The sequence below is a fragment of the Clostridium nitrophenolicum genome (assembly GCF_055391695.1).
On record NZ_AP042469.1, the window covers coordinates 3,806,157 to 4,036,842 of the forward strand.

Consider the following 230,686-nt stretch of genomic DNA (forward strand, 5'->3'; position numbering starts at 1 on the left):
GCAGGCAACTGTTGCTGCTGGATTAGTAGATGGTGTAATTGATCCAATAACACCAAAAGCCCCTTGTTCTATTAGGGTAAGGCCCTTATCCCCTGCATAAGCAGCAGTTCCTAATACTTCAGTACCTGGTGTTTTCTCTGCAGTTAGTTTCAACTTTAAATATTTATGATCAATTCTTCCCATTCCTGATTCATTAACACAAAGAGTTGCTATAGCCATAGCGTTATCTATTATAGCTTTTCTCATTGCAGCTATTAGCTTTTCACGCTGCTCTATTGTGTACTCTGAATATTTCTTCTGAGCTTTATAAGCTGCTTCTATGGCTTCATCTATAGTTTCAAATATTCCGTCGCTAACTTCTTCTTTTATGTCTCTTGCACTCATTTCCTTCAAAACTTTTTCTATTATTAATGACATCTCACTGCTAGTTAATTCCATTGAATAATACCTCCTCAAAAACTTTTACTCCATATTCCGCTACCTGCATATCCTGTTCAACTGTGCCACCACTAACTCCTATTGCACCAACTATCTGATTATCTACCTTTATCGGAAATCCACCGCCGAAGGTGATTATTTTTTCTAGATTGTTAAGTCCATAAAGTTCTCCACTTGGTAAAGACAATTGATGCAGCTCATGTGTTGCAGTTTTAAGTGCTGCAGCAGTATATGCTTTTTTCATGGCTACTTCTATACCTACTAAAAGAGAATCATCCATACGTTCAAGTAATATGATATTTCCACTTATGTCCACCACACAGATAACCATAGGTACTCCTATTTCGTATGACTTTTCTATACATTTTTGTGTTATATACTCAGCGGTTTTCCTTTTAATCATATTCTTATTGGCTATCTGTACTAAAGACTGCTCTGTTTTTTTACTACTTTGTTTAAGAATATTTATCTTCTCTTCTGCCTTTTTTATTATATCTTTGTAATCAAAGTACCTAGCTATAACATAAATAGCATCGGATAGTCTATTGATATATTTCAGCAGGTTATCACTAATTTCATAAGAAGTTCTAAGCTCTGCTGCATATCTTTCTGCTCTTCTGATATCTGTTCTTGCAACGTCAAGATGAGCTGATTCTATTGTTCCTCCAGGCACTATAAATCCATTATGTGAAGGCTTTAACTTATCTAGTTCATCTATTATTTTTTCAAGAAATGTGATATCCTCGTCCTTTATTCTCGATTTATAATAACTTGTTCCAATAGAAGCAAGCTCAGCACCAACTTCAAAAAGAGTCTTTTGAATTCTTAAAAGTTTTTCCGATAGCTTGCTTTCTTTGATATATACCCTACCCACACCAATGGATGAGTTTGCTTCGTCTATACTTCCATAAGCCCATACTCTTAAATCATATTTATCTGTTCTGTCTCCACCAACGAGACTAGTACTTCCTCTGTCGCCAGTTTTGGTGTATATTTTCATGTTCTCACCACCTACTAACCTTGATTCCATTCAATAGAATCAACAATACCTATAATTGCAGCATCTGCTGGTACAACCTTATCAGAAACATCTGTATACCTTGCGCTGCTTCCTGTAACTACAATTACGGTTTCATCAATCCCTGCACCTACTGTATCAATAGCTACCTGCGGCTCCCCTGATACATTTTCCTTTTCATCTATTTTTTTAACTATTAGAAGTTTACTTCCAATAAATTTTGGATCTTTTTGTGTGGAAACAACTTTTCCAACAACTCTTGCCAAAAACATAACTATGCTCCTTCTTATTTATTAACAATATTTAACATTAATTTTATTGTTATATATATAATCTTTTGCCATAGGCGTAATTAAAGAGCCTTCTTTGATGTGAATTTCTTTAGAGCTATTAGAGGCTATTATAATATCCTCTGTTGTCAGAATTCCTGATAACGCTTTTTTATTTACTAGAGTTTGATTAACTTCAGTTTTAACACTATTTACTCCTGTATTTGAAGAACTAACAACGATCTCTTCCTTTATGGAAGCTTTATCTGTTGGTGTGTTTTCAACAGCATTACTAATCATAGTAAACTTACTGTTTATGGTATCCTTTAAGCTGTTTGCATCAGTAAATTTCATGCCGAAACCAGTTAAATTTTCTTGATATCTCAAAATAAACTTGTTATACGCCTCGTTCTTACTAAACCCTAAAGATATATTTTTAGAATTTTCAGGGTCAAAACTGTCTTTCACAGCAATTACCTCTTTGCCCATCATTAGAGCTTCAGCTATACCAGTGGTGACTAAGTTATCCTGAATGCCTGTGGCACACTTAGCTAAAGTGTTCCTTGTCATTATTGGTACTAATATGAAGTCATCCTCTTTTACGGCCTTAGTTAACTCAATTTTACAATCTATTACTCTGTGATTTAAGTTATCTAAATAATGCTGTGGTATAATTTGTTTTGCATGTTCAGTCATTACTATGTCATATTGCAGAAGTTTCATAGAAGCCAATGTTTCAAATATGTCCTTTAAGTTTACTGCACCACCAGATATGAACAGAAGCACTCTCTTATTCATCATCCCTATCAGCTGAGCAACTATAACTTTTAGTAAATTCTCAATGTCCATTTACTCACCTCACTTACTTGGCACTACTCATAGCGATACCTATAGGTGTTACTAACAAAGGATTGTATGGTTTTATAGTTTTGATATTTGTGTATTTTTCAACCACTTTTTCTATATCTTTAAGGCAGCAGGTTCCACCTACAAGATAAATAGTTTCTACATCATAGCCTTTTATGTGCTGTAGAATTATATTAGCCATCTTTTCTATTACTGGTCTAACTAATCCAGCTACTGGTACATTGTTTTTATCCAATACTGTTATAACAATATTACAGGTACCTAAATCCACTCCAACTTTAATCTCTTCTTTTTCGCCAATTATATTTGGGTTTTCAATGGTATCTTCCATTTGCTTAACAAACATATTGGCTTTATTTAAAATATCCTCTGTATTAATATTTTCCGGCACATTTATCACCTGCTCTTACTCATTATCCTAACAAACTCATTATTCTTTAACTCTGCTGAATTAGCTTCATCTGTATCTAAGTGAAACTCGAGAGCTGACTCACTACTAACCCTTATAAGAACATTTTTAAATATTGCGCCCTTATCTCCAGCAGTTTCTACATTTACTAGATCTCCATCTTTTACTCCATAAACCTTTGCCTGGTCTGCCGTCATATGGACATGTCTTTTAGCGCAAATAACCTTATTGTTAAAAACTAACATACCCTTTGGCCCAATAACTGAAAGACTTGCTGACCCTTCAAGATCTCCAGAGTTTCTAACCGGTGGTTTTATACCTAATGCAAAGGCATCTGTTCTAGATATTTCAATTTGGCTATATTTTCTTACAGGACCTAAAATTCTTACCTTTTGGAAAGAACCTTTAGGTCCTGCAATAGTTACGGTCTCGTTGGCAGCAAACTGTCCTGGCTGCTTCACATTATTTTTTACTGTAAGTTCATATCCTTTACCAAATAAACGCTCTAAGTCTTCCTGGCTGACATGGATATGTCTATTAGATATACCTAGCGGTATTGAGAATTGCCTATTTTTTATCTCAGCCTTACTAACAATGTCTGAAACTATATCTCTTATTAGAGTTTCGTCTATATTTATCATCTAATATCACCTTCAAGTCCTTTTGTAATGAATGCATAAATTTCTCGGTTGTCCCTTCTTTCTCTGACACCTGGGATCGTGACATATATTACATATATCATCGCTTTCTTCATTTAAAAAGTTGCCGCCATTTAGAAACTCATTAGAATTCTTATGATCATTAACTTTATTTTCATCTTCTTGTTCATTTTCATAATAATTATCAGTATCCACCAACTTAGTATATTCCTTAATATCTTCCTCAATATCCTCTTTTACATTTTCGATAGTATCTTCATTGATACTATCTTTGATATCTTTTTTGATATCTTCTTTGCCATCTTCTTTAATTTCTACTTTGATGTCCTCTTCGACATCTTCTCTGATATCTTCTCTAATCTCTTCTTCAATGTCCTCTTTGACATTCTCTTTTATTTCCGAAACGGAATTAGGTTCGATAATTCTTTCTAACCCAGCAGATGGTCTTGGTATAATAAGTGTTGCATATACTTTATTAATTCTAGATGCGCTAGCTTTTGCTGCTTCAATGGCAGCTTTTACTGCTCCTACATTTCCTCTTATCTTAATGGCCACTAATCCTGATCCTTTAGTTAGTTCATATCCAATTAGTTCTACATTAGCTGACTTAACACAACTATCTGCCGCTTCTATTGCTGCAGCCATTCCAACGGCTTCAATAACACCGAGGGCTTCTCCATTCATTAAAACCCCTCCCTAAAATTTGTAAAATATTTTAAATTCAAGTTCTTATAGTTTAAAAACTTATTCAGGAAACTTTAACATTTAACTTATCTATAACCGAAATAACCGATGTTCTTATTTTTTCTATCAACTCTACGTCAGCGACTTTTATATCCTTAAGAGGCATTATCTTATAAAGTCTCGCTGCATTGCATCCAACCATTCTTGCCTTTTCTTTTTCATATAAATTTAATCTTATATCTATAAGTGGTTTATCTTCTCTAAGTTTACCGTAATGAAGGATTATTCTGTCGTTTATAGCCCCAATAGCTATACCTATTTTTGATTGTTGAGCTGCTCCATGAACTTCTCTAACCATGGTAGCATCATTAAGCTCCATATTTATCAACCTAGAGGGAATTCCCTCTTCTTCTATTCCAGCAAGGATTTCCCTTAGTAGAACTTCTTTAAATCCACTTACACATACAAAAACACATGGTATCTCTATACTGTTACCTATCATACTCATTACCTCGCAAGCGCATTGTAATAGGAAATTACAAGTCCTGTAGCCACAGCGTTTCTAGGCCCTTGGGCTCCCCTTATATTACCACTTCCGCAAACAACCCCATAATGTGATAGCTCGTCAGATATCATTTCAGGAATTTCAAAATCTAGTGCTGAACCACCTACTAATACCACGAAGTCAATACACCTCAAATCATTGTTTGGTGCAATATCCTTCAGTGCTCTAATGACATTAGTTACAAACACCTTTCTTTTTGCTTCCCTTCTAACCATTTTTATTTTTTCTATGGAATGTCTAGTCGGGATTGGTAACATTTCATCGCTTTTCACTATTATATTCCTTGCAAATAACGATGCATCTAAAGGTTGTTGAAAGAAGCATACACTTCCATCTTCATATCTTATATTAAAAAGACTTTCCACTTTAGCTAAAGGATGTTTCTTTATATCTTCTGCTAAGTTGTGATCTTCAAGTCCAAGTTCTGATTTAATGAGCATTGTAACCATTTCTCCTGCACCAGCATGGTGAATTGACTTAACAACTCCATTTTTATCAATATAGGCTGAGTCCGTTGATCCACCTCCAATGTCTAAAATCACTAGAGGTTTATCTGTTCCTGGAGTAGTTAGTGCACCAAGAACTGCCATATTTGCTTCAACGCCACCTATTAAAACCTGAACATTAGTTTCTGACTGCAGCTTTTTAGCTATAGTCTCCATAGGCAGTTTGCTTGTCTTTACCATAGCAGCAAGTGCTACAGCATTTTCTAATGCAAACTCTCCTGCCAAACCACCTTGAACCTTTTGTGGTATAAAGGTATCTACAGCCAAAATATCCTGTATTTTTATCTCATCAATATTCTGATCTGTAAGCTCACCCATTACTTGTCTTACTCTCTCTATCATTCCACCTACATTAGTACCTGGTTCCCCGCTTACATCTTTTAAGGGCCATATTTCACTTAAACTATTCATTATTGAACTAGACCCTTCTTCTACTGGTACCTTTTTTTCTTTAGTTCCCATAAGTATTAACTTTCCAGCAGGAATAACTCTTTCTTTTACATCCCCTTCTGGGGTTCTTATGACAACCGCTGATCTGTTGCCAATAAGAGCCCTAGAGATTGGGATTATATGTTTAGTTTCGCCCGGTGAAAGTTTAAAGACAGTGGCAAGTCCATAAGGATTAGATAGCACCTTTATTGTTTTTCCGGGTAACGCTACTTCTACCGCTGCAAGCATTCCCATAGGAACTTTGTCAATATAGGCTACCTCATCAACAATAGGGATTTTTTTATCTAGTCTATTCGATATTATAACTCCATCATCACCCTGCACCACTGCACCAGTAATATTAATATTATTTTTCAATGCTTCGTTTAGCTTTCTAGCAGCGGTTTCAAAATCTACTGATTTATTGATTATGCAGATTACCTCTTCATTACTATGCAAATGCCGTAATTCATCTAAAAACACTGTTCTACCAATACCTACCCCTATACCTCCAGGTGTATCAGGATTATGTCCTATCATTGTAGATTCAGTAATTATAGTTTCAGTAATTGTTTCCATAGCCACATCACCGATAACTGGAGTTGCTTCGTTTATGCATATAGCATGTAGCTTGTTTACTGGCATATTTATGTTTTCACAAGCTTCTTTCAAAGCTAGAAGTACTCCTGCTACGTTGTCAGTGGTCCCTTTAATTCCTGTAGTTTTAATCATACTGCTTATAAGAAAATTTAAACCTGCATCAAAATCTGCAATGGCAACTTCCGTAGTAGAGTTTCCTATGTCTACTCCTGCCACAAGTTTCACTTGTATCACCTACCTAAACTTTTAATCTGCCTCTTTTTTCATATACTTCACAAGCTTCTCTAACTAGTGAAGCACAAATTTTTGCGTTATACTTATTTTCAAGTTCATCTGCAATAGATACTAACTCTTGCTTTGTTGATCTATAAGGTCTTAATGCATTATAGATTTCAAGAACTCTATCATCAGGAACTGCTGTAAGTTCAGCTGCTCTTCTTAAGTTCTTTGCAAATGCATGTCTTCCTACAGATTCTGCTATCTGAGCTTGATATATAAGAACCTCTGGAGTAATCTTTATATCATCTGAATTTATGCTTCCATTTAAAACATTCTCGATATTTATATCATTAAATCCTTTATTGCTTTTAGTTTTTATTAAATCACTTCTCTTTTTAGCTAAAGGATAGTCGTTTTTGCTAAGTACTTCAAAGCTTTTCTTTTCTTCACATGTTGCTGCTGGTTGACTTTGAGCAGTAGTCATGCTTTTTAAAACTTCGTTAACTATCTGTTCTATTAAAAGATTGTTATCCATAACTTCACCCCTATTCAAAAACTACTTTTAATTCTATAGGTTTTGCATTTTTTACTACATGCTCAGTTTCTTTTATATGAAGAACTGCTGCCTTAGCTTGATATCTTGGTCTAGCCATTTGATCATTCTTAACTGGTACTGGGTCTGGTGATTCACCTTTTGCATATCTTGCAGCATTCTTACCTATAGCTCTAAAAGTTTCTCTATCTATTAATGGAGCCTGAGAAAATAACTCAAGATTATTTAGTGGTTGTAAGTCTTTTTGATGTATAACTGTAGTTCCTTTTGATTGGATTCCTATGCCTATACCTGATCCGCTTATTTTAGCAGCATCGTTAGCCATGAAGGATACGTCTGATGTACGTAAAGCTCTTACTACTCTTGGAGTAATTCCTTCTTCCTCTATACCTGCTAAAATTTCTCTTAATACTTCGTCATGAGGTATTCCAACTATTGTCTCAGTTTGAGTTTTCCCAAAAGCTGCTCCTAAAGCTATAACAACCTCATCACTTCTTTTTCCAAGTTCAGCAGTACCAACCTCTTCAAGTCTCATCTTGCCAACTCTTGCAGTAGTAGTATTAACTTTAGCAGCGCTTGAATTTGTATTAGCTGTTAACTGGCTTAAAACCTGTTTGGTTATTAATTCTATTAATTCTTCGTTAGATACTGAATTTACCATATATTAATCACTCCCCTACATTTTGTCAGGATCTAGAGCGTGAGTAATGTTCTTAATTTTTTCCCATTTCTCACCTTCAAGTCTGTATCCTGTTCCAGGTCCCATGTAATCATTGCGATCGTTTACAGCACTGATAACATTATATTTATCATCAAATATAGCTGATGTGTGTAGGTAGTCTCCTGCTACTCTTTGCTTCAATAAGTTAAGAACTCTCTCAGCAATTTCAGCAAATCCACCTTTATGAAGTGCCTTAACGATATCAAGTCCTGTAATGCCACGTGTTAACAGTTCTTGAGCAGCTTTTAAATCTTCTACAACATTTCTAGCCGGCATGTCTTTACTACCATGAGCATAAGTTGCTGCTTCAACTTCTTCATCAGTAATAGCTGGTAATCCCAATTCTCTAAATACTGCTTGAATTGCCTTAGCTGCCTTATTTCTAATTGCTATAACATCCTCTTCCTTAACTGGAACAAGACCTGCGTCAACTTTTAAGTCTCTTTGCATTATTAGCCAATCATCATAATCTTCAGCATCCCAGTTTGAACCTGCAAACATGTTATCATAGTTTGGCGTAGCACTATATCCTGAACATATAAAGTCTGTTCCTGGTAAGAACTGCATCATAGTTCTTGCCGTTTTTCTTATATCTGAGTGAGTAAATGTCTGGTCGTTACTTGAAGCAACTTCTAAGTCTAACATTGTTGTTATTAAGTTTTCTCCTAATACTGCTCTTATACCGCCTGGTACTGCAGCTGGAACACCTATACAACTAACTGAACCATTTTGTAAACCTTGAGATCCAGCACCTTTAGTTATCATTATGCATCTTGCTTCTAAGTAAAGCATGGACTTTCCTTCTGCATATCCCATCTGGACTTCTGAACCGGTACCAGATGTAAATCTCATCTTAAGGCCACGTGATGCATAAGCTGATGCTAAGAAAGCTTTTGAATAAGGAGTATCATCACCATCAACAAATACGTCCTCAGTTCCGTAAACAGATATAGTTTCTGCATAAGATGTATATCCAAGCATACCTAACTTAAGTTCTGTAGCTTCTTCTAAAGCACACTGAGTTAAAACTCCACCTCTACCAACTTGTGCTCCTACCATAAGTCCTAAAGCATTGAAAGGAGCATATCTTACTATACCTACAGTTGTCTCCATTTCATCAAAACCTCTTATTGCTGACTCGGCAGCATCTGCTGCAATCTGCACTGGATTATCACGTAAATTAGTAACGTGACATTGATTTGATGGAGTTCTTCTAGCTCTCATCTTCTGAAGAGCCATCATCATTTCAACTACATTTAACTTGTCTACTACTTCAACAAGTTTAGCAGGTGTTAACGCTGTAGTTATCTTAACGATTTCATCTCTTGAAACATTAATATCTGTTAACATTCTAGCTATTGTCAATGAGTCTATGGCCATAGCCTTTTCAGTATTTTCTATATTGATAGCATGATCTGCCAAGAATGAATCGATAAAATCGAAATCTTCTCTTTTCTTTCCGTCCATCTCAACAATTTTTCCGTTTTCCACTTTAACACTTGGAGTTGGATCCTTAGGACTTCCTATAGCTATAAGACCTACTTCTGTCCACTCTTTAACGAATCCATCATTATGAACTGCTCTATTTTCTAAAACTTCAAATCTTTTAGACCTTTTCACTGTAACACCGCCTTCTGTTAAATATATGGTTGAGTACTAGATTGAGTTTCTTGTCCCATTGATTTTAATATAGATAAGCCAACCTCTCTAGCTGCAATTACAGACTGTCTAACAGCACCTGAATCACCTGTAATAGTGATTATAACTTCGTTTGAGTGTGCTGTACCTACACCTGGACTTGCATAAGTTACCATTTCAACATTTGCAGTTTTCATAGCTGTATCTGCCATTACAACACCTATACCAGCTGGAGCACCAACAATTATTCCAAAAGCTTTTCCAAGTGGAGCACCAAAAGCTTTTTCTAATGCCAAGCTTGCTCTTGCAGTGTATTGAAGTTCCAAGTGACCTGCATCACATCCATAAACATCTCCAAAAGTTCTATCTAATTCTTTTAAAGCTACTTCTACAGCTCTTCTTGCGTCTGATACATCTTCAGCTGCTAGTATGATTAATGAACCATGGCCAGCTCCGCCCTTTGTATCTCTTGCCATTTCAATAGTTACTACTTCAGTATTAGTAGCTTTTACAGCCTCATCTGCTGCCATAATATGAGGACCTGCACCTGTTCTTGAACTGATTATTCCTATTGAACGATATTTTTTATCTAAACCCATTTTTTCATGTAAATAATAGTCTACATTAGCTATAACTAATCCAACTGTATCTCCAATTGCTGTTCCTACAAATTCTGTTATTGCTGATGGCGCACTCATGGTTACTACCTCCCTTTTCTCTTCTACAATATTATTTTTTTCACTTACTACAGCAGTTTCACTTTGAAGTATTTTTTCTGCTGCTGATTGGACAATTTTACTCATTAGGTCTTTATCCACATTTTGTAGATTTATTTTACTACTTATTTCAGATAAAACCTTTTCAATTAATGCGTTATCCATCGATACTACTCCTTAACTTTATTATTCAGCTAATTTAGGTAGCATTTTTTCAACATCTGTATGTGGTCTTGGAATAACATGTATGGATACAATTTCTCCAATTCTTTTAGCTGAAGCAGCACCTGCGTCTGTAGCAGCCTTAACTGCTCCTACATCGCCTCTAACCATAACAGTAACTAGTCCTGATCCTATCTTTTCATATCCTACTAGTGCAACGTTTGCAGCCTTAACCATAGAGTCAGCTGCTTCAATTGCAGCAACCAATCCTTTTGTTTCTATCATTCCCAACGCTTCTTGTCCCATAAAGACACCTCCAAAATATAAAATAATTAAAATAATTTTGATGCTTACATTTTACATTAATATCACATAGTATTTTTTGAATATTTTGACATATTTAACGCTTATATTAACTTCTTATAGCTGTAATTTTTATACTAATTTCTGTATTTTTTTTACATTGGATAGTGCAACTCATGTATTTATGCCGTTTCTTGAATATTCACTTATAGTTGATTTCTTACAGTATAAACTAGTATAATTATTGTAGTAAATTTTCTTCATATTGCATAAGTTCATAGTTTATTTAATCGTTTACTTACGAGGTGTTTTTATGAGTAATCCGAAAGAGTATGCATTAGATGAGATTATTGATATTTCTTCTCTTCAAGATATTCAGGACAAGTTTTCCAAGATGACAAGCTTATCTGCAGTTACAGTAGATAGACTTGGCACACCAATAACAGCTCCAAGTAGCTTTACGAAATTTTGTAGCTTAATTAGAACCTCTAAAACCGGATACAGCAGATGTAGTAATTGCGATGCGGAGGGCGGTTTAAGATCAATGCTATCAAAGAAAACAATAATTTATACCTGTCACGCTGGACTGACAGACCTAACAGCCCCAATCATCGTAAATGGTGTTTACCTTGGTGCTATGCTTTGCGGTCAAGTAGTTGTAGAAGAATTTAGGAACAGAGATTTTATGGACTTAAAAAAACTTTCTACTGAATTAGAATTGCCTCTTGAAGAACTTCAATCCACTCTGGATGAAGTAAAAGTTCTCAAACGAGATAAGATAATAGATTCTGCAGAGTTTCTTTCGTTATTTGCTAACCACATTGTTGAAATGGGAGTATTTAATATAATTCAAAAAGAATTATTGGAAGAAACTAAAGAAAAAATGAAGTTTCAACAACTGGTTAAGGACACTCAAATTAAATCTATTCAGTCTCAGATTAATCCTCATTTTCTATTCAATACCCTAAATACGATTGCCGGCATGGCACTTATGGAAAACTCTGATAACACTGCTGAACTTATATATTCTCTCTCAGATATACTAAGATATAGCATTAAGAATTCAGCTGACATGGTTGATGTTGGTGTTGAATTAGATAATATAAAAAAATATCTGTTTATTCAAACAACAAGATATAGTGATAAACTTAACTATGAAATAGATCTACCAGATGACGTTCTAAAATATAAGATTCCAGTTATGACCCTACAACCTCTTATTGAAAATGCTATCATTCATGGTTTGGAACCAAAAAATGACCCTGGAAATGTTACTATAACTGGAGAGATACTACCTGATAACTCTGCGATAATTAAAATAATCGACAATGGGGTTGGTATGAGTAGTGAAAAGTTATCTAATCTGCTTAATGATATAAATTCTTCTAGAGTTTATGGTGGTATTGGAATGAAGATCGTTCAAGACAGACTAGTATACTATTTTGGACCAGAGTTTGGTATTAGTATTTACAGTATTCCTCATGTAGGAACAACAGTACGTATTAAAATTCCGTTTGCTTATTAGAACTTATTGAGAGGAGAATTAATTATGTACAAGCTGCTAATTGCTGATGATGAAGCCTTTGAACGTAAGGCTATGAGATTTATACTGAAAAAGAGCTTTACTGATATAGAAATAGTTGAGGATGCGACAACCGGAGAAGAGGCGGTAGAGCTATCCAAAAAACATAAGCCGGATATAATTATTATGGATATCAAAATGCCGGAAAAAAGTGGCTTGGAGGCTCAACAATCCATTTCCAAGTTTCTTCCAGATGTAAAAACTATTATATTGACGGCATACGATAACTTTAGCTTTGCACAGAATGCTATCAGACTTGGTGTGGTTGATTATATTTTAAAGCCAGCAAAACCTAAAGAATTAAGTGAGTCTATCAGTAAAATTATTTCGCTTTTAAAAAGCGAAAATGTGAACTCTAGTAATTCAGTGGATTTGGTTTCTGATAAGGATACTATTCACAAAGCTATAGAGTATATAAATAAAAATTTTAGCGAAAATATCAGTCTAGAATCAGTAGCAGAACACATACATTTAAATCCTCAGTATTTCAGCAGATACTTTAAAAATAATACAGGTTTAAATTTCATAGAATATCTTTCTAAATTACGCATTAAGGAAGCAAAAAAACTATTAGTAACCACAGATAAGACTATACGTAGAATATCTTTAGATATTGGTTATGTGGATCCTACGTACTTCACTAAAGTCTTTATAAAATATGAAGGAATCTCTCCACATAAATATAGATTAATGCAAAAAAAATACTTTCTAGAGTTAGAACTTAATTGATGAATTTTAGCATACTTATAAAATCATCTTCTTCATAAATAAAACTAGAGCATCTTATGAGTTAGACGCTCTAGTTTTATTTATGCATATCCGCTTATTTAACTGCAATAACTAATTGTTGCTCTTATAATCTTCGCTTCCTTATCTCCTCTGTTGTAAATACTCAGCTCATACTTATTTTCGCTACTTGCTCTTGTAACAGAAAGTAATTCTCCTTCGTTAACCTCAAACACTTTATCCTGTTCAGCTATTTGAAGATTGCCTTGCACAACATAAAAAGTATCTGTAATCTGACTTGACTCTTCACTACTTTCATTTAATAGAATCTTAACCATATCTTCACTTTTAACTGATAAGGCTTGTAATTTACCAGTACACTCTTCATTCATCATCAAATTAAAGTCTGTTACCTTGCCAAAGCTCTTAGTTTCCCAATCTCCCATGAAACTATCCTGCTCAAAGCTCTCAAGTACTGCCTTGTGGTGACCTTTATGTTCAAGTGTTAATTTTCCATCAATAATCATAATAATTCTCGAAATACCTGGTAAATGTGTAAAGTCTGATTCACTTACTTCAACCTTTGCGGAACTAAGTCTCCATTTAAAATTTCTCTCACTATACTTTGCTTTCTCAGGATATATTAAAAGTTCTGTTGTGGTTCCCCCAGACCATCTGCTTGTTTGAAATTCATTTTTTCTAATTAAGTTAATTTTAGTTTCCATACAACATCCCCCTTATAATAACAAGTCTTTCATTGGTTATTTTTCTCTTTACAATCTTAAGTAACCTCTTGCACTTTGTCTACTTCAAACCAGAAAGTTACTCCTCCCTCGCTATTTTCTACACCATAGGAATTATTGTGAAGATCTTGAATAGCTTTTACTATAGAAAGTCCAAGTCCGTATCCTCCATAGGCTCTTGTTCTAGCTTTATCTACTTTATAGAAACTATTCCACAATTTTTCCAAGGATTCTTCTGGAATGTGCTTTCCAGTATTGAATACATATACTCTTATCTTATCATTTTTAATCATTTTGCCTACTTTTATAATCTTATCGCCATCTATATGATTAATTGCATTATTAATATAATTCGTAAGTATTTGCTCAATTCTTACCATGTCTCCATAGGCAATATCATTTTCACCAATATCAAATTCTATTTCGATGTTTTTTTCATCAAATACAGCTTTGTATTTATTAAGCACATATTCTATTAAAGATGTTAGATTAAATTCTGTTTTTTCGATTTGAAAATATCCTGATTCAATTTGAGAAAGATTTAATAAATCCTTTACTAGCTTATTCATTTTATCCGTTTCATTCATTATAACATCGCAGTAAAACCTTCTATCCTCTTCACTTTCAGCAACATTGCTAGTTAGTCCTTCCGCATATCCTTGTATTACTGCCAGAGGAGTTCTTAACTCATGTGAAACACTGGATATAAACTCTTTTCGCATCTCATCTATTTTTCTTTCTTTCTCAATGTCTTCCTCAAGTTTTTTATTTTTTATATTTAACTCTGTAATTACTCTATCTAGTTCACCAGATAAATAGTTAATACTTTGGCCAAGCTGACCAATCTCGTCTTTATCTTTTATACTGCATTTTTTAGTAAAATCAAATTTAGCCATGTCCTGGGCAATATTGTTTAACTCTAATATTGGTTTTGTAAATTTTCTTGAAAATAAATATACCCACATACTTCCAAAAATCATAATTATAATACCTGTAATAATTATAAATCTATTTGCAATATCCACATTTTCTCTTATTGAAACTATAGGTACTCTTATAGAAAGTATGCCTCCATTACTTAACTTTGTTGTAACAGCAAAGAAATCTATTTTCATTTTAGTATCGCTTCGAGTTTCGTAGGTGTACTTCCCCTCTGTATACTCCGTAACTTTATCATTTTCAGGTGGATGATCTAATGGAGGTTTCAACATCTGTTTATCTTGCTTATTATTTATTATATTTTTTCCCTCAAAGGGTCTGCGAGAAGAATTGTATATTGGATTTCCATCCTTATCACGTATCTCAATAGTACTTCCAATTATATTAGCTGTTCTATCTAATTCATCCTGTATATCCTTTACGTCCTCCCTGTAAATACTCGCAATATGCTTTGCAGTATCTGTAAGTATTTTTTTCTTTTTGTTTATATAGTACTGCTCAAGATATAAAGTATTCAGCATCCATAAAAGGAAAATAAAAAATATTAGCAAGAATGTTATAGAGATAAAAAGTTTTGATCTTATAGATTTCTTCATTTTTCAACCTCAAACCTATATCCATATCCACGTATAGTATGTACATAGTTACTTTTTGAGTCTAATTTTATTCTTAATCTATTTATATGAGTGTCAACTGTTCTTAAATCTCCATAATAATCATATCCCCATACTTTATCCAGTATCTGTTCTCTACTTAGCGCCTTTCCGTAATTCTCAGTAAGATATATTAATAAGTCGTACTCCTTTGGGCTTAAATCCACTGTATATCCCTCAATAGTTACTTGATGTGCATTATGATCTATTGTTAATCCATTAAATTCCTTAGAATCATTATTTTCTATAGATTCAGCTCTTCTCAATATAGCATTTACTCTTGCTATTAATATATTAGGGCTAAAGGGTTTTGCAATATATTCATCTGCTCCAATATCTAAACCAAATATTTCATCAAATTCTTCTCCTCTTGCAGTTAACATCATGATTGGAATTCTAGACTTTTTTCTTATCTCTCTACATACAGTCCAACCATCATATTCTGGAAGCATCACATCAAGAATTACTAAATCTATATCTTCCTCATTAGAAAACACCTCTAATGCCTTACGCCCATCTTCTGCTTCAATAGTACTGTATCCTTCTTTCTTAAGAAAATCTGTTACAAGCTTTCTTATTAGCGGTTCATCATCAACTACTAGTATCTTTTTGCCCTTCATAATATACCTCCGAAAAATGTTACTATCTATATTATAAAGTATTTTTGTTACAACTTTGTCACAATTATATCACTTAACCAACACCCCTGCAAAACTATATAAGTTTAAATCTCTATCAATTAGTAACAGAATTTAAACTTATATAGTTTTAAGATCATTAATTTTTTACTGAATTTTTCAAATCATATAATTGTCCTGAATTACCTCCACCAGGTCCACCAAAATTCTGTCTTCCTAAATTAGAATTTTGGCTAGCTCCCTTATCTGAACCTTTAGTTTGTGAATTTGAGGTAACATTATTACTAGAATCCTTCCATTCACTTTCTGGAACGATAGTACCATTTTTTTGAACCCAACTCATAATGTCCTCATCAGAGCCTCTTCCGCCCATGCCTCCTGTGAGTACATACCTTACTTCACCTTTCTTAACTAGCTCTTTAAATTGATCTAAAGTAAGTATTTTGTCAGATCCTGAAAAACCACCAAGGGCCATTACAGACTCACCAGTATTAACTATTATATCTTGTGCACTGCCAGCAGATGAAACTACAAGTAGATATTTTTCATTTGTTTTGTGGCTTTTTAGGAATTCTGCTAATTTTGTATTGCTGCTATTGAAGCCATTGCCTCCACCAAAGTTATTTCTCTGTTCGCTGGAAAGAAGCTCTAGTCCAGCTGAAGGCGTAACTGCACTTAACTTATGTGATATAGGGGTACTTGCACCAATAAGTGGAGTTACTAAAGCTCCTATTAGAGCAATACTTACCAATGCCTTACTTAACTTCATATTCTTATTTTTATTTAGATCAGCGTTGTTATCTTCAGTAATGTATTTTTTCACTTTTACTACATTTATTATATTCCTTATAGCAAGTGCAGCTGAAGCTGCAAAGCACAGAATTAATGATGCTATGATTATACTCCTTATAGTAGTAGATATACTATTATAGAAATAGGATAGCATTAATAATTGTGTCAATCCTTCTAATATAAAGGATGCTGGTAAAATCCAAGACTTCCAACCACCTTCTTTGTGCAATTCACACATTGCTGTAATTCCTATTCCTGTTAAGGCAGCAATTGGTGGTGCCATCATAGTTAAATAGTATGGGTGGAACAATCCTTTTGTGAAACTAAAGTATATAAATTCAGGTACTAGCCAAACGCTCCATAATACTAACGCCAACTTTCTTTTATTATCAAAAGGAAATTTTAATTTTTCTTTTATTATTGCTGCTGTAAAGCCCAATATAGCAAGTGGCAAGAACCAAACTATTTGATCCGATAAAACATTTCTAGAAAATAATCTTGTTATTCCTGCTGGTGTTTCTCCTCCAAAAGATCCTGCCAGTCCACCTTGACCTCCTCTTGACCCGTTGCCAGGACCTCCTCCGCCAGGTGGCTGCATATTTCCATTGCCTTGTCCTGGTCCCATTCCGCTTTGACCTTGCCCATCTCTATTTGAAAAGTTTCCTGGCGCACCTTGTCCTTGATTACCATCTTGAGAACCTGATGGCATTCCTTGACCTGGATTTTCTTGTGTCGCACTGGAAGTTGCATCAACACCCTCTTTAGATTGATTTTGTCCTTCTCTCATTTGTCCATCCATTTGTCCTCTGCCACCGGCAGTTCTATTTCCGCCAATAATTCTTTCTAGTCCGTTGTGTCCTAGTATAAGTTCCTTAACTGTATTATTAGTACTACTTCCTACAAAAGGTCTATTTGCTGCAGGCACTGAATCCACAATTAAGGCCCAGGAGAAGGATATCGCTAATAGAACAACTGTTGCGGAAGCAAGATGTATTATTCTTTTTTTGATAGATGCTGCTGAAGAAAGAAGATATGTTATATATAAGGCTGGTGCTACCATATAAGCCTGCAGCATTTTTATATTAAAGCCAACTCCCACGAGAGCTAAACTTATTATAAGATACTTGACTTTTCCTTTTTCTGCTGCTATAGAAAGAGCCCCGCAAGCAAATAGTAGAGTTACCACAAGTAAGTTGTCTATCGTATTACTTCTGCTTGCTGCTACGAACGCTGGGGTCACAGCAAGGCATAATGCCGAAATCAAACCTGCTGCGGTTCCAAAGGATCTCTTGACAAGATAATATATAAGCCAAACTGAAATCACTCCAGCAAGAGCCTGTGGTAAAAGTATACTCCACCCACTAAAGCCAAATATTTTAGCTGATATAGTTTGTATCCAAAATCCTACTGGCGGTTTGTCAATAGTTACAAATCCAGCTGGGTCAAAGGACACAAAAAAGAAATTTTTAAAACTCATGAGCATGCTCTTTACACCAGCAGCATAATACCCATTTGCATATCCCTCTATACTTATATTTGCAAAATTTAATATTGCAGATAATATTAAAATCAGTGACAATCCTAAAGTTTCTTTTGTGAATTTTACTTTTTTCATTTTTATCGCCTCCCTTATAAAGTTTCCTTTATTTATCCAATTTTAAATAACCTCTATAAAATTCAATACCTACCTATTTGAATACCCATAACTTATATCCAAGAAAATTTGTTATTTGAGCTATAAATGTTACAATTATTTTTGCTGCATACACATTAATGCCAGAGTTTTTTATTAAAAGTTTCATAAATATTATTGTAACTGCCAGTGAAATTAAATTAATTACAATAAATTGAAATAATTCACGAGCTGTCTTCTTATTTGCATTTCTATCTCCAAATGTCCAATTCTTGTTAAATACAAAGCTATTTATAACTCCAAAGCTATATCCTACTATCTGGCATATTGCATAATTTACTTCGAACAAACTATGAAATATTGTAAATACAGCAAAATCCATAAGAGTATTTAATACTCCAATAATAGAAAAACGACTTAAGTTTTTGAATTTTCCATTTAAAACATAATTGGTTACTCTAATTACTAACTTCATATTTCTTATCAACTCTCTTATAATTTATAGTGCTGTCAATTATATAAATGGGCCTTCCTTTACTTTCATCAAAAATTCTTCCAATATATTGCCCCATTATACCTATACTTCCAAGAGTCATGCCAAACATCATTACATTCATCGCTAAAATTAATCCAAAGTTGATTACCTCTGCCCTATTAATCATGTCTTTTATAATAACAACAATAGTTGCAATTACTCCTATTAAGAAAGTTAATCCTCCAAAATACCCAGCAATCACTAGTGGTTTGTAAGAAAATGACGTTATACCATCAAAAGCCAGCTTCATCATTTTTTTAAAAGGGTATTTAGTTTCACCTGCAAATCTTTCTTGTCTAACAAATTCCACAGAGGTTTGCTTATACCCAACCCAACTTACAAGTCCTCTCACGTATCTATTTTTTTCAGGAAGTGCTATTAGAGCATCACATACCTTTCGATCTATGAGCCTAAAATCTCCTGTGTCCACTGGAATGTTAACTGTAGTCATACTTTTTAGTACTCTATAAAATAATTTAGCAGTAATTTTTTTAAAAAGTGTCTCTCCTTCCCTTTTTATTCTTTTACCATAAACAACCTCATAGCCTTTCTTCCACTCTTCAATCATTTTAAGAATGACTTCTGGCGGATCTTGAAGATCAGCATCTATTACAATAACTGCATCTCCTAAAGCTAAATCCATTCCTGCTGTTATGGCGGCTTGATGTCCAAAGTTTCGAGAAAAATTAATAAGTTTTATTTTTTCATCGTTTTTGCATATTTCTTCTACTTTATCTCTTGTCTTATCCTTACTTCCATCATTTACAAATATAATTTCATAATTATCTTCAGCACAATCCATAACCTTTTTTAATCTTTTATAGCTTTCACCGATAACAAGTTCCTCATTATACAAAGGCACTATTACGGAATAAACTGTGCTATTACTCATTTACCTCACCTCAATTACTTATATTTACACTCAATACTGCCTTTCAGTATCAAACTTATATTTGTATTTTAGTCTTGAATTGTTACAGTTTCTTTACAGCAAAATCACAACTTAACTACATTTTCATATTCTTACTGTTAATTTTTTGCACATAAAAACTGCCGGTAAATAGTATTTACTAGCAGTTTAAAGCAATAATTTATCCGATGACTTACCCGCTCTAATACTCCCATCTTCTTCAAGTGGGAGTAAAGAGCGGCTATGTCCCTGGATAACGACTTCTAAGCTTCAGATGGAGTTAAAACTCCACCTGAAGCTTAGAATTCTGTTTATAATTCTTAAAGTCTTTGATTTTAATGATGGAATAGCCTTAGTCCAGAATAAACCATAGCAATATCATATTCATTACATGCATCTATTACTATATCGTCTCTTACTGATCCACCAGGTTGAACAATGTATTTTACTCCACTTTGAGCTGCTCTGTCAATGTTATCTCTAAATGGAAAAAATGCATCTGACCCCAATGAAACTCCAGTTAAATTGGATAACCATTCTGCCTTTTCTTCCTTCGTCAATCTATTAGGTATTTCTTTAAATACATTTCCCCATTCTTTCATTTCCATTGGAGTAATATCATCTCTAAGGTATTGATCTATAGCATTGTCTCTCTCTGGCGTTGAAATACCTTCTTTAAATGGTAGGTTAAGCACAGCAGGATGCTGTCTCAAGTACCAAATATCTGCCTTTGATCCAGCTAATCTTGTACAATGTATACGGGACTGCTGTCCTGCACCGACACCAATTACTTGTCCATCTAATACAAAACAAACAGAATTAGACTGAGTATACTTTAACGTAATCATTGATATAAGCAAATCTCGTCTCGCTTCCTCTGTAATATTTTTATTATTAGTTACTATGTTATTAAGCATATCTTTATTTGCTAAAATGTCATTTCTCTTCTGTTCAAAGGTTATTCCATAAATTTTTCTTGTTTCTATCTCTTCTGGTTCGTAATCCCAATCCATTTGGATTATACAATAGTCACCTTTTTTCTTCTTCTTCAAAAGCTCTAGAGCTTCATCTGTATATCCTGCTGCAATTATTCCATCTGAAACAGATCTACTCAAAATTGTAGCAGTAGGTAAATCAACAACATCGCTTATTGCCGCCCAATCACCAAAGGAAGACATTCTATCTGCCCCCCTTGCCCTTGCATAAGCAGCAGCGACAGAAGTTAACTCTATGTCCTCAACAAAATATGACTTTTTCAATACATTGCTTAAAGGCACTCCTACTGCAGCACCTGCTGGACTTACATGCTTAAAAGATGCTGCAGCTGGAAGCTTCGTTGCTTGTTTTAATTCCTTTACTAACTGCCATGAGTTAAAAGCATCCATAAAATTGATATAACCTGGATTTCCGTTTAAAATTTTAAAAGGTAATTTTTCGCCTTTTGTATAAACTCTAGCTGGCTTTTGATGAGGATTACATCCATACTTAAGTACAATTTCAAAATCTTTCATAAAAACAACCTCCAAAAATAAATTAAAACAAAAAAACCGCCTGGATAAATTCATATTTACCCAGGCGGTCGATATTCTTCTTCAATCATGCTCCCTATGGTGAACTCCATTTCCGCCAGTTACATGATCCTTTTTATTCTTTTTTATTTAAGTATATCTTATAGATATAGTGTAGTCAATAATAAAAGAGTCTCTGTCTCCTTATCCTTTGGACAATTTAAGTAAAACATAATTACACTATATAATTTAATATTGATTGTAAAATAATCCAGCCCCTTCTATGATTTCCTGTTCTGCAAATAAACTTAACACAGCTGCATTATAATCACTTAACTTTTGTGACTTCTTTATTTTTTTAACATATTTTTTATTATCTGAGAAAATGTAAATCATATAACCCCATAGTTCTTTCATTCTAAACATTGCATTTTTCTCTTCATTATATACTTCTATGTATGTATTTAAAATTTCATCATGAAAATCTTTTAAAACTTTTTTATCTAAATTAGTATTATTTTTTATGGAATCCATTAACCCCGGATTGGCTAGTATACCTCTCCCAAACATAACTGTTTTTAGCTCTGGAAAAGCTTTAATTAATTTATCATGATCTTCAACAGTAAAAATATCACCATTATAACATACTGGATTAGTACTTAAAGATAATGCATCTTTAAACACCTCTAAATTAGGTTTATTTCCATAAAAATCTTTTTGTGTTCTAGGATGAATAATTAATTCTTCTATAGGATATTTATTATAAATTTTTATTAACTCATAAAATTCTTCTGGACTATCTTTTCCTATTCTAGTTTTTATAGAAATTTTCATATCATCTATTTTAAATATTTCATCTAAAAACATATCCAGTTCTTCTCTTTTGGCCAGAAATCCTGATCCTCTATTTTTTGAAACAACCGTTCCAGAAGGACAGCCTAAATTTAAATTAACTTCGTTATAACCTAATTGTTGTAATTTTGTAGAAGTAGTAATAAAACCTTCTGAATCGTTAGTAAGTATTTGAGGCACTATATTCATTCCTTTATTATTTTCAGGCAAAATATCTCTTAATTCTTTAGTTTTAAGGCTTGTACTTTTATTTGGAATAATAAAAGGTGTAAAGTATTTATCAATATTACTAAAAAATTTTTCATAAGAATTTCTATATATGTATCCCGTAATTCCTTCCATTGGTGCTAAATAGTATTTCATTTAATAACTCCTTTATAAATATTCTAAAAACATTATATCAGCCTTCTTTTTTCTTATCTACTTAATATTTATGATTATGTTCAAGTTGCTGGTACAAAGACGTAAGGTTTCATGCCGCGCTTTGGTTATTCAGAAATAACCTTTATGTAGTCTAAGAATCTATTGAAAAACAAATTTCTCGGCTGGTAGTAACCTAATTAAATTTACAGAATAATATAAATTGATTAATTTTAAGAGGAGATATATATAATGTTCATAAGATATCTTTACCTTAATTATTCAAACTTAGAAACATATCCTTTCCCGGAGTTAAATGATTTTGAAAGGACAATAGATTCATATAGGGTTTCGCCTATAGATACAAAGTATGGTGAATTGGGAGGTAATCAGAGTCCATTAGGACCTCCTATTGAGCCTGAGCAGCCAACTCCTGATGGTATAGGCCGTTATAGGCGTTTTAAATGTGGAAATATTTATTGGTCACCTGCTTACGGAGCTCATGAGGTACATGGAGCTATCCTTCGAGAATATGAAAAGCAGGGAGAGACAAAAAGTATGCTTGGATTTCCTATTACAGATCAGGCTGCTTTAGTTGGGGTATCAGGTGGTGTAATAAGCAATTTTCAAGGTGGAAACATCATCTATGATCCAAGTAAAGGAATTTCAGTAAGTTACAATATAAGAAGATTAAATCCCCGGAAGTAACCTAATGAAATTTGCTGAATAATATATATTGATTGATTAATTTTATAAAGGAGCTATAAACTAATGTTCATACGCTATTGCCCTTTTGTTGATGGAGTGCCAAGAGACGAAACATGTCCTTTCATTCAGTCATGTCCTTTACAAATGAGAGCAGATCTATATAGGGTTTCGCCAATAGATCAAAAATATGCCCTAATGGGAGGCGCTGCAAGTCCATTAGGATCTCCTATTGAAGGCGAGAAGCCAACTCCAGATAGAAAAGGAAAAAGTCGCAGATATAAAAAAGGTATCATTGTATGGTCGCCAGATACTACAGCTCATGCAATTTGGGGTCCAATTTATGATAAATGGTCAATGATGGGAGGATTAAGCTTCTTTGGATACCCACTTACTGATATAATACCAAGTACTGTTGGTTCCACTGCTATGTTCCAAAATGCTAACATTTATTATACTGCAACAATAGGAGCTCGTGAAGTTCATGGAGCTATTCTAGAGAGATATAAGCAGTTAGGGGAAGAAAAAGGAATATTAGGCTTTCCTGAAACAGATGAAACTCCAACATTAGATAAAGAAGGTAGATATAATAAGTTCCAACAGGGGTATATTTACTGGTCACCTAGAACCGGTACCGGTGCATGGGAATTATATGGTCCTATCCTTAAAAAATATCTTGATCTAGGAGCAGAAGGAAGTTTTCTTGGATACCCAATTTTTGGGATAAGTAAAACTTCGGACGGAAAAGGTTTGTTTTCCAATTTTCAAGGTGGAACTATTTATTTCAAGCCTCCTTATTTGGGGCCTTATGCAATACATTCACATATCATCCCGGAATATTTAAAACAGGGTGGAACGGGTGGTAAGCTTGGATTTCCTATTGCAGATGAGGCTTCCATACTTGGAGAAGCAGGTGCTGGATTAGCAACTTTTGAAGGCGGATACATCACGTATAATTCATTAACAGGAGCTACAACAGTATTTAATCAATAGTTCAGTAAAATTACTACAGAGCTTACTATAAGTAAGCTCTGTAGCAGCAATAATAAATCTTATTATATTTATTTTTCTAAAAACAAATCCCTCGGAGGTTACCACTAAAAAAATATCTATTACTTTAGTTCTAGTGGCAACACAAGGGTAAGGAATTTTTTGTCCCAATACCTCTTGGTAGCAAGTATCAGAGTATGGTTCTATATAACTAATTCTTTTAATCAAGGTTTCAAATCTTGCCATCATTATCTCATATCTTATATCTATTTATTATGCTATTAACATGTTCATCTTTCAATACTTTAGCCTTAATTTCATAGTATTGGAATTTGGATATAGAGGTCTTTCAGTAATTCTGGGAAAAATGTTGGATCACATCAAAAGGATGATATCCTATCCTCAGAATATCCTTTGTAGACGAAGTGTAGAGGCAAGTCTAAATAGCGATAACCGCCTATGGATTGAGACCCTCCACTTTTGAAATTAGTAATCAATATATAGTATGATACAGTAAAAAAAGTTGCTACATTTGTTTTTGAGTATACTTAGGTAGGTAATCATTTAAGAAGAACCCAGCAGGTTACACCTAACATCCTTCATTAACATATAATATCGTAACAGCTTTATTTGGTACTTTATGCCTAAAATAATGTAAATAGAGGTGATATCTTTGGCAAGAGTCCCTGGCCATTGTCCACGAGGCTTTACCCATTACACTGTTGGCAGAGGCGATACCATTTTTTTAATTGCTCAGCGCTTAAGAGTTGATACAGGCCTTATCATTGCTAACAATCCACACATTCCCAATCCATTACTAATCTTTCCTGGAGACATACTATGTGTACCTATAGTTGTTACACTACCATGCTGTACTATGTTAAGAACTCTGTCCCCTGCAGTTAGTGCCACAGCACTTGGCGTAGTATTATCTAGGCAATTACCAGCTGGCGAACAAGGAATCAGTATTTTAGCAACAGGCTTGCCTGATCCTTCTCAATTTGGTAACTTCGATGCCTATGAAGGATTTATTACCTTCTCAGGAATTGGTAGTTTCGGCTTCATACTGTATCCTACTCCGGAAACGTCTCCTACTTGGTCACGCTCAATTACTTTAGCTAAACCTATATTATACCGTGGGGTACCTGTACAGGTAAGAACGTCAAATTCAATTACTCAAGTAACCCCACAAGTAGTATTGCAAGGAAGTCTTTGCACCTAGAAATAGTCTTGTTTACCTTAACCTTTCGAAGATTAGATAAGGATGCACCCTTTTTAATGGATAAACATACTATAATATTATGGAGTTTAATTCTAGATAAGGAGATAAATTTATGTACCATGAAACATATGGACCTGCCCCTTATTACGGACACTCTTCATTTTATTGTCCCTATTACAGACAATCTTCATCTTATTGTCCCTACTGTTATCCTGAACTCTATGTTTGTCCCTACTTAAATCAAACTCGTTTTCCCGACCCATTAATTAAATATTTTAATCCTGAGAAACCACTTTCAGAACAACCCATTGGTAAACCTTATAAACCACCCGAAGTTTTAGATATTGATAAAGCGGTAAGAAAAACAATTCAAGCAAAATACACTTCCTTGAAAGCTGCACCGCAAAAGTTAGGTAAAGCTGTCTCTGGGGTAGAAGACATTGGTAATGCATATCGAATCCGCTATGAGAAAGGTGCAATTTATACACAAAAGATAAACGGACCGGCTTATGTGCTTTATGGCGATACCAGTAATAAGTATTTTCAAATGGGTCATTTTGGAAGCAGACTGGGATCTCCTATCAAGGATGATGAAGAATTAAAATACGGTGAAGGAAGAGTAGCCCACTTTGAGAAGGGCGAAATCTATTGGTGGCAAGATACTGGTCCTATAGAGTTCGATCAAATTGTTTTAACCTATAAGGGCATTCACTGCTTCGGTGAGACGGACGGACCAGGTTCAGACGATGATTATGCTATAATAGGTGTAACGGCAGCTACAGGAAATCCAGATGAACCCACAGTGGCTTCAACAGTACAAACTAGACTTTACGAAGATGTTGTGAATCGTGAAACTGTGCCTGATCACATTGAACTCTACAGAGGAAAACCCTATGGCTTAACTATAAGCTTTCTTCTACTGGAACACGATCAAGGAGATCCGAAAAAGTATTATGCTGCAGTTAAGAAAAGCGTTGAAAAAGGAGCTGAAGTACTTGCTTCATATTTAACTGGTCCTGTTGCATTAGTTGCCGGGCCAGTATTAGAGGCGGTAGTACCAGCAGTGACAGATGGAATAAACAGCCTGCTTGGTACGGGAGACGATGTAATCGGGAATGTAACTATGCCTCTTAAGACTAAGGAACTGGTTCTTATGGCCACTCGTACTAAAGAATCTACTATTGGTGGTATCCGTTACAAAAAAGAAACACCACTATTAAGTGGTCATGGTGGTTCCTATAAGGGATATTTCACTTTTGATCGTGCCTAATAATAAAACAACTAAAATATATTCCAATCTTTATCAGCCTAAATGAAACATAAATTACAAAGGCGACACATTTTAGGCATCAGTTCCTAAAATGTATCGCCCTTATTAATTTCTATTGTTCGCTAACTAGAGTAAAAAATGCTCTAGCTTTATTTTTTAGCATGTACCTAAAACGGTTATTATATATTCGTGAGTTTCATTGGTGGAGGCGAGCCTCATTGCCCTTCTATCTGAGATTATATATTTACAGATTTTACAATAGTCTTTCTAAAGAATTCCCTGTTAATGTCATAGAAAACACGACAGTTAGGTTTTTTATCTGGATTATGTGTTTCATCCACATAGCTCATTCCCTGTGTAATTCCAGCCCTTGTGTCAATTTGAACATATTGATCCTTGTATTCGAACATCTCCGGATCTGAAATTGCCAATATAGCACAGGGGTCGTGAATTGCCGCATCATTATCTATATATGATGAAAGAATTTTCACTCCAATATCAGATATCGTGTTATGGAATCCCCTCATTTCATTTAACTCAATATTAGTTAGGGTCGCCTTTAATGTAACATTCAAGCCACACATCATCAGTTTAACACCGCTATTAAAAACAATATATGCAGCTTCTGGATCTACAAAATAGTTAAACTCACTGCATGGTGTTACATTTCCAAGGTTTATTCCACCGCCCATTATACTGATTGCAGCAATTTTAGATTTTACTTCTGGATAAGCTGACAGGAGTAATGCAATATTGGTTAGCGGGCCAGTAGCAGCTATATATACAGGTTCATCGCTCTCCATTAATATTTTCCTTTCAACCTCTATTGCACTCAAATCACTTAATTTTGACAATTTATCATAACTAAATATACCGGCATAACCACCTAATCCATCTGATCCATGCACATCAGTTGCAGCCAGGACATCCTTTATGAGCGGTTTTTCCGCTCCTTTTGCCACTATGCAGTTCAAACCTAATAGTCCTGCTATAAGCTGAGCATTATGAGTAGTCAGATCAATCCCTACATTCCCTGATACTGAGCAAATAGCTTTAATATCAAATTCTGGTTTTGAATGAGCTACCAGAATAGCAAAAACGTCGTCAACTCCAGGATCACAATCTATAATCAATGGATATCTTCTCATATTTACGCCTCCAATATTTTATACTAAACATATAGCTACGACACTTCCGAATTGCCTTCTTCTCTTTTCCTTATTCTTTTCTCAAAATATCTAACGTATGTGCGCTTGCTCCAAGCAAATCTGGTCTTTCACAGGTAGAAAAATGATAATTAAGAAAAAGCTGAAATGTATCTTCATCCATAGCATTCAAAACAGGTCGGATATAATTAGCATGTCCATCTGCTGCAATTAATTTTATCCTTTGCAGTCCTACTTCCTCATTTAACTTATTAATATCTTCAATTCTTACATAATCATATAAATCTTCTGGTTCCGCTATAACATGAAAATCATCAGTAAGCTTCCCATTATCAATACATGAACGAATATTATTTTCCTTAAAACCATATGTTAATACACTATATTCATTCATACAATATGCTACTAAGATAACACCGCCAACTTTCGTTACTCTTTTTGCCTCTTGCAGCGCTTTTACTTTATCCTCAAATTTATATAAATGATACATTGGTCCAAACACCAATGTCATGTCAAAAGTATTTTCTGAAAATCTTGATAAATCTAATGCTGTTCCCTGCATTGCTTTTACTGAACTTCCTTTTGACTTTAAAATACCTAAATTGTGCTTCACAAGTTCAATTGCAGTAACATCATATCCTTCATTTGCCAATTGTACAGAGTATCTGCCTGTCCCTGCACCAACATCTAAGATTTTTGCCTTCTCGTTATTTTCTAGATACTTATGAATATATTTCATAGAAGTTATATATTCAACTTGTCCATATTTTCTCGTTAATCTTTTGTCCTCACAAAATTTATTGTAGTATTTTTCTAATTCCATTGTCATATCTTTATATTCCTCTTCTGTTATTATAAATTATTAAATACAAAAATTATTCTTTGTACACTTCAAATTAATTTTTTGGCAGCTTAATGTTCTCCCCACTACGCTCCCTTTACATTCTAGCAAATATTATACTATATTTCATTTAAAATATTAATTTTCTTTATAGATACTGAAATAGGCTCGGACAATACGCACTAAAAAAGAAGCCTGTGTTAAAGTCAACACAGACTTCTAAAATTTTAATTTTTTATTCTGACATAGCCTTATATTGGATGTATTTTTGTTTTGCTGCTTCTTCAGCCTCTTCGAATAATTGATCAGCAATTTCAGGGAAAGCTCTTAATAAAGATGAATATCTTACTTCTCCCATAGTAAAGTCTTTATATGATTTAGAAGGTTCCTTAGAATCTAAAATGAATGGGTTTTTACCTTCCTTTTTAAGTAGTGGGTTATATCTATATAAGTGCCAATATCCTGACTCTACAGCTTCTTTTGCTTCTAGCTGTGCATATGCCATTCCCTTTTTAATTCCGTGATTAATACATGGTGCATAAGCAATTACTAGAGATGGTCCTGGATAGCTTTCTGCTTCTTCTAGAGCTTTTATCAATTGTGTTTGATTTGCTCCCATAGCTACCTGTGCCACATAAATGTATCCATAAGTCATAGCAAGCATGCCTAAATCTTTTTTAACTGTTTTCTTACCAGAAGCTGCAAATTGAGCTACTGCACCTAAAGGTGTTGCTTTAGATGATTGTCCACCAGTATTAGAATAAACTTCTGTATCAACTACTAGAACATTTACATTTTCACCAGATGCCAATACATGGTCTAATCCGCCATATCCAATGTCATATGCCCAGCCGTCACCACCATACATCCACATGGATTTTTTAACTAAATGTTCTTTATTGCCTAATATAAACTCTAAAAGTTCCTGGCTCTCTCCTTCTAATTTAGTGTTTTCCAATGCTTTTATTAATTTTGTGCTTACATATCTAGTTTTGTCACTGTCGTCTTTATTTGCAAGCCAACCTTCTAAAGCTTCCTTAGTATCTTTGCTAATTGTATTTTCTGCTAATTTTAATAACTCTTCTACCTTAGAAGTAACTCTTTCTCTTTGTTGCTTTACAGCTAAACACATACCTAGTGAAAACTCTGCATTATTTTCAAATAATGAGTTTGACCAAGCTGGTCCATGACCTTCATGATTAGTTGTATATGGTACAGATGGACATGCTGCTCCCCAAGCTTGTGTACAACCTGTTGCATTAGCAAAGTACATTCTATCTCCAAACAACTGAGTCATTAATTTTGCATATGGAGTTTCTCCACATCCTGCACATGCTCCTGAGAATTCAAGTAATGGCTGTTCAAATTGGCTTCCTTTTACAGTAAACTTATTCATTGGATTTTCTTTTTTGCTTAATGTCATAGCATATTCCCAATTTTCCATCTCTTTTACTTGACTTTCCAATGGACTCATTGCTAATGCTTTTTCTTTAGCAGGACATGCCTGAACACAGCTTCCGCATCCTAAGCAATCTAATGGATCCACCTGTATACTAAATTGATACTTCTCAAGATCTTTACCTTTTGCTTGTACCATTTTATAGTTTTCAGGTGCATTGTTTTTCTCTTCTTCATTTAATAAGAATGGACGTATTGCAGCATGAGGACATACATAGGAACATTGATTACATTGAATACATTTTGTCATATCCCAAGTAGGTACATCAATAGCAACTCCTCTTTTTTCATACTTACTTGAACCTAGAGCTACAGTACCATCTGCAGCAGCTGCAAAGGTGCTAACTGGAAGTTCGTCTCCCTTTTGTGCATTAATAGGATTCATTACATTACGAACATACTCTGGTAATTTTTCATCCACATATGCTTGCTCATCTTTTAAGTTTGCCCACTCTGCACTAACTGTAATTTGTTTAATGCTTTCATTTCCACGATCAACTGCAGCATAATTCATATTTACAATCTTATCACCTTTATGTCCATAGGATTTTAAGATTGCATTTTTCATGTATTCGGATGCTTCCTCTGCTGGAATAATGTTTGCCAATCTGAAGAATGCAGCCTGTAAAATAGTATTAGTACGGCTTCCAAGTCCTAATTCTTTTCCAATACCAGTTGCATCAATTACATAGAACTTAATATTGTTTTGTGCCAAGTAACGTTTTACATGATTTGGTAGGTTATTTTCTACTTCCTGTTCATTCCAGCCGCAGTTAAGTAAGAAAACACCATTTGGTTTAAGTTCATTTACTATATCATATTGATTTATATAAGAAGTTTTATGACACGCAATAAAATCAGCTCTTTTTACAAGGTAACTTCCACGGATTGAATTTTTTCCAAAACGTAAATGTGATTTTGTAATTCCTCCTGATTTTTTAGTATCATATTCAAAGTATGCTTGTACATACATATCTGTATGGTCGCCTATAATTTTAATAGAGTTTTTATTTGCACCAACAGTTCCATCAGAACCAAGTCCCCAGAACTTACAGCTTATTGTTCCTTCATCACATAAATCAATGCTCTCTCCAAGCTTTAATGAATGGAAAGTTACATCATCTTCAATACCAACAGTAAAATGATTTTTAGTATCAGATGATTTCATATTTTCATAAACAGCAATTATTTGTTCTGGAGTAACATCCTTTGATGACAATCCATAACGACCTGTATATATAAGAGGCTTATTCTTTTCATTTATAAATGCTGCACATACATCTAAGTATAAAGGTTCTCCTGCTGAACCAGGTTCTTTTGTTCTGTCAAGAACTGTTATTTTCTTTACTGTATTTGGCAATTGTTTTAAGAAGTGCTCAATAGAAAATGGTCTATATAAATGAACATGTAAATAACCAGTTTTTTGTCCATTAGCATTTAAATGATCAACTACTTCTTTTGCAACTCCGCTTACAGATCCCATTGCAACGATTACATATTCTGCATCTTCTGCTCCGTAGTAATTAAATAAATGATAGTCTCTTCCTGTAATTTTATTAATCTCACCCATATACTTTTCAACAATTTCCGGTAATCTATCATAATATGGATTACATGCTTCTCTTGCTTGGAAAAATACATCTGGATTTTGTACAGTACTTCTTTGTACTGGTCTTTCTGGATTCAATGAGTTCTTTCTGAATTTATTTAATTCCTCATGATTTAGTAATTTTCCTAAATCTTCATAATCCATTACATCAATTTTTTGAATTTCATGTGAAGTTCTAAATCCATCAAAGAAATGTAAAAATGGAACATGTCCCTCAATAGCAGCCAAGTGTGCTACACCCGCTAAATCCATAACTTCTTGAACATCTGCAGTATTTAGCATAGCAAATCCTGTTTGTCTGCATGCCATAACATCTGAGTGATCTCCAAAAATAGAAAATGCATGTGTTCCAACAGTTCTAGCACTTACATGTAAAACACCTGGTTGTAATTGTCCTGACATTCTATACATAGTTGGTATCATTAGCATTAATCCTTGAGATGCTGTATAACTAGTAGCAAGTGCACCAGCTTCTAGCGTACCGTGCATTGCTCCTGCAGCACCAGCTTCTGCCTGCATTTCTACTAAACTAACCTTTTGTCCAAATAGATTCTTTTTACCATTAGCAGCCCATTCATCTACATGTTCTGCCATAGGTGAGGAAGGTGTAATCGGATAAATTGTTGCTACCTCAGTAAATGCGTAGGAGACATAAGCTGCTGCTTCATTTCCGTCCATTGTTTTTTTAATTTTAGCCATTTTATATTCTTCCCTTCTCTAATATAATTATGAAAACTATTGCTACTTTTCATTTTTAGATGCTGCTTCTTCGCCAAATATTTATCTATATTTAGTCGCTACCTTTGTAGCCTCTATTTATAGAATAGGTTTTCATATTGTTTTTGTCAAGAATTTAATGATATACTTATTTTTAAATGACAGCTTTTTTGGGGAGGATATTTTATTATGAAACTTGATATATTAAAGACTCTACAAGAGTTAAACTTTACAGAATATGAGGCAAAAGCATACCTGGCTTTACTTGAGGAATCACCTCTTTCAGGATATGCAATTGCCTTAAACTCCGGTGTTCCAAGGTCTAAAATTTATCAAGTTTTAGCAGAACTAACTGAACGTGGAGAAATTTTTGTAAGTCTTGAAACACCTGCTCTCTACACACCCCTGCCACCTAAAGAATTAATTGCTAAAAGAAAACGTAAAGCTGAAACAGCTTTTGACAACGCAGAAAAAGCTCTAGACCGGTACACTTTTACTGCGCAGTATAGGGAAAATATTTGGAATATTACAGGACATGAAGCAATCATAAATCGCGTTAAAGAGGTTATAAAAAAAGCAACCAGCCGCGTTCTGATTGAAATATGGGCAAAGGATGCAAATGAATTAAAGGATGATTTGGAAGCAGCATCAATGAGGGGAATTGAAATAATTATCGTATCTTATGGAGATCTGTCTTTTGATTTTGCCAAGGTTTATTCACATGATTCTAGTGATCAGATAACCTTTGAGTACGGAGGACGCTGGATTATCATGAGCATTGATAATAAAGAAGTAGTTGCAGGAATTGTATCCCTAGGTAATGACAGCCGTGCAGCATGGACAGCTCATCCGGCATTAGTTATGCCAATCACGGAAGTTATCATACATGACCTGTATATCATGGAAATGCTTAATAAACATCGTAGTATTCTTGAAGCTAGCTTTGGTCCAGATTTGATTGAACTTCGCAAACTCTTTAATTCGGACTCACCATGGTTTAGTGTTGCTGAAAAGTTGGGATTAAATGAATAATTATATATCAATTTCATTAATGCAGAACTAAGCAAATTCAAAAGAATCTCTTAATTCTGCTTTGATGAAGGCGAACTATTTTAAGCTACTATCAAATAAAGTTCTTGCACTAATATATCCATTCTTTTCCAACTAAACAGACTTATCATTAACCCATTCAGCATATGAAAAACCTTCCCACTTATCTCCTTTAACCGATTGGTATATCTCTTCTATTATATCTCCTTATTAAAACTTAATCAAAATTCATATTCCTTATTTCTCCATAATTATTATACTTTGCTAAATCCATCTTTAACGAGTCTTTATAGAAAATTATACAAAACATTATTTAGTACCTTGCAATATTCAGTACCGTTCAGTATAATATAATTACCAAATCAAAACATAACAGAGAGGATTTTTCATATGAATGTTCAATTTAAAAAAGGTGTTTTAGAGCTATGTGTTTTAGCAGAGCTTTTCCAGAAGGATTGTTATGGTTATGAACTAGTTGATGAGATATCAAAACATATAGATATTTCTGAGGGTACAATATACCCTTTGCTAAGGAGATTAAAAGCTGATGGATATGTGGATACATATCTTCAAGAATCTTCAGATGGCCCCCCTCGAAAATATTATAGTCTTACAGAACTTGGCACAAAAAAAGGTTCGGAACTTATTAGTGAATGGATGCATTTTGTAAGTGGAGTAAATAAAATTGTAACCAAAAGCAATATAAAAAATTTATCTATAGAATTAAAGGATTAATTATAAGGAGGCTTTACAGTGACTAAAAATGAATTCATACAAACATTGAAGGAATCCCTTGGAAATATACCTGAAGATGAAAAGAACGATATTCTATATGATTATGAGGAACATTTTCAAATAGGTTTTCAAAATGGAAAAACTGAAGAAGAAATATCATCACAACTTGGAGATCCTAGGATTATAGTAAAATCTTATACTGCTTCCGCTACCGTTGAAAGGGCAGTGGAAAACTCTACTAGTAAAAATGTATGGAAAGCAGTTTTTGCGGCAATAACCTTAAGCTTTTTCAATTTAATAGTAGTACTTGGTCCATTTATAGCTTTAATTGGAGTTTTAGTTTCCTTGTATGCTGCATCTTTTGCTATGGTAGTAGCTGGCTTCTTCAGCATCTTTGGAATTATGCTTATGCCCTTTATAAATACTAATATGGTTGTTGGTATACCCCCTGTGGCTGGCATATTTTTAGGAATAGGTGTAACCTGTCTTGGTTTATTATTTTTTATTGGCAATTGCTATTTAACAAGGCAATTTTATAAGCTAACTGCTAGGTATTTAAAATGGAATATTCAAGTGGTAAGAAAATAGGAGGATTAAAATGTTTAATTATAATATAAAAAAAATAATTGTTATACTTGTAATTACTATGATTGCAAGTTTCTCTGCTGCGACTATAATCACTATTGCTGCTGGTGGCATTCATATGGCTTCTATGGGTATGAACCCCAAAAATTCGCAATCTTATTCTGTAAATGAAGAAAAGGCCAACAAAGTAAATAATATAAAAGAAATATATGTTGAAAACAGTTTTCCAGATATAAATGTAAAAGTAGAGAATACAGATGAAATTAAAGCGCACCTTTATGGCAATATAACATCTACCTTTAAGCCTAATCTTGAAGCTAAAGTAGAAGGTAATAAATTAATTATAAAATCTCTTTCAGAAAGTCATTTTGGCTTTGTGAATATTTCTGGAAATTTAAATTTAGATATAACTATACCTTCTTCGTATAACTCCAATATTGAAATAAATTCATCTTCTGGTAAAGTTACTGCACTGTCAGCTTTAAAGCTAAGTAATTTTAAGCTTCATATTACTTCCGGTGATGCAAATTTAAAGGATTTAACTGCTGAAGATTTAACTGTAAACTCAAGCTCAGGTGTTATAAATGGTGAAAAAATCACTTCAAAAAAAGCTTTAATAAAGTCTACCTCTGGTGATATAGCTTTTAAAAATTTAACCAGTGACAGCCTAGACATATCATCAAGCTCAGGCAGAATAAATGGAGATACTATAAACTCAAAGGATACTTCATTAAGTTCTACCTCTGGTGATATGAAGATTAATGCTTTTAAAGGCAATATTAATCAAAAAACTTCCTCTGGTAAAGTATTGATTACTTATTCTGAGTTTAATAATAATGTGAAACTCTCCAGTACCTCTGGTGATATAACTTTAAACTTACCTAAAGATGCTCAGTTTAAACTAAACTCAAAAACTACCTCTGGAGACATAAATTGTAGTTTTCCTATTACTATACAGGAAAAATCTAAAAGAGATAATTTACTCATAGGAACTGTAGGAAGTGATAAAAATTCAATAGAAATTGAAGCATCTTCTGGAGATGTGAATGTTACCTCGAAATAAGAGAGAAAAATAAAGCGTCTATTTCGAAGTGCCTCCAAATGCTAGACACATATAACATTTGGAGGTGTACTTCATTTTTAGGCTCTTTTATTTTGTTATTAAACAGTGTTGAAATAGACATAGTAATCATTACTAAATGGTGACGGTCGCTTTAGTAAGATTATAAGCCATTAGCAAAACAAATTGTTAACAATTTGTTTTGCTAATGGTTCTAATGAGCGCAGCGAATTTGCTAACAACTATTGTTACATCCGCTTTTGCAGCAATCCAGTGTTCCTCCGTTGCCAAAATGCAAATAGGTTCATCTTTAATAAACGCAGTAATTGTTGAGTTTGTATTAATAGGTGCTTCTAATATAAAAGATTAGTAGATCGTAATCAATTAGACGTTATATGTATTGGGTAATTTTAAGCAAAGAAAGCCATAATGACATTAAAAGTCATTATGGCTACTGCTTTATATAGAAAATCTGACTACTCTCAAAAATATATAAAATAGACTTTCACTGAATATTGTCTCTCCTAGTAAGAAACAAGCAATCTTCTAGGAATTTTATTCTATTTTAAAAAGCTTTAAATCTATATGCACTACCATTTTTATTTGGTATTTATAACCTGCTGTGCCATTTTAACTAATTCATCTTTTGATATATTAGAATCACCTCCTAAGAAAGAATAGTTAATTCCATCTTGCATCCAATTTAAACATTGAACTTGAGATATTTTTTCCTTGTCAGAATCAGATCCATAACTAAATACATATTTACCAGATAACTTATCCTTTTTATCTTGTTCTGTCATTTTATAATTTGCTGGCTCAGTCTTGTTAGCATATGAACAATAATATAAATCTATACCATTATAATTAGCAATAACAGTCTCTCTCTTTGATCTTTCACCTAACCTTCCATTTTCTATATAAAGACTTAATTTATCATTTCCTTTTGTATAAGTAAAATCAAGTGATTTTGTTTTTCCTGCAAAATTACCTTTATCATCAGTTCCTTTGTTATCTACAACACATCCATTTACAAAAGTGTAGCCATTATCAAATTTATTAACTAGCTTAGGATTAAATTTATAATCCTTCTTTACTTCTTCTGCTGTAGGTATAGTAGTATATGTTGGTATGCTACTTGAACTTGAAGTTATAGAAGTTATTTTTCCTGCAGCAAATGCAGTTGTTCCTATTACCATAGTAGCTACTAATGCAATAATAAATTTTTTCTTCGTAGATCCTTTTTTATATATTTTTACATTTTCCATTTTATCCTTCTCCTTTTTATCTGGTAAGCTGCTTAATGTTGAATTTACCCTATTTTTAAAACTTTCAGGTGTATCTGGAAAGGCATTATTCCAATCATATTTATTCATAAACTACCTCCATATCCTCTAACTTTATTTTTAATAATTTTCGTCCTTTTGCTAATCTACTTTTTACAGTTCCCGAAGGTATTCCCAAAATCTGTTTAATTTCTTCTACTGAATATCCCTCTACATAATAAAGAACAATTGTAATACGAATACGCTCTGGCAATTTTTGAATAGCCAAGTATAATTCGCTATAATCCTTTTGATCATCAGCTTTGACAAACTCAAAGTATTCTTCATAAGATACCTGTGGATATTCTTTACGTTTTAAACTATAGCATTCATTTATGAGTATCCTGACTAACCATGTTTTAAAATATTGTACTTTCTTTAGTGTATCTAATTTGTTATAAGCTTTTAAAATTGCAGCCTGAACTGCATCCTCACAATCTTCATCATGCATCAAAATTGATTTAGATATATGATATAAAGTAGATTCAACCTCAAGAACTTTATCTACAAATTCATCTTTATTCAATTGACTTCCTACCTTTCTTTGCAAACTGTAGCGCTACTTTTTTGCTTTACACTAATTAGATGGATATATCTACTAAATGGTTCATTAATTTTAGCTTAAAATTAAATTTTTTATAATATCTATAACTAACCTTATTTTCATAATAATTTAATACAATGCTGTAAGCTGCCTCTGTAAATCAACTACAAAACAAAGATATCATAAAATCCATTTCTGAATAATACGATATCTTAAGAAATTATTTAAATTAATGTATTTTCTTTTTTAATTTTTAAAACTAAATTTAGCAATATTATAGAAAGTATTTCCATTGAAATAAGAGTCTTAATTAATCACTTATACTAATTTTCCATTTGCTTAATAGCTCTTCCAGTAAAACTTTCCCTTGAGTTAATAACTTCTTCTAAAGTTCCTTCTACAATAACTTTGCCGCCATCTTTTCCACCTTCTGGACCCATATCTACTATCCATCCTGCTGTTTTTATGACATCCAAATTGTGTTCTATAACTATAAGAGTATGTCCTGCTTTAAGAAGTTTATCAAAAATAGCAAGCAGCTGTTTTACATCATGAAAATGCAGCCCATTTGTAGGCTCGTCAAAGATATATACAGTTTTCCCTTTAGTTTTTCTGCTAAGTTCTTTTGCGAGTTTTACTCTTTGAGCTTCTCCTCCGCTTAAGGTTGTAGCACTTTGTCCAAGCTTAATATATCCAAGGCCTACTTCTTTTAAAACTTCAAGCATTAAATGTATATCTTTATAATCTTTAAAGAATTCTGATGCCTCATTAGCATCCATATCCAGCACCTCTGCAATGTTCTTTCCATTGATTTCATTTTTAAGCACTTCTTCTTTAAATCTCTTACCTCTACATTCATCACACTCTATCCATACATCTGGCAAAAAGTGCATTTCTATTTTTATCTGACCTTGACCTTCACAACAAGGGCATCTTCCTTTTGCTGAGTTAAAGCTGAAATAATCAAAGCTCATATCATGTTCTTTAGCATACTCAGTATCTGCAAATGTTTTTCGTATTTTATCAAATACTCCTATATACGTAGCTGGATTAGATCTTGGAGTTCTTCCTATAGGCTCCTGTGAAACATTTATCACCTTATCTAGATCTTCATATCCTAAAATTTCACTATAATGTTCTACTTTATTATCCGCTTTATTTAATAAATTTTCTAAGAGTGGTTCTAAAGTTCTGCTTATTAAACTACTCTTTCCACTACCGCTAACTCCAGTCACAACATTTAATGTATTTAATCGAAAGTTTGCTGTAACGCTTCTTAAATTATTTAAGCATACACCTTTTATTGTAAGAAATTTATTACTTTCTAAATTATTATACATAATATCATTTACTCTTAAAGTTTTGCTCAAATATTTTCCTGTTAGTGAATTATTATTATTTTGAATAGTATCTAGATTCCCCTGTGCTATTATTTCCCCACCTAAAATTCCTGCATAAGGGCCTATATCCACAATATAATCTGCATGCTTCATTATTTCTTCATCATGCTCTACAACAATTACTGTATTTCCCTTATCTCTTAACTTTAGCAATGTACTTACTAATTTTTTTAAGTCACGTGGGTGCAGTCCTGTTGATGGCTCATCTAAAACATAAGTTATACCTGTAATTTCACTACAAAGCTGAGTAGCCAGCCTTACCCTCTGGCCTTCACCTCCAGATAAAGTCGGGGCACTTCTATTTAATGATAAATAATGAAGACCAACATCATTTAAAAAAGATAATCTTTTATATATTTCTAAAATTATTTCTTCTGACATCTTGAATACAAAATCCTCAGCATGTTCATATACATTTTTAATAAAGTTTAAAGCTTCTCTTACAGACATATTAGAAACCTCTGATATTGTTCTTTTTCCTATCCTAACATTACTTGCTTCTTTTGATAGTTTTGTACCCTTGCAGACACTACAAGTATTGAAACTCATAAATTGTGCATACTTTTTTCTTGTTATCTCAGAATCTGTTTCATAATAAAGTCTGGTTAATTCCGTAACAATTCCTTTAACCGGTTTAAGTGTAGTTTTACCTCCCATTATAGATGGATACTCTAACTTTTCTTCTCCTGAACCATACAATATTACATCTTGAAAACTCTTAGGTAAATCTCTCCATGGTGTTTCAATATCTAAATTATAATAACTAAATACAACATCTAAAGGTCCTGTTGGCCATGTAGTTTTATTATTTTCTCTAAGATTTCCAAACCAATTAATAGCACCATCTAAAATACTTAAACTTTCATCACCAATTAAAAGCTTTAAATCTACTTCCTGCGTAACTCCTAATCCCTTACAATGTGGACACATTCCATGTGGAGTATTGAAACTAAAATGCGCTGACATGAGAGGTTTAATAAAGGTGTGACAGTTTGGACATTCACTTTTACTATTTTTATAGAGCAATGTTTTTATTTCTGTTTTACAATTTTCACAGGTTCTAATCCCAATTCTAGAATAAAGCAGACGCAGGTAATCAGAAATTTCTGTTAAGGTGCCAACTGTAGAACGAGGGTTGTTGCTTACACTTTTTTGTTCTATTGCAAGTGATGGATTTAATCCTGAAATATATTCAACCTTTGGCTTTTCAATTTTTTCCATGCTTTTTTTTGCAAAGGTTGATAAACCTTTAATAAATCTGCGTTGTGCTTCAGCATGTATTATATCGAATACTAAAGTAGATTTACCGCTTCCACTAACCCCAGTAAATACAATGAGTTTATTCTTTGGCAGTTTCAAAGAAATATTTTTAAGATTATGATGCTTCGCACCTTTTATAATAATCATATTATCTTCAAATTCTTGATTAATACTTTCATTTATTATAAGTTCTCTAAGCTTAGTACTCATTTTACACCTCCAGCTTTGAATATTTCCTAAGTTCTGATGTAATAAGAATAACAGTCACTATAACTGATAATATTTCTGCACATGGTCCTGCATACAGAACTCCTAAAACTCCCAGAAACTTAGGTAAAATTATCATAAGCGGAACTATAAAAAAGGTCTGCTTACATAATGTAAGTATCATTGCTTTTGCAGGCTTACCTATAGCCTGAAAGAAAACACATGTTGTAAGTTCAAAACCTATGAACATACAAAGTCCCAAAAATATCTTAAAGGATTTTAATGCAAATTCATTATACAGTACATCATTTTGACCAAATAGATTTATTATGTTCTGTGTAAAAAACTGAAATATAATAAATCCTATTATTGATACAACGGTCGATATTTTTATAAGCATAAAATAGGTATCTTTCACACGTGTGAAGTTTTTAGCACCGTAATTGTATCCAAGTATTGGCTGGCCACCTATAGCTATACCTATTACAACTCCTAATAAAAGTTCATTCACTTTCATCACAATACCAATTGCTGATATGGGAATATCACTGCCATAAATTGATTGTGCTCCATAATCCTTAAGCATATTATTGCTTACTATTATTATTACTGTTACCGCTAATTGCGTAATTAAACTAGATACTCCAAAAAGCATTATTGTCTTACTTATCTTTACATCAAGCTTCAAATATTCTCTTTTAAACTTTATATTTTTAAACTTCTTAATATACATTAGAGAAATTGTACAGGATAAAATTTGTCCTATTATTGTTGCTATAGCAGAACCTTTAACACCCATAGCAAAATGAAATATGAATATAGGATTCAAAACAATATTTATAATTGCTCCAAGTATCATAGCTAACATTGAATATTCTGGACTACCATCTGCACGTATTATTGAATTTAAACCTGCTGCTAAAATCATAAAAGGAAATCCTATTAAAATTATTCTCATATAATCCAGTGCTATAGAAATGTTAGTGCTTGTAGCTCCAAAGCTCCATAGTAATTTCTCCATAAAAATATATCCAACTATTAAAAATATCAAACCTAAAAGCACCATCAAAATAATTGCATTACCTATTGCTTTAGCACCCTCTTCTTTATTTTTCTCTCCTAATTTTATACTATAGAAAGCAGCCGCTCCATCTCCTAAAAGTAGTGAAAAACCTAATGCTAAAACTACAAGAGGAAAAGTTATATTCGTAGCTGCATTACCGATATAGCCTACCCCTTGACCAATAAAAATCTGGTCAACAATACTGTAAAGAGCATTGACCACCATTGCAAGCACGCAAGGAATTGAAAACTTCATAATAAGCTTGCTTAATTTTTCATTTTCAATATAGTTTTCACTAATTTTTATACTCTTTTCGCTCACTGATATACACCTCTTTCAAACTTCATAATTGAAAGAATAATGCATCCAGTAACTGGAGAGTCAATACTTATTTTACTGGAATTATCAATTCAGTAACATAATTTTCTTCATCTGCTGTATTTATTATGTCTACAAGATAATTATCTATAGGCTCACCACAAATTTCATATCCATTTTCATAAATGTATTTATACATCTTTCTATAAGTATCTATCATATTATCATAACTTCCATAATGGATAGCAGTAACAGCTTTAAATCCTCCAAATTTTCTAACTAAACCATCTATTTCTCTTTCTTCAGATACAGCTATACAAACTTCAATATCATAGTCTTCCTTTTCTTTTTCTTCAAAATCGATACAGTCATCATAATATATTGCCATAGCATTCTTTGTAATATGAAAATTATTTTTTTCAACTAATGAGATCAGCTTACAGTACCTAACTGTAAATTCTTCAGTAGTGAAAGGTCCTTTGCTTCTGAGGTAAGCAACATAAGACACAGGTATTTCTTTTATCTCAATTTTAAAGTCCTTACGTTTTTTCTTTTCCTTCTTACTTTCTTTAATGCAAAACTGCAATTTTTCTTTTAGCATTTTTAAATCGTGGATTTTATTATCAATCTCTATACATTTTTCATTAATTTTTCTTGTGTTATATTCTAAGTCTTCTCTTCCTAAAAGCACTTTTATTTGCTTTAATGAAAAACCTGCTTCTTTAAAATGCTTGATTACAAGCACCAAAGTCAATTGATCATTTGAATAATATCTATAATTACTGTCTGGATCAATTCTTCTTGGGATTAATAATTCTATTTCATCATAGTATCGCAGTGTTTTTATTGGAATATTGCATATTTTAGATACTTCTCCTATTTGATAAAATTCTTTACTTTCGCCCATTCTATTAATCAACTCCTCATATATATTTCTATATGAACGCAATTAACTACATTTTACCATAATTATAATCTTTACGAAGTTTTCTTTAGACAATACCTCTATTTAAATTCCTAGCTTCATGTTTATCTGATCGCTACCATTGCTAACACCCCCATTCTTTGTATGAAACTCCTTCTCCTATTGTCGAAGGAGTAAGCGATTCGCACTAAATCATAGATTTATGCTCTCTGCTTAACTGTGGGATAAGCACTGCTATGCGCCTGGATAAGTTCTTCTAAGGTTCAGATGGAGAAAGTCATCCTTATAAGCAAACTCCATCTGAACCTAAGAATCACTTGATAAAATAACAACCACCAAAAGTAGTAAAATATTTCAAACAAAACAAGAAAAATATGTAAGATTTATTTCACGCTTACGATGATTTTATTATAATATTATTATAGTTATTAATTTTTAAATTAGAGGAGTTTGAATTGTGAAAAAGAATTTAGTTTTGATATTATGTTTAAGTTTGATTTTCACCTTAGTTGGTTGTAATAGTGATAAAAAAGCAAATAACTCTATACAACCTACTAATGAAACCCAAACTTTAGAAGATGGTTCAAAAAATATTAATAATCCAAAACAAGCTACTAATGAGAAAAATAGTGTTGATGAAAAAAAAGAAACAGATTTAAATAATACAAATTCTACACAGTCTACTAAAATAAATCCAAATAAACAAGCAGTAAAAGATAAAAATAATGTCTCTCAAAAAATAACCAAAGTAAATAGTAAAGTTAAATTGTATAACGGCACTTATTTTGATGATAGGCGTTTCGGAGATAATATCTTAAAAAATTATTGTGAGGTTGTAATTTCTAATATAACTAATACTTCTTTTGATTTTACTGTTTATGAAGTAAATATGGTAGATGGGAAAAAAGACAAAAAGGTTATTTCCCTTAGAAATACAGCAGTTTTTACAGGAGATGGAACAAAAGCTACTTTTTATGGACATGATTATACTCTTAACTTTACCTTTCCCAATTATCATAATGCATATCCTGTTGTAACAGACATGAAGATATCTGGCTTCAAACCATTAGAAGGCAAGACTTATGTTAATAATGAGATACCAGGACATGAATTCGGATAAAATAAATACCGGGTATATTTATATTATAAAAGCCACCGACTATTAAAAATTCGGTGGCTTGCCTGTGTTAATTATTCAGCTAATTTATGCTGCAATTCGTCCCATTCTTCTAAATAGCCCATATTGATCTCTTCCTGTGCCATAAGTTCCTTTTGAAGCTCCGTTAGTCTTACATAATCGGAAATAACCGCTTCCGATTGAAGCTCTTCTTGAAGTTTTGCAATTTTTTCATCACATTCCTCAATTAATACTTCAAGTTTTTTAACCCTTGCCTCCATTTTAGCCTTTTCCTTACCAGGTGTTGTAAATTTTTTCTTTTGACTTTTCTCTTTAACCACAACTATTTCTTCATCAGCAAATTTCTTTGCTACCTGTTCCAAATAGTGCTCATATCCAAAAGAGTAGTAGTCAACATTACCATTATCGAATACCAAAACTGATGAAGCAATCTGTTTCACAAAATATCTGTCATGGGAAACGAAAAGCAGCGTACCGGTATAATCCTTAAGCATTTTCTCCAATGTTTCTTTACTTATTATATCCATATGATTTGTAGGTTCATCAAGGATCAGAAAGTTTGGTCTGCGCTTTAATATTTTGCATAGTTCTAAACGTACCTTTTCTCCACCAGAAAGAGCATTAACTGGTTTAAATACATCCTCCTGTGTAAAAAGAAAAGCTCCAAGAGCACTGCGAACCTCTGTCTGAGTTAAATTAGGAAACTCATCCCAATATTCATCCAGTACAGTTTTATCACTTTTATACTGTGCCATATGCTGGTCAAAATATCCGATTTTAACCTTATCCCCAAAGGAATATGTACCGCCAAGCTTAGGTATGGTATCAACAATGGTTTTTAAAAACGTAGATTTACCTAATCCGTTGCCTCCGATAATCCCAATTTTTTCACCACGCATTATATTGAGTGAAACTGTTGAAAGTGTTTTGCTATAGCCTATTTTCAAATCCTTTGCTGACAATACCAATTGAACACTTTGGTACTCAGGTTCAAAATCCGCATAAAAGCTCTTTGTATCTGCCAACTCAGGGGCTTCCACTATATCCATACGCTCAAGCTGCTTTATTTTAGATTGCGCCATAGCCGCTTTGGTAGCTTTATAACGAAAACGGTCTACAAGTCCGCTTAAATGAGCAATTTCCTTTTGCTGTTCTATATGTTTTTTTTGCTGCATTTCCCAATCAAGACGCTTCTTTTCAGCAAATGCAGAGTAATTTCCAGCATATTTTGTGATTTTTCCTCGTTCAATTTCATAAACTGAGCTCACAATTTTATCTAAAAATTCTCTATCATGGGCAACTATAAGAACTGCATTTTTATATGCCTTTAAATATTCTTCAAGCCATTCAATAGCATTAATATCAAGATGGTTGGTAGGTTCGTCTAATACCAATAAATCCGGCTTACTGAGCAAAAGCTTGATAAAGGCAATTTTAGTGCGCTGTCCTCCAGAAAACTCTGAAAGAGCCTTTCCCTTATCTTCATCAGCAAATCCAAACTGCTTGATAGCAGTCTCATATTCCTTCTTATAAGTGTATCCTCCAATCAGATTGTATCTTTCCTGTAATTCTGAATATTTCTTAACTGCAGAATTATTTGAACCACTTTCCATCTCACTAAGAAGTTTTTCCATTCTAATTTCTATATCAAATATTTCATTATAGGCTTTTTTAACTTCATCCTCAAGAGTAATATTTTCATCCTCAAAGGTAATCTGCCTAAGATAACCGATAGTTATATTCCTCGCTGTAATAATAGAGGAGGTTTCGCCATTATCAAGCTTTGCAAGGTCATATTCACCGGAAATCAGCTTAAGCAGAGTTGTCTTTCCGCATCCGTTTCGTCCAACTAAAGCAACCTTTTCCCCTTCGTTTATTTGAAAATCAATGTTAGATAATATTGTATTTGCGCCAAAAGCAACGCAACCATTTGTAATTTTAACTAGCATATATGCACTCCTTCTAAATTCCCTTATTTCCCTTTTCAATTATATATCATTTATAAAAAAACATAAAATATTAATATTATATTCTATAGCAAAAGTCAAATGGGAGGTTCAAGAGCCAATGGGGCGTTTTTCTCTTCATTAGTAATTGTTATGATGCCCCACTCTTTTCACCTTTTATCTTACAATAGCATATACTTATTTACAAACTATAACTTAAATACAATATAAATTCCTTATTTGATATGAGAAAATATAAGAATGCTTGAAACAATGGGATTGAATAATGCAAAAAATCCTTACTCAGCATATTATGATTAAAAATAATGCAATTCACTAGGAGGAATCATATGATAGAAATGAATACACGCCAGTATATACCTAGATCTATAAGTGTTGATGATTTTTTTAAACTGTTAAATGGAGAACAGATTAAATATATTATATTAAGATGGTTTGATAAATTTCCCAAATTTAGAAAAAAAGAAGCTATTGATTTACTTGTCCATGATGATGATTTAGTTAAGATTAATAAGCATCTTTCTCCCCATTATAAAAATAATTCTATTGCATGTAATATTTATAGTATTAGTGGCATCTCTGAAAGCAATTACAATGGACTTCCCTATTATCCCAGGCACTGTGCACAAGAAATTCTTGATGAAAGAATTCTTTTGAATAATAAATATTTTGTACCTAATCCTAGACATTATCTGCTAAGTATGGCCTATCATCTTGTTTATCATAAAGCGGAGGATTCAGGTTTACCTAAAGGTATCAGAGAAGAAGATAGTGAATTAGTCCACAATAATAAATACACAAGAGCACTTCGCACTCTGATTAATCAGTGCGGCGTAAATGTAAAATTGAGTTGGGTTGATTTACAAAGGTTTTTGGATAAGAACGACTGGACTCCAGAATTATCAGTACTAAAAAGACTCTCTGAAAAAAGCGAGTGGTTGAAAAATCTATATTATTTAAAGCTCCATGATCAGCAAAATTCAGGTGAAATTATGGCATTTATCATTAGAGAATGGGCTCATGAAAACAACTTAACTGATTGGATAATCAAGTGGTTAGGAAACCACGGGCTACACATACTAAATATTTATGAACTTGATAAAGATCGTAAGAAAAAGGCAACACGTAATTTACGAGGTGGCGATTGGGGATATGCTAAATGGAAAGAATATGGAGGAAGCGGAAAACCAGTTGTTTTAGTTATTGCTTATGATTTCTATCCAATTCCTTTAGATAAGATGTATCAAGGGGAGTATCCTTATGTATCAAATGGAAATTTCCTTTTGAAAATAAAGCTGCGAAATGAACTGAATAAGAATCGGCCTCTAAACCGTCGACGAAGTATCATCCACTCAAGTGACAATACTTTAGATGCTTTAGAATTTATTAGTACCTTATATCCAACAGAGGTTATTAAAATTTTGGACAAAATTGCTTTAGAGAAAGAAAAGAGGGAAAAATCAAATTCTCCTATGTTTTCACCAGATTTTTGCCCTTAATATATCATACCCCCCTTGATTTCTCAAGGGGGGTATGGCTTTTAGTAGTTCAATTTTTTCTTATGTCTTAAGTATACTTCTACAAATAGAATCATTATTCACCAAAAATAATAATCCATAATTTTATTTCTTTTTCACTATTACAATTAAACCACATTGATTTCATCAAGAGTTTGACCTTTAGTTTCAACACCCGCTAAAGCAACTACTATTGCTACCAATGCAAACACTACAGTTAGCATAAGAAAGACATAAGTGAAACCACCCTGTTTACCTTTAGTCTGATATACCAGGCCAACAATGTAAGGGGCGGCAATTGCACCAATACGGCCAACAGCAGCTGCCCAACCAGCTCCACTGCCCCTAACCCTTGTAGGATAAACTTCTGGCGTATAAGCATATACTGCACCCCAAGCTCCAAGGCTGAAAAAATAAAGTAGGCAGCCAAAAATAAGAACAGTAGTTACGGATGCCGCTTGACCATATAGATATGCTGATAGGGCGGTGCCCGCTAAATAAACTACTAAAACGAATTTACGACCAATTTTTTCTATTAGATAGGCTGCACTGTAATATCCAGGTAATTGAGCAATGCTCATAATTAATGTAAATTCAAAACCCTTTACTAAACTGAACCCTTTGCCTACAAGAAGAGTCGGAGTCCATAAAACAAACCCGTAATAGCCAAAATTAATACCTAACCATAGAATCCATAACACAAAGGTACGCCTAGCATAAGCTGGAGACCATAGATCAAAAATGGTAATACTACTGCTCTTCTTCTCTTCAGGCTCATTGACTGCAGTTGCTTTTTTATTGTTTACTCCGGCCTGTTGTTCCATCTTAGCTACAATCTCATTTGCTTCTTGAAAGCGCCCTTTTTGTTCCAAGTATCGAGGAGACTCTGGAATATTTCTTCTCAGATAAGCTGCGTATAGTGCCGGTATTCCTCCTAAGAAAAATCCAATACGCCAACCATAAACCGGAATTAAAAGGTAAGCGATTAAAGCAGCAACTATCCATCCCCAGGCCCAGAAGCTCTCTAATAGAACAACCATTCTGCCACGGGCTTTAGCAGGTGAGAATTCACTAACCAAAGTAGATGCTGCTGGCAGCTCTCCACCCAAACCTAATCCCGTTAAAAATCGAAAAAACAATAATATAGTAAAGTTAGTGGCAAGCCCAGATAGGGCACTAGCTACCCCGTATAGCACAAGAGTAAACGTAACAACTGTTCTTCTACCCCATTTGTCAGCCACCATCCCAGCAACAGCAGCACCAATAGCCATTCCCACCGCTGAAGCACTGCCGAGCAGGCCTAAATCAGCGGGAGTAAGCTTCCACGATTTGCCGATTGCAGCCATAACACCAGATACCATTCCTTGGTCCATGGCGTCAAATAGCCAGCCAATACCTGTTAAAAGTAACACTTTCCAAAGCATTGGCGTAACTGGCAATCTTTCAATCCTATGCGAAATACTACTCATTAATATTCACCTCTAATAATATAAATTTTATAGCTTGTATAATTATATCATAGTGTATATCCACCTGCAAATACATAAGTATATTTTTTAAAGAACAATTTTATTATTTCTTACCATTGTTACTCAAATTATTACAATTACGATGCTTTATTATTGTTATCTATGCTAAAACAAAATATACTGTTGATTTTACTTAGTTTTAGCTGCTATAACTATATCTTTACCGGATTCTGTTATCTTTTTTATTCTAAAATTGGTACCACGACAAATAGGGCTTTCGCCCCTACCGTTTTAAACATAAGTTATGCTGCTTTTTATTCTAATTTGAAAATAAATATCGAGTAGTAGGAAAGTAAGTATTTCCATACTACTCGATTAATTTTAATTGTTAGATTTCTCTAGTATATTCTTTTAACCATGCTTTTTCTTCTTCATTTAAGTATGGTGAAATTTTATCATATACTGTCTTGTGATATTCATTTAACCATGTTTTTTCTTGTATACTCATCATTTCAGGGTTTATTGCATCTAAATCCATAGGTACATAAGTAATTGTTTCAAAATACATAAATTGACCATATTCATTTTTCTCGCCTTTGCATGCAAGAAGTTCATTTTCAATTCTAACTCCGTGAGAACCTGAAATATATATTCCTGGTTCATCAGTAAGCACCATGCCTTCTTCAATTGGATGAACTTCATGTGCACGGTACTGCCATCTAAATCCTGTTGGTGCTTCGTGAATATTCATTAAATATCCAACGCCGTGACCTGTTCCATGGTTGAAGTTTAAGTTATTATCCCAGAATGGAGCACGTGCAAGTATATCTAAATTCATACCATTACATCCATAAAGGAATCTTGCATGAGCAAGACGAAGATTACTTTGTACAGTCAAAGTAAAGTGATCCTTCATTATTTGTGGTATTTCTCCAAATGCAATAGTTCTTGTTATGTCAGTAGAACCTTCATAGAATCCAGCTCCTGTATCTGTTAAGAATAAAGATCCCTCTTTAAGTTCTACATCAGTTTCAGGAGAAGAAGTATAGTGTACGATAGCACCATGCTCACCAAATGCGCATATCGGTTCAAAGCTTTGACGGATAAATCCTCCCTGATCTGTACGTAATTCTTCTAATTTATTAGCTGCGCTGATTTCTGTGATTTTTTCTTTGCCTACATTTTGCTTTAGCCAGTATATAAATTTTACATGTGCTACTCCGTCTTTAATTTGAGCTTTTTTAATATTTTCAATTTCAGTTAGGTTTTTCATAGCTTTAAATAAAACACATGGATTTTCTTTTTCTACTTTTTTAACATCTTTAGGAATGTTGTTATATAATGCATAATTCATTCTAACAGGGTCAACTAGTAATGCATCTTTTGCAGTGAACTTTTTAACTTCTTCATATACATCATTATATGGATGGAAAGCTGTTACACCATTTTTCATAAGATCTGCTTTTATTTCAGCGCTTAGCTTCTTTTCATTTATGAAAAGATGTGCTTCATCCATCGTAACGATTACATAACTTAAAATTAGAGGGAAGAATTCAATATCATCTCCACGGATGTTAAGAAGCCATGCTATATCATCTAAAGATGTAATTATATGCGCCTTTGCACCTGCAGCTTCCATTGCTTCTCTAACACGTTTTAATTTTGAAGCTGTAGTTTCGCCAGTATATTTTATATCAAGGGCAAATGCTGGTTTTTCAGAAAGTGATGGGCGATCTTCCCATATATCATCAATTAAATCACAATCATATTTTATAGATCCATTTTTCTTTTGAACAATTTCTTCATAAACTTGTCCACTTCCCATAGCAACAACACGGCCATCAAATCCAAGTGTTCCTTTTTCAGGAAGAATGCTTTCTATGTATTCTTCTATAGTTGGAACCTTTGGCTCACCCATTTTAAATAATTCAACAGTTGTTCCTTCTAGTTGCTTCCCAGCTTGAAGAAAATATCTTCCATCTGTCCAAAGCCCTGCACTATCCATTGTAATAACAGCAGTTCCTGCAGAACCTGTAAAACCTGTTATGTACTTTCTAGCTTTAAAATGTTCACCTACATATTCACTCTGATGAAAATCAGCAGTAGGTACAATATACATATTAATATTTTTTTCTGCCATCAAGGCTCTTAATTTTTTAAGTCTTTCAGTTACTTTCACTATAGTAATCTCCTTTCAATGCTTATATGTTCTAGTGAAAAGTATATCACAAAAACAGTATGAAAAGGATATCAATTTAGATAATATATTTAAAAACAAATAAGTTTTACATTAAGTTTCAAATAACTGAAAATTTGAGCTATATTTTACTTAAACCTGTTAAGGATTTATGTGTATTGCAGTAATTAATCCGTTGTGCTAGTAAATGCACTAGCACAACGGATTAATTTATTACTTACTGGTATTATAAATTATCTTAGCGCCGGCCCAGTCGGCATGGTCATAATCTATATTGTCTCCACCATTAGTTATAACAAGCTTGAGAATTTTTGCTCCGGTTATATCAACATCCACATGCTTTACAGGTGAACTGCCATATAGCACTTCGCTGTCATAGATCTTCTTATCATCCGCCCAAACTTGAAATGCTGCAGAACCATTGTTTCCAACTTCATCATCAATTCCTACATCGGCAATAAATTTGGAAAACTTTCCTCCAATATAGTAGGTTATTGCTGATTCTGCATGAGTCCCAAGTCCTTTTTCATAAGTTGTACCATTTATGGTTATAATCTTTCCATCTCCTGAAGCCGATCCTCCATTACTCATATCTTTTTCCACAGGTCCCCATCCGTTCGTTGATTCAAGCCAATGAATATCGCTAAGATAGGTGTCCGTTGATGGGGGAACTGGCAGTACTTTAATCTGGCTTTTTAATTGTTTTTGTCCCTGGAGCTGCTGATCCCCGTAAAGAAAGGTGCCCTTTGCTACTATGTCATATAAGCTAAGATTTGCATCACCAGGTACTGTAATATCCCACGTTGTGGTAATTGATCTTCCTGGAGGAAGATTATTAAATGTGGTTGCTGAAGCAGCATTAACAGTCCATCCCTCAGTGCACTGTAAATTTATTGCCACTTTCTCTATAGCTGTCCTGCCATTATTAGTAAACGTAACAGTGACCTTGCTTTTTTGACCTGCTACAACATCGTTGTCATAAGTTACTTTAAAATCTGTTGCCGGCTGAGCCATATCTGGAGTGCCAGGGCGAACTCTAAACATTGCTACTCCATGTGACGGCACAACTGCACTAATTTGGTTTTTTGCAGCACTTTCACTGTGAGCCCACAGGTCACGTACGATATATGCAGGAGCCTTCTTTAAACCAAGGTCTTTTATATCCAAACTCATTGTTTTTGATGCCTGGCTTCGATTAAAGAACAATAGAGCCTTGTCTCCGTTAACCAGCGGCTTAACCCATACTTCGTAGTCACCGTCATCGCGTATTTTACTTCCCTGTATTCCTGCCGGGTCTTGATCAATTGCAATGACTTCTTTGTTCAGAAGGATTTCCTTTGTAGAATCCGACATGTTGGTTATATCGTTGCCTGCAATGAGGGGAGCAGCCATCATGCTCCATAAACTAAAATGTGCACGGTACTCTGTATCAGTCATACCGCCATTTCCAACTTCAAGCATATCGGGATCATTCCAATGTCCCGGTCCTGCATATTGTGCAAGTACAGAATTTTGATCCATTATACTTGTCATACTGTCCCAGCTGTCGACTATATCGCCGGTTGTACGCCAAAGGTGTCCTACTGAAGGGCCCCATAACCAAGGCTTATTGGCTCCCCATTCACAAATACTGAAAACTATAGGACGCCCTGTGGCCTTTAATGCATCTCCCATGACTCCGTACTGCTGTGCTGAAATGTTGGCACCATCTTCCGGGTTGTAAAACTTTATAATATTTTCACCTTGCTTTAAAGTAACTTTAATAGCATAATCAGCTGCAGTACCCCAGCCGCTTGAGGAAGGTATGCTGTATTTTTCGCCTGTACCTCCGTTCACACTTACAAACAGATTCCTGCTAGCATCACCGTTATAATAATAAAGGGTTAAAGTATAATCACCTGCTGCAGGTACGGTAATTTTATTAAATATTAGCTCCCCAGAGTTATTGCCTATATATCCAACCTTCGAGCCAACTAAAATTGCATTTCCGGTAAGCGTATTGTTGGGGGATTCAGCTTCATATGTTGTCCTGTTGATTCCATCTGATAAAACAATCTTATCGATATCAGGTGCATATGTGCTTGATCTTGCATTAAAGCAGAAGTCATACTTTAAATAATCTACCCCCCATTCTGCAAATTTTTTGGCATCCCTTTCCTCATAGCCCTGGCTTCCAGGAAGCCCCATACAGGTTCTTGCACCGTTAGAGGAGTAAATCCCAAGCTTTAAACCTTTGCTGTGTACATAATCTGCAACAGCCTTGATTCCGTCAGGAAATCTTGTGGGGTCGGGAACAAAATCGCCATTTTGATCCCTTGTTTTAGCCATCCAGTTATCGTCTATGTTTATATACTCGTAGCCTGCATCTTTCATGCCGTTCTCCACCATAGCGTCCGCCATATGCATAATCTTCCACTGGTCTATATCGCCTCCAAACTTATTCCAGCTGTTCCATCCCATAGGTGGAGTAGGAGCTAGTCCATCATTTAATACACTTGCAGCTATAGCCGGATTGCTCATTACACCTGTCGAGATAAATTGGGCAAATGTAAATACAATTACCAAAAGAAAAACTTTGAACCTACGCATAAGATTACCTCCAAATTATTTATTCCTTAAGGCCCTAACTCTAAGTACATGGTAAATTACTCCACTGACTCACTTCTATATCTTTCATGGGAAAAATAATCTATCTCATACACGCTAACCAGGCATATATCATCATATATAATAATTCTCTGCTGAGTTAGCATCTCTTTTCTTAAGCTTTTAGAAAACGTTTTCTAATTGTTTATATTACCTATATTACCATATATTTCAATTATCCTCAATAGCATATTTATTCATACTTTTATACTGAAAATTTATTAGGAATATCTTATATAAATCCCATATTACATATAATAATTTTTAATACACTCAGCAAAATATTCAATAAATAATACTGCATAAATAAAAACAAAGTGCACCACCTTATAAAAAACAAGTTGCTGGATACAAAATATAACCATACTAAAAATGCACACTCCTCTATCAAAAAACTCTAGGAGTGTGCATGTCCAACATAAGAATCTATAAATTTAATCTTTAAAACTGAAAAATTCAAATTCACTTTTCTTCAAAAAACGCGAAAAGCCCCTGAAATCAAGGGCTTTCCATTGTATCAAATTCTAAGTTCCTATTTAGTGGAGGCGAGTCTCATTGAACCCCCGTATGAAAAACATATTCTTTATTTCAACTACCCCTTATTAGCCTAATGATTTTATGAGACTAAAATAAACATATTATTTTGGGTTAGTTTTTCTTGTATGAAATGATGAAGGAACAGTTTTTTATGCCAGCTATGTAGAGTCTCAACAGCGAAGTCCATAAAAGTATATTAATTCACCAAAATTTTTTCAAGTTAAGCACATACAAATGCTTAACTTGAACACAATCATATATCTTATTACAGAAATCTCATTAATTTTCTCACAGAGATGCCTTTGATTATGTCTTGTCCTGTTTCCTTTTCTTTATCTTTAATATATTCAAAATAATGAAATAGAAAGTTCTCCCAGTGTTTTAATATTACTTTTTTTGTTTCTGGTTCTTTATCAATTATTTCAAAGCTTAAATCAACACACTCTTTTCCTTGAGCAATTAAAGCTCTCATCTTATTTTCCAGGTCCTTTAGTTCTGCCACCTGTCCTCCTCCTTCTCTTTTTATCTACAGAATAATTCATTAATCTCGAAGAATTGACAACAACACCAAAGGTGCTAAGGTTATGCAAGATTGCAGCTGACAACGGAGATATTATTTTTCCTGCACCGAGAATCAACCCAATGGCATTAATTCCAACAGCAAAAATAAAATTCTGTTTTACAACTTCCATTGTATGATTGCTTAATTTAACTAAGGTAACAATCTTTTCAGGATTATCATCAGCTAAAACAATATCTGCAGACTCAATAGCTACATCGGTACCACCGGTTCCCATGGCGATACCAATATCAGCCTTAGCTAAAGCAGGTGAGTCATTAATCCCCTCGCCTACCATAGTCACAAGCTTACCTTCACTCTGATATTTTTCTACGATATTTACTTTTTCCTCAGGTAAAGTATTAGCCCACATCTGATCAAGACCTAATTCATCCTTTATCATTTCAGCGGTTTCAGCACAGTCCCCTGTTACTAGTCCAATATTGCATACTCCTTCTTCCTTTAATCCCTTAATGGCTCTATTGCTTTCATACCTTACTTTATCTTTTATGCCAACTATTCCTATTAACTCATTCTCATGTGCTGTAAAAAGTACCGTTTGGCCCAGCAACTTCATTCGATCAGCTTTTACCCTATCTTTATTTATATTTATTCCATTGTTCTTCATGAAAAGTTCATTTCCAACCATGACAACAGTTCCATTTACAATACCTTTAACACCCTGCCCAATGATAACTACCTGAGCATCTGTAGGCAATAAAATGGTATTGGTCTCATTTGCTTTTTCTAATACAGCCTTAGCTAGAGGGTGGTTTGTATAGTTTTCTACTGAAGCTGCTAATTGCAATACTAGATCAGGAGGATAGTCTTTATGTACAGCCTCAATTGTTACTACAGATGGGTTACCCTCAGTCAATGTTCCAGTTTTATCAAATAAAACTACATCTGTTTTTCCTACCTTCTCTAAATAGTTTCCTCCCCTAATAAGAATACCCTTTTTAGCTGCATTTCCCATGGATGCACTAATTGCTGTAGGAGTAGCCAGACCTGCAGCACATGGGCATGCCACAATGAGCATAGTCATGCTTCTTTTAAAATCTCTGGTTATCAAGTAGCTTAGCAATGAAAGTCCTAAGGATAAAGGAACTATTTTCTCAGAATAACGATCTGCCATATTTTCAATAGGTGCTTTTATCTTACTGGCTTCATCAACTAATTGAACAATTCTAGCTATAGATGTCTCTTTTCCTACTTTTTCTGCTAAAACCTTTATTGTTCCTTGTTCAACGATAGATCCAGCAAAAACCTTATCACCTTGCTTTTTTGTGACTGGAATTGCTTCACCGGTTATAACTGCCTGACTAACAGCCGCTTCACCACTAGTTACTTCACCATCAATTGGTATTTTTTCACCAATATGGACAACAATAATGTTATCCTTTTCTATAGATTCTATAGGAACAGATATTTCTGTTCCATCTACCACCAACCACGCCATTTCGTCCTTACCCTGCAGCATTTCCTTTATTGCCTTACGTGATTTATCCAAGGTCATAGTTTGAAACAAAGTACTCAAATTAACAAGCCATACCACAACCAATCCTGTAATACTTTCCTTTAAGAGAAGCGATACCACAGTAGCTGCACTGATTAAAAAATCATTGTTTAACTTTCGTCTTTTTATAAGGTTCTCTAATCCGCTTCTGAAAATTGGATATCCTGTAACTATTGTTGTTAAAGCAGCTAAATTATTTATTGGAGCAGAGCGTGCCATAGAGGATTTTCCAAAGAAAATTCTCTTTACCGTTAGGGCTAATAATAGTCCACCGCTTAAGGTTACCTTTGATATTTGTGATTGAATAGACAAATCCTCAGGCTCAAAAACTTTTATTTCATTTGGTTTTCTATACAGACTTTTTGCATACAATTTACTAGTTCTTGAAGAAACTGCTCTTGAGATCATAATATCTAGCGAGTTTATTATCTCCTGGTAAAGCTTATTAACGGAAATCTGCCTCGAATCAAAGAGAATTAAGGCCTTTCCTGTTTGTGGATTGGCCTTGACAGTAAAAACTTTTCCATTTCTTTTCAATGTGCTTTCTATAGCTTCAGCGAAGTACCGATTGCCCTTAAGTCCTTTAATCCTCACCCGCAGTCTTCCCGGCAAAGACTTGACAACCTCTATCCTGCAAAAATTCATTCTTATAATTCTCCTTCGTCTTGGATCTTGCTTGAAATGAATGCTTTATAACATCTATTCTTTATTGTGTTCATTATGTACTTCAATTATTTATAAAAACCATTAATTATCTTTTAGAATTATTTATTGTGATTCTCGTTTTCACCATAGTTATATCTTTCGTTGTTGCCTTCTTCCCATTTAGCTTCTGCAAAGATATCCTCAATATCCTCCTTAGCATCAGCAAATATACTCCTAAACTCCTCAGATGTATTCATCACTCCTTGAACAGTTTTAGCTACAATAGGTCTCAAGGTCCTAGCAACTGATGGAGCTAATATCAGTCCCACTGTAGCTATTCCAACGCCTCTAAAAAAATTGTTAACTCTTGGTCTATTAATAAAGTCTGTTATCATGCGCTGATTCCACCAAGAGTTTGGCATCATTCCATAATTGTAATAAGGGTCGCAATCTCTCATATTTGGGTACCATGCCCCTGCTCTTGGTCTTCCATAAGGTCTAGCACCTCCATAATAAGCTCTTCCTGACTCATGACAATCACAGTCATAATCATCATAATAGTTAGGATGTGGACATCTATACCCATAATCATCTTCCATCCTATAATTATTTGGATAATTGGTTGGATAATTCATTCTGCCATCACCTCTATAATAATTTCTTGGGTTTTGATTATAATTAGCCTGATAGATTGAATTATTAAAACTAGGTCTATTATTTGGATTATATGCGTTATTTTCCCTTGGCCTATAATTTCTTGGATTATTCCCCGGTATTCTGTTATCTGGCTGAGGATTTCTTATTTGCCTTTCATCATAATACATATCCGGATCTGAACCTGCAGCCGTATTATTAGGGGTAATTTGACTTTCCTGGTAATTTACATCTTCATAATTTGCTTTATTATCTTTTACTTCTCCATTTGAATAGTTGTTCTCAGACATTTTACTACCTCCTTTTTCAAAAGTAGTATTATCCCTTTATAGGTAAAATATTCATATTTTTTATAATAATTCTTTAAATATATATAAATGGAAGATGAGGTATATACACTAGGTATACTCAATATATTAATTATTTAAATACAAAAAATAGTGTGCTGTTTTTATAAGCTACTTCTTTGATAAATACATCATCAAATTGTAGCTAAAAAACAGCACACTATAAACTTCAATATCATATTACAAATGTACTAAGCAGTTTTTATTATATCGCTCTCCAAAAATATGGAAGGGTTTGTATTTTTCGAATTAAGTATTTGTGTAATAACTTCATTCTTTAGAAATTTAATTATTTCATGTTTCTTATTCATTAAGATTCCCTGTGCACTTTTTGATATTTTTTCATTTATGCTGCACTTTATTTCTTGAGGAGTTAATCCTATTGTTGATAAAAAATAATCTCCTGCCTTAAATTCATTACTCAGCTTTCTTAATCCTTTAGGAATAAAACCACCAATGTTTTTTTTCCATAACTTATCAATAGTTTTTGAAGTTGCACAGCTAAGCCCATGAGTTCTAGCCGCTTCATATGCAAATAAGAAACTATCTTCAATATTTAACAAATCCGTTATCTTGTTATTATACAACTTGAAATCGGACTTAATTGATACTCTCATTAGCTCTTTCTGAATCTTTTTTTCAATTCTTGAAAAAAAGAGTTCAAGTTCCTTTTTAGAATATAGCACTTTAAAAAATCTTTCTTGCAAACACTTTGGGTTTAATTTTGAAAAATCTATTCCTTCAGTAAAAATGCCTATCAAATGTTCTTTACTTTCAAAAAAATATTCTGTTTCTTCCAAAATGATTTCGAAGCATTCTTTAATTGCAAAGTTACGTATTGATTCTAATTCTATTTCAGTAATATACTCTAAGGAATAATTTTCTGTTACCATAATCCCCAATCCCCTTCACAAGATTTTAGAACTCATCTTAAAACAATTTAATAATTCACTCATAACGATAATCATTCTCATTTATATGATAAGCTATTGTTAGCTTTTTGTCAACAGAAACATAAGAGTCTGTTCCTTAATTACTTTTTTAGTTATACCAGGCTTTATTAGTCTTATTGCTTATACGCATGTTACATTATAATTCAAAAAAATTTCTAACTTACTATTTTTAATATCCTCTATAATTGATGTTATATGTAATCCTTGGCAATTCCAAAAATAATGCTATTACTGAAATTATTACTATAAATATGTGAAATAATTTCTTATACTTCTTTATATATTTCACACTAGCACTTCCTTCGTATTTAGTTACAAATCCGTACTAACTTAACAAATCTATTATACATTTATTGGAACATAAATATCAATAAAAAGAAAGCCTGCCTTAGAAGTCAACATAGACTATTAGTATATTAATTATAGAGATATTTATGCTTATATTTGCTATATCAACTGCCCATTATTATCCTAATTGATATATGGATAATGAGAAGCTCTATACTTCTTGATTCCCTTAAGCCAGAAAGTATGAACCTGTAATCACCTCTGCAATCTATTGCTCTTGAAAAAAGTCATATCGTAAATTTTATACTTGATGCTTTAAGATAGCTGCTGCTTTAGTTGCATTCAGCCATTGAGCATCGCTTACTGATACATTTTTTCTATATCCAAAACAAAATTTAGTCTATATACACATATGCTTCTACATTGCACCTATTAATAGACCTATCAGGCTTTTCCTTACTCTTATTAAGCTTCTCCATTGTAGTTATTCCCTGCTCCATCCAGTTTTTAATAACAGTTTCAATGTATCCAATATGCCTTGCATTATACTTAACAGCTTCGCTTATAGCAGCAATTATAACTCCTTCTTCAAGACTACTACTCCAAAGCCGTATTTTTTCCTTATCTCTTTTAGTTGCCTGGTGAATATTTTTATTAAACTTCAATAAAATTCTGCTTATCCTCTTTTCTTTATTTTTTCCTTTGCTTCTACTTGCTGGTTTTTCTTTTTTAGAAGAAGATTTTTTTGTTTCTTTTTCCCCTAGATCCTTATAAGCCCCTTCATAAGGGTTTAAAATTTCCCTACTCTTTTCATCAAATGTTACCTTATACAAAGATAGAATTATGTCTTATTATTTTTTCTAAAATTAGCTCCTATATTAATCAAAATTAATCATAAACAGGATTCTTGGCTTCAGGTGGAGGTTAAATGTCTAAATGGCATTAACGGGCAAACTTGCCCAGTGGTTGTAGACAAACTCCATCTGAAGCTTATTAACAGGCTTCTTAGTGTCTTTAGCACTTAGAAGGCGTTATCCAGGGTCGTAGCGCCAGCTATCCCCAACTTTAAGAAAAGCAGAGAGCCTAAATCTCTGATTTGGTGCGAATCGCTTTCACAGAGTGCGTTGTGGTATTAGTGGCAGTAGATATCGGATAAATTAAAACAAAAACCACCTGGATAAATTCATATTTACCCAGGTGGTCGATATTCTTCTTCAATCATGCTCCCTATGGTAAACTCCATTTCCGCCAGTTACATGATTGTTTTTATTCTTTTTTATTTAACTATATATCATATACAATACTAAGTCAACTTAATAAAATAGATCACCCCTTATATCAATACTACACATCATTATTATAGGGAGTGCTAGCGTTAACTCATCCCCTATAACTATTACATTAGTATAAAACTTTTACTAAAATTCCAAATTTCCTATAACATCTTCAACTGTATTCAAAACATGTCCTTCATGTATTTGTTCGTGTATATACTTAATAAATGGATATAGATATTGATCTTCTTCTAGTTTAGGCACTTCTTCTCTAATCAAATTATATACTGCCTTTGTAGCTGGTGATGGATTTAACGGTTTTAAGAAATCTAATGCTTGTGCAGCATTTAAAAGCTCGATGGCTAGTATATTCTCTAAAAGTTTTGAACACTGGTAAGCTTTCTTTGAGGAATTGTAACTCATACTTACATAATCTTCCTGGTTGCAGCAGGTTGGAGTATTATCTATTGTTGATGAAGTTGATAATATTCTCATTTCTCCGAGTAGCCCTGCAGCAGTATATTGAGGAATCATAAGTCCGTTATTTAGTCCTGATTTTTCTATCAAAAATGCTGGGAGCTCGCTAACATGGTGATTAACAAGCCTATCTATTCTTCTTTCTGACATTTTTGCAAGGCTTGTCATTGCAATGCAACTGGAATCTGCTTCTATTCCTACATAAGAACCATCTGCATTACATCCCATTAATGCTATTCCATCTTTGTCAAGCGGATATATAATAGGGTTATCACAGCAAGAGTTCATTTCAATAAATATAGTTTTTGCGGCGTCCTTTAATGTTTTCTTAGCAGCTCCATGAAGCTGCGGCATACACCTCAAGGACAGTGCATCCTGAAGCCTATAATCTTTATATTTTAAAGCAATTTCACTTTTATCCAGTATTCTTAATATATTTTTAGCTGTCATTACTTGCTCTTCATGTGGCCTTACGGACTGCAATCGCGGATCAAAGGCTCTAACAGTACCTTTTAAGGCTTCTAAACTCATAGAGCCAACGATATCCGCTGTTTTTGCTGCCTTTATTGCATCATATAGCGCCAATGCCGCAAAGGCTGTGACTGAAGTTGTACCGGAAACTAATGCTAGTCCCTCTTTACATCCTAGCTCAACTGGTATCATCCCAACTGCTGTTAATGCCTCTCTACCCTTTAGAAGCTCTCCTTTATACCAAGCTTTTCCTTCACCTATTAACACCATACTAATGTGAGCCTCTACCGCTAAGTAACCAACTGAGCCTTGTCCTGGAGCAAATGGTGTTATGTCGTTATTTAGCAAAGCAGCAATCATTTCTAAAGTACTAAGCTGTACACCAGAATATCCTTGTCCTAGATTTAGAAGCATCATCAATAATATTCCTCTAACACTTTCTTTTTCTAGAGGCTCTCCTACAGAACAAGCATGGGATCTTATAATATTTTTCTGAAGCGTAATTGTATCTTCTGTAGAAATTATTTTATTGCAATTGTCTCCAAATCCTGTAGTCAAACCATAAATAACTCTATTCTCATCTAAGAATTTTTCGACTAATCCTCTTGACCTACTTACTTTTTCTGAGTAAGAGGGCGAAAAAGAGACTTTTGCACCGTATCTTGAAACTGCAACAAATTCTTCTAAAGTGGTTTTTTTATCTCCTAATGTTACTTTCTTAATTTTTTCCCTTAATAGTTCCAATTATGTCACCTCTTTATCTAAATTAAATACTCCTATGTGATCCACATCCATCTGCTGCAATAGGCATATAACGTACTTTATTCCCTTCAACCATATCGCCATAAAATGCAACCCAATAAGGTCTGAATACACTTTCTATTTTTAATACCTTAAGTTCCGGAATACCGCCAACGTGTCTATGAATAACTTTTATCGCTATCTTCCTTCCTCGCCTTGTAAGATATTCATCATCTTTATCTGATAACTGAACAGTGTTTTCATCAACATCTTTTAATGTAACTATATCAGGCATACTTTCTACCCAGGAAACAGAACCTGTTGATCCATTTGCTAGCATAGTAATTGTTTGCCTTCTAGTCTCTGATTTGCGGAATACAAACCTTTCAATCAGATTAGGTCTATGGATTGCCTCAAAAGTAATCAGCTTAAACTCAACAAAATGCTGCTTAAGTTCGGATAGATCCTTGCCCGCAAATACTGTCCTCCATAAAACCCCACCCTTTGCTTTAGCTTTATTCTTTGCTTCATCCTTGTCAATTTTAATAGGAAATGATCTGATATTCATTATCTTTTCTCCCTATATATTTTTATCTTCATTAACATTAGTTTTACTATCTTTTGGTTTAGAGAATTTGAAGATTATTAATAAGTAATTTATAAATATTAAAGTTACTGCAATCATTATTCCATAAGGGATAAGCTTTCCTACGATAAAGTCATTTCTGGTACTAATTGCATAATAAATAATACCAACCACTATAAAATAAAGAATAACTAAAAATCCATCTATACCAAACCAAGATATTTCAAGATTGTTCTTCTTATTTGACATTACATCTCCCCCTTTATGTCTTCATTAACAGTTTTACCTACTTGATTCCCTATAAGCCATGCAATAAAGGATAGAGGAAGAGCTATTACAAGCGGCTCTATTTCAAAAACTTTAATTGGAAAAGCCTTGAAATATGTAAAAGCTACCGCCCCAACAATTAATCCTAGGTATCCACCCATCGCAGTTTTTTTCCCTTTCCAAATAAGTGCTCCTACAATAGGAACAAACCCTGCAGCCATCCATACACTGCTTATAAATATAAAGGCATCTTGAGCTGTTGGAAATCTGAAAGCTATTGAAAGTCCAACTAATGCCTGTATTATAATGCCTATTCTTGTAAGTAAAACCAATTGCTTTTGCGTAACATTTCCTTTGATTCTGCCATAAATATCATTTGCAAAAGTTGCTCCACCGGAAAGGTAATATCCATCAAGAGCAGAAATAATGGAACCTGCAAGTCCAATAATAAACAACGCCCTAACACCAGCAGGTAATGTTCCTAAAACTAGTTTTATATACCCTTCACCTGGTGCAATATCAGGGTATTTAGCTTTTACAATAAGTCCAGTTAAAGTTAATACTATATCAAAGCAAATCCAAAGAACAAAGCATGATAACATTGCTCTTCTCCCTGATTTCGGTGAATCGGCAGCAGAAAATCTCTGATAGAATGTAGGATCCGCATAAACACCAAAAGCAAGTATACAAAGCATAAATGCTTTCATTGGTGTCAATCCGCCTAATGGATCCAATAACTCTGGAGTTTTTTCTAATGCATGCTGAAGACCAGCCCATCCTCCAATATTTGTCCATTGACCAGGTAATACCATGGTAAGTCCGAAACACATACAAAAGAACATAAGCATATCTGTTACTGCAACACCCATAAGTCCACCTAATACCGCAATTACTATAACGAATACAATACAAATAACTCCAGCTGTGACATTGCTAACTCCCCATGCAGCTTTTCCAATAAATCCCACCGCAGTGATTTGTCCTATCTGAGTACAATATACAAGCATTAAAATAGCACCAATTACAGCTACTCCTTTGCCATATACACCTTCTAACAAATCTGGTACTGTAATATCCGTTCTTATATGAATTTTAGGTCCCACCCATAATGCAAGTGGCATACGACCTGCATGAGCTGTCACACACCATATAACCCAAATAGATAGTCCATACATAGCAGCATATTCAACAGTCCCAACGGTCCCCACTCCACCATACCATGTTGCTACTAACGCACCTACAGTAAGAGACCAAGGTAAGCTTCTGTTACCAAGATAAAAGCTTTCCATATCTTTAACTGCCTTTGAAAAATATACTCCGACTAAGATAATAAAAATTGAACAGATAACGACAATAACGTTATCAAAGGTTGATAACAACATTAATTAACACCTGCTTTCAAAAATATTTTTATTAAGCAAAATAACAACTTGATTCTGATACACTAATTTCCTCCAAATATATACTTATCTCATATTTTTTTCGAAGATCTTCACTTTAATTATTTAGCAATAACTATGCCAATAATAGGCACTTCTGTCTAATTTTTTCGCTATTGAAAACCTTTAGCGCAGTGGTTGATTTACATAGATATTTTGCTTCATCATTACATAAGTTAATTAAAAACATTTTATTATTTCTAATTACAAATTATAAAAGCAAAGTCATTTTGCATTTCCGCAAAATGACTTTGCTTTTATAATTCGTATTTCTTTATTCTGTACTGTAGGCTCTGCCTTTTTATCCCTAACTGATTTGCTGCCTTTGTGATATTATTTTTGTGGCGTTTTAGTGTATTTTTAATTACTTCTTTCTCATATTGTCCCATTATTTCTTCTAAAGTTCTAAGGTGCAAAGTGTCTTTGCTATTTGTCTTCTTTTGTTTCTGTATATATTTGGGTAAGTCCCGTACATTTATGATATCGTCAATCATGGTATTAAAGGCATATTCAATACTATGTAGAAGTTCTCTTACATTACCTGGCCAGTCATATTCTTTAAATTTAAGAATGACCTCAGGAGATGCTCCTTTTACTTGTTTTGAATAATGTCTAGATAACTTTTCAATAAAATATTGAACCAGTATATCAATATCATTTTTTCTATTTCTTAAAGGAGGTATGTTAACTGTTACTGTACTGATTCTATAATATAAATCTTTTCTCATTTTATTATTCTCTATTAAAGAGAGTGGCTCTTCATTAGTGGAGGATATAATTCTAACGTCACATTCTATATCGTTTAATCCTCCTACTCTTCTAAGTTTTTTCTCCTGTAAAACACGTAAAAGTTTTGACTGCATATGAAGATTCATTGAATTAATCTCATCTAAGAATAAGGTTCCACCCTCTGCTTGTTCAAATAAACCTATCCTATCAGAGCTTCCTGTAAAGGAACCTTTTTCAGTCCCAAATAATATGCCCTCAATTAAATTTTCAGGAATAGCAGCACAATTTATAGCAACAAACTCTTTATTTTTTCTTTTGCTTTCTGAATGTATGCTTTGAGCAAACAACTCTTTACCAGTACCTGTTTCTCCGTAAATCAGCACTGAACAATCTCTATCGGCAATATTGCGGGATAATTGAATAGCCTCTATAAAATTCTCATCTTCACCAATTAAATCATCAAAACTATAGTATTTTAATGCATAGAAGTTTTTTCTTTTTCTATTAAGTTTATCCTTTTCTCCTTGGGATAAGAATTTATCAAATGAATCCATTTTGGAATGATACTGCTCAAAGACTGATGTATCTTGTACTATAACAGCAGCGCCAATAAGATTATTCTCAATAAATAATGGATATCCCGAATTCATTGTAGTAATTAACTCACTATTTTTATTCTTAAAGTTATCACATCTATTAATTACAGACATTTTACTTTTAATTGTGTTTAAAGCTGTGCTATACTCTTCTTTTAAGTCATATATATCAAGTAAATGTTTACCAATAATATTTTCCCTATTCATTTTTTCGATTTTTTCATTGAACTTATTACAAAATAAAAGGTGTCCAGTTCTATCATAGACCTGAATCCCCTCTGAAACACAGTCTAACGCTGCCTCATATATCTTACTTTTATCTGTTGCCTCAGTTATATAGAGAATATAACCTGTACCCATTACATTCTCAGTCTTAGTATATCGAAGCACCATCCCTCTCCAGTTTACATATCCTTTATTTTTATCTAAATCTATATCAAAAAAACTTCCAATCTCTTTTCCTATACATTCATTTAAAACAAATACTTTGTCATTATTACTGCTTGTACCCAAGTATTCAATATGTTTTACAATCTTGTTATGATCTAAAAAACATATAATATCATAAGAAACCATGTTTAAGCCTCCTTATGCTTTTATTGTATTACTTTAAACTTAAATAATACTTTTTATCTTTCTTTTTTATAAGCATATCTCTGACAGTACATTTAATAATTTTCTTAGCAGCAAGACCTGGAGATAACTAAAATTTGTTAACAGTACAGAAGAGGTACTTCTTATAAATATCGTTAATAAGCCAAGTATTTAGGTTGAATTTATATATGTATATAATTCTTCTCTAATACAACAAGATTATGTAAAAATTACCAATATAGATTTTTATATATATTTAATATGTCTTCTCTTGAAAGCGGAACATAACTATTTACCAATAGTCTTTGCTGACTAGCTATTACACTGTCAGTAAAGGTTTCAATTTCTTCCACCTTCATTCCATATTCTTTTAATGGCTTTCTAGATAATAATTTATCTAAAACAACTGTTAACTCCTCGTATACTACATCAGCATTACATCCAAGAATATTAGCTAACACTTTATTAATATCCTTAATTTTTCCCTCATGATGTTTTCTATTATATGTTTTAAACACCTCTACAAACATTTGATAGTTTGCTTCTCCATGGGTAACGTGATAAATACCACCTAATGGATAAGAAAGTGCGTGTACTGGACCTGTTCCGGTATTACTGAAAGCGATTCCAGCATAGTTGCTAGCCACAAGAAAATCCTCAATTATTTCTGTTCTATATTCTTTTCCCTTCTCCAATATTTTTACATATCCATTTAAAATTAATTCTATTGCTTTTAAACTAAACAATTCGGTATATGTATTAGATTTTGGTGATACAAATGATTCTATGGCATGAATTAATGCATCTATAGAACTTGTTACGAAAAACTTATAGGGAAGTCCTTTTACTAACTCTGGAATAAGCACCGCATAATCCGGAAACAATTCATCTACTGCAAGTCCCATCTTTGTATTCTTTTCCTTTATTTCAGCTATTGATATATTCGAAACTTCAGAACCAGCTCCACAGGTTGTAGGTACTATAATCAATTCTTTATCCTTAACAAATGGTATTCTTTTTTCAAACAAATCAAGGGTATTCTTCGCATCCTTGATTACAAGTAACTTAGCTATATCTATAATTGTTCCTCCACCAATGGCAATGATTCTCTTATACTTCTTGCCTTCCATATCTTTTATAATTAAATTAATCATTTCATCTGATGGTTCACCTTGTCCGTATTTGCCTTTAAACATCACATCTGCTTTTAAATTTAAAGAACTCATGAAAGATTTATATGTAGATTCACTAGTTAATATAAAATCTCCTTCACCAATATTAAAGAATTCTACAAATTCCTTGCAGTCATTAAATTTACAAACTTGAGTTCTTACCTGAAATAATTTCATAATTTAACACTCTCCATGCAGTCTATTTTAAAATCTTACTTTGTCAGTTTCTATTTTCTCATATTCTTTATAGCTTCATTTCAAAAACTTTCTCATCAATGGATTTTACTTTTTCTGCAATAATATTTAAAGCAGAAATTACCTTATCAGACAATTCTTTAGCTTCTTTAAATATATCATAGATATCTTCACTTCTATTCTCTTCTATTGCATCTATTATTTTATGTGCTTTACTGTGTAAAAGTAAATGATCTTCATTTATTCCATTCCATTCATCTTTTATCTTTGGATGCTCAACATTTATAGAATTGTAGAAATGTCCAAACTTACATTTCATGCCATTATGCTGAATGGGTATTGTTTCATTACTTTCAACCATTTGCTGGAGCTTATTCATCCACATTTTGTGAGCTTTTATAGCATCCTCTAGTATATTCAAAAATTCTTCATTTGAAATTGGGTTAGTACCATTATTTAAAATTCCTACTAATTCTTTTATAACTTCAGAAATGCTATCATCTATTCTGCCAAGATTGTTAGCATAATAATGGGCTTTTTCAGAGTCATCCGACACTACTCTTGTCATATGGCTAATTTTTTCTGACTCCCCTGCAACAATATTCATAGCAGAAGATATTTCTTCAGAGGATGCTGTTATCTCCTCCATACTACCTGCTAGACTAGTAATTCCACTTACAGTGGTTTCGAGGCTATGGGCGCTTTCTTCAAAAGATATATTAACTTTTTCAATTTTTTTACTCATATCTATCATTGATGTTATAGTATTATTAACGCTATTCATACTTTCACTGGTTGCGTTTCTAATATCCTTAGTAAAAGCTTGCATATTATTAAGTTTAAGCTTTGTATCTTCAGCCAACTTACGAATTTCATCAGCAACTACAGAAAATCCACGTCCATGTTCTCCAGCACGAGCTGCTTCAATACTGGCATTTAATGCAAGAAGATTTGTCTGATCTGCAATCATACTTACGCCAGCAACAATCTCATCAACTTGCAAAGATAATTCTTCCAATGCCTTTATTTTGTCAGACATTATTTCCGCATCATTGACTACTGTTTCTTTTATCTCATTAATTTGTTGAAGCTGATTCTTGCTATCATCATTGGTTTTAATTAAGTAATTGGATTTCTCCACCAAATCGTTTAACACTTCTGTATTATGGATAATTGCCTCACTTACTTGGCTTACATTTGCAGTAGTCTGTTCAACTACTGCCATGTTTGATTCACTAGATTCAGACAATTGCTGAGCAACTTTTTTTAATTCTTTTGAAATAAAGGACATATTTATATCAAAATCGCTAAGTGATGCTGATTCATTAACTAAGTTTAAAAGAAGAGAATTATTTAATGATCCTGTTTCCAGAATTTTATTAAACAATTCAAATATATATTTATGAATATTCTTTTCTAAAACTGGTTTTTCTGGTTTTCCCCCTTTTAAATAATCTTGCACATAATCTGTAATATATACAACTTCATGACATTGTGATTTTTTACTAAACACGTAGTTTCCCCCTATTCATGCCTTGTTTATCCTTTTTATTTATCGTATAATTTTATAATTCCATTATGTTAAATTGTTTGTTTTATATAAAATATATTTAATTAATATTTTATAAATTCAAACTTCGTAACATCAAACAATCCTTGATCTGTTATCCTAATTTCCGGTATTACTGGAAGAGCCAAAAATGATAGCGTTATAAAGGGATCTATCTCATTATTAATTCCAAGTTTAAATGCTTCTTTAAGCATGCTATTGAGGGTGTTCTCAACATATTCGGCAGTACTATTGCTCATTATACCAGCAACAGGCAGTTCAAGAGTACCAACTACCTTTCCTCTGCTTACAACGGTGTATCCTCCATTTACTCTTTTTAATTCTTCTATAGCAATAAGCATATCTTCATCGTTATCACCTACAACAATGAGGTTATGTGAATCGTGAGCAACGGTACTTGCTATCGCTCCATTTTTAATATTAAAATTACTTACTATACCAAGCCCAATATTTTTTGTTGACTTATGCCTTTCAATAACGGCAACCTTCGAAAACTGTTCATCCTGTACAAAGGCACCATTTATAACTTTAACTTCTGCTGTTTCTTTCTTTGTAATAAGTTCCTTAGAGGTTAGACCTATAACCGTAGCTGTATTCTTTTCTAGGCTTATTCTCAAATCCTCTATACTTATGTTCGGAATTCTAACGGTATTAAAAACATTTCTATCCTCTATTTTTAAAGATATTTCTGTGCATAATTGATTATTGTCATATACAATATCTCCACGATACAGAACTTTATTGATATTAAACTCATCAAGACTATCTAGTATTATTAAGTCTGCAGAATATCCCGGTGCAATAGCTCCAAGTCTTTTTAGCCTGTAACATTGAGCAGTATTAATAGTAGCCATACATATTGCTTCAATTGGATCAACTCCACAAGCTATAGCTTTCTTTATGTTGTGACTTATATGTCCTTCTTTTTTTATGTCCTCAAGATGTTTATCATCAGTACAAAATATACATCTATTGAATCCAATATTTTTTCTTAACATGCCATTTATGATGTTCTCTAAATTCCTAGCAGCTGAACCTTCTCTTATTTGTAGATACATCCCCAGCCTCAAATGTTCTATTACCTCATCTATAGTTGTACATTCATGATCTGTCATAATTCCGGCAACACGATAAGCATTAAGCGCCTCTCCAGTTAAATTTGGTGAATGTCCATCTATAATTTTATCATCAAATAAATCAATCTTTTTTAACATTTCTTCCCTTCCGCTAACTACAGAGGGATAATCCATTACTTCTCCAAGGCCCAAAATTCTTTCATTTGATAAGAGCGGTTCAATTAATTCAGCACTTAAAACTGCTCCATTGTTTTCAAAAGGAGTACTTGGAACACATGAAGGCATCATGAAATAAACATTTAAGGGTAGTGATTTAGATTGGTTTAACATAAAGTGAATTCCATTAATTCCACACACATTTGCAATTTCATGTGGATCAGCTATTATTGTTGTAGTCCCATGTGGCAGAACAGCTTTAGCAAATTCTGCGGGGGTAACCATAGTTGATTCTATATGTACATGACTATCAATTAATCCTGGACATACATATTTACCTTTAGCATCAATTTCATTAATACCGTTATAATTACCTATCCCTACTATTTGATCCATGCAAATAGCAATGTCACCCTGAACTATTTCCTTTGTAAATACATTTATTATGTTTGCATTCTTTATTACTAAATCAGCCTTTTCTTTCTTCATGGCTACATTTACTCTTTTTTGTTTTAATTCTACACTCATTTGATGCATCTCCTTTTTAAGTTACTATAAACAGGATTTATTCTAACTATATTTACACTTTTTACAAGGTATTACATGTTTTTAAATACTATGATACCAAATTTACCTATAGTATAGCAATATATTAATTACTTATTAAATATTCAATAAATAAAACTGTAACAACCTCATATGATTTTAAAATATAATGACTTTGCTATATATTAACTAAAATTTTGTAATACATAAATGATGAAGAGAATACATTAAATATAGGTATATATACAAAAGTTTAGGAGGGGTTACATTGAAATTGAAAAGCCTATCAATTATACTTTCAACAATAGTTATTACTTTTACTGCATCAAGTTCAGTGTCTGCAAAAAATAATTACAATATAAACAGATTATATGGTGAAAATCGATATGAAACATCCGTTGATATCTCAAATAAATTTAGTCAAGATAAGATAAATAATATAATTATTGCAAGCGGAAATGATTTTCCCGATGCACTGGCTGGAAGTGTACTTTCTAAAAAGCTTAATGCACCAATTTTACTAGTAGATAAAACACCTAATGAAAATCTTAATTCAATAAACTATATAAAAAATCATTTAACAAGTAACGGTACAATTTATGTGCTTGGTGGAAAAGGGTCAGTAAATGAGAGCTATATAAATTATTTTAAAACAACAGGATATAATGTAAAAAGATTAGGTGGAGCTACTAGGTTTGAAACTAATAAAGCTATAGTTAACTTTTTGAACGTAAAAAAAGGTACTCCATTAGTTTTAGTTAATGGATATGGATTTGCTGATGCACTGAGTGTTTCAAGCATTGCAGCATCAAAAGGATATCCTATATTGATGAGTGATGCTAATAACTTACCTACTGAAATTGTAGACGTTATAAATAATATTCAGCCGTCCAAAGTATTTATAGTAGGCGGCGAATGCTCATTAGCCAGCAGCATTATAGATCAAATAAAAAATGTAGTTCCTTCATTAGGTATTAATATAGTAAGAATCGGAGGAATTAGTAGATACGAAACCTCCTTGAATATATGTAAGTATTTTAATTTTGATACGGACGCAGCACTAATTGCAAATGGTGAAAATTTTCCGGATGCCTTATCTGGTAGTGCACTTGCTGCTAAATTAAATGCACCAATTATACTTACAGATGGCAGCAATATAATAACTCAGAAAAGATATTTAGATAGTATGAACTATTCAAACTTAATATTATTAGGTGGAAAGAGTGCTGTAAGTGAGGCTGCAGAAAATATATTAAAAGGAAATGAAAAAGCACTATTTATTATAAAGAGTGCATATCAAGAGCATAACAAAAAGTATATAAATGGTTATTTTGTAAAATGGGTTACAGATCTAGATGAAGCAAGAGATTATGAAAAAAGGACAGGAAATATTGTAATTTGGAATGATCATGATGGATTGGGAGATTATATTCCAGATGACGGTTTTGATATGCCTATAAGCAACGCTGTTACTTTAGAAGTTGGTGACAGTGTAAAGATTAATGAAATAGATTTTGATACTTCTGGAAATATTCTTCATGTTGATAAAAATTTTAATGACATAATAAGTGGTTATTATAAAGATAAGCCAGTTTTTAATATAACTCTAAAAAATGGTACAGTGACAGAAATGTACCAAGAATACAGACCTTAGAATGAGGTACTATACTCTATATGCAGTATGGTACCTTAAATTTTTTAATTTATATAATTATGGAAATAATGGATTAATTGAACTATAATATACTATATGTAAAATTACGCTACAACATCGAAGTTTTATTTTGACTTTAATTATAGTAATTAATGGGAGAATATCAAATGAGTATATTTATTAATAAGAAGGCTATATCACGTGAACTTCTGATTGAAGTAAATAATTATGGAATTATAACAAAAATCACCTCTAATTGTTTTGACATATTAGGTTATACCAACAACGAAATGCTAAATACTAATATCTTCAAATATTTAAACTATACTTTTGACGACTTAGTTCTTAATGAAAATTTTAATGCGGAAATATCAAAAAAAGATGGAGTAAAACTATTTTTTGATATTTGTGCCACGCCATTGGTAACTAGTAATAAGATTGAAGGCATATGCTTTTCCTTTATTGATATTAGCAAATACAAAGATTTTGAAAATCGAGAGAAGATGACATTAAAAATGTTTGAACATACTAAAGATATTGTTTGCAGATTTGAAATTATACCTGAACTAAAATTTACATATTTAAGTAACTCCATAGAAGATATTCTTGGTTATACTGTGGAAGAACATATGAAAAATCCTATGCTGCCTTTTGAAATAGCACACCCTGATGACCGAAAAATACAACTTTCAAAAATCAAAGATAATACAGATTTTTCAAAATTGATTCGGGTAAGAATGAAGCATAGGGATGGTTATTATGTATGGTTAGAAGATTATATGATACCTTCTTATAACGAGAATGGACAACTTATTGCAGTTGAAACAATCTCCAGAAATATTCAAGAAAGAAAAGAATTAGAGCAAAGACTCAAAAAATTAGGCTACCATGACAATTTAACTGGATTATTTAATAAAAATTATTTTTTAAAAGAAATAGATTTATTAAATAATAGCATAAATATATCAGTTGGCATATTTGTATGCGACTTAGATAACCTAAAATATATTAATGATTGTTTAGGCCATTCAATGGGTGACAACCTTATTAAAAATACAGGAAAAGTTCTACAATCAGTGTTTAATAGTGCACATATAATTTCAAGAACTGGTGGAGATGAATTTGTTGTTATTGTAAAAAACAAATCTTACATTGAAGTCGAAAGACTTTACAATGAACTTCAAACAGCAATAAATCAGTTCAATGAAAATAATAGTCATATGCCGATAGAAATATCTATAGGAGTGGCTTATACACAAACATCACTAAACACAATAGAATCTACTTTAGATATTGCTGATAGTAATATGTATAGAAACAAAAAACAAAGAAAGCAGATTTTATGAGGAGCTCTATAAAGCAATTGATGAATATATTAGCTTTTATAATACAAATAAATTAAAAAAAACTTAAACGGCCTAAGCCCATTGGAATTTAGGGCTTTAGCCGTTTAAATCAATTTATAGTGAGTGTATAGTATCAAGAGCAACTTCCATCATACTTGTGAAAGTTTTTTGCCTTTCTTCTGCTGTAGTAAGCTCACCAGTTACAAGGTGATCACTTACAGTAAGTATAGTAAGTGCATCAACGCCATACTTAGCTGCCAATGTATAGAGTCCAGCAGCTTCCATTTCAACTGCTAAACATCCAAAATTAGCCCAATGCTTCCAAGCATCTGGATCATCATGATAGAAAGTATCTGAACTAAAAATATTACCTACCTTTGGCTCAATTCCTTTTTCAACTGCTATATCATAAGCTTTCTTTAGCAGTTTAAAGCTCGCTGTCGGAGCGAAATCTCTTCCATTAAATCTTATCTTATTTATATTAGAATCTGTTGAAGCTGCCATACCTATAACCATATCTCTGACCTTAACTGACTCTTGGAAAGAGCCACAAGTACCAACTCTTATAAGGTTTTTAACTCCGTAACTTTGAATTAATTCATTAACATATATTGATATTGATGGCACACCCATTCCTGTTCCTTGAACTGAAACCTTCTTTCCCTTATATGTTCCAGTAAACCCATACATTCCCCTAACCTCGTTATAGCATATAACATCTTGAAGAAAATTTTCTGCTATAAATTTAGCTCTTAATGGGTCTCCAGGTAACAATATACTTTCAGCTATTTGACCTTCTTTTGCATTTATATGAACGCTCACTTTAATACCCCCTTAAAATATGTTTAAATAAATATATAAATAATTATTTATTTAAATCTTCTTTAGTAAAAGCTCCTGGCAATACTTCGGATAAATCTTTTACGATATAGTCATTCTCGTTTTTTGCAAGTATTACTTTAATATCCATATTTCCGAATTCAGCAATTACTTGACGACATATCCCACAAGGATAGGTATATGTGTTTAAATCTCCTACTACTGCCACTGCTTTTATTTCTTTTTCACCTTCCGATATGCCTTTAAATATAGCAGTTCTTTCTGCACAATTTGTTGCTCCAAAGGATGCATTTTCTATATTACATCCTCCATAGATATTACCACTATCGAATAAAACTGCCGCACCTACTTTAAAGTTAGAATAAGGAATATAAGCTCTTTCTCTATATTCTAATGCTATCTTTATAAGCTCTTTATAGTCCATTATACATGTCTCCTTATTAAATTTACTTATCTAATAATGTTCTAGATAAGTTTCACTCTATCTAACAACATCATAAACTAGTGGAATATTTTCATCATATTTAGATGTAATTTTGTAGTTAGCCAATATATCTTTAGCTGATTTTTCTATCTTTGATTCATCATTAGCATGAATGTAGGCTATTATATCTCCTTTTTCAACCTTATCTCCTCTTTTTTTGTTAAGTACAATACCTACAGCTAAATCCACTACGTCTTCCTTAGTAGCTCTTCCTGCACCAAGTTCCATAGCAATTAATCCTATGTTTTCAGAATTAATCTTTGACACATATCCTTCTACATCGCTCTTAACTTCATAAACATACTTAGCTTTTGGAAGTAACTCAGGATTATCTATTTGTTCTACATTTCCACCTTGTGCTCCAATAAATTCTTTTAGCTTTGTTAATGCTGAACCATCTTTTATTGTTCCTAAAAGCATTTCTCTAGCTTCTTCAACAGTGTCAGCCTTTTTAGCTAAAACTACCATATTGCTTCCTAAAGCTAAACATAACTCTAATAAATCCTTTGGTCCATTTCCACTTAAAGTATCTAATGCTTCTCTTACTTCAAGAGCATTTCCCACTGCCAATCCTAAAGGTTGATCCATATCTGAAATTACTGCAACTGTGTTTCTTCCCACATTTTTTCCTATGCTAACCATTGCTTCTGCAAGTTTTTTAGCATCTTCGAAGGATTTCATAAAGGCTCCATCTCCAACTTTAACGTCTAGAACTATACAATCTGCTCCTGCAGCTATTTTCTTGCTCATTATACTTGCAGATATTAATGATATGTTATCAACTGTTCCTGTAACATCTCTAAGAGCATATAATTTCTTATCTGCTGGTGCTAAATCAGCAGTTTGACCCATTATAGCTATTTTCTTAGTATTGACATTGTTTATAAATTGTTCTTCTGTTATTTCAACTGAGAAGCCTTTAAAAGATTCAAGCTTATCTATTGTTCCTCCGGTGTGACCTAATCCTCTACCTGACATCTTGGCTACAGGTATTCCTAATGCTGCTACCATTGGTGTAAGCACTAAAGTAGTTGTATCTCCAACTCCGCCTGTGCTGTGCTTATCAACCTTTATGCCTTCAATTTTTGATAAATCCAAAATATCTCCAGAATTAACCATTGCCATAGTTAAATCTGCGGTTTCTCTCATATTCATCTTTTGAAAATATATTGCCATCAAAAGAGCTGAAACCTGATAATCTGGTATATTACCTTTAGTATAGTTATCTATAAAATAGTTAATTTCTTCTTTAGTTAACTCATTGCCGTTTCTCTTTTTAATTATTAAATCATACATTCTCATGGTTAAATACCTCCTCGTACTAATAACCTCCGCCTACAAGAGATACACCAATACTAGCACCAATTCTGTTAGCGCCTGCTTCTATCATCTCCATAGCAGTTTCATAGTTTCTTATTCCACCTGAAGCCTTAACTCCCATTTCTTCTCCAACAGTTTTTCTCATAAGAGCTACATCTTCTTTTTTAGCTCCACCTGTTGAGAATCCTGTTGATGTCTTTACAAAGTCTGCTTTTGCTGCTTTTGAAATTTCACATGCTTTTACTTTTTCTTCATCTGTTAAAAGACAAGTTTCTATTATAACTTTAACTAAAGCCTTTCCCTTTGCTTCTTTAACTACAGCTTCAATATCTTCTTGAACTGCTTGATAGTTTTTTTCTTTAAGTGCTCCTACATTTATTACCATATCTACTTCTTGAGCGCCATTTTCTATAGCTTGTTTTGTTTCAAATGCTTTAACTTCTTTAGTATTTGCTCCTAGTGGAAAACCTATAACAACACATGTTTTAACATCTGTTCCTTCTAACTCTTTACTTACTAGTGAAGCAAAACAAGGATTTACACATACTGAAGCAAAACCATACTCTCTTGCCTCTGCACAAAGCTTCTTAACCATATCACTTGTAGCATCTGCCTTTAATATTGTATGGTCTATGTATTTTTCAAGTTTCATATTTACATCATCCTCTCATATATTTTTATAATTATAGTATTCTAAATTAAAGAATTTATTTATTCAATTACACAATTAATATCAAGTTATTTAAAATCCGCAACATTGTGTAACCGCTTACCTATATGTTAAAAAAAATTATTTTTTTATTTTTTCTGATCCGTTTAAAATAATAGTTGGAGAAATTCTAATTCTCTTAACTTCATTTATTGCCTTACCGCTAATTCTTTCATCGAGCATACTCATAGCAGCTTTCCCTAGCTCTATCGGAGAATCCTCCACATATGTAAGATTTATTCCAACCATATCAAGAAATTCAAGCTTGTTAAAGCCTACTATAGATAGATCCTCTGGGATCTTTTTATGCTCTTCTAACATTGCCTTAACACAACCTAATGTCATCATATTACTACATACAACAACTGCAGTTGGTTTGTCTTCCATTGATAATATCTTCTTTGTTATTTCATAACCAGTATCTAGTTTATAATCACCTTTAAAGATAAATTCATCTCTTGTACGTATATTGTTTAAAGTTAAAGCTTTTTTGTAACCTATTAATTCATGTATTGCTCTTTCAGAGCTTAAAAGTCCTGTGATTATTGCTATTTTCTCGTGTCCTTCTTTAATTAAAAGATTGGTAGCTTCAAAACCGCCTTTTATATTATCTACAAAAACTCCATTAAAGGTTGAGTACTTTATATCTGCAGCAACTAATACAATAGGCATACTTAAACTTTCTATAGTATTAAAATATTGACTGTTAAATTCATCTCCACCAAAAATAGGAGTCATTATAACGCCTCTTAGTCTTTGTTCCTTAATTACATTAAGAGCTCTTAATTCTTTTTCAAGTTTATCATCTGTATTAAATAATACTATATTTAATCCCTGTTCTTCTGCTACTTCACTTATTCCTTTGATAATTTCACCAAAATAAGAGTTCGTTATATCCGGAACTATCACTCCTATTGTATTTACCTCGTTTTTAGATAAGCCTCTTGCTATAGCACTAGGAGTATAATCCAAATCTTTTATTGCATCCAAAATTTTGGCGCGGGTTTCTTCTTTTACATATCCTGAATTATTCAGTACCCTGGAAACAGTTGCCAAGGATACTCCTGCCTTTTTAGCAATATCATTTATTGTAGCGCCCATTATTACGTGCCCTCCCTTATATAAAACACTTTCCATCCTGCAGGTTATTATACCACAAAGTGGCAATTTTATATATAATTAAGGAGAATTCTGTTAAATTTATATCTAACATTTTGATTTTAAATCTAACGTTAAAAATACATTTATTTAATAATAATCAGATGGAGTATAGTAAACCCCATCTGATTATTTCAGTAATACTTATATTTGTGAAACTTCAAATTTCATTACGCCATCTCTTGTTGAAGGAACTTCAAATTTTCCAGCTTTTATAGCTTCTGTATATTTGTTAACTAGATCTAAAACATCTTTTGGAGTATTCTTATCTGATGTTGGAGCTATACCTACACCATCCTCTTTTAATCCATATTCTACATGTTTTCCACCTTGGAACTTTCCGTTAACTACATCTTTTGCTGCACTATATGTAGCAACGTCAACCTTTTTAATCATACTTGAAAGGATTACGCTTTCATATTCAGGAACTGTAACTGCCTGGTCCATATCAACACCTATAGCCCAAACTTGCTTTCCTGCATCTTTAAGTTCTTTAGTAGCTTTGAACATTCCTATACCAACACCACCTGCTGCGTGATAGATAACATCACAGCCAGCACCATATAATGATTTAGCTAATTCATAACCTTTGTTTGTATCACCAAAGCTATCAGCATATTTAACCATTGTTCCTGGGTTCTTACCATCTGCACTAATTAATCCTTTAGCTGCTTCTGGATTTACTGCCTTAACCCCTGCTGCGAAACCTACTTCAAACTTATTTATTGCTGCAAAATCCTTACCGCCTATAAAACCAACTTTGTTAGTTTTAGTCATTTTACCAGCTATAACTCCCATTAAGAATGAACCTTCTTGCTCTTTGAAAGTTATTGATTCAACGTTTGGTGCATCAACAACTGTATCTATTATAGCAAAATTCTTATCTTTGTATTTTCCTGCTACATTTTTCATAGCCTGCTCCATTTGGAATCCAATTCCAAAGGTTAAGTTTGATCCAGCATTAACTAATGCGTCTAAATTTGATTCATAGTCTTCTTTTTTAGCTGATTCTACTGGCTTATAATCAACTCCGAACTCTTTTACAGCTTTCTTTATTCCAGTATCTGCTGCTTGGTTAAATGACTTGTCATTTAATCCACCTTCATCTGTTGAAAGACCTATTTTTACACTCTTTCCAGCTTGTCCACTTTGTTCAGTTGTGTTTTGCTTGCTTCCACAACCTGCAAATAAACTAGTAGCAATAGCCATTGTAGCTAAAATAGTAATAATCTTCTTTTTCTTCAATTAGTACACCTCCGAATATGTTATCGCTTACATATTAATAATAATGGGAATGTTTCTATAAGTCAATTCTTTTTTTTATAAGGATTTTAAAAAATATTTTGATTTTTTACATAATATTTTCACATTATTTTCATAGTTTTTCATATGTATAAAATTATGGAATTTAAAACATAAAAAATACTATCAGACCTCATTAGCCTGATAGTATTTTTTACCTAATCTAGATTTATTTTTGTATAGTTCCAAGGGATATATATACCGCTTTAATTAACTCTGACATTGTTACATTATCTTTTGGTCTAATTTTACCTTCATTATTTGGTTCAATAACTTTAAGTCCTCCTGCTAGTGAAACATAACCTGTTTTATCAGCGCTTATTGTATTACTATCGGAATATGGTAGATTTAATAAACCTTTAGCTTCAGCAATTCTATCGTATCCTAATAACTTTATCAAACTTTTCGATAGTTCTTCTCTTGTAACAAGTTCATTACCTTTAAACTCATCTTTTTTATCTTCTATAATCCCATACTTTACTCCAAGCTGTACATATCTATAATCCGTTGAGTCTTTTGCTCCTACTCCACTGGTAAAACTAACATCATCTATTCCTCTTAAATAAGAATTAAAACCTTTAGCATTAACAAGTACTTTAACTAGCTGTAATCTTGTAATTCCACTATCTAATTTAAAATCTTTAGTGTCAATTATACCTTGTGAAGCTAAAATTAAAGCTTCTTTTTCCACGGAACTTCCTTTAATTTTAGCTTTAAATACATCAGCATTATCATCTACATTTTCCCCGAAAAAATTTAAAGCTTTACCGGTAAAAGCATCTATAGTATTTAGTGGTTTATTGTGTCCAACATAGTATACCAACTGTATCTTTGAATTAGATTTGTCCATATTATTTCCATTATTAAAGAGTAGGTATGTAAGTTGTGGTTTATTTGTATTTAAAAATACTTTTTTAGCCTCATCATTACTTATTGTATTTGCAGCTGGTGGTAAGTCTAATTTATCTCTCCACATGCACCCAAAAGAGTTTATTTCTCCTGTTTTACAATCAAGGGTAACATTTATACCGTCATTGTTATAAGATATAGCGTTAGTATTAAAGGTCACACCATTTACCACTCTTCCAAAATTAAATGAAATAAATCTTTTAGCAGAAGGCCCCATGTACATATAGTTTTGATTAGTAGGATTTTTAAATATATCTTCCTTTTGATTATCTGATATATTTCTGGTCTTTACACTTTCTATAATTTCTCCATTCCAACTTAATGACTTTCCGCTTACTGCATCAATTATAATTGGTGAAGAAGAATCTACTCCATAAACAAGCTTTGTTTTACTTTCTTGATTTCCATTATATTTATCTATGTAAGAATTATAATTTAAGTCCATTTTTGTATTATTATTAAATATATCTTCCGCTTGTTCTTGCTTTATGGATTTATCTTTTTTAGAAAAGCCTCTCCTATTTCTTTAGCCTGTTCTTGTGTAATCTTTGCGATGCTTGGTGTTGACTGTTTATTGTCAAATTCATATCTATTTACACGAATCACTTTTCCTGTATTTGCATCTATTGATACATTAATACCGATTTGTTTATCTCCATCTTGGGTGTTCCAGTGTATGTCCCAAACACTTGTTTTTATATTATTTACATAATTTGAATTAAAATTTACATTACTTTGAAATTTTGTATCATCTATGTTTATTTCAAAGTAATCTCTCAATATATTTTTTATTGAAAGGATTATTACTACCTTTGCTCTAATAAGAAATTTATATTTATAAAGAATTTATTAAATACAAAAAAATGATAAAATACGAATATATAATGTAAATTGTAAGGAGGTAGCTAAATGAAAGAAAAACTATTAATAGTTGAAGATGACGAGGCAATTGCTAATATATTAAAAGAACATTTACAAAAAGAAGGATATGAAGTTTGGTGGTCCTCTACTGGCAAAGAAGGTTTAGATGATTTTAAAAAGCAGACCTTTCACTTAGTTATGATAGACATAATGCTTCCGGAAATGGATGGTTATACTTTGTGCAAAAATATAAGATGGATAAGCGAAGTTCCTATTCTAATTATAAGTGCAAAACAAACAGATTTAGATAAAGTAAAAGGCCTTAAGTTGGGTGCAGATGACTATATAACAAAGCCCTTTAGTCTTTTGGAGATATCTGCTAGAGTTGAAGTTCAGCTTAGAAGATATAGAAAAAGTAAAGGTATTTCCTTATCTGTTAATAGCATAGAGTTTATTCAAGGCTTAACAATATTACCTGAGGAAAATAGAGTACTTTTGAAAAATATAGAAATACCCTTGACCTCAAAGGAATTTGAACTATTACTTTTAATGTCTCAAAACCCTAATAAGACCTTTTCCAAAAAAGAACTCTATGAACATATATGGCAAAGCATAGATGTAGATGGAAATAATACAGTTACTGTTCATGTTAAGTCCTTACGTGAGAAGCTTGGTGATGATGTAAAAAAGCCTACTTTTATTCAAACAGTATGGGGAACTGGTTATAAATTTATTGGTGAGAAAAAGATATGAAGCTTAAAAAGTGGCTTATTTTATCTCATCTAGCTGTAATGCTTACACCTATACTTACATCTATACTTTTATATAATCTTATCTCTAGTTATCACAAAAAAGTTGAGCTTAATGACTATATAAATGCCTTATCCAGATTCAAAGTATATGAGGATAAACTAAATAACCCTAAACTTTATACTGATTTTCCTATGAAAAATATCATTTTAAATGTTGAGGATAAAAATACAATACAAATTTCTATGTATAACAGCAATGGCCAGAAACTTTATTCTTCCGATGATAGCATTATTTATACAAAATCTAAAGAAGATTTGTATTCTAATCTATATAAGATAACACCTGGGTATAAAGCTTATACTTTGAAAAAACCTGTATTTAATGAAAATGTCTTAGTAGGATTTTATGAAATTACTATTGCGAGACAAAACTTTATTGAAGGAGTAAATATAAAAACTATTATGTCAGCTGTATGTTTTGTAATTACACTAACAGCAGTATTTATAATTATAATTATCCTTCTTAATAAAAAATTTAATAAACCTATAAACCTCTTAATAGATGGGATGAGTAAATTCGCTGAAGGGGATGAAAGTTATATTAAATATGAAAACAAGGATGAAGTAGGCGAATTGATAACTCACTTTAATATTATGAAAAACGACTTAGAGGAAAAAAGAAAGACTATAGAACTAGAACAAAAATCTAAAGAATATATGATATCTGCAATTTCTCATGATTTAAAGACTCCATTAACATCAATTAGAGCTTACGCTGAATCTATGTATAATGATACTGATTTAAATATATCAAAGATAAAAAGCAGATCTTCTGTTATATTAAATAAAAGTGATTACATGAAAAAAATGATTGATGATCTTATGATATATACTCTTCTTACATCAGATTATAAAATGGATTTTGTGGAAGTTGAAGGAAATGAGTTTTTTGAAATGCTTTTTTCAGGTTACAACAAAACCTGTGAGGAAAATAATATAAATCTTCATGTAGAAATATGCATACAAGGAATATATAAAGTAGATGTTACACAGATGATGAGGGTTGCGGACAACCTCATAACAAATGCAATACGCTATACCCCAGTAAAAGGACATATATGGATAGCTGTCTTTTCATTAGACAAAACCTTTCCAGAATGGTTAGAAAGTGAATTTAAAGATGAGCTTAAACTCTGGAAAAATTCAGGCTGCATTATAATTGTTAAAAACGAGGGCAGCTCTATCCAAAAAGAGGAATCAGAAAAGATATTTATGCCTTTTTACCAAACAGATGATTCTAGGAACAAGACATCTCAAAGCGGAGTTGGACTTGGTCTTAGCATTGTAAATCTAGTATTACAAAAGCACGGCGGAGAGTTAAAAGTATTTTCTGAGAAAAATATTACAACCTTTGCTTGCTGGATTCCCCAAACACTATAAAATAGAAAAGGAGAATTTTCATGAAAAGCAAAAAAATATTTTCAATAATTTTAGGAGCTGCTATTGTATCCTCTTTATTTGTAGGATGTAACCTTCGTAAAGATACAATAATTCCTGAAGAAGTAGTATCAAAAGTAGTTAAGGCAAGTGAAAAACCTAAATCTTATTATGGAGAGGCTAAGTTAGATATATATGAAAATGGAAGCCTAAAAGAAAGTGGTCTTTATAAAGAATGGGTTGATAACTCAGGTAACAAAATAAAAAGGCGCTCAGAAGTTGAATCAAAAGCTGATGGCAAGGTTGTAACAACCAATGATGGAGATAATATTACCATATACATGGAGAAGGACAAAAAAGCTTTAACTTCTAAAGTATCTGATGATTTATCAGGTTTTAACAGTAACTATAAAGACCAGTTTATAAGGCAATTAGGTATTATATCTAAAACTCACGAGTTAACCTTCAAAGGAGAAGAAACCATAAAGTCCATGAAAACCTATCACATTTTAGCAAAACCAAAGGAAAAAAACAGCTTAATAGGAACTCAAGAATTTTGGATAGAAGAAGAAAATTGGTTTGTGATAAAGAGTTCCTCCGAATCCAATAATACGAGAATTGATCAAGAATATACAAAGCTAGACTTTTCTCCTAAGCTAGATAATAGCTTATTTATTCAAAAACTTTCTTCTGATGTTAAAATCGAAAACATGGATAACTCAATGGCTCCAAATAAAGGTACTTCTTCGAATTTAAAAGACGGGGCAAAAATGGCAGGTAAACCTATATTATATTTACCTGAAAACAAGGAATATAAATTAAAAGGTGTTACCACAAACAACTTTGAAAAAATAAATCATAAGGAAGTAGAGCAGACTTATGAAAAAAATGGAGCAGTATCCTTTATTTTAACTACTATAATTCTTGATAATAACGATAAAAAAGATGATTCCAAGCTTCCTAACGAAAAAGAAATTACTATAAGGGGCCAAAAAGGCACCTTTATGGATGACAGCATAAAGGTAGTTTGTTGGAGTGAAAATGGTTTAAACTACAGCATCCTTATTCAAGATCCTAAGCTTACTTTAGAGGAAACTAAAAAAATAGCGGAAAGTTTAACCTTCACAAATTAATCATATATAGATAAACTAACTAGAAAGTTGACTTATACAGAGGGATATGTTTCCAAAGCTGAAGTAGATTTAAAAACTTTGTGCCAGTCTTAGTGAAGGGTTTTAAGAGAACCTTAGAACTTTAGAGTTGTTTGAGCGGAGCGAGTTCTCGAAAGTTCTTAGGTTGTCTTGAAGCACAAGCTTTAGACTGGCTAAAAGTTTTTAACGTGCTGAAGCTTGGAAACATATACCGGCGTATAAGTCAACTTTCGGCCTAGTAACCCTATAAAATTTCTATTCAATTTTAAACCTAAATATTTCTTCAAATAATATTTCTATTCCAATTTTAATTTCATTTTTCGTAAGTTTTGATATACATATTCTGAAACTATTTTCATTTGAACTATTTTTAATAAAGAACTTTTCTCCTGATGCAATATAAACCTTTCTTTCCTCTAATCTTTTAATAAGTATAGTCATATCAACTTTCTTAGGTGGCCTTATCCAAATAAAAAAGCCTGTTGGAGGAATAAAAAATTCTATTCCATTTTTATTTAATCCCTTTAAATATTGTCTTAAACAATCCATCTTCTTTCTATATTCTAATTGAGCCTTTTTAATATGATTCTTATACATTCCACTATTAATGAAAATTTCCAATGCTCCTTGAGCTAGTACTGATGTATTTAAATCATAGAGTTTCTTATGTTTTAAAAATTCCTTTTTCAACTTTTCATGAATCACTACTGCACCTATTCTTATCCCTGGCATGAATGCCTTAGAAAAACTCTTCACATAGATCACTCTTTCTGAGGTATCATAATAATAAATTGGTAGTACCTTTTTATTTGTGTCAATATCAGCTAAGTAATCATCTTCAACAATATAAACATCGTATTTTTCAGCTAGCTCAACAATTCTCTTTTTTTCTTTCTCAGAGTAATCTGTTCCCAGTGGATTATGCATTCTTGGAATTGTATAAAAAAACTTTATATTTCCATATTTAAAAATTTTATCTAACTCCTTTAAATCTATTCCGTTATAATCTCTTTTTATACCCACTAGTCTATCTCCGTTTATCTCTACTAATTCGTGCATTAGGCTATAAGTAGGCTGCTCAACTAGTATATTTTTCTTTCCATTCGGAAAAGGCATCTTTGATAATATACTTAGCGCTTGCTGCGCACCAGATGTAATAAAAATTTTTTCTTCTGAAGTAAATATCTGGTATTCACTGAAATGGTCTACTAATACTTTTCTTAGAGATTTTAATCCTTGAGCATGGCTGTATGAGAATAAATTGTTTTTATATAGCTCTACTGCTCGATTTATACAGTGATTAAATTCCTTATAGGGCAATAACTTAGGCTCAGGTAATACTTCTGAAAAATCAATAGCTTCAATTTCATCCTTATTTAATTCATTCTTTTCTACCAAATAATATCCACTCTTTGGAATAGCATATATCTTATGATTTAATTCAAGCTCCTTATAAGCTCTTATTACAGTAGACTTATTACATTTATGTTTAATAGCTAGAGCTCTTATAGTAGGTAATCTCTGTCCTTGTTTTAATTTATTGGATGCAACAAGTTTTTCAATATATTTTATTATTAATTCATATTTCTTTTCCATGATTTTCTCCTATAGCTTATCCGGCTTATTTCAAGTATAAATCTAGTTTTGTACCGGTACAAGACTGTTTTTTTAGCGTTGTACCGTATAATTCCATTATATATAATCGAGTTATAGCAGGGAAGCAAAAATTATTATAATAAAGGAGATTGTAACATGGTAAAGTCAAAATTAGATCATATACTACACTGCCATCCAATTATAAGGACAGATATAGTAAAAGGAGAAAATACAAATTTATATAGTAAAGATGGTAAAAAAATTATAGATTTTGAGGCTGGAATTTGGTGTACTGCCTTAGGTCATAACAATCAAAGAATAAAGACTGTTATAATGGAGCAGCTAGACAAGATTATTCATGTTCATTATAAGTTAACTAATGATATTGCAGAAACCTTAGCTTTAAATTTGCTTGAGCAAGTTCATTTTAAAGATGGAAAAGCTGTATTCTTGAGTTCTGGAAGTGAAGCCGTAGAATTAGGGATTACAATTTCAAGGTTGATTTCAAAAGGCAGCAAAATATTAACCTTCTCTAATTCCTATCTATCTGCATTCTCTAATACCGCTATTCCTCGTGATAACAATTTATGGGTTGAATTAGATTTTTTACAATGCAATAATTGTCCAAATGAAGAATGTACAAATAAATGTAGTGTGCTAGAGAACCTTGTATTCAGTGACATATCGACTTTCATTTTAGAACCTGGAAGTTCATGTGGCAGAGTTCTTTTCCCACCATATAAATTAGTGAATTTTTTAGCAAAGACTGTAAAAGATTACGGTGGTTCAATTATTGTTGATGAAGTTACTACTGGTTTTGGAAGAACAGGCGAATGGTTTGGATATAATCATTATGACCTTGAACCAGACATCATTGCACTTGGTAAATCTCTTGGTAATGGGTATCCAATCAGTGCAGTAGTAATGAGCAAAGAAATAGCTAATCAAGTTGAAATGAAGAATTTTCATTATGCTCAATCTCATCAAAATGATCCACTGGGCTGTACAATTGCAAATGAGGTGATAAACATTATTAAAGAAGATAATATGATTGAGTATTCATCAAATACTGGAGATTTTTTTATCAACCAGTTAAATGAGATGCAAAATTCCAGTTCAATTATAAAAGAAGTTAGAGGAAAAGGACTTATGCTTGCAATGGAGCTAAATATTAAAAATATCTCAGAAATTGTATGTGAAAAGATGTTAGAAAGAGGTTATTTTATTGGAACAACAGCAGCTTGTAATGTTCTAAGATTTTATCCAGCACTGACTATTTCCAAAAATGATATTTTAAGCATGTGTGAAGCTCTGAAAGATGTGTTAAAACAACTGGAGTATAGTAAATAATCAACTTAATTGTATTAATCGTAGTGAGGAATTTAAATATGAATATTAATAGAAAAAAAGCAGTAGTATTTCTTGTAGTCACAGCATTTTTATGGAGTATTGGTGGGCTATTTATTAAGCTAGTAGATTGGAATCCTATAGCCATTGCTGGAGCGCGCAGCGGTATTGGAGCAGTAATTATGCTGCTTTATTTAAAAAAAACATTAAGAAGTTTAAAACTAGGAAAGATTAAATTGTTAGGTGCATGTAGTTATGCATCATTGCTAATATTATTTGTTACAGCTAATAAGCTTACAACTTCTGCTAACGCCATATTATTGCAATTTACAGCTCCAATATGGGTAGCATTATTTTCTGGATGGTTTTTAAAAGAAAAGCCTACAAAATCTGATTGGATTACAATTATTATTGTTCTGTTTGGAATGACTTTATTCTTTATTGGTGATATAAAAAGTGGTAATATTGCTGGCAACTTTGTAGCTCTTTTAAGTGGAATAGCTATGGCAGGAGTTATTATTTTTTTAAAACTTCAAGATGAAGGCTCTCCAGTAGAAATGACGTTAATTGGTAACATCTTTACATTTATTATTGCTTTACCCTTTTTCTTCTTGTCTGTTCCAAGTTTGAAAAGTATTTCAGGACTTCTTATATTAGGTATATTTCAGCTAGGAATTCCTTATATTTTATATGCAACAGCTATTAAACATGTATCAGCTATCGAAGCAATCCTAATACCGGTTATTGAACCTTTACTCAATCCTGTTTGGGTATTTTTATTCGTAGGGGAATCACCTGGTAGCTATACTTTTATAGGAGGCATGATTGTTATTATTGCCATAATAGCAAGAGGAGTATATCAACAAAGGAAAAATGATTTATGTAAACCAAATTCAAATATCACCTAAGATATTTTGCAAATTAATTCTTTGCAGTATTATATATTAATATGTTCTACACAATTTAGCACTAAACTTGTAATTAATTACTATAAATTTATCTTTTCCTGTAAAAGCAATCATAAGATATACCTAAGCAATAGTTCTCTCTTGCTTTTACAGGAAGCTTATTTATCTTTAAATATTTCTTTCCTCTACAAAACACTCCTGCATTATAAGCTCGAACTGTTTCCTAAATGTTTTAATAGTTCTATTTTTTAATAATGTACACGTACTAACCAAAATCTTATATCTTTATCGCTCCATCCAAGATCCCATGGTACTCTGTTTCTATCTGTATTATGACAGCTAACCAAAGAATACCCCTTTGAATCTGCTCCTGTTACTACAGAAATATGAATTATATCACCTTTCTTTTCATATGCTACAAAATCACCTGGCAAAAGATTATAGGAAGCTTTATATACTTTATCATAATTTCCATAGGCAATAACTGATGCCCTACCACTGTGAATCATATAGCTTTTAAATCCATCTGCATTAAGCCATGCTCGTGTTGCATCTTTACTATCATAATTCCATGCAGAATTCTTTCTAAATTTACCTCCCTCAAAAAGAATTTGAGATGCAAAGTTTGCACAATCTCCACCTTCTGGATTATAATCTCTATATTTCTTATTATACTTAAACTCATATTTTTCTTCGCTTGCTATTCCACAATATTGGTCAGCATATTCTACAGCTTTTATTCTCCTTTCATTGATGCAGGAAAAATCTCTTGCATTTTTGGATAAAATATATTGTTTTATAGAATTAGCCTTTGAATCATCTAAATATAATGAATCTGCAAATGGATCCTTATACCATTCTTTTACTATTACCCACTCACTATCTTTTTTTACAAGTTGAATAGTATGATATGTTCCAATTCTTGAACTATTTATTTCCTCTGGTTGATTTTCGTAGATATATTTGTACTCTGTTGAACACAAAAGATTAATTGAATATTTATCACCAGAACCTCTAATTCCTTTAATTACTACAGTGGGATTAATCTCGGTAAACTTAACCCCTTGTTTTCCTTCCCAATTGCGAATGTACTGTACCTTTTTTGTTTCATATTCATATGCCCACATTCCATATTTTGTATTTTTATCATAAATAGATTCAATTAACTCTAAATCTCCATTTATTATTGCTTTATTTCTGTTTACAAAAATATTTTGTACAATACCTATAATCTCCTCGTTGGAATTAACAGCTCTTGCTGACACTGAAGAATACTGACATATAATAATAAAGAGTATAATTTTTACTATTAGTTTTATTATATTAGATTTAGAATTTTTCACTATAGAAACATTCATTTATTTTACTCCTTTATCTTGAGAAATAAAATTTAATTAGCTTTTTTAAATTTGTATAAGGTGTTAAAAAATTACTGAAAAATTCGATTAATTTTTTCAATATAATTTTTTACAGAAGGATCTTCGCAAGGTACACCATTATACCAGTCTTTAGTATTACGCTTATCTCCAAAATATCGAGCCTTTAAAATTATTTCTGGTCGATATTCAAAATGAAGAATATCAAAATGTCCCCATTTTCCGCCCCATACAAAATTGTTTTTTTCAAATATTTCTACTAATTCTTTTGGATAAGAGGCTATTCTTTTCTCCCCTTCTTCTCTTGATGCCCATTTCCAATAATCTCTTTTATCTCGTGCAAGATCAATAGCAATGCCAAAAGAATGTGGACTTAATTGGTTTGTTCCTGCAATAAAACGATAGTTAAATGTACCACTGCAAGGATATACGCATATTCTAATATCTTCTCTGTTTTGTGTGATAGGTATTAACTCCTTCATAGCATTCTGTAGTGCTTCTGCTGCTTTATTATTATTATTGAATTGATAGTTTCTATATCCTACACTAACATTTTTTAGGTTAGATTCAACCTGTTCTTTAGACTCCCCATAAACATCCTTTAATAAAACATATACTCTGCGACGCCCAGGGTCAAAATTTTTTTCCATTAAGCTTTTATTATAAGAAAGAGGATATTCTTGTTCCATCATATCCTGTAAATCTGAATTGCTTAGTTTTTCCTCAAAGCTTTTAGTTTTTTTGTCATCATAAAGTATTCTTCTTCCTGATTTCATCACTAGATATACTCGTCCACTCTCTTCTTTTTCAACATTTGCAATATATTCAGGATAAGCCATCATTAAGCATAAAAGATCTCTTTTCATAGTTTGATAGTACTCAATAGTATTTGTGTCACTAGAAGCAGTACTTAAACTTAGCGCTTTTGCTCTAAAACTTATATTTCCAAATAAAAAGAATACTATTATATAAGTAGCTACTTTTTTCATAATTATTTTCATCCTTTAATAAATTTATTCTAAAATTATATATCTTAAAAAATTAAAAATTATAAGGTATTCTTGTGTAAGGGTTTTCATTTTATATGTTTCCCAATGACCTTATATAGTATGTACAAATAAAAATTTTTCTATGATTAAAATTTTTCTATCAAGCATAAGCTATACATGAAAAAAGACATGTTAACCTAAGATAACACATCTTTTCTATTATTTATAGCCAAGTCTTAAATTCACATGACATCAAAATCTTTCTGAATATCTATTATTCTCCATCTACCATTTTCTTTACTTATTATCAATGTTGCATGCCAGTTATATGTATCAGAAGCTGATGTTACTGCTTTAAAAACTATATTATATTTCCATGTTGATTCATTAGGTTTTTCCTTAGTAATATTGTAGCTTTCAACCCAAGGACTTGAGAATCCAGTTACCCAACTACCTCTTTTTTCCGCCAATTCTTTAAATTTTTCTTTTAACGGTGCATTGAGCGTGGAATATTGTAATATACCATTTCTTTCCTTAACTCCCTGAGCCCAGAGTTCGGCAATCTCATCTGGAGTTTTTGGATTATAATTATCTATAAACTTTTCAAATAATTTTATTCTGCCTTCAAGTGCTGTTTTTTCTGTATTATAAAGTCTTATCGTATTTTCATTTTTATCATAAAACACATTGAATCCAAAATCCCTTTTTAGAGCATCTTGAGATACATATACTTTACTATCTTTTAGTATATATTCTCCATTATTTTCAACCTCTTTATCTCCAACAAGTACATGAACTGGATCTTTGGCAGAGACAAATCCTGCAGTAAATGACATTACAAAGCAAATAAGTAATACCATTATTTTTTTCATATTAGCACTCCTTAAAATAAAAATCACTTATGTATATTTTGCCTAATTTTTTAAAATTTATCATTATTAAAATAAAATAAATAAAGAAGCAGTATAAAACTGCTCCTTTTAAACTAAAACTCCAATAGCTATCCTAATAACATAAAGTCCAAACACAATAGCTGATGATTTTTTTATATTCATTTTATAAACAACAGAGGTAGCAATTGACACTAATGCTAAACTCCATATTACAAATATATCAAGACATGAAAGCAATTTATAAATAGTACTTGTCTCACTTACTGATGAACTTAAAAACATAGCAAAGCTCGTTGTAACATTTTTAATATTCTGAGGTTCGGTAAACATCATAACTATAGCTGCCACTATTCCACCTATAAGCATAGGTATATATGCCAAAACATTTGCAGAGAGCAATTGTTTAAAGCTCGCATTTTCCTCAACAAATATAGTTACAAGCTTAATTAATGCTGTTATTATTACTGCCATCACTATTGGTGAAAATATTGATGTAATTATAACAGACGCTGTAACTGTTTTTCTCAAAAATGGAATAAGACTTTCAGAAAAATTTGCTCCCCCCTGTGCTTGCAATATTGTAAAACTTACAATCTTTGGTAACTCGATTATCGAAATGATTAATTGTACTAATGTTATAGGTATTAAATACTTTAATATCTTAGGATTATCACTTACTCTTTGTAATGCTGCTCTTGGCTCTACTATTACCCCAGTAATATTTTTAAAAACTCCACTTATACCTTCTTTAGACATCTAAACTTCCCCCTAATATAAAATATTGATAATTTTAAGCATTTACGCTTTATCTTATACTGGCTAAATTATATATATGTTAATAAATTTAGCTTTATGACTTTAGAATCCTCCTGCATCGCCACCACCAGCACATCCTCCGCTATCTCCAGAAGAGTATCCTCCCCCATCACTAGTTCCTGAACTGCTGGAATTATGCAGGCTATCTTGAATTATATTATGTTCATCATCCATGCCAATCCAAAAATACCAATACAGACATGAAGCACAATAATTCTCTTCTCCTGCACCCTTGTCTTTAAATTTAATATTGAGTTTTTCAAAAATCCTATCATTAACACCTAAAGACACAGCATAAACTAAATATTTGTCTATGGTCTCTATGCCACTCAAATTCTGATCTTTAATAAATCTATCATCTTCTAAATATTTTTTAAATACTTTCCACTTTCTAATCTGGTTTTCACCATAAACACTTTTTTTACCCCATAGCGAAAAACTGAATATAGTACTAAATAGAGCCGTAATTAATCCTATTATGGAAATTAAGCTTCCATAAACTAAGAAAATGACCATTACTGCTATTTCAGTAACAAATATACTTACAAATGCTTTCGCTAATTTTGCTGCATTTTTGTCATAATAGTCTTTTTTGTCAAACTCATGTTTGACCATAACTTTCCACTTATAAAAGTAATCAAAAAATTTATCTCTATGTTCTTTACTGTAATTCTCTATATCCTTTAATTCAACCTTTACACCATTACCTATATAATCTATAAACCATCTTATAGCAAACTTTTCATGGGATAGCAGATTATCATCTATGTTTCTATTTTTTATTATTGCATAGTTGCCATATCCCAGATCCTTTATACTTAGATATTTTTTTCTAACTAGATCTAATATGGTTGCTATAACCTCTCTCTCATTTATTATATTTTTATATAATTTGCTTGCTATTGCAGGTGTGCAGTCATCTGGGAAAGTGTTATAATCATCCTCTATTTTATTTCTTTTTATTTTTAGAATGTATACTCCCAAGATTAAATTTAAAACAAAAGCTGCTGAACCTATAATATTCCCAATAGACCTTATATATTTTTTGCGATTTTTTTCATCTTCAATTGCCTTTTGATTAGCACTTTCCTCTTCCAGTATTCTATTTAGAGCATTTTCTCCAACTATATTAGTTGACAGAGGTATTGACTCTTTTGGAAATAAAAATCTTCCTTCTATAGGTGTTTTAACTTTTACTTTCTCGCCTTTAATATTAAAAACATTAGAATCTGATATTGAAGCTTCCATAGTATCTATAGGTCCTCTAGCAAAAACCTGCAATTTACTTCTATCTGCTAACTTTTCTATTGTTAGATTTATATTGAACCTATCTATTGCATTCTCACTTTGGTCTCCCCAAAACCTATAACGCAGCTCTCCAATATCATTGTATTTTACAGCTACATTCTTAAGTTTATAGTATATTTTAAATTTCTTATTTGTATCTTTTGCTGGAGAATAAATTTTTAAATTATAAATATCTCCTGACTTTAATATTTGATATACTCCATCTTGTCCATTTTTAGCATCTTCTACTTTATTAAACTCTCTTTCTCCTGATGCTGTCAGTTCAGTTACTTTTATATCCTGAACTCCTCCTGAGTACTTTGTATTTATTCCTCTATATACACCATTAAAATCTCCGCTCATTTTAAATCCAATAACTTCTTCTATACATAAAGAACCGTCCTCTAACAATTTTGAATTCACATCTAAGCTATTTATATTAATTTCTTTAGCATATACTTTAAAATCTAAAAAAATTGCAAATAAAAAAATAAGTATAATTGGCCAATACACTTTCTTTTTGCTCATATATATCTTCTCCTGTTTTAGCTTCAATTTTTGCTTTTTCCGTTTTTTATGAATAATTACATACATTACAACATGTATTATATATTAGATACCAATATTGTAACTAAAATACTTGTATTATATTTTCTACAATTATAACTTATTTTACCCATAACTTGCAAATTATGATTCCATGCCTCTCCTTATATCTAATTTTTTCATTATAATTCATATTATATATAGGTGCCTTATTATTTCTTTAAACTTAATGAATTTTTTATAAATAGAGTTCTTAATACCAAAGGAGTTTGCCTACGACCACTAGACAATTCTATTCTTTAGATGCTTTAATCAGCGTATTATTAAAATGAGCTAACAATACATTTGCTATGTCATATACTATTATTATAAGGGAGATGATATTGCATGCAGCCTTTAAATGTCTGGTCTTTAGATATTTTATATAACAAATCAGATGAAATTTCTAATTATGTAAAAAGACATCATAAGATTAGTTTTGTTGTTTTAGGGGATAGTCATTTAGTATGTACTAAAATTAAAGATAATAAATATATTGTAGATTCGAATGGTCAACAGTATGAAAAAATTTTAAAACATATTGTAAAAAATAAAAAAATTAATCCAATGTTTATTGTCCATGGTGGTGATGCTGTTAATGCTGGAGATAATCCTGACAGCTTTGCCGCTTTTGCGCAAATTACTAAAAGTGTATTAAGCAGTAGCAATATTCCTATTTTTGTTTCTTTAGGAAATCACGACTATAATATATTTGATGCTAGTAGCAAAAACTTTAAATCTTATATTGGTGCAGTACGAGGTATTATTCCTATTCCTGGAACATATATAAAATATATTTATCTAAATACCCATTTTTCTGATGCCCCAATGAATAATTATTTTGCAAAATTTAGCGAAAGCGATACAAAACTTCTTCTTGGTGAAAACGAAATACTAAACAATAAGTATCATTATATAATCGATTTTCATACACCCTTAGGAAATTCTTCATCTTTTCTAACTCTTAATGACCATGAGTTATCCTTCCTAGAAACAACTAAATTTTTAGACAGTATTAAGAACTTAAATGTTATCGGTATATTCTGCCACCATAAGCATATATCCTATAAAACTAAGATTAGGGTCCATAATTCAGATGATTCTATACGTTATGTGGTAAGCGGCTGTGGTGGAAATCATAATAATAACGAAAATTTTAGCTATTACTATATAACTATAGATACTAATAGTTTTAAAATGACAAGCTGTAAAAAATATCTAGTATCTTAGGTTACTATCTAAAAAATATATAATAAAAATATAGAGAAACCAATCAGAAAGTTAACTTACACCCCGGGCTATGTTTCCAAACTTCAGTCCGTTAAAAGCTTTGGAAACATACCCCTTTGTATAAGCTAACTTTCTAGTTAGTTTTCCTATAGTTTATTTATATTCCTATTCTTCTAAAACTACTGAACCCTCAATTAAATATTCATATATATCATCTACCTTGAAGTTACCAAATGAATAATTTGCAAGATATGAGTTTATTGGAACGTAGTCCAATCCCCTCCAATAGTTTTTCCATAGAATTTCTTTACCTTTTTCATCAAGCATAGAGTTTAAATACATAGATCTAGCTTTTGATACAATTTCCATGTTTACTTTTATCACTCTTGTTAAGTTCCCTTTTATTAATCTAAATTTTCTGACGCTTTCTAATTCCCAGTCATACTTTCTAGAAACTTTTATACAAGTGTCATAATCACCAAATGCATATACAGCGGACATTCTAGAAGGATATAATGGGTAAAATTTTTCTCTAATTCGTTCTGCATCGTACTCGACACTAAACTCGCTAATTACAGACGTATAAAATGGAGATGATACATTCATATCATTACCAGACCTTTTATATGGTAAATATTTAACTCTTCCCTTAATGTATTTTTCCAAAAAGGATTTATCATATCTACACATAGTATACGCTGAAGAAGAAAATGTTCCCGTAGATTTTAAAGCCTGTGCCGTTAAAGGATTTTCAGTATCAACAAATATATAAAAGCTTTCTGGAATATCTGACTTAGTATTAAGTAACATAAAACATCCCTCTTTTCTTTAATTAAGACCAAGCTAGTTTATCCGATGGAATTAAAATTCCAACTGATGCCAAGAACTCTGTTTATGTATAACGTCCATATTAGTATCATATTTTAATAGGGGGATTATTGTTCCATAAATAATATAAATTTCTTTAAAAACACAGCAAAAAATTTAAAAGCCCAAGACAAAATCTTGGGCTAAATTATATTTAAAGTCCTATCCTCTATATAACTCATCAAACATTGCTCTGAAGAAATGTTTAGTCTTATCAGTTCTATGTTTACTACGAATACCATCAGTAACTATTACTGTAGGAGTCGTATCACTTTTTATCTCTTCAACTTTAAATTCAATCATACACATTGCCGAATTACCTTCCATAGGTTCCCTTACAACCTTTGCAGTTCCCTTTATACCAACTGCTATATCAGTACCCTCTAAAACTGTAATAAAAGCTTTTCCATTATCTTTAATATTTTCTGTTGTTTTATGTATACTCATTAATGCCATTCTTACAGTTTTATCATCTGGAGCCGCTATTAGATGAACAGGCAAAGCATGCGGAAATCCTTCATTTGTAACAGTTGAAAGTATACTTGTTGTTAACTCCTTATTAAATAATTCAACAATCTCTTTAGACATTGAAGTTCCTATAATTTTACTCAATTAAATCATCCTCTCGTATTACTGATCCATTTAATTTTAATTGTATGCAAATAATTTGTCAACAAATAAATTTATAAAAAAAATAAGTGTTGACATATACCAACACCTTCTAAAAAACTTGACGATTTGCAATTTGCTCTAAAAATTTTTTTAATTGTTCTTGTTCTTCAAAAGTAAATATTTCTAAAATTCGTTTATTTACTTCTTCTATAACCTCTTCTATACACTCACGCAGTTCAAGTCCCTGATTAGTGATTACAACTTTTAGAGTTCTACGATCATCTGGATCAGGAGTTCTTCTAACTAAGTTTTTATTTTCCATCCTATCAAGGATTCCAGTAATAGTTGAACCGTCTAAACTTAGAGTTCTAGCAATTTGCTTAGGTGTTTGACCATCTTCATCCCACAGACATTTTAATATTCCATATTGAACTGGTGTTACATCAAATTGTGCAAGATTGGTTTTTAAATATTGAAACACAGTATGCTGTGCTTTTGTTAGTAAAAAATTAATGCATTCATTTAATTCCATAATTAGCGCCTCTCTTAATCTAATAATATATTTATTTTATTTTAAGTCCGCCTAATTTGTCAAATAAATCCTATTGATTTAGTGATTGATATACTTTTATATTAACAGCAAATTTATTTGTTTATAAAAAGCACTGCTCAACTTAAAATGTTAGCAATGCTTTTGCGCCTTATACTTTTACTGCTTTTACAGATGCAGACATAATATATTCGCCTACTTTTAAATTGTGTCCCCATTTCTCAGCATATTCTTTTGATACTTCACTAGTTTTAATACTAATTTCACTAAAACCTGCATTTTCTAAATATCGCTTTAACTCTTCAACTGAAGATGCTCCAGTCACTCATCCACAATAAAGTTTTTCGTCTTGCTTCATCTCATCTGTTAATTCCCTTACAAGAACTATATCAGAAATAGCAACTCTACCACCTTTTTTTAATACGCGGTATGCTTCATTATATACCCTTTGTTTGTTAGGAGATAAATTTATAACGCAATTAGATATAAGTACATCTGCAATATTATCTGCTACAGGAAGATTTTCGATTTCCCCTAATCTGAAATCTACATTTTTATATCTATTTCTTCTAGCAATAACTCTTGATTTACTAATCATCTCTGGAGTCATATCAACACCAATAACATATCCATTATCGCCAACCTTTTTTGAAGCTAAAAAACAGTCAAATCCCCCTCCACTTCCAAGATCTATAACTGCTTCTGATTCTTTTATATCAGCTATCAGTTGTGGATTACCACATCCAAGTCCCATATTAGCGCCATCTGGAGCCATCAATAATTCTTCATTAGAATATCCTATTTTACGTGATATCTCTACAGCAGAATTTTTTAATGTAATGTCGCTATTGCAGCAACCTCCCTTTTTTATATTGCCTACTGCAATCTTTTTATAGCTATTTCGTACAACATTTCTAATATCTTCTTTTTTTAAATCACTCATACTTTTCACTCCTTATTTTAATTTCTCAGCTATATATAGAAGTTGCAAAATCTTATCATCAGCTATACTATAATAAGTCCACATCCCCTCTTTCCTTGAATTTAAAATACCAGCTTCCTTTAATATCTTAAGGTGCTGAGACAAATTAGATTGACTAAAATTAACATCCTCATTTAATTTACATACACAAAGCTCTCCGTCAGATAGTTTTTTAATTATTTTTAATCTTATAGAATGAGCTAATGCTTTAAAAATTTTAACTTGATTTTCCATATTGAATCTCCTACTTAAGCATTACTATATAAGAATATGCTAATATACTTATTCTCAAATGTCAATTTACAAAATAAAAAGAACCTGGGCAAACCAAGTTCTTAGTTAATAATCAAAATCATCATCTTCAATGTATAGCATCAATTCCTCAACACTTGTTATTTTTCTTTTTTCAATTAATATTCTTAGCCTTTCATTTTCCATAAAGTATTTATTCCATACTTCATTTTCATTAAATATAAGGCTTCTCCCTTTTTGTTTATAAGTGCAACTATTTTTCAATTTGCTAAGTATACTAACTCTTGAGTATTCTTCTCTATTGTGACCTACTAGATTTTTTACTATGCTCTCAACATCTTTTACATAAATCATATTAACCTCTCTATTAAAATTACTAACTATAACATAATATACGGAAATTTTATAATATGTGCTATTTAAATTAGTTGAGAGTTTTTTAATAAATTATTAATTATATTCTTAATAAGACTGCTGATACTGCAATTAATATTATAGTCATTAATGATACTAACATTATTTGTCTTTTTTTCTTTCTTTTCTTTCTTATATTACGTCTTTGTCTCTTGTTTATTAACTCCATTCCTATCCCACCCTTTTATAGCATAACCTTACTATAATTATAAATGGATATATTTGGAAATGCAATCATTTAAACTAATTATTTTCAACGATACTCTTTCCCATTAGTACTCCCATTACAGATGCCATCATTAATCCCCTGGTCCATCCACTGGAATCCCCTAAGCAATGAATTCCCTTTATGTTAGTTTCAAAGTTTGTATCTATATTTATCTTGTTACTATAGAATTTAATCTCTGGACCATATAATAATGTTTCTCTGCTTGCAAATCCTGGTACAACAGTATTCATTGCATTTATAAAGTTCAAGATATTCATCATAGGCCTATAGGGAATAGCCGCAGTTATATCTCCAGCCACAGCATCTGGCAGTGTAGGCTTTACATTTGATTGATATAGTTCCTTCTGCCAAGTTCTTTTTCCATCTAGTATATCACCATATCTCTGAACTAATATTTTACCATTTCCAAGCATGTTAACTAATTCTGCAACCTGCTTTCCATATTCTATAGGCTGATTAAATGGCTCTGCAAAATTATGAGAACTCAATATAGCTAAATTGGTATTATTTGATTTTTTCTCTTTATATGAATGTCCATTAACTATTGCTAAATTGTTATCATAATTCTCTTGACTTACAAATCCTCCTGGATTTTGACAAAACGTTCTGACTTTGTCTCTAAAAGGTGCTGGATAGCCTATAAGCTTTGACTCATAAAGAACATTATTTACTCTTTCCATAACCTCATTTCTAATTTCAACGCGAACACCAATATCCACAGTACCAGCTCTATGATTAATATTATGTTTTACACACATATCTTTGAGCCAATCTGCACCTTTTCTTCCAGCTGCTAAAACTACTTTATTGCTGCTTGCAACTTCTTCGTTGTTCTTAGTTTTGGAATCTGCTATTATTACACCTTTTATTTCTCCATCTTCTATAATCAAATCCTTAACTATTGTATCAAACTTAATTTCTACACCTGAATCCAAAAGATAATTTTGTATTTTAAGATATATTTCCTGAGCCTTTTCCGTTCCTAAGTGCCTTATTGGACAATCTACTAACTTAAGCCCTGCCTCTATTGCTTTTCTTCTTATTTCCTTAACTTCTTCAGTATTTTCTATTCCCTCTACTCTTGTATCTGCTCCAAATTCAAGATAAATTTTATCTGTATATTCAATAAATTCCTGTGCTTTATCACTTCCAATTAAATTTGGTAAGTCTCCCCCCACTTCATAACTTAATGACAATTTACCATCTGAGAACGCACCTGCTCCTGAAAATCCTGTAGTTATATGACAATAGGGTTTACATGAAACACATTCCTTTGTTTTTTCTTTTGGACAATATCTTTTATCTATACTTCTTCCTTTTTCAATTAGTAAAATCTTTTTGTCTAACTTTTGTCTTACTAACTCCAATGCAGTGAAAATTCCTGATGGACCAGCACCTACTATTATTACATCATACTTCAAACTAATCATCTCCCCGATATTTTTTATTATTTCCCCCTATAATAAGGTTTTACTATTGATATCTTTGATTTTAGCAATATTCGTCCCATTACGAATATTTTTCAACAATCCAAATACGTTATATTTTGGTTTTTATAAAATTAATTATTTAGTTCTTATAGGGAAAACTTAAATAACAAAGCTTAAAATTGCGTAGTTACAGCCATTAAAGCACTTATAGCCTACAACTATTTGAGGTAGCTCGGTAGAGACATCCAGCCCATATTGCTAGATTTATACAAGTGAACATTTTAGATTTTTTTATTATTAAAGTTCTTATTATAACGAAATTTTAACTTAATTTAGGATAAAAATCAATACTTTTTTGTTTTTTTCTTGTGATCACAATAGTTATCACTAATATTTTATCTATTATATATTTTAAAAGAATATATAAATTAACATTGCCAAAATATAAGAAAACATATATTTAAAAATAAAAGAACCTAAAAATCAGGTTCTTTAGTTTATAAGTTATTAATCATCTAACCTTTAATCATTCTCCTATTTCTTCTCATCATATAAGCTGCTCCTAAGCTTAAAGCAGTTCCAACTACTCCAATCATAGTTGTAGACATCATTTTTCTATTTCTTCTTCCTCGAAATGCTGAAGCCATTGTTTTTGTACCAATAATTTCTCTTATCATAATATTCCTCCTTAAATATATACTCACAAAAATTATTTTGTATTAAATCTGATTAATTATCCATTTTAATATTTTATACTTTTACATATTTTCTATACTTAATTAACAGATTAAAATATAGCGTAAATAAAGACATTTTTTAATGCTTAATCCATATATGTATTCAATTTAATAGGTTAAATAAGTGATGTTGAAGTAAACTATTAACGTAAATATAGTAGAAATAAAAAATTGATAAAATACAAGATTTGGAACAAATTTTTTTATTATTTTATTCATATAGTTCTAGATTTGGAGGTAATATTATGAAAAAAGTAGCAAGCATTATAGCAACAGCTTTAATAACTTGTTCCCTTTCTGCCTGTGGTAATAGAAATGCTGCTTATAGAACTCCTGGAACTACTCAAGGTGGAACAAATATTAACCTAAACCAGCCTATAGGAACTGCAGCTTTTAAAGACGGAGTTTATCTAGGTGAGGGTAATAAAACTTCACAAGAAAATCACGCAGCTATAGTTACAGTGAGGAATGGTAGGATAATTAATGTTGTTCTCAAAACACTTGATAATCAAGGGAAAGAAATTACTACTAGAAGTACTTCTGACTTTACTACCGGTAGTACAACCAATACTGGAATAGGAGGAACTACTGGAATTGACGCAACACGTGGAACTACTCCGGAAATTACCCCTCCTGGCCCAAGAACTGGTACTACGACATATGGTCCAACTAACACCACTACTGGAGCTGCGTTAACTCATTCTGAGAGAGTTAGAAGGGATTTAGCTAACGCTATAGTTTCTCAACAAACTTATAATGTTAATATCAGCAACGTTGGTAATGATACCTTCGCTGTAGATAACTGGAAATTAGCTGTAAGTAGAGCCTTAGTTGGCGCTAAAAGATAAACTAAAAATCAGGTGCATGAATCTTATGGTTCTTGTGCCTGATTTTTAGTTTATTTTTAAGTTCAATAAATATTTTATCATAAATAAAAGTATTTTAAATAATAAGTGGTATAATTTTGTTGTTATAAGTATAAAAAAATAGTATTTTGCTTCGATAATTTAAATATTATATTTACTATATTTATATATAGAACTACTTCAAGGAGGATTAAGACTAAATGAAAAAACTTATAAAAAATCTAAAAATATCTCGGATAATTTCATTAATAATTGCTATTGCATTGATGTTTACGTCAATTATCGGAATTTTAGGATATCTTAATATGAAAAAAATTGGTAACAACATAGATGAACTGTATAATGGGAGATTATTGCCAATTACCTCTATAACTTCAATAAGAGCAGATTTCTTAAACATTAGAGTATATGTTAATAAAGAAATTACAGGTTACAACAAAGAAGATGATACAAAGATAAAAGATTATCAAAATAGAATAGAAAAAAGATTAGCTGAGCTCACCTCAGTTCATACAGATACAAAGGAAGCTGAATTAATTAACAAATTTAAAAATGACTACTCACGATATATAAATACATATGAAAAATCCAAAGCCTTGTTAGAAAAAGATCAAAAGTTACCTGAAGAAGATCTCAATACACTTAATAAAGTATCTGAGGATATTGAAAACTTACTAAAAGAATTAAAAGATTATGAAGTGAATGTAGCAAATGAATTAATGAATCAGTCCAATACCATATATGATAAAAATTTAAGATTGTTTGTGTTATTATTTTTATTTTCTGTTATTTTCTTAGCTATAATCTCAATTCAAATTATAAAAGTACTAAAGGGCTCTACAAAAGAAATGATTAATATATTAGATGAAGTTGCAAAAGGTGACTTCTCAGTTAATATAGAAAGCAATGGTAAAAATGAGTTTGAAATAATGAAAAAATCTTTAATAAGGACATTAGGGATTATATCTCAAATGATTAATGATATAAAGGATAAATCTCGTATAATAAATGAGGCTTCCGAAAATTTATCTGCTATATCGGAAGAGATGGCTTCTTCTGCTGAAAATGTATCTAGTACAGTACAAGCTATGGCTAATGGAACTAGTGAACAGGCCGAAGATTTAGTATCTATAACAAGTATTCTTAATGAATTTAGTACTGATTTAGAAAGCGTAGTTAAATTAATAGCTGAAATTAACTCAAATACTAAAGGTATTCACTCTATGGCTGAAAAAAGCAATGGAGATATGGGTAATGTAACAATTTCCGTGGAAAATGTATCAAATTCATTCGAAGATTTAATTTCTAAAATTTCAAACGTAGGACAAAATGTAAACAGGATAACTGAAATAACAAACCTTATAAATAGTATTTCTGATCAAACTAACTTACTTGCATTAAATGCTGCTATCGAAGCTGCTAGAGCTGGAGAGGCAGGTAGAGGTTTCTCTGTAGTAGCAGATGAAATAAGGACACTTGCAGAGCAATCAAAAACCTCACTAGATAGTATAAATACTTTAATTAATACAATATCCAAAGATGCCAGCAATATGATAGAAACAACAAACACTGTAAAAAATGAATTATCTAATCAAAAGGTAAACATAGATACAGCAATACAATCATTTACTAATATAACTAAGGCAGTGGATGAAGTAACTCCAAAAATACATTTAGTTAATACAAGTGCTGAAAAAATAGCTGATAAGAAAAACTCTATTTTATACAAAATAGAAGATGCAACTTCAATAGCTGAAGAGGTTTCCTCATCTGCCGAAACAATAGCAGCTTCTTCTGAGGAAATGAATGCTTCTACAGAAGAGGTCTCACAAGCAGCACAAAACCTGCGTGATATGGTTAAAGAAACAATGAATAAGGTAGGAGAATTTAAAACAACTTAGTTAAAAAAATAAAATGAAGAATTAGAGCTTTTTAAAATAGTCCTAATTCTTCATTTTATAATTTTTGTAAGTTTAAAAGCATATTTTTTATTGATATTAGTATTTACGTATTTAGTATTTTCATCAATTCCGATCTGTCTATTTTTCCACTTAAATTAAGCTTTACATCTTTTATTATTTTTATTTTTTGAGGATAACAATGTGATTCTAAGTTTTTTCTACAATACTCTATAATTTCTTTTACAGTCAATTCATCGTCTTTTGTTAGAATAATTGCTGCTATTTTTTGTCCTTTAATTGAATGTTTTACACCAAAAACAAATGATTTTAGTATTTTAGGATGTTCATTTAATACTTTTTCTATATTATAAGGAAGTATTTTTACTCCGCCCTTGTTAATAGTATTATTTTTTCTACCCATAAGATATAAGTTGCCGGTTCTATCAATTCTTCCTATATCTCCAACAGTAGCTTTAGGCCTAAAATCTGGTGCTATATATGGACTTTTTATCCATATTAAATCATCTTCAATCCAAAATTCTACTTGCGGAAAAGCCTTACCAACGCTATCTATCTTAAAGTCATCTCTAAAGTTTATGTATGCTACATGACCTAATTCACTTGCACCATAATACTCGCAAATTTGTGCCTTTGGAAACCTTTCTTTTAGTACTATAATTGTATTCATATCTAATTTATCTCCACAACTTAATAGAGATCTTACATTATATATATTATCCTTCAGTTCTTTTAAGAGCAATCTATAATGAGCTGGTACCATAAATATGTTGCTAACATTGTTTTTTTCTATTTCATTAATCCAAGTTTTTGGGTAAATACTTTTAGAAAAAACTATACTTCCCCCTTCATTTAAAATATGAATAGCACTATTAAGATTTGCTGTATAGCAAAGAGAACCTACTAAAAACAATGTGTCTTTGCAGCTAATATGAAATATTTCACTTTGATATTTAAAGGCACTTGCCCAACTTATATGATCTCTATATATAACCTTGTTATGCCCCGTAGTTCCTGAACTTAAGGCACCTAAGAAAATATCTGTATCCTTTACATCTGGAAACAAAAAACTACCTTCTTTAGTAAAATCCTTGGTTTCATGTTTTTTTATTGCTTGGTTTTCATAATCATCATACGTAAATTCATCATCTATTATACAACATGGGTTTATCTCATCTATAATTTTATCTAAAGTTATCGGCAGCATTTTAATATCCACCGGTATAGAAATTAAACCTGCTATAGAGCAGGCTAAGAAATTAATCAGTGTATTAATTGGATTTTTATTTTTTATTATTACTTTTTCTCCTTTTTCATATATTGCTGATAAAATTTCAACTCTTTTATCAATGCATTTTACAAACTCTCCATAAGTAAGGTCCGTATTTTCCAGAGTCATGCATAATTTAGATGGATTTTCCTTTGCATTTTTGTATATTCCTGAAAAAATCAACATTTTATACTACTCACACCTTTCCACCATTGTTGCCACACCAAGTCCACCTGCCACCCCTAAAGATGCTATACCAATTTTTTTATTTCTATCTTTAAGTGCTTCCAAAAGATGAAGCATAATAATTGCGCCAGAAGCTCCATAAGGATGTCCATATGCTAATGCTCCTCCAAATATATTAACTTTCTCCTTTTCACAGTTAAAATGTTTTAAAAAAGCCAATACTTTTACTGCAAAAGCTTCATTTATTTCTATTAAGTCAACTTGGTTTATATTCAAACTATGTCTTTTAATTAATTTTTCTACAGCATAGGTAGCTCCCAAAGGTGATAAATTGGGGTGAGTTCCTATACTCTCCCCTCCAACCCATAAAGCTTTAGGTGTTAAATTGTATTTTTCTACTGCTTTTTCTGATGCCATAACAATAAGTGCTGCTCCGTCATGAGTTAAACAAGCATTTGCTGCTGTTACTTTTCCTTGTGGATCTATAATAGGCTTGGCTCTCTTCATTAGTTTAAGTGTAACATTGTTTCTAATGCTCTCATCTTCCTTAATTATACCTTCTTCTGTTTTTATACTGCATATAATATCTTTAAGCTTTTCCTCAGCTTTTGCTTTTAATGCTTTCAAATGACTTTCCATGGCCCAAATATCCATAGATTCTCTTTCAATATTGCAACACTTTGCCACATTTTCTGCTCCTTCTATCATATCAGGATCTCCTATAGAATAGGGTGCAAACTGTGCCCTTTTATAAAATACATCACTTCCTTTATATCTTTTATCTTTGGGGTGATATTGTTTATTAGGTGCTAAACTTGTGCTTTCTGCTCCACCTACTATAATCAGATCTCTTTCTTCAGATTTGATTAGACTTGCAGCTATGTTTATAGCTTTTAAACTGGAACCACATTGAAAATCTATAGTTGTACCGGTAACGTGAAATGGCATACCTGCTTCTAATAAACTTAATCTTGCTAAATTACCACCTGGTCCAATAGCATTGCCCAGCATAACTTCCTCTACAGCATCCATTGGAAGGTTAAATTTATATATAATTTCTTTAATCAAATAAGCAGTTAAATTTTCTGGAAGAAAATTCTTTAGACATCCATTAGTTTTGCCTATTGGTGTTCTTAATCCACCAACTATATATACCTTTTTATTTTTGTACATGGAATTTAGTCTATGCATGAGCATAACTTCTTAGATCTTTATTTAATCTAACCCCAATTGCTACTGCTGCTACAGCCTTAAATAAATCTCCTGGCAAAAATGGTACTGAACCTACCATAATAGCTTTTTCAATTCCCATGCCAGTAACATAACCCAACCACGCTGCACCTAAAATATGAACTACAATTATTCCACCAAACAGACAAGCCAAAAACATAGTTATTTTTGATTTGCTTTTTCTAACTAAAATACTTATTATTACTGCTCCTACTAAGTATCCTATCAAATATCCTCCTGATTTACCTACAATAACACCTATCCCTACCCTTCCTCCTGAGAAAACTGGAAGTCCTATAATACCCATAAATAAAAATGTTAACATGCTAAGGCCAGCTTGAATTGGTGTTAATACGCATCCTGCAAGCATCACAGCTAGGGATTGTCCTGTTATAGGAATTGGACTAAATGGCAGTGGAATAGTAATATAGCCTAAAACTGCTGTAAGTGTTGCAAATAATGCTGAATAAACTATATCTTTTGCTTTTAATTTTTTTGACATATATATTCCTCCTAAGATTCATTTCTGTAAATTTATTATATGGTTATTACATTTTATTGTCAACCAAATCGTTTGTATTAGTTAACAATAAAATTAAAAAAATAACATACCTGTTACTTTAAATAAGCAGGTATGTTCACAACATTTATTCAATTATAAGATTTTAGAAGGTTTTTTATTGAATATTCTTGTCTTATATTATGATTTACTACATTTTTCCGTGGAAAGTTCTGCTTATAACTTCTTTTTGTTGTTCTTTAGTTAATCTGTTGAAGTGAACAGCATATCCTGAAACTCTTATTGTTAGAGTTGGGTACTTCTCTGGATTTTCGATTTTCCATAGCATCTACTAAAGTTTCTCTTCTAAGTACATTTAAGATGTATTTTTTAAGCAGGATTTATATTCAACTTTAACTTATTATTATCATCTTTGATATTTTCTGTTGACTCCATTGGAGCTTTTATTGTTGCCACTATGACAATTGAGATTATACATAATACTCCAATAACCATAAATGTAGGTTTAAAACCTCCTGCAAGTGCAGCTATAAATGATCCTGAAAGTGCACCTAATCCGAAACCTTGATATATAATCCCATAATTTTTGTTATGATTTTTCAACCCGAAGAAGTCACCTACAATAGCAGGGAAAACTGTAATGTTTCCGCCAAAGCAAAATGCGATTCCAGCAACACAAACGAAGAAAATTGCATAATTTAAATGTACAAAACTCAACACAAATACTGCAACAGCAGTAGCTGTGAGTGTGAACAATACTACTTTTAATCTACCTACTTTATCTGATAAGGCCCCCAATACAATTCTACCAGAAGTATTAAATATCGCTACCATAGCTACGGCATTTGCCGCTACATCAGGTTTAAGTCCAGCTAATTGAACACCTATATCCTTAACAATTCCAATTAGGTAAAGACCACTCATACATGCTGTAAAGAACACTATAAATAAAAGATAAGCTTGTCTTGTTTTTAACATTTCTTTTACTGTAAAGTTATTTTCTTTTGAACTGTTTTTAACATTAACTGCTTCAGATGAGGCATCTTTTAATAATTGGGCACCAGTAAGTATTAAAATCATTGTCATAATACCCCAATATAAGAATGCTCCAGAAACACCTTTAGAACTAATTAAACTTGCATTAATGTACTTAAACACCAAACTTCCACTTCCATAGGCTCCTACTGAAATACCTGATATAAGACCTTTTCTCTCAGGAAACCACTTTATACAATTTGAAAGAGTAGTAATATATGCAATACCATCAGCTGCTCCAACAATTAAACCTGCCAATACATACAACATAGAAATTGAAGTTACCTTAGATGTTAACATTAAACCAATTCCCATTATTATTCCAGCAATTGATATAAGCTTTCTAATTCCTAGCTTGTCTTGAAGCTTGCCTGCGAATAATGTGCTAAATGCTAAAGCAAAGCTTGTAATGGAAAATGTAAGAGCTACTTTGCTTAATTGCCAGCCAAACTTATTTACAAGAGGCTGATTGAATAAACTCCAAGTATAGATTGTTCCTAATCCTAATTGAGCAATTACTGTACCTAATACTATTAACCAAGGTCTTTCTGATGTATTTTTCATTTGAAAATCTCCCTTCACCCACTCTTTAATTCTAGTTCTGCTACTTTAATAACTTAATAAAACTTTTTATGTTGTTGTAAACCTTTGCCGTTTTGTGTCGTTTATTGTTTTAAATTATATAGCAATACAATATAAAATTATTAATTATTGAATGAGATGCAAAGAAATCTACATGAAATACACTTATGAGATAACTAGCTACCATTAATGATCCTGCTGCTACAAACTGGGGTATCAGTGTTATCTAGTTATCCTTATTTTAAAACCTGAATTACATTGAGTTGCAACTTATTATGATTCTTACTAAATAAAAAATCAGATACAAGCTAAATGCCTCTGACTGTAGACATTTAACTCCTATCTGATTTTATTAGAATTTATATATTCATGAGCTGCTTAAATTCCTTTAGGTTACTTCTACTTACTGGTATTTCGTAGTCTATATCTTGAAGTCTTAAATTATATGTGTTATTAAACCAAGGAATTATCTCTCTTATTTTAGTTATGTTAACAATATAAGATCTATGACATCTAAAAAACTTATCCTTTGGCAAGCTATTATAGAATTCAGTTATACTTACACTTACTGAATATTCTTCATCTTTTGTAAAAACATAAGTTGCTCTTTCTCTAGCTACACAATAGTATATATCATCTAAATCTACTACTCTTATCTTTTCATTCTTCCACAAGTTTATCTTGTTAGATACACTACTTTTATGTGAATTATTTTTTTGCTGATTATAATTCAATTCTAACTTCTTTAACATAGATATAATTCTAGATTCATGGTAGGGCTTTAATATATAATCAAAGGCCTCTATTTCAAAGGCTTCTACAGCATGTTCTTTATAGGCTGTTATAAATACTATATAGGGCTTCTTAGAAAATTTACTTATATTCTTAGCTAGTAGTACGCCGTCAAGTGATGGTATATTTATATCTAAGAATATAACATCAACTTCATTTTGTTGAATAAATTTAAATACCTCTATTCCATCTTCAAATTCATCTACTATTTCTATACTACTATAATTTTTTATAAAATATTTAAGCTCTTCTCTTGCTAGAAATTCGTCTTCAACTATTATAGCTCTCATAATCTCACCTCTTTATATAAAACTCAATTTTAGTTCCTTTTTCAAGTCTTTTTATTGTAAGTCCTTCTCCATAAATAAGTTTAAGCCTTAAATGTACATTGTAAAGACCAATTTTATTTTCAGGTATATTATCATTGTAAACTCTCTCTATTATATCTTCACTTATACCAACTCCGCTATCAACTATGGATATTTTTACCTTTTCATCCTGTTCCTTTACACTAATATTTACTGTTCCTGCGCCCTTATCTTTTAAAATACCATGGACTATGGCATTTTCAACTAGGGGCTGTATTGAAAGACTTGGTATTTTAACATCTACATCGTCTATATCATAAATTATATTTAATTTATTTCCAAATCTAGCTTTTTCTATTTCTATATAATCTTTAACTTGTTTTAGTTCCTTTTTTATATCTATAAATTCATTATTTAGTTCTAAATTATATCTTAAATAGCTAGATAAATTAATTATAAGTTCTCTTGCTTTATCTGGATTTATTCTTATAGAAGAAGTTATAGCATTTAATGCATTAAATAAAAAATGTGGATTTATTTGAGTTTGAAGCGCTTTAATTTCTGCTCTATTAGCCATTTCTTTTATTTGTTCAATCTTTGACACTTCCATCAAAGTAGAAATAATCTGTGAAAGCCCTACTGCAAGAGTTTGTAGTGAGTATGTGATTTTATGAGCCTTTTTATAGTATATCTTTAATGCTCCAATAACTTCATTTTTTTCTTCAAGTGGAATTATAATAGCTGATTTTAACATTGCACTTTTATCTTCTACATTATCATTTTTTATAATTATTTTGCTACTTTTTATTGCTTCTTTAGTTACTTCAGTTATTATTTCATGACCTATATTATAATACTCTTCACCAATTCCAACATAAGCCAATATATTTTTCTTATCAGTTATGGCTACTGCGTCAGCTTGTATGTCTTCTTTTATAATAGTACATATTTTATTTAAAGAATCACTATTTATATTTCTAAAGTATGGAAGAGTTTTGTTTGCAATATCAAGAGCTAATTTTGCCTGTTTGGCAGCTATCTTTTCTTTATCATCTTCTACACTTTGAACTAGCAAAACAATAACCCCTACAGTAATTTGTCCAAGTATCATTGGAATAGCAATTTTTGAAACAATATCAAATCCTAAAGAATGAGGCTTGCTCAATATAAGTATCAATATCATAGTAATTGTTTCACTTAGCATTCCTGCTGCTATGCCTGCTATCCATCTATAATTCCTCTTCACTTTTTTATTGATATATCCAGAGACCATTCCTGCAGTTATACTACTTATAAGACAGGGAATTGAAGTTATACCATTTATATCAATTAAATATCTGTGCAGTCCTGATACTACTCCCGTTACTATTCCTACAAATGGACCAAATATTATTCCACCAGATACTATAGTTATTGTTCTGACGTTTACTAATGACCCTTCTACATTTAACCCTGTATAAGTCGCTAATATAGCAAATAGGGAAAACACTGTACAAATAATTGCATAATCTTTTTTTTCGTAGTTCTCCTTTAAAAATATTTCTCTAAAGCTTTGCATCCTAGTTATAATAAATAAACATATAAGGAGTAACATAGCTCTATCCATAAATTGGACTAATATGTTATATACATAATACAAGTTAACTCCTCTCCTTTCTTTAGATAACAAAAGTTAAAATATTAAGTTTTACCTATTACTACTGGTTTTTTGCTTCTATCTGATTGAAGTTTCCCTTCATCCGATATATTATCTATCTTATTATATACCCATGTCAACAGTATAAAAATACAATTTCTATGTTATTAATTAACCTTAGTGCATTTAAAAGGCTGATTTTCTTTGATAAGAAAATCAGCCTTAATGTGATTAAATGATTTTAACAATATATTTTTATCTTCTTTTCAGTTTCAACAGTTATCTTGCCGTTCTTTATTACATAAAGTCTGTCTGGGATATCAATTATTGCTTCTTTAACAGACATTGTATCAAGAAGCACCATATCTGCCTTCTTTCCAACCTCTAGCCCATAATCCTTAAGTCCAAGAGCTTTAGCCGGATTTGTAGTAATCATTGGCAATACTGTTGGAAGGTCATCAGCTCCACCGAGGTGAGCTGTTGGAATAGCAAGCATTGCGATTTGAATTAAATCTCCATTACCATATGGAGTAAATGGATTTCTTATATTATTAGTAGCGATACACATGTTAACTCCACCGTCACGCAATGCACGTACCGGAGTTAGAGCACGTCTTACGTTATATTCATCTTTTCTTCCACCAAGATGTAAATCTGTAGCTGGTAAATTCATTACACTTATTCCTGCTTCATTAATCTTCTCTATGATTGGTTTTAATCTTTCCTTAGGTAATGCACCTAAGCTTGTTAAGTGTCCAACAGATACCCTTCCTTGATAGCCTTCTTTTATTGTTTTTTCACATAAATATTCAATAGTTATATCATCTGCGTCATCTTTGAAGTCTTGGTGGAAATCAAGAGGTTTATTATATTTCTTAGCAATTTCAAATACTAAATCAATATGCTCTTTCGCTGGGGAATCATTGTATGGAATTGCGCCTACTACATCTGCTCCCATTTCCATTGCTTGATACATCATCTCCTCAGTTCCAGGTGCTTTAAATATACCTTCTTGTGGGAATGCAACAACTTGGATATCAATTAAATCTTTAAACTCATTTTTAAACTTCATTACAGTTTCAAAACCAGTAAAACCTTGTGATGGGTCAAACTCTGAGTGAGTTCTAATATGGGTTGTTCCATTCTTTATAAGCATCATTAAAGCTTTTCTAACTCTTGTCTCAATATCCTCTTTTGTAAAAGTTGGCTTTAGCTTTCCTGTTACTTCAATAGCTTCCATTAACGTACCTGACTTGTTAGGTAATCTATCTGCAATTAATGCCTTATCAAGATGTATATGGCTATCTATAAGGCCTGGAATAAGAACTCTTCCCTCTGCATCTATTTCTCTGTGAGCAGTTCCTTTAAAATTTGGTTCTATAGCTACTATCTTTCCATTTTCTATAGCAACATCTTGTAATTCATCCCCGTCATTAATTCTCACTTTTCTTAAAATTATATCCATTTTATATACTCCTTTCTATGGTTTAATTTATATTTTAATGAATTATAAATGATATTATTAGTAATAACGCTATACACCCTCCAACCCATTTTCCATTACCTTTAACTACATTTATAATAGGAATTTGGAATCCTGAGGAAAGAGCTTGCATTGTAATATTTACGAAACTCAATTGGCTTCCAAAACCAACTCCGATAGCTACAAATCCTAGGGCAACAGGAGAGAATCCTAGTGATGCTATTACAGGGAGCACTAATGCTAATACCGATGCTACGTATGCTCCTGCTGGTACTCCAACTAGGAATCCAGCAAATACTGCAGCTGGAACAACTAAAGCTGCTGGTGCCATCTTAGTTACACTAACTATAGAAGCAAATGCTCCAGTTTTACCTATCATGTTGATAAAAGTTAAGAATATACCAACTTGAAACAATCTTACAAGTATATATGTGGAACCATCAATCATAGAATCAACAGCTTTATTTAAGTTAAATTCAGTACATATAAATATTAATATAAGAGTAATTATTGTATATGTCAGTGGAGAAAGTAACTGAAATCCTATAGACTTATTTATAAATGGCCCAAAAATTACTGAAGACAATAGAAATACTGCTGGTATTGTATTTTTAAATAATTGAGCATTTGTTATATTTTTAGATTCTTCGCTCTCTTCACCTTGGAACAAAACTTTTCTCTTTTTAGCTCCGTAGAATCCTATAATTATAGCTATTGCTACAAATGCTAACCAATAAACTCTCATTGATTCTACATATTGTGCTACTTGTATACCTCCAAGCTTTGAAACTATACTTGACTCAAGTGATGCTGGGGAAGTTGTAAATGATGCCGCTGCTGCTATTGACATTGCAGCTATAAGTTCTGGAATTGCTCCTACTGCTGCAAAAGCAAGTGGCGCTATAACCATGGCGCTTCCTCCGCCTATACCAGACATATAAGTTGCTGCTGCTTGTAATATTACAATAAATGCTGCTAAATATTCTACTCTTCCTTTAATTCCTCGTTTTACAAGGGTAAGTGCTGCAGTATAACCACCTGATTGAAAAACCGCCATGGCTATAGCTGAGTTTACAATTGGTGCAGTATTGGAAAGCATTGATGGTATAGCATTTAAGAAAAATGTATTAGCTTGTGCTAACGTAATTCCTCCAATTATCATTGCCATTACTCCACCAATAAAACCTGCAACTAACATATTAACTCTTTTAAATAAAAGAACTAATATAACAATTAGAGGAATTATAGCTAACACTGCGTGAAAACCCTCCGGTGGTTTAACATTCATTGTTTCATCTGCTGCTAAAACAGGAACACTTGACATAAGAAATATAATTAGTGCAGTTAAAGTGCCTATTGAGAAAAATCTTTTTTTATCCATAATTTTTCCTCCATTCTATATTTTCTGATATTTTTGTATATGTTTACATCGAACTTTAATATAAATTATATTTACACCATTAATATTAAAGAAAGCTCTTAAAAGTCACAATGTACAAATAACCTATATTTTCAAGCATGCTTTTGTATATTTTGCACAACGAACTAAATGTTAAATTTTATAAAACTAATCTTGTACCTGTCTTTCCTTCTAAAGCTTCTTGTAGTTTATCAATAGATGTTATTATTACGTTTTTTCCTCCTGCTTTTAAGAAGTATATTGCTGCATTAATTTTGGGACCCATGCTTCCTTTAGGAAATTGACCTTCTTCCATATATCTAAGAGCATCCGCTACTGTTAATTCTAATAGATTTTCTTGGTTAGGCTTTCTAAAGTTTATTGCTACTTGATCTACTCCTGTTAGTATAAAGAAATAATCTGCTTTAATTTCAGCAGCTAGCAATGCACTAGCAAAATCTTTATCAATAACTGCCTCTATTCCTAGTAGCTTGTTCTCTTCTTCTATGACAGGTATCCCCCCTCCTCCAGCAGTTATAACTAAAACTTCTTTTTCAAGTAATGCTTCTATAGCTTGTCTTTCTACTATTCTCTTTGGCATTGGCGATGGTACAACTCTTCTATAACCTCTGCCACTATCTTCAATAAATGTAACTTTCTTTTCAGCCATTAATTCTTCAGCTTGTTCTTTGTTATAAAAAGGTCCAATAGGCTTTGTTGGATTTTTAAAAGCTTCATCGTCTTTATCTACAACAATCTGTGTAACCACTGTAGCAACAGCTTTATCTATATTTCTTTCCTGCATCTTATTATAGAAAGCCTGTTGAATAAGATATCCTAGATTACCTTGAGTCTCAGCATCACACACATCCAAAGAATATTGTGGTACAACATGAGAGGCTAATTCAGACTTTATTAGAGTATTCCCTACCTGTGGACCATTTCCATGGGTAATTACAACTGTATAATCTTTTTCAATTAAATTTAATATTGGATCGCAACTATTACAAATATTTTCTTTTTGTTCTTCTATACTGCCTTTTTGTCCTTCCTTTATTATGGCGTTGCCTCCAATGGCTAATACAATTTTTTCTTTCATCAACTAATACCTCATTTCATGTAATTTATATATTATTTTCTCGAACATTCAGACAATTTAATATTGATCTGCATAAGCAATTAGGGCTTTTTCAAAGGCTTTAATAGGTATTTTAGAAATTCCAGCTCCTATCATTCCACTTTTTGGATATCTACCAGCAATAGCCGTAGTTATATGCGGAACTATGCCTGTTTCCACAACCTTAACAATATCTATGCCAACCGGTGTCCCTTTCAAATCTAAGTTTGGAATTCTAAAGCTATTACTTTCCTCAAAGGTTATTTCATACATTTCTTTATTTAGATTAATAGCTTCGTTATTTCCACCTGCTCCTAAGAACTTTACTACTAAGGGAGATGCAGCTATTGCCATAGCGCCGAGCCCTACAGTTTCTAAAATAGCGCTATCTCCTATATCTAAATTTGCATCTTCCTCATTATAGTTTAAAAAATAAAGTCCTGTTACCTTTTCTGCTGGAGCCGTAAACCATGAATTACCTAGCCCACTTACCTTTATGCCAGCTTCAACGCCATTTCTTGAGATGGTTGTTACTATAGTTGAACCTTCTACTCCGTGAGCCGCATCAGCTGTTGACTTTGCTGCCGCCATAGCTAGATTTAAAAAGAATTGACTGTCATGAGACATGAAGCTCAAAACCTCTTTAAGTTCTTTTTTATTATCAATTACGTTAATTAGTCCATCAATCATTCTTCTTAATAAAAAATTTGAAGATGCTACATTTCTCATGTGAAGCTCATCACCCATTTCAAGAGCTTGTGCCATAATCACTTTTAGATTTACTTTCTCAACAAAATCTACATACCTTTTAAGTGCTGGAGCTAATGTGTTCTCTAACCATCGAAGTCTAGAAATAGTTTCTTCTTCATAATCACCTAAACGAGCTACCTTTCCTTCACCTTCATGAATAGTGGTAAATGCATAATTGCCATGTGTTTGATTCTTGACTACCAAAAGTGGCATCGAATAAGAGATAATTCCTGCCATAGGTGCTACTGCATTGAAGTCATTACAGGAGCAAAATTTAATTTTTCCTGAGTTTGCTAAGTCTATAGCCTCCTTTTCTGAAGAAGCAAGCCCTTCATACAGAAGGGCCGCTATAACTCCACCTTTCATTGGATTACACATATCTGAAAAGGAAATTGGTGGTCCTGCGTGAAGTATTGTATACTTATCAAAATTTTCAAATGCCTCGTAAGCATATTTGACATCTACCCAAAAAGGTATTGCTTCTTCCATCCTATCTACTGCAATCTTATTGGCTTTCTCTATTGAGAATTCCATATTTATTACTCCTCTACTAACTCTCCAAATGCCATTAATGCCTTTACAAAACAATCTATAGGCGCTGTTACTATTCCTGCTCCTATTTGTCCTACACCTGGTTCTTTATGAGCCATTCCAGTATTAATTACAGGAAGAATACCTGTTTCTACAACCTTTCTTATGTCTATACCTGAAGGTACTCCTTGAAAATTTAGAGTAGGCATTTGATATACAGGATTTACGCCTTCTGTAATTTCCTCCATATCCCTTGTATATTGAATTGCTGCTTGTACAGATGCAGCACCAACAAACTGAACTACAGCTGGAGCAGCCCCCATAGCAAATCCACCTAAGCCTATGCATTCTACGATAGCACTGTCTCCCATATCAGGATTTGCGTCTTTTTCACTGTATCCAGGGAAGTATAGTCCTTTAGGCATATTCACTGGAGCTTCAAACCATTGCTCACCTAAACCACTAACCTTAATCCCAAAGTTAGTACCATTTCTGCTCATAGCAGTGACTATTGTTGAACCCTCTATGCCTTTAACTGGGTCCATAGTAGCTTTAGAATTTGCCATTGCAATATTTAAAAAGAACTGATCATTACCTGTAATAAAATCTGTTATTTCTTCAAGCTGTTTCTTATCTTCTACTACTCTCACCAAGTGAGGCATTATTACCTTAAGGAATGCTGCAGATGCTCCTAGGTTTCTTTGATGCATCTCATCTCCCATTGCTAGAGCTTTAGCTGTTGCAACTTGTAAGTTAATTGGTCCTGATAACTCAAGTGCCTTTTTAAAAGCAGGCGCTAATACTTTCTCTAGCCATTTTAATCTATTAATAACTGTTTCATCATTTGCACCAAAACGCATTACTTTTCCTAGACCTTCATTAAAAGTGCTGTAAGCATAGTTGCCAAAGGTCTCATTTTTTACAACAAGAAGTGGCATTGAGTAAGTTATCATTCCTGTCATAGGTCCAACGCATCCCATACTATGATTGCTTACGAATTTAATTTTTCCGCTTTCCGCCATTTTTTCTGCTTCTTCATAACTATCAGTTAATCCCTCGTATATAATAGCTCCTATTATAGCTCCCTTTAGCGGACCGCACATATTCTCCCATTTAATTGGAGGGCCAGCATGTCCTATAGTCATAGGATCCATTCCAGGAATTACATCCTTAGCATACTTCACGTCAACTAAAAAATTGCTTGCCTTTTGTATTCTTTCTAATGCAACTTTATTTGCCTCATTTATATCAAATTTCATTTGTTCCACTCTCCTATTTGTTTAATTTTTCTAATATCTCAAGAAGTTTAGAGTTTCCTCCAGCAGCCGGTCTCCAGTCTACATGAATGCACTCAATTTTTTGATGCTTATTCGCATCATGAAATGTTTCAAGGCCAACATTTACAACCTTTAGTTTACTGCTAAACAACTCATTTATTTTACTCATTTAACTGACCTCCCATCATTTTGCACCATTCTTCCCCTTTTCCAGCAATTAATATGGCAAGTCTAACAGCTTGGGCGTTTGATGGCATTACAATAACTCCAGCTTTTTCAAGTTTTTCAATTTGAGCTTTTCTGCTTTGTATATCATCATCTGTTCCACAAACTGAAGCTACAAAGCTAACGGATTTTCCTTCTTTAGCTAAAATATTATTAACTTCCTCTATAGTTGGAATTAATGCTTCTGCCATATCCTCATTTGATCCATATCCAAGTACTACATCAAATAATACTACTGCTGTTTCTGGGTCTAATGCTTCTTTCTTCATTCTTTCTATTCTAAGTCTTGGGTCAATCATAGGGTGTGGTCTACCATTTGTGAAGTAATCATCTCCCAAGTCTAAGATGGTATTTTTCTTACTATTTTCTATATCCTCTAGTAGGCCTTTATCTGTTAATGGAGTGTTTGAGTATATATCTTCCATATAATCATTCATTAAAACCATTGCCTCTGAACATAAAGTTCCACCAGAATAAAGTCCTCTTATATATTTTTGATCTTCTGAAAGTTTTTTACTTTGCTGTTCAACAATATCTCTTAAATTTTTGCTATTGTCAGTAAATATTATATTTTCTGTCTTTCTGCCTTTAGCAATGTTAACAGCGACATAAGCAGCATCCTCTAAAGTAAAAGTCTGTACAACTGTATCTTTCTCGATGCTTATTGGACTACCTCCAATAAAGCAAGTTACAACAGGCTTATTTACTTTCTCTATAAATTTAAAGATTTTCTCCATAACAGACTTGTGAGGTGGCTTTGAAATTATTACTATAATCTCTGTTTCCTTGTCTTGTGCTAATGCTTCAAGTCCCATTAACATCATTCTTCCGCCTATAGCTTCCTTTACATCTCTTCCGCCAGTTCCTAAAGCTTGTGAAATTCCTTCTCCAAGCCTGCTTACTAAACATGTTACTTCTTGAAGTCCTGTTCCTGCAGCAGCTATCATTCCAATCTTTCCTCTATTAACAACGTTAGCAAAGCCTAAAGCTGTTCCGTTTATTATTGCAGTTCCACAGTCTGGTCCCATCATAAGAAGTCCTTTTTCAATTGCTTTATCCTTAAGTTCGATTTCTTCTTCTATAGATACGTTGTCGCTAAATAAAAGAATGTGAAGGTCATTTTCAAGTGCTTTCATAGCTTCTTGTTTTGCATATCTTCCTGGTACGGATATAACAGTAAAGTTAGCTCCTGGAAGTCTCTTTAATGCTGTACCTAAAGTCTTTGCTCTTAAATCGCCTTCTTGAGCAGTGTCGTTTTTCTTTTGAAGCTCATCTTCTATAATACTTACAGCCTCAGCTATTTTTGCTTCCTCATCAGTTTTCACTGCAATAACTAAATCATTGGCACTAATATTAGCATTTTCTGAAAGCAAAAGCCCTGAGTCTGTCATTAGCTTTTTATTATAATCCGTTGCCATCATTACAGTAGCATCTGCAATTCCATCTAAGGATGCAATCTTGCTGGATATCATCATTAAAGTTACTGAATCATAATAAGTATTCTTCTTTATAATATTTTTAACTAACATTTCTACCCTCCGTTATTTTTTAAGATTAGTAAATAAATAAAATGCCCACAGCAATCCACATAATCCATCTGTTCCTGATGAATGCCCTATGGATATCATTGTTGCACAAGCTTTGTAAAGTTCTTCTAGATTTTCATCCGATAAAGCTCTATATACATTATGAAAGCTTTCGCTAAACCTACCCTGAGTTGCTTCATCTAAAAAGACTTTACTTATCATAGTAGTTCTAAAAGAGTTTTCTATAATTTCAGCACTAAGAATTTCATGAAATTTACTTATATCTTTGTCCATATATTTGAAGCTGTGTAACACACTAAGTACGCCTACTAAAAAGTCATCTCCTGCAGGAGTAAGTCCTGCACCATAACCTAATAAATTAGATGTCTTTTTGGCAGCCTCTATTATGCTATTGCTGTGAAAATCAACATAAACTTCAGACAATAATTTAGAAACAAAGCTATCATTATCTTTCCTATCTAGAACCTTGTTATTAGTGGCAGAAAGAGCTGCTTCTCTAAGTCCTCCTGATTTTCCATTTATGAGAACTATTCTTTTTATACTTTTGATTAAAATTTTATTATCTTTTAAGAACAGTTCCGGAGAATATTCTAGTGTTGGCTCCCAAACTTCAGGATTGTCTATTTTTATAGGGGAAGTGTTTACGAATATTTCTTTATTATTAATATTTAAATAATCTCCTATATTCAGAGAAAGATTTAAAAAATTAAGACTATCATCAATCGAAATAGATAAGGGACCTTTAGGTATTTCTCCACTTTGCAATGCTATTAATGTTCCGTTATATTCAAAATTAACTACTTTTCTGAAGACTGAATGGACTTTAGCATTATTAAGCTTATTTAACTTCTCAAACACAGGCTTACTAATACTTTTAACCTTAAGCATATCTCACTCCCCCTACTCATTTGTAATTATAAAATATTAAGGTTATAAATCCATCGGCAACATGCTACAACTTTGTAAATGTTTACTGTGCAAATTGCACAAAAAGAGCTAATTTCTTTTTTACTCTTTAGAATTGTTTTCATAAATATCTAAAAAAAATTAAAGAGACCATGATTTACATGGTCTCTGAATTATATAATTATAACAATTTCATAATATGAATTCCCAGCTGTAGCTCTAAGTTCTTTTCGCCATCTTCAAGATCAGTTTCTAAAATTTCTTTTATCTTATCAAGTCTGTATAAAAGAGTATTTCTATGGATAAATAACATTTTTGCTGATTGACTCATATTTCCCTTACTCTTGAAATACATATCAAGGGTTTCAACTAAATTAGTATTATTTTCATTATCATACTCAACAAGTTTCTTTATTGAGGTATCATAAAAACTCTTTAATACATCAGTATTAGGAGCTGAATTCAAAAGATGGTATATCATAAAATCATCAAAATGAACAACCCTGTCTCCGCCCTTAAGTTTATTTATGAGTTTTCTAGCCTCCATTGCTTCTTTAAAACTTTTTGATAAATGAATTATTTTATAGGTTTTTCCTATTCCTATGGTAATAGCATATTCGCTATTTTTTTTATTAAACTCTTTCTCTATAATTTCACCAAACCCCACTAAAAATTCCCTATTTTCTTTAGAGTTGATGGAGGTCATAAATGGTATAAAGGTAATAATATATGCACCTCTTGTTATAGATATGGTTTTAATTTTTTCTTTCATAGCTATATAATCAATGGTTTTAATTACCTCTTCTTGTAATTGACGTACAAAGTTTTTTTCCAAGTGATATTGTATAGTATTATTAATGTCTTTAATCTCAGTAACCATACAAGAATAACTAAATCTATTATTTAACCCATAAATTCCAACTATGCCTTCAAGCTCTCTTTCAGAATGTATTTTACCTTCCAAAAGTTCATCAAAGAAATCTCTTCTCATAAGCTGTTTTGCCTCATCAATAGCTTTTTGCTTCATTCTTTCAAGCATTATGATTACTGAAGATCTTTCTATAGCCATATAATCTAATTCAATCATCTTTCTACCAGTTTCCGCAACAATGATATATCCATATATTTCTCTGTCAGAAACTATAGGCTTAATTCTAAAAGAAACTTCATTCCCATTTATAACGCTATTATACTTAATTGCTTCTTTAGGCAATTCAGTATGGATATTATTATAGTATCTTCCAATAAACTCAATGTTCAACATCGGCTCATTATTATATTCGAAGAATAATTCCTTTGGAAGAGATTTATTTTTATAGAAATTCTTATTAGCAATTATCTCACCATGCTCATTTGAAATTAGTAGCGGATTATCAATTAATTTCTCCAATTCACTACCTAATTCCTCTATACTCCCACCTGTAAGGACTATATTCATAAACTGCTCATGTATATTTAAAGACTTCCTAAGTTTCTCAGTTTGGCGTTCGTAAAGTTCTTTATAGAACATACTGCTTACATCAGACAAGCTATATTCATAAGGTATTTCAATTATCGGCAGAAGCAATTTCTTTGATTCCTCTAGAACCTTTTCTGTTAGTTTGTCAATATATCTATTCTTTTTAACGCCTACTCCTGCAGCCCCTATATTACTTAGTTCTCGGATAAAATTTAACTGAAGTTCCTCATTATCACTCATAAAATACCCAGTAGTTAATAGAAACTCACCAGGCTTTATCCACTTAAGTGTATCGGGGTTCTCCATCATATTTATACTTATAACCTCTCTTTTTAATCCACTCATGTCGCATAATATTTTAAAACCTTTTTCTTCAAGCAAAACTAGAAACTCTTCTATAGTCACTATAAGTTCACCTTCATTCTTTTTTGTTTGAATTATTATTATTTTTATACTATTCTATACTAAAAATACTTTAAAATAAAGTATTAAAGAAACCTTCCCTCAACTAATAAGTTAAGGAAAGGTCTTGATATTAAATATTACTATTTAATTTTTTAAGCCATGCTCAATGATATCATGCAGCATTTCCGCTAAATTCTTTTTCTCATCCGCTGACAAATCTTCTAGATATACTGGTTTATGAAATATAAGTTTAACGGAGTTTCCCGTTACCTTTTCACCAGCTTCTAATACTCTATAAGTACCATCAATAGTAACAGGCACTATTGGCACATTTGCTTTAAGTGCCAACTTCATACTTCCTTTTTTAAATTCACCCATTTCTGATTTTAAACTTCTTGTTCCTTCTGGAAAAATAATCATTGATTGTCCTTTTTTTAAGTTTTCTACACCTGAATTAATAGCTTTCATTCCTTCTCTGATGTTATCTCTATCAATATATACAGTATCAATTTGGCTTAACCAGCTTCCCACTAAAGGAATTTTCTTTATTTCTTTTTTAGCGATAAAGGCTGTTAGCTTGTTTATATTTGCAAGTAATAGAAAAGCATCAAAAATTGCTTGATGGTTACTTACAAAAAGACAAGGTCCTTCTGGAATATTCTCCTGTCCTTTTACTAAAGTGTTTGTTTTAGATCTCTTTAAAACATGATTGGATATATCCTGTAATTGTTTATATGCATATTTATCAGCAAGTTCCTTTGATTTTTTTCTCAAAAAGAATAATTTAGTTCTACCTGTTACGGTTTTAATAAAAAGATAAATTGCAAAATAGACATACCAAAGTAACTTAATCATTAAAATACCTTCTCTCTTATGACGTATAGCTTTTTTATTCTATTCGATTACTATTATATATCATATACTAGGCATCTTCAAAAAATAATTAGTCAGTATAACTCAAAATATCAGTCACATACTTAACTTTTTATTTTCTTTCAGATGCCTTATTAATTTTTCATGCAATTATTTTTCTAGTTGTTGTAGTTCATTTATTCTTCTATATATATATTCCTTATCAAAAGAGGAGCATATTCTTCTATTTTCATTATCTATTATTCTATAGTGACTTGATATTATATTTTGCTGAAGTTTGTAGCTATCCCGTACTTCTACATCTCTCCACCAAAGCTTTCCTCCCATAGTCTTCATGCCGTTTCCCTCGCATTTTCCAAAGGCTAGAGAAATCACTATATCCTCTAGGTCTTCCCCTAAAGTCATTTGAAGCACTTCACTATCTTTAAATAATGAACATACTACTACTGCTCCACTCCATCCCAGAGTGCCTCTTTCTTTTTCTATCTGAACCAGCGTTTTCTTAGATATTCCAAGTATCTCTGCCATTCTATCTTGAGTATAGTTCTTTTCGTTTCTTATTAATTTTAGCTTTGAATCAACTTTTTCTACAAATTCTTCTCTTGTCATGTTATCACCCCTTGCACTTATCTGATGCTAAGAACTTTATTTACAGTGTAATTTTATACTATAGGTGATCAAAAGTAAATATTTAGACAAAATACATTTTAGATTAGAATATCCAAAAATTAAAAATTGTGACATTTACAAGAGAGTTTGCAGAAAAACTTATATTTCAAAGGGTTTTACTCTACATTTATAGTTATAGGAATCTTTATATAATCTTTATTTTGAGTTCCATAAACTAAAGTTATCTTTTCATCGCCTTTACTTTCTCCATAGAACTGAAAATATCTACAATAAAACCGTTCCCCTTCCATATCTTTTAAAAATGATCCGTATGTCCACACAACTCCATCATTAACTGATTTTGCAAACTTATCCTTAAAATTCAAATCAATAAAATTACTATACCATTTCCAATCCTCCTTATTTGAGTCTTTTTCTTTAATACATATAAACAAATTATTGTTTTTAGGTAAATTTATATTTATTTCTTTGCCGTTTTCAATATCATATCTTTTATAATTTAACTTGTCTCCATCTAATATAAATGCGTAAATATATTTTTTATCATCATATGGAGGAAATAGTAGCCCACTAATATTATTTATTGGTTGGCTGTTATCTATCATTTTTACACTACCACTATAGCTAAGAGGCTCAACTATGCTTTTACCTCCCATACAATACAAATGTAACAACATTCCTACCATTATTGCTGTTAAAATTGGAAGCTCTATTCTATGCATAAATCTTCTTCCCTCCTTATAATTCTCCATCCAATGTATATGGAAATGCCATAAATAATTATAAAAAACAAATAAACTGCACCTTGACTTTTAATAAAAGCTGGTATATATTCCTCGAAGATTCTAATTATAAATGTATAAAAAAGGTTAGGTAAGAAAAAGTAACCAACGCTTATCCCGATCGCTTCTCCTAATTCACATCTTGTATTTAAGGCCCCTATTAAAGCTCCGGCACAAATAGAACACATAAAGCTTAAGAATTGATAAATCCACACTCCTAAAGGAGTAAAACCAACTACTTCAATCAAATTAAATTTTCCATACTGACCCATAAATATTTGCCTTTGTGACTCATAATGAATAAACACTAAAGTTTGTATATAAGAAATTACTGCTGCAATAAATACAAATAAGATAAAGCTACTTAAGTAGAAATCCTTTCTTCTTCCTCCCATGCTAACCCAGTACACAAAAGAATTTTTATAATTATAAGCTGCAAAAATTATTAAAAATAAGCTTTCCAATACATATACATTATCCATTCCTATATTAATGTTATTTATTTTCATTTCTATACAAAGTATCACTAATAAAGCCGCACCCACGAAAATAGGAATTTTTCTAGATAAAAAATTAAGCTTTAAACATACATTTAATTCCCTCATAACCCTATACCCCCTTCTTTAATCTATGTCCATATGCATAAATACTTTTTTAGCTAAAATATATAATATTATAGATGAAGCTAAATAAAACATAAGAGCTAAAGTTAGATTACTATTTATATAGGAAATGAATTTAACAAGTTTATTACTGAATTTTTCTTGGAAGATTACTAAAAAAATTGATCCAAATATAATAAAGTTTATTATTATTCTTAAAAATTTACTTGAAAGAGATATTACACTTATGAAATTTGCAAAGGCACAAATAAATGTGATTAATATAAATGTTATAAAAACAATTTTTACATAGGAATAAGCTGTAAAGCCTTCAAAACTAAATCCCATGTAAGAAACAATGCCATTTAATTTATATAATTTATCCTCTAATAAATTTATTATATAAACTAGCAATATTACTATTGATGTTATAAAACTTATAATAAAACTAAACACCATATTACCTTTATAATATTTTTCTCTTGTATATCCTAAATTTAAAAAATAAGCAGCTATCTCCTTGTAACCAATGGCTAATGCTGTATTTACATTTGCGAATATTGCCAACAACCAAAATAAATCATAATATGTTTTTCCATTGTACCCATATCTTAGTGGATATAAGTTTTGTATACTAAATAAGGCCAGACAAAAACCAACTACAGCTATAGTTATTAAATGCCATATATTTTGTCTTAAAACTGATACTAACTGAAACTTTAATTTGTTACCTTCTTGTATATTCATAAAAACTACCTTCCTTCACTTTCAATTGAAGTTAAGTGAATAAATAGCTTTTGAAGTGGCATACTTTTTATTTCAAGTCCCATATTTTCAATTTTTATTTTTTCTTCTTTGGAAATGGTATGTAGTACAGCAGCATTAATGTTATTTCCCATAACTTCTTTATAGATAACATTTTTGTTTTTTGTAACATCACTTATCTTATCACTGTCACCATTTATATAAAAGGCTTTAGTTCTTAGGAGGTCTGTTTCTTCCTCTAATATAACTCTACCTTTATGGATTATTATTACATTCTCAAACAACTTACTAACTTCATCTATTAAGTGAGTTGAAAATATTATGGTTCTAGGATTTTCACTGTAATCTTCTAACAAAATGCGATAAAACTTCTCTCTAGCAACTGCATCTAACCCTGTATAAGCCTCATCGTATATAGTTATAGCTGCTCTGCTTGCTAGTCCTATTATTATTGATACTATAGACTGCATCCCTTTCGAGAGGTTTTTATATTGTTTGTTTAAATCCACATCAAATTCTTTTATGAGTGCCTTTTCAAATTCCCTGTCCCAGTTTTTATTAAAGGCTCTTGCTATACTAAATATTTCTCTTACTGTAAAAGTTGGTATAAACTTTGGCTTGTCACTTACAAAGCAGATTTTGCTAAGAGCTTTTTCATTTTCAAAAGACTCTTCACCAAAAACCTTTACTGTACCTGAACTTTTTACATATTGGGCTGTAATTATTTTTAAAAGAGTAGTTTTCCCTGCGCCATTTCTTCCTAGTAGTCCATATATTTTACCTTCTTCTATATTTAAATTTAAGTTATCTAAGGCCTTTGTATTTAAAAATTTTTTATTTAAATCCATTATTTCTACTGCCAATCTCATTTTCATTCCCCCATATAATTATAGAATTTCACCTAAATTTAATTCATAATTTAAGAAAACTGCGACACAAAATCTTTAAGAGGACAGAGGACAATTGACAGAGGACAATGAAGGAGGATTTTTCGACCTTACACTACGAAAAATCTTTAATTTATAAATCGATGTTTCACATTAGTGAAACGAGTCTTAAAAAATAAATTAGTTTTCTGACGTAAGTAAGAAAACTCACCTTCACTGTCCTCTGTCCACTGTCCTCTGTCAATTGTCCTCTGTCAATTGTCCTCTAAAAAAATGCTTCGCATTTTTTTATTTTATGAGTTACTTATCTTCAATACTATTAATCATTTCTATCAATTCTTCAGTTGTTATATCTAGTTTTTTAGCTTCAGAAATCATCTTGCACAAATATTCATTAAAGAAATCCTTTTTACGTTTCTTTTTTATATATTCTTTTGCCCCCTCTTTTACAAACATTCCTATTCCCCTTTTCTTAAAAAGTACACCTTCATCTACCAGCATATTTATGCCTTTACCTGCAGTTGCTGGATTTATTCCGTAAATAGCTGCAAATTGATTGGTAGATAAAACTTGATCTCCTTCATTTATAATTCCATTTAAAAGGTCGTCTTCTATGCCCTCTGCCACCTGCAAATAAATCGGTTTACTATCATCAATTAAAATTTTCATATTATATCCCAACCTCATTAGTTAGTTACTTATGTAATTAACTATATAACACTTGGTATCCTTTGTCAAATCAAAAAGACAGGAACTGATTTTTCTATTTAAATCAATTCCTGTCCTATTTTAAGAACTAAACATATCCCTCAATACATCATATCTTTCGTGAGTTAAAAGAGCATCTTTATCTGTATTTTTTAGCTTTACAATATAAGTCCATCGCCCATAGGGATATATTTTGTGAATCATAGAAATATTAATAATATACGATTTATGGCTTCGGAAAAACTGAGTTTTATCTAATTTTTCTTCTAGCTCACTCATACCTTCAGAGGTAGTGTAACTGCTATCTACAGTATAAATTACTGTATTTCTATCCTCCCTTTGTATTATTATAATATCCTTCATGTCTACAAAACTTATGCCTTCTTTGCTTCTAATGAGTATTTTATCTAATCCCTTTTCATGACGAATAATCTTATACATATCTTGTTCACTATGATATTGGTTTAAGGATTTTATACGATTTAAGGTTTGATAAATTCTATCAAGCTTAAAAGGTTTTACTATATAATCAAAGGCATAAAGTTGAAAGGCATCAGACATATACATAGAGTGTGCTGTTGCAAAAATAATTATAGTTCTAGGGTTTATATCCATTATTCTTTTTGCGCATTCTACACCATTAAGCTTTGGCATCTCTACATCTAAAAATATAACGTCAGGGTGTATTTCTTCCACAGAAGAAACAACAGCTTCACCATCTTCTGCTTCTCCTACTAATTTAAAACCTTCTATTTTTTCAATGGCCTTTCTTAGAACCATCCTCATTCCCTCTTCGTCATCTCCAATGAAAACTTTAAGCTCCAATACTTATCACCGCCTTCTTGTCTTTGCCTTTGGTTTGCCAAGTATTTCTGAATATACAATGGCCTGCAAAACTTTCTCTTCTGTGAACTCAATATCTAATCCTGCTTTTTTATCTTCTGCTTCGCTCTTTTCTATAGAAATTGGCTTTTGCCTATATTTTATCTCTTCCTTTTTTCGTGAATATGCATCTATTAATTCTGATCCTTTATCGGAATCTCTTTCTTCAGGTTTACTTACTTCATTAATGCTAGAAAATGCACCATTAAGCTTTTCAACTCTAGAATTCAACTCTTCTTTTAAATCACTAAACATCTTTTTCATAGCATATCCAAATTCTTTAAAATCATAAGAAGAAATCATACTTTATTACTCCTTCATATCCTTAGAAGTTTTATATGAATTATTTTCATTTTTATTCTTGCTAACTTTAGATATGGATTCTCTCATTTTTGTATCTGAGATGATATTTTGCATATCATAATAATCCATTACCCCTAGTTTTCCCTCTCTAAATGCTACTGCCATAGCTCTTGGTATTTCTGCCTCAGCCTCTACTACTGCAGCTCTCATTTCCTGTTCTTTTGCAACAGCCATTGCTCTTCTTTCTTCAGCCTTTGCTTGGGCAATATTTTTATCTGCCTCTGCTTGAAGAGTTTGAAGCTGAGCACCTATATTTCTTCCAACATCAACATCTGCAATGTCTATTGATAATATTTCGAAAGCAGTACCTGCATCTAATCCCTTTGCTAGAACTGTCTTGGATATAGCATCTGGATTTTCTAATACTTCTTTATGAGAAATTGATGTACCTACTGTTGTTACAATACCCTCTGCAACTCTTGCAAGCACTGTTGCTTCTCCAGCTCCACCTATTAATCTATCTAAATTTGCCCTTACTGTTACTCTTGCCTTTGCTAAAAGCTCAATACCATCCTTTGCAACTCCTGAAACATTTGGTGTTTCAATTACTCTTGGGTTAACACTCATTTTTACAGCTTCAAGTACATCTCTACCTGCAAGATCTATTGCTGCTGCTCTTTCAAAAGGTAGTTGAAAATCTGCTCTGTGAGCAGCTATAAGTGCATCTACTACTTGATCTACATTTCCTCCTGCTAAATAATGGGCTTCTAATTCATTTACACTTATATCCAATCCTGCCTTTGTTGCTTTAATTAGAGGTAAAAGAATTTTTTTTGGTGCAACTCTTCTCAGCCTCATTCCTATTAAATTAAAGATGCTAACTTTAACATTTGCTGCTATAGCTGAAATCCACAGTGTAATAGGTACAAAGCTTAGAAATAAAGCTAAAAAGCAAGCAATGCCTCCTAAAATTATAACAACTAAAACTGTACTATTCATAATACTACTCCTTCCAATTTATAATTAATTACGATTTTCTAATAAATACCTTTTATCTGATGACTATCCGCTCTAATACTAAGAATTTTGTTTATATTATCTATACTTTTTCTCTAACAACAATCCTTCTTCCCTCTACTTTTATAACTTCTATTTTTTTATCCTTAGAAATAAATTCCCCTTCTGAAACTACATCAAGTTTTATACCATTAACATCTGCTATACCTGCTGGTCTTAAAATTGTTAAGGTAGTCCCCTCTTGTCCAACAAAATAATTAAGATCCTCCGATCCTATATATCCTGCTTCTTTTTTTTGAGTTTCATGCAAAATTAATATTTTCGAAAGCCGCCCTTTAGTTACAGATTTTAAAACAAGCGTAAGTGCTATTCCAAGTACCGAAATAATAATAACAAGTAAAATTAAAACTTGTATTGCACTTGTTGCTGTTAAGACTACTCCAGCAATGAGAAGTATTCCTCCAAAAATACCAGGAATTCCGAATCCAGGATGAAACATCTCAACAATTACCAGAAAAAATCCGAATCCAAAACACAGCAGTGCAGCCCAACTTATATTAGATAAAAAATTCACCATTTCCAAATAACTATACCTCCCTTTCCTATTTATACTATACATGATTGTCACCAGGCACATATAACTATAATGTCAGTGCCACTAAATTCCTAGATTCAAGTCTCACTAGCTGGGTCTATAATAATATACTACCTCCGCTTCATTTATTAATGAATATGTAGTTGTTAAGATATACATTCAGCAGTTTAAAATGTCGTATTTTTAGTTTCTCTTTATTATCTTTGAACCCATCCTTCAAAAACAGTAATATCTTTGTTACTAATTACATTAATATCTCCACCGTATTCAGTAAGTATATCTTTTACAATAGCTAGTCCCATACCTTCTCCCTTTTCTCCCTTTGTAGTAACCCCTGCCTTAAAAATCTTTTCAATAATTTCTTTTGGAATCATTGGCCCGTTGTTTTTTATTCTGAATCCATATGACTTTAAATCTTCAAAGAGTTCAATTTGTATAGTTCTATTTTCTTTTACTTCCTGCAGTGCATAGATTGCATTATCTATAATGTTTCCAAGTACTCTACAAAACTCCCAAGATGGCACTTTTAAATCATTAAATGAAGTTGTAATAACTATTTTTGTTTTTATTCCTCTTTTTTCTCCATATAATGTTTTTGCTTGGAGCAATGCATTTACTGCCGGGTTTGAAGTCTTTAGAACTTTATTTATCTTTTGAATATCTTTAAATACTTTTTCAATATACTCTCTTGCATCAAAGTACTCCTCCATTTCCATAAGGCTATATACTACCTGCAAATGATTCATAAAATCGTGCCTTTGACCACGAAGAGTTTTATTTAGATTTTCTAATTGCTCTAAGGTGCTTTTTAATGTGGTATATTCATAACTCTTCCCATAAAGATATCTAATGTTCTTCACAGTAAAAAAACTATTAATAATTCCTATAAACATAATCGCATATATGAGTAAATCTCCATTATAAAGCTTTTCCTTGAAGTTAAAAGGATTTTGATGAAAATAATTATATAACACAACTATTATTACTGTACTTATTTGCATTATACTTAAAGCAATTATTGTTATGATTGTCTTATTTATGTCTAATTTTTTTCTCATTGTTGGCTTGGACTCCCTTCTTATTCCATCAATACCTTTTATTTTAACATATTTAAAATAATATCCAAATACCCACCGTAGATCAGTGTAATAATTTAAGCAGATACAACCTACATTTATTTACACTTTAATGTAAAATATCCTAAAATTATATATTTTTCTATATATAATTTAATTACTTTATTCCACATTTTATGATTAATGGTATAATATACATAAAGAGGAGGGAAATTTTTATGATTAGAAGAGTTTTATCTATATTATTTTTCCTTATACCTATATTATTACTTTCAGAAACTTCAGTTTACGCCAAATATACCGTAGATAAACCATGGTCACATACATATGTAGCTGATTATGAAAATGTACTTTCTAGCGATACCTCAAAGAAGCTAGAATCTGATTTAGACAAACTAAAAGATAATACAAATGTTGCAGTATATGTGATAACTATAGATAAATTAGAGGACATGAGTATTGATAAATATTGTAAAGAATTGATATCTAATTGGAAAATTGAAGGTAAGTATGTGATACTTCTAACATCAACTAAAGAAAGGCAATATATACTTTTTTCCAGTAAAAACTTGCAACCCTATATTTCTATGACTACTATAAAAGATTTTCCAACATATTTTAATGAAAAAAAGTATAGCGATGGAGTATTATATGCATCTAATAGTATTATCTCTACTATAACATCACATTCTGATAAAATTAAGCCTTCTGATAACTACAAATATATATGGTTAGTCGTTCTAGCAATAATAATAGTATACTATGTAAAAAAATCACGTTTAAAATTAAAAACTTCATCACAAGAGACACTTTGATGAAGTGGAAACTTGAATCAGATGGGGTTTCAAACCCCACCTGATTCTTAGTTGAACGAATCCAGGGACGTAGCCGCTCTTTACTCCCTCTTTGAGAAGAGGGAGTATTAGAGCGAGTAGTCATCGGATAAAATACAAAATATAATTTTTCATTTATTACATTGGTTTAAGGGGGAGTTTATCATAAAGAAATATTTGTTATGTTTTTTAATGGCCTTTCTTCTCATATTTAACAGTTTTTCTACAGTTTATTCTAAGGGGGGAACATCTTCAAGTTCATCCTCTAAGTCTTCCAGTTCATCCTCTAAATCTTCCAATTCATCATCAGGATCGTCATCCTCAAAATCTGCTGGAAGTAGTTATAAAAGTGGAAGTTTTAGCAATTCGAGCTCTACTAAGAGTGAATCTACAACTTCAACAAAAAGCCCCTCTTCTGGTTCTAGTAACTTTAAAAGCGGAGACTTTAGTAATACAAGCTCTACTAAAAACGAATCCAAATCTCCAAGTAAGAATTCATCTAATACATCTAGTACTTCTAAAAGTGGAGATTTCTCTAATACAAAAACCGTAAGTAAACCTTCAAGTACTAGTACACCTATTAAAACTGAGAAAATTACTTCTGCACCGACTATTGATAGCACAACTAAAAAAGATTCCGTAATTACAAATGGTAAATTTAAAGGAGGTATTCTTAAAAGCAGCAACGTTGTACCTGCAAAGGGTATGCCTGTAATTATATCTATGAATGGAAATGATATATATGTTGATTCTTCTGATGACGGAGAATATGTCTACTCATATTATGCATCACCTCCATCTGAAAACCCCTCTTCTTGGCAAGGAAGTGTAGGCTACTTAGAGTCTGCACCAGTTAAAGAATCCCATACTGGAACTTATATCATTGCAGGGTTGATCATAATATTCTTTTTACGTAAAATAATTAAACTGAATTGATTTCACTAAACTAATATTAAAATACTTTATATAAACAGAATTCTTGGCTTCAGGTGGAGTTTGTCTACGACCACTGGACAATTCTACCCGTTAAATGCCATTTAGGCATTTAACCTCCATTTGCATTATATTTTTGGGTATAAGATGTTAATATAATTTCTAGAAAACAATTGTTAATTTTACATTTTAATCCAAACATATTGTTTACAAATTATCTATATTTGTCATATTATGTTGAATATATTTACAATAATGTAATAAGAATATATAATTTACATTGTGCTTCATTCGCTTACAAATAATTGAAAGGGGACAAAGTACAAAGCCTATACTTAATTATGTTATCGTATTATAAGGGGGATTAATTATGAAAGTCTTAAAAAAATTAACTCTAATCTTAACTTCAGTTTTATTCACTTTAACATTGGTTGCATGTGGACCTAAACCAGATGAAACAGTAAAGAATTTCTTTGAAGCCGCTAAAAAATCAGATTTTAATACTATGGCAACTTATATGAAAAAAGAAGGTAACAAAGGTGACTTTAAATTTGATGATGCAAATCAAGAAAAAATAGTTAAAGCTGTTTTCTCAAAAATAAGTTACGAAAGTGTTTCTTCTACAGTAAATGGTAATAATGCTACTGTAAAAGCTAAAGTTACTTCACTAGACCTACCTAGAATATATGGTAAGACAGTTGGGGATTTAATGCCTACTCTTCTTGCATCAGCTTTTTCTGCCACTGAAAATGATTCTAAAAATAATGCTGCTGTTGAGAATCAGATAATGCAAGCATTTTTAAATGCAATGAATGATCCAAATGCAGCTAAAACCACAACAGAAGTTGACATTAAATTGGTTAAAGGTGATAAAGGTTGGGTAATAGAGCCTAATGATGATCTATTAAATGCCTTAACAGGTAATTTAAACAAAGCTTTTAAAGATATAAATAAATAGTTAATAAAAACACGCTCTAGGCCACTAAAACCTAGGGCGTTTTTATTAAAATTTTCACCTTATGATTTAAAGTAGTGCCTTACAATTAAAGTAGTATCTTGCAAAGAATGTGTGAATTTACACTAATGCGAGTACCTTTATAGTATATTGCAATAATTCTGGTAATAATAAATTAAGCTTCACATTGATATTTACAGAATTACCATACAAAAGGTTAAACTAACTATTTTAAAATTAGGGAGGAAAAAAATGTCTGAGAATAGTGTGAATTCATCTGAATTAAAGCAAACTGTTGGATACTATTTATATGATTGTTTAATCAGCGAAGGCATTACAGAAATCCTTGGTGTTCCAGGAGACTATAATTTTTCACTTTTAGATATTCTAGAAAAGTATGAAGGCATAAATTTTGTTAACTGCCATAATGAATTAAATGCTGGCTATGCAGCTGATGCCTACGCAAGAGTTAAAGGAATAAGCGCCTTAATAACTACCTTTGGAGTAGGTGAATTAAGTGCTTGCAATGCTATTGCAGGCTCCTATTGTGAGAATGTGCCCGTTATCCATATAGTTGGCGGTCCTAAAACAAAGGATCAGCAGGCGCATAAACAAATGCACCACACCTTATTAGATGGAGACTTTGATGTTTTCAGAAAAGTTTATGAACACTTGACAGAATATACAGCAACAATAACTCCCGAAAATGCAGTCTTTGAGATTAAGGCAGCTATTCAAAAAGCAAAGGAAACAAAGAAACCCGTATATCTGCTTATCGCAACTGATATTGCCAATCAGCCTATAATAAATAGAGATGTTAACCTTACGATTAAGCAGACAAATCAAAATTCCTTACAGGCTGCAATACAGCACATAGATAAGATAATAACCCAAGCACAAAGACCAGTTCTTCTTTCTGGCGTTCATGTGTCAAGATATAATCTTCAGGCTCAAGTCCAGCAGTTAGTAGATAAAATGAACCTTCCTGTAGCTACTATGATGATGGGTAAAGGCTCCTTTGATGAGAGCCATAAAAATTTTATTGGCCTATATGCTGGAGACCTTGGAAACAAGGAAGTACAAAATATAGTTGAAACTTCTGACTGTATTTTAGCTATTGGTACTATGTGGTCAGACTACAATACCGGTTCCTTTACTGCAAAGTTAAACCCTTTAAATATTATAGAACTTCAGCCTGATAGTGTGAAAATTGGCATGGCAGCATACGAAAATATACTAATACAGGATATGTTAAATGAACTTTTGACAAGGATTAATAAAAGGATGACTAATGTTCCAACTGCACCTTCTCCTTATGTTGATGTCAATATATCATTGGAGGAAGATATTTCTTCAAAATATTATTATCCAAGATTTCAAAAAATGCTTAAGGAAAATGATATACTCATTGCAGATGCTGGTACTTTTGAATTTGGAATAGCACAATTAAACCTGCCAAAAGGCGCAACTTATATAACTCAGGGTGGCTGGGGCAGTATAGGTTATGGAACTCCTGCAGCCTTTGGTGCCTGCATAGCAGCAAAAAACAGACGTGTAATCCTGTTTGTAGGAGATGGCTCTAATCAAATGACAGTTCAAGAGTTCAGCTCTATGCTGCATAATAACTGTAAGCCTATTATATTCTTAGTTAACAACAAAGAATATACCATTGAAAAATATCTTAATGTAGCTCAAAAAAATACCCATTACAATGATTTGCCTTTGTGGGACTACTCAAAGCTCATAACAGCCTTTGGAGGAGAATCTTATACAGCGAAGGTTTATACAAATAAAGAACTTGATGAAGCAATAAAGAAGGCAGAAGTTCAATGCAATGAGAGATTATGCTTGATTGAAATATATGCTCCTAAAATGGATGCTCCACCTATAGTTCATAAAATGACAAAGGTGCTTGAGCAAATGCAAAAATAAATAGTTAATAAAAACACGCCTTAGGACACTAAAACCTAGGGCGTTTTTATTAAAACTTTTCTCTAATAATTAAAGTAGTATCTTGCAAAGAATGTTTTAATACTAAGAATTCTGTATCCAAAGTATTCATTTCTTGTTCTATAACTTGATATTCATTTGAGTTCTCAACCAGATTGACTTTTTCACTTCCAAGTTTCTGCAGTTCTTTATCAATTTCAATCATTCTTAACATTGCTTCATAACAATTCATTTTATTACCTTCTTTCTTTTACATAAATTTTTGCTTACCTCCACCTAGAGGCTTAATCTTATAATTCTTCCTTACTTATTAAAATTTAAAGATATACTATATTTTCTTTCTTAAGTAGCTCTGTTAAGTTATGTACAAGTTCATTTATTTCTTCTAGTATTCCACTATCAAAATTCATACAATTATTGAGAATATTTGCTATGTTCTTTTCCATATTAAAAGGTATCTTATCACACTTATTATTTATAATTTTTATCAGCTTCTTTTCTCCAGGATGTAGTATTTCATTTATAGCAAATATGATATCAAAATAACTTGCAAGCAGTGCAGCTATTCTATGATTTACACTAACCAAATCCTTTCTTTTAATAGCCTTTTCAATTTGGTAATAGTATGAAGACATATTTTTTCTCAATATAGGATAATTCTTTGCAACGATATTTTCCTTTAATTCTTTTGGATACTTTACATTATACTTATCTTGAATTGCTGACAGTTGTCCATTTCTATCAAACACAATCTTTGAATCTATCACATTATGCCAAAAACAAGTGGTATAACCTACACTAGCTTCATGCCTATCTATTACTTTTTCAAGATAATCCTTTATCCATTTCATATCCAAATATATTATATCTATAGCCTTTTCAGAATTTCTTAGTTTCCACTCATCTCCTGGACCCCAGAACTGATTGTCAATTTCCATATAGTCTGCAAATTCTTTAGCAATTACTTCTCTTTCAAAGACTGGTATATCACTATTTATGTATACATCTATATCTATGTCTGAATTCTCATCTTCAGTTTGAAATGCAGTAGAGCCCGCTAATGTTATTGCCTCTACCTGTGGCAATTTACTAAACCTATTAATTATCTCCCCAATAATTTTAACCATAATAACACATCTCCTAATCAGCAGTAAAAACTTTAATTAAGTTAGAAGCCTTTAATTTGTAAAATAAAAATTATGTGACATAAGACCCTATATAGAGCATTAGACTGAAAGTTACTTTTCACATAGATATTTATAACTAAGGTATTCATAGGGGTACATCTGACAGTACATTTAATGATTTTATGTTAGCTCTTGGCGAAGCTGCTTTAGAACATCATCAATCTTAAATACTGTTTGAGCATAGCGAGTTTATTTAAGATTGTTGAGGTTCTTAGCGGCAAGCCTTAGAGATAACCAAAATTATTAACAGTACAGAAGAAGTACCCCTATGAATACCGCTAATAAGTCAAATACTTAGGTTGAATATCTATACTTTTAAACTTGTTTAGCTTCTACATTCCAAATTTCTTTTGCATACTCTAGTATAGTTCTGTCGCTGCTGAACTTACCTGCATTGGCAATATTCATTAGACATTTTTTTGTCCAACTTAATTTATCTCTGTAAGCTGCATCAACCTTATTTTGAGCATCTCTATAATCTGCAAAGTCTCTAAATATAAAGTAGTTATCAGCACTATGCCAGCTTGCACCTTCAAGGAGAGATGTATATAACTCCTCAAACATTCCAGTGTCTTCATCATCAAAGGTTCCATCAATTAATGTATCTACAACCCTTTTTAATCCTGGCACAGTTTCATAGTACTCCTCAGGACTGTAAGTATCTTTAATTTTTTCTATTTCTTCTACTCTAGCTCCAAATATAAAGTTATTTTCTTCTCCTGCTTCCTGTACTATTTCTACATTAGCACCATCGTAGGTTCCTATAGTAGGAGTTCCGTTTAACATGAACTTCATATTTCCAGTACCGGATGCTTCTTTACCTGCAGTAGATATTTGCTCAGATATATCCGCTGCTGGAAATAATTTTTCCGCATAGGAAACTCTATAGTTTTGTACAAATACCACTTTTATTTTATTATTTATTTCAGCATCATTATTAACCAAATTGGCTATTTCATTTATAAACTTTATTATCCCCTTAGCTCTAAGGTATCCTGGTGCTGCTTTAGCTCCAAAAATAAAGGTTCTTGGTACAATATCCATTTGTGGATTTTCCTTTAATCTAAAGTATAAATCTAAAATGCCAAAGGCATTTAAAAGCTGTCTCTTATATTCATGTAATCTCTTTATTTGAATATCAAATAAGGAATTTGGGTCAATTTCTATTTTTTCATTTTTATTAATATAAGTCGCCAATTGCTCTTTCTTCAATTGTTTTATTTCTAAAAGTTTATTTAAGACAACTTTATCATCTATATATTTTTCTAAATCCTTTAATTCACTTAAATCTGTAATCCAGTTATCACTGCCAAGAAGCTCTGTAATAAATGCTGATAACTCTTTATTACATAATGCAAGCCATCTTCTTGGAGTTATACCATTAGTCTTATTTAAAAATCTATCCGGATAAAGTTCATACCAATCTTTTAATTCTTGATTTTTTAATATATCTGTATGAAGCTCTGCAACGCCATTAGTAGCATGAGTACCATGAATTGCAAGCCAGGCCATTCTAATTCTACCTTTATAAATAATCTTCATTGAATTAATTTTTTCATAGCTATATTTCTTTTGTCCAAGCATTCTCATAAATCTTTTATCTATTTCTTTTACTATTTTATAAACTGAAGGTATTAATTTTTTATAAAGTTCAATATCCCATTCTTCAAGAGCTTCTCTTAGTATAGTGTGGTTCGTATATGAGAATGTAGCTACAGCAATCTCCCATGCCTTGTCATAGCTAAGTTTTTCTTCATCTATAAGTATTCTCATAAGTTCTGGTATAGCTACCACCGGATGGGTATCATTAAGTTGAATTGCATGATAGTTCTTAAACAACTCAAAGTTATTTCCATGTTGCTTTTTAAAGCTTCTAACTAAATCCTTTAAAGCTGCTGAAACAAAGAAATACTGTTGCTTTAATCTTAGCATTTTACCTTCCACTGTAGAATCATTTGGATATAACACCCTTGAAATATCTTCAGCTCTATTTTTTTCCTTTACTGCTTCTGTATATTCCTGAGAATTAAATAATTCGAAATCAAAATCCTGTAAAGGTTCAGCTTTGAATAGTCTAAGCTTATTTATATTATTTGTTCCATATCCAATAATAGGAGTATCATATGGAATAGCTTTTACTTTTTCATCGCTAAACTCAACGATAACAGCATCATCCTCACATCTTATTGACCAAGGATCTCCATACTTTAGCCAATTATCAGCATGTTCCATCTGGAAACCCTCTTTAAAACTTTGCTTAAATAGTCCATGACTATATCTTATTCCGTAGCCTGTTAAAGGAATATTTGTAGCAGCTGATGAATCCATGAAGCAAGCAGCTAGCCTTCCTAAGCCTCCATTACCAAGACCTGCATCTTCCTCTATTTCTTCGATATCGTTTATATTTATCTTTAATTCTTCTAAGACTTTCTTAACTTCATCATAAATTCCTAAGTTCATTAGGTTGTTTCCTAAGGCTCTTCCCATTAAAAATTCAGCAGATAAATAATAAGCTTGTTTACCTTTTGCATATGCTTCAGCTGTCTTATTCCAGTTATCAATTATTATTCCCATGACTGCCTTAGAAAGTGCATTATATTTCTCATAATCCTTTGCCTTATCTATACTTTTACCATAGTCTGTTTTTAAAATTCTTTCTATAGTTATCTTAAATTCCTTAGTATCCAGCATTTTACCTCTACCTTCCATATAGTTTTGTAATTTTATTAATTTTTTGTGCTAATTTATGATTTAAGTACTCTTTTCTTGCTCTCCAAAGCCAGTTTCCACCTAAAGTCGAAGGAATATTCATTCTTGCTTCACTTCCAAGCCCTAAATAATCCTGCATTTGTGCTATAGCTAAGTTCCCAACAGAGCTTAATGCACCTCTTATAAAACCCCAGTTATATCCTTCCTTTTTATTTAGCTTTAGGTATTTCTTAGCAAAATTTGTATCACTCTTTTGGGTATTCTCAAACCATCCCATAACAGTATCATTATCATGAGTTCCAGTATAAACTATACAATTCTTTTCATAGTTATGAGGCAAATAATCACTTTCTTCTCTTGTATCAAAAGCGAACTCCAATACCTTCATTCCTGGATAACCTGAAGCATCTCTAAACTCTATAACTTCCTGTGTTAAATATCCCAAGTCCTCAGCAATAATGTCTACTTCTCCTAATACTTCTTTTACTGCATTGAAAAGCTTTATTCCAGGGCCTTTCACCCATTTTCCATTTACAGCTGTTGGCTCTCCATAAGGTATTTGCCAGAAGGATTCAAAGCCTCTAAAGTGGTCTATTCTTGTTACATCATATAGATTAATATTTCCTTTGATTCTTTCAATCCACCATTTATAATGAGTTTTTTCTAAATAACTCCAATTATATATAGGGTTCCCCCATAATTGCCCTGTAGCTGAAAATGCATCAGGAGGACACCCAGAAACAACAATAGGTCTTTTCTCTTCATCAAGCATAAACACTTCACTATTCGCCCAAGTATCTGCACTATCCTCAGCTACATAAATTGGAATATCACCAATAATTTTTATTCCATTAATATTTGCATAGTTTTTTAATGCTGCCCATTGTTTAAAGAATATGTGTTGTAAAAATACCCAGTAATCTATTTCATTTTTCAATTCTTCCTTATAATGCTCTAAAGCTGCTTTCTTTCTTAATTTAATATCTGTATCCCATTCCTGCCAGGACTTCAAATCAAATTCTGATTTTACAGCCATATATAATGCATAGTCCTCAAGCCATGCCTTATTTTCAAATCTAAAACTTTTTATTTCATCTTTATACTTTCCTTTGCTATTTTGAAAAGCAATTCTTAATATAGGCATTTTATTGTTAAACATTTTTTCATAATCTACTTTTTCAGGATCATTACCAAAATCCACATTTTCATACTCTTCTTTTGTAAGTATTCCCTCTTCTTTAAGTAAATCCAAATCTATAAAATATGGATTACCTGCGAAGGTTGAAAAGGATTGATATGGTGAATCTCCCGCTCCTGTAGGTCCTATAGGAAGTATTTGCCAATAACTTTGCCCTGCTTCTACTAAAAAATCTATAAACTCGTAAGCTTCCTTGCCAAAGGTTCCAATTCCATATGGGCTAGGCAAAGATGCAATATGCATTAAAATACCGCTACTTCTTGTAATCATTGCCCTTCTCCTTTATCCATTTAAGTAAATCTTTTTTCTATTTATGTTTCCGTCAATATCAACTATTTCAAAATTTAATTCTTTAACAAATTCATTTCCTCTATTTTCAACGGTTATTACATAATCTTTTTCTGTCTTTTCAATTTGAATAAATATTTCTGTATATCTATTATTTTTATAACCACAGGTTTTTCCATCATCATCATAGTAAATATATTCTGCTTTGTCCTTTACAAAAGCTATTATATTTAACTCTTTATTATCTAGCTTTTCAACATTTTGTGCATGTTTGCCTAAAACTAACATTTTATTTTTTCTAATAAAAATTGGTACTTCATCTAAATCTACATCTATATAATGGTGCCCCTGCTTAACTATGCTGTACTTACTCTTCTCATATTCCTTAACCTTCCACAAAAGCATATCCTCTGGAAGGTAAACATATCTTCCTATTGCATTTTCTTCATATATAGGAGTAAGCATTAGAGAATCTCCTAATAACAACTGATTTTCTATTCTTTTTGACATTTCATCTTCATATACGAAGGATAGTGGTAAAAAATACATATCTCTATTCTTAACTGCTTTCATATACTCAGAATAAATATATGGTATTAGAGCATATCTAAGTTCTATTGCTTTTTTAAGTATGCTATTTGTTTCTTCATCAAAGGAGAAAGGTTCTTGGAATCTAGTTCCCATAGCAGAATGGTTTCTAAACAACGGTGTAAATAAACTAAATTGTGTCCACCTTATAACTAACTGGCTATTAGCATTATTGCTGAATCCGCCAGTATCTGCACCAATATACAAGAATCCACACATATTTAAAGATAGCATCATTTTTATATTTAGTAATATATGTTCCCACCAAGAACTATTATCTCCAGTCCATATACCAGAGTATCTATGCATTCCTATATATGAAGCTCTGGAAAATAATAAGAATCTTTTATTATTTTCTATTTCCTTTAATCCCTCTGCTGCACTTCTGGTCATATTATAACCATAGAGATTATGAACCTTATAATGATTTATAAGTTTTCCATCTATGTTATGATAAAAGCTTTTATAATCTTCTATGTTATTTGACATATTAATAAATTTATCTTTTAAAGCAAAACAAGAATAAATATCTAAATTTTCCTTCTCAGAAGCCTTTGCCGCTTCAATTGCTTCTTTTAACCCTCTATTTGTATAAAATAGGGCTGGTTCATTCATATCATTCCAAAAACCTTCTATACCTAATTCAGTAAGATTTTTGTATTTAAGACCAAACCATCTTCTTGCTTCACTATTTAAAAAATCTGGGAAATGACATCTTCCTGGCCAAACCGCAGCAATGAAATTATTACCATTTTCATCAGTACAAAAATAACCCTTTTGTACACCTTCCTCACAAACGTCATAATCCTTTTCTATCTTAACGCCTGCATCAATTATAGGTATAAGCCTAAAGCCCTTATTCTTAAGATCTTGTACAAAGGTTTTAAAGTTTGGAAAAGCTTTTTCATCTATGGTAAAATCTTTAAAGCTCTCCATGTAATCAATGTCAAGATAAATTGCATCGCAGGGAATTTTATTCTCTATAAACTTATCTGCAATTTTGTTAATAGCATTAGCATCTTCATAGCTCCATCTAGATTGCTGATATCCAAAGGCCCACTTTGGAGGAGCATAGGTTTCACCAATGATATTTAAAAATTCCTTTACAATCTGTTTTGCTGACTTTCCATTGATAATATAAATATTTGCATCTTTTTCTTCTATTTTAATTTTCAACTCATCTTTGTGAGAAAAACCTATATCAAAGACAGCTTTTCCCGGACAATCAACAAAAACTCCAAATTTGTTTTTTCCATCTATAACTATAAAGTTATGAGCACCATATAATGATTTTTTGTCTGGAGTATGCATTGGATCATCACTGCAAAAGGCCTCATATATTCCGCCTCTCTTATTCATTCCTCTTTGATTTTCACCAAGTCCATATACAATATCAGTTTTGTGCATTATATAACTAAAGCTTAAGTCTTCTTCAGCCTTTATATTAAAGAAATCAATATCATCTTTATAAAGTTCTTCATCGCTTAAAACTACAGCATCAGTATTTATAGGATTTCCAAAAGTATATTTAACTACATTATCATTTAATTTATAAACTTTCATTATTATCACCTCATGAGTAAAAAGTTCATCACTTAATAGATCCTTGAGTAATTCCTTTTACTATATGTTTTTGAGCAAATAGATAGAATATGATTATTGGAATCATTGCCAAAACAAGCCCTGCTAATGCCAAGTTCCATTGTTTAGAATACTCTCCAAAGAAATAGAACATTTTAAGTGGAAGAGTTTGCCATCCCGGTTTATTTATAACGAGTTGAGGCAGTAAGAAATCATTCCATATCCACATAGCATTTAAAATACTTATAGTTACAGTTATTGGCTTCAATAATGGAAAAACAATGAGCCAAAATATCTGCAATTTGTTACAACCATCAATAGTTGCTGCTTCTTCTAGTTCTACTGGTATATTTTTAATAAAACCGTGGTACATAATTATTGATAAACTAGATCCAAAGCCTAAATACATGAGTACTATTCCTACAGGGTTTAATAAATGTAATTTTCCCATTAGATTGATAAGAGGCAGCATTACAGCTTGAAATGGGATAAGCATAGCTATTGCAAATAAAAAGAATAAGAATTTACTTAATTTCGTCTTTGATCTAACTAACATCCAAGCAGCCATTGAAGCAAAAATTACTATAAGTAAAGTACTAGATGTTGTAATTAAAAAAGAATTCATGAAAGAATGAAAAAATTCTAAGTCTTTAAAGGCCTGAACATAATTCCCTAGTGTAAAGACATCCTTTGAAGGAATACTTATAACATTCGTGTAAATACCTCTTTGAGTTTTAAAAGAATTTGTAAAGGCAATATACAATGGTGCTAAGAATATAATTGCTACAAAACACGCAAATATGCTCCATAATATATTTTTTTGAAGGCTTTTTTTCATTACATTTCTACCTCCTTTTTCTTACTAAAGCTTAATTGTGTCAATGTTATCGCAGCTACTGCAATTAAAAATACTACTGCTTTAGCTTGAGCTAAGCTAAATTTATTGTAAACAAATGCGGAACTGTAAATATTCAATGCTAACATTTCAGTTGATCCATATGGGGCACCACCTGTAAGAGATAAGTTTTGATCAAACAATTTAAAAGAGTTAGACAGTGTTAGGAAAAGTCCTACTGTAAATGCAGGTGCTACAAGTGGAATTGTTATATTCACAAGCTTTTCAAAAGAATTTGCTCCATCTATTTCCGCAGCTTCCAATAGATTTTCCGGAATACCTTGAAGTGCAGCTATGTAGACAACCATCATATAGCCTGACATCTGCCAAGACATTAATATTACTAATCCCCAAAAACCAGTTCCTGTAGTTGAGAGCCAGCCTCGCAGGAAATCTAGTCCTAGTTTGATGCCTATTGCATCAAAAGCTTTTGTAAAAATAAATTGCCATATGAATCCAAGTATAAGTCCTCCAACCATGTTTGGCATAAAGAAAATACTTCTTAAAATATTACTGCCTTTCATTTCTCTAGTAACCAGAAGCGCTAGTCCAAAACCAATTAAATTTATCATAAAAACAGATACAATAGAGAATTTTGCAGTAAATATAAAGGCTCGCAAAAATCCGTTTTCTTTTTTAAATATCTCTAAATAGTTTGCAACTCCAATAAATGCTGCTTTGTTTTCTATACCATTCCAATCAGTAAAAGAATAATATATTCCTAATAAAGCAGGTATAATTACAACCAGTAGAAATGCAATTAGTATAGGCCCAACGAAGAAACTAAACCATAACTTTGACTTTTTCATAGTAACCTCCCTTATCTTGTTTTTATATAATTTGAGGAGAGAAAAAATCTCTCCCCATAGTTAATTATTATTTTCTCATTTCTGTCCACTTAGCTTGAGAATTCTTTACAAGATCTTCCCACTTTTCTTCACCAGATAAATACTTTTGAATTTCTAGTCCAAGAACCTTCTGACCCCATCCAGTTGGATATCCCATGAATACCCATGGTGATGTCTTTCCTGCTTGAACATATCTGTTAACTGCAGCACCAAGAGCATCCTTAGGTTGGAATTTTTCATATCCCTTTAATGCAGGTATAAAGAAGAATTTATTAACAACAAAATCTTTACCTTTATCAGAAGTATATAACCAGTTTAAAAATTCTTTAGCAGCTTTTTGTTGCGACTCTGAACCTTTATTGTTAACTGCCCAATACATTGGAACTCCTACTGGAATTGTATCTTCTTTTCCACCTTTAATTGGCATTGGCAATATGTCTAAGTTATTTGCAACTTTTTCATCTACTTTTTTAACATCATTAAAAATCCAGTTTCCTTGTTGAACAATAGCAACACGTTCAATTGCAATACCTTGACCAACTTGAGTTGCATAATCAACTGCATTTAATTTTCCTTTTGAGTCTTTGCTTGGTGAATAGTTAGCTTGTAAGTCTATTAATGCTTTTAATCCATCTCCATATTTAAAATCAACTTTTTTAGCATTAAAGGCTTCTAAACCGCTCTTAAATTCTTGTCCTAGTGCTGCATTTGACGCATGTAATCCAGTTACCCAATCTTCTTTAGCTGGAAGTTCAAATACTGCTTCTAATTTTGGGTATTTGCTCTTTAACTCTCCTGATTTTATCTTAGCATCAAGAGTTTTTACTGCAGCCTCTAAGCTTGCATAGTCTTTAATATTTTTAGCATCTATTCCTGCAGCTTCGAAAATGCCTTTATTGTATACAAATCCATAACCTTCAACTGCAAATGGCATTCCATAAACTTTATTGTCTACAGTTACTCCTGGCAACACTCCATCAACAGCTTGTTTTACCCATGGTTCGCCTGATAAGTCTACAAGTCTTGATTGCCAATCTTTAACGTCTTGAGGTCCACCTATATTAAATATATTTGGTTCTGCACCAGACTGAATTTTGGCTCTAAGTGCAGCACCATAATCCGCTCCACCACCAACGGTTTCAATATTGATTTTAACATTTGGGTGATCTGCGGAGTATGCTTTTGCAGCTTCTTCCAATTCTTTAGCCATCTCAACTTTAAATTGGAATATGTTTAGTGTTACAGCATCTTTTCCACCAGATGCACTTTCAGATTTTGATGAGCATCCAGCTAATCCTAGTGATGATGCAAGCATCATTGAAGTAATAGCTAATGCCATAACCTTTTTGATATTCTTCATATAATTTTCCCCCCTAATTTTGAACTTTTATTAAACTGCCTTATAAATTTGGCAGTATGGTTACCTTTTTAATAGTGATTTAAAATTAAGCTCTTAGTTATAAAGATATATTTTCTTCACTTTCAAAGTTGAATATGTGGCAATTCTCCATGTAAAGCATAAACTTTTTGTTTTCTCCAAATTCTAAGTCCTTTGAATCACATATATCTACTTTTGCAACAAATTGGCTTCCAGCAAAATTAAAGTATACAAAAGATTCGTTTCCCATATGCTCCACAACATCAATTACTCCATTCACTGCAGCAGAAGTGTTACATTCTCTTAATCCAATATGTTCTGGTCTAATACCGAACCAAATCTTTTTTCCTAAGTATTTCTTTACTTTATCACCTTTGTTTTGTGGTAATGCTAATTCTGTATCGCCTATTTTTACAGCTACATATGTATTTTTATCAATTAATTCTCCCTCTAAAAAGTTCATTGCAGGAGAACCAATAAATCCAGCTACAAACTTATTCGCAGGATAGCTATATAAATTAAGAGGAGTGTCTACCTGCATAATCTTACCAAGATTCATTACACATATTCTATCACCCATTGTCATTGCCTCTACCTGGTCGTGGGTAACATATATCATAGTTGACTTTAATCTTTTATGAAGCTTAGAAATTTCTACTCTCATATGAACCCTTAGTTTTGCATCAAGATTTGATAGTGGTTCGTCAAAGAGAAACACATCTGGATCACGAACTATAGCCCGTCCAACTGCTACCCTTTGTCTTTGTCCTCCTGACAGTTCTTTAGGTTTTCTATTTAACACAGTCTCCAAATCTAATATTTTTGCCGCTTCTTTAACCTTTTCATCAATAACATTCTTTGGTGTTTTCTTTATTTTTAATGAAAAAGCCATATTTTCATAAACTGTCATATGTGGGTACAATGCATAGTTTTGAAAAACCATTGCAATCCCTCTATCTTTAGGTGGAATATTATTTACTAGCTTGTCTCCTATGTAGACTTCTCCTCCTGAAATTTCTTCAAGACCTGCTATCATTCTTAAAGTAGTAGATTTAGCACAGCCTGATGGTCCTACAAAAACCATAAATTCTCCATCATTTATTTCCAAATCAACTCCATGAACAGCTTTGAATCCATTTTCATAAACTTTTTCAACCTTCTTTAAAAATACTTTAGCCATGACCTTCCTCCCTAATCGATTTTTTTACAAGATTCTCTTTCTAATAATTCTGTTTCTAGCACTATATGCTGATGTTTTTTCTTATTTTTAATTAAGTGAAATAAAATGTCTACACTTTTTTCTCCCATCTCTTCTACTGGCTGCCTAACAGTAGTCAGCGATGGATGGAAGAACTGAGCATAATCTATTCCATCAAAACCCATTACAGAAATATCTTCTGGAATTTTAAGTCCTTTGCTTAATATTGCCTTTGAAGCCCCTATAGCCATAACGTCAGTAGTTACGAATAATGCTGTAATATCCAAGTTTTTATCCAGCAATCTGTTCATTGCCTCAAATCCAGATTCAAAAGTATAGTGCCCTATTTCCATGAGGCTTGAATTATATTCAATATTATTTTTTAAAAGTGCCTTCTTATAGCCCTCAAATCTTAATTTTCCAATACTTCTATCCTGTTCTCCAGTAGTTATAATTCCAATTTTTTTGTGACCTAATTTACATATATAGTCTACTGCATTATATGCTGCCTTTTCATTTTCTATTATTACACTTGAAAAAAAGCCTTTATCTAAATTTTCAATAATACTTGTTGATGTGAGAACTAATGGCGTATCTAAATTTTCTATCTGTTCTTTATCTAAATTATCAAAGTCACCTCCAAGACATATTAATCCTTTTAGTTTTTTCTCTTTAATAAGTTCAACAGCTGCATCAAAATCATTAGGATTAGTTTCATTGTAGTGAAGAAACATAGAATATCCTTTATCATCTATTTTTTCTTCTATGGACTTTATCATACCGGAGAAAAATGGATTATGAATACCTTTAATTAAAACACCAATATTATTTGAAGTATTTCTTTTTAGATTTCTTGCACTATTGTTAGGTATGTAATTAAACTCCTCTATAACGCTTAATACTTTTTGCCTTGTTTCTGGCTTAACGTCTGGATGATTATTTAGAACCCTTGATACAGTGCTTACTCCAACACCTGCAATTCGTGATATATCTTTTATGGTAAAATCGCTCATTAATAACTCTCCTCTAAAAATATTTTTACAACGTTTACTTAAATTCTATAAAATAAAACTTGTAAAAGCTATCTTTAATAGTATTTTCAATTGCTTGTACCTTTATATTTTATGATTAGTATTTTCGGCAACGTTTTCGGTAACGTTTCTGGTAACGTTACCAACTTTAAGTTTATTATACCATATTTAAAAATTTTTTAAATACCTTTTTCACTATTTTTTAAAAATTTATAAAGTTTTTTAAAAACCATCAATTCATAGTTTTAAAATTACTACTATATTGAGTAGCGTATTATTCTTTTAAAGCGTTGCAAGCAATAAAAGTTTGCAGTGTTTTATTTTACGTCGATACAGGAAAATAGGTTACTCTCTTAAGACTGTATATGTTATAATTTAGTATAATATTGAATGGTAAGATATTAGGAAATCAGAAAAATAAATAATATATAAAGAGGTATACAAAATTAAACACTTAGTAGAGTTATGACCATACTAGAAATTGAAAAGGAGAAAATAATATATGAAATCAAAAATAAAAATCGTAGAAGAAAATCAATGGACATCAGAAACAAAATCGATTCTAGATGAATTAATACACACTTTTTTTGGCTTATTTTCTGTTAAAGAAGGATGTAAAGTAGATTTAAGTGCTATAAACCAACTGTTTATACCTGAAGGGGTAATTATTAAGAATACTGATTCCACCCCTGAAATTTACAACCTTCAGCAGTTTATTGAGCCTCGTGAGAAGATGCTAAATGAGGGAGTGCTGATTGACTTCAAGGAAGAAGAATTGTTCGAAAAAACTGAAATATTTGGCAATATTGCTCACCGTTTCAGTCTCTATAAAAAATCGGGAGTATTGTCAGGTGCAACATTTGAAACTAAAGGAATGAAAACTATACAATTTATTAAAACACCAAATGGATGGAAAATGAGCTCATTAGCATGGGATGACGAGAAAGAGGGGTTGTCCATTCCTGATGAGTATAGTAGCTGCTCTAAAAGATAAAATAAAGCAATTCTATGAAGAAATTAGTAAATTAAAAGAAGGTAAGTAAGATTTAATTGTTCAGTTAGGTAGTATAGAAGAATTGAAGGATGAAAATAAGATTAGCCTATATCGTATCTTAAATTACCATGTAAGATACGATATAGGCTTTACTTTATATAACTAAGAAGCTCTTTATATACTTTTAAATTATTTGCGCACTCCTTTGTATTATATGTTACTTATATATTCTTTAGTATTTTCACTATAATCTAGGAAAAAAGCTTTGAGAAAAAGTTCTTGATTCCATCAAATAGATTACTAAAGAAACCCTTAGCCTGATCACTATTTAAGTTTTGTTTTAGTTGATTTGTTACATCATTTAACTGATTTTTCATCTGTTTAAAGTCCAAATTTAAACCATTTATCTTACTCATTAAAGAAGTTATATTCTTAATATCATCGCTGCTTAAATTAATGTTATAATTGTTAGTTACATTTAACACTATTTTTTCTATTTCTTTTTCATTTTTAGGCTTCTCTTTAATAACCTCTTTTTTGACTTCATTTATTAAACTGGCTGCTTTATCCTGTCCAATTTTCTCACCTAAATTACCAGTAGTAACAATTTCTTCATTAGCAACTTTCTTTTTGTTTTCATCAATCTTTTTACCACCAGTACTGTTTTCGAATCCTTTCAATATTCCTGTAAGTGCTGCAGTACCAGATACATTAAATGGAGCTGACGCTTTAACATTGGCGTTCTCTATACCTGCAGTAATCAGAGCATTTTTTATCATATTTTCATTAACCCAATATATATTATTTGTAGATACCTTCAATCCGCCTTTTGTAGTAGGTTCTACATAAGAACAGGATATAGACTTTGTTCCTATCTGTTTTTCAGAAGCTACACCACCAAGGTACTTAACTTCCTCATCTCTATTAACTTCTAATATATTAGCTTCTTCCTTAGTAACACCAAAATACTTTAGCATGTCTTCCTTTTGTTGTTTTGTTAAATCTGCTCCTAACGTTACAACCTTATAAGCATCAGCATGAGCCTTTCCTGCAGGTACAGCTGTGATTATAGATGCAACAAAAAACACAAATAACAATTTACTTATAAATGTCTTACACCTCATCTTCTAAATCTCCTTTGTTTTTTTATGAATAAACCAAAGATAAAATTCTCTAGTTTATTTAACCAACATAATATATTATATACATAATTTAACTCAAATCATATCCTAAAATTTTGGAATTAAATGTCTTTAACTTCATTTTCCTACATTATGGACCTTAAAATCATTTGAAAACTTAATATAATTATATAAGTTTTGTACTTATATAATAAGATGGGAGTATTAGAGCTGGTAATCACCGGATAAAAATTTTACAATATATAGATACTAATGGTAATTTGTTATATAATTATATTTGGAGCAAAACATAAAGTCTATAAGGCTTTTGTAAATATTAAAGCCTATAAGACAGGAGGGATATTATGAAAAAAAGAATAGGAACATTGCTTATGGCATTCATGCTTGTGACTTCAACATTGTTTGCAATAGGCTGCTCAAAAGACTCCAGCACCACTGGACAAGCTTCTAAGGAAACTAAAAAAGAAAAAGTTAAAATAGCTGCACTAAAAGGCCCTACAGGTATGGGTATAGTTAAACTTATGGAGGAAAACAAGGATGCTTATGATATTACCTTGTTTGATTCTCCAGACCAATTAGTATCTAAGATTGTAAACGGTGAGTTAGACGGTGCTGCAGTGCCATCTAATCTTGCACCGGTTTTATATAATAAAACAAAAGGTGGAATTCAATTAGCAGGTATAAACACCTTAGGAATTCTATACATTGTTGAAAATGGTAATACAATAAAAGATATAAAGGATTTAAAGGGAAAAACTATTTATTCCAGCGGAAAAGGTTCTACTCCAGAGTTTGTACTTAACTACATATTAAAGAAAAACGGACTGGAACCAGATAAAGATGTTAAAATTGAATACAAAATGCAGCATAGTGATCTAGCTGCAGCAGTAGCTTCAAAGGAAGTCAAAATAGCTGTTTTACCAGAACCTTTTGTAACTACGACAAAAATGAAGGACAAAGACTTGCAAGTAGCTATAGACTTAACTAAAGAATGGGAAAAAGTATCAGAAGGCAATAGCAAGCTAGTAATGGGAACCTTAGTATTTAGAAAAGACTTCTTAGAAAAAAGGGGAAAAGATGCAGAAGAATTCTTAGCTAAATATAAAGAATCTGTAGATTTTGTAAATAAAAATAAAGAAGATGCATCAAAGCTTATAGAAAAGAATAGTATACTTCCAAATGCTAAAATTGCAGAAATGGCTATTCCAAAGTGTAATATAGTATTTATAAGCGCAAAAGATGGCAAAGATTCCTTGGATAAATTCTACAAAGTTTTAGAACAAAATGATCCAAAATCCATTGGAGGAAAACTACCAGATGAAAATTTCTATTACAAAGGAAACTAGAAAAATAGGAATATTAATGTTTTGGGTGTTAATTTGGGAGCTTTGCTCCCTTTTTATTAATAAACCAATCCTACTTCCCTCCCCCATTGAAGTTTTAAAGATCTTAATAGTGCTTATTGGGAAAAGTTATTTCTGGAAAAGTGTTTTCAGCAGTGTATTTAGAGTTATATTAGGGCTTTTTCTATCAATAGGCGTAGGAGTGTTAACAGGGGTTATTGCAGGAGTTAATAAATTTATAGAAGAATTATTAGAACCATTAATTGTATGTATAAAATCTACTCCCGTTATGTCCATAATAATTTTAGCTTTAGTTTGGTTTAAGTCTTCCTATGTAGCTATATTTACTACTATACTAATGTGCTTTCCAATAATATATACTAATGTGCTTCATGGAATAAAATCTGTAGATGTACAATTGGTTCAAATGGCTAATGTATATAAAGTAAAGAATAAATATATAATAAAAGACATTTATTTGCCTTCAATAAGCCATTATATCATTTCTGGAATATTGATGTGTTTAGGTCTTGGATGGAAAGTTTCCGTGACTTCTGAAGTTTTAAGCACTCCAAAATATTCTATAGGTTTGAATCTACTAAATGCTAAATCAACTTTAGAAACAGCGGAACTCTTTGCATGGACTATTGTGGTCGTCTTATTAAGTTTTATCTTTGAATATATATTTAAACTCTATATTAAGGCATAATCAAATAAATAATAGACCAGTATTCTCGCATATTTGGTCTCTTATTTCTTTTCATATGCCTAAAAAGAAAAATAACTTCAGTTAATCGAGGATGGTATTTATGAAACTATTAAATAACTACGAAGTGCAAATAAAAGACTTATGTAAATCCTATGAAAATCGTAAAGTTCTATACAACTTCAGTATGAATTTTATAAAAAATAAAATTACTGTTATTACAGGTCCTTCCGGCTGCGGAAAAACTACACTCTTAAACATTATAGGTGGTATTGAAAAAGACTATAACGGGCAAATAATTTCACCTAATAATAGCATATCGTACATATTTCAAGAGGACAGACTCCTTCCTCATCTTACAGTTTATGAAAATATAGCCTTTGTATTGAAATCTACAATGAATAAAGAAGATATGAATACTATAATAAATAAATATTTAAACATGGTTAAGCTATCTGAATATAAACATAAACTTCCAAGCAAATTAAGCGGAGGTATGAAAAGAAGGGTTGCTATAGCTAGGGCTTTTGCTTATAAAAGTAGATTGCTCTTAATGGATGAACCCTTTAAAGGACTAGATGATAAGTTAAAAATGGAAATAATAGATGAATTCTTAAAGCTTCATAAAGAGGATAAACGAACTGTTATACTTGTAACTCATGATATGAAAGAGGCAGAACTTTTAGGTGATATCATTTACTCTATGCCCTCATTGAATAAATAGTAATTTTGAAACACAGGAAAAACTTCGATAAAATTATTTTATCGAAGTTTCTTTTAATATATAACTTTATTTTCCTCCTAGTGACCCATCCCAGGAATCTACCTTAGTATTCTTCATCTCATCTTCATCAAACCATCTAGTAGTTACTGCCTTAGTTTCTGTATAAAATCTTATTCCATCTTTACCTAAACAATGCAAATCACCAATAAAGGAATTTTTATGACCTGTAAATGGAAACATTGTTACTGGAACTGGAATTCCTACATTTATTCCTACCATGCCGCCATGGGTTCTCCTAGCAAATTCGCGACTATAGTATCCACTTTGCGTAAACACTACTGACCCATTTGCAAATGGATTGTTATTCATGACTTTTAGTCCTTCTTCAAAATTCTTAACTCTCTTTATACATAATACTGGCCCAAATATCTCACTATCTCCTACTGTCATCTCTGGAGTTACATGATCAAGTATTGTAGGTCCAAGATAAAAGCCTTTTTCATATCCTTCTACGTTAGTTTTACGACCATCTAATACAAGTTTTGCTCCTTGCTCTAATCCTTTTTCTATCCACTTTAACACAAAGCTTCTGTGTTCTTCTGTTACTACAGGACCAAGTTGAGATTTTTCATCATATGCAGGACCTACTTTAAGTTCCTTTGCATATTGTACAATAAGTTCTACTAGCTTATCTGCTATACTTTCATGAGCTACTACCACTGGAAGAGCCATACATCTTTCTCCTGCACATCCAAAAGAAGAGTTTATAATACCGCGAGCTGTTCTTTCTAATGCTGCATCTTCTAACACAAGTCCATGATTTTTTGCTTCACATAACGCTTGCACTCTCTTACCATTAGCTGCTGCTGTTGCATATATATGCAAGCCAACAGAAGTTGATCCAACAAAGGTTATACCCTTTATATCAGGATGTTTTAAGAATATCTCAGCTTCTTTTCTGCTGCAGGTAACTATATTTAAAACGCCATCTGGAAGACCAGCTTCCTTCCAAAGTTCTGCACATCTTAAAGCAGTCATAGGTGTCATTGAGGATGCTTTTATAACAATAGTATTACCTGCTGCTATACAAAGAGGGGCCATCCATCCCATTGGTACCATACCTGGAAAATTAAATGGAGCTATACCTGCAAAAACTCCTAAAGGTTCACGATATAGAACAGTATCGTATCCTGTAGAGGTATCCATAAGTGATTCCCCCATCATTAATGTAGGAGCACCACATGCAAATTCTACACACTCCTTAATTTTCATTATGTCTCCTCTTGATTCTTCCAACACTTTTCCGTGTTCTGTTGCTACCATCCTAGTGAGCTCTTCAGCATGCTCATCTATAAGCTCTCTAAATTTATATAATACTTGTACTCTTTTCATTACAGGTTGTTGAGACCAGGAAGAAAATGCGTCGCTTGCTGCTTTTATTGCACAGTTAACATCCTCTTCTGTGCAGCAAGGTGCTTGTGCTAATACTTCTCCTGTACTTGGATTAAATACATTCATATATTTATCTGTTCTTGATTCATGAAATTTTCCATTAACAAAAAACCCTAATTTTTTTACTTCGCTCATAGTAACCCCCCTAAATTTGCTTACGCAACAATATAATTATTTTAATATTAAAAGTCATTCATCTGTTTTATCAGATATCCAAGATAAAATTCTACTCTTACCTTTACATCTGTTAGATCCTGTTTCAATATTTCTTGTATTTTATTGATTTTATATATCAATGTATTCCTATGCATATAAAGCCTTTGTGCTGTTTGTACGTAATGCCCATTTTCTTGAAGGAATATATAAAATATTTTGGTGAAATCTGTACCATTTTGTGCATCATATTGTTCTAATCTTCCAATTGTAGCGTCGTAATACTCCTTTAAACTGCTTACATTTTCTATTTCAGTAAGCAGCTTATATGCTCCTATATTTGAATAGTACATGGTTTCACCCATATGTTCTTCTGCCTTTATTGCTTTTAAAGCTTTCTCTGCTTCTATATAGCTCTTTTTTATTCCTGAAAGCTCCGTATAAGCATTACCAATTCCTATACTTATACCGACATCAGGAAAACCATTTTTAATGCTTTCTCTAATGGTCTGTAAAAGATTCTTTAAGTTAGTAAACTTATCTTTTTCATTAATTATAAGCAAAACAATAGAGTCATTTTGTAAAAAGCTTACTGCTCTATACCTAGGGTCCCAAACTGCATTGTTTACCGTTCTTAGAAAGCAGTTCTTGGCATGAGCTATGTTTTGCTCATCTTCAATATTTTTAAAGGATAGATATTTTTCAAATTTATTCATTTTTACAATAATTATTCTAAATAAATTCAGATAGCTGTAACCATAGGCTGAAATCTTTTCTATAAAATCTTCGTAAATAATCTTGTTATTAAATATAATATTCTTTAATAAGTCTTGACAGGCGATCTCCTCCAACTGCCTTTTTATTATATCTCCACATATAACTCTAGTTATTTCAGCTAAACTAATTTCCCAAGGAATTTCAAACACTGGAAAATCATTTTTATCTGCAAGTTTCTTTACTTCAATAGGGATCTCCGTAAGATATCTACCAGTATTTACAATAAGTCCTGATGCCTTTTTTTCAATAAGTCCTTCTATCATTTCAATTAAACCTAATGTATTGTTTAAAATTCCTATGCCTGTAAGCATTATTAAATCATCATTTTTTACGTATTTTATAAGATCTGGAGTTTCCAAAGCATGAACCCATGTTACTATTTTAGAAACTCCCTTATTCCCGCCTACTAGCTTTAAATCCTTTAATTCAGGTAAGTTTATTAACTGATCAATTCTAACACCCATAATTCAACCTCGCTGTACATACAGTATTTTAAAATATAATCAATACACTATTATATTTGATTATATCTCAAATTATTTGTAATTTAAATTCAGTTTTGTTTAATTATGGGTGTATAGTGCAAATTATTATTCTACATAGCCATCAGCAATATCTAATGCTTTATCTATTGAGATAAATGCCTTTTTCATTTCTTCTTCGTTGATTATACAAGGTGGTACAATGAAGATATAGTTCCATCTAATATACATATAAATACCATCATCCATCAATGATTTTTTCACCTTATCCATTACTTCTCCACTTCCATTCCATGGAACAATAGGTTCTTTAGTATTGCGATTCTTAACAAGTTCTATACAACCAAATAAACCTATATTTCTCACATTACCTATGGATTTATGCTTCTTTATCTGTTCTTCTAAAAGTTCTGTCATTAAAGTACCTTGTAATTTTGCGTTCTCAATTACTTTCTCTTCTTTATAGGCTTTTATGGTTGCAACAGCTGCCGCACAGGCTACAGGATGACCACTATATGTGAGCCCACAGAAAAGATTTTTATCATATATAGCTTTTGTAACTTCATCAGATAAACCTACGGCACCTAATGGTATATAACCAGAATTTATACCTTTTGCCATAGTCATTATATCAGGAAGCACTTCAAAGTTATCAATACCAAACCATTCTCCAGTTCTGCCAAATCCACTCATAACTTCGTCAACAATAAGAAGTATATTATATTTATCACATAGTGCTCTAAGTTCAGTAAAATATTCTTTTGGAGGAATAAAAATTCCATTAGATCCAGTTACAGCTTCTATAATTATAGCTGCTACAGTATCAGGATTTTCATACATAATTGTTTCTTCAATATGCTTCACACACTCCATATTACACTTGCCTTGTTCTTTGCCAAAAGTACATCTATAACAATATGGATCAAACACTCTAACAACACCAGGCATTCCAGGTTCAACTGGCGGCCTTCTAGGATCTCCTGTCATTGCTATTGCTCCATAAGTAGAACCGTGATACGAACGATAGCGTGAAATAATCTTCCATTTTCCAGTTGCCATTCTTGCTATCTTAATTGCATTTTCATTTGCATCAGATCCTCCGTTAGTAAAAAAGAAGTGATTTATGCCTTTTGGAGTGATCTCACTTAATAACTTAGCAAGTGAACTACGGGATTCTGTAGCAAAGCTTGGAACAACGTAGCAAAGCTTTTCTACTTGTTCCTTTATAGCTTTTATAACCTTTGGATGTTGATGTCCGATATTTTGGTTTACCAGCTGAGCGGCCATATCCAAATATTCTTTTCCTTTATTATCTTTAAAATAACACCCTTTTGCTTCATTAACCACTAAAGGATTGAGCTTAGATTGCACCGACCATGAGTGAATTATGTGTTTTCTATCGTTCTCATATACATCATCCATACTCACCTTGTCAACAATGTTAGTATTCATTATCATTTACACCTCACTTTTCTAGATTATAAATTGATTATTTATTTGAATTCCCTTGCTTTATGCTATTATAATAGCATTCGTAGAAAAGCATGTATATGTATGAAGTGTACAAGTATTTTCGTATTTTTTACGAATAATTTAATTTTATTTAATTGATTGTAATGATTTACATTATAAATGTTAAAATTATCACAATTACCAGTCACATATTGTCAATATTTCATATGTTTATCTACGGTAAAATAAAAGCAGTGTGCCCTTACTTTTATAAAGACTGCACACTACTTTTGTAGAATGGTAAATATTTTCTTGTATTTCAATTTAGCATTTTACTTAAATCCGTTAAATTTTCTCCAAATTCATTATCTCTATTTATCTTTGCAAACTATACTAATTTCATATATGAAATTCCTTACCTTCTCAATAGCTTCCTCTTTATTTGCAGATTCCATTATTTTTTTTATAATGGCACTTCCAATAATAATACCATCACAATAACCTTTAAATTCTTCAGCCATTTTAGCATTGGATATTCCAAAACCCAAGGCTTTAGGCTTTTCAGTATAAGATGCTACTGTTTTCATATATTCTTCTATATTAGTACTTATTTTATTTCTAACGCCTGTGACTCCCATAGTTGATACGCAATATATAAAACCTTTAGCACCATCAGTTATATTCTTTATACGCTCTTTTGAAGTTGGTGCTACTAATGGTATTAAATATATATTATATTTATCTGCTATTTCTAAAATATCTTTTCTTTCTTCTATTGGTAAATCTGGTATTATAATTCCATCAATCCCAACCTCTTTAGCTTCTCTAATAAACTTTTCCATTCCATATTTAAATATAGAATTATAATACACCATGTAAACAAGAGGAATCTGACTTTTAGCTCTGATAAGTTTTACTGTATCCATTATTTTGAATATCTTAGCTCCATTTTTAAGTGCTGTTGAGGAAGCTTCTTGTATAATGACTCCATCTGCTAGTGGATCTGAATAAGGTATTCCAAGCTCAATTATATCAGCACCTGCTTCTTCCATAGCAAGTACCAAATCAACAGTTGTATCTAAAGTTGGATATCCTGCTGTTATAAAAGTTATTACAGCTTTCTGTCCCTTTTGTTTTATTAAATTTAATTTAGTATCTATCCTATTTTCCATTATAATTCCACCCCCATTATATCAGCTACAGTATTTATGTCTTTATCTCCTCGTCCTGATAAGTTTATAATGATGATATTGTCTTTATTAAGCTTTGGTGCTAGTTTCATTGCATAAGCCAATGCATGAGAGCTTTCCAATGCTGGAATTATACCTTCTGCACAAGAAACATAGGTAAATGCGTCTAAAGCTTCCTTGTCTGTTATAGGTACGTATTCTGCTCTCCCCATTTCCTTTAACTGAGCATGTTCAGGTCCAATACCAGGATAATCTAATCCTGCAGATACTGAGTATGCAGGAAGTATCTGACCATCTTCGTCTTGCAGTACATATGTCATCATTCCATGAATTACACCAATAGATCCTTTACTCATAGTAGCTGCATGCTCATCTGTATCAACACCACGACCAGCCGCTTCTACGCCTATGAGCTTTACTGTATTATCATTTATAAATGGATAGAATATTCCCATGGCATTACTCCCCCCTCCAACGCAGGCTATTATATAATCAGCTAGACGTCCTTCTTTTTCTATGATCTGTTTTCTTGCTTCATCTCCTATTATCCTTTGAAAATCTCTAACCATAGTTGGATATGGATGGGGGCCCATAACAGATCCTATTACATAAAAGGTATTTTCTGCATTTGATACCCAGTCTCTCATAGCTTCATTTACTGCATCCTTAAGGGTGCCGGTACCTGAGGTTACTGAATTCACTTTAGCCCCCAGTATTTTCATCTTGAATACATTAAGGGCTTGTCTTCTTATATCCTCTTCCCCCATAAATATTTCACATTCCATGCCAAACATAGCTGCTGCTGTAGCTGTGGCAACTCCATGTTGTCCTGCTCCAGTTTCGGCTATAATTCTCTTTTTACCCATTCTTTTAGCAAGCAATACTTGTCCTAAAGCATTGTTTATTTTATGTGCACCAGTATGGTTTAGGTCTTCCCTCTTTAAATATATCTTTGCTCCTCCAAGTTTTCTTGTTAGGTTTTCAGCAAAATATAATGGACTCTCTCTCCCTACGTAATCTTTGAGATAATATTTATACTCATTTATGAAATTTTCATCATTAATGGCCTTATTATATTCCCTTTCTAGCTCTATTATAGGGTTCATTATTGTTTCAGGTACATATTGTCCTCCAAATTTTCCAAATCTTCCATTCATTAAAATTCCCTCACTCTCTTAATAAATTCATTTATTTTATAAAAATTCTTCACACCATGATCTTCTACTCCACTAGAAACATCTACCACATAAGGCTCTGCTATTTCTATGGCCTTTTGTATATTTTCTGCATTTAAACCACCTGCAAGAATTAAAGGCTTACAAGCTTTAGTTTTTTTAATTATGCTCCAGTCGAAACTTATCCCAGTTCCTCCAGCTGCACCTATCGTACTACTATCTAAAAGGATACCATCAATATCATATTTTCCTATGGTATCTAACTTTTGCTGGTAGCTATTTTGATCTTCTGGTAGTAGATTCTTTTTTTGAGCTTCTATGCTTAGAGATTTCCACATACTAAAGTCACCAAATTCTTTTATATAATGCTCATCTTCACTGCCATGAAACTGTAGTATATCAAGCTTTAAATATTCCGCAATACTTCTTACTTTCTTAACATCTTCATTTACAAATACCCCTACTGTTTTTATCCTCCTGTCTAATAAATCAGTAAGTCCTTTGGCTTTCTCTAAAGTCACTTGTCTTTTGCTTTTAGCAAACACAAAGCCAACATAATCTGGAAGAAGTTCATTTACATACGCTATGTCTTCTTTTCTGGTTAAACCACATATTTTTATCTTTGTCATAATCCACCTCCACTCTTACAATATCTATAGCCTAGTCATAGGATTTTGACTTCAGTATAAGATTTTCAATATTGCGAATTTCGTCTATATTTCTCATAAAGGTTTCACCTATAAGCACTGCATTTACACCTAAGCTTTTCAAATATTCGATATCTTCAGAGATTTTTATACCACTTTCAGATACAACTATAGTATTTTTAGGTATATACTTTATAAGCCTTTCTGTATTTTTTAAATCAACTGTAAAGTCTCTAAGGTCCCTATTATTTATCCCTATAATGTCGCAGTCTGCAGATAACGCTAAGTCTAGCTCCTGTTCATTATGAACTTCCGTAAGGCAGTATAATCCAAGTTCCTTGGCTAAGTTCAAAAAATTCTTTATCTTGTTTCCTAAAATTGAAACTATTAATAAAATTGCATCAGCACCTATAGCTTTTGATTGAAACATCTGATACTCATCTATTATAAAGTCCTTTCTAAGTATAGGCTTTGAGCTTATATTTTTAACCTCTGCTATATATTCATCTTTTCCCTTAAAAAACTTTCTCTCAGTAAGTACAGATACCGCGTCAATCTTTACCTTCTCGTAAATCCTAGCTGTTTTTATATAATCAAAATCTTCATTTATTATTCCTTTAGATGGTGATGCTCTTTTTATCTCTGCAATAATGGATATATTGGGCTTAGTTAATGCTTTTTTAAAATTCCTTACATTTTTGTATTCACAGTTTACTATTAACTTATCTAAAGGACAGCGCTCCTTCTCAGTTATTACTTGTAGTTTTTTATAGGCAACTATATCGTCTAATATCATTTTGCTCCTCCTCCCCTGTAAAACTAATTGAACCTTCTGCTATAATCTACAAGTTCTTTAAGCTTAGAATAGGCTGCTCCAGAGTCAATAATTTTTTCTGCAAGCTTTACTCCCTCCGCAATATTGCTGCATACTTTCCCTACATATAGTGCAGCAGCACTATTTAGAAGAACTATGTCTCTCTTGGAATCCTTTTTACCTTTGAGTACATCAAATAGTATCTCCGCATTCTCCTCTGGCGTCCCCCCTTTTATATCATCCGAAGTAGCTAATTTTATTTTAAAATCCTTAGGGTTTATGCTATAATCTACTATCTTTCCATCCTTTAATTCGCTTACATGAGTAATAGTAGTTGTAGTTATTTCATCTAAACCATCTTCTCCACAAACTACCATAGCTCTTTCACAGCCTAAATTTAAAAGTACCTGTGCTATAGGCTTGGTTAGTTCTTTATCATAAACTCCTAAAACCTGACCTTTTACAAAAGACGGATTGGTCAGAGGACCTAATAAGTTAAATACAGTTCTTATTCCAAGCTCTTTTCTTGGAAGTGCTGCATTTTTCATAGCGCTATGATATTTAGGTGCAAAAAGAAACGCCATACCTTTTTCATCTATACATTGCCTAGCTTCTTCTGGTTGCAAGTTTATATTAAACCCTAACTTTTCAAGTACGTCAGCACTGCCGCTTTTACTTGAGACTGCTCTATTGCCATGCTTTGCTATTTTAATGCCTGCTGCAGCTGCTATTATTGCTACCGCTGTAGATATATTAAAGGTTTTCCCTCCATCACCTCCTGTACCACAAGTATCAATAACATAGCTTGATTTTAGTTTTAAAGGTGAAGCATTATCTCTAATAGCTTTAGCAAAACCAGTAATCTCATCTACTTCTTCTCCCTTCATCCTAAGGCCTATAAGAAATGCCCCTATCTGGGAACTTGTTCCATTGCCTGTCATAATTTCATTCATGACACTATAGGCTTCTTCTTCCGTTAACCTTTCCTTAGTGACAACTTTTTTAATTGCTTCCTGAAGCATTGCATATCCCCTCCACAAAATTTTTTATTATAATTTTCCCTTGTTCAGTAAGTATGGATTCAGGATGAAATTGAAGTCCATATACTTCATACTCCCTATGCTTAACACCCATAATTACCTTATCATCTATGCTTTCTGCTATGATTTTGATATCTTCTGGCAGTGTATTTCTATCTATTATAAGTGAATGATACCTCATGACTCTTATTAACCTTTCTATTCCTTTAAACAACTTATTTTCTTTAGCTGTTATATGCGAAGTTTTTCCATGCTTTATGCTTTCTGCTCTAACAACTTTTCCGCCATATGCACTACCTATAGCCTGATGTCCAAGGCATATTCCTAGTATGGGAATGCTACTACCGAGTTTTCGTATAACATCGATGCAAATTCCCGCATTTTCCGGAATTCCCGGACCTGGTGACAGTATAATTCCCTGAGGTTGTAAATTCTTCAGAGTTTCAATATCTATTTCATCATTTCTTATTACTTTTACATTGTCATGTATCTCACCAATATATTGGTAAAGGTTAAATGTAAAGGAATCGTAATTGTCTATTATGACTATCATTTATATCACCTCTCTCATTGCCATTGCTTTATTCAGTGTTTCCATATATTCATTTTCAGGAACAGAATCATATACAATACCTGCTCCTGCCTGCATATATGCGTAGTTTTTCTTAAATAAAATAGTTCTTATTCCAATACAAGTGTCCATGTTTCCACTGAAAGAAAAGTATCCAATGGCTCCTGCATAAACTCCTCTTTTAGTCTCTTCCAACTCATCAATTATTTCCATAGCTCTTATTTTTGGAGCACCGGATACAGTTCCTACAGGTAAACAGGCCTTTAAAGCATCAAGATACCCTATTCCTTCAATTAGCTCTCCAGATACTTTGGAGACTATATGCATGACATGAGAATAAAAATCCACTTCCATAAATTTATCAATATTTACAGTTCCAAACTTGCTTACTTTTCCTATGTCATTTCTGCCTAAATCCACAAGCATAACATGTTCGGCTCTTTCTTTTTCATCACATAGTAGTTCTTTCTTTAACTTTAAATCTTCATCCACACTTTTCCCTCTAACCCTTGTTCCTGCTATGGGGTTGGTAGTTACTTTTTTACCACTTACAGTAACTAAACTTTCTGGTGATGAACCCGCTATCTGCATATCATCAAAGTCTATATAGAAAAGATAAGGAGAGGGATTTTTTGCTCTTAATCTTCTGTATACATCAAAAGGGTGTGAGGAATTTTTAAATTGTAATCTTTGTGATAAAACAACTTGAAATATATCTCCAGCTTTTATATATTCTTTAGCTTTATCTACAAGGTTACAAAATTTTTCTTTAGTAACATTAGATTCTAGTTCTTTATGTGTTTGCACTTGATGTAATTCATGTGTCTCAACATTGCTCATAATTAAATTTTTCAGTGTATTTATCTCATTTAATACATCTGAGTAATCTTTATAGTCATCAGTCATAACATTGTAGACTATATAAAGTTCATGTTTAAAATGGTCATAACAAATGAAGCTTTTGTAAAACATTAAACATGCTTCTGGTACCTCTAAATCATCATCCTTTGTAAAAGGAAGTCGTTCATATTGCCTTACTATGTCATAACCAACATATCCTATAGCACCTCCAGTGAAAGGTACGTCAAGTCCCGCAGAGTCATAGTCTACAGTTAAATATTGTTGTACATATTCTAAAAATTTACCTTTTACTTCTCTTCTTTTCTTATCACTAGATAAAATTATATTTTCGCCATAACTTCTAATTGTCATATAGGGTTCTGCTCCAATAAATGAATATCTCCCTATTTCATTTTCTGAATATATACTCTCAAGTAAAAATTTGTGTTTACCTTTTAGCCTATAATAAATTGCTATTGGTGTAAGTTCATCTCCATTCATCTTTAGAAATATGGGAAAAGCTTTATTAGAATTCTTATATTTATTAAAGCTTTTTTCAGACATATTTAACATTCTTTACCCTCCTACTTTTTACTTAATATTTGTTGTTATTACCTTATTTGAATACAAAAAAGGCCATTCCATCCACATAATGGGACGAAATGACCGCGGTGCCACCCAAATTAGCCTATACTTATAGTGTATTTTTAGAAATAAAAAAACACCTCACCCACAAAGGACGAAATGCCAAATTTCGTTATACCACCTAAGTATAAAACTATCTCTTACAGGTACAGATTTACTCGATACCCTGTCTTTTTAACGGTAGACTACCGGCTGCTGCTACTATCATTTCGCATCACACCTCCAAGACCCATTCAATACAGGCTACAGTGCTTGGCTCACACCACTCCAAACTCGCTTAAACTAAACTCCTCTATCTACTATTTCTTGTCATCGGTTTTAAATTGATAACTTATTTAGAATTTTATACAATTTTTTATATCTTGTCAATATATATTTACAATACAGAAATTATTATGTACTATTTAAGTAAATTGTAAAATAATGCAAGGAGGTTATCATGAAAATTAGAAAAATAGGATTAATATTATTTTCATCAATAATGTTACTTTCAGTTGGATGTTCATCTGTTTCTTCTGATGTAAATAATAAAATAACTGTTTCTGAAGCAAAACATGAAACTAAAGAAATAGATCTTAATGGAGCGGAAAGGGTTAAAACAGAAATTAATATTGGTGTTGGAAAATTAAATCTAAGTGGTGATTCAGATAAATTAATGAAAGCTGAATTTATCTACAATGTTCCTAAGTGGAAACCAAATGTTAATTATAGTGTTAACGGTAATGTGGGAAAGCTTTTGCTACAACAACCTACAGGTACTAAGAGTAATGATCGCAATGTACAGAACGATTGGAATATATCTTTAAATAATAATATACCTATGGATCTAAAGGTCATATTAGGGGTAGGCAACAGTATACTTGATTTAAATAAGTTAAATATAAAAGATTTAAATGTGGAAATGGGTGTAGGAGAAATGGATTTAAACTTATGTGGTAACTATAAAAATTCAGTTACAGCAAATATTGAAGGTGGAGTAGGTAATGCCACAATATATTTACCTAAAAATATAGGAGTATGTGTAGAAGCACAAAATGGAGTGGGTAAGATAAACTCAAATGGATTTTCCATAAACGGGAATAAATATACAAATGAAGCCTATGGTAAATCACAGGTTAGCATTAATTTGAAAGTAGCATCAGGAGTTGGAAATATTAAATTAGAACTTAAATAGGCAGCAAAATGCACTGCTATTTTAAGCAGTGCATATACTCCTCTGCCTCATCTCCGCTGACTAAAAAGGATTGTCCCTTTGAACAAAAAATTGAAGTAGAAGTATAATCAATATCCGCATTTTTATCGTAACCTATTTTTTAATTAACTCCTCTTCTGTAATATAATAGCGTATTTTTTGTGGAAAATTATTGTTTTGCTGTTATTGTAATAACATTTTTTATAATATCTATATATAATAAGCTTACTTAATTAAAAGAAAAAATAACATTATAAAGCTGGCCCATTGCTCATTTAAAAAATAAACCACATCATGGATATAAGTTTCATGATGTGGTTTATTCTCATTTTATTGATAATTGTTGAATATAATAAGAATATTTCGTATTAATTTTTCCTATTATGAAAAAATATAAGTAATAAAAAATCTCTATACTTATGTCGTATATATTATAAAATTGGTGTATACAAAAATCATCTCTCTAAATAGAATCTAGTCTATCTGCTAAAAAACTGGTTTTAATCAACATTTTTTCTACCTGATTATATTGATTATTAGTTTTTATCTGACTATCATTTTTTTCATCTACCCTAGAACAGCTACACCAATTTTCATAAAAATAGTCCAAATAATGCCTGTATCCTTTTTCTCTCCAATTATCAATTAATGATAAAAAGTGTCTATCTTGACTATCATATTCTAAAACTATATTTTCTAATTCTTTTTTATCTAATGCATGGTATTTATTAAAATGTATAACCCCTGGCCCATTTAATCGTCCTTTCTTTGTCAATTTTGATTTTTTTTCATCTGAATAACCAAGTATCAACGCAATCAGGGGAAAACAATATCTTTTAGGCAAATTTAAAAGATCATATATTCTACTAATATTCCCTCTGTGCACGCAATTACTGAAGAATGAATCGATTCCTAGCGATTTCGCAGTGATAGCAGCGGTTTGCGCAGCAAGAATTGTATCAGTACTACCAGTTATAAAATCTACAACAGGTATTCCATGTTTATACTGAAATCCTAAATATTCAGCTGTGTCAATTACTCTATTAAAATCAACACTAAATACAAGCATTATGTTACCAACATATCCTATCTTTTTCATCACTTCTTTATCATCTACAACTATAATTGAATATGTTTGTCTAGCTGATGCTGTAGCTGCATTAACACATGATTTTAATATAATGGATAAATCCTCCTTTGATATATTCCTATCAGAAAAACTTCTAACAGTTTTAAGACTTTCTATTATTCCTATAGTCTCATTCATTTTAATACCTCCAAAAATGTATCTTTTCTATTTTATAATTTAAAAATCCAACAATTAATTTATATAATTTTATATTCCTCCTTTCAATAGTTCGATACCGAACCAATATTGTAAAAATTATCGGGTAAAATTATATATTACCCGATCTAATAACGAAAGTAACGTTTCAGATTCTTCTTCAGTAAAACCTTTAAAGAACTCTTTAATTACATTTTCTGAAATCTCTCTAAAGTGCCTTTTTATACTTAAACCTTTGTCAGTTAATACAATGTAAGAGTATCTCTTATCTTCTAAATCTGATTCCTTAGTAACATATCCAGCTTTTAATAACTTATCCACTAGTTGAGTAACTGTAGACTTTGAACGATTAATTCCTTCACTTATTTCTTTCATAGTTAATTTTCCATTATTATCATAGAGTATATCTAATATATTACCATGGGATACCACAAGACCCTCAATGTCACGTTTTTTTAGTTCATCTTCTATATAGCCGAAAACTTCTTTTCTTATTTCTGAAATCTTAGATATAGCTAAATATTTATTCATCACAAATAATACACTCACTTCTGTAAATTAATTATTAATACAAGTATAGTTCGTCACCGTACTAATGTCAAGAAATTTTTCATTCTTTGAAAACTCTGGTAAAATGATCTATTTCGTGTGATGCAAATCACCGTTTCTAATATTAATTTTTGAATTATAGTTACATCGTCATATTTTACAATTATGAATTAATGCAATTTTAAATGATTTCCTACAAACTAAAATCTACTTCAAACAATGCATATACCTTTCTGCTTCCTCTCCTGTTACCAAAAACGTTTGCCCCTTTGAACAAAATATTGAACTGGATGTATAGTCAATATCTGCATTCTTATCATAGCCTATTTTTTCAATTATCTCTTCTTCATTATTATGACAAATATCATATCTATCAAAAATAAAATTAATTTTCCCCTTACCTTTTGTTAATGATGTAAAATCCATACCATAATCCATAAAAGTTGCTACAGGCCCTCTTCCTGTTATAATAGCTTTATTATGATAAGTTTCTGGAGTTTCAAAAGAACCATTTAGCTTTTGTATATCAGAAAGCACTCTTCCCATTTGGTCTATATCCACTTCCATTTTAAAGCGATAATAAGGTTCCAATAATATATTTTTTGCATTTTCTAGCCCTTGTCTTAATGCTCTGAAGGTTGCTTCCCTAAAATCTCCTCCACTAGTATGTTTGTTGTGTGCTCTTCCTGTTAATAAAGTAATCTTTAAATCCGTTACGGGAGAGCCTGTTAGTATGCCATGATGCTCTCTTTCATAGATATGTGTACGAATTAGATTCTGATTGCCAATGGTTAAATTATCAACATGACATATATTCTCAAATGTAATTCCACTGTTTCTTTCCCCCGGTTCTAATTTAAGATGAACTTCTGAATAATGTCCTAAAGGTTCAAAATGGCCATAACCCTTCGTTTCTCTTAAAATAGTCTCCTTATAGAGAATTTCACAAGGGCCAAAATCTACACATAAGCTAAATCTCTCTTCCATCAGCTGTTTTAAAACCTCCAGCTGGATAGTTCCCATGATATGAACTTGTATTTCCTTTAATCTTTCATCCCAAATTATATTTAAAGCAGGATCTTCTGCTTCTAAAAGCTTAAAATAACCTAAAACATCTTTTATATTTAATGTTTTATCAAATATAACCTTTGATTTTAGTGTTGGAACCATTTCATAAATTATCTTTTCTTTTAATGTCCCAACTCCGTCTCCTATAGCTGCACTGGCTAAGCTTGTAACCGCAAAAAGCTCTCCCGCTGAGACTTTATCTACAGTTTTAAACTTTGTTCCATTATAAACTCTTATCTGACTGACTTTCTCATAAGTATTACCATCATTAATTCCTACAGATATTTCTTCTCTAACCTTCAAAGTACCACTTAGGGACTTTATATAAGTTAATCTTGTCCCCTGCTCATCATGACGTATTTTGTATACCAAACCGCTAAACTCTTCTTTATCATCATATTCTGTAAAAGTAAGCATATCTAGTTTTTCTAAAAAGTTTTCTATTCCAATGTCCTGAAGAGCTGAACCACTTAAGCATGGAAAAATTTTATTTTCTTTAATCATTTTCTTCATAGCATTAAGCCATAATTCATCTTCATAGTTCTCTTCTAAATATTTTTCAAAAAGTATATCATCATGTTCTGCAATAAATTCTATAAGTTCTTCGCTCATTTTGCCATCATTAAAGGAATCTGTAATAAAACAAACATCTTTGGTTAAACTTAGTCTAATTTCTTTAAGGACCTCTTGAATATTTGCACCTACTCTATCAGTTTTATTAATGAAGAAAAATGTAGGAATATTATGTTTTCTAAGGAGCTGCCACACTATTTCTGTTTGCCCCTGTATTCCTTCAACTCCACTTATTATGACAATAGCATAATCCATTATTTGAATAGCCCTCTCCATTTCTGTCGAAAAATCCACATGTCCAGGGGTATCCACCAAATAGTAAGTTGAAGAATTATATTCAAAAAGCCCCTGATCGGAAAATACCGTAATTCCTCTTTCCTTTTCTATATTATGACTATCTAAAAAAGAATCTTTATGATCAACTCTTCCTCTGTTTCTTATACTTTTTGTATGATATAGTATTTGTTCTGCAAAAGTAGTTTTACCAGCATCTACATGCGCTAATATTCCAATTGTTTTATTCATCTTCGGCACCTCTGTAATGTAATTATATACATTATTATAAATTAAGTATGGCTTTAACTCAATTACAGAAGAATTGTTATAAGTGTAATAGCAGATAAAATCTGAACTGCAGCAACTCCTAATGCATAAATTGAAATTTTAATTCCTTGATCTATAAGTTCTCTGAAGTTTACTCTCATCCCTATACCTGCAAGAGCAATTATTTCAAAATTGTTGCTTATCAATTTAAAGGTTTTAGAAATCTGTGGTGAAAACATACCAATTGTAAATAAGAAGCACATAATAAAGAATCCTAATACATACCAAGGTATCTTTACCTTAGAATTAGATTTTTTACAATTTGATTGAGAATGATTTTTCTTCATTGTTCCAAAGCTTAGTACAACAAAAACCAAAAAAATTATACGAACTATTTTAAATATAGTCGATAAGTCCTTTACCTGCTCATTTACTAAGCTACCACTAGCAACAACTTGACCTACAGATTGAAGTATACCTCCTATAAAAGCAGAAGTTTTTATTACTTCTGTTGAAAATATTGTTTTGGAAATTAATGGAAGTAAAAGCATTAAGACAGTACCAGTAACATTTACTGTTGTTATAGCAATTCCTTTTTCACTGTCATCTGCACCTATAACGGGAGCAGTAGCAGCAATAGCAGAAGAACCACATACCGCATTACCACTTGCCATTAAAAAGCGAAAGTTTTCAGAAAAACCGAGTTTTTTCCCTATCAGCATTGCGAAGGTAATTGTTATAAGCATTTGTAATACTATAAAGGTTACTCCTGAACCTCCTAATTTCAGTATAGTTTGAGCACTTAATGTTCCACCAAGCAAAACTATGGAGTAGGATAATAAGTTACTTTCAGCAAATTTGGACCCTGTAGCATATACTTTTTTATTTCCAAAGGTATTTCCAACTGCCATACCTATAAATATCGCCATAGATGCACCACCGATACTAGGCATATAATTCCCTATAAACTTCCCTATAAAGGCAATAATTATGCATATAATAAGACCAGGTAAAATTTTGACGACTTTATTTAGCTTTTTTACAATATTTTCATGAATTCTAAGCGAAGTCAATAACATTTGATATCACCCTTTCAAAATAAGTTTTATATGAAATGATTTTTTTTACATGTTTGAGTATAATAGATATATAACCATAAGTAAAATATATATATATCATGATAATCATTAATAAAATTAATGGTTGTAGAGAAAGGATGATATTTTGTGCTAGAGGAGATTAAAACATTTATAGCAGTTGTAGAATATAAGAACTTTACTAAAGCTGCTGAAGCTATTAATTTATCTCAGCCTAGTGTAAGCTTACATATTAGACATCTTGAAGAATACTTTAATACAATATTGATACAGCGCTCGGTTAAGCAAAAAAAAATATATATAACTCAAGCTGGAAATTTACTTTATGAACGTTCGAAGCAAATCATTAAGTTATTAGAGGATACAAAAGATGAGTTAGCAGATTATGAGAATACTGTACAAGGTCGGTTACATATAGGAGCTAGTTTTACTATAGGTGAATATTTTTTACCAGCTTTCTTAGGGGAATTTGCTAAAAAATATCCCAATTTAGAGTTGGAAGTTACAATTGAAAATACCTATAATATTTGTGAAAAAGTTAAAAATTTTCAAGTTGATTTAGCATTGATTGAAGGTACAGTTCCATCATCAAATTTTGTAATCAATCATTTCTATAATGATAAAATGGTGTTAGCTGTTCCTTATAATCATTATCTTGTCAATAGAGAATTTTCTATTGAAGAATTAGAAAATCAAACATGGATTAGTAGAGAGGAGGGCTCTGGAACTAGGGAGTATTTAAACCTTTTTCTGTCATCTAATAATATTAATGCTAAAAATATTATTGTATTTGGGAGCAATTATTCTGTAAAAGAAGCAGTTAAAAATAACTTAGGTATTACATTTATATCTTCTCTTGTTACAGAAAACTCCTTGAGAAATACAGAAATTTCTATTTTGAAAACTAGTCAAGAATATACTCGTAACTTTTCATATATTTTGCAAAAGGGGATAATTCCCTCAAAGAGTACACTAGTATTTATAGATATGTTAAAAAATTATATAAAGCAATAATGTAATTATATTGACGAGACTAATATTTGAAATTTAACTATTCTTAAAATAGGACAAATTTTTCTATAAATATATTCTTTTTTCAGAATTATCACATTATTCTTATTTTTTGTTGTATTTTTACATAAAAGTAGTGTAAAATGTTATTAAAACATATTACTTTTTTAAGGAGGGTTAAATATGGCTGAACAAATGTTTTGTTATCAATGTGAACAAACTGCAGGTGGTAAAGGATGTACTAAAGTAGGTGTATGCACAAAAACACCAGAAATTGCAGCAATGCAGGATTTATTAATTTATCAATTAAAAGGGACTAGCTGTTATGCTGTCAAACTTCTAGAAAAAGGAGAAAAAATTGATAAATCAATAGTTTCTTTTGTTGAAGATGCATTGTTCATGACTTTAACTAATGTAAATTTTGACCCTGAAGCTCATATTAATATGCTTAAAAAATCTCAAAAAATTAAAGAAGAACTACGACAAAAAGTTGGACAAGAATCATTAAATACTCCTGAAGCACTATACAACTTAAGTAATTCAAAAGAAGAAATTCTTGAGGACGCTAAAAAAGCTGGTGTTATGTATAATCAAGATTTAAATGAGGATATTCGTTCTGTTAGAGAAACTATAAAATATGGATTGAAAGGAATTGCTGCTTATGCTCATCAAGCAAGATTTATAAAATACAGCAGCAATGAAGTAGATGAGTTTTACTTTAAAGCTCTAGCATCACTAACTGACGATAGTTTAACTCTTGAAGATTTAATCAAGTGGCTAATGAAAACTGGCGAAATGAGCGTTAAGATTATGGAAGTACTTGATAAAGCTAATAATGAAAAATACAACTCTCCTTCCCCTAAGAAAGTTAATGTAAATATTAAAAAAGGACCATTTATCATAGTTTCTGGACATGACTTAAGAGATTTGCAAATGCTGCTTGAACAAACTGAGGGTAAAGGTATAAATATTTATACTCATGGTGAAATGTTACCTTCACATGGATATCCTGAATTGAATAAATATCCTCATTTAGTAGGTAACTTCGGAAGCGCATGGCAAAATCAACAGAAAGAATTTGATGGTATACCAGGTTGCATTTTAATGACAACAAATTGTTTAATGAAGCCAAGAGATTCTTATAAAGATAGAATTTTTTCAACAAGCGTTGTTGGCTTTGATGGTATAAAACATATAACAAAAGATGAAAGCGGTTATAAGGATTTCTCTGAAATAATAAATAAAGCGCTAGAACTAGGCGGCTTTGAAAGAGATGAAGAAGTAAAAGAAATTTTAGTAGGCTTTGGTCACAAAGCAACTTTAAGTCATGCTGATGCAATAATAAATGCAGTTAAAGAGGGAAAAGTTAAACGTTTCTTCTTAATAGGAGGATGCGATGGCGCAAAACCTGGAAGAAATTATTACACAGAATTTGCTGAGAAGGTTCCTAAAGATTGTATTATTCTTACTTTAGCTTGTGGAAAATATCGTTTCAACAAATTGGAGTTTGGTGAAGTAACAGGGCTTCCAAGATTATTAGATGTTGGCCAATGTAACGATGCATACTCAGCAGTTAGAATAGCTTTAGCTTTAGCAGATGCATTTAACTGTGGAATTAATGATCTACCATTATCACTAATAATTTCTTGGTATGAGCAAAAAGCTGTAGCCGATTTATTAGCATTACTTTCCTTAGGGGTAAAGGGAATTTACCTTGGACCAAGCTTACCGGCTTTCTTAACCCCTAATGTATTACAGTTCCTAGTTGACAATTTTGATATTAAGCCAATTAGTACTCCAGATAATGACTTAAAGCAAATACTAGGATAAAATAATAGTTTTTATAGATTAGTTGAGCTGTTTCAAAAGGGATTAAATTACCTTTTGAAACAGCTATTTTTGACCTATTGCAATAAATGTAATAAAATTCAATACTTTATTAAGATTTAACTGCATTTTCATAACTAATAATCTTTTCCGTATTAACCATCCATATACCTAAACATACTAGTATAAGAGCAATAATGTTTTTATTCTCAAGAATATTCTCTCCTAAAAAGACTGCTGAAAGTATTGCACCGAAAATTGGAGTTAAAAAATTGAAAATCGATACTGGGCCTACCTTATTATATTTTAAAAGTAGATTCCATAATGAAAATGCCGCAGAGGATAATAAAGCCAGATAAATTAATAATAATGAGGAAGCCATTGTAAAGTGATGAACCCTTCCACCACAAAGAGTACCAACTAAAATTAATAGTATGCCTCCTATAGAAAGACTGTATCCTGTTACTACCATTACATCCATACTCTTAGTAAGTTTTTTTCCATAAATAGCTCCTACTGAAAAAATGAATGCCGCAATTACTAGAAAGCCTTCTCCCCAAAAACTAAAAGAGAAACTCAATAAATCATTACTGAAATTTACTATCATAACTCCTATAAACCCTGCAATACACCCAACTATTTTTTGCATATTTAACTTATCATTTATGTATATATAATGAGCTAAAATAACACTAAAAAATGTAACAGTAGAATTCATTATAGAGCTTTTAACGCCGGTGGTATTAGCAATCCCAATATAAAAGAATATATATTGCAATGTTGTTTGAACAGTACCTAAAAATAATAAATTTGATATGTTTTTCTTTGAAAGTTTAAATACATTTTTCCCATACTTTTGTGCAATGATAAGTAAAATTATTCCTGCTGCAGCAAACCTATAGCCTGCAAATACAATTTTTGATGGGATATCACCAGTAGAAATATTAAATAATATATATCCGCTTTTTACTGCAGGATATGCACTTCCCCATAGTAGACAGCATAATGTTGCGATAATAGTAACAAATTTTTTATCTGTAAAAATCTCTTTATTCTTCAAAGTAATCAAACTCCTCTCTTATTTATTACCTTATGGCTAATTATATTATAGGTATTTAAATTAGTAAAATTAATGTTTATAATATATAATATGAATATTTTTCATGAAAGAAGGTTTTTTAATGACACTACAACAATTTGAAGTTTTTGTTAAGGTTGTTGAAACTGGAAGTTTTACAAAGGCTGGAGAGCTTCTAGCACTTACACAATCAGCGATTAGTCATATTATATCCGCACTTGAAATTGAGCTAGGTTTTACACTTTTATATCGGAATCGTACTGGTGTTAGTATCACTAACGAAGGACAAAAAATATTTCAACATGCTCTAGATATTCTAAATAAAGCTGAGCTGCTAAAGCAAGAAGCGGCAGCTATACTTGGAATTGAGTCAGGAACACTAAAAATAGGGTGTTTTCCAAGCATATCTGCCAAAATATTACCGGATATAATTTTGAGTTATCAAAAAAAATATCCTAAAATAGACCTACAAATCTTTGAAGGAAGTTATAATGAAATTGAAAACTGGGTTTCCACTGGAGTTATAGATTTAGGTTTTTCCGCTATTTCACCTGAAAGCTTAGATTTCATTCCATTATTTCAGGATAACATGGTAGTTATTGTAAGCGAAGATCATCCATTCAGTTTAAAAGAAGAAATATCTGTTAATGAAATGGAGTCTCAATCTTTTATAATGCCAAAGTCCGGCTGTGACATACAATTGAAACAACTCTTTAAGGAAAATAAGGTGAGTCCAAATACAAAATTTGAGCTTGAGGATAACAATACCATTTTAGCTATGGTCGGTAGAGGATTAGGAATATCAATAATGCCAGAAATACTTTTAGATTTTAAATCCTTACCATTAAATGCAATTAGGCTATTACCTAGACTTTCTAGAACTGTGGGCATTTTGATAAAATCCTACAAAACTGCATCTCCAGCTTCTTTGTCTTTCATTAAAGAGACAAAAAGTTGTCTAGAAAGATTAGCTTGATTTTTACTATGTTTTAAAATAACAAGCCAATAGGAGACCTAGTATTAAGTCCTATTGGCTTACTTTAATCTATATTAATATTCTTATCATTAGCTATCTTTAATTAATTCCTACATTTTTTAAACAATTCTTTCTAGTGACCCCTTAATATCTTTCGTGTATATTCCACCATGATAGCATATAATTCTATCTATTTCATAGTTTAATAACTTCTTTATAGAATTCTTTGCCTGGGCAATATCTAAAGTGTATTGTGGATTTGCAATAGTCAGTTTATCATCTTCTATTACTAATGCATCTCCGGAAATCAACGTTTTACTGTCTTTTATATAAATTGAAATATGTCCTGGCATATGTCCCGGAGTAGCAACTATTTCTACTCCTCCACACCAAGAAAATGAATCTTTATCTCTTAGACATACATCCACCTGAACATTCTCTATTGATTCAATAAACTGTTGAAATTGTTTTGCATTTTCCTTTTGATCTTCAGGAAGATTGTCATATATTGCTTCCGCTTGCTGTAATCTTAAAGACTTTTCTTTACCGCTAATATATTTCTCGTCATCAATTGATGATAGAACCTTAATGTGTGGATACTCTCTTTTAAATTCTGCTAAAGCTCCCATATGATCAAAATCATGATGTGTTATAATTATTTTCGTTAATTTACTAATATCAATCCCATTTGCTTCAGCATCAGCTTTTATTAAAGGCAAAAATTTAGGATATCCACAATCAATTAAAACAACTTCCTTTTCATCACTTAATATAACTGGATAAATAACATTTGAGCTTCCATTAAAATCAAACTTTATTTCTAAAACTGTTAACCTATTCATTAGCTTATCCCTCCATATTTAATATATAAATATATTACCCTTATTATCTATATTCTCTCAAATTCATAAATAATTCTGTATCAAAGTTGTTCATATCCTGGTATAAGACTTTGAATATTCTTAAGTTAACTCTATAGATATCCAACTTCGATAATTGACTTAACCAAGGTATTCATAGGGGTACATCTGGTAGTACATTTAATGATTTTATGTTAGCTCTTGGCGAAGCTGATTTAGAACATCTACAATCTTAAATACTGTCTGAGTATAGCGAGTTTATTTAAGATTGTTGAGGTTCTTAGCAGCAAGCCCTAGAGATAACTAAAATTATTAACAGTACAGAAGAGGTACCCCTATGAATACCGCTAATAAGTCAAACACTCAGGTTGGATATCTATATGGAAAATAGGCTAGTCCTTGATATATTATAGACGTTATTATACAATAAAAATTACAAGGATGTGATTTTATATGGAAAGTAAATTATTGAGTATTCCTCAAATGATTTTAATTGGCTCATCAGGCCGTAATAGCGGTAAAACTACACTAGCTGTTGAAATGATTAATAGATGGAAAAATAAATCTTCTATTATTGCACTAAAAATAACTTCACTTCAAGAAAAAAACGGAAAATGTCAAAGAGGTGGAGAAGGCTGTGGTGCTTGTTCTCATATAAGTGGAAACTTTGAACTCATAGAAGAAACTAATAAAAATGCCAACAAGGATACTTCCCTACTGTTAGCCGCAGGTGCGGAAAAAGTATTTTGGCTTAAATCCTTACGTAGTGATATTTATGATGCTATTAAATTTTTTATGTCAACGGTTCCTCCGGACACCTTAATAATTTGTGAATCCAATAGTCTTCGCAAGGTCGTTCTGCCTGGAAGCTTTATAATGTTAAATAACACAAAGATTGGCGTCATTAAAAAATCCGCAAGTGAAGTAATTGAAAAGGCTGACCTAATTATAGAAAATGACTTTCGAAATGATATTGATAGCATAATTAAAAAAATTGAATCAGATCTATTTTGTCTACCATTAAATTTAGAAAAAGTGAACTAGCAAAATACTCTCTTTTAAGAAAGTATTTAACATCAAATCTCTAATATATGTTTTCTGAATCCAAGGTTAACTTATAGATTAAGATATATTGGTAATATTTAAATTTAAGATAAATACTTTTTAGTTGAGAGTTAAGAATTTAGAGTGAAGAGTGATAGAGAAACTAACTAGAAAGTTGACTTATACAGAGGGATATGTTTCCAAAGCTGAAGTAGATTTAAAAATTTTGTGCCAGTCTTAGTGAAGGGTTTTAAGAGAACCTTAGAACTTTAGAGTTGTTTGAGCGGAGCGAGTTCTCGAAAGTTCTTAGGTTGTCTTGAAGCACAAGCTTTAGACTGGCTAAAAGTTTTTAACGTGCTGAAGCTTGGAAACATATACCGGCGTATAAGTCGACTGACCGCCTAGTAACTCTATACTTTTAGTTGCTTAACCTCCTAAGTAGCTAAAGTGCATATAATCTTTTGAGTTTGGGAAATTGCCTCCCCAGTCCCAGCCATATTTCTGAAACACTTTAACAACCTCTGGTGTAATTGAATATGGATCTTTGTAAGGATTATAATACTTCCCTACTTGTTGCTTTACTGTCCCATCTTTTCCTAATTGAATGAAATAATTTTCATCTGGATTTATATCAATGGCAGCACCAGCGGGATGATTAACACAGGAGTCCTTGTCCCTAAATCCACCGACATCCTTAATTGGAAATTGTTCTGGAAGATTATATATTTCATCAAAAATTTGTTTTACATCCTCTGATATTTTTTTATTAACTTGAATGTTTTTAGTTACAGTACGCTTCCCCTTGCTTCTATCATTGTTATCTACGTAATTCCATACCTTAACAGTGATAACTTCTGTATTGTTTTGTTTTGCCTCTTTACTGGTATATTGCCAGTTGCCGTCTACTTTAGCAAAATCTCCATTTTTTTCATCATTACCAATAAGAAATTCTCGTCTATCTGCTATAGAAATAGGCTTATTTTTATCATCATTAACTCCTTGTGATTGCTGAAGCAAACTATTAACTACTTTTATAGGTAGTACACCTTCTCCACCTAATATTATATTATTATTAATAGATTTTCCAGTTAACAGCTGTTTCGTATTACTATTACTAGAATTGCTGGCAAATATTATTGGATTACCACTTTTAACTGCTAAGCCTATGCCACTTAATGCATCTGCAAAACCTTCTCCAGATGTTATATAAACTGTGTTAAAATCCATACTTGATTTAAAATTATCTATAATGTTTGTATTTAAGGAATAACGTGTATTACCAGATATTCTTTTATTATTAGGAAATTTGCTGGCTACCTCCTCTGTTATTACTGTTTTATCCCCTAATACATATGTAGTTTTTATATTTTGTTTTTTAAGATAAGTTTGTACTACACTGGACACCTTATCTTTGGAAACTAATATTATAGGAATGCCATTTTTGCCGGATATCGGGGCTACCGATAATGAACCTGCAAAGTCTTCACTATTTGATATGATAACCTCACTTACATTTCCCAGCTTTTCTGCTATTTTAATAGATGTCGCATATCTATCTTCTCCAGCTAACCTCTGCAAATTGTAACCACTTTTTTTTAATGAATCTTCAATGCTTTGAGAAACTACACCAATTCCACCTAGTATTGTTATATTTTTAGCTTTTAGTCTCTTTAACTCACTTACTAATATAGGATTGTCTTTTAGCGAGTTCCCATGAACTAGCAATATAGGTGCATTATACTTACGAGATAAAGCTGCTGCTCCTAATGCATCCGGATAATTTTCGCCATTTGCTATAATAACATTTTCTGAAGTGGTCCAACCACTCTTTGAAATTTCTTGACAAGTATCATAGCGAGTTTGTCCAGCTAATCTTTTCATTGTAGTTTCTGCATTTACGCTGCTTCCCAATAGTCCTGTCATTAAAAGCGTTAACACTATTGGCATTATTATTTTACTTTTGTTCATTTTCTCCTCCTTCATTTTCTAATTGCAGCTAACATTAACTGCAATCAGAAAATAGGCAAATATATAAGATATGTTCTATATTCTGCAGTTATGAAAAATATCCTTTATTTTTAGCTAAGGCATCTGAAAGAAAATAATACTATATCCTGAACAATTTAATTATCAAAATATATATCAGAGAATTCTATGCTTAATTGATCTATACTGTTTCTATCTGCTACAACTTCAAGGACATCATCTTCAACAGTCAATATTCTTACCGGAAACTCCATCTTAAACTCGCTTCCTTCTCCATATTCACTATTTACAGTAATTTTTCCACCGTGCATATTAACAAGAGCTTTTACAATAGAAAGACCTATACCACTTCCCTCATTGTTTCTTGTCAATGACTTGTCCACTTGTCTAAGTCTATCAAATATAAATTGAAGCTTATGCTCAGGTATTCCAATTCCTGTATCCTTAACTGATATAATAACACTTTCTCCTTTATCTTCTACCGTCACTAATATTTCATCTCCTGGATTTGTAAACTTAACTGCATTTGAAAGAAGATTGAGCATAATTCTTTCCATTTTTTCTGCATCACAGGCCATTATTTTTTCCTCTACATCTGTGTCAAATATTAATTTAACTCTTTTAGTTTCTATATATTGGGCAACAGATAAAGTTATTTCTTCAACAACATTTACAATGTTATGGTTATTAAGCCTCAATTTAAAAAACCCTGAGTCCATCTTTGTGATATCAAGCAGATTGCCAAGTAATCTAATTAATCTATAACAATTTTGTTTTATTGCTTTAGTATTTTTTTCTAGTGTTTCTCTTACTTTATCTGATGTATTTTTGACAACATATAGTTCCATAAATTGAAGTGTTGTATGTATAACATTTAAAGGAGTTCTAAATTCATGTGATATATTTGCAAAAAACTCACTTTTCAATTTATCATACTCTATTGCTTCATTTAATAATTTGCGTTCAGTTATATCTCTTACAACACTAACGACAACATTTTTTCCTCCTCTTATAGAAGATGTACTTGTAATTTCAACATCTACAGCTTGTCCATTAAATTTAATAAATTTTTCTTCGACTATTGGCACCATACTAGAATCCTCTTTTAGCTTGTCTAATCTGCTATAGAGCAATTCATGATAGTCCTTGTGTACAAAATCCGATATCATTTTACCTATGATATCATTAGAATCTAGTGCCCCCAAAAGTTTTTTTGCTTCATCATTTACAAGTATTATTTTTCCGTCTACATGAACAAATATGGCATCAGGTAAGGTTTCTACAAGATTCTTATATCTTTTTTCACTTGCTATAAGTTTATTTTCTGTAATTTTACGCTCTCTTATTTCTGCTTTTAGTTTTTCATTAGACTTTTCTAATTCCTGAGCCTTTAGCTTTAATTCATTATTGGTTTGAGTTAACTCATAGAATAAAAGATTATATGGACGCTGAAGACTTGTCCCACTAATTGCCTTATACATAAGATAAAAAGATACTGCATGTAAAATATGTCCAACCATATTAAATATCCCAAATACATTTAAATATAGTGTAAAGCTTATTTCTGAGATAATCATTATTGCCAAGGAAAATATCATATAAATATATACACTTCTATGAAACATCTTATTTTTTTTGATTAAAGCAACAATTGAAAGGATTAAAATGCCTACTATGATATATTCGCTTATTTTTTTAAATAGAGTTAATCCGCTGCCCTCTACATAACATACAGGAAATACACCCCATAAAAATATTGACATTAATAAAAGTACGGATACTATTAAATAAATTAATAATATAGTTTTTTCTTTTAATTTTTTTTCTAATAGATTAAATGACACTAATATAGATATACTTTCTATAAACTTTGTAACAATCCACAACTGTGTTGCTAAATTTGATGTATCCTCTTGAAATATTCCCATGCCTTTATATGCCAATGCATGTAATAAATTAAAGCCCCCAACAAATGCAAATGCTACTCCTAAAAAAGTAAAATAACTGTTATATGATATCTTATATGTATTTATAGCAATTATAGATATGATAAAGGCAGAAGTAACACTGGCAATCTCAATAAGAGTATGAAATAGTAAATAATTCTTAAAACTTATACATACTGCAGTTATTATCAATACAATGGCTAATGTTATATTCTTAAAAGCTTCTAAATTAATTAATATTTTATTTCTCCCTATTATTTTAGTGTTCATCATAACTAACCCCACCTTTTTTATAAAATATTGGTAAAGTTCAATTTAGAATTATACTATAAGATTACTGAAGTGAGAAATACCAAGTGTAATGAGATAATTAATTTTTATTTTCGAGATTTTTGATAAAAAATTCTGATTTAAATAAGATTTGAAAGATATGCATTTTAAAAAGTCTTTGTATTACATAGTAACATTAGTTACACAGTAATTATTTTCCTTTGATTTCATATTATAACATCTACTTTTGTTTTTTTCAAATTTATTATAAGTCAATATTTTCTATTAAACGACATATTATAATATTTGCAATTTCGCCAAATATTTTAGGTAGTGTTATGTTAATATTGATTAGTTTAGTATAATACAACCTAATCTATTGTTAGTTTAGTTGTATTATACTATAATAGTTAAATGAAAAATCTGAAAAGGATTAACCAATGGAGGTCATAATGAGTTTAACATCCTTATTCAATGATAAAAAATTCTTAAAAACTTTATTTAAACTTGCATTGCCAATTGCGCTTCAAAATTTAATACTTTCTTCTCTTAACCTTGTAGATACAATTATAATAGGTGGTCTTGGAGAGTATGCCATAGCCGGAGTAGGCATTGCTAATCAATACTTCTTTTTATTAAATTTAGTTTTATTTGGAGTAGTTAGTGGTAGTTCTATATTTACTGCTCAATATTATGGTGATAATGATATACCAAATATTAAAAGAATATTAGGTATTTCCATCTTAACCAGTGGAACTGCTGCATTTATATTTTTTATAGTAGGCTTTTTCTTTAATAGTCAAATTATGAGCATTTTTTCAACAGATAAAGTAGTTATATCAATAGGAAGTGAGTATTTAAGAATAATAGTCTTTAGCTATGTTATTACTGCTATTACTTTTTCTTACTCCTTTACTTTAAGAAGCATAGGACAAGTTAAAATTCCTATGATAATAAGTGTTATTGCACTGGCAATAAATACAATACTTAATTATTTACTTGTTTATGGTTACTTTGGTATGCCTAAGCTAGGAACTAATGGGTCAGCCATAGCTACTCTTATTGCTAGAACTATTGAAATGATACTTATGATTACTGTTGTATACTCTCAAAAACTAATTATAGCTGCTAAAGTTAGAGAAATGTTAGACTTATCTATTGATTTTGTAAAGAACTTCTTTAAAATCACTGCTCCCGTAATTTTAAATGAATCTATGTGGTCACTGGGAGTTAGTATGTATGCCATTGTTTATGCAAGAATGGGTACTGAAGTAATAGCTTCAACTAATATCTCAGCTACCATTGAGAGAATCACTTGGGTAATATTTATGGGACTAGGAAATGCCTGTGCTGTTATGATAGGAAATAAAATAGGTGAAGGTAATAAAGATGAGGCTTATCTATTAGCTAAAAGATTTATAGTACTATGTCCTATCCTTGCAATTTTAGCTGGTTTAATAGTATTTTTTACTTCTGGATGGACTCTTTCGGTATATAAAGTGTCACCAACGGTATATAATTATTCTCATAATATTTTAATGGTATTCTCCATATTCTTAATTGCAAAAGTCATTAATTATGTCAGTGTAATTGGCATTTTTAGAAGTGGTGGAGATACTAAATTTTCCTTAATTTTAGATACTGCTGGTGTTTGGCTTATAGGTGTACCCCTTGCCTTTCTCGGTGGATTAGTTCTTAAACTGCCAATTCACTTTGTTTATGTTTTGGTATACCTAGAAGAAGTAGTAAAGCTTATGTTTTGTATACCAAGAGTTATATCGAAAAAATGGATTAATAATTTAACTGCTAAAGATTAAATTTGGAGGAGATATTGTGGATTTAAAAGCAAAAGTCAAAGAACTTCCTTCTTTACCAGGTGTGTATATGATGAAGGACTCTCTTGACAGTATTATTTATGTTGGAAAATCAAAGAACCTTAAAAGTAGAGTTGGATCCTATTTTCAAAACTCAAAGTCACATTCTCCAAAGGTTGTGAAATTAGTTAAAAATATAAAAGACTTTGAATATAAACTTACCGATACTGAGTTTGAAGCTTTTATGCTAGAATGCAAAATGATAAAAGAAATAAAACCTATATACAACAAACTAATGAAAAGTCCAAAGTCTTATTCTTATATAAAAATTAAAATCAGTGAACAATGTCCTGATATTGAAATCTCCAACGAGGCTAATAAAGATGATGGAGATCTTTATTTTGGACCATACACCAGCAAAAATACAGTCCTAAGAGCTCTTAATGGTATGAGAGAGTGTTGTAAAATACTCTGCAGCAATAGTTCACGAAAAGCTTCCTCTTGTTTAAATTATTCTTTAGGCTTATGTATTGGTATGTGTTTGGATGGTGCTCCCCAAAAACAGTATATTGATACAATACATAAAATAATACTGCTGCTCAATGGAACTGACAAAAGTATTCTTCAAGAAATGGAGCATAAGATGACCGTTGCATCGGAGAAATTTGATTTTGAGAATGCCGCTAAATATAGGGATTATATAAGTGCAGTAAACTATCTGCTAAATAATGTAAAGATTATAAAGTTCACGGAGGACAATAAAAATATTGCTTTACTTGAGTACCTAAGTGATACTACCTTTAAGTTTTTTCTTATTAAAGGAAATAAAGTGCTTTTTAGTAAAAAGTATGACCTAGAGAGCTTTAATTTAGAAGAATTAAAATCTACTTTAAAATCCATTATTTTAACTTACTTTAATGATAAATCTCTAAAAAACCCGATAAAGATTGGAAAAGAAGACATCGATGAAGCTCAAATAATTTATACTTACTTAAAGAGCAAAGCTAGTAGCTGCAGACATGTTGTAATTTCAAAAAAGTGGCTTAATACTTCAAATAACATAAATATTGATAAGGCAATTAATAAATTGCTCCTTGATATAACATCATAAAAACCCTCAAAATAAGCTAGAATTTTGATATTAAAAACTAAATTCTAGCTTGTTTTCTTATTAGTATTTGCTTTATAAGCACTAGTATCAGTATATCTTTTAAAAATACACTACATAATTCTTTAACAAATTTACATTATTCATATAAAATTTGTGATATTAATAAAATGTTTTCTTGAACAGTAACCGCAGGTATGATATTCTGAATATCACTATTAAACAATATTTTTATATGAAGGAGTGCTAAATTGAGTAGATTTTCTCGTTATTTTAATGATTCCTATGGATGGGATAAATTATCGAAGTATCTTTTAATTATTGGTTTAGTTTTTCTATTTACTAAATCTACAGCGATTGCAGGAATACTATTAGTATCATATGCAGTATTTAGAAGTATTTCAAAAAATAAATATAAAAGACACCAAGAATTGTATGCCTTCGAAAATTTTCTTATAATTATTAATAAAGAAATTTATAGATTTAAGGTAAGAATTGATAATTTTAGAAAATATAAAATATTTAAATGCCCTAGTTGCTCTCAAAAGCTTAGAGTGCCTAGGAAAAAAGGTAAAATTACAGTTACTTGTAAAAAATGCGGTACTAACTTTAAGGGTAGAACTTAATGATAAATTCGGTCTTCTCAATATTGAGAAACTAACTAGAAAGTTAACTTATACCCCGGGGTATAAGTTAACTTTTGGCCATAGAATCTTATAAATACTTATATTGTTGTACTATCTAGCCACATTTCTACCATTTCCTGCTCTAAGGTAAGCTCTATCCATTTCTTTATCCTTTTGCCTCTTCCATGCATGAAGTACTAATGCCAAGGTAACAACACCATAAGATACAAACATTCTAAAGTATTCACCTATCATCGCCTGTCCTGTCAGGTTTTTGCCTGCCATCGGCATAACAACAAACATTAGGTGGAATAAACCAGTACCAATAATGGCATTTAGTATGGTAGCTTTACTTACTGTAGCACCACCTACAAGTAGTGCCGCAGCTGCGAACAATGCTGCCTGATCTGCTCCATTATAGGTATTTAGAGTACCTATATTCTGTAAATATATAACCTGGCCGTAACAAGCAAGAACAGTAGAAATTATGATTGATTGTATACGAGTTTTTTCTACCTTTATACCTGCTGTTTCAGACACCGTCATATCCTGTCCTACAGCTCTCATATTCTGTCCAAGCTTAGTCTTTCTAAACCACATTGTGAATATACATATTAAAGCAATTATTAGGAATGTTCCTACAGGTATAGGTACTCCTCCTATATTAATTAAGAGCAGCTTGTCAAATCCGCCTGTAGCATCTAAATTTATAGCATTTCTAATACCATATCTAATACCATTGCCTCTTGAAAGCAGCAAAGTGGGACTTTTGATTGGTATTATTGATCCACATAAATACAGGAGAAAAAATTGATATATACCAGCAATAAAAAGACCAAGCATCATTGAGGTAATCATTTCACGCCCCTTTGCTCTGTTTAAAACAACACCACCGAAATACCCTAAAAGTATTGCAATAGGAGTTCCGATTATCATTGCTAATACAAGTCCTGCAGCCCCTTTAATACCCCAGTCAGTTATAAATATTAGACCTATTTGTCCTGCCATTGCACCTAGAACCATTCCAAAGTTAATACCCATCCCGGCCATTACAGGCAGCAAAAGTGCCAATACAAGGAATGAGTCTCTTGAAAGACGTGTAACTATCTCTCTAATCAGATATATACCTGTAAATTTTGAAATAGGTATAGCCACTGCGCTTATTAATATAAATAGAATTGGAACAGCGCTGCTGGTCAAAAACTTTTTCATAGATTGATTATCAAGCTTCATGTTTCTACCTCGCTTTCCTAGTAAGGGCATATACTATCATCCCATTTGATACAATAATTCTTATAATTTCAGAAACATCTATGCTGATTGCGCTGTTGATTACTGAAGGCGTCATTGTAAGTATACCTTGGAACAATATAGTTCCAATAACAACATTGGCAATAGACGCTTTATTTACAGAAGCCCCTCCAAGGAGTATAGCAGCTACAGAAGGAAATACAAAGGCCAGTGGAGCATTGTACATTTGTATAAAACCGAAGCTTTGCTGATAAACTATCATTCCTATAGCTGCAAGTACCGTTGAAAGAACAACTGATACTGTCCTCATTTTATCTACATCTATGCCTGCAGCTCTTGCAAATTCCGGGTTAGAACCAACTGCAGTTATTGCAGTACCTATTTTGGTCCTAAAAAATCCCCATACTAATAAACTCATGAAAATAAAGAACAATATCATCCCCGTTGGAATTATAAAATTATTCGTTATTTTTATGCTTAAGAAATCACTAATCTGGTGAAACCAGTAATCCTGAACACTTATTGTTACACGAAGACCTTCTCCTTTAAAGCCCTGTACACTTGCAGGATTTTTAAAAGGAAGTGCTATCCACAACATATTCATAAAAAACACAAAAGAATAACCTACATATGTAGCAATAATCATTTCGTCACCCTTGACTTTATTTAAAAGCTTGCCATATCCGTATCCTAAAATCACTGCTGCAACTATAGCAATTCCGAAAGCTACTAGTATCCCAATCATACCTGTTAATTTAAATTCCAAGCTCATTACTGCACCTAAAAGCCCTGCAACCAATCCCACGGGGATTCCAAAGTTCAAGCCGCATCCTGACTGTATCATAGGTACCATAGCTAAAACAAGTATTGCATTCATTCCAAAACGAACTATAACGTCATTTAAGGACATGTCCTCTTTGACACCAAAAAACGGTGCCGCAATAAACAATGATACTAAAAATAATCCGATGATAATGCGTGGCCATCCAAAATTCTTTATAAAATCTTTAATCCTATTCATAGCTTTTCACCTTCTTCAATCAAATGATGTTCACCTGACATAAGCAATCCAAAATCTGCCGCTTCAGCGTTAGGAGATAGAATTCCAGATACCTTCCCCTCACTTACAATGGCAATTCTATTACATATAGACTTTAATTCCTCAAGCTCAGATGATACCATTACAATTGTGGTATTGTTTTCTGCATTATATCGTCTTAGGGAGTCAAGTACTAGCTTTTTTGCTCCAACATCTATACCTCTAGTAGGCTCGGATACAAATAGAAGGCTTGGCTCAAGTGCAAAAGCCTTAGCAAGACATACCTTCTGTTGGTTTCCACCGGAAAGCTGTCTAGTATGCTGTTTCTCACTTGTACATTTTATTTCTAAGGACTTAATGTACTTTTGTGCACATTCTTTCATGGCTTTGTCATCACGCCATTTGATTAATCCACCTAGAAACCTCTTAAGAAATTTTTCCTGAATTTGCATTGCATCAAAAGCAACATTCCAGTCGATAGGCTCATCTAATAAAAGACCTACACCTCTACGATCTTCTGATACAAAGGCTAATCCGTTTTTTAATGCGTTAAAGGTTGAATTTAGCGGCAGTGATTTATTATTAAAGATAACTTCTCCATCTGACGGAAACAAGCCCAGTATTCCATTTGGTATTCCAAGCTTACCTTGTCCTGCCAGTCCACCTATTCCAAAAATTTCACCTCTTTTTACATTAAATGATACATCCTTTACTGTTTCACCTGGCATATCAACCCAAAGATTTTTTACTTCTAGTATTATATCTTTGTTGTTATCAGTAGCATCAACAAATTTTGTCTCTTCAGATTTTTTGTTATCAACCTCTCTCCCTACCATCCATTCAGCAATCTGTCTTACATTTACACCTTCAACAGGTTTTTCAACAACCACCACACCATCCCTTAGTACTACAAGCGTGTCACAGGCTGATGTAACCTCGTGTAACCTGTGTGAAATAAATATTATAGAAACACCCAGATCAGCAAGTCTTCTCATGGATTTTAAAAGTATTTCTGCTTCTGATTCGGTCAAAACAGCTGTAGGTTCGTCTAATATAAGTAATTTAACCTTTTCTCTGTCAATTTCACGTGCAATTTCAATAAACTGCTTGTGTCCCACTGGCATTTCTGAAACTAGTGTATCTGGATTAAGCTGAACACCTAGGGTTTCAATTGCCTTTTGAGCACTTTTTTTCATTTCCTTCATATCAACAGTTTCAAGTCTTTTTCCAAGTACCTTTGATATTACATTAGACTTAGTTTTTTCCATATTTAATAGTATATTCTCTGTTGTTGTAAAACCAGGTATAAGAGAAAACTCCTGGTGCACCATTCCAATTCCTGCTTTTAAAGCATCAATAGGATTTTTAAAATTTATCTTTTCACCATCTAAGTATATTTGTCCTTCATACCCTCCTGTTTCCGCAATAACAGTCATTCCAAAAAGTATTTTCATAAGTGTTGATTTACCTGCGCCATTTTCCCCTACTAGGGCTAGTATTTTGCCCTTCTCCAGTGAAAAATTAATGTCTTTTAATACCTTGTTACCTTCAAATTGTTTGCTGACACCTTCTACCTTTAACAATAAGCTCTCATTTGACAATTATTTCACCTCTTATCATGCGAATCGATATATTCATATTTTATAGACATAGGGTTCCTAAAGAAACTTTTAAGTTAGGAACCCTATATTTTAATATCTTCTTATACTGTCATAATTATTTTATTTTTTATATTTGTCAGGAACTACTTCCTTTGTTTGTCCTAAGTAGCCCTTTCCAAACACATATGTGTCTTGATATAGCATAATATGATTCTTCTTTTCTGTTCCAGTTGCTCTGTCTATATAGTATGAACCGTTCCATGATGCTCCTGGGGTAGATTTTTCATAACAAGCCATTAAATCTTTAAAGGAATCTTTCTGTGCTTTTCCTTCAATTATTCTCTTAGCAAATTCAGCAAGTGCCTCTGTGGAAGCATAGTTATATGAATAAGCCCATGTTCCCATTCTTCCACTGCCACCTTTAGAAATTACAGTTTGTTCAACCTTTTTGAGTATTGCAGGCCAATTTCCAGCTTCAGCTTTTAGGTCAATTCCGAATGCACCAGGATACCCCATTATTGGAGATGGAAGATCAGGTTCTACAAATATTGCGCCTAGCTCAGCAACTTTCTTTAAAAGAGGTTCTGTTTGTGCGTCGTTTGTACAGAAGAAAGCTGTATCTTTTCCATACTTTTGTACCCATGATGGCATCTTCTCAAGTATGAACTGCTGTGCACCTGGAATTCCAACGTCACTCATTGGATCTGGGGCTGTTTCAAAAGCAAATTTTAATCCTAAATCCTTACAAGCTTGTTCCATTATAGTTTTTCTTAAAGATAAAAGCTCAATACTCATATGTCTTGGGAATGAAATGTGTACAAAGGTTTTTGCTCCCATCTTCTTTGCTGCGAGAATCATTAAGTAGCCGCGGTTTACATTATCTGCATTTATTACTAGATCAGAAGCAGCTTCTACCATGTTGGTATCTTCCTGCGGCTCACCTGCAAATAAAAGTATATCCGGTCTTCTTTCTCTTATCTTCTTAAAAGCTGCAACTGTGCCAGGAACTGACTGATTAACAATAATAGCTTTCATATCCGGGTCATCTGCAAGTCCTGCAATCTGAGCTATAGTTGTTTCCTGTTCTTGCATGAAATTATCTGGATAAGTAACATGTTTTACTATTCCGCCTTTGTCTACATCGCCATACTCTTTGATAAATGCCTCAGCACCACGCAGTTCATCCTCCGATTGGGCCACCGTACCTGTCACTATACCGATATGAAATTTCGCTTTTTTAGAATCTGAGCTTGTACCATTAGAGCTTGTGTTGCTTGAACCTCCGCATCCAGCCAATCCTAGAGCCATTGTTGCTGTAAGAATTAATGCTAGTATTTTTTTCAAAACATTCCCCTCCTAAAATACGTTTTTATATTAGTTTGAAAAGCAAAGCTTCTCAATTACTAATCACCTATAACTCTCCCCCGATACCTATTCCATTATATTTATATTTAATTATGATTAATATATTCTAAAATTATCAAAATATTCACATTTTCATTAACACTTTTTATACAGCATTTTTAAAGAAATAAAATCTTTAATTTTATGAACATAATGAGAAAATATGCATATAATAAATCGATGTAGTGTTTATTAGGAGGATAATTGTGAATAAAAATTATCAAGTTACAGATTTTGTGCCTTTTCAGTACCCTGTAATGTACCCAATGATGATGTATAGAATGGATGATCCAGAAATGGAAAGAAAAATTAAACCTCCAGCTCAACCGATGCCTCAACCACAACCTATACCGCAGCCTATGCCTAAACCAAAGCCTCAACCTATACCACAGCCTATTACTAAACCAAAGCCTCAACCTATGCCACAGCCTATGCCTAAACCAAAACCTCAGCCTATACCTCAACCAAAACCAAAGCCTCAACCTATACCACAACCTATACCTCAACCTACACAAGAATTAAAAATACAACCTAAATTACAACCAGCAACTATGGAATTAAATATTCAACCTAGTATGCAGCCTCAAAATATGGGATTGAATATTCAACCTAAGATGCAGCCTCAAAATATGGAACTAAATATACAGCCAATGATACCGCCTACTAAAATGGAGCTTGATGTACAACCTAAAGTAGAAGCACAAAGTATGGAATTAAATATAAAACCTAAGATGGGATCAGTAGCAACAGAACCAATAAAACTACATTTAAAGATAGAACCTAAAATGGAACCAACAAAAATGCATTTAAATATACAACCAATAGTTCAGCCAGTGAAACAGCCAATAATGATGCAGCAGCCTATGATGCCATGTCATATGATGCCATGCTATATGATGAAACATCCATGCCATATGATGAAGTATCCATGTCATATGATGAAACATCCATGCCATATGATGAAACATCCATGCCATATGATGATGAATCCAATGGCAATGCAGCATATGCACAGTTGTAAGTAATTTTATCTTAGTAGATTTTTTGCCTTTACAAACATAAATAAGAATAAATAATGGAATATTAACAGTTTTTCTTGAGAGTGTAAAAAGTATCAATAGAAAAGAAAATCACCATGAAATTTACATGGTGATTTTTTGTTGATATTCTTATATTATTTAGTGCGGAAAAATAATTTTGTAGTTTGAGGATTTTGGACCTATTAGTGCATTGCCACAATAACTCTATTCATACTAATATTCTTTTCTACCATCTTTCTCCACCACAAGAGGGATAGTTATGTCACCCTTTAGTTCTTTATTGTCACTTATAATCACATATTTGTCTGTAATAATATTATATAACCTCGCATTTTCTCCTATAATTGAATTCTGGAGAATTATGCAATTTCTAAGCTCTGCTCCTTTAGAAACCTTAACTCTTCTAAAGATTATACTATTTTCTACTGTTCCTTCAATTAAACACCCGCTAGCTATTATAGAGTTTTTAACTATACACTCGTTATTATATCTTGCAGGAATTTCATCATTGGTCTTTGTATATATAGGCCTTTCCTGTGAAAAAAGCTCCTTATTTATTTTGTGATCTAACAAATCCATGCTTGCCTTGTAGTAGGACTTTAAAGAATTTATACAAGCTAAATATCCCTTAAATTCATGACTTCCTATCTTTAACCTATCTAAGGAATTATATATATATGATTTCACTTTTCTGTAGAAACCTGTACTTGTACATTCATTAATTATGTCTATTAAAAACTCCTTTTTCATTATATAGATTCCCATGCCAATATTTGCATTTTTCTTATTTCCTATGTTTTTCCCAACACTCAGCACAGTTCCTTCTTCATCTATGTTTAAAGCCTCGCAGCCGCAGAAATTTTCGTCTGCATCTCCTACTTTTTTATACACCATAGTTATATCACAGTCTGACTCTATATGATTCTTTAATATAGATTTAAAATCAATATTACATATCATATGAGAAGAAGCAAATATAACATATTCTTGTTTGGCTCTATATAGATATTCTATGTTATTTGCAAAATTAGTTATGTCATCTATACAAGGATCTGTAGTGGTGAAGTTGAAAAATCTTAGTCCATCTATTTTTCTGTTTAAATCCCAAGGACGACCGTTACTCAAATGATCCATTAAAGACCTGGATTGCATCTTAGAAAATATTCCTATACTTTCAACACCTGCATTAGTTAGATTTGATAATATAAAATCTATAATTCTATACCTTCCTGCTATTGGAATAGAAGCTAAAGGTCTATTTCTTGTAAGCTCTTTTATTTTATCTTCATTTTCGTCTAAATTAATTATACCCAAACAATTTTTTAACATAATACCCCTCCTGTAAAAATCCCTTAAATTTTCACTTTATTCTCTTGCAACGATGGACCCTGCTTTTATATCTTCGCTTCCACCTATCACTGTGACCTTCTTCCCATCTCCAATAATACAATCTCTCCTTATAACTGCATTACTTCCTACAATGGCCTTATTTATGATTACGTTATCTCCAATTTTGGTATCTGGCATCACTACAGAGTTTATTATTTTAGAATTTTTACCTATGATGACCCCTGAGAATAATACGGAATTACTTACCTCCCCATAAATTTCACAGCCATCTACAGAAAGACTATTTTTAATCAATGCATTAGGTCCTATATATTGTGCAGGTCTAACGTGGTTCTCAGAATATATTCTCCAGCTCCTATCATGCATATTTAGTTCGTTATCTTCTCTAAGCAAGTCCATATTTGCTTCCCACAAACTTTCTATAGTACCTACATCTTTCCAATATCCTTGAAAAGCATAGGCATACATTTTCATACCTTCATAAAGCATCTTAGGTATTATGTCTTTTCCAAAGTCGTTACTGGATTCTTTGTTATGCTGATCTTCTCTTAAAAATCTTTTTAAAAGCTTCCAGTTAAATATATAAATTCCCATAGATGCTTTTGTACTCTTAGGATTTTTAGGCTTTTCTTCAAATTCATATATTGATTCATCTTCATTGGTGTTCATAATGCCAAATCTACTTGCCTCTTCTAAAGGTACGTCTATAACTGCTATAGTAGCATCTGCATTTTTTTCTTTGTGGTATCTCAGCATATTCTCATAATTCATTTTGTATATATGGTCTCCAGATAAAATCAATACGTATTCTGGATTATAGCTATCTATAAAGGAACTGTTTTGATATATTGCATTTGCAGTACCTTTATACCAGTCTCCTCCGCTTTCTTCTTGGTAAGGTGGTAGAATATATACCCCTCCATCTCTTCTATCAAGATCCCAAGGACTACCTATACCTATATGAGAGTTAAGCACTAAAGGCTTATACTGTGTTAATACTCCTACAGTATCTATGCCTGAGTTAGAACAATTGCTCAAAGTGAAATCAATTATTCTATACCTTCCACCAAAAGGAACTGCAGGCTTTGCAAGTCTTTTTGTAAGTATACCCAATCTTGAACCTTGACCTCCTGCCAATATCATTGCCACAATTTCTTTTTTTAACATATAGCACCCTCTCCTCATGAACCAATTTATTAGAAATATTAAATATATAACTTTATATAAATTTGTATATTTTGGTCTCTAACGGGTTTACTTTTACATGTTCTGAAGTTATATCTTTTTCTGCTAACTCTTCATCTAATAACTTATTAATACTTATGCTCAAGTCCTCAATATGCTGATAACCTTCAAGTCCTAGAGACTTTAATCTAATATTATAAAATTTCTCTTCAGACTTATTTATTATTATTATTGCTTTTGTCTTACCATAGTTTCTTTCATAGCAAAGTATATCTTCATTTATGTTATGGAAGCTTAAGTCTCCCTTAACAAAAAACTCATGTTTTTTTCTTAGTTTTATAATTGTTTTGTAAATATTATAAATATCTATATTTTCATGTTCCCATGGATAAGGTTTTCTATTTAGAGGGTCTTTACCGCCTGTAAGCCCTGTTTCATCTCCGTAATATATAAGTGGAACTCCTGGCATGGTCATTTGAATGGATAAAGCCATGATAAGCTTGTACATATTTTTTCTATCATCTTTACCTATTGAAGTTAAAATTCTTTCCGTATCATGAGTATCTAGTATATTTAAGTTACAGTAAAAACTTTCCCTAGGGTAATTTTCATAAAGGCTCATGATATTTCTTATAAAATCTGCTGCAGTAATTTGTGAGTTTATAAAGCTAATTACTAAATTTCTAAAAGGATAATTTGTTACTGAGTCCAATTCTTCTCCGAATAAATATTGTCTTTTTCTTGAGTAACTTATTTTGTTAGATGCATCTTCCCAGACTTCTCCTACCAATACAGAATCCTCCTTAATCTCTTTGATATGAGATTTAATCAATTTTATAAACTCATCTGGAAGCTCATCTGCTACATCTAATCTCCATCCACTGGCGCCAAGCTTCATCCATTTATTAATTACAGAATCTTTATCTCTTATTATAAAATTTATATAATTTTCATTCATCTCATCTATGCTTGGATGGTTGTCTATCCCCCACCAGCACTCATATTTATCTGGATATTCACTAAATATATACCATTTATAGTAGGTAGAGGACTTTGATTGATATGCTCCTAAACTTGAATAGTTTCCAAATTTATTAAAATATATGCTATCTGACCCTGTATGATTAAAAACTCCATCTAATATTATTTTTATTCCTAATTGCTCTGCTTTATGGCAAAGTTCTTTAAATATATTTTCATCACCAAACATAGGGTCTATAGACTTATAATCAGCTGTGTCATATTTATGATTGCTGGAAGCTTCAAAGATTGGATTTAAATAAATTATATCCACACCTAAATTCTTTAAGTATTCTAGTTTTTCAATAACTCCTTTAAGGTTCCCACCGTAAAAATCCCATCTAACTACTTTACCATTAACGTCTCTTATATACATTGGCTCATCTTGCCAAGTTCCATATATGAAGCTGTTCTTCTTAGGATTATCCACTTTTCCATCTTTATTACCATTTCTAAATCTATCTACAAATATCTGATATACTATACCTTCTTTAAACCATATAGGAACTTTAAAGTCTTTGTACACCGTTATTTGATAGCTTTTCGGTGAGTTTTGATAAACTCTTCCTTCTCCTCCTAAGACATCTAAATTATTGCCATAATATATAACCCTACAATCCCTATAAAGTTTAAAATGATATTTTATTAATCCCTTGTATTCTTCTTTTATATTTATCTCAGTAAAATAATTATATAGATTTTCATTAATTTTTTTTGAAGAAAGTTCTATGCATTCTTCTGCTCCGTCAAAATATATAAGAACTATTTCGGCTTTACTAAAATTCTCTGCCTCCAAGTTTATATAAACCTTTTCTCCCGATTTTACTGCTCCAAAGGGTTTTCTGAACCTCTCTTCCCATGAATTATGTTTTATATAGTAGTCCATAAAAGTCACCTCTCATTCAAGTAATTAATCCTTTATGGTTTCTAATGCAAAAGGTTATCTTATGTAAAGGGACACATTTACATTATTAAAAACACATTTAAATGTGTTTATCCTGCTAAAAAAGATGTAAACATATCCCAAGGTGTGAGTTAAGCGCTAAAGATTTTTATATAAATATCCTGAACCCCATATACCTGTGGCATATTCTTGTATTGTTCTATCGCTGGAGAATATACCGGAATGTGCTATATTCACGGCACATATAGATTGCCACTTTGAAGAATCTCTATATAAATTATCTACCCTCTTCTGTGCCTTTAAATAGGTGTCAAAATCCTTAAGCACAAAAAATTCATCATTATAGGTGATAAGGTGTTCATAAATGGACTTGAACTTTTCTTTGTCACTGCAGTAAAATCCATTTACTATATCTTCTGTAACTTGCTTTATTCTATAGTCTCTATTAACCATATCCCAGGCCGAATAGCCTCCTTTATGATAATAGTCTAGAACTTCTCTTTTCGTCATACCAAAAATGACGATATTTTCATCTCCAACTTCATCTCTTATTTCTATATTTGCCCCATCTAATGTAGCTATGGTAATTGCTCCATTCATCATGAATTTCATGTTACTTGTACCTGAAGCTTCTTTAGTGGTAGTTGATATTTGTTCACTTAAATCAGCAGCTGGAATTATGGCTTCAGCTACGGAAACTCTATAATTTGGGACAAAAACCACCTTTATTTTTTCATTTACCCTTGAATCATTATTTATTTTATTAGCCACGGCATTTATAAGTTCAATAGTATTTTTAGCAAGGTAGTATCCCGGCGCTGCCTTACCTGCAAATATGAAGGTTCTAGGAATTATATCTAAATTAGGGTTTTCTATAAGTCTTCTGTAAAGTTCCATTATTCTTAAGCAATTCAAAACCTGCCTTTTGTAAGCATGAATCCTCTTAACCTGAACATCAAATAAAGAATTTGGATTTATAGAAATTCCTTGATTAAATTTCAAGTATTCTGCAAGTTTCTTTTTATTAGAAAACTTTATATTCTGCAGCCTTTCTTGAACTGTCCTATTACCTGCATAAGCTTCGAAAGCCTCCATATCGGTAGGATGTTTTATAAAACTATCTCCTATAGTTTCTTTAAGAAGATCTGTAAGCTGAGGATTCGCTCTCATAAGCCATCTTCTATGGGTTATTCCATTAGTTTTATTGTTGAATTTTTTAGGATAGAAATAATAAAAATCAGCCATTTCCTGTTTCTTAAGTATCTCTGTATGAAGTTTAGCCACACCATTTACACTATGGCTTCCTACTATAGCTAGGTGTGCCATCTTTACATAGCCATCGGATATTATGGCCATTTTACTGATTTTATCCCATTGTCCAATATACTTATTCCAAAGTTCTTCACAAAATCTTCTGTTTATTTCCTCTACAATCATATAAATTCTTGGCAATAAACTTTTAAACATTTCCACAGGCCATTTTTCTAAAGCTTCTGCTAAAATCGTATGATTTGTATAGGATATTATATTAGTAGTCATTCTCCAAGCTTCATCCCAACTAAAATTCTCTTCATCCATAAAAATTCTCATAAGCTCTGGAATAGCCAAGGTAGGGTGAGTATCATTTATGTGTATAGCTATCTTTTCATCTAAATCCTTTAAAGACCCTCCATAAGTTCTAAAATGTTTTATGATACTTTGAATTCCAGCAGATACAAAGAAGTATTGCTGCTTTAATCTAAGCATTTTTCCCTCATAAAAACTATCATCAGGATATAAGACCTGTGATATAGCTTCTATAGAATTTTTATACTCTATAGCCTTTAAATGGTCTCCTCTACTAAAAGAAGAAAAATCAAATTCGTCATATAAAGGCTCTGCACTCCAAAGCCTTAAAGTGTTAACCACGTCATTTTTATAACCTATGATAGGGATATCATAAGGAACTGCTAAGACAGGCTCATACTCTGTATGATTAAATTTTAGTTTACCATTTTCACTGGACACATCTACTTTTCCACCAAATCTAACTATTTGAGCCTTATCTGACTTTTTTATTGTCCATACATTACCATTTTTCAACCACTCATCTGGCGCTTCTATTTGTGAGCCATCTATTATCTTTTGTTCAAAAAATCCATATTTATATCTTATGCCACAGCCATGTCCAGGTATATTTAGAGAAGCCATAGAATCTAAAAAGCAAGCAGCTAATCTTCCTAACCCACCGTTGCCAAGCCCTTGATCTTCCTCTAAAACCTCTAAAGTATCAAGATTTATATTTAAATCATTAAGTGCTTCTTTGCATATATCTCTTATACCTAAATTGCTCAAGGCATTGTCTAACAACCTTCCAAGTAAAAACTCCATAGAGAAGTAATATACCTGCTTTTCTCCAGTGGTGTTATACCTTTTATTTGTGTTACTCCAGGTTTTAGCTACATAATCTCTAGTAAGACTTGCCAAAGCCTCATATTTGTTATAGTCTGTTCCTTCCGCTAAGTCTTTTCCATGAATTTCTATAAATTTTTCTTCATAGTCTTTTGTAAAAGTTTCCTTATCTATTTTTAACATCTAATTCCTCCTTTTAGTCGGAACACTGGGTAATTTTGCTTGCTTCCCTTCGGGTACTGGGTAACTTAAGATTTTCGCTTCCGCTCACAAGTTACCCGTAAAAGTTCATTTAGAACTTTTACCTAGAAAAATTACCCGTTAAAGTCCATTTAGGACTTTAACCTCCTAATATAAAATATTAAGATAGACTAAAGCATACTTTCATAAAGCTCTTTATAAGCTTCAGCTGACTTGTTCCAGCTATTATCACTTTCTAAGGCTTGAATTACTATGCTTTTCCAAAGATCTTTATCTTTATAGAGTTGCAGTGCTGTTTCTATAACATAAAGTAAGTCATGGGCATTGTAATCAGTAAAACTAAAACCATTGCCTTCGCCAGTAAACTTATTGTATGATTTTACAGTGTCCTTAAGTCCACCGGTTTCTCTTACTATAGGCAAAGTTCCATATCTTAAAGCTATAAGCTGACCTAATCCACAAGGTTCAAATAAAGACGGCATTAAAAATATATCTGAAGCTGCATATATTCTATGGGCTAATACATCATCAAAATATATATTGGCAGAGACCTTCTGTGGATACTTTTCATGAAGATATTTAAAATACCCCTCATAATCACTATCTCCGGTGCCAAGTACCACCAGCTGTATATCCCTATTTACAAGCTCCTCACCTATATGCTTTATTAAATCCATTCCCTTTTGGGCAGTAAGTCTTGAGACTATAGCAATCATTGGTATTTCTTCACTTACCTTAATCCCTAATTGTTTTTGAAGTTCCTGCTTATTAACTGCCTTATCTTCTAAATTATTTTTGCTATAGTTTTTGTATATAACGGTATCTTTTTCTGGATTATAAATATCATAGTCTATTCCATTTACTATGCCTGAGAGATCACTTGCTCTGCTTTGCAGAAGTCCATCTAATTTTTCTCCATAATAAGGGCTTTGAATTTCTTGAGCATAACTTCTGCTTACAGTAGATAACTTATCACTGTAGTTTATACCACCCTTCATAAAACTTACTGCTCCATACAATTCTACACTGCCGTCTTTATATATATCATCGCTAAATCCAAAAAGTTCACCTAATATACTTGCATCATAATTTCCTTGGAATAATATATTATGTATGCTATATAAGATTTTTATGTTCTTATAAAAATCCTCTTTACCATACTGAAGTTTGTATAGCACTGGTATCATACCTGTATGCCAATCATTGCAGTGTATAACATCTGGCTTCCAATCTATCTCCTTTAACATCATAAGTACTGCTCTATCAAAATATGCAAATCTCTCTCCATCATCATAATGCCCATAAAGATTATCTCTTAAAAAGTAGTATTCATTATCCAATAAGTAATATCTAACTGAATCTACATCACATTCAAATACTCCAGCATATTGATTTCTCCAACCTACAGGAACTGTAAAAGATTTTTTAAAATTTATACTGTATTTGTCCCTTAGCTTTATATTTTTATATTTTGGTATTACAACTCTTGCATCTATCCCTAAAGCTTTAAGATACTTAGGAAGAGCGTAGGCTACATCTGCTAGCCCTCCTGTTTTAATAAAAGGATCCGCTTCAGAGGCTATAAATAATATTTTCATTATTCCACTTTCCTTTCATTTTTGTCCTTTTTATTCACTACTCCCTTTATATCTTGCTTATCTCTTTTCTCCTCATCATCAGTTATCATTTCTATTATTTCTCTATGTTTTTTATCATTTAATTTGTAAATTTTATCTATCTTAAGTATGACTGCAGCCATAGGAGGGACTTTAATTTTTATATGATATGGCTCCTTGTGCCAAGGTTTTTTCTCTGCATAAAGTGTACTCTCCATTGTTTGTCCCGATCCACCATACTTTTTGCTATCTGTATTTAAAAGCTCACTATATTCTCCTAGGTATGGAACTCCAATTTTGTAATCGTAATAGACCATAGGGGTAAAATTACATATAATAATTAGAGTTTCCTTTGGTGTATTGGTTTTTCTCATGAAAATTAATATACTCTGATTTGAGTTGTCTGCATCAATCCACTTGAATCCCTCAAATTTATAATCATAAAGCCATAAAGCTTTTTCTTTTCTATATAAATTGTTTAAATCTCTAAAAAATTCCTGAGTACTCTTGTGTATCTCAAAATTTTCAATAAGCTTCCATTCTAATTCTTCATAATGTCTCCACTCTATAAATTGAGCAAATTCTGTTCCCATAAAGGTACTCTTTTTACCTGGATGCGTAAACATGTAAGTCATAAATAGTCTTAACCCTGCAAACTTGTTCCAATAGTCGCCCCACATCTTATTTATCAAAGACTTTTTCCCATGTACTACCTCATCATGAGATAGAGGTAATATGAAATTTTCTGAGTAATTATACATTATAGAGAAGGTTATGCGGTTGTGATGATGTTTTCTATATACAGGATCTAAACTTATATACTCTAAAATGTCATTCATCCATCCCATATTCCATTTAAAATTGAAGCCTACTCCTCCTATATCTGTAGGTTTGGTTATCATAGGCCATGACGTGGATTCTTCTGCAATCATTAATAAATTGGGAAATTCTTTAAACAAGGATTTACTTAACTCTTTGAAGAATTCTATGGCCTCAAGATTTTCACTGCCGCCATTTTTATTTGGAGTCCATTCTCCTTCTTTTCTGTCATAATTTAAATAAAGCATGTTTGTTACTGCGTCTACTCTTAAGCCATCAATATGATATTCCCTAAGCCAAAATAATGCATTTGATATAAGAAAATTCCTTACTTCTGGTTTTCCTAGGTCAAAATTAGCAGCTCCCCAGCCTCTATTTTCCGCCTTATTTATATCCTTATATTCATAGGTAGGCGTGCCATCAAATCTATAAAGTCCATGCTCATCTTTACAAAAATGTCCTGGAACCCAATCCAATATAACCCCTATACCTGTTTTATGCAGTGTATTTATCAAATACTTAAAATCATCTATTGTACCATATCTACTTGTAACAGAATAGTATCCAGTAAGCTGATAGCCCCAAGAGTCATCTAGAGGATGTTCCATTATAGGCATTAGCTCTACATGTGTATAACCCATACTTTTCACATAGGAAGCTAACTTATCTCCTATTTCTCTATAATTTAAAAACTCTCCCTTTTCATCTCTTCTCCACGAACCTAGATGTACCTCATAAATATTTATAGGGTTTTCATATATATTTTGAGAATTCCTATACTCCAGCCACCTTTTATCTCCCCATCTGAAATTTTTCTTTTTCACAGCATAAGAGGCAGTATTGGGCCTTTTTTCACTATAAATTGCATATGGATCGGCTTTTAAAACCTTTTTGCCGCTCTTTTGGGTTATTTCATACTTATAAATAAAATTTTCCTTTAGTCCTGACACAAATAGACTCCATAATCCTTCATCATTCAATCTTTCAAAAGAGTATTCTTTTTTAGATTGCCAGTCATTAAATTCTCCAACCACCCTTACTTCTGCAGCCTTTGGGGCCCAGACAGTAAATCTTACTCCCCACCTTCTGTCTTCTTTTACATAATGTGCTCCCATAAATTCATAACAATTATAATGGGTTCCTTCATGAAAAAGGTGAATATCGTAATCCGATATAATAGTTCTACTCTTTTCATAGATTTTATTTTTCACTCTCATACTTCTCACCTCTTTTTAAGAAATTTATAAATATTTCTACTTGTTCATTAATTCTACAAAACCTTTTGTTTACCTTCTAAAAATAGTACAAATATTCATAATTGAAGCTTTTCAGTGGAATCTTATGCTGAAAATGATTACTGTACGCTTTATATAGATATTCCAAGCTATATTGATTTTATTACCGCTGTTTTAATCGGCAAAAATGCTGGCCTATCTACCACTATAGGATTATCTTTATTCGATTTATTAAGTCCTAGTTATGCAATGTAGCCTCCTTTTACCTTTATTATAAAAGGTCTTACTGGATGCAATGCAGGCTCAATAGCCTTGGGTAACAGTAGAAGAGGTAACAACATGAAAATATAAAATATGAGATTAATAAAAAAATAAAAACATGAAAAATATAGAAAAATAAGCTAATTTCACGTATAATTTATACAAAGATAAAGCTTATTTTTAATAAATAATATTTTCTGTAATTTTTAAATTAAATCTAGATCTAAATATAATTTAAGCTTAGAAAAGAGGTTGAAATCGTGGAAACAAATATTTTATTAGAAAGTGGAACTGGAGAGGTCGAAATACTTGAATTCGTAATTAATAACAAACACTATGGAATAAATGTAATAAAAGTAAAAGAAGTGTTGGAAACAGACAACTTAACTAAACTTCCTCAAGCACCTCCTACTATTGCTGGACTTATTTTAAATAGGGATGAAATTATAACCCTTGTAAACTTAAAATATGTATTAGAAAAAAACTCTGAGGTATCTAAACAGAACACTATAATACTATGTGAATTCAATAAATCTAGAGTTGCTTTTAATATTGATAGAGTGGTAGGAACTCATAGAATAGGATGGGACAGAATAACTAAACCAGATAATCTATTCGCTGATTCTTTAGTTATAGGCAATATAATACTTAATGATAAGATACTTTTCTTATTGGATTTTGAAAAAATAGTTACCGATATAAATCCAAAAGTAGGTATAAGTGAAGAAAGAATTGAAAATGTTGAGTATAAAGATAGATCCAATATTAAACTTATGCTAGCAGACGATTCTTTCTTAATAAGAAGCTTATTAAAAGATACTCTAACAAAGGCTGGATTCAGTAATTTGAGTTTTTTTGATGATGGTGAACAAGCTTTAAATTATTTATATGATCTTGTAGAAGAAAAGAAGGAAAAATTTATTGAGGAAGCACAAATACTTATAACCGATATAGAAATGCCAAGAATGGATGGTCATACACTTACCAGAAAGATTAAAGAACATAAAATATTAAAAAATCTTCCAGTAATAATTTTCTCTTCATTAATCACCGATGATTTATCTCATAAAGGAGTATCTGTTGGAGCTGATGCTCAAATGAGTAAACCTGAAATAGATAATCTAGTAAAATTGGTAGATGAGCTTATGATAAAAAATATAGCTCGTTAGTGTGTTTATAGGAATTAAAGGCGAAAAGTTAACCTTCCGCCTTTAATTCCTATATTATATTCTCTTACTTTCTAGTTCTTTTTCTTGAAGTAGCTGATTTGTATATAATCTATAGTAGTATCCTTTTCTTCTTAGCAATTCTTTATGATTTCCAGCTTCTATTATCTTGCCTTTTCTTATAACAAGAATTTTATCTGCCGATACTATGGTAGAGAGTCTATGGGCTATTATAAAACTTGTTCTCCCTGATAGAGTTTTTTCTATAGCATTTTCTATCATTTTTTCTGTTTCTGTATCAATAGATGAAGTAGCTTCATCCAGTACAAAAATAGCCGGATTTGCTATAATTGCTCTAGCAAAAGAGATAAGCTGTTTTTCTCCCGTGGATAGATTTCCTCCGCCTTCTCCCACCTCAGTGTCATAGCCTTTCTCCATATTCATAATAAAATTATGAGCATTTACAAGCTTTGCTGCTTCTTCAATTTCCTCTTGCGAAGCATCAAGTTTTCCATATCTTATATTATCCTTGATGGTTCCGCTAAACAAATGAGGGCTTTGAAGAACATAACCTAAGTTTGATTGAAGCCATAAAAGAGATCGTTCTCTATAATCTTTTCCATCGATTAATATCTCTCCACTATTTGGTTCATAGAATCTACATAGTAAATTTACAATAGTACTCTTCCCGGAACCAGTTTCTCCAACCAAGGCTATAGTTTCTCCTTTTTTGACCTTTAAATTGAAGTTCTGCAGTACTTTTTCTCCATTTTTATAAGAAAAGTTTACATTTTTAAATTCTATTTCTCCGTAAATCCTTTCCCAATTTTCTTTGTTTGGATTAAATAAGTCTCCATAAATTTTCACTACATCTTTTTTATCCCATATATCTGGTTCTGTCTCTACAAGAGTTATTATTCTCTCTGCTGAAGCCTGAGCATTCTGCAGTTCCGCTAAAGTTTCTGCCAATCTACTTAATGGATCAAAGAACTGTATAGTGTATGAAATAAACATTACAAAAGTACCATAGGTTAAAGTTTCCGTAATTACTTTATCTCCTCCAAACCAAAGAGCTAACCCTGTTCCTATGCTTCCCATGGATATAACTATGGGAAGAAATAGTGATGAAAACATTACTGCCCTTACTGCTGAGTGTCTCATGCTGTCGGCATCTCTCTTAAACTCTTTTAAATTTTCATTTTCACGTACTAAAGTCTTAGTAGTTTTTGCAGCTGCTACCTCTTCACTAAAGTCCGCAGTTATCTGTGAGTTTAATTTCCTAACTTTTCTGTAAGATTTTAAAATTTTCCTTTGAAAAAACATTCCTATGACAAATAATACTGGAACTACACACATGCTTATAAGTGTCATTTCAACGTTGTAATATAACATAATAGCCAAAAATCCTATCATCATCGATACGGCCCACACCATATCAATCAATCCCCAGGATACTATTTCACTTAGCCTTGTTACGTCAGAAGTCATTCTCGACATAAGCCATCCCACTGAAGAATTGTCGTAGTAAGAAAAAGATAGCTGCTGAAGTCTTTTAAACCCAAGTTTTCTTATATGATAAGCCAGTTCCGTCTCTATTTTACCGGCCTGCATTATAAAAAGCTTGACATTCAAGGCTTGAAAAGCAAATACTCCAAAGTAAGCCATAGTAAAAGCTTTGAGTCCATCTGTGCTTTTCTTTGCGATAAAATTATCTATAGCATATTTAGTTAAAAGAGGCAGCACTGCATCTATTCCCGCTACTATAATCATTAGAAAAGCCATTATAATAAGACCTTTCTTAAATTCATATAAATATTTAAAAAATCTTTTCCAGATACCAAGATTAAACTTTTCCGTTATTTTATATTCATCGATTCTTTCCATAAAAATCACCTCCTAAATTACCCATTACAAGCCACATCTTCATTCTCAAGATTATCTACAGAGTTTTGTATTTCCCAAATTCTCTTGTATACACCATCTTTGTTTATCAATTCTCTATGACTTCCTATTGCTTCAATTATTCCTCTGTTTAAAACAATAATCTTATCTGCATCCATAACTGTAGAAATTCTATGAGATATTATAAAAGTAGTAACCCCTTTACTTTTTTCCCTCAGCTTTTGTCTTATGATTTTATCTGTCTCCGCATCTACTGCACTCAAAGAATCGTCAAAAATCAATATAGGTAGATTTTTTATAAGAGTTCTCGCTATAGAAACTCTTTGTCTTTGACCACCAGATAAGGTAACACCATTTTCTCCTACTATGGTGTCATAGCCTCTTTCAAATGAAGTTATTACACCATGAACTGCTGCCATAGAAGCTGCAGTTTTTACCTCTTTATCATCTGCATCCAGCTTGGATATTTTTATATTATCTTTAATTGTTCTTGAATAAAGAAATGCTTCTTGAAGCACCATACCTATTCTGCTTCTTATCCACTTTCTTTCTATATCCATAAGCTCTACTCCGTCAATCTTTATAGATCCTTTATTATAGTCATAAAGTCTTAATAAAAGGTGCACTAATGATGATTTTCCTGAACCTGTAGGGCCTACTACTGCCACGGTTTCTCCTTTATTAACTTTAAAACTCACATTCTTAATTACAGGAGTGTCTTCTTCATATCCAAAAGTTACATTTTCAAAGCATATTTCGCCCTTTATTTCAGGTTTTAAAGCTTTGCGCGTTTCTGTTTCTTGAGGTACATGTAGTATCTCCCATATTCTTCTCATAGAGACTGTCATCTTACCCATATCCGAAAGAATCCTTCCAAGCTGTCTTACAGGCCAGAGAAGCATTGTTTCATAGGTTATAAATACTACTAAAGTTCCAAGACTTATATCTCCATTTACTGTGAAATAAATACCTGACATTAGTACTAACCCTATCTGAATTGTGCAAAGGAAGTCTGACATCCCCCAATAATTGGACATTAAATAAATTATTTTATAAATAGAATCTTTATATTTCTTATTTTCTTTCTCATATTTTTCTATTTCAAAGTTTTGTCTCCCAAAGGCCTTTACTACTCTCACACCTGTTAAATTTTCTCTTAATACAGATGTGAGAACCCCCTCCTGTTCATCAGCCTTTATAAAATTATGCTGAATTTTATTGAAAAATATTAAAGAAAATATAAATATAATAGGTACTATGCACATTGCAATTATTGTCATTTTCTTATTTAATGAACTCATCATAACAATGGCAAAGGTTACTATAAACACAGCTCTTCCTATCTCAACCATTTGAAGTGCAAAGAACTTTCTTACTGTATCTACATCAGAGGTACATCTTTGAATTAAATCTCCAGATTCTGATTTTATATGATATTCATAAGGAAGTTTTTGAATATGATCATATAACCTAACCCTTATATTTCTTGCCATATTTTCAGCGGCTTGCGCAGAAAGTTTTCCTTTTAAATAAAGAAAAATACCTCGTACGCAAGTTAAACTTACTAAGATTAAAGAACATATCCATAAGTTTCTTCCTAAAGTTTCTCTTCCTCCTAAAACTTGTACTAAATTTTCAACGGGTTTAGGAACATTTAAAGGTTTATTTCCTATTATAGAATCTATAGTAACTCTAATAACCATAGGTTCTATCATAGCTATAAAAGAAGCAATTCCAATAGATATTATCGCTATTGTATATAAAAGCCTGCTTCCTTTAGTCAACTCTATAATCTTTTTCATCCTATTCATCTCCTTTTAACTGCCAATATAGAGTTTTAGGTTCCAAATCTATATTAGCCTGGTCAGGTGTAAAATATAGAATTCCAGCCATTGATTTTTCTTGTAATTTCTTTTTTGTTCATAACCATCACTCCTTTTCAAATGAAACTCCTTCTCCCTTTAGTCGAATGAGTACACGCTGTGTAAGCGACTATCACCAAATCAAAGATTTGGGATATCTGCTTAACCCATTCACACAAAATCAAAGATTTTGGTTCTCTGCTTAAATATAAAAAGCCGCAGAAGAATTTTTCTACGGCTTTCAGACAGAAATTATTATATATATTGGGCATAACTCGCCCAGCATATATATAAGCAATATAAAAAGCCATAGGCATACAACCCATGGCAATTTTCACTATAATTAATGCTAACTATTAAAAGTTAACTATACCAAGGTCGTATATATGTGTTTTATGTTGTTTTGCACTTGAACTGACTGCTAATAACATTAATCTTCTAAACATACTGACGACCTCCTTATTTTTTAATATTGATTAATACTACATTATCCATTCTATACCTAAATTTCAAAAAATTCAATACATCATTTAAAATTTGTTTCTTAAATTTTGAAAACAAGAAATAAATCCAAAGCAAATATTCATTAATAGTTGTAATTCTGCATTAAAATCACCAAACTCCGAAACAATATACATAGAGTGTAATTTATATATTGTTTCAGAGTCTTTTTATATAAAGGAGGCATAAAATGTCTACTAGAAAACATTTATTAAAATTCTTATTTATTACTTTAGTTGCTCTTATGGTCAATATAGCTATATGGTATTATATGGGTTCCGAAAAAGCATTAGAATTTCTTGGTGGATATATTATCGAGCTAAGTCTTAGTGTTGACAATCTTTTTCTATTTTTATTGATTTTTTCAAGTTTCGGAATTAAGCCAAATTACCAAAAAAGAATTTTAAACTATGGTATTATTGGCGCAATTATATTGAGACTTATATTTGTGGTATTAGGTATTGCCATTGTAAATAGTTTTAAATGGGTATTATATGTATTTGGTGTACTTCTTATTGTAAGTGGTTTAAAAATTATATTAAATAAAGAGGAGGATGTATCTTTTGAGAATAGCAAATTAATTAAGCTTTTAAAAAAAATGATACCAGTTACAAAAGAACTCCATGAAGAAAAATTTTTTGTAAGAATAAATAATGTTCTCCACGCAACACCACTATTTGCCTTATTATTTTTGATAGAAGGCTCCGACTTACTCTTTGCAATAGATTCAATCCCTGCAATATTTGCAATAACCACCAATCCATTTATTATATATACTTCAAATATTCTTGCAATATTAGGTCTTAGAAATTTATATTTTCTTTTAGAAAAACTTCATAGTACCTTTGAATATGTAAAGTATGGAGTAGGTGTAATACTTATATTTACTGGTATAAAGCTTGGTATTTCATTTAAGTACCACATTCCTGTAGGAATATCTATTCTTATTATTGTTTCAATCCTTATAGTAAGTGTGTTGATTTCCATATCAATTAATAATAAAAGGAACCCTAGAAAAGAAGGCTCTGCCAAATAAGCAGAGCTTAATATTGTATTATTCCTTATTTCTTTGCTAGCTCTGCAATACACTTATTGGCATCATTTTTATATAGACCACCATGATAACATATTACTGTTTCAATATCATATTCTGTAAGTTTTTTTAGAGATTTTATATTTAAATCCGCATCAAAATTAATAAAATCAGGAGCTTTCACAAGTATTCCATCTTCAACAGCTAAAATATCTCCAGCTATAAGGATTTTGAGCTGTTTGAGATACAGGCAAATATGTCCTAAAGTATGACCAGGAGTGTGAATCACCTCAATTCCTCCGCAGTAAGGAAGCTCTTCTCCATCAATTAGTGTTTTATTTGCATCTGTTTTGCAGTCTTTAAAGCCTGCTTTAAGTTTTTCACATATAATTTTCATGTCATCTGACAAAGAGTCAAAACTCTCTTCAAGTTGCGTCAATTTAATCGGGGTTTTTACACCATTAATATATGCTTCCTCTTCTTTATGAGTAAGTACTTTCACACTGTTAGGTAGTTCCTTTATAATACTAGAAAGGCTTCCAATATGATCAATATCATGATGAGTAAGAATTACCATATTTACTTTATCAAATGATACACCAGCATCTTCAATTGCCTTACGAATTTGAGGTAACTGTCCTGGATACCCAGTATCCACCAAAATCAATATGTCTTTATCACAAATCAATGTTGGATTAATAACACTCCTACTCCCCATAACATTGCTGGATACTTCAAGCATTTCAACTCCATCAGCTATTTTCATTATTTGTTCTCCCTTCATAAATAAAATATTTTTTACAATAACTATTGACTTTTATATCGTTATATGATATCATTGTATAGTTATGCTCAACAATTATACAATGATACTATGTTTTCATATATAAGTCAATAAATAGATTAAAAATAATATAAAACGTATACCTATTATAAATAGATATACGTTTTAATATTCTTTTCAATCTTTTATGAGTTAACTTTACCTATCATAACCTAATATAGAAATTTTTGACTTTAAATTTGAGTTTCTATATACTTTAATGGTATAATAAAAAAACATCAGCAAATATATTAATAAAAATAACTTGATAACTGGCTTAAGGAGGTAAACGAATTGAATAAAAAGACTTTATCTGTTATTTTCACGCTGGCATTGACTATAATTATAAATGCTAATATCTTAGCTGCTCCAAGCACATCAGACGAGTTAAAGCAAACTCAAGATAAAAAGAAAGAGTTGCAATCAAAAGTTCAAGATTTAGACAAGCAAATTGATGATGTAATAAAAAAAGTTGACAGTAATAAAAATGACATGAATAAAATTTCTCAAGATATCAAAAAAACTCAAGTTAAATTAGAAGATGCAGAGAAAAACTCAAAAGCTCAAGAGGATTTATTTAAACAAAGAGCAAGAGCTATGTATATAAATGGTACTGGCAGCTACCTTCAAGTAGTTCTAACAGCAGATAACTTAAGTGATTTTATATCAAGAGTGGATTTAGTTACAAAAGTAGTAGGATATGATAACAAAGTTGCTGCTCAACTGAAAGAACAAAGACAAGCTATAGAAAATCAAAAAGAAGCTTTAAATAATGAGAATAATAAATTACAAGCTTTAAAGACAAGCAATGAAGTTACTTTATCAAAGTTGAGTAAAGATATAAAAGAACAAAAATTGCTTCTAAGTAAAACCACAGAAAAAGAAAAACAGTTAGTTGCCATGGAAGCTGAATCCAACCGAACCTCTAAAAGTGGTAGCTTATCCCGTGGTATGTCAAGCTCTACGTCTTATTCACAGGTACTTAGCATGCAGGCAACTGCATATGCAGGTGATGGAATCACTGCATCAGGTACTCCAACAAAGAGGGATATAAATGGATATAGTACTATAGCTGTAGATCCTAGAGTTATACCACTAGGCTCTAGAGTTTATGTAGAAGGATACGGATATGCTATCGCAGAAGATATAGGTGGAGCTATTAAAGGAAACATAATAGATGTGTTTTTCTACTCAGAGTCTGAAGCACTAAGTTGGGGAAGAAGGCCTGTTAAAGTCTACATACTTAATTAAAGAAGAGGCCATCCCAAAATAGATTACACAAAATATTCGAGATAATTTATAAAAATAGGATTTAGCACTAAAGATAACTTATTTCTTAGTACTAAATCCTATTTTTATCCGATGATTACTCAACTTGTTTTAGTAATCGCTTCATAACATCTCTTAATTTTGGTGTTCCGAGTTCTTCATGAGCTGTAGCCATAACTAATTTTATATCATTATCTGATTGATCCCATTTATAAGCTTTAATATCGAAAATAGCTTCTTCAGGAATATACTCTTCAATATCAGCTGCAAGTTCTTCTGCTAAGGTAAGATATTCTTCAAATAACTCCTCTTCTGTTAGTTCAACTATATTATATTCCTCTTTCATGATTTCATTTAAAATATTTATATTAATACTTAAATTAAAGGCTAGTATATCCTCTCTTTTTGAACCTTTGCTCATATCTTTGACTACTTTAAATTTTGTATTTGCTTCGATTAGTTCTTTTATTTCTTTACTATCTACAATATTATTACCAAATACTATGTACATTTTTTATCTCCTAAAGCTAATTATTTTTAATTATTATAGATTATATCATAAATTTACATTTCATACACCAATAAGCTATTTTACTCAAATAAACTTCCTAAGATTTTATTACCCTCTTTGCTTACTACTCCATAGCTATATATTCCCACCAACTGACCTTCATATTGTATTGATTTCCCTGTAGCTATTTCAGTTACAGTTTTTTTAGATGAATTATTTATGTATACTCGTCCATCTCTTAATATATATACATCTTTTTTATTCGCATATTCTTGTAATTGATATGTCTTCCAGTTGTTTTTATGTTCATTTAAATTAGCAACAAATATCTTATTTATATTCTCATCCTTCCCATTTCCTATATATATCTGATCATTATTATCAGTACCCAATAAATAATGTGCAGCATTCTCCCCTGTAGCTATTGTCTGTTGGTTTTTGCCCATTCTTATTCTATTATTACTTCTATCTTCATATATAAGCTGGTCTCCGTCTTGATTATTTATAACCGCCATATTTCCAAGTATAGCTTTCGGAAGTTTTACCACATTCATTTCAGTCATACGATTTATTCTATATATTCGATTTATTTGCTCATTTGTCTTTGCAGCAATATAAGTTACATTACTTGCTCCAGAAAAGACTATGTTTTCAATTTCACAATTACTATTTGGCAATAGAATTTCAAGTACTTCATTTTCGTCATTTTTACGTTCTGTTTTAGAATCTCTCTTAGCGTCATAAGCCTCAAGTTTTAAATAAATTGATTTTTTTCTTGAAAACTTCTCTGCTATAAGTATTACATCACTTTCTATATCCCACGTATAATAAGCTATTTTTGAACCATCTTCTACAGGTACTTTTTTCTCCTTATTGCTGCTAGTGTCAATTACGTATATGCTATCATCTTTGTAATAAGATATATAATTTCCATTGCGAGAAACTTTTATATCTTCTGCATCATCAGGTATTTTAGTGTTGATTTTAGTATGAGAATTTTTTAAAGAAATATCGACTTTTTTCACATTGAAACTGGTTTTATTGCCAATGTAAAATTTATGTATAACAAATAAACCACTTAATTCTAAAATTATAGGAATTAGAGTCAAAATAATTATTTTCTTAAGCACTTTCATTAAGATTACACTCTCCTCTAAGGCTTTATATATATTGCGGTAGCTACAGTTCTCTCCCCATTCCAATCACAGGGATTATTTATTACTTCTCCATTTAAATACATAGTAGAAGAAGATCCACCATCTAGATTGGTAGCATTTTCTACACCCTGCTGCAAAAGTATGTTTTGAACTTCTTTTAAAGTAGCTCCCGGTTTGCTCACCCTTCTTCCATCAATAACCAACAATACAAGAGTTCCATCGACTTTTTGACCTATAGCGGTTCTCGGATTTAAACCTACTGCATCTACAGATACAGTTTTTCCATTTATTATAAGCGGAGGATCAAAAGAAATTGCTTCTTTTACATTTTGTGACAATAATTCATCTAAACTATGCATTCCAACTATAAGTTTTCCAGTTGAGGTAAAAGCTGCTACACTCACTTTTTCACTTGGATTTACATTATTAATGCTTTTTCCTTCAGATATTACAATTCCATCAGGATATGCTCCTGTCCCTACCCAGAGCTTGCCATTTGTCCCTTTGTCTACAAAACCTCCTCCGTTTATCGCTGCAATTGCTCCATTGTCTTGAGCTATTTCACTTGTTTTTTGCCCAACTTGTCCTAGTTTTTTAGTATAACCTACTTTTACTCTGGTTGGATCTTTAACTTCAAGGATATAACCATCAAACCTCTTATCTGGTATATCATATCTTTCTATTCCCTTGTCATTAAAATGCTTTATAGTAACATTATCCTGATTTTCAGTCTCTTTTTCAGATATCTCACCACTTTTGCTTTCTTTCATTATTTGATTTATCTTTTCATTAGATAAAAAACTAGTAGCTATATACTGATGGGTGAAAGTTTTCATAGCTGTATTAACTACCATGTTTGTAACATCTTTAAAAGGACCATAAAATACTAATATGGGTGCTGTTATTATAACAACTATAATTTCATAAATTATAAAAGGTAAGAAAAACTTAAAGGTTCTTTTATTCTTTCTACTCTTTCTATTCTTATTAATATTTACCATATTATTTTCACCATCTCCTACTTAATTCTTATTTTTACTTCGCCAATATCCTCTGCAAAGTTTTCTGAGCCATTATTATAATTAAGCTCATTTATTACTAAATAGAGTTCTTTTGAATTATTAAAATAGCAACTTTGAAAATCTAAGTTTATGCATTTATCATCGTCCATCTCCTTAAAGTCATTATCAGAAAGCATATATTTATTTCCCTTTTCATCAACTAAATAAGGTAGTCTGTTATCAGAAGACTTACGGTTTTTTGTAAATGTACGTCCTATTGAATAACATTGTGATGAATCTATTTTATTTTTACCTAATTGTATTTTTGTTTCTATACGTGTAGGATATATTTCAAAAGATTTTATGTTAAAGTCTGTATGATTTGCAGAAAATTTAATGTTACTATATACCTCTGCTTCTTTACCTACTAGTTTCGGGTCAATCTCTAAATTAAAGTTCCAATCCCCTTTTATACTTATTGGCTCTCGATTAAATTTTGAAAGAAAATTATCATATTTTTCTTTTGAATAGCTCATTTTATAAGCTTCAGTGAAGCTTATAAACTTTAAATTCAATTTCTCAGGTATTTTACTTCCGTCACGACTTGATATCTCTAAAGCTCCATAAGTTTCCTCATTTTGTCCATAGTTTTTAATATTATTACCTAGGGATGTAACTATACATCTATATTTTTTATTAAATGTCAACAGAAAATCTCCATCCCTATTGTATAGCATTGCTGGAAGCTCAGTATAATAGTTAAAGGTGCTATCTAAAAGATCATTTCCCTTACCATCTACTATTTTAAAGTTTTGAAGAAGAAGATTTTTAAGTCCTTCTTTATTTTCCTTACCATTCAAAGTGTAGAAAACAAACAAATTCTTATCATCTGCTACTATACTATTTATGGTAACCTTTATATTTTTATCTGTTTTAGATTCATTTATATTTTGCGCCAGCCCTTCTTTTACTATAGTTCCTACATTTTTATCATAGTGATACTGCAATTCTCGAGTTATGGACGGCCCCATAGTAACACTACTTAATACTTGAGCAAATACTGGCATAAATTTAATACTAGTAATAAATAAAATAAATATAGATGCCACAGCTATACTTATTTTATTGATCTTTGATTTTTTTATTAGTTTCTTTTTCTTGTCTTTTATTGCTCTATTAATTGCTTTTTCGACTACATCATCTAGTTTGTCCGAAACTTTTATCTGTTCAAATCCGTTCCCAGGTTTAAAATCCATTTATATAAACTCCTCCTTTAACTCAACTTTTAATTTCTTCAAAGCTCTATGTAAATATGCTTTTGTGGTTCCCTCTGGAATCTTCAGAACTTCTGATATTTCTGAAATAGTCATATCTTGAAAATACCTTAAAATAATTATACTTTTTGACTTTACATTTAACTTATCAATGGCATTATAAAGATCTATGCAGCTAGGTATATCAAATTCTATGTCTGAAATATTTAGATTAAAGCTTTCGACTTTTTCATATTCATCTATTAAAACTATTCTTTTATTCTTTTTTAATCTATTTATTGCGCTATTTATAAGTATTCTTGTAATCCAAGTATTAAAATACTGTGGATTTTTCAATTTATTTATATCCATATAGGCTTTGTATATAGTATCACTTACAATATCTAAAGCCTCTTCTTCGTTTTTCAAATAAGCAAAGGCTATCTTATAAAGCTTTTCTTTACAAGAGTTTATTAATTCACTAAAGGCAACATTATCTCCTTTTTGAGCCTTAGTTACTATACTAATATCATTCATCTTTCCACCTCTTTACCCAATGAAAAATGCCAACATTTTTCTCTTGTTACACAAATTAGACAAACTTATTATACAAAAGGTTACACTAAAAAATAAATTTTATAACAAAATAGATGCAGCGAGACCACTGCACCTATACCTTAAACATCATATTTTTCTATTTTAGTGTCTTAAACTCATATCCTTGACTTTTTAAATATTCTATAATTTGCGGTAATGCCTTAGCAGTTTCTTCTTTGCCATAGGTATCGTGCATTAATATAATAACCTTTTCCTTGCCTGCAGTAGTTGCTTTTACCTCATCTAATAGCTGTGAAGCATTTTTCTTCTTACCTTCTGCATCTGCATTAAAGGCATTCCAATCTACACTACACAAATTTTTTTCCTTTAGTTTAGCATCAAAAGCAGGTAGATTAGGATCTTTATAGTATTGTCTAGATACATATCCACCAGGCATCCTTATAATTCTTGTGTTAAAATCTTGTCCAAGAATGCCTTTTAATGCATTATTAGTCTTGTCCACTTCTTGCATGAAATAATTTATATTAACTCTATTATGAGGGTACAACTTTGATAAATTATGAGTATAACTATGATTCCCTATTGCATTACCCTCTTCAAAAATTCTCTTTATTATTTCTTTACTTCCTTCACCTTGTTCTATATTTGATCCAAGTACAAAGAAAGTCCCCTTAATATTATACTGTTTTAATACATCTAGCACTTTTGGTGTTACTGTAGTGGACGGTCCGTCATCAAAAGTTAAATAAGCAATTTTTTTGCCATCATTAACAAGTGCTTGTTCAGCGTTAACACTTTCATTACTACCTTCATTTTTTTCTTGCGCAACAGCTTGGCTACTGTTAGAATTGTTTGCTTCGGTATCTGGACTTGTATTTTTCACTGAATTTGTTTCTTTTGCTGTGTTTTCTTTACTTTTAACTTGTTCATCTATCGTTTTATCACTACCTACGCTAACTTGATTCTGTTTAGCTTTGTTAACAGAAGTTACAGCGTTATTTTTAGCATTATGCAAGGCCTTAAATTTAGATGTTATGGTAATAGAAGATATTATTAAAATTATAATAAAAATGCCTGCCCTTATTCTTTTTTTTCTAATTCTTCTTTTTCGTAATTTAATATTTCTTCTTCTGATTATATCTTGCATTTTTTTACTCTCCAGTTCTAAATTAACTTTTTATTATGGCAAATGTTTGTCCAAAATAATATTTATATTACATATATAGAAGTTATTTATAATAATTTCCACATATATATTGTATCAAATTGTAGAATACAAGAAGTTACAAAAACAATAAAAATTATTACAAATTAGTTACAAAAATCCTAAATATCAGATATTAAGTCTTAATAATCAAACTATTTCTACATAATTGTAACACTGAAATATTTTAATAGCTTTCTTTTAAATTATAAAATCTAGCAGTATTTCTTTTCTGCTAGATTTTATAATTTAAAAGAAAGCTTAAGTTGTTACAATTTTCGCTTTTGTTTTTATAGGTATATTCTCCATCTCTTCTGCTCTATTACACTTAATATAAACTATCGAAACTATGAATGAAATGATATCCGCAACAGGATAGGCTATCCATGCTCCCACTACTCCAAGTTTAAATCCATAAACCATAATATGAAGAAGAGGAATAAGGACTAATATTTCTCTAAATATTGAAAGCAATAATGATGATTTTGCCATGCCCATTGCTTGATAGTAGTAGATTGCAACAAAATATGCCCCTACACAAGGAAATACTGCAATTACTATTCTAAAAGCGCTAACAGTGTAGCCTATAATATTCTGATCATTAACAAATAATCCAATAATCTGTTTTGTAAATATCATTGTTACTAACCATAGGAAAATTGATGTTACGGTTGCTGATTTTATTGAAAGTCTTACTATTTTCTTCACTCTATCATAATTTTCTGCTCCATAGTTATAGGCTGCTATTGGCTGCATAGCTGAGCTTATACCTATAACAGTAATAAATAGTATCATTGATACTCTGGTTACAAGACCTACTGCAACTATTGCTGTATCTCCTCCTATTTCAACAAGCATCTTATTTAATACTACAGCCAGTATTGCATCTGATATTTCTACTATAAATGTAGAAAAACCAACGAATATTATTCCTTTAGCTATACCTTTATCTAATTTACTTTCAAAGGATAAGCCCATTTGCTTTTTATTTTGCATAAACTTAATAAAAGCATATATAAAAGCAACTATTTGTGAACTAACTGTAGCAATTGCTGCTCCTTCAACTCCAAAATTAAATTTAACTACCAAAATGTAATTCATTATAACATTGCATATTGCACCAATAGAAGTACTTAATAAAACAATTTTTGTATTTCCAAAAGCAGTTAGAATATATGCCATTAAAAACATTAGGCCTTGAAATAATGCACCTATTAGAATAATTGTTATATATGTTTTTGCATACGGAAATATATTTTCGCTGCTTCCTAATTTTATAATTAAACTATCTCTAAATATATATATTCCAATTACTAAAAATACAATTATTGAAGTTAACACAATAAACGCATTTGGAATTATTCGTCTAACTTTTGAATAGTCATTCTCTCCACAACTTCTCGAAACTGCACTAGAAGTTCCTATTGCAACAAGCATTGATACAGCAAGAAATAATCTTTGCACAGGAAATGCAACTGTTAATGCTCCTATTCCCACTGCTCCTACAACTTGACCTAGGAATAATGAGTCAACCATATTATACATTTCAGCTACTAATAATGAGAGTATAGCGGGAATGGAGAACTTTAGTAGCAATTTTCCTATATCTTCTGTCAAGAATTTGTTCTTTTCACTTCTCCTGTCTCCATCTACTAACATAACCTTTCACCTCAAAACTTTTTTATTTATACTTCTATTATAAAGTTTTCCTAGAGTTCCAACATTCACTGAGTTGCTGAACAAAAAGTACAAAGTTGCACAAGTTAAAATATTTATGAATTGTGAAATAACAAAAAAACACCCTAAAATAGGTGTTTTTGTACTTTTTGAAGAGTAATTAGGACAGCTCCGTACCCTTCTATCTTTGATATTAAGTTATATACAGGCTTCTTTTTTGCAAAATTTAAAGATATTCTTGGCTGAGATATATTATACAAAACATCCATTTCCTCATAAGTAAGCCTTTTTGGTCTCCCCATAAGAGTCCAGTTATTAAAAGCAGATCCTATTTCTTCTCCAATTTCATATACAGTTACTTTATAATCATATTGAAGATTCTTAAGGGACAAGGATATTTCCCTTTCAGTAACTTGCTTCTTCCTTTTTTGTTTTATTAACTTTTCATTTTCTATAGTCTCATTTAGATCTTCACTAAAACTATAAATAAGAATTTGGTAATTATCTTCATAACTAGTTACAATATATCCATCTTCCTTTTTAATTAAAACATTACCCAACTTTGATAAAAAATAATATGCATAATAAGATGCTTTTCTTATACCATTAAGGGTTGTTATTCCTGGTGAACCAAAGAATAATTCATTGCTCATAACAGAATTTTCTTCTACAGTATCATAAGCTTTTAAGAATAACATATTATTTTTTTCATTTATGAAGTTATGAATTATATAAGGAATCATGTAAGAAGTATCAAAAATAGAGTTTACTGTGTTATCCTCTTCAAAAGCTTCCTCTATTATATCTTCCAATTCGTACTTGTAAAATATTTCCTGGGCAGCTTTAATGTAATCTTGCGGAAGATCCTTTGCTGTTCTAAACCTCCAGTTTTGGATTTCCTCTATACCATATAGATCTAGAAAATATAGAATAAAGCTTTCTAAAAGTCTTAAAAACAAGTCTATTTCATCAAATATTTTATCTAAAATTATCATAGGAATAAGTTTAATATCCACCATAAACTCCATAAGCTTTTCAACTTCATTCCAATTAAGAAAATCTAAGTTTTTATTAAAATAAATTCTCATATCCTTATGGAATAAATACTGAACTATACCATATTTAAAGCCTATATTTTTTTGAATATCCTTTACAAAGCTTTGCTCTCTCTCTTTTAAAAGTTCTATTCCATCACCTAGATTTATTATCTCTCTCCAATAATCCTTAACTTCATATCCTAAATCAGCAACATCAACATTTATCTTGATTATCTCTTTTTCATAATTAAACCTATAATAATCCTCAAGATATGTAGAAACGCACTCAATTGCCTCTTCAATATTAAGCTCTTCATACTTTTTAATTTTTTCATATTTTTTTTCTGGGATATAATTCTTCTTTCTGTATTGGAGAGGGGTCATATTATAATACATCTTAAAATATTTATTGTAATAGCGAGTGTGTGAAAAGCCTACGTCCTCGGAAATTTCTGATATAGTTTTTTCTGTGTCCAATAAAAGCTTCACCGATTCATGAACTCTGGTAGAATTTAAAAACTCTTTAAAATTAATGCCTGCCATATTCTTTATTTCATGTGATAGATAATAAGAGCTTAAAAATTCACGCTCAGCTATGTCTTGCAAGCTTATCTTATTCATGTAATTGTTATATATAAATTTAGATATTCTGTGATATCGCTCAAATTGTATATCATTTTCTTTTAAATCTTCTTCATCATATAGTAAATAATGAAAGTTGTTTAATAAATGAAATAACAGCTTTACCATATACTTTTCTATTTCTTCATTGTAATCATCACTTTTTTGAATGACTTCACAAGTAAGTATAGATAAAAATCTTCTTAAAACTTGATACTTTTCTTCTTCCTGTGCCCACTCTACCGTTGAGTTAGTATAAAAGTATATATTTTTCACATCGTTATAGTATTTCTCAAAAAATTCTATATCCATTTTAAATACTAATATTTTGTTATATTCATCATTAGAATATATTCTGTGGGGCTCATCTGCATTAACTATTTCAATTTCTCTTTCAAGCACTTCATATGTCTCAGACTCTATCTGAACATATATGCTTCCTTTTAAAACAAATATTATTTCTACACAGTTATGCCAATGAAGTGGGTACTCCTTAATTGTATTTAAGCTAATATTGACAGGAAGATGTTCCGTGAAAGTTACATATTCCCTTCTCATAAACCTTTCTCCATTTCTTTATTTAATAATATTATTATTTCAATTTTATCATATACAACGACATTATTTGTTAATATATAGTTACATTTAACATGAAATCCAAAGAGGTGTTCTATGCTAATTAATAAAAATTGATTGTTTTTTAATATATTTTTATTGAATAACAATAAATTTAGTGTTATTATATATCTAAGAAATATATGTTGTTGGAGGAACAAAAATGAAAATGAACTTTATTGGAGAAAAATCTTTATCATCTTTTATCTATAAACTTTTAAAAATTTGTCTTATAGCTCTAGTTGTATGTATTCCTTTAGTAATTGTAGGAATAGCTATTGATTATTCAAAAGGAGTAAAAGATTTTTATGATTTAACATCATCAGGCTTGATGATATCATTTATGCCACAAGCCAATAATGAATTTATTGCTAATTATAATATTAGATCTCTATTGTATAATATACCTGCAATAATTACATTTATATATGTACTCTATTCTTTAATGAAATTATTTAAAGACTTTTCAAAAAATAAAATTTTTGAAATAGAAAATTTTAAAAGAACAAGAACTATTGGTGTATTAATAGTTTTGCTAGGATTATTTGAAAACATAGCAAACTACATTTCTGCACTAACAATAAACAACTTGACAATCAACGGTATAACTTTTCATACTGATCTTATATCAGTTATAATAGATTCAAGATATGTGGGAGGTTTAATAATTATAATTATTGGAGAAATATTTAAAAGAGCTATTGAACTAAAAAAAGATCAGGATCTTACAATATAAATTATAACTAACTGTTGGATGGAGATGGTATGATGTCAATAATCATAAGATTAGATAGAGTTATGGCTGATAGAAAAATATCTCTTGGAGATCTAGCTGATAAAGTTGGTATAACCTTATCAAATCTCTCAATTTTAAAAACCGGAAAGGCGAAAGCTATAAGATTCTCAACCCTTGAGGCAATATGTCGTGAGTTAAATTGTCAACCTGGCGATATATTAGAATATGATCCAAGTGTAGAGGAAGATGAATTATAAAATGCAATGGTTTTTACTCGTAGTTAATTAGAAAAACCAAGACTATAATTTTGTGCGAATCGTAAAAAATATTATATAAATTTTAAGGGGATGACTCTATGAATTTAAGTTTGTTTAAGGAAATTAAAACAAGACACTTGTTTTTAAAAATGTTTTATATAACAATTTTATCTATAGTAATACTTATATTATATAAAAAGGTTTTTAACGGAACTTTAAGAGATGACCATATTGAGTTTTTTGCTGCTGTAATCACTTCATTATTCTTTGTATTAATACTTCAGTTTATGAGGCAAAATAAAATAACACTTAATCAACTTATAGGAAAACCATCTAGTAAAAGATTTATATTGGAAGTTCCTCTAACTTGGATTATAACCACAATAGGTGGCATAGGAGCAATGTTATCAGTTATTTTTATAGTATATTCTGCAAATCCTAATTTATTAAATTCAGTAAACTCAAATTTTGCTTCAAAACCTGCCATTTATAGTACACCTTTTACTGTTATCATTGGCTTCATATACGGAGTGATAATAGCTCCTATAACAGAAGAACTTACATTTAGAGGTATATTGTTAAATAGATTTCACAATAAATATGGAGTAACTAAAGCAGTCCTATATTCTTCATTAATATTTATGATAGTACACACAAAAATAAATCCATTATTGTTTTTTCTTGGAGTAAGTTGTTCTATTCTTGCTTATAAATATGATTCCTTGATTCCTTCTATATTACTACATTCTGTAAATAATTTTATTGTTCATTTACGGGATTTACTGACACCTTCAAACAGTTCTTCTACAGGTACTTTTAATCCAAACTTGGGTGTTTTCATATTGGGAGTTGTTTTATTATCTATATATTTACTGTATATTTACAAAAATTATCCTAAACGAAACTTATTCAATACAAGTAACAATTGCATTAAATATTAAGCATATAGGGTTTCAAAATTGAAAGATTCATATGCACATTTAAATTCGAATGTAAAGTCCAAATTGTTGACATTGCTTAGGTTTATATTCTTTCATGGAAATACAATTAGAATAGAATTGAATAAAGTTGAAAAGTTGTTTTGACGTCAAAAGGATTGTGTTAATAAGTTTCTAACATAAATATAGCCTGTATTCTAAAATGATACAGGCTCTTTTGATATAATAAAATTCCTTTATTTTCATTAGTAGAAATTGTATAATTAAAGTGTTCTATATCATTAGATTTTGGGGAGGTTTTAATATGGATGAAAATGAACCTATAGAAATAGTTGTCGAGCAGACATTAGATATCGATGCTTGGAAAGATATTATTAATGAAGTAATTGATAATGGGCACTTTGTAAACGTTTACAAAGAATTGAACATTAAAAATTATACCGAATTTTTTACTGTACAAGATAAAGAAGCTTATTCTATAGCTATTACTTGTTACATAGATGATTTTTACGATATTCTATCATTCCTCCAGGAAAGGAATGAAGCCGGAGATATTATATGTGTAAATCAAGGCATAGAAGAATTAAATGACGAAATTGAATTCTCTGAGGATGTTAAATAAAAGGAAAAAATAATTACCTACATAAATTAATAGCTAAAGCCTGCATCCTAAAATACATATGCTATATCATATGTATTTTAGGATGATTCAAATTGTTACCTTCCTTTTATCAAATCCACCATAGTTCGCTTTGGTTGGCAAAATAATTCCTTAACACCTTCTCGGAATTGCTCGTGTGTGATGTGAGCCTCATGTGTTCCTATAACAATCTTAATATTCGGAAAGTGCTCCTGTAACAATTTCTTATACTTTTCCTTATAAGGACACAAGGCTTCCATACAATATGAAAAGTGAATCGCATCAATCCTAAATTCCGCCAACGCACGTATTCGACTTAGCAACTTTTCAGGACCCGCTAAAGTTGGACATCCTGAGCAGTTAATAATTCCAATAAGGTCTAACTTTTCATCATTTGGGTATTGACTAAATGCACCTTTTCTTTTTCTTAAATCGTTTAGACAACTAACAGATGAACAACCTAAATCCTGAGTTGCGCTAGAACAAGTTAAAATTCCAATTCTCATCTTACATCTCTCCTCTTATTTCATTCTTAAATGTATATATTTCCACATCTTAACCGAATTTCCTCTTAGGACTTTTAATTCTTATATTGTAAAATATTTGTTATTTGTGATAACATTAATCTTGGACATATTTTTATTTTGGAGATGGTTTGCTTGGATAGAAAAGTCAATAACAAATGTATAGTCTGTGGAGATATTGCATATTCTAAGTTGTTATGCTATTCCCACTTTAAATTACTACATAGAAAGTTATTGCGCAAAATAAAGCTTTATAAAGAAAGCCCTGTCGCAATAAAACAAACTATATTAGAAGCTGAGAACCTTTTAAAGAATAATAGAAGTCTTAAGCATAGAGAAGATAGCTGTAAAGTATGCGGACAACCTTGTGATGGTGAATTATGTGCGATGCATAGAAAAATTAATCGTTATTTGAATAAAAAAAGCCCTAAGGGCTTATTATAGCTTACTTTAAATAAAATCCTGTAGTTTCTCCACTTCCATTATGCTAAAGGCGCCTAAGTCCTAAGACCTAAACGCCTTTATATATGTTTGTGCTTAACACGCTATTTATTATATTATTTATTTTAGATATGAAAAAGATACCTAATTTGAACTCCTAAAAATATGCTTCTAGCGCAATATCCACTGCTTTTGATATTTTGTGATTTTTGTTAATTAGTCTAATTAATGTGTTATTATCTTTTATGATATGTGTGGTTTTATCAGCCAATATCTTTAATTTCCCATGCTCGGTGTAAAACTCAATACTACCATCTTTTATTTTCCCCTTTTTTTCTAATTCCTTTAATAATGCTGTATACATTTCAAAACACCTCCCATATATTAATTTCTATATTAAAAGGAGGTTTCCTTCTTTTTTAATTATATTTTTAATCACACTTGAATTGCTGCTAATACAACCCATCAACTAGCAATAATAATGTTGCAAACTTATACTTACTCTTCATAAATAAGGCTGTTGATATTGCAAGTATTGTTAAATCAGCTCGATTCATACTGTTCACAAACCAATATATTAATATACTTTTCATCTTATTCTCCTTATAGCTTCACCTCTACTTCGTCTATAACTATCATATACGATCCATATTATTATCCTTATTTTAACTATGGATATGCTGCCCTTTTTTAGCTGGATTTGCACTTGGATCTTTTTTTAATGTTATAAGCTATTTATTATAAACAAAAGGCACTCTTATTCATTATACTATATTTAAATGAATAGGGTGCCTTTACTGTTTGCCACACAGATGTAATCCCTGTTGTGTGACACAGCTTCTATGATATTAAGTCCATGATACTATTATAACACTATATTTGCTGTAATTTAATGCAACTTTAATGCCTATTTAGAAACTTATTTAAATTCTCTCCAGTATGGGCTATGCATATATTTTTCCTCCTTGATATTAATTTTTATAAAACCTTATATTTATCTTTTATCTGCACACTATAAAGAATGGAGGTGTTGTTAATGAATGATAATAAAAACATTCCAAATAAGAGTAATCAAAATAAAAAACTGAAAAATTACTCAGAAGTTGATAGTTTTAATAGACTATCTGATAGAGATTCCGAAACTACTTCCTCACTAACTGCTGGCGGCGATGAATCATTTATAAGTAGAGAATTAAATGGTTCATTTCATCAGAATTCATAGTTCAGTAAAATATTAGTTTGAGAATAGAGTGTTATAACTCTATCCTCAAATATCAATAATTTTTTGAAACGCGACATAATTTTTGTTATTAATATAATATTTTATTTATCTCTTTTTGCTATTTCTACAATGAATCATAATTTAAATTTAAAAATCCGATAAGCAAGTTCCAAATGAATGATTCATCAATTTTTATCTTAGATGAAAAAAATAATAAAGTACAAACAACTCTTGCATTATCAGATGATCACAAACAGATTAAAGTTACCCCAATTAATGACTACAAAACCAATCGCTCATATATGCTGTGTATTCTTGATAAAGTAGAGCATCTTGATATAAGAAAAGGATTTTGTATGCCTTTTACTATTAATTCGGATGCAATAAAAATTGATGGAGACTTCAACAATCAAAATATCACTTTGAAAAAAGGTGAAACTCTTCAGGTAACCCTTCCTAATGAAGGTTATGATGGAGGTTACTCTTGGGTACTTCTAGAATTTGATAAATCTGTAATAGAAAACACTGAAAACCTCTCCATAGTTGATTCATTTAACCCCAAGTTAGTACCAGGCAGGGCTTTAAGAAATCGCTGGTTGTTTCAAGCTATTAAAACCGGGAAGACATCTCTTAAATTAGAATATAAGCAATCGTGGGAGCCCAATTCAACTATTCATACTTTTAATCTAAACATTAACGTACAATAGTTGTTTTCTCTGGGCACAGAATTCAATAATTCATGATAATAACATATTTTTAAATCATCTGTGCCTAGATAATTGTTTTTTAATTATACTTCATTTTATCCGAGATCTTTAGCTAGTCTTTGTATCACGACATATCTGATATTGAAGTGATTTTCCAATCCTACGAATTTTTGATGAATAAAAATAAACTCTTGATAACTCAAGAGTTTATAAGCCTAGTAAATGTTTCAAAATTGAAACCCTATAGTTTTACTCAACTAATCCACTTTCTTTAAATTGATGAACAAATTTTTTACCTATCTTATTCACCTTTTCCTTTAAAAAAATTCCAACTAATATCGATGCAATAAAATATAAGGATAAAATGGACATATTGTGAATTAGTACATTTCTTAAAATACCTCCAACTGCCTCTCTCATTCCTCCTATAGCATAGGTAAAAGGTAATAGAGGATTTATATATCGGAAAAAGGATGGTGTCAATTCTATTGGGAATGTACCTCCTGAAGCTGAAACCTGTAGTACCAACCCTATCATCACTAAGGCCTTTCCTACATTTCCAAAAACAGATACTAAAGTGTATATAATCATACTAAATATAATACTTACATATATTCCGTACAGCACATATATAAAAGGGGCTGAAACATAAGTTTTTAAGAGAAATAAGTTACCCATTGTTACTACAAAAGCCTGCATAATTCCAATAGTTACAAAAGTAAGATATCTCCCAAAAAATTGATCTCCTGCCTTTATTTCTAATCCATCATCAAAGCTTTTAACTTCTACTGATAGCAATGAAAGTAGTATAAAAGCTCCTACCCAAAGAGCAAGTATAGTATAAAAAGGAGCCATAGCTGAACCATAGTTTGGTATTGGAAAAATTCTGTCCTGCTTTATCTCCACTGGATCTGATAGAAAATCGCTTTCTGCTTTTGCATCTCTTTTTAATATCCTTACAATCTCATCAAATTTTTTATCACCACTTAAACTTCTTAACTTCTCGGCATTTGAGTGTATATCATTTTGAACTGTAGGAAATTTATCCTTAACTTCCTTTAATCCTTTTACTCCTATATCAGTTCCAGTTTTGACTCCTTGCAGTAAACTATCGACTAATGGAATGTTCTGCTGAGCATTTTGTAAAAGTTGTAATGTATTATTTGAAATTCCTGCAAAATTTTTCATTGTATTTTCAATTGCTGGAGCTGTTACTGAATCAAAATTGCTAATCATACTACCTGTTAAATCTGAAACTTTATTAGCTCCGTCTATTGCAGCATCTATATTTTCAGGTAAAACTTGTTTCCCATAATCTATACTACTAATCATAGAATCAACATAGGCTTTTTGGTTTGCCATCTGATTTTTAGTACTCTGAAGCTGACCAATAAAGTTTGCTATAACATTATTATTTAAAGTTTTATTAATGGATTGAAGCAAACTTATACCACGGTTAAGTCTTTCTATTCCATCACCATACCTAGCGCTCACTGTGACTAAAACCTCTCTAATCTTACCGCTATCAGATGCTTCAAAGGACTTAGCCCCATTTAAAAGAGTCTTAGCTGTATCCGTTGAGCTTTTTATAAGTGCTAAATCTGCTTTTATAACTGGTGATATAGTCTGCAGTGAATTTGTTGATTTCCCTATTACTTCATTACTTGTTTTAGCAATATCCACTGTTTTGTTCAATGTGTCAGATATAACAGGTACATTTTTTTGTACATTTTGTACATATTGCTGAAGTACTAAAGAGCTTGCATAGGCATTGTCTATATCCCTGCCAACTTCAGGCATCCTATTATCTATATCAAGGATAACATCAATAATACCTTGAAGCTGTGGTTTAATATGTTCTAAGTCAACTCCAAACTGGTTAATATAAGAAAGAACTGTATCACTACAAGTTTGAATAAATGATTTTGTTATTTCCTCTTGAAGACCAGTTATTCCTTTTTGCGTAATTTTAGGCGCTATGGCATTTATCTTTTCATTAACAGCATAAATTAGTTCTGCTTTTTTTGGTGTATCTTTTTTTGCAATAGAAAGTAGATTTTCCGAGAAATCCTTCGTGATTGTGATGCTAGCATAATATTTACCTGTCTTTACTCCATTTTGAGCTTCGCTTTGACTGACAAATTTCCAACCTATGCT

The 230,686-nt window shown here is 31.6% G+C and carries 202 protein-coding genes, 2 pseudogenes, 3 riboswitches and 1 other annotated feature (2 of these 208 only partly in view); of the genes and pseudogenes, 51 read left to right on the forward strand and 153 right to left on the reverse strand.

Translation table 11 applies throughout. The annotated features are described in order from the left end of the window. From ACZ5N4_RS18040 to eutM, 14 genes and pseudogenes are all read right to left on the reverse strand, one after another. Positions 1-438 carry the 5' end (the start) of an aldehyde dehydrogenase family protein gene (locus tag ACZ5N4_RS18040; protein ID WP_464203891.1) on the reverse strand. It extends 972 nt beyond the left edge of the window, so the window shows 438 of its 1,410 coding nt (coding positions 1-438); it begins with the start codon at positions 436-438; its stop codon lies beyond the left edge, outside the window. Beyond that, complete coding sequence (locus ACZ5N4_RS18045) at positions 425-1,468, reverse strand: cob(I)yrinic acid a,c-diamide adenosyltransferase (RefSeq protein WP_464203892.1); 1,044 nt, start codon at positions 1,466-1,468, stop codon at positions 425-427. The genes ACZ5N4_RS18040 and ACZ5N4_RS18045 overlap by 14 nt, the downstream gene beginning before the upstream one ends. Continuing rightward, a complete protein-coding gene (locus tag ACZ5N4_RS18050) occupies positions 1,453-1,728 on the reverse strand; it encodes a EutN/CcmL family microcompartment protein (RefSeq protein ID WP_464203894.1) in 276 nt (91 codons plus the stop codon). Before ACZ5N4_RS18050 ends, ACZ5N4_RS18045 begins: the two co-directional genes overlap by 16 nt. 21 nt (positions 1,729-1,749) lie before the next feature. Next, positions 1,750-2,574, reverse strand: coding sequence for a flavoprotein (locus tag ACZ5N4_RS18055; protein WP_464203896.1), 825 nt, complete (start codon positions 2,572-2,574; stop codon positions 1,750-1,752). Positions 2,575-2,587: 13 nt separating this feature from the next. Beyond that, positions 2,588-2,797: pseudogene (locus tag ACZ5N4_RS18060) on the reverse strand (ethanolamine utilization protein EutJ); the annotation flags it as partial. A gap of 191 nt (positions 2,798-2,988) precedes the next feature. After that, the gene (pduL, locus tag ACZ5N4_RS18065) at positions 2,989-3,642 is read right to left on the reverse strand and encodes a phosphate propanoyltransferase (RefSeq protein WP_464203897.1); all 654 of its coding nucleotides are present in this window, start codon (positions 3,640-3,642) and stop codon (positions 2,989-2,991) included. A 12-nt stretch (positions 3,643-3,654) separates the two neighbouring features. Next, positions 3,655-4,344, reverse strand: a complete 690-nt coding sequence (locus tag ACZ5N4_RS18070; RefSeq protein ID WP_464203898.1) for a BMC domain-containing protein — start codon at positions 4,342-4,344, stop codon at positions 3,655-3,657. A 64-nt stretch (positions 4,345-4,408) separates the two neighbouring features. Then, on the reverse strand, positions 4,409-4,846 hold the full coding sequence (locus tag ACZ5N4_RS18075) for a glycerol dehydratase reactivase beta/small subunit family protein (RefSeq protein WP_464203900.1): 438 nt from the start codon (positions 4,844-4,846) through the stop codon (positions 4,409-4,411). A gap of 5 nt (positions 4,847-4,851) precedes the next feature. Continuing rightward, on the reverse strand, positions 4,852-6,669 hold the full coding sequence (locus tag ACZ5N4_RS18080; RefSeq protein ID WP_464211003.1) for a diol dehydratase reactivase subunit alpha: 1,818 nt from the start codon (positions 6,667-6,669) through the stop codon (positions 4,852-4,854). Between the two features lie 13 nt (positions 6,670-6,682). After that, a complete protein-coding gene (locus ACZ5N4_RS18085) occupies positions 6,683-7,198 on the reverse strand; it encodes a diol dehydratase small subunit (RefSeq protein ID WP_464203901.1) in 516 nt (171 codons plus the stop codon). A gap of 10 nt (positions 7,199-7,208) precedes the next feature. Next, positions 7,209-7,877, reverse strand: a complete 669-nt coding sequence (locus ACZ5N4_RS18090) for a propanediol/glycerol family dehydratase medium subunit (protein WP_464203902.1) — start codon at positions 7,875-7,877, stop codon at positions 7,209-7,211. 15 nt (positions 7,878-7,892) lie between these two features. Further along, positions 7,893-9,557, reverse strand: a complete 1,665-nt coding sequence (locus ACZ5N4_RS18095; RefSeq protein WP_464203903.1) for a propanediol/glycerol family dehydratase large subunit — start codon at positions 9,555-9,557, stop codon at positions 7,893-7,895. Positions 9,558-9,574: 17 nt separating this feature from the next. Then, a complete protein-coding gene (gene pduB, locus ACZ5N4_RS18100; protein WP_464211005.1) occupies positions 9,575-10,393 on the reverse strand; it encodes a propanediol utilization microcompartment protein PduB in 819 nt (272 codons plus the stop codon). Between the two features lie 84 nt (positions 10,394-10,477). Beyond that, positions 10,478-10,759 carry an ethanolamine utilization microcompartment protein EutM gene (gene eutM, locus ACZ5N4_RS18105; RefSeq protein WP_464203904.1) on the reverse strand — a complete coding sequence of 94 codons (282 nt, stop codon included), beginning with the start codon at positions 10,757-10,759 and terminating at the stop codon, positions 10,478-10,480. Between the two features lie 310 nt (positions 10,760-11,069). Here eutM and ACZ5N4_RS18110 point away from each other — a divergent pair, with 310 nt between their 5' ends. Further along, positions 11,070-12,281: a sensor histidine kinase gene (locus ACZ5N4_RS18110; protein WP_464203905.1), complete on the forward strand. Its 1,212-nt coding sequence runs from the start codon at positions 11,070-11,072 to the stop codon at positions 12,279-12,281. A 24-nt stretch (positions 12,282-12,305) separates the two neighbouring features. Then, positions 12,306-13,067 carry a response regulator transcription factor gene (locus ACZ5N4_RS18115; protein WP_464203906.1) on the forward strand — a complete coding sequence of 254 codons (762 nt, stop codon included), beginning with the start codon at positions 12,306-12,308 and terminating at the stop codon, positions 13,065-13,067. A gap of 98 nt (positions 13,068-13,165) precedes the next feature. On the opposite strand, the gene ACZ5N4_RS18120 is transcribed toward ACZ5N4_RS18115, so the two are convergent. The 8 genes from ACZ5N4_RS18120 to ACZ5N4_RS18155 all read right to left on the reverse strand — a co-directional run bounded on the left by ACZ5N4_RS18120 (position 13,166) and on the right by ACZ5N4_RS18155 (position 22,630). After that, positions 13,166-13,789, reverse strand: a complete 624-nt coding sequence (locus tag ACZ5N4_RS18120; RefSeq protein ID WP_464203907.1) for a HutD/Ves family protein — start codon at positions 13,787-13,789, stop codon at positions 13,166-13,168. Between the two features lie 56 nt (positions 13,790-13,845). Then, entirely contained in the window at positions 13,846-15,342 is a 1,497-nt protein-coding gene (locus ACZ5N4_RS18125; protein WP_464203908.1) for a HAMP domain-containing sensor histidine kinase, read from the reverse strand. Continuing rightward, positions 15,339-16,019, reverse strand: a complete 681-nt coding sequence (locus ACZ5N4_RS18130; RefSeq protein ID WP_464203909.1) for a response regulator transcription factor — start codon at positions 16,017-16,019, stop codon at positions 15,339-15,341. Before ACZ5N4_RS18130 ends, ACZ5N4_RS18125 begins: the two co-directional genes overlap by 4 nt. 157 nt (positions 16,020-16,176) lie before the next feature. Next, positions 16,177-18,444, reverse strand: a complete 2,268-nt coding sequence (locus ACZ5N4_RS18135; protein ID WP_464203910.1) for a glycosyltransferase family 39 protein — start codon at positions 18,442-18,444, stop codon at positions 16,177-16,179. 73 nt (positions 18,445-18,517) lie between these two features. Next, a complete protein-coding gene (locus ACZ5N4_RS18140; RefSeq protein ID WP_464203911.1) occupies positions 18,518-18,937 on the reverse strand; it encodes a GtrA family protein in 420 nt (139 codons plus the stop codon). Beyond that, positions 18,921-19,889 (reverse strand): glycosyltransferase family 2 protein, encoded by a 969-nt coding sequence (locus tag ACZ5N4_RS18145; RefSeq protein ID WP_464203912.1) that lies wholly within the window; start codon positions 19,887-19,889, stop codon positions 18,921-18,923. Before ACZ5N4_RS18145 ends, ACZ5N4_RS18140 begins: the two co-directional genes overlap by 17 nt. Before the next feature lie 353 nt (positions 19,890-20,242). Continuing rightward, the gene (locus ACZ5N4_RS18150; protein WP_464203913.1) at positions 20,243-21,418 is read right to left on the reverse strand and encodes a phosphoribosylaminoimidazolecarboxamide formyltransferase; all 1,176 of its coding nucleotides are present in this window, start codon (positions 21,416-21,418) and stop codon (positions 20,243-20,245) included. Positions 21,419-21,469: 51 nt separating this feature from the next. Beyond that, a riboswitch (ZMP/ZTP riboswitch) is annotated at positions 21,470-21,551 on the reverse strand. A 113-nt stretch (positions 21,552-21,664) separates the two neighbouring features. Continuing rightward, complete coding sequence (locus ACZ5N4_RS18155; protein ID WP_464203914.1) at positions 21,665-22,630, reverse strand: tRNA dihydrouridine synthase; 966 nt, start codon at positions 22,628-22,630, stop codon at positions 21,665-21,667. A 249-nt stretch (positions 22,631-22,879) separates the two neighbouring features. Here ACZ5N4_RS18155 and ACZ5N4_RS18160 point away from each other — a divergent pair, with 249 nt between their 5' ends. Next, positions 22,880-23,335, forward strand: a complete 456-nt coding sequence (locus tag ACZ5N4_RS18160) for an LGFP repeat-containing protein (protein WP_464203915.1) — start codon at positions 22,880-22,882, stop codon at positions 23,333-23,335. A gap of 63 nt (positions 23,336-23,398) precedes the next feature. Then, positions 23,399-24,325: an LGFP repeat-containing protein gene (locus ACZ5N4_RS18165; RefSeq protein WP_464203916.1), complete on the forward strand. Its 927-nt coding sequence runs from the start codon at positions 23,399-23,401 to the stop codon at positions 24,323-24,325. Here ACZ5N4_RS18165 and ACZ5N4_RS18170 read toward each other — a convergent pair. Then, positions 24,293-24,568, reverse strand: a complete 276-nt coding sequence (locus ACZ5N4_RS18170) for a hypothetical protein (RefSeq protein ID WP_464203917.1) — start codon at positions 24,566-24,568, stop codon at positions 24,293-24,295. The two genes, ACZ5N4_RS18165 and ACZ5N4_RS18170, sit on opposite strands and share 33 nt — an antisense overlap. Before the next feature lie 427 nt (positions 24,569-24,995). On the opposite strand from ACZ5N4_RS18170, the gene ACZ5N4_RS18175 reads away from it, so the two are divergent. Both ACZ5N4_RS18175 and ACZ5N4_RS18180 read left to right on the forward strand, forming a co-directional pair. Then, entirely contained in the window at positions 24,996-25,544 is a 549-nt protein-coding gene (locus tag ACZ5N4_RS18175; protein WP_464203918.1) for a LysM peptidoglycan-binding domain-containing protein, read from the forward strand. 112 nt (positions 25,545-25,656) lie between these two features. After that, on the forward strand, positions 25,657-26,814 hold the full coding sequence (locus ACZ5N4_RS18180; RefSeq protein WP_464203919.1) for an LGFP repeat-containing protein: 1,158 nt from the start codon (positions 25,657-25,659) through the stop codon (positions 26,812-26,814). A 236-nt stretch (positions 26,815-27,050) separates the two neighbouring features. Here the strand turns inward: ACZ5N4_RS18180 and ACZ5N4_RS18185 are convergent, their stop codons facing one another. The 3 genes from ACZ5N4_RS18185 to nifJ form a co-directional block, all read right to left on the reverse strand. Next, the gene (locus ACZ5N4_RS18185) at positions 27,051-27,962 is read right to left on the reverse strand and encodes a nucleoside hydrolase (RefSeq protein WP_464203920.1); all 912 of its coding nucleotides are present in this window, start codon (positions 27,960-27,962) and stop codon (positions 27,051-27,053) included. 70 nt (positions 27,963-28,032) lie between these two features. Then, entirely contained in the window at positions 28,033-28,809 is a 777-nt protein-coding gene (locus tag ACZ5N4_RS18190) for a class I SAM-dependent methyltransferase (protein ID WP_464203921.1), read from the reverse strand. A 247-nt stretch (positions 28,810-29,056) separates the two neighbouring features. After that, complete coding sequence (gene nifJ, locus ACZ5N4_RS18195) at positions 29,057-32,587, reverse strand: pyruvate:ferredoxin (flavodoxin) oxidoreductase (RefSeq protein WP_464203922.1); 3,531 nt, start codon at positions 32,585-32,587, stop codon at positions 29,057-29,059. A gap of 207 nt (positions 32,588-32,794) precedes the next feature. Here nifJ and ACZ5N4_RS18200 point away from each other — a divergent pair, with 207 nt between their 5' ends. The 5 genes from ACZ5N4_RS18200 (at position 32,795) to ACZ5N4_RS18220 (ending at position 36,405) form a co-directional block, all read left to right on the forward strand. Then, complete coding sequence (locus ACZ5N4_RS18200; protein ID WP_464203923.1) at positions 32,795-33,637, forward strand: TrmB family transcriptional regulator; 843 nt, start codon at positions 32,795-32,797, stop codon at positions 33,635-33,637. Positions 33,638-34,045: 408 nt separating this feature from the next. Beyond that, a complete protein-coding gene (locus ACZ5N4_RS18205; RefSeq protein WP_464203924.1) occupies positions 34,046-34,390 on the forward strand; it encodes a PadR family transcriptional regulator in 345 nt (114 codons plus the stop codon). A gap of 18 nt (positions 34,391-34,408) precedes the next feature. Then, on the forward strand, positions 34,409-34,978 hold the full coding sequence (locus ACZ5N4_RS18210; RefSeq protein ID WP_464203925.1) for an HAAS signaling domain-containing protein: 570 nt from the start codon (positions 34,409-34,411) through the stop codon (positions 34,976-34,978). Between the two features lie 10 nt (positions 34,979-34,988). Next, the gene (locus ACZ5N4_RS18215) at positions 34,989-36,038 is read left to right on the forward strand and encodes a DUF4097 family beta strand repeat-containing protein (RefSeq protein WP_464203926.1); all 1,050 of its coding nucleotides are present in this window, start codon (positions 34,989-34,991) and stop codon (positions 36,036-36,038) included. 214 nt (positions 36,039-36,252) lie between these two features. Continuing rightward, entirely contained in the window at positions 36,253-36,405 is a 153-nt protein-coding gene (locus tag ACZ5N4_RS18220; RefSeq protein ID WP_464203927.1) for a hypothetical protein, read from the forward strand. A 229-nt stretch (positions 36,406-36,634) separates the two neighbouring features. Here the strand turns inward: ACZ5N4_RS18220 and ACZ5N4_RS18225 are convergent, their stop codons facing one another. The 5 genes from ACZ5N4_RS18225 to ACZ5N4_RS18245 form a co-directional block, all read right to left on the reverse strand. Further along, positions 36,635-37,411, reverse strand: a complete 777-nt coding sequence (locus ACZ5N4_RS18225; protein ID WP_464203929.1) for a hypothetical protein — start codon at positions 37,409-37,411, stop codon at positions 36,635-36,637. Further along, the gene (locus ACZ5N4_RS18230; RefSeq protein ID WP_464203930.1) at positions 37,404-37,886 is read right to left on the reverse strand and encodes an RNA polymerase sigma factor; all 483 of its coding nucleotides are present in this window, start codon (positions 37,884-37,886) and stop codon (positions 37,404-37,406) included. Before ACZ5N4_RS18230 ends, ACZ5N4_RS18225 begins: the two co-directional genes overlap by 8 nt. Before the next feature lie 341 nt (positions 37,887-38,227). Continuing rightward, positions 38,228-40,774 (reverse strand): excinuclease ABC subunit UvrA, encoded by a 2,547-nt coding sequence (uvrA, locus tag ACZ5N4_RS18235; RefSeq protein WP_464203931.1) that lies wholly within the window; start codon positions 40,772-40,774, stop codon positions 38,228-38,230. A 1-nt stretch (position 40,775) separates the two neighbouring features. Beyond that, positions 40,776-42,155 carry an MATE family efflux transporter gene (locus tag ACZ5N4_RS18240; RefSeq protein ID WP_464203932.1) on the reverse strand — a complete coding sequence of 460 codons (1,380 nt, stop codon included), beginning with the start codon at positions 42,153-42,155 and terminating at the stop codon, positions 40,776-40,778. A 67-nt stretch (positions 42,156-42,222) separates the two neighbouring features. Next, on the reverse strand, positions 42,223-43,059 hold the full coding sequence (locus ACZ5N4_RS18245; protein ID WP_464203934.1) for a MerR family transcriptional regulator: 837 nt from the start codon (positions 43,057-43,059) through the stop codon (positions 42,223-42,225). Between the two features lie 475 nt (positions 43,060-43,534). Here ACZ5N4_RS18245 and ACZ5N4_RS18250 point away from each other — a divergent pair, with 475 nt between their 5' ends. Continuing rightward, on the forward strand, positions 43,535-44,197 hold the full coding sequence (locus ACZ5N4_RS18250; protein WP_464203935.1) for a hypothetical protein: 663 nt from the start codon (positions 43,535-43,537) through the stop codon (positions 44,195-44,197). Between the two features lie 71 nt (positions 44,198-44,268). Here ACZ5N4_RS18250 and ACZ5N4_RS18255 read toward each other — a convergent pair whose 3' ends face one another. Next, a complete protein-coding gene (locus tag ACZ5N4_RS18255) occupies positions 44,269-46,164 on the reverse strand; it encodes an ABC-F family ATP-binding cassette domain-containing protein (protein WP_464203936.1) in 1,896 nt (631 codons plus the stop codon). A 347-nt stretch (positions 46,165-46,511) separates the two neighbouring features. On the opposite strand from ACZ5N4_RS18255, the gene ACZ5N4_RS18260 reads away from it, so the two are divergent. Next, positions 46,512-47,681 carry a hypothetical protein gene (locus ACZ5N4_RS18260; RefSeq protein ID WP_464203937.1) on the forward strand — a complete coding sequence of 390 codons (1,170 nt, stop codon included), beginning with the start codon at positions 46,512-46,514 and terminating at the stop codon, positions 47,679-47,681. A gap of 146 nt (positions 47,682-47,827) precedes the next feature. Here ACZ5N4_RS18260 and ACZ5N4_RS18265 read toward each other — a convergent pair whose 3' ends face one another. The 16 genes from ACZ5N4_RS18265 to ade form a co-directional block, all read right to left on the reverse strand. Further along, the gene (locus ACZ5N4_RS18265; protein ID WP_464203938.1) at positions 47,828-49,168 is read right to left on the reverse strand and encodes an MFS transporter; all 1,341 of its coding nucleotides are present in this window, start codon (positions 49,166-49,168) and stop codon (positions 47,828-47,830) included. Positions 49,169-49,556: 388 nt separating this feature from the next. Continuing rightward, entirely contained in the window at positions 49,557-51,347 is a 1,791-nt protein-coding gene (locus tag ACZ5N4_RS18270) for an aminopeptidase P family N-terminal domain-containing protein (RefSeq protein WP_464203939.1), read from the reverse strand. A 231-nt stretch (positions 51,348-51,578) separates the two neighbouring features. Further along, entirely contained in the window at positions 51,579-53,954 is a 2,376-nt protein-coding gene (locus ACZ5N4_RS18275) for an NPCBM/NEW2 domain-containing protein (RefSeq protein WP_464203940.1), read from the reverse strand. Positions 53,955-54,813: 859 nt separating this feature from the next. After that, a complete protein-coding gene (locus tag ACZ5N4_RS18280) occupies positions 54,814-55,050 on the reverse strand; it encodes a hypothetical protein (protein ID WP_464203941.1) in 237 nt (78 codons plus the stop codon). Beyond that, positions 55,022-57,268, reverse strand: a complete 2,247-nt coding sequence (locus ACZ5N4_RS18285; protein WP_464203942.1) for a heavy metal translocating P-type ATPase — start codon at positions 57,266-57,268, stop codon at positions 55,022-55,024. Before ACZ5N4_RS18285 ends, ACZ5N4_RS18280 begins: the two co-directional genes overlap by 29 nt. Positions 57,269-57,387: 119 nt before the next feature. Continuing rightward, positions 57,388-58,212, reverse strand: a complete 825-nt coding sequence (locus ACZ5N4_RS18290; RefSeq protein ID WP_464203943.1) for a hypothetical protein — start codon at positions 58,210-58,212, stop codon at positions 57,388-57,390. Positions 58,213-58,460: 248 nt separating this feature from the next. Further along, positions 58,461-59,162 carry a hypothetical protein gene (locus tag ACZ5N4_RS18295; RefSeq protein WP_464203944.1) on the reverse strand — a complete coding sequence of 234 codons (702 nt, stop codon included), beginning with the start codon at positions 59,160-59,162 and terminating at the stop codon, positions 58,461-58,463. A 743-nt stretch (positions 59,163-59,905) separates the two neighbouring features. Next, the gene (locus ACZ5N4_RS18300) at positions 59,906-60,343 is read right to left on the reverse strand and encodes a DnaD domain-containing protein (RefSeq protein WP_464203945.1); all 438 of its coding nucleotides are present in this window, start codon (positions 60,341-60,343) and stop codon (positions 59,906-59,908) included. Positions 60,344-60,694: 351 nt separating this feature from the next. Continuing rightward, a riboswitch (ZMP/ZTP riboswitch) is annotated at positions 60,695-60,776 on the reverse strand. Between the two features lie 152 nt (positions 60,777-60,928). Continuing rightward, positions 60,929-62,476 (reverse strand): HAL/PAL/TAL family ammonia-lyase, encoded by a 1,548-nt coding sequence (locus ACZ5N4_RS18305; RefSeq protein ID WP_464203946.1) that lies wholly within the window; start codon positions 62,474-62,476, stop codon positions 60,929-60,931. A 22-nt stretch (positions 62,477-62,498) separates the two neighbouring features. Then, a complete protein-coding gene (locus ACZ5N4_RS18310) occupies positions 62,499-63,041 on the reverse strand; it encodes a hypothetical protein (protein WP_464203947.1) in 543 nt (180 codons plus the stop codon). A 12-nt stretch (positions 63,042-63,053) separates the two neighbouring features. Next, complete coding sequence (locus ACZ5N4_RS18315; protein WP_464203948.1) at positions 63,054-63,308, reverse strand: hypothetical protein; 255 nt, start codon at positions 63,306-63,308, stop codon at positions 63,054-63,056. Continuing rightward, a complete protein-coding gene (locus tag ACZ5N4_RS18320; protein ID WP_464203949.1) occupies positions 63,308-64,708 on the reverse strand; it encodes a sodium:solute symporter family protein in 1,401 nt (466 codons plus the stop codon). Before ACZ5N4_RS18320 ends, ACZ5N4_RS18315 begins: the two co-directional genes overlap by 1 nt. A 314-nt stretch (positions 64,709-65,022) precedes the next feature. Continuing rightward, on the reverse strand, positions 65,023-66,666 hold the full coding sequence (locus tag ACZ5N4_RS18325; protein ID WP_464203950.1) for a sigma-54 interaction domain-containing protein: 1,644 nt from the start codon (positions 66,664-66,666) through the stop codon (positions 65,023-65,025). Positions 66,667-66,914: 248 nt separating this feature from the next. Next, positions 66,915-68,033, reverse strand: coding sequence for a 4-hydroxybutyrate dehydrogenase (locus ACZ5N4_RS18330; protein ID WP_464203951.1), 1,119 nt, complete (start codon positions 68,031-68,033; stop codon positions 66,915-66,917). Between the two features lie 67 nt (positions 68,034-68,100). Next, entirely contained in the window at positions 68,101-69,564 is a 1,464-nt protein-coding gene (locus tag ACZ5N4_RS18335; protein ID WP_464203952.1) for a methyl-accepting chemotaxis protein, read from the reverse strand. A gap of 101 nt (positions 69,565-69,665) precedes the next feature. Then, positions 69,666-71,381, reverse strand: a complete 1,716-nt coding sequence (gene ade, locus ACZ5N4_RS18340) for an adenine deaminase (RefSeq protein WP_464203953.1) — start codon at positions 71,379-71,381, stop codon at positions 69,666-69,668. A gap of 292 nt (positions 71,382-71,673) precedes the next feature. On the opposite strand from ade, the gene ACZ5N4_RS18345 reads away from it, so the two are divergent. After that, positions 71,674-73,053, forward strand: coding sequence for a cell wall-binding repeat-containing protein (locus tag ACZ5N4_RS18345; RefSeq protein ID WP_464211006.1), 1,380 nt, complete (start codon positions 71,674-71,676; stop codon positions 73,051-73,053). Positions 73,054-73,220: 167 nt separating this feature from the next. Next, positions 73,221-74,399, forward strand: a complete 1,179-nt coding sequence (locus ACZ5N4_RS18350) for a diguanylate cyclase domain-containing protein (RefSeq protein WP_464203954.1) — start codon at positions 73,221-73,223, stop codon at positions 74,397-74,399. 114 nt (positions 74,400-74,513) lie between these two features. Here the strand turns inward: ACZ5N4_RS18350 and deoD are convergent, their stop codons facing one another. The 8 genes from deoD to ACZ5N4_RS18390 form a co-directional block, all read right to left on the reverse strand. Continuing rightward, complete coding sequence (deoD, locus tag ACZ5N4_RS18355; RefSeq protein WP_464203955.1) at positions 74,514-75,221, reverse strand: purine-nucleoside phosphorylase; 708 nt, start codon at positions 75,219-75,221, stop codon at positions 74,514-74,516. A 43-nt stretch (positions 75,222-75,264) separates the two neighbouring features. Continuing rightward, positions 75,265-75,663 (reverse strand): cytidine deaminase, encoded by a 399-nt coding sequence (locus ACZ5N4_RS18360; RefSeq protein WP_464203956.1) that lies wholly within the window; start codon positions 75,661-75,663, stop codon positions 75,265-75,267. A gap of 57 nt (positions 75,664-75,720) precedes the next feature. Then, positions 75,721-77,025, reverse strand: coding sequence for a pyrimidine-nucleoside phosphorylase (locus ACZ5N4_RS18365; RefSeq protein ID WP_464203957.1), 1,305 nt, complete (start codon positions 77,023-77,025; stop codon positions 75,721-75,723). 19 nt (positions 77,026-77,044) lie between these two features. Next, positions 77,045-77,695: a deoxyribose-phosphate aldolase gene (gene deoC / locus ACZ5N4_RS18370; RefSeq protein ID WP_464203958.1), complete on the reverse strand. Its 651-nt coding sequence runs from the start codon at positions 77,693-77,695 to the stop codon at positions 77,045-77,047. 138 nt (positions 77,696-77,833) lie between these two features. Continuing rightward, positions 77,834-78,853: a LacI family DNA-binding transcriptional regulator gene (locus tag ACZ5N4_RS18375; protein ID WP_464203959.1), complete on the reverse strand. Its 1,020-nt coding sequence runs from the start codon at positions 78,851-78,853 to the stop codon at positions 77,834-77,836. A 201-nt stretch (positions 78,854-79,054) separates the two neighbouring features. After that, the gene (locus tag ACZ5N4_RS18380; protein ID WP_464203960.1) at positions 79,055-80,155 is read right to left on the reverse strand and encodes a BMP family lipoprotein; all 1,101 of its coding nucleotides are present in this window, start codon (positions 80,153-80,155) and stop codon (positions 79,055-79,057) included. A 226-nt stretch (positions 80,156-80,381) separates the two neighbouring features. Next, positions 80,382-81,566 carry an S-layer homology domain-containing protein gene (locus ACZ5N4_RS18385; RefSeq protein WP_464203961.1) on the reverse strand — a complete coding sequence of 395 codons (1,185 nt, stop codon included), beginning with the start codon at positions 81,564-81,566 and terminating at the stop codon, positions 80,382-80,384. Between the two features lie 41 nt (positions 81,567-81,607). Continuing rightward, complete coding sequence (locus tag ACZ5N4_RS18390; RefSeq protein ID WP_464203962.1) at positions 81,608-81,901, reverse strand: YcdB/YcdC domain-containing protein; 294 nt, start codon at positions 81,899-81,901, stop codon at positions 81,608-81,610. Between the two features lie 129 nt (positions 81,902-82,030). Here ACZ5N4_RS18390 and ACZ5N4_RS18395 point away from each other — a divergent pair, with 129 nt between their 5' ends. From ACZ5N4_RS18395 to ACZ5N4_RS18405, 3 genes are read left to right on the forward strand one after another with little or no spacing between them, the layout of a single operon-like run. Next, positions 82,031-82,735 (forward strand): response regulator transcription factor, encoded by a 705-nt coding sequence (locus ACZ5N4_RS18395; RefSeq protein ID WP_464203963.1) that lies wholly within the window; start codon positions 82,031-82,033, stop codon positions 82,733-82,735. Further along, on the forward strand, positions 82,732-84,174 hold the full coding sequence (locus tag ACZ5N4_RS18400; RefSeq protein WP_464203964.1) for a HAMP domain-containing sensor histidine kinase: 1,443 nt from the start codon (positions 82,732-82,734) through the stop codon (positions 84,172-84,174). The genes ACZ5N4_RS18395 and ACZ5N4_RS18400 overlap by 4 nt, the downstream gene beginning before the upstream one ends. A 20-nt stretch (positions 84,175-84,194) precedes the next feature. Next, positions 84,195-85,304 (forward strand): LolA family protein, encoded by a 1,110-nt coding sequence (locus ACZ5N4_RS18405; RefSeq protein WP_464203965.1) that lies wholly within the window; start codon positions 84,195-84,197, stop codon positions 85,302-85,304. A 273-nt stretch (positions 85,305-85,577) separates the two neighbouring features. Here ACZ5N4_RS18405 and ACZ5N4_RS18410 read toward each other — a convergent pair whose 3' ends face one another. Beyond that, the gene (locus tag ACZ5N4_RS18410; protein WP_464203966.1) at positions 85,578-86,918 is read right to left on the reverse strand and encodes an aminotransferase-like domain-containing protein; all 1,341 of its coding nucleotides are present in this window, start codon (positions 86,916-86,918) and stop codon (positions 85,578-85,580) included. A 156-nt stretch (positions 86,919-87,074) separates the two neighbouring features. Here ACZ5N4_RS18410 and ACZ5N4_RS18415 point away from each other — a divergent pair, with 156 nt between their 5' ends. Further along, positions 87,075-88,268 carry a class-III pyridoxal-phosphate-dependent aminotransferase gene (locus tag ACZ5N4_RS18415; protein ID WP_464203967.1) on the forward strand — a complete coding sequence of 398 codons (1,194 nt, stop codon included), beginning with the start codon at positions 87,075-87,077 and terminating at the stop codon, positions 88,266-88,268. Between the two features lie 38 nt (positions 88,269-88,306). Further along, on the forward strand, positions 88,307-89,173 hold the full coding sequence (locus tag ACZ5N4_RS18420) for a DMT family transporter (protein ID WP_464203968.1): 867 nt from the start codon (positions 88,307-88,309) through the stop codon (positions 89,171-89,173). A 248-nt stretch (positions 89,174-89,421) separates the two neighbouring features. On the opposite strand, the gene ACZ5N4_RS18425 is transcribed toward ACZ5N4_RS18420, so the two are convergent. The 5 genes from ACZ5N4_RS18425 to ACZ5N4_RS18445 all read right to left on the reverse strand — a co-directional run bounded on the left by ACZ5N4_RS18425 (position 89,422) and on the right by ACZ5N4_RS18445 (position 95,062). Further along, positions 89,422-90,531 carry an amidase domain-containing protein gene (locus ACZ5N4_RS18425; RefSeq protein WP_464203969.1) on the reverse strand — a complete coding sequence of 370 codons (1,110 nt, stop codon included), beginning with the start codon at positions 90,529-90,531 and terminating at the stop codon, positions 89,422-89,424. Between the two features lie 71 nt (positions 90,532-90,602). Then, complete coding sequence (locus ACZ5N4_RS18430; RefSeq protein ID WP_464203970.1) at positions 90,603-91,538, reverse strand: M15 family metallopeptidase; 936 nt, start codon at positions 91,536-91,538, stop codon at positions 90,603-90,605. A 242-nt stretch (positions 91,539-91,780) separates the two neighbouring features. Then, a complete protein-coding gene (locus ACZ5N4_RS18435) occupies positions 91,781-92,410 on the reverse strand; it encodes a hypothetical protein (protein WP_464203971.1) in 630 nt (209 codons plus the stop codon). A 108-nt stretch (positions 92,411-92,518) separates the two neighbouring features. Continuing rightward, complete coding sequence (locus ACZ5N4_RS18440; protein WP_464203972.1) at positions 92,519-93,187, reverse strand: YIP1 family protein; 669 nt, start codon at positions 93,185-93,187, stop codon at positions 92,519-92,521. 102 nt (positions 93,188-93,289) lie between these two features. Continuing rightward, a complete protein-coding gene (locus ACZ5N4_RS18445) occupies positions 93,290-95,062 on the reverse strand; it encodes a DUF2207 family protein (RefSeq protein WP_464203973.1) in 1,773 nt (590 codons plus the stop codon). Between the two features lie 405 nt (positions 95,063-95,467). On the opposite strand from ACZ5N4_RS18445, the gene ACZ5N4_RS18450 reads away from it, so the two are divergent. Next, positions 95,468-96,349 (forward strand): metallophosphoesterase family protein, encoded by an 882-nt coding sequence (locus ACZ5N4_RS18450; RefSeq protein WP_464203974.1) that lies wholly within the window; start codon positions 95,468-95,470, stop codon positions 96,347-96,349. A gap of 165 nt (positions 96,350-96,514) precedes the next feature. Here the strand turns inward: ACZ5N4_RS18450 and ACZ5N4_RS18455 are convergent, their stop codons facing one another. The 9 genes from ACZ5N4_RS18455 to ACZ5N4_RS18495 form a co-directional block, all read right to left on the reverse strand. Then, the gene (locus ACZ5N4_RS18455) at positions 96,515-97,159 is read right to left on the reverse strand and encodes a hypothetical protein (protein WP_464203975.1); all 645 of its coding nucleotides are present in this window, start codon (positions 97,157-97,159) and stop codon (positions 96,515-96,517) included. Between the two features lie 219 nt (positions 97,160-97,378). After that, positions 97,379-97,828 carry a pyridoxamine 5'-phosphate oxidase family protein gene (locus ACZ5N4_RS18460; protein ID WP_464203976.1) on the reverse strand — a complete coding sequence of 150 codons (450 nt, stop codon included), beginning with the start codon at positions 97,826-97,828 and terminating at the stop codon, positions 97,379-97,381. Positions 97,829-97,937: 109 nt separating this feature from the next. Next, complete coding sequence (locus ACZ5N4_RS18465; RefSeq protein WP_464203977.1) at positions 97,938-98,360, reverse strand: MarR family winged helix-turn-helix transcriptional regulator; 423 nt, start codon at positions 98,358-98,360, stop codon at positions 97,938-97,940. 169 nt (positions 98,361-98,529) lie between these two features. Then, complete coding sequence (gene arsM, locus ACZ5N4_RS18470) at positions 98,530-99,321, reverse strand: arsenite methyltransferase (RefSeq protein WP_464203978.1); 792 nt, start codon at positions 99,319-99,321, stop codon at positions 98,530-98,532. Positions 99,322-99,333: 12 nt separating this feature from the next. Next, on the reverse strand, positions 99,334-99,594 hold the full coding sequence (locus tag ACZ5N4_RS18475; protein ID WP_464203979.1) for an ArsR/SmtB family transcription factor: 261 nt from the start codon (positions 99,592-99,594) through the stop codon (positions 99,334-99,336). 105 nt (positions 99,595-99,699) lie between these two features. Further along, the gene (locus ACZ5N4_RS18480) at positions 99,700-99,966 is read right to left on the reverse strand and encodes a hypothetical protein (protein ID WP_178910650.1); all 267 of its coding nucleotides are present in this window, start codon (positions 99,964-99,966) and stop codon (positions 99,700-99,702) included. Between the two features lie 100 nt (positions 99,967-100,066). Continuing rightward, on the reverse strand, positions 100,067-100,195 hold the full coding sequence (locus ACZ5N4_RS18485) for a hypothetical protein (RefSeq protein WP_464203980.1): 129 nt from the start codon (positions 100,193-100,195) through the stop codon (positions 100,067-100,069). 74 nt (positions 100,196-100,269) lie between these two features. Next, positions 100,270-101,676: an NAD(P)/FAD-dependent oxidoreductase gene (locus ACZ5N4_RS18490; RefSeq protein ID WP_464203981.1), complete on the reverse strand. Its 1,407-nt coding sequence runs from the start codon at positions 101,674-101,676 to the stop codon at positions 100,270-100,272. A gap of 197 nt (positions 101,677-101,873) precedes the next feature. Continuing rightward, positions 101,874-101,977, reverse strand: a riboswitch (purine riboswitch). Between the two features lie 223 nt (positions 101,978-102,200). Next, positions 102,201-102,362: a hypothetical protein gene (locus ACZ5N4_RS18495; RefSeq protein WP_464203982.1), complete on the reverse strand. Its 162-nt coding sequence runs from the start codon at positions 102,360-102,362 to the stop codon at positions 102,201-102,203. A 305-nt stretch (positions 102,363-102,667) separates the two neighbouring features. Between ACZ5N4_RS18495 and ACZ5N4_RS18500 the strand changes: the two genes are divergently transcribed. Together ACZ5N4_RS18500 and ACZ5N4_RS18505 are read left to right on the forward strand one after the other, a co-directional pair. After that, a complete protein-coding gene (locus ACZ5N4_RS18500) occupies positions 102,668-103,270 on the forward strand; it encodes a hypothetical protein (protein ID WP_464203983.1) in 603 nt (200 codons plus the stop codon). Positions 103,271-103,488: 218 nt separating this feature from the next. Further along, positions 103,489-105,189: a methyl-accepting chemotaxis protein gene (locus ACZ5N4_RS18505; RefSeq protein ID WP_464203984.1), complete on the forward strand. Its 1,701-nt coding sequence runs from the start codon at positions 103,489-103,491 to the stop codon at positions 105,187-105,189. A 103-nt stretch (positions 105,190-105,292) separates the two neighbouring features. Here ACZ5N4_RS18505 and ACZ5N4_RS18510 read toward each other — a convergent pair whose 3' ends face one another. The 28 genes and pseudogenes from ACZ5N4_RS18510 to ACZ5N4_RS18645 all read right to left on the reverse strand — a co-directional run bounded on the left by ACZ5N4_RS18510 (position 105,293) and on the right by ACZ5N4_RS18645 (position 132,967). Further along, a complete protein-coding gene (locus ACZ5N4_RS18510; RefSeq protein ID WP_464203985.1) occupies positions 105,293-106,663 on the reverse strand; it encodes an AMP-binding protein in 1,371 nt (456 codons plus the stop codon). A 6-nt stretch (positions 106,664-106,669) separates the two neighbouring features. Beyond that, entirely contained in the window at positions 106,670-107,836 is a 1,167-nt protein-coding gene (locus ACZ5N4_RS18515; protein ID WP_464203987.1) for a thiolase family protein, read from the reverse strand. Between the two features lie 10 nt (positions 107,837-107,846). Then, entirely contained in the window at positions 107,847-108,395 is a 549-nt protein-coding gene (locus ACZ5N4_RS18520; protein WP_464203988.1) for a biotin transporter BioY, read from the reverse strand. 208 nt (positions 108,396-108,603) lie between these two features. Continuing rightward, positions 108,604-108,772: pseudogene (locus ACZ5N4_RS18525) on the reverse strand (glycine radical domain-containing protein); the annotation flags it as partial. Positions 108,773-108,782: 10 nt separating this feature from the next. Beyond that, on the reverse strand, positions 108,783-110,012 hold the full coding sequence (locus ACZ5N4_RS18530) for an L-lactate MFS transporter (protein ID WP_464203989.1): 1,230 nt from the start codon (positions 110,010-110,012) through the stop codon (positions 108,783-108,785). Positions 110,013-110,389: 377 nt separating this feature from the next. Then, positions 110,390-111,112 (reverse strand): LytR/AlgR family response regulator transcription factor, encoded by a 723-nt coding sequence (locus tag ACZ5N4_RS18535; protein WP_464203990.1) that lies wholly within the window; start codon positions 111,110-111,112, stop codon positions 110,390-110,392. Positions 111,113-111,116: 4 nt separating this feature from the next. Then, entirely contained in the window at positions 111,117-112,736 is a 1,620-nt protein-coding gene (locus tag ACZ5N4_RS18540) for a LytS/YhcK type 5TM receptor domain-containing protein (protein ID WP_464211008.1), read from the reverse strand. A 271-nt stretch (positions 112,737-113,007) separates the two neighbouring features. Next, complete coding sequence (locus tag ACZ5N4_RS18545; RefSeq protein ID WP_464203991.1) at positions 113,008-114,231, reverse strand: amidohydrolase family protein; 1,224 nt, start codon at positions 114,229-114,231, stop codon at positions 113,008-113,010. Positions 114,232-114,265: 34 nt separating this feature from the next. Next, positions 114,266-115,630 carry a hypothetical protein gene (locus ACZ5N4_RS18550; protein ID WP_464203992.1) on the reverse strand — a complete coding sequence of 455 codons (1,365 nt, stop codon included), beginning with the start codon at positions 115,628-115,630 and terminating at the stop codon, positions 114,266-114,268. Positions 115,631-115,808: 178 nt separating this feature from the next. Continuing rightward, positions 115,809-116,747: a carbamate kinase gene (arcC, locus tag ACZ5N4_RS18555; RefSeq protein WP_464203993.1), complete on the reverse strand. Its 939-nt coding sequence runs from the start codon at positions 116,745-116,747 to the stop codon at positions 115,809-115,811. A 57-nt stretch (positions 116,748-116,804) separates the two neighbouring features. Next, positions 116,805-118,049, reverse strand: coding sequence for a YlbE family protein (locus ACZ5N4_RS18560; protein WP_464203994.1), 1,245 nt, complete (start codon positions 118,047-118,049; stop codon positions 116,805-116,807). A gap of 5 nt (positions 118,050-118,054) precedes the next feature. Beyond that, positions 118,055-119,305: a YlbE family protein gene (locus ACZ5N4_RS18565; RefSeq protein WP_464203995.1), complete on the reverse strand. Its 1,251-nt coding sequence runs from the start codon at positions 119,303-119,305 to the stop codon at positions 118,055-118,057. A 13-nt stretch (positions 119,306-119,318) separates the two neighbouring features. After that, positions 119,319-119,492: a fdrA domain protein gene (locus tag ACZ5N4_RS18570; RefSeq protein WP_464203996.1), complete on the reverse strand. Its 174-nt coding sequence runs from the start codon at positions 119,490-119,492 to the stop codon at positions 119,319-119,321. Then, positions 119,485-121,077: an acyl-CoA synthetase FdrA gene (fdrA, locus tag ACZ5N4_RS18575; protein WP_464203997.1), complete on the reverse strand. Its 1,593-nt coding sequence runs from the start codon at positions 121,075-121,077 to the stop codon at positions 119,485-119,487. The genes ACZ5N4_RS18570 and fdrA overlap by 8 nt, the downstream gene beginning before the upstream one ends. Positions 121,078-121,089: 12 nt before the next feature. Then, positions 121,090-121,983, reverse strand: coding sequence for an oxamate carbamoyltransferase subunit AllH family protein (locus ACZ5N4_RS18580; RefSeq protein WP_464203998.1), 894 nt, complete (start codon positions 121,981-121,983; stop codon positions 121,090-121,092). Positions 121,984-122,182: 199 nt separating this feature from the next. Further along, the gene (locus ACZ5N4_RS18585; RefSeq protein WP_464203999.1) at positions 122,183-123,865 is read right to left on the reverse strand and encodes a PucR family transcriptional regulator; all 1,683 of its coding nucleotides are present in this window, start codon (positions 123,863-123,865) and stop codon (positions 122,183-122,185) included. 144 nt (positions 123,866-124,009) lie between these two features. Further along, positions 124,010-124,720 (reverse strand): lysophospholipid acyltransferase family protein, encoded by a 711-nt coding sequence (locus tag ACZ5N4_RS18590; protein WP_464204000.1) that lies wholly within the window; start codon positions 124,718-124,720, stop codon positions 124,010-124,012. 168 nt (positions 124,721-124,888) lie between these two features. Next, entirely contained in the window at positions 124,889-125,347 is a 459-nt protein-coding gene (locus ACZ5N4_RS18595; RefSeq protein ID WP_464204001.1) for a helix-turn-helix transcriptional regulator, read from the reverse strand. Positions 125,348-125,523: 176 nt separating this feature from the next. After that, complete coding sequence (locus ACZ5N4_RS18600) at positions 125,524-126,090, reverse strand: hypothetical protein (protein ID WP_464204002.1); 567 nt, start codon at positions 126,088-126,090, stop codon at positions 125,524-125,526. Then, on the reverse strand, positions 126,078-126,755 hold the full coding sequence (locus ACZ5N4_RS18605) for a hypothetical protein (protein ID WP_464204003.1): 678 nt from the start codon (positions 126,753-126,755) through the stop codon (positions 126,078-126,080). The genes ACZ5N4_RS18600 and ACZ5N4_RS18605 overlap by 13 nt, the downstream gene beginning before the upstream one ends. Positions 126,756-126,773: 18 nt before the next feature. Beyond that, the gene (locus ACZ5N4_RS18610) at positions 126,774-127,499 is read right to left on the reverse strand and encodes a hypothetical protein (RefSeq protein WP_464204004.1); all 726 of its coding nucleotides are present in this window, start codon (positions 127,497-127,499) and stop codon (positions 126,774-126,776) included. Between the two features lie 5 nt (positions 127,500-127,504). Then, positions 127,505-128,386: an ABC transporter ATP-binding protein gene (locus ACZ5N4_RS18615; RefSeq protein ID WP_464204005.1), complete on the reverse strand. Its 882-nt coding sequence runs from the start codon at positions 128,384-128,386 to the stop codon at positions 127,505-127,507. 318 nt (positions 128,387-128,704) lie between these two features. Continuing rightward, on the reverse strand, positions 128,705-129,073 hold the full coding sequence (locus ACZ5N4_RS18620; RefSeq protein ID WP_464204006.1) for a GntR family transcriptional regulator: 369 nt from the start codon (positions 129,071-129,073) through the stop codon (positions 128,705-128,707). A gap of 120 nt (positions 129,074-129,193) precedes the next feature. Further along, on the reverse strand, positions 129,194-129,937 hold the full coding sequence (locus tag ACZ5N4_RS18625) for a LytR/AlgR family response regulator transcription factor (RefSeq protein ID WP_464204007.1): 744 nt from the start codon (positions 129,935-129,937) through the stop codon (positions 129,194-129,196). Positions 129,938-129,943: 6 nt separating this feature from the next. Next, positions 129,944-130,297, reverse strand: coding sequence for a hypothetical protein (locus ACZ5N4_RS18630; RefSeq protein WP_178909865.1), 354 nt, complete (start codon positions 130,295-130,297; stop codon positions 129,944-129,946). 6 nt (positions 130,298-130,303) lie between these two features. Further along, positions 130,304-131,296 (reverse strand): flotillin-like protein FloA, encoded by a 993-nt coding sequence (gene floA, locus ACZ5N4_RS18635; RefSeq protein WP_246517132.1) that lies wholly within the window; start codon positions 131,294-131,296, stop codon positions 130,304-130,306. Between the two features lie 100 nt (positions 131,297-131,396). After that, positions 131,397-131,891, reverse strand: a complete 495-nt coding sequence (locus ACZ5N4_RS18640) for an NfeD family protein (protein ID WP_464211010.1) — start codon at positions 131,889-131,891, stop codon at positions 131,397-131,399. A gap of 215 nt (positions 131,892-132,106) precedes the next feature. Then, on the reverse strand, positions 132,107-132,967 hold the full coding sequence (locus ACZ5N4_RS18645) for a sensor histidine kinase (protein ID WP_464204009.1): 861 nt from the start codon (positions 132,965-132,967) through the stop codon (positions 132,107-132,109). Between the two features lie 236 nt (positions 132,968-133,203). Here ACZ5N4_RS18645 and ACZ5N4_RS18650 point away from each other — a divergent pair, with 236 nt between their 5' ends. From ACZ5N4_RS18650 to ACZ5N4_RS18665, 4 genes are all read left to right on the forward strand, one after another. Then, positions 133,204-133,800 (forward strand): TPM domain-containing protein, encoded by a 597-nt coding sequence (locus tag ACZ5N4_RS18650; protein ID WP_464204010.1) that lies wholly within the window; start codon positions 133,204-133,206, stop codon positions 133,798-133,800. 210 nt (positions 133,801-134,010) lie between these two features. Further along, positions 134,011-134,754 carry a hypothetical protein gene (locus ACZ5N4_RS18655; RefSeq protein ID WP_464204011.1) on the forward strand — a complete coding sequence of 248 codons (744 nt, stop codon included), beginning with the start codon at positions 134,011-134,013 and terminating at the stop codon, positions 134,752-134,754. Positions 134,755-135,121: 367 nt separating this feature from the next. Next, positions 135,122-135,709 carry a nuclear transport factor 2 family protein gene (locus ACZ5N4_RS18660; protein ID WP_464204012.1) on the forward strand — a complete coding sequence of 196 codons (588 nt, stop codon included), beginning with the start codon at positions 135,122-135,124 and terminating at the stop codon, positions 135,707-135,709. Between the two features lie 249 nt (positions 135,710-135,958). Next, complete coding sequence (locus ACZ5N4_RS18665) at positions 135,959-137,638, forward strand: alpha-keto acid decarboxylase family protein (RefSeq protein ID WP_464204013.1); 1,680 nt, start codon at positions 135,959-135,961, stop codon at positions 137,636-137,638. A 49-nt stretch (positions 137,639-137,687) separates the two neighbouring features. On the opposite strand, the gene ACZ5N4_RS18670 is transcribed toward ACZ5N4_RS18665, so the two are convergent. The 10 genes from ACZ5N4_RS18670 to ACZ5N4_RS18715 all read right to left on the reverse strand — a co-directional run bounded on the left by ACZ5N4_RS18670 (position 137,688) and on the right by ACZ5N4_RS18715 (position 150,539). After that, entirely contained in the window at positions 137,688-137,888 is a 201-nt protein-coding gene (locus ACZ5N4_RS18670) for a hypothetical protein (RefSeq protein ID WP_464204014.1), read from the reverse strand. Between the two features lie 85 nt (positions 137,889-137,973). After that, a complete protein-coding gene (locus tag ACZ5N4_RS18675; RefSeq protein WP_464204015.1) occupies positions 137,974-138,783 on the reverse strand; it encodes a DUF4037 domain-containing protein in 810 nt (269 codons plus the stop codon). Positions 138,784-139,158: 375 nt separating this feature from the next. After that, positions 139,159-141,534 (reverse strand): glycogen/starch/alpha-glucan phosphorylase, encoded by a 2,376-nt coding sequence (locus ACZ5N4_RS18680; RefSeq protein ID WP_464204016.1) that lies wholly within the window; start codon positions 141,532-141,534, stop codon positions 139,159-139,161. A 7-nt stretch (positions 141,535-141,541) separates the two neighbouring features. Beyond that, on the reverse strand, positions 141,542-143,020 hold the full coding sequence (gene malQ / locus ACZ5N4_RS18685) for a 4-alpha-glucanotransferase (RefSeq protein ID WP_464204017.1): 1,479 nt from the start codon (positions 143,018-143,020) through the stop codon (positions 141,542-141,544). A 12-nt stretch (positions 143,021-143,032) separates the two neighbouring features. Then, positions 143,033-145,189, reverse strand: coding sequence for a TIM-barrel domain-containing protein (locus ACZ5N4_RS18690; RefSeq protein WP_464204019.1), 2,157 nt, complete (start codon positions 145,187-145,189; stop codon positions 143,033-143,035). A 28-nt stretch (positions 145,190-145,217) separates the two neighbouring features. Then, positions 145,218-146,045 carry a carbohydrate ABC transporter permease gene (locus ACZ5N4_RS18695; protein WP_464204020.1) on the reverse strand — a complete coding sequence of 276 codons (828 nt, stop codon included), beginning with the start codon at positions 146,043-146,045 and terminating at the stop codon, positions 145,218-145,220. Beyond that, positions 146,045-146,911, reverse strand: coding sequence for a carbohydrate ABC transporter permease (locus ACZ5N4_RS18700; RefSeq protein WP_464204021.1), 867 nt, complete (start codon positions 146,909-146,911; stop codon positions 146,045-146,047). The genes ACZ5N4_RS18695 and ACZ5N4_RS18700 overlap by 1 nt, the downstream gene beginning before the upstream one ends. A 67-nt stretch (positions 146,912-146,978) precedes the next feature. Continuing rightward, positions 146,979-148,310: an ABC transporter substrate-binding protein gene (locus ACZ5N4_RS18705; RefSeq protein ID WP_464204022.1), complete on the reverse strand. Its 1,332-nt coding sequence runs from the start codon at positions 148,308-148,310 to the stop codon at positions 146,979-146,981. A 97-nt stretch (positions 148,311-148,407) separates the two neighbouring features. Then, positions 148,408-149,508: an ABC transporter ATP-binding protein gene (locus tag ACZ5N4_RS18710; RefSeq protein WP_464204023.1), complete on the reverse strand. Its 1,101-nt coding sequence runs from the start codon at positions 149,506-149,508 to the stop codon at positions 148,408-148,410. A gap of 11 nt (positions 149,509-149,519) precedes the next feature. Continuing rightward, entirely contained in the window at positions 149,520-150,539 is a 1,020-nt protein-coding gene (locus tag ACZ5N4_RS18715) for a LacI family DNA-binding transcriptional regulator (protein ID WP_464204024.1), read from the reverse strand. Between the two features lie 520 nt (positions 150,540-151,059). Here ACZ5N4_RS18715 and ACZ5N4_RS18720 point away from each other — a divergent pair. Continuing rightward, on the forward strand, positions 151,060-151,551 hold the full coding sequence (locus ACZ5N4_RS18720; RefSeq protein ID WP_464204025.1) for a hypothetical protein: 492 nt from the start codon (positions 151,060-151,062) through the stop codon (positions 151,549-151,551). Between the two features lie 251 nt (positions 151,552-151,802). Here ACZ5N4_RS18720 and ACZ5N4_RS18725 read toward each other — a convergent pair whose 3' ends face one another. After that, the gene (locus ACZ5N4_RS18725; RefSeq protein ID WP_464204026.1) at positions 151,803-152,675 is read right to left on the reverse strand and encodes a DUF1002 domain-containing protein; all 873 of its coding nucleotides are present in this window, start codon (positions 152,673-152,675) and stop codon (positions 151,803-151,805) included. Between the two features lie 362 nt (positions 152,676-153,037). On the opposite strand from ACZ5N4_RS18725, the gene ACZ5N4_RS18730 reads away from it, so the two are divergent. The 3 genes from ACZ5N4_RS18730 to ACZ5N4_RS18740 all read left to right on the forward strand — a co-directional run bounded on the left by ACZ5N4_RS18730 (position 153,038) and on the right by ACZ5N4_RS18740 (position 155,466). Continuing rightward, positions 153,038-154,039, forward strand: a complete 1,002-nt coding sequence (locus tag ACZ5N4_RS18730) for an ABC transporter substrate-binding protein (protein ID WP_464204027.1) — start codon at positions 153,038-153,040, stop codon at positions 154,037-154,039. Beyond that, the gene (locus tag ACZ5N4_RS18735; RefSeq protein WP_464204028.1) at positions 154,011-154,745 is read left to right on the forward strand and encodes an ABC transporter permease; all 735 of its coding nucleotides are present in this window, start codon (positions 154,011-154,013) and stop codon (positions 154,743-154,745) included. Before ACZ5N4_RS18730 ends, ACZ5N4_RS18735 begins: the two co-directional genes overlap by 29 nt. A 100-nt stretch (positions 154,746-154,845) precedes the next feature. After that, positions 154,846-155,466 (forward strand): ABC transporter ATP-binding protein, encoded by a 621-nt coding sequence (locus ACZ5N4_RS18740; RefSeq protein ID WP_464204029.1) that lies wholly within the window; start codon positions 154,846-154,848, stop codon positions 155,464-155,466. Between the two features lie 66 nt (positions 155,467-155,532). Here ACZ5N4_RS18740 and ACZ5N4_RS18745 read toward each other — a convergent pair whose 3' ends face one another. The 10 genes from ACZ5N4_RS18745 to trpE form a co-directional block, all read right to left on the reverse strand. Continuing rightward, positions 155,533-157,053: a CoA-acylating methylmalonate-semialdehyde dehydrogenase gene (locus ACZ5N4_RS18745; RefSeq protein WP_464204030.1), complete on the reverse strand. Its 1,521-nt coding sequence runs from the start codon at positions 157,051-157,053 to the stop codon at positions 155,533-155,535. A gap of 47 nt (positions 157,054-157,100) precedes the next feature. After that, positions 157,101-158,312: a PucR family transcriptional regulator gene (locus ACZ5N4_RS18750; protein WP_464204031.1), complete on the reverse strand. Its 1,212-nt coding sequence runs from the start codon at positions 158,310-158,312 to the stop codon at positions 157,101-157,103. A 126-nt stretch (positions 158,313-158,438) separates the two neighbouring features. Further along, the gene (locus ACZ5N4_RS18755) at positions 158,439-159,782 is read right to left on the reverse strand and encodes an aminotransferase class III-fold pyridoxal phosphate-dependent enzyme (RefSeq protein WP_464204033.1); all 1,344 of its coding nucleotides are present in this window, start codon (positions 159,780-159,782) and stop codon (positions 158,439-158,441) included. A 371-nt stretch (positions 159,783-160,153) separates the two neighbouring features. After that, positions 160,154-160,954, reverse strand: coding sequence for a tryptophan synthase subunit alpha (gene trpA / locus ACZ5N4_RS18760; protein WP_464204035.1), 801 nt, complete (start codon positions 160,952-160,954; stop codon positions 160,154-160,156). After that, a complete protein-coding gene (gene trpB, locus ACZ5N4_RS18765; RefSeq protein ID WP_464204037.1) occupies positions 160,954-162,129 on the reverse strand; it encodes a tryptophan synthase subunit beta in 1,176 nt (391 codons plus the stop codon). The genes trpA and trpB overlap by 1 nt, the downstream gene beginning before the upstream one ends. Then, complete coding sequence (locus ACZ5N4_RS18770) at positions 162,129-162,776, reverse strand: phosphoribosylanthranilate isomerase (protein WP_464204039.1); 648 nt, start codon at positions 162,774-162,776, stop codon at positions 162,129-162,131. The genes trpB and ACZ5N4_RS18770 overlap by 1 nt, the downstream gene beginning before the upstream one ends. Positions 162,777-162,807: 31 nt before the next feature. Next, positions 162,808-163,590 (reverse strand): indole-3-glycerol phosphate synthase TrpC, encoded by a 783-nt coding sequence (trpC, locus tag ACZ5N4_RS18775; RefSeq protein WP_464204040.1) that lies wholly within the window; start codon positions 163,588-163,590, stop codon positions 162,808-162,810. Between the two features lie 23 nt (positions 163,591-163,613). Then, entirely contained in the window at positions 163,614-164,630 is a 1,017-nt protein-coding gene (gene trpD / locus ACZ5N4_RS18780) for an anthranilate phosphoribosyltransferase (RefSeq protein ID WP_464204041.1), read from the reverse strand. Continuing rightward, positions 164,611-165,201 carry an anthranilate synthase component II gene (locus ACZ5N4_RS18785; RefSeq protein WP_178909839.1) on the reverse strand — a complete coding sequence of 197 codons (591 nt, stop codon included), beginning with the start codon at positions 165,199-165,201 and terminating at the stop codon, positions 164,611-164,613. The genes trpD and ACZ5N4_RS18785 overlap by 20 nt, the downstream gene beginning before the upstream one ends. After that, positions 165,202-166,632, reverse strand: a complete 1,431-nt coding sequence (gene trpE / locus ACZ5N4_RS18790; protein ID WP_464204042.1) for an anthranilate synthase component I — start codon at positions 166,630-166,632, stop codon at positions 165,202-165,204. It abuts the gene before it with no gap. 77 nt (positions 166,633-166,709) lie between these two features. Next, positions 166,710-167,026, reverse strand: a binding site (T-box leader). A 117-nt stretch (positions 167,027-167,143) separates the two neighbouring features. On the opposite strand from trpE, the gene ACZ5N4_RS18795 reads away from it, so the two are divergent. After that, on the forward strand, positions 167,144-167,878 hold the full coding sequence (locus tag ACZ5N4_RS18795; protein WP_464204043.1) for a toast rack family protein: 735 nt from the start codon (positions 167,144-167,146) through the stop codon (positions 167,876-167,878). A 481-nt stretch (positions 167,879-168,359) separates the two neighbouring features. On the opposite strand, the gene ACZ5N4_RS18800 is transcribed toward ACZ5N4_RS18795, so the two are convergent. The 4 genes from ACZ5N4_RS18800 to ACZ5N4_RS18815 form a co-directional block, all read right to left on the reverse strand. Next, on the reverse strand, positions 168,360-169,163 hold the full coding sequence (locus ACZ5N4_RS18800; RefSeq protein ID WP_464204044.1) for a nitroreductase family protein: 804 nt from the start codon (positions 169,161-169,163) through the stop codon (positions 168,360-168,362). Between the two features lie 117 nt (positions 169,164-169,280). Beyond that, positions 169,281-169,712: a MarR family winged helix-turn-helix transcriptional regulator gene (locus tag ACZ5N4_RS18805; protein ID WP_464211012.1), complete on the reverse strand. Its 432-nt coding sequence runs from the start codon at positions 169,710-169,712 to the stop codon at positions 169,281-169,283. 225 nt (positions 169,713-169,937) lie between these two features. Further along, positions 169,938-171,896: a GTP-binding protein gene (locus ACZ5N4_RS18810; protein WP_464204045.1), complete on the reverse strand. Its 1,959-nt coding sequence runs from the start codon at positions 171,894-171,896 to the stop codon at positions 169,938-169,940. 62 nt (positions 171,897-171,958) lie between these two features. Beyond that, positions 171,959-172,993 carry a YeiH family protein gene (locus tag ACZ5N4_RS18815; protein ID WP_464204046.1) on the reverse strand — a complete coding sequence of 345 codons (1,035 nt, stop codon included), beginning with the start codon at positions 172,991-172,993 and terminating at the stop codon, positions 171,959-171,961. A gap of 147 nt (positions 172,994-173,140) precedes the next feature. Here ACZ5N4_RS18815 and ACZ5N4_RS18820 point away from each other — a divergent pair, with 147 nt between their 5' ends. Both ACZ5N4_RS18820 and hcp read left to right on the forward strand, forming a co-directional pair. Further along, complete coding sequence (locus ACZ5N4_RS18820) at positions 173,141-174,025, forward strand: LysR substrate-binding domain-containing protein (RefSeq protein ID WP_464204047.1); 885 nt, start codon at positions 173,141-173,143, stop codon at positions 174,023-174,025. A 180-nt stretch (positions 174,026-174,205) separates the two neighbouring features. Next, complete coding sequence (gene hcp, locus ACZ5N4_RS18825) at positions 174,206-175,852, forward strand: hydroxylamine reductase (RefSeq protein WP_464204048.1); 1,647 nt, start codon at positions 174,206-174,208, stop codon at positions 175,850-175,852. Between the two features lie 109 nt (positions 175,853-175,961). On the opposite strand, the gene ACZ5N4_RS18830 is transcribed toward hcp, so the two are convergent. Continuing rightward, positions 175,962-176,909 (reverse strand): DMT family transporter, encoded by a 948-nt coding sequence (locus tag ACZ5N4_RS18830; protein ID WP_464204049.1) that lies wholly within the window; start codon positions 176,907-176,909, stop codon positions 175,962-175,964. 121 nt (positions 176,910-177,030) lie between these two features. On the opposite strand from ACZ5N4_RS18830, the gene ACZ5N4_RS18835 reads away from it, so the two are divergent. After that, positions 177,031-177,903 carry a LysR family transcriptional regulator gene (locus tag ACZ5N4_RS18835; protein ID WP_464204050.1) on the forward strand — a complete coding sequence of 291 codons (873 nt, stop codon included), beginning with the start codon at positions 177,031-177,033 and terminating at the stop codon, positions 177,901-177,903. Positions 177,904-178,022: 119 nt separating this feature from the next. On the opposite strand, the gene ACZ5N4_RS18840 is transcribed toward ACZ5N4_RS18835, so the two are convergent. Beyond that, entirely contained in the window at positions 178,023-178,745 is a 723-nt protein-coding gene (locus ACZ5N4_RS18840; RefSeq protein ID WP_464204051.1) for an MBL fold metallo-hydrolase, read from the reverse strand. Between the two features lie 471 nt (positions 178,746-179,216). Here ACZ5N4_RS18840 and ACZ5N4_RS18845 point away from each other — a divergent pair, with 471 nt between their 5' ends. Continuing rightward, positions 179,217-179,807 carry a hypothetical protein gene (locus ACZ5N4_RS18845; protein WP_464204052.1) on the forward strand — a complete coding sequence of 197 codons (591 nt, stop codon included), beginning with the start codon at positions 179,217-179,219 and terminating at the stop codon, positions 179,805-179,807. Positions 179,808-180,233: 426 nt separating this feature from the next. On the opposite strand, the gene ACZ5N4_RS18850 is transcribed toward ACZ5N4_RS18845, so the two are convergent. Continuing rightward, positions 180,234-181,775, reverse strand: coding sequence for a cell wall-binding repeat-containing protein (locus ACZ5N4_RS18850; RefSeq protein ID WP_464204053.1), 1,542 nt, complete (start codon positions 181,773-181,775; stop codon positions 180,234-180,236). 155 nt (positions 181,776-181,930) lie between these two features. Next, positions 181,931-184,012 (reverse strand): MASE3 domain-containing sensor histidine kinase, encoded by a 2,082-nt coding sequence (locus tag ACZ5N4_RS18855; protein WP_464204054.1) that lies wholly within the window; start codon positions 184,010-184,012, stop codon positions 181,931-181,933. Between the two features lie 449 nt (positions 184,013-184,461). Between ACZ5N4_RS18855 and ACZ5N4_RS18860 the strand changes: the two genes are divergently transcribed. From ACZ5N4_RS18860 to ACZ5N4_RS18870, 3 genes are all read left to right on the forward strand, one after another. Next, a complete protein-coding gene (locus ACZ5N4_RS18860; RefSeq protein ID WP_464204055.1) occupies positions 184,462-185,826 on the forward strand; it encodes an MATE family efflux transporter in 1,365 nt (454 codons plus the stop codon). A 16-nt stretch (positions 185,827-185,842) separates the two neighbouring features. Then, the gene (locus tag ACZ5N4_RS18865) at positions 185,843-186,934 is read left to right on the forward strand and encodes a GIY-YIG nuclease family protein (protein WP_464204056.1); all 1,092 of its coding nucleotides are present in this window, start codon (positions 185,843-185,845) and stop codon (positions 186,932-186,934) included. Between the two features lie 248 nt (positions 186,935-187,182). Further along, positions 187,183-187,557, forward strand: coding sequence for a hypothetical protein (locus tag ACZ5N4_RS18870; RefSeq protein ID WP_464204057.1), 375 nt, complete (start codon positions 187,183-187,185; stop codon positions 187,555-187,557). A gap of 111 nt (positions 187,558-187,668) precedes the next feature. Here the strand turns inward: ACZ5N4_RS18870 and ACZ5N4_RS18875 are convergent, their stop codons facing one another. From ACZ5N4_RS18875 to ACZ5N4_RS18890, 4 genes are all read right to left on the reverse strand, one after another. Then, positions 187,669-188,790, reverse strand: a complete 1,122-nt coding sequence (locus ACZ5N4_RS18875; protein ID WP_464204058.1) for an ABC transporter permease subunit — start codon at positions 188,788-188,790, stop codon at positions 187,669-187,671. A 4-nt stretch (positions 188,791-188,794) separates the two neighbouring features. After that, complete coding sequence (locus ACZ5N4_RS18880; protein ID WP_464204059.1) at positions 188,795-189,829, reverse strand: ABC transporter permease subunit; 1,035 nt, start codon at positions 189,827-189,829, stop codon at positions 188,795-188,797. Then, entirely contained in the window at positions 189,826-191,448 is a 1,623-nt protein-coding gene (locus tag ACZ5N4_RS18885) for a sugar ABC transporter ATP-binding protein (RefSeq protein ID WP_464204060.1), read from the reverse strand. Before ACZ5N4_RS18885 ends, ACZ5N4_RS18880 begins: the two co-directional genes overlap by 4 nt. A 120-nt stretch (positions 191,449-191,568) precedes the next feature. Further along, a complete protein-coding gene (locus ACZ5N4_RS18890; RefSeq protein ID WP_464204061.1) occupies positions 191,569-192,792 on the reverse strand; it encodes a DUF3798 domain-containing protein in 1,224 nt (407 codons plus the stop codon). 266 nt (positions 192,793-193,058) lie between these two features. On the opposite strand from ACZ5N4_RS18890, the gene ACZ5N4_RS18895 reads away from it, so the two are divergent. Further along, positions 193,059-193,877, forward strand: a complete 819-nt coding sequence (locus ACZ5N4_RS18895) for a hypothetical protein (protein ID WP_464204062.1) — start codon at positions 193,059-193,061, stop codon at positions 193,875-193,877. Positions 193,878-194,105: 228 nt separating this feature from the next. On the opposite strand, the gene glgD is transcribed toward ACZ5N4_RS18895, so the two are convergent. The 6 genes from glgD to glgB all read right to left on the reverse strand — a co-directional run bounded on the left by glgD (position 194,106) and on the right by glgB (position 204,595). After that, a complete protein-coding gene (gene glgD, locus ACZ5N4_RS18900; RefSeq protein WP_464204063.1) occupies positions 194,106-195,221 on the reverse strand; it encodes a glucose-1-phosphate adenylyltransferase subunit GlgD in 1,116 nt (371 codons plus the stop codon). A 36-nt stretch (positions 195,222-195,257) separates the two neighbouring features. Further along, complete coding sequence (locus ACZ5N4_RS18905) at positions 195,258-196,409, reverse strand: glucose-1-phosphate adenylyltransferase (RefSeq protein WP_464204064.1); 1,152 nt, start codon at positions 196,407-196,409, stop codon at positions 195,258-195,260. Between the two features lie 52 nt (positions 196,410-196,461). Beyond that, positions 196,462-198,333 carry a glycoside hydrolase family 13 protein gene (locus ACZ5N4_RS18910; protein WP_464204065.1) on the reverse strand — a complete coding sequence of 624 codons (1,872 nt, stop codon included), beginning with the start codon at positions 198,331-198,333 and terminating at the stop codon, positions 196,462-196,464. Between the two features lie 156 nt (positions 198,334-198,489). Further along, a complete protein-coding gene (locus tag ACZ5N4_RS18915; protein ID WP_464204066.1) occupies positions 198,490-200,925 on the reverse strand; it encodes a glycogen/starch/alpha-glucan phosphorylase in 2,436 nt (811 codons plus the stop codon). 188 nt (positions 200,926-201,113) lie between these two features. Beyond that, positions 201,114-202,541 carry a glycogen synthase GlgA gene (gene glgA / locus ACZ5N4_RS18920; protein ID WP_464204067.1) on the reverse strand — a complete coding sequence of 476 codons (1,428 nt, stop codon included), beginning with the start codon at positions 202,539-202,541 and terminating at the stop codon, positions 201,114-201,116. Further along, a complete protein-coding gene (gene glgB / locus ACZ5N4_RS18925) occupies positions 202,541-204,595 on the reverse strand; it encodes a 1,4-alpha-glucan branching protein GlgB (protein ID WP_464204068.1) in 2,055 nt (684 codons plus the stop codon). The genes glgA and glgB overlap by 1 nt, the downstream gene beginning before the upstream one ends. 114 nt (positions 204,596-204,709) lie before the next feature. Here glgB and ACZ5N4_RS18930 point away from each other — a divergent pair, with 114 nt between their 5' ends. Both ACZ5N4_RS18930 and ACZ5N4_RS18935 read left to right on the forward strand, forming a co-directional pair. Beyond that, the gene (locus ACZ5N4_RS18930) at positions 204,710-204,868 is read left to right on the forward strand and encodes a hypothetical protein (RefSeq protein ID WP_464204069.1); all 159 of its coding nucleotides are present in this window, start codon (positions 204,710-204,712) and stop codon (positions 204,866-204,868) included. 266 nt (positions 204,869-205,134) lie between these two features. Continuing rightward, positions 205,135-206,043 (forward strand): chemotaxis protein, encoded by a 909-nt coding sequence (locus tag ACZ5N4_RS18935; protein ID WP_464204070.1) that lies wholly within the window; start codon positions 205,135-205,137, stop codon positions 206,041-206,043. Positions 206,044-206,097: 54 nt separating this feature from the next. Here the strand turns inward: ACZ5N4_RS18935 and ACZ5N4_RS18940 are convergent, their stop codons facing one another. Both ACZ5N4_RS18940 and ACZ5N4_RS18945 read right to left on the reverse strand, forming a co-directional pair. Next, positions 206,098-207,924: an ABC transporter ATP-binding protein gene (locus tag ACZ5N4_RS18940; protein WP_464204072.1), complete on the reverse strand. Its 1,827-nt coding sequence runs from the start codon at positions 207,922-207,924 to the stop codon at positions 206,098-206,100. 17 nt (positions 207,925-207,941) lie between these two features. Then, entirely contained in the window at positions 207,942-209,744 is a 1,803-nt protein-coding gene (locus tag ACZ5N4_RS18945; RefSeq protein ID WP_464204073.1) for an ABC transporter ATP-binding protein, read from the reverse strand. A gap of 751 nt (positions 209,745-210,495) precedes the next feature. Between ACZ5N4_RS18945 and ACZ5N4_RS18950 the strand changes: the two genes are divergently transcribed. Next, the gene (locus tag ACZ5N4_RS18950; RefSeq protein ID WP_464204074.1) at positions 210,496-211,341 is read left to right on the forward strand and encodes a TerC/Alx family metal homeostasis membrane protein; all 846 of its coding nucleotides are present in this window, start codon (positions 210,496-210,498) and stop codon (positions 211,339-211,341) included. Positions 211,342-211,366: 25 nt separating this feature from the next. Here the strand turns inward: ACZ5N4_RS18950 and ACZ5N4_RS18955 are convergent, their stop codons facing one another. After that, entirely contained in the window at positions 211,367-212,104 is a 738-nt protein-coding gene (locus ACZ5N4_RS18955; RefSeq protein ID WP_464204075.1) for an MBL fold metallo-hydrolase, read from the reverse strand. Positions 212,105-212,455: 351 nt separating this feature from the next. Between ACZ5N4_RS18955 and ACZ5N4_RS18960 the strand changes: the two genes are divergently transcribed. Beyond that, entirely contained in the window at positions 212,456-213,412 is a 957-nt protein-coding gene (locus ACZ5N4_RS18960; RefSeq protein ID WP_464204076.1) for a 3D domain-containing protein, read from the forward strand. A 115-nt stretch (positions 213,413-213,527) separates the two neighbouring features. Here ACZ5N4_RS18960 and ACZ5N4_RS18965 read toward each other — a convergent pair whose 3' ends face one another. The 8 genes from ACZ5N4_RS18965 to ACZ5N4_RS19000 form a co-directional block, all read right to left on the reverse strand. Continuing rightward, complete coding sequence (locus tag ACZ5N4_RS18965; protein WP_464204077.1) at positions 213,528-213,941, reverse strand: hypothetical protein; 414 nt, start codon at positions 213,939-213,941, stop codon at positions 213,528-213,530. An 80-nt stretch (positions 213,942-214,021) separates the two neighbouring features. After that, a complete protein-coding gene (locus ACZ5N4_RS18970; RefSeq protein ID WP_464204078.1) occupies positions 214,022-215,077 on the reverse strand; it encodes a hypothetical protein in 1,056 nt (351 codons plus the stop codon). A 17-nt stretch (positions 215,078-215,094) separates the two neighbouring features. Next, entirely contained in the window at positions 215,095-216,099 is a 1,005-nt protein-coding gene (locus tag ACZ5N4_RS18975) for a phosphodiester glycosidase family protein (protein WP_464204079.1), read from the reverse strand. Positions 216,100-216,116: 17 nt separating this feature from the next. Next, entirely contained in the window at positions 216,117-217,355 is a 1,239-nt protein-coding gene (locus tag ACZ5N4_RS18980) for a DUF4179 domain-containing protein (protein WP_464204081.1), read from the reverse strand. Next, a complete protein-coding gene (locus tag ACZ5N4_RS18985; protein ID WP_178906641.1) occupies positions 217,356-217,889 on the reverse strand; it encodes a sigma-70 family RNA polymerase sigma factor in 534 nt (177 codons plus the stop codon). It abuts the gene before it with no gap. A gap of 157 nt (positions 217,890-218,046) precedes the next feature. Then, positions 218,047-219,057, reverse strand: coding sequence for a polysaccharide deacetylase family protein (locus ACZ5N4_RS18990; protein ID WP_464204082.1), 1,011 nt, complete (start codon positions 219,055-219,057; stop codon positions 218,047-218,049). 318 nt (positions 219,058-219,375) lie between these two features. After that, positions 219,376-220,773, reverse strand: coding sequence for an MATE family efflux transporter (locus ACZ5N4_RS18995; protein WP_464204083.1), 1,398 nt, complete (start codon positions 220,771-220,773; stop codon positions 219,376-219,378). A 143-nt stretch (positions 220,774-220,916) separates the two neighbouring features. Further along, entirely contained in the window at positions 220,917-223,007 is a 2,091-nt protein-coding gene (locus ACZ5N4_RS19000; protein ID WP_464204084.1) for an AraC family transcriptional regulator, read from the reverse strand. A gap of 220 nt (positions 223,008-223,227) precedes the next feature. Between ACZ5N4_RS19000 and ACZ5N4_RS19005 the strand changes: the two genes are divergently transcribed. From ACZ5N4_RS19005 to ACZ5N4_RS19020, 4 genes are all read left to right on the forward strand, one after another. Further along, complete coding sequence (locus ACZ5N4_RS19005; RefSeq protein ID WP_464204085.1) at positions 223,228-223,800, forward strand: DUF2975 domain-containing protein; 573 nt, start codon at positions 223,228-223,230, stop codon at positions 223,798-223,800. A 32-nt stretch (positions 223,801-223,832) separates the two neighbouring features. Beyond that, a complete protein-coding gene (locus ACZ5N4_RS19010) occupies positions 223,833-224,057 on the forward strand; it encodes a helix-turn-helix domain-containing protein (protein ID WP_464204086.1) in 225 nt (74 codons plus the stop codon). Between the two features lie 98 nt (positions 224,058-224,155). Continuing rightward, positions 224,156-224,998: a lysostaphin resistance A-like protein gene (locus ACZ5N4_RS19015; RefSeq protein ID WP_464204087.1), complete on the forward strand. Its 843-nt coding sequence runs from the start codon at positions 224,156-224,158 to the stop codon at positions 224,996-224,998. Between the two features lie 301 nt (positions 224,999-225,299). Continuing rightward, a complete protein-coding gene (locus ACZ5N4_RS19020; RefSeq protein WP_464204088.1) occupies positions 225,300-225,617 on the forward strand; it encodes a hypothetical protein in 318 nt (105 codons plus the stop codon). Positions 225,618-225,712: 95 nt separating this feature from the next. Here ACZ5N4_RS19020 and ACZ5N4_RS19025 read toward each other — a convergent pair whose 3' ends face one another. After that, positions 225,713-226,141 carry a CGGC domain-containing protein gene (locus ACZ5N4_RS19025; RefSeq protein WP_464204089.1) on the reverse strand — a complete coding sequence of 143 codons (429 nt, stop codon included), beginning with the start codon at positions 226,139-226,141 and terminating at the stop codon, positions 225,713-225,715. Between the two features lie 153 nt (positions 226,142-226,294). On the opposite strand from ACZ5N4_RS19025, the gene ACZ5N4_RS19030 reads away from it, so the two are divergent. Further along, on the forward strand, positions 226,295-226,603 hold the full coding sequence (locus ACZ5N4_RS19030) for a hypothetical protein (protein ID WP_464204090.1): 309 nt from the start codon (positions 226,295-226,297) through the stop codon (positions 226,601-226,603). Between the two features lie 154 nt (positions 226,604-226,757). Here ACZ5N4_RS19030 and ACZ5N4_RS19035 read toward each other — a convergent pair whose 3' ends face one another. Then, positions 226,758-226,964 (reverse strand): hypothetical protein, encoded by a 207-nt coding sequence (locus ACZ5N4_RS19035; protein ID WP_464204091.1) that lies wholly within the window; start codon positions 226,962-226,964, stop codon positions 226,758-226,760. 88 nt (positions 226,965-227,052) lie between these two features. Beyond that, positions 227,053-227,193 carry a hypothetical protein gene (locus ACZ5N4_RS19040; RefSeq protein ID WP_464204092.1) on the reverse strand — a complete coding sequence of 47 codons (141 nt, stop codon included), beginning with the start codon at positions 227,191-227,193 and terminating at the stop codon, positions 227,053-227,055. A 443-nt stretch (positions 227,194-227,636) separates the two neighbouring features. Between ACZ5N4_RS19040 and ACZ5N4_RS19045 the strand changes: the two genes are divergently transcribed. Further along, positions 227,637-227,822 carry a hypothetical protein gene (locus tag ACZ5N4_RS19045; protein WP_464204093.1) on the forward strand — a complete coding sequence of 62 codons (186 nt, stop codon included), beginning with the start codon at positions 227,637-227,639 and terminating at the stop codon, positions 227,820-227,822. 173 nt (positions 227,823-227,995) lie between these two features. Continuing rightward, positions 227,996-228,529 (forward strand): protease inhibitor I42 family protein, encoded by a 534-nt coding sequence (locus ACZ5N4_RS19050; RefSeq protein ID WP_464204094.1) that lies wholly within the window; start codon positions 227,996-227,998, stop codon positions 228,527-228,529. 249 nt (positions 228,530-228,778) lie between these two features. Here the strand turns inward: ACZ5N4_RS19050 and ACZ5N4_RS19055 are convergent, their stop codons facing one another. Beyond that, positions 228,779-230,686, reverse strand: the 3' portion of a protein-coding gene (locus ACZ5N4_RS19055) for a YhgE/Pip domain-containing protein (RefSeq protein ID WP_464204095.1). It continues 288 nt past the right edge of the window; only the last 1,908 of its 2,196 coding nucleotides appear in the window; its start codon lies beyond the right edge, outside the window; its stop codon occupies positions 228,779-228,781.

Coding starts and splice junctions, on each gene's coding strand:
- ACZ5N4_RS18045 (WP_464203892.1), bottom strand. CDS start 1,468: ATGGAATCAAGGTTAGTAGGTGGTGAGAACATGAAAATATACACCAAA.
- ACZ5N4_RS18050 (WP_464203894.1), bottom strand. CDS start 1,728: ATGTTTTTGGCAAGAGTTGTTGGAAAAGTTGTTTCCACACAAAAAGAT.
- ACZ5N4_RS18055 (WP_464203896.1), bottom strand. CDS start 2,574: ATGGACATTGAGAATTTACTAAAAGTTATAGTTGCTCAGCTGATAGGG.
- pduL (WP_464203897.1), bottom strand. CDS start 3,642: ATGATAAATATAGACGAAACTCTAATAAGAGATATAGTTTCAGACATT.
- ACZ5N4_RS18070 (WP_464203898.1), bottom strand. CDS start 4,344: ATGAATGGAGAAGCCCTCGGTGTTATTGAAGCCGTTGGAATGGCTGCA.
- ACZ5N4_RS18075 (WP_464203900.1), bottom strand. CDS start 4,846: ATGATAGGTAACAGTATAGAGATACCATGTGTTTTTGTATGTGTAAGT.
- ACZ5N4_RS18085 (WP_464203901.1), bottom strand. CDS start 7,198: ATGGATAACAATCTTTTAATAGAACAGATAGTTAACGAAGTTTTAAAA.
- ACZ5N4_RS18090 (WP_464203902.1), bottom strand. CDS start 7,877: ATGGTAAATTCAGTATCTAACGAAGAATTAATAGAATTAATAACCAAA.
- eutM (WP_464203904.1), bottom strand. CDS start 10,759: ATGGGACAAGAAGCGTTGGGAATGATAGAAACAAAAGGATTGGTTGCT.
- ACZ5N4_RS18110 (WP_464203905.1), top strand. CDS start 11,070: ATGAGTAATCCGAAAGAGTATGCATTAGATGAGATTATTGATATTTCT.
- ACZ5N4_RS18115 (WP_464203906.1), top strand. CDS start 12,306: ATGTACAAGCTGCTAATTGCTGATGATGAAGCCTTTGAACGTAAGGCT.
- ACZ5N4_RS18120 (WP_464203907.1), bottom strand. CDS start 13,789: ATGGAAACTAAAATTAACTTAATTAGAAAAAATGAATTTCAAACAAGC.
- ACZ5N4_RS18125 (WP_464203908.1), bottom strand. CDS start 15,342: ATGAAGAAATCTATAAGATCAAAACTTTTTATCTCTATAACATTCTTG.
- ACZ5N4_RS18130 (WP_464203909.1), bottom strand. CDS start 16,019: ATGAAGGGCAAAAAGATACTAGTAGTTGATGATGAACCGCTAATAAGA.
- ACZ5N4_RS18135 (WP_464203910.1), bottom strand. CDS start 18,444: ATGAAAAAAGTAAAATTCACAAAAGAAACTTTAGGATTGTCACTGATT.
- ACZ5N4_RS18140 (WP_464203911.1), bottom strand. CDS start 18,937: ATGAAGTTAGTAATTAGAGTAACCAATTATGTTTTAAATGGAAAATTC.
- ACZ5N4_RS18145 (WP_464203912.1), bottom strand. CDS start 19,889: ATGAGTAATAGCACAGTTTATTCCGTAATAGTGCCTTTGTATAATGAG.
- ACZ5N4_RS18150 (WP_464203913.1), bottom strand. CDS start 21,418: ATGAAAGATTTTGAAATTGTACTTAAGTATGGATGTAATCCTCATCAA.
- ACZ5N4_RS18155 (WP_464203914.1), bottom strand. CDS start 22,630: ATGAAATACTATTTAGCACCAATGGAAGGAATTACGGGATACATATAT.
- ACZ5N4_RS18160 (WP_464203915.1), top strand. CDS start 22,880: ATGTTCATAAGATATCTTTACCTTAATTATTCAAACTTAGAAACATAT.
- ACZ5N4_RS18165 (WP_464203916.1), top strand. CDS start 23,399: ATGTTCATACGCTATTGCCCTTTTGTTGATGGAGTGCCAAGAGACGAA.
- ACZ5N4_RS18170 (WP_464203917.1), bottom strand. CDS start 24,568: ATGGCAAGATTTGAAACCTTGATTAAAAGAATTAGTTATATAGAACCA.
- ACZ5N4_RS18180 (WP_464203919.1), top strand. CDS start 25,657: ATGTACCATGAAACATATGGACCTGCCCCTTATTACGGACACTCTTCA.
- ACZ5N4_RS18185 (WP_464203920.1), bottom strand. CDS start 27,962: ATGAGAAGATATCCATTGATTATAGATTGTGATCCTGGAGTTGACGAC.
- ACZ5N4_RS18190 (WP_464203921.1), bottom strand. CDS start 28,809: ATGACAATGGAATTAGAAAAATACTACAATAAATTTTGTGAGGACAAA.
- nifJ (WP_464203922.1), bottom strand. CDS start 32,587: ATGGCTAAAATTAAAAAAACAATGGACGGAAATGAAGCAGCAGCTTAT.
- ACZ5N4_RS18200 (WP_464203923.1), top strand. CDS start 32,795: ATGAAACTTGATATATTAAAGACTCTACAAGAGTTAAACTTTACAGAA.
- ACZ5N4_RS18205 (WP_464203924.1), top strand. CDS start 34,046: ATGAATGTTCAATTTAAAAAAGGTGTTTTAGAGCTATGTGTTTTAGCA.
- ACZ5N4_RS18215 (WP_464203926.1), top strand. CDS start 34,989: ATGTTTAATTATAATATAAAAAAAATAATTGTTATACTTGTAATTACT.
- ACZ5N4_RS18220 (WP_464203927.1), top strand. CDS start 36,253: ATGAGCGCAGCGAATTTGCTAACAACTATTGTTACATCCGCTTTTGCA.
- ACZ5N4_RS18225 (WP_464203929.1), bottom strand. CDS start 37,411: ATGAATAAATATGATTGGAATAATGCCTTTCCAGATACACCTGAAAGT.
- uvrA (WP_464203931.1), bottom strand. CDS start 40,774: ATGAGTACTAAGCTTAGAGAACTTATAATAAATGAAAGTATTAATCAA.
- ACZ5N4_RS18245 (WP_464203934.1), bottom strand. CDS start 43,059: ATGGGCGAAAGTAAAGAATTTTATCAAATAGGAGAAGTATCTAAAATA.
- ACZ5N4_RS18255 (WP_464203936.1), bottom strand. CDS start 46,164: ATGCTAGTTAAAATTACAAATGGTTGCGTTGCTTTTGGCGCAAATACA.
- ACZ5N4_RS18260 (WP_464203937.1), top strand. CDS start 46,512: ATGATAGAAATGAATACACGCCAGTATATACCTAGATCTATAAGTGTT.
- ACZ5N4_RS18265 (WP_464203938.1), bottom strand. CDS start 49,168: ATGAGTAGTATTTCGCATAGGATTGAAAGATTGCCAGTTACGCCAATG.
- ACZ5N4_RS18275 (WP_464203940.1), bottom strand. CDS start 53,954: ATGCGTAGGTTCAAAGTTTTTCTTTTGGTAATTGTATTTACATTTGCC.
- ACZ5N4_RS18285 (WP_464203942.1), bottom strand. CDS start 57,268: ATGAATTTTTGCAGGATAGAGGTTGTCAAGTCTTTGCCGGGAAGACTG.
- ACZ5N4_RS18290 (WP_464203943.1), bottom strand. CDS start 58,212: ATGTCTGAGAACAACTATTCAAATGGAGAAGTAAAAGATAATAAAGCA.
- ACZ5N4_RS18295 (WP_464203944.1), bottom strand. CDS start 59,162: ATGGTAACAGAAAATTATTCCTTAGAGTATATTACTGAAATAGAATTA.
- ACZ5N4_RS18310 (WP_464203947.1), bottom strand. CDS start 63,041: ATGAATATCAGATCATTTCCTATTAAAATTGACAAGGATGAAGCAAAG.
- ACZ5N4_RS18315 (WP_464203948.1), bottom strand. CDS start 63,308: ATGTCAAATAAGAAGAACAATCTTGAAATATCTTGGTTTGGTATAGAT.
- ACZ5N4_RS18320 (WP_464203949.1), bottom strand. CDS start 64,708: ATGTTGTTATCAACCTTTGATAACGTTATTGTCGTTATCTGTTCAATT.
- ACZ5N4_RS18325 (WP_464203950.1), bottom strand. CDS start 66,666: ATGGTTTCTTATGATATTATATGTTTTTTAGATCATAACAAGATTGTA.
- ACZ5N4_RS18330 (WP_464203951.1), bottom strand. CDS start 68,033: ATGAAATTATTTCAGGTAAGAACTCAAGTTTGTAAATTTAATGACTGC.
- ade (WP_464203953.1), bottom strand. CDS start 71,381: ATGAGTGTAGAATTAAAACAAAAAAGAGTAAATGTAGCCATGAAGAAA.
- ACZ5N4_RS18350 (WP_464203954.1), top strand. CDS start 73,221: ATGAGTATATTTATTAATAAGAAGGCTATATCACGTGAACTTCTGATT.
- ACZ5N4_RS18360 (WP_464203956.1), bottom strand. CDS start 75,663: ATGGACTATAAAGAGCTTATAAAGATAGCATTAGAATATAGAGAAAGA.
- ACZ5N4_RS18365 (WP_464203957.1), bottom strand. CDS start 77,025: ATGAGAATGTATGATTTAATAATTAAAAAGAGAAACGGCAATGAGTTA.
- deoC (WP_464203958.1), bottom strand. CDS start 77,695: ATGAAACTTGAAAAATACATAGACCATACAATATTAAAGGCAGATGCT.
- ACZ5N4_RS18375 (WP_464203959.1), bottom strand. CDS start 78,853: ATGGGCGCTACAATAAATGATATTGCTAAAAAGGCAGGAGTATCCTTG.
- ACZ5N4_RS18385 (WP_464203961.1), bottom strand. CDS start 81,566: ATGGACTTAAATTATAATTCTTACATAGATAAATATAATGGAAATCAA.
- ACZ5N4_RS18395 (WP_464203963.1), top strand. CDS start 82,031: ATGAAAGAAAAACTATTAATAGTTGAAGATGACGAGGCAATTGCTAAT.
- ACZ5N4_RS18400 (WP_464203964.1), top strand. CDS start 82,732: ATGAAGCTTAAAAAGTGGCTTATTTTATCTCATCTAGCTGTAATGCTT.
- ACZ5N4_RS18405 (WP_464203965.1), top strand. CDS start 84,195: ATGAAAAGCAAAAAAATATTTTCAATAATTTTAGGAGCTGCTATTGTA.
- ACZ5N4_RS18410 (WP_464203966.1), bottom strand. CDS start 86,918: ATGGAAAAGAAATATGAATTAATAATAAAATATATTGAAAAACTTGTT.
- ACZ5N4_RS18415 (WP_464203967.1), top strand. CDS start 87,075: ATGGTAAAGTCAAAATTAGATCATATACTACACTGCCATCCAATTATA.
- ACZ5N4_RS18420 (WP_464203968.1), top strand. CDS start 88,307: ATGAATATTAATAGAAAAAAAGCAGTAGTATTTCTTGTAGTCACAGCA.
- ACZ5N4_RS18425 (WP_464203969.1), bottom strand. CDS start 90,531: ATGAATGTTTCTATAGTGAAAAATTCTAAATCTAATATAATAAAACTA.
- ACZ5N4_RS18430 (WP_464203970.1), bottom strand. CDS start 91,538: ATGAAAAAAGTAGCTACTTATATAATAGTATTCTTTTTATTTGGAAAT.
- ACZ5N4_RS18435 (WP_464203971.1), bottom strand. CDS start 92,410: ATGAAAAAAATAATGGTATTACTTATTTGCTTTGTAATGTCATTTACT.
- ACZ5N4_RS18440 (WP_464203972.1), bottom strand. CDS start 93,187: ATGTCTAAAGAAGGTATAAGTGGAGTTTTTAAAAATATTACTGGGGTA.
- ACZ5N4_RS18445 (WP_464203973.1), bottom strand. CDS start 95,062: ATGAGCAAAAAGAAAGTGTATTGGCCAATTATACTTATTTTTTTATTT.
- ACZ5N4_RS18450 (WP_464203974.1), top strand. CDS start 95,468: ATGCAGCCTTTAAATGTCTGGTCTTTAGATATTTTATATAACAAATCA.
- ACZ5N4_RS18455 (WP_464203975.1), bottom strand. CDS start 97,159: ATGTTACTTAATACTAAGTCAGATATTCCAGAAAGCTTTTATATATTT.
- ACZ5N4_RS18465 (WP_464203977.1), bottom strand. CDS start 98,360: ATGGAATTAAATGAATGCATTAATTTTTTACTAACAAAAGCACAGCAT.
- ACZ5N4_RS18475 (WP_464203979.1), bottom strand. CDS start 99,594: ATGGAAAATCAAGTTAAAATTTTTAAAGCATTAGCTCATTCTATAAGA.
- ACZ5N4_RS18480 (WP_178910650.1), bottom strand. CDS start 99,966: ATGATTTATGTAAAAGATGTTGAGAGCATAGTAAAAAATCTAGTAGGT.
- ACZ5N4_RS18485 (WP_464203980.1), bottom strand. CDS start 100,195: ATGGAGTTAATAAACAAGAGACAAAGACGTAATATAAGAAAGAAAAGA.
- ACZ5N4_RS18495 (WP_464203982.1), bottom strand. CDS start 102,362: ATGATAAGAGAAATTATTGGTACAAAAACAATGGCTTCAGCATTTCGA.
- ACZ5N4_RS18500 (WP_464203983.1), top strand. CDS start 102,668: ATGAAAAAAGTAGCAAGCATTATAGCAACAGCTTTAATAACTTGTTCC.
- ACZ5N4_RS18505 (WP_464203984.1), top strand. CDS start 103,489: ATGAAAAAACTTATAAAAAATCTAAAAATATCTCGGATAATTTCATTA.
- ACZ5N4_RS18510 (WP_464203985.1), bottom strand. CDS start 106,663: ATGTTGATTTTTTCAGGAATATACAAAAATGCAAAGGAAAATCCATCT.
- ACZ5N4_RS18515 (WP_464203987.1), bottom strand. CDS start 107,836: ATGTACAAAAATAAAAAGGTATATATAGTTGGTGGATTAAGAACACCA.
- ACZ5N4_RS18520 (WP_464203988.1), bottom strand. CDS start 108,395: ATGTCAAAAAAATTAAAAGCAAAAGATATAGTTTATTCAGCATTATTT.
- ACZ5N4_RS18530 (WP_464203989.1), bottom strand. CDS start 110,012: ATGAAAAATACATCAGAAAGACCTTGGTTAATAGTATTAGGTACAGTA.
- ACZ5N4_RS18535 (WP_464203990.1), bottom strand. CDS start 111,112: ATGAGAGCTATAATAGTTGAAGACGAATTTCTAGCAAGAGAAGAGCTT.
- ACZ5N4_RS18540 (WP_464211008.1), bottom strand. CDS start 112,736: ATGGATAGAGCTATGTTACTCCTTATATGTTTATTTATTATAACTAGG.
- ACZ5N4_RS18545 (WP_464203991.1), bottom strand. CDS start 114,231: ATGGATATAATTTTAAGAAAAGTGAGAATTAATGACGGGGATGAATTA.
- ACZ5N4_RS18550 (WP_464203992.1), bottom strand. CDS start 115,630: ATGGATAAAAAAAGATTTTTCTCAATAGGCACTTTAACTGCACTAATT.
- arcC (WP_464203993.1), bottom strand. CDS start 116,747: ATGAAAGAAAAAATTGTATTAGCCATTGGAGGCAACGCCATAATAAAG.
- ACZ5N4_RS18560 (WP_464203994.1), bottom strand. CDS start 118,049: ATGGAATTCTCAATAGAGAAAGCCAATAAGATTGCAGTAGATAGGATG.
- ACZ5N4_RS18565 (WP_464203995.1), bottom strand. CDS start 119,305: ATGAAATTTGATATAAATGAGGCAAATAAAGTTGCATTAGAAAGAATA.
- ACZ5N4_RS18570 (WP_464203996.1), bottom strand. CDS start 119,492: ATGAGTAAAATAAATGAGTTGTTTAGCAGTAAACTAAAGGTTGTAAAT.
- fdrA (WP_464203997.1), bottom strand. CDS start 121,077: ATGTTAGTTAAAAATATTATAAAGAAGAATACTTATTATGATTCAGTA.
- ACZ5N4_RS18580 (WP_464203998.1), bottom strand. CDS start 121,983: ATGCTTAAGGTTAAAAGTATTAGTAAGCCTGTGTTTGAGAAGTTAAAT.
- ACZ5N4_RS18590 (WP_464204000.1), bottom strand. CDS start 124,720: ATGATTAAGTTACTTTGGTATGTCTATTTTGCAATTTATCTTTTTATT.
- ACZ5N4_RS18595 (WP_464204001.1), bottom strand. CDS start 125,347: ATGACAAGAGAAGAATTTGTAGAAAAAGTTGATTCAAAGCTAAAATTA.
- ACZ5N4_RS18600 (WP_464204002.1), bottom strand. CDS start 126,090: ATGCATAGAATAGAGCTTCCAATTTTAACAGCAATAATGGTAGGAATG.
- ACZ5N4_RS18605 (WP_464204003.1), bottom strand. CDS start 126,755: ATGAGGGAATTAAATGTATGTTTAAAGCTTAATTTTTTATCTAGAAAA.
- ACZ5N4_RS18610 (WP_464204004.1), bottom strand. CDS start 127,499: ATGAATATACAAGAAGGTAACAAATTAAAGTTTCAGTTAGTATCAGTT.
- ACZ5N4_RS18615 (WP_464204005.1), bottom strand. CDS start 128,386: ATGAGATTGGCAGTAGAAATAATGGATTTAAATAAAAAATTTTTAAAT.
- ACZ5N4_RS18620 (WP_464204006.1), bottom strand. CDS start 129,073: ATGAAAATTTTAATTGATGATAGTAAACCGATTTATTTGCAGGTGGCA.
- ACZ5N4_RS18630 (WP_178909865.1), bottom strand. CDS start 130,297: ATGATTTCTTCTTATGATTTTAAAGAATTTGGATATGCTATGAAAAAG.
- floA (WP_246517132.1), bottom strand. CDS start 131,296: ATGAATAGTACAGTTTTAGTTGTTATAATTTTAGGAGGCATTGCTTGC.
- ACZ5N4_RS18640 (WP_464211010.1), bottom strand. CDS start 131,891: ATGGTGAATTTTTTATCTAATATAAGTTGGGCTGCACTGCTGTGTTTT.
- ACZ5N4_RS18645 (WP_464204009.1), bottom strand. CDS start 132,967: ATGAGAAAAAAATTAGACATAAATAAGACAATCATAACAATAATTGCT.
- ACZ5N4_RS18650 (WP_464204010.1), top strand. CDS start 133,204: ATGATTAGAAGAGTTTTATCTATATTATTTTTCCTTATACCTATATTA.
- ACZ5N4_RS18655 (WP_464204011.1), top strand. CDS start 134,011: ATGGCCTTTCTTCTCATATTTAACAGTTTTTCTACAGTTTATTCTAAG.
- ACZ5N4_RS18660 (WP_464204012.1), top strand. CDS start 135,122: ATGAAAGTCTTAAAAAAATTAACTCTAATCTTAACTTCAGTTTTATTC.
- ACZ5N4_RS18665 (WP_464204013.1), top strand. CDS start 135,959: ATGTCTGAGAATAGTGTGAATTCATCTGAATTAAAGCAAACTGTTGGA.
- ACZ5N4_RS18670 (WP_464204014.1), bottom strand. CDS start 137,888: ATGAATTGTTATGAAGCAATGTTAAGAATGATTGAAATTGATAAAGAA.
- ACZ5N4_RS18675 (WP_464204015.1), bottom strand. CDS start 138,783: ATGGTTAAAATTATTGGGGAGATAATTAATAGGTTTAGTAAATTGCCA.
- ACZ5N4_RS18680 (WP_464204016.1), bottom strand. CDS start 141,534: ATGCTGGATACTAAGGAATTTAAGATAACTATAGAAAGAATTTTAAAA.
- malQ (WP_464204017.1), bottom strand. CDS start 143,020: ATGATTACAAGAAGTAGCGGTATTTTAATGCATATTGCATCTTTGCCT.
- ACZ5N4_RS18690 (WP_464204019.1), bottom strand. CDS start 145,189: ATGAAAGTTTATAAATTAAATGATAATGTAGTTAAATATACTTTTGGA.
- ACZ5N4_RS18695 (WP_464204020.1), bottom strand. CDS start 146,045: ATGAAAAAAAGCCTTCAAAAAAATATATTATGGAGCATATTTGCGTGT.
- ACZ5N4_RS18700 (WP_464204021.1), bottom strand. CDS start 146,911: ATGAAAAAGTCAAAGTTATGGTTTAGTTTCTTCGTTGGGCCTATACTA.
- ACZ5N4_RS18705 (WP_464204022.1), bottom strand. CDS start 148,310: ATGAAGAATATCAAAAAGGTTATGGCATTAGCTATTACTTCAATGATG.
- ACZ5N4_RS18710 (WP_464204023.1), bottom strand. CDS start 149,508: ATGGCTAAAGTATTTTTAAAGAAGGTTGAAAAAGTTTATGAAAATGGA.
- ACZ5N4_RS18715 (WP_464204024.1), bottom strand. CDS start 150,539: ATGAGCGATTTTACCATAAAAGATATATCACGAATTGCAGGTGTTGGA.
- ACZ5N4_RS18720 (WP_464204025.1), top strand. CDS start 151,060: ATGAAATCAAAAATAAAAATCGTAGAAGAAAATCAATGGACATCAGAA.
- ACZ5N4_RS18725 (WP_464204026.1), bottom strand. CDS start 152,675: ATGAGGTGTAAGACATTTATAAGTAAATTGTTATTTGTGTTTTTTGTT.
- ACZ5N4_RS18730 (WP_464204027.1), top strand. CDS start 153,038: ATGAAAAAAAGAATAGGAACATTGCTTATGGCATTCATGCTTGTGACT.
- ACZ5N4_RS18735 (WP_464204028.1), top strand. CDS start 154,011: ATGAAAATTTCTATTACAAAGGAAACTAGAAAAATAGGAATATTAATG.
- ACZ5N4_RS18740 (WP_464204029.1), top strand. CDS start 154,846: ATGAAACTATTAAATAACTACGAAGTGCAAATAAAAGACTTATGTAAA.
- ACZ5N4_RS18745 (WP_464204030.1), bottom strand. CDS start 157,053: ATGAGCGAAGTAAAAAAATTAGGGTTTTTTGTTAATGGAAAATTTCAT.
- ACZ5N4_RS18750 (WP_464204031.1), bottom strand. CDS start 158,312: ATGGGTGTTAGAATTGATCAGTTAATAAACTTACCTGAATTAAAGGAT.
- ACZ5N4_RS18755 (WP_464204033.1), bottom strand. CDS start 159,782: ATGAATACTAACATTGTTGACAAGGTGAGTATGGATGATGTATATGAG.
- trpA (WP_464204035.1), bottom strand. CDS start 160,954: ATGGAAAATAGGATAGATACTAAATTAAATTTAATAAAACAAAAGGGA.
- trpB (WP_464204037.1), bottom strand. CDS start 162,129: ATGAATGGAAGATTTGGAAAATTTGGAGGACAATATGTACCTGAAACA.
- ACZ5N4_RS18770 (WP_464204039.1), bottom strand. CDS start 162,776: ATGACAAAGATAAAAATATGTGGTTTAACCAGAAAAGAAGACATAGCG.
- trpC (WP_464204040.1), bottom strand. CDS start 163,590: ATGATATTAGACGATATAGTTGCCTATAAAAAACTACAAGTAATAACT.
- trpD (WP_464204041.1), bottom strand. CDS start 164,630: ATGCTTCAGGAAGCAATTAAAAAAGTTGTCACTAAGGAAAGGTTAACG.
- ACZ5N4_RS18785 (WP_178909839.1), bottom strand. CDS start 165,201: ATGATAGTCATAATAGACAATTACGATTCCTTTACATTTAACCTTTAC.
- trpE (WP_464204042.1), bottom strand. CDS start 166,632: ATGTTAAATATGTCTGAAAAAAGCTTTAATAAATATAAGAATTCTAAT.
- ACZ5N4_RS18795 (WP_464204043.1), top strand. CDS start 167,144: ATGAAAATTAGAAAAATAGGATTAATATTATTTTCATCAATAATGTTA.
- ACZ5N4_RS18800 (WP_464204044.1), bottom strand. CDS start 169,163: ATGAATGAGACTATAGGAATAATAGAAAGTCTTAAAACTGTTAGAAGT.
- ACZ5N4_RS18805 (WP_464211012.1), bottom strand. CDS start 169,712: ATGAATAAATATTTAGCTATATCTAAGATTTCAGAAATAAGAAAAGAA.
- ACZ5N4_RS18810 (WP_464204045.1), bottom strand. CDS start 171,896: ATGAATAAAACAATTGGAATATTAGCGCATGTAGATGCTGGTAAAACT.
- ACZ5N4_RS18815 (WP_464204046.1), bottom strand. CDS start 172,993: ATGTTATTGACTTCGCTTAGAATTCATGAAAATATTGTAAAAAAGCTA.
- hcp (WP_464204048.1), top strand. CDS start 174,206: ATGGCTGAACAAATGTTTTGTTATCAATGTGAACAAACTGCAGGTGGT.
- ACZ5N4_RS18835 (WP_464204050.1), top strand. CDS start 177,031: ATGACACTACAACAATTTGAAGTTTTTGTTAAGGTTGTTGAAACTGGA.
- ACZ5N4_RS18840 (WP_464204051.1), bottom strand. CDS start 178,745: ATGAATAGGTTAACAGTTTTAGAAATAAAGTTTGATTTTAATGGAAGC.
- ACZ5N4_RS18845 (WP_464204052.1), top strand. CDS start 179,217: ATGGAAAGTAAATTATTGAGTATTCCTCAAATGATTTTAATTGGCTCA.
- ACZ5N4_RS18850 (WP_464204053.1), bottom strand. CDS start 181,775: ATGAACAAAAGTAAAATAATAATGCCAATAGTGTTAACGCTTTTAATG.
- ACZ5N4_RS18855 (WP_464204054.1), bottom strand. CDS start 184,012: ATGATGAACACTAAAATAATAGGGAGAAATAAAATATTAATTAATTTA.
- ACZ5N4_RS18860 (WP_464204055.1), top strand. CDS start 184,462: ATGAGTTTAACATCCTTATTCAATGATAAAAAATTCTTAAAAACTTTA.
- ACZ5N4_RS18875 (WP_464204058.1), bottom strand. CDS start 188,790: ATGAAGCTTGATAATCAATCTATGAAAAAGTTTTTGACCAGCAGCGCT.
- ACZ5N4_RS18880 (WP_464204059.1), bottom strand. CDS start 189,829: ATGAATAGGATTAAAGATTTTATAAAGAATTTTGGATGGCCACGCATT.
- glgD (WP_464204063.1), bottom strand. CDS start 195,221: ATGTTAAAAAATTGTTTGGGTATAATTAATTTAGACGAAAATGAAGAT.
- ACZ5N4_RS18905 (WP_464204064.1), bottom strand. CDS start 196,409: ATGTTAAAAAAAGAAATTGTGGCAATGATATTGGCAGGAGGTCAAGGT.
- ACZ5N4_RS18910 (WP_464204065.1), bottom strand. CDS start 198,333: ATGGACTACTATATAAAACATAATTCATGGGAAGAGAGGTTCAGAAAA.
- ACZ5N4_RS18915 (WP_464204066.1), bottom strand. CDS start 200,925: ATGTTAAAAATAGATAAGGAAACTTTTACAAAAGACTATGAAGAAAAA.
- glgA (WP_464204067.1), bottom strand. CDS start 202,541: ATGAAAATATTATTTATAGCCTCTGAAGCGGATCCTTTTATTAAAACA.
- glgB (WP_464204068.1), bottom strand. CDS start 204,595: ATGAGAGTGAAAAATAAAATCTATGAAAAGAGTAGAACTATTATATCG.
- ACZ5N4_RS18940 (WP_464204072.1), bottom strand. CDS start 207,924: ATGGAAAGAATCGATGAATATAAAATAACGGAAAAGTTTAATCTTGGT.
- ACZ5N4_RS18945 (WP_464204073.1), bottom strand. CDS start 209,744: ATGAAAAAGATTATAGAGTTGACTAAAGGAAGCAGGCTTTTATATACA.
- ACZ5N4_RS18950 (WP_464204074.1), top strand. CDS start 210,496: ATGTCTACTAGAAAACATTTATTAAAATTCTTATTTATTACTTTAGTT.
- ACZ5N4_RS18955 (WP_464204075.1), bottom strand. CDS start 212,104: ATGAAAATAGCTGATGGAGTTGAAATGCTTGAAGTATCCAGCAATGTT.
- ACZ5N4_RS18965 (WP_464204077.1), bottom strand. CDS start 213,941: ATGTACATAGTATTTGGTAATAATATTGTAGATAGTAAAGAAATAAAA.
- ACZ5N4_RS18970 (WP_464204078.1), bottom strand. CDS start 215,077: ATGAAAGTGCTTAAGAAAATAATTATTTTGACTCTAATTCCTATAATT.
- ACZ5N4_RS18975 (WP_464204079.1), bottom strand. CDS start 216,099: ATGGTAAATATTAATAAGAATAGAAAGAGTAGAAAGAATAAAAGAACC.
- ACZ5N4_RS18980 (WP_464204081.1), bottom strand. CDS start 217,355: ATGGATTTTAAACCTGGGAACGGATTTGAACAGATAAAAGTTTCGGAC.
- ACZ5N4_RS18985 (WP_178906641.1), bottom strand. CDS start 217,889: ATGAATGATATTAGTATAGTAACTAAGGCTCAAAAAGGAGATAATGTT.
- ACZ5N4_RS18990 (WP_464204082.1), bottom strand. CDS start 219,057: ATGCAAGATATAATCAGAAGAAGAAATATTAAATTACGAAAAAGAAGA.
- ACZ5N4_RS18995 (WP_464204083.1), bottom strand. CDS start 220,773: ATGTTAGTAGATGGAGACAGGAGAAGTGAAAAGAACAAATTCTTGACA.
- ACZ5N4_RS19000 (WP_464204084.1), bottom strand. CDS start 223,007: ATGAGAAGGGAATATGTAACTTTCACGGAACATCTTCCTGTCAATATT.
- ACZ5N4_RS19005 (WP_464204085.1), top strand. CDS start 223,228: ATGAAAATGAACTTTATTGGAGAAAAATCTTTATCATCTTTTATCTAT.
- ACZ5N4_RS19010 (WP_464204086.1), top strand. CDS start 223,833: ATGTCAATAATCATAAGATTAGATAGAGTTATGGCTGATAGAAAAATA.
- ACZ5N4_RS19015 (WP_464204087.1), top strand. CDS start 224,156: ATGAATTTAAGTTTGTTTAAGGAAATTAAAACAAGACACTTGTTTTTA.
- ACZ5N4_RS19020 (WP_464204088.1), top strand. CDS start 225,300: ATGGATGAAAATGAACCTATAGAAATAGTTGTCGAGCAGACATTAGAT.
- ACZ5N4_RS19025 (WP_464204089.1), bottom strand. CDS start 226,141: ATGAGAATTGGAATTTTAACTTGTTCTAGCGCAACTCAGGATTTAGGT.
- ACZ5N4_RS19035 (WP_464204091.1), bottom strand. CDS start 226,964: ATGTATACAGCATTATTAAAGGAATTAGAAAAAAAGGGGAAAATAAAA.
- ACZ5N4_RS19040 (WP_464204092.1), bottom strand. CDS start 227,193: ATGAAAAGTATATTAATATATTGGTTTGTGAACAGTATGAATCGAGCT.
- ACZ5N4_RS19045 (WP_464204093.1), top strand. CDS start 227,637: ATGAATGATAATAAAAACATTCCAAATAAGAGTAATCAAAATAAAAAA.
- ACZ5N4_RS19050 (WP_464204094.1), top strand. CDS start 227,996: ATGAATGATTCATCAATTTTTATCTTAGATGAAAAAAATAATAAAGTA.